Source organism: Rhizobium sp. RSm-3, from assembly GCF_001854685.1.
Classification (GTDB): Bacteria; Pseudomonadota; Alphaproteobacteria; order Rhizobiales; family Rhizobiaceae; genus Rhizobium; species Rhizobium ecuadorense.
This window is the reverse complement of sequence record NZ_MAWZ01000060.1, coordinates 55,298-264,373: the sequence shown is the minus strand read 5'-3', so window position 1 is coordinate 264,373 and position 209,076 is coordinate 55,298. Positions and strand designations below refer to the sequence as shown.

Annotated in this window: 215 protein-coding genes, 2 tRNA genes, 2 pseudogenes and 1 riboswitch (1 of these 220 running past the window's edge); of the genes and pseudogenes, 123 read left to right on the top strand and 96 right to left on the bottom strand. The window is 62.0% G+C overall.

All coding sequences use genetic code 11. The annotated features are described in order from the left end of the window. Positions 1-258 precede the first annotated feature (258 nt). The 4 genes from BBJ66_RS32780 to BBJ66_RS32765 all read right to left on the bottom strand — a co-directional run bounded on the left by BBJ66_RS32780 (position 259) and on the right by BBJ66_RS32765 (position 5,246). A complete protein-coding gene (locus tag BBJ66_RS32780; protein ID WP_071093400.1) occupies positions 259-1,701 on the bottom strand; it encodes a M81 family metallopeptidase in 1,443 nt (480 codons plus the stop codon). Between the two features lie 263 nt (positions 1,702-1,964). Then, entirely contained in the window at positions 1,965-2,639 is a 675-nt protein-coding gene (locus BBJ66_RS32775) for a DUF2290 domain-containing protein (protein ID WP_071093398.1), read from the bottom strand. Next, a complete protein-coding gene (locus BBJ66_RS32770; RefSeq protein ID WP_071093395.1) occupies positions 2,636-4,792 on the bottom strand; it encodes a DEAD/DEAH box helicase in 2,157 nt (718 codons plus the stop codon). The genes BBJ66_RS32775 and BBJ66_RS32770 overlap by 4 nt, the downstream gene beginning before the upstream one ends. Before the next feature lie 379 nt (positions 4,793-5,171). After that, positions 5,172-5,246, bottom strand: a tRNA-Gly gene (locus BBJ66_RS32765). Positions 5,247-5,502: 256 nt separating this feature from the next. Here BBJ66_RS32765 and BBJ66_RS32760 point away from each other — a divergent pair. The 4 genes from BBJ66_RS32760 (at position 5,503) to BBJ66_RS32745 (ending at position 8,075) form a co-directional block, all read left to right on the top strand. Continuing rightward, positions 5,503-6,012 carry a prolyl-tRNA synthetase associated domain-containing protein gene (locus tag BBJ66_RS32760; RefSeq protein WP_071093393.1) on the top strand — a complete coding sequence of 170 codons (510 nt, stop codon included), beginning with the start codon at positions 5,503-5,505 and terminating at the stop codon, positions 6,010-6,012. Between the two features lie 56 nt (positions 6,013-6,068). After that, positions 6,069-7,037 carry a thioredoxin gene (gene trxA, locus BBJ66_RS32755; protein WP_071093391.1) on the top strand — a complete coding sequence of 323 codons (969 nt, stop codon included), beginning with the start codon at positions 6,069-6,071 and terminating at the stop codon, positions 7,035-7,037. 153 nt (positions 7,038-7,190) lie between these two features. Continuing rightward, a complete protein-coding gene (locus tag BBJ66_RS32750) occupies positions 7,191-7,877 on the top strand; it encodes an LON peptidase substrate-binding domain-containing protein (RefSeq protein ID WP_184340677.1) in 687 nt (228 codons plus the stop codon). 9 nt (positions 7,878-7,886) lie between these two features. Next, positions 7,887-8,075: a Trm112 family protein gene (locus BBJ66_RS32745; RefSeq protein ID WP_003589705.1), complete on the top strand. Its 189-nt coding sequence runs from the start codon at positions 7,887-7,889 to the stop codon at positions 8,073-8,075. 16 nt (positions 8,076-8,091) lie between these two features. Here the strand turns inward: BBJ66_RS32745 and BBJ66_RS32740 are convergent, their stop codons facing one another. After that, on the bottom strand, positions 8,092-9,306 hold the full coding sequence (locus tag BBJ66_RS32740; RefSeq protein ID WP_071093389.1) for a ubiquinone biosynthesis hydroxylase: 1,215 nt from the start codon (positions 9,304-9,306) through the stop codon (positions 8,092-8,094). Between the two features lie 84 nt (positions 9,307-9,390). Here BBJ66_RS32740 and tesB point away from each other — a divergent pair, with 84 nt between their 5' ends. The 6 genes from tesB to BBJ66_RS32710 all read left to right on the top strand — a co-directional run bounded on the left by tesB (position 9,391) and on the right by BBJ66_RS32710 (position 16,987). Next, positions 9,391-10,275 (top strand): acyl-CoA thioesterase II, encoded by an 885-nt coding sequence (tesB, locus tag BBJ66_RS32735; RefSeq protein WP_049733370.1) that lies wholly within the window; start codon positions 9,391-9,393, stop codon positions 10,273-10,275. 221 nt (positions 10,276-10,496) lie between these two features. Continuing rightward, entirely contained in the window at positions 10,497-10,847 is a 351-nt protein-coding gene (locus BBJ66_RS32730; protein WP_003543684.1) for a P-II family nitrogen regulator, read from the top strand. A gap of 25 nt (positions 10,848-10,872) precedes the next feature. Next, positions 10,873-12,306 carry an ammonium transporter gene (locus BBJ66_RS32725; protein ID WP_049733371.1) on the top strand — a complete coding sequence of 478 codons (1,434 nt, stop codon included), beginning with the start codon at positions 10,873-10,875 and terminating at the stop codon, positions 12,304-12,306. Positions 12,307-12,586: 280 nt separating this feature from the next. After that, a complete protein-coding gene (locus BBJ66_RS32720) occupies positions 12,587-15,271 on the top strand; it encodes an FtsK/SpoIIIE family DNA translocase (protein ID WP_071093387.1) in 2,685 nt (894 codons plus the stop codon). A 141-nt stretch (positions 15,272-15,412) separates the two neighbouring features. Next, positions 15,413-16,081 (top strand): outer membrane lipoprotein carrier protein LolA, encoded by a 669-nt coding sequence (locus BBJ66_RS32715; protein ID WP_071093385.1) that lies wholly within the window; start codon positions 15,413-15,415, stop codon positions 16,079-16,081. 102 nt (positions 16,082-16,183) lie between these two features. Further along, complete coding sequence (locus BBJ66_RS32710) at positions 16,184-16,987, top strand: exodeoxyribonuclease III (protein ID WP_071093383.1); 804 nt, start codon at positions 16,184-16,186, stop codon at positions 16,985-16,987. Positions 16,988-17,141: 154 nt separating this feature from the next. Here BBJ66_RS32710 and BBJ66_RS32705 read toward each other — a convergent pair whose 3' ends face one another. Together BBJ66_RS32705 and BBJ66_RS32700 are read right to left on the bottom strand one after the other, a co-directional pair. Further along, on the bottom strand, positions 17,142-17,597 hold the full coding sequence (locus BBJ66_RS32705) for a cyclic nucleotide-binding domain-containing protein (protein ID WP_071093381.1): 456 nt from the start codon (positions 17,595-17,597) through the stop codon (positions 17,142-17,144). A gap of 114 nt (positions 17,598-17,711) precedes the next feature. Beyond that, positions 17,712-18,395, bottom strand: a complete 684-nt coding sequence (locus BBJ66_RS32700; protein WP_003582964.1) for a response regulator transcription factor — start codon at positions 18,393-18,395, stop codon at positions 17,712-17,714. A 167-nt stretch (positions 18,396-18,562) separates the two neighbouring features. Between BBJ66_RS32700 and BBJ66_RS32695 the strand changes: the two genes are divergently transcribed. Together BBJ66_RS32695 and BBJ66_RS32690 are read left to right on the top strand one after the other, a co-directional pair. After that, complete coding sequence (locus tag BBJ66_RS32695; RefSeq protein WP_071093379.1) at positions 18,563-19,084, top strand: L,D-transpeptidase family protein; 522 nt, start codon at positions 18,563-18,565, stop codon at positions 19,082-19,084. 132 nt (positions 19,085-19,216) lie between these two features. Next, positions 19,217-20,047 (top strand): aldo/keto reductase, encoded by an 831-nt coding sequence (locus tag BBJ66_RS32690; protein ID WP_071093377.1) that lies wholly within the window; start codon positions 19,217-19,219, stop codon positions 20,045-20,047. Positions 20,048-20,157: 110 nt separating this feature from the next. Here BBJ66_RS32690 and BBJ66_RS32685 read toward each other — a convergent pair whose 3' ends face one another. From BBJ66_RS32685 to ffh, 11 genes are all read right to left on the bottom strand, one after another. Then, on the bottom strand, positions 20,158-20,514 hold the full coding sequence (locus BBJ66_RS32685; protein ID WP_071093375.1) for a cell surface protein: 357 nt from the start codon (positions 20,512-20,514) through the stop codon (positions 20,158-20,160). A 316-nt stretch (positions 20,515-20,830) separates the two neighbouring features. After that, complete coding sequence (gene leuC, locus BBJ66_RS32680) at positions 20,831-22,240, bottom strand: 3-isopropylmalate dehydratase large subunit (protein ID WP_049733380.1); 1,410 nt, start codon at positions 22,238-22,240, stop codon at positions 20,831-20,833. Between the two features lie 75 nt (positions 22,241-22,315). Beyond that, the gene (locus BBJ66_RS34475; RefSeq protein ID WP_003589725.1) at positions 22,316-22,477 is read right to left on the bottom strand and encodes a hypothetical protein; all 162 of its coding nucleotides are present in this window, start codon (positions 22,475-22,477) and stop codon (positions 22,316-22,318) included. 49 nt (positions 22,478-22,526) lie between these two features. After that, positions 22,527-23,339 (bottom strand): amino acid ABC transporter permease, encoded by an 813-nt coding sequence (locus tag BBJ66_RS32675; protein ID WP_049733381.1) that lies wholly within the window; start codon positions 23,337-23,339, stop codon positions 22,527-22,529. A 16-nt stretch (positions 23,340-23,355) separates the two neighbouring features. After that, on the bottom strand, positions 23,356-24,153 hold the full coding sequence (locus BBJ66_RS32670) for a basic amino acid ABC transporter substrate-binding protein (RefSeq protein WP_049733382.1): 798 nt from the start codon (positions 24,151-24,153) through the stop codon (positions 23,356-23,358). A 146-nt stretch (positions 24,154-24,299) separates the two neighbouring features. Next, complete coding sequence (gene rplS, locus BBJ66_RS32665; protein ID WP_049733383.1) at positions 24,300-24,854, bottom strand: 50S ribosomal protein L19; 555 nt, start codon at positions 24,852-24,854, stop codon at positions 24,300-24,302. A gap of 212 nt (positions 24,855-25,066) precedes the next feature. Then, on the bottom strand, positions 25,067-25,768 hold the full coding sequence (gene trmD / locus BBJ66_RS32660; protein ID WP_049733384.1) for a tRNA (guanosine(37)-N1)-methyltransferase TrmD: 702 nt from the start codon (positions 25,766-25,768) through the stop codon (positions 25,067-25,069). Beyond that, positions 25,768-26,337 (bottom strand): ribosome maturation factor RimM, encoded by a 570-nt coding sequence (gene rimM, locus BBJ66_RS32655; protein ID WP_049733506.1) that lies wholly within the window; start codon positions 26,335-26,337, stop codon positions 25,768-25,770. The genes trmD and rimM overlap by 1 nt, the downstream gene beginning before the upstream one ends. Positions 26,338-26,452: 115 nt before the next feature. Beyond that, a complete protein-coding gene (gene rpsP / locus BBJ66_RS32650) occupies positions 26,453-26,824 on the bottom strand; it encodes a 30S ribosomal protein S16 (protein WP_071093373.1) in 372 nt (123 codons plus the stop codon). A gap of 44 nt (positions 26,825-26,868) precedes the next feature. Further along, a complete protein-coding gene (locus BBJ66_RS32645) occupies positions 26,869-27,189 on the bottom strand; it encodes a chorismate mutase (RefSeq protein ID WP_003543666.1) in 321 nt (106 codons plus the stop codon). Positions 27,190-27,205: 16 nt separating this feature from the next. Then, positions 27,206-28,780: a signal recognition particle protein gene (gene ffh / locus BBJ66_RS32640; RefSeq protein ID WP_049733385.1), complete on the bottom strand. Its 1,575-nt coding sequence runs from the start codon at positions 28,778-28,780 to the stop codon at positions 27,206-27,208. 398 nt (positions 28,781-29,178) lie between these two features. Here ffh and BBJ66_RS32635 point away from each other — a divergent pair, with 398 nt between their 5' ends. The 6 genes and pseudogenes from BBJ66_RS32635 (at position 29,179) to BBJ66_RS32610 (ending at position 34,577) form a co-directional block, all read left to right on the top strand. Then, on the top strand, positions 29,179-29,403 hold the full coding sequence (locus tag BBJ66_RS32635) for a hypothetical protein (RefSeq protein WP_190238067.1): 225 nt from the start codon (positions 29,179-29,181) through the stop codon (positions 29,401-29,403). A gap of 110 nt (positions 29,404-29,513) precedes the next feature. After that, the gene (dapF, locus tag BBJ66_RS32630) at positions 29,514-30,419 is read left to right on the top strand and encodes a diaminopimelate epimerase (RefSeq protein ID WP_071093371.1); all 906 of its coding nucleotides are present in this window, start codon (positions 29,514-29,516) and stop codon (positions 30,417-30,419) included. Next, positions 30,416-31,690 (top strand): tRNA (N(6)-L-threonylcarbamoyladenosine(37)-C(2))-methylthiotransferase MtaB, encoded by a 1,275-nt coding sequence (mtaB, locus tag BBJ66_RS32625; protein WP_071093369.1) that lies wholly within the window; start codon positions 30,416-30,418, stop codon positions 31,688-31,690. The genes dapF and mtaB overlap by 4 nt, the downstream gene beginning before the upstream one ends. 17 nt (positions 31,691-31,707) lie before the next feature. Next, positions 31,708-33,270, top strand: a complete 1,563-nt coding sequence (gene ftsY, locus BBJ66_RS32620; RefSeq protein ID WP_071093367.1) for a signal recognition particle-docking protein FtsY — start codon at positions 31,708-31,710, stop codon at positions 33,268-33,270. Between the two features lie 78 nt (positions 33,271-33,348). Then, a complete protein-coding gene (locus BBJ66_RS32615) occupies positions 33,349-33,993 on the top strand; it encodes a septation protein A (RefSeq protein ID WP_049733390.1) in 645 nt (214 codons plus the stop codon). Continuing rightward, a pseudogene (locus tag BBJ66_RS32610) lies at positions 33,990-34,577 on the top strand (DUF2585 domain-containing protein). Before BBJ66_RS32615 ends, BBJ66_RS32610 begins: the two are co-directional and overlap by 4 nt. 25 nt (positions 34,578-34,602) lie before the next feature. Here the strand turns inward: BBJ66_RS32610 and BBJ66_RS32605 are convergent. From BBJ66_RS32605 to ccmA, 5 genes are all read right to left on the bottom strand, one after another. After that, the gene (locus tag BBJ66_RS32605) at positions 34,603-35,211 is read right to left on the bottom strand and encodes a DsbE family thiol:disulfide interchange protein (protein WP_071093365.1); all 609 of its coding nucleotides are present in this window, start codon (positions 35,209-35,211) and stop codon (positions 34,603-34,605) included. Next, positions 35,208-35,375, bottom strand: coding sequence for a heme exporter protein CcmD (ccmD, locus tag BBJ66_RS32600; RefSeq protein ID WP_049733393.1), 168 nt, complete (start codon positions 35,373-35,375; stop codon positions 35,208-35,210). The genes BBJ66_RS32605 and ccmD overlap by 4 nt, the downstream gene beginning before the upstream one ends. Next, positions 35,372-36,139 carry a heme ABC transporter permease gene (locus BBJ66_RS32595; protein ID WP_071093363.1) on the bottom strand — a complete coding sequence of 256 codons (768 nt, stop codon included), beginning with the start codon at positions 36,137-36,139 and terminating at the stop codon, positions 35,372-35,374. The genes ccmD and BBJ66_RS32595 overlap by 4 nt, the downstream gene beginning before the upstream one ends. A gap of 58 nt (positions 36,140-36,197) precedes the next feature. Then, positions 36,198-36,857 (bottom strand): heme exporter protein CcmB, encoded by a 660-nt coding sequence (gene ccmB, locus BBJ66_RS32590; protein WP_049733395.1) that lies wholly within the window; start codon positions 36,855-36,857, stop codon positions 36,198-36,200. Positions 36,858-37,092: 235 nt separating this feature from the next. Continuing rightward, positions 37,093-37,728, bottom strand: coding sequence for a heme ABC exporter ATP-binding protein CcmA (gene ccmA / locus BBJ66_RS32585; protein ID WP_071093361.1), 636 nt, complete (start codon positions 37,726-37,728; stop codon positions 37,093-37,095). Positions 37,729-37,990: 262 nt separating this feature from the next. Between ccmA and acnA the strand changes: the two genes are divergently transcribed. The 3 genes from acnA (at position 37,991) to BBJ66_RS32570 (ending at position 42,406) form a co-directional block, all read left to right on the top strand. Further along, a complete protein-coding gene (gene acnA, locus BBJ66_RS32580) occupies positions 37,991-40,681 on the top strand; it encodes an aconitate hydratase AcnA (RefSeq protein WP_049733397.1) in 2,691 nt (896 codons plus the stop codon). 233 nt (positions 40,682-40,914) lie between these two features. After that, positions 40,915-41,655 carry a DUF1223 domain-containing protein gene (locus BBJ66_RS32575; protein ID WP_071093359.1) on the top strand — a complete coding sequence of 247 codons (741 nt, stop codon included), beginning with the start codon at positions 40,915-40,917 and terminating at the stop codon, positions 41,653-41,655. 349 nt (positions 41,656-42,004) lie between these two features. Then, entirely contained in the window at positions 42,005-42,406 is a 402-nt protein-coding gene (locus BBJ66_RS32570; protein ID WP_071093357.1) for a DUF2794 domain-containing protein, read from the top strand. A gap of 6 nt (positions 42,407-42,412) precedes the next feature. Here BBJ66_RS32570 and BBJ66_RS32565 read toward each other — a convergent pair whose 3' ends face one another. The 4 genes from BBJ66_RS32565 to BBJ66_RS32550 form a co-directional block, all read right to left on the bottom strand. Further along, positions 42,413-42,970 carry a GNAT family N-acetyltransferase gene (locus BBJ66_RS32565; protein WP_071093355.1) on the bottom strand — a complete coding sequence of 186 codons (558 nt, stop codon included), beginning with the start codon at positions 42,968-42,970 and terminating at the stop codon, positions 42,413-42,415. A gap of 109 nt (positions 42,971-43,079) precedes the next feature. Further along, a complete protein-coding gene (locus BBJ66_RS32560; protein WP_012559249.1) occupies positions 43,080-43,808 on the bottom strand; it encodes a Bax inhibitor-1/YccA family protein in 729 nt (242 codons plus the stop codon). A 179-nt stretch (positions 43,809-43,987) separates the two neighbouring features. Next, positions 43,988-46,531, bottom strand: coding sequence for an ABC transporter permease (locus BBJ66_RS32555; RefSeq protein ID WP_071093353.1), 2,544 nt, complete (start codon positions 46,529-46,531; stop codon positions 43,988-43,990). Beyond that, a complete protein-coding gene (locus tag BBJ66_RS32550) occupies positions 46,528-47,235 on the bottom strand; it encodes an ABC transporter ATP-binding protein (protein ID WP_071093351.1) in 708 nt (235 codons plus the stop codon). Before BBJ66_RS32550 ends, BBJ66_RS32555 begins: the two co-directional genes overlap by 4 nt. Before the next feature lie 72 nt (positions 47,236-47,307). Between BBJ66_RS32550 and BBJ66_RS32545 the strand changes: the two genes are divergently transcribed. Then, on the top strand, positions 47,308-47,952 hold the full coding sequence (locus tag BBJ66_RS32545) for an arylesterase (protein WP_071093349.1): 645 nt from the start codon (positions 47,308-47,310) through the stop codon (positions 47,950-47,952). 68 nt (positions 47,953-48,020) lie between these two features. Continuing rightward, positions 48,021-48,614, top strand: a complete 594-nt coding sequence (gene thpR, locus BBJ66_RS32540) for an RNA 2',3'-cyclic phosphodiesterase (RefSeq protein WP_049733404.1) — start codon at positions 48,021-48,023, stop codon at positions 48,612-48,614. On the opposite strand, the gene BBJ66_RS33950 is transcribed toward thpR, so the two are convergent. Next, a complete protein-coding gene (locus BBJ66_RS33950; RefSeq protein WP_083335682.1) occupies positions 48,521-49,021 on the bottom strand; it encodes a low molecular weight protein-tyrosine-phosphatase in 501 nt (166 codons plus the stop codon). The genes thpR and BBJ66_RS33950 overlap by 94 nt on opposite strands. Before the next feature lie 33 nt (positions 49,022-49,054). On the opposite strand from BBJ66_RS33950, the gene BBJ66_RS32530 reads away from it, so the two are divergent. Further along, complete coding sequence (locus BBJ66_RS32530; RefSeq protein WP_071093345.1) at positions 49,055-49,360, top strand: 4a-hydroxytetrahydrobiopterin dehydratase; 306 nt, start codon at positions 49,055-49,057, stop codon at positions 49,358-49,360. Positions 49,361-49,440: 80 nt separating this feature from the next. Further along, a complete protein-coding gene (locus tag BBJ66_RS32525) occupies positions 49,441-49,833 on the top strand; it encodes a YkvA family protein (protein WP_003589762.1) in 393 nt (130 codons plus the stop codon). On the opposite strand, the gene BBJ66_RS32520 is transcribed toward BBJ66_RS32525, so the two are convergent. Then, complete coding sequence (locus BBJ66_RS32520; RefSeq protein ID WP_049733407.1) at positions 49,830-50,390, bottom strand: sigma-70 family RNA polymerase sigma factor; 561 nt, start codon at positions 50,388-50,390, stop codon at positions 49,830-49,832. The two genes, BBJ66_RS32525 and BBJ66_RS32520, sit on opposite strands and share 4 nt — an antisense overlap. Before the next feature lie 335 nt (positions 50,391-50,725). On the opposite strand from BBJ66_RS32520, the gene BBJ66_RS32515 reads away from it, so the two are divergent. The 5 genes from BBJ66_RS32515 (at position 50,726) to BBJ66_RS32495 (ending at position 55,553) form a co-directional block, all read left to right on the top strand. Continuing rightward, positions 50,726-51,238, top strand: coding sequence for an invasion associated locus B family protein (locus BBJ66_RS32515; RefSeq protein ID WP_049733507.1), 513 nt, complete (start codon positions 50,726-50,728; stop codon positions 51,236-51,238). A 247-nt stretch (positions 51,239-51,485) separates the two neighbouring features. Continuing rightward, positions 51,486-52,715, top strand: coding sequence for a 23S rRNA (adenine(2503)-C(2))-methyltransferase RlmN (gene rlmN / locus BBJ66_RS32510; protein WP_071093343.1), 1,230 nt, complete (start codon positions 51,486-51,488; stop codon positions 52,713-52,715). Between the two features lie 93 nt (positions 52,716-52,808). Then, a complete protein-coding gene (locus BBJ66_RS32505) occupies positions 52,809-53,762 on the top strand; it encodes an ABC transporter substrate-binding protein (protein WP_049733409.1) in 954 nt (317 codons plus the stop codon). A 121-nt stretch (positions 53,763-53,883) separates the two neighbouring features. Beyond that, positions 53,884-54,762 (top strand): ABC transporter permease, encoded by an 879-nt coding sequence (locus tag BBJ66_RS32500; protein ID WP_049733410.1) that lies wholly within the window; start codon positions 53,884-53,886, stop codon positions 54,760-54,762. Next, the gene (locus tag BBJ66_RS32495; protein WP_003582880.1) at positions 54,759-55,553 is read left to right on the top strand and encodes an ABC transporter ATP-binding protein; all 795 of its coding nucleotides are present in this window, start codon (positions 54,759-54,761) and stop codon (positions 55,551-55,553) included. Before BBJ66_RS32500 ends, BBJ66_RS32495 begins: the two co-directional genes overlap by 4 nt. Positions 55,554-55,642: 89 nt before the next feature. Here the strand turns inward: BBJ66_RS32495 and BBJ66_RS32490 are convergent, their stop codons facing one another. Continuing rightward, positions 55,643-56,284: a LysE family translocator gene (locus tag BBJ66_RS32490; protein WP_049733412.1), complete on the bottom strand. Its 642-nt coding sequence runs from the start codon at positions 56,282-56,284 to the stop codon at positions 55,643-55,645. Positions 56,285-56,368: 84 nt separating this feature from the next. Then, positions 56,369-57,220, bottom strand: a complete 852-nt coding sequence (locus BBJ66_RS32485; protein WP_071093416.1) for an SDR family NAD(P)-dependent oxidoreductase — start codon at positions 57,218-57,220, stop codon at positions 56,369-56,371. 177 nt (positions 57,221-57,397) lie between these two features. On the opposite strand from BBJ66_RS32485, the gene BBJ66_RS32480 reads away from it, so the two are divergent. Then, positions 57,398-58,621, top strand: coding sequence for an argininosuccinate synthase (locus BBJ66_RS32480; protein WP_071093341.1), 1,224 nt, complete (start codon positions 57,398-57,400; stop codon positions 58,619-58,621). Between the two features lie 59 nt (positions 58,622-58,680). Here the strand turns inward: BBJ66_RS32480 and BBJ66_RS32475 are convergent, their stop codons facing one another. Beyond that, positions 58,681-59,892, bottom strand: coding sequence for an adenylosuccinate synthetase (locus tag BBJ66_RS32475; protein WP_071093338.1), 1,212 nt, complete (start codon positions 59,890-59,892; stop codon positions 58,681-58,683). Between the two features lie 163 nt (positions 59,893-60,055). Next, positions 60,056-60,958, bottom strand: a complete 903-nt coding sequence (locus BBJ66_RS32470) for a hypothetical protein (RefSeq protein ID WP_071093336.1) — start codon at positions 60,956-60,958, stop codon at positions 60,056-60,058. A 172-nt stretch (positions 60,959-61,130) separates the two neighbouring features. On the opposite strand from BBJ66_RS32470, the gene BBJ66_RS32465 reads away from it, so the two are divergent. Next, the gene (locus BBJ66_RS32465) at positions 61,131-61,799 is read left to right on the top strand and encodes an NUDIX hydrolase (RefSeq protein ID WP_071093334.1); all 669 of its coding nucleotides are present in this window, start codon (positions 61,131-61,133) and stop codon (positions 61,797-61,799) included. A gap of 51 nt (positions 61,800-61,850) precedes the next feature. On the opposite strand, the gene BBJ66_RS32460 is transcribed toward BBJ66_RS32465, so the two are convergent. Continuing rightward, complete coding sequence (locus tag BBJ66_RS32460; protein ID WP_071093332.1) at positions 61,851-62,819, bottom strand: DMT family transporter; 969 nt, start codon at positions 62,817-62,819, stop codon at positions 61,851-61,853. 279 nt (positions 62,820-63,098) lie between these two features. Between BBJ66_RS32460 and BBJ66_RS32455 the strand changes: the two genes are divergently transcribed. Then, positions 63,099-64,013, top strand: a complete 915-nt coding sequence (locus BBJ66_RS32455) for a LysR family transcriptional regulator (protein ID WP_049733417.1) — start codon at positions 63,099-63,101, stop codon at positions 64,011-64,013. A 29-nt stretch (positions 64,014-64,042) separates the two neighbouring features. Here BBJ66_RS32455 and BBJ66_RS32450 read toward each other — a convergent pair whose 3' ends face one another. Continuing rightward, a complete protein-coding gene (locus tag BBJ66_RS32450) occupies positions 64,043-64,264 on the bottom strand; it encodes a DUF2798 domain-containing protein (RefSeq protein ID WP_071093330.1) in 222 nt (73 codons plus the stop codon). A gap of 428 nt (positions 64,265-64,692) precedes the next feature. Here BBJ66_RS32450 and BBJ66_RS32445 point away from each other — a divergent pair, with 428 nt between their 5' ends. The 3 genes from BBJ66_RS32445 to BBJ66_RS32435 all read left to right on the top strand — a co-directional run bounded on the left by BBJ66_RS32445 (position 64,693) and on the right by BBJ66_RS32435 (position 66,436). Further along, positions 64,693-65,100, top strand: a complete 408-nt coding sequence (locus BBJ66_RS32445; RefSeq protein WP_071093329.1) for an organic hydroperoxide resistance protein — start codon at positions 64,693-64,695, stop codon at positions 65,098-65,100. Positions 65,101-65,190: 90 nt separating this feature from the next. Then, a complete protein-coding gene (locus BBJ66_RS32440) occupies positions 65,191-65,643 on the top strand; it encodes a DUF6130 family protein (RefSeq protein ID WP_071093327.1) in 453 nt (150 codons plus the stop codon). 151 nt (positions 65,644-65,794) lie between these two features. Further along, positions 65,795-66,436, top strand: a complete 642-nt coding sequence (locus tag BBJ66_RS32435) for a LysE family translocator (protein ID WP_071093325.1) — start codon at positions 65,795-65,797, stop codon at positions 66,434-66,436. A gap of 5 nt (positions 66,437-66,441) precedes the next feature. On the opposite strand, the gene BBJ66_RS32430 is transcribed toward BBJ66_RS32435, so the two are convergent. Further along, positions 66,442-66,873 carry a hypothetical protein gene (locus tag BBJ66_RS32430; RefSeq protein WP_071093323.1) on the bottom strand — a complete coding sequence of 144 codons (432 nt, stop codon included), beginning with the start codon at positions 66,871-66,873 and terminating at the stop codon, positions 66,442-66,444. Positions 66,874-67,083: 210 nt separating this feature from the next. Here BBJ66_RS32430 and BBJ66_RS32425 point away from each other — a divergent pair, with 210 nt between their 5' ends. The 4 genes from BBJ66_RS32425 to ppa all read left to right on the top strand — a co-directional run bounded on the left by BBJ66_RS32425 (position 67,084) and on the right by ppa (position 72,538). Continuing rightward, positions 67,084-69,171, top strand: coding sequence for a M3 family metallopeptidase (locus BBJ66_RS32425; protein WP_071093320.1), 2,088 nt, complete (start codon positions 67,084-67,086; stop codon positions 69,169-69,171). 157 nt (positions 69,172-69,328) lie between these two features. After that, positions 69,329-71,149 (top strand): translational GTPase TypA, encoded by a 1,821-nt coding sequence (gene typA / locus BBJ66_RS32420; RefSeq protein ID WP_049733424.1) that lies wholly within the window; start codon positions 69,329-69,331, stop codon positions 71,147-71,149. A 199-nt stretch (positions 71,150-71,348) separates the two neighbouring features. Next, on the top strand, positions 71,349-71,855 hold the full coding sequence (locus BBJ66_RS32415) for a GNAT family N-acetyltransferase (protein ID WP_049733425.1): 507 nt from the start codon (positions 71,349-71,351) through the stop codon (positions 71,853-71,855). A 146-nt stretch (positions 71,856-72,001) separates the two neighbouring features. Further along, on the top strand, positions 72,002-72,538 hold the full coding sequence (ppa, locus tag BBJ66_RS32410) for an inorganic diphosphatase (RefSeq protein WP_012559229.1): 537 nt from the start codon (positions 72,002-72,004) through the stop codon (positions 72,536-72,538). Positions 72,539-72,542: 4 nt separating this feature from the next. On the opposite strand, the gene BBJ66_RS32405 is transcribed toward ppa, so the two are convergent. Next, positions 72,543-72,854 carry a DUF167 domain-containing protein gene (locus BBJ66_RS32405; protein ID WP_071093318.1) on the bottom strand — a complete coding sequence of 104 codons (312 nt, stop codon included), beginning with the start codon at positions 72,852-72,854 and terminating at the stop codon, positions 72,543-72,545. Next, positions 72,851-73,141, bottom strand: a complete 291-nt coding sequence (locus tag BBJ66_RS32400) for a YggT family protein (protein WP_003543619.1) — start codon at positions 73,139-73,141, stop codon at positions 72,851-72,853. Before BBJ66_RS32400 ends, BBJ66_RS32405 begins: the two co-directional genes overlap by 4 nt. Before the next feature lie 140 nt (positions 73,142-73,281). Here BBJ66_RS32400 and BBJ66_RS32395 point away from each other — a divergent pair, with 140 nt between their 5' ends. Further along, on the top strand, positions 73,282-74,517 hold the full coding sequence (locus BBJ66_RS32395) for an MFS transporter (protein WP_071093316.1): 1,236 nt from the start codon (positions 73,282-73,284) through the stop codon (positions 74,515-74,517). Between the two features lie 30 nt (positions 74,518-74,547). Here the strand turns inward: BBJ66_RS32395 and BBJ66_RS32390 are convergent, their stop codons facing one another. The 6 genes from BBJ66_RS32390 to hemC form a co-directional block, all read right to left on the bottom strand. After that, on the bottom strand, positions 74,548-75,321 hold the full coding sequence (locus BBJ66_RS32390; RefSeq protein ID WP_071093314.1) for a glutamine amidotransferase: 774 nt from the start codon (positions 75,319-75,321) through the stop codon (positions 74,548-74,550). Continuing rightward, the gene (locus BBJ66_RS32385) at positions 75,290-75,775 is read right to left on the bottom strand and encodes a tellurite resistance TerB family protein (protein ID WP_049733429.1); all 486 of its coding nucleotides are present in this window, start codon (positions 75,773-75,775) and stop codon (positions 75,290-75,292) included. The genes BBJ66_RS32390 and BBJ66_RS32385 overlap by 32 nt, the downstream gene beginning before the upstream one ends. A 17-nt stretch (positions 75,776-75,792) precedes the next feature. Continuing rightward, entirely contained in the window at positions 75,793-77,400 is a 1,608-nt protein-coding gene (locus tag BBJ66_RS32380) for a heme biosynthesis protein HemY (RefSeq protein ID WP_071093312.1), read from the bottom strand. Between the two features lie 4 nt (positions 77,401-77,404). After that, the gene (locus BBJ66_RS32375) at positions 77,405-78,694 is read right to left on the bottom strand and encodes a COG4223 family protein (RefSeq protein ID WP_190238066.1); all 1,290 of its coding nucleotides are present in this window, start codon (positions 78,692-78,694) and stop codon (positions 77,405-77,407) included. A gap of 68 nt (positions 78,695-78,762) precedes the next feature. After that, complete coding sequence (locus BBJ66_RS32370) at positions 78,763-79,470, bottom strand: uroporphyrinogen-III synthase (protein WP_071093308.1); 708 nt, start codon at positions 79,468-79,470, stop codon at positions 78,763-78,765. Positions 79,471-79,477: 7 nt separating this feature from the next. Then, entirely contained in the window at positions 79,478-80,407 is a 930-nt protein-coding gene (gene hemC / locus BBJ66_RS32365; protein ID WP_071093306.1) for a hydroxymethylbilane synthase, read from the bottom strand. A 72-nt stretch (positions 80,408-80,479) separates the two neighbouring features. Between hemC and tsaD the strand changes: the two genes are divergently transcribed. Genes tsaD through BBJ66_RS32340 form a run of 5 tightly spaced genes read left to right on the top strand, consistent with a single transcriptional unit; the run spans position 80,480 to position 83,953 of the window. Then, on the top strand, positions 80,480-81,592 hold the full coding sequence (gene tsaD, locus BBJ66_RS32360; protein WP_071093304.1) for a tRNA (adenosine(37)-N6)-threonylcarbamoyltransferase complex transferase subunit TsaD: 1,113 nt from the start codon (positions 80,480-80,482) through the stop codon (positions 81,590-81,592). Beyond that, positions 81,589-82,572: an NAD(P)H-dependent glycerol-3-phosphate dehydrogenase gene (locus tag BBJ66_RS32355; protein WP_049733435.1), complete on the top strand. Its 984-nt coding sequence runs from the start codon at positions 81,589-81,591 to the stop codon at positions 82,570-82,572. Before tsaD ends, BBJ66_RS32355 begins: the two co-directional genes overlap by 4 nt. A gap of 9 nt (positions 82,573-82,581) precedes the next feature. Further along, on the top strand, positions 82,582-82,875 hold the full coding sequence (locus BBJ66_RS32350; RefSeq protein WP_071093302.1) for a YciI-like protein: 294 nt from the start codon (positions 82,582-82,584) through the stop codon (positions 82,873-82,875). Between the two features lie 2 nt (positions 82,876-82,877). Beyond that, positions 82,878-83,309 carry an EVE domain-containing protein gene (locus BBJ66_RS32345; RefSeq protein WP_071093300.1) on the top strand — a complete coding sequence of 144 codons (432 nt, stop codon included), beginning with the start codon at positions 82,878-82,880 and terminating at the stop codon, positions 83,307-83,309. Next, positions 83,306-83,953 (top strand): class I SAM-dependent methyltransferase, encoded by a 648-nt coding sequence (locus BBJ66_RS32340; protein ID WP_071093298.1) that lies wholly within the window; start codon positions 83,306-83,308, stop codon positions 83,951-83,953. Before BBJ66_RS32345 ends, BBJ66_RS32340 begins: the two co-directional genes overlap by 4 nt. A 53-nt stretch (positions 83,954-84,006) precedes the next feature. On the opposite strand, the gene BBJ66_RS32335 is transcribed toward BBJ66_RS32340, so the two are convergent. The 5 genes from BBJ66_RS32335 to speB form a co-directional block, all read right to left on the bottom strand. Continuing rightward, a complete protein-coding gene (locus tag BBJ66_RS32335) occupies positions 84,007-84,978 on the bottom strand; it encodes an ornithine cyclodeaminase family protein (RefSeq protein WP_049733439.1) in 972 nt (323 codons plus the stop codon). 169 nt (positions 84,979-85,147) lie between these two features. Further along, positions 85,148-85,795: an amino acid ABC transporter permease gene (locus BBJ66_RS32330; RefSeq protein WP_049733440.1), complete on the bottom strand. Its 648-nt coding sequence runs from the start codon at positions 85,793-85,795 to the stop codon at positions 85,148-85,150. Further along, entirely contained in the window at positions 85,792-86,460 is a 669-nt protein-coding gene (locus tag BBJ66_RS32325) for an amino acid ABC transporter permease (RefSeq protein ID WP_071093296.1), read from the bottom strand. The genes BBJ66_RS32330 and BBJ66_RS32325 overlap by 4 nt, the downstream gene beginning before the upstream one ends. 144 nt (positions 86,461-86,604) lie before the next feature. Further along, a complete protein-coding gene (locus BBJ66_RS32320) occupies positions 86,605-87,402 on the bottom strand; it encodes a transporter substrate-binding domain-containing protein (RefSeq protein ID WP_049733442.1) in 798 nt (265 codons plus the stop codon). Between the two features lie 84 nt (positions 87,403-87,486). Continuing rightward, positions 87,487-88,548 (bottom strand): agmatinase, encoded by a 1,062-nt coding sequence (gene speB, locus BBJ66_RS32315; protein ID WP_171899812.1) that lies wholly within the window; start codon positions 88,546-88,548, stop codon positions 87,487-87,489. A 261-nt stretch (positions 88,549-88,809) separates the two neighbouring features. On the opposite strand from speB, the gene BBJ66_RS32310 reads away from it, so the two are divergent. From BBJ66_RS32310 to BBJ66_RS32285, 6 genes are all read left to right on the top strand, one after another. Then, a complete protein-coding gene (locus BBJ66_RS32310; protein ID WP_071093294.1) occupies positions 88,810-89,886 on the top strand; it encodes an extracellular solute-binding protein in 1,077 nt (358 codons plus the stop codon). 92 nt (positions 89,887-89,978) lie between these two features. Beyond that, complete coding sequence (locus tag BBJ66_RS32305; protein WP_049733444.1) at positions 89,979-90,863, top strand: ABC transporter permease; 885 nt, start codon at positions 89,979-89,981, stop codon at positions 90,861-90,863. After that, positions 90,860-91,699, top strand: coding sequence for an ABC transporter permease (locus BBJ66_RS32300; RefSeq protein WP_049733445.1), 840 nt, complete (start codon positions 90,860-90,862; stop codon positions 91,697-91,699). Before BBJ66_RS32305 ends, BBJ66_RS32300 begins: the two co-directional genes overlap by 4 nt. A 10-nt stretch (positions 91,700-91,709) precedes the next feature. Continuing rightward, positions 91,710-92,774 (top strand): ABC transporter ATP-binding protein, encoded by a 1,065-nt coding sequence (locus BBJ66_RS32295; protein ID WP_049733446.1) that lies wholly within the window; start codon positions 91,710-91,712, stop codon positions 92,772-92,774. Positions 92,775-92,905: 131 nt separating this feature from the next. Continuing rightward, the gene (locus BBJ66_RS32290) at positions 92,906-93,775 is read left to right on the top strand and encodes a LysR family transcriptional regulator (protein ID WP_171899838.1); all 870 of its coding nucleotides are present in this window, start codon (positions 92,906-92,908) and stop codon (positions 93,773-93,775) included. Positions 93,776-93,903: 128 nt separating this feature from the next. Beyond that, positions 93,904-94,257 (top strand): RidA family protein, encoded by a 354-nt coding sequence (locus BBJ66_RS32285; RefSeq protein WP_049733447.1) that lies wholly within the window; start codon positions 93,904-93,906, stop codon positions 94,255-94,257. A gap of 223 nt (positions 94,258-94,480) precedes the next feature. Here the strand turns inward: BBJ66_RS32285 and BBJ66_RS32280 are convergent, their stop codons facing one another. After that, positions 94,481-94,987: a hypothetical protein gene (locus tag BBJ66_RS32280; protein WP_071093292.1), complete on the bottom strand. Its 507-nt coding sequence runs from the start codon at positions 94,985-94,987 to the stop codon at positions 94,481-94,483. Positions 94,988-95,300: 313 nt separating this feature from the next. Here BBJ66_RS32280 and sdhC point away from each other — a divergent pair, with 313 nt between their 5' ends. The 19 genes from sdhC to BBJ66_RS32185 all read left to right on the top strand — a co-directional run bounded on the left by sdhC (position 95,301) and on the right by BBJ66_RS32185 (position 114,324). Beyond that, on the top strand, positions 95,301-95,696 hold the full coding sequence (gene sdhC / locus BBJ66_RS32275) for a succinate dehydrogenase, cytochrome b556 subunit (protein WP_064841476.1): 396 nt from the start codon (positions 95,301-95,303) through the stop codon (positions 95,694-95,696). 10 nt (positions 95,697-95,706) lie between these two features. After that, on the top strand, positions 95,707-96,087 hold the full coding sequence (gene sdhD, locus BBJ66_RS32270; protein WP_003567272.1) for a succinate dehydrogenase, hydrophobic membrane anchor protein: 381 nt from the start codon (positions 95,707-95,709) through the stop codon (positions 96,085-96,087). 7 nt (positions 96,088-96,094) lie between these two features. After that, a complete protein-coding gene (gene sdhA, locus BBJ66_RS32265) occupies positions 96,095-97,936 on the top strand; it encodes a succinate dehydrogenase flavoprotein subunit (protein ID WP_049733449.1) in 1,842 nt (613 codons plus the stop codon). A gap of 18 nt (positions 97,937-97,954) precedes the next feature. Next, entirely contained in the window at positions 97,955-98,734 is a 780-nt protein-coding gene (locus BBJ66_RS32260; protein WP_049733450.1) for a succinate dehydrogenase iron-sulfur subunit, read from the top strand. Positions 98,735-98,739: 5 nt separating this feature from the next. Then, a complete protein-coding gene (locus tag BBJ66_RS32255) occupies positions 98,740-99,558 on the top strand; it encodes a nucleotidyltransferase domain-containing protein (protein WP_071093290.1) in 819 nt (272 codons plus the stop codon). Positions 99,559-99,694: 136 nt separating this feature from the next. Beyond that, positions 99,695-100,207 (top strand): protease inhibitor Inh/omp19 family protein, encoded by a 513-nt coding sequence (locus BBJ66_RS32250; protein ID WP_012559213.1) that lies wholly within the window; start codon positions 99,695-99,697, stop codon positions 100,205-100,207. 80 nt (positions 100,208-100,287) lie between these two features. Next, positions 100,288-101,451 (top strand): cell division protein ZapE, encoded by a 1,164-nt coding sequence (gene zapE / locus BBJ66_RS32245; protein WP_049733452.1) that lies wholly within the window; start codon positions 100,288-100,290, stop codon positions 101,449-101,451. 178 nt (positions 101,452-101,629) lie between these two features. Beyond that, entirely contained in the window at positions 101,630-102,592 is a 963-nt protein-coding gene (gene mdh / locus BBJ66_RS32240; RefSeq protein WP_049733453.1) for a malate dehydrogenase, read from the top strand. A 35-nt stretch (positions 102,593-102,627) separates the two neighbouring features. Next, complete coding sequence (gene sucC, locus BBJ66_RS32235) at positions 102,628-103,821, top strand: ADP-forming succinate--CoA ligase subunit beta (RefSeq protein WP_049733454.1); 1,194 nt, start codon at positions 102,628-102,630, stop codon at positions 103,819-103,821. Between the two features lie 19 nt (positions 103,822-103,840). After that, positions 103,841-104,743: a succinate--CoA ligase subunit alpha gene (gene sucD / locus BBJ66_RS32230; protein WP_049733455.1), complete on the top strand. Its 903-nt coding sequence runs from the start codon at positions 103,841-103,843 to the stop codon at positions 104,741-104,743. Between the two features lie 170 nt (positions 104,744-104,913). Continuing rightward, the gene (locus tag BBJ66_RS32225; RefSeq protein ID WP_049733512.1) at positions 104,914-107,898 is read left to right on the top strand and encodes a 2-oxoglutarate dehydrogenase E1 component; all 2,985 of its coding nucleotides are present in this window, start codon (positions 104,914-104,916) and stop codon (positions 107,896-107,898) included. A gap of 16 nt (positions 107,899-107,914) precedes the next feature. Further along, positions 107,915-108,223 (top strand): YciI family protein, encoded by a 309-nt coding sequence (locus BBJ66_RS32220; protein ID WP_071093289.1) that lies wholly within the window; start codon positions 107,915-107,917, stop codon positions 108,221-108,223. 40 nt (positions 108,224-108,263) lie between these two features. Beyond that, entirely contained in the window at positions 108,264-109,529 is a 1,266-nt protein-coding gene (gene odhB / locus BBJ66_RS32215) for a 2-oxoglutarate dehydrogenase complex dihydrolipoyllysine-residue succinyltransferase (protein WP_071093287.1), read from the top strand. Between the two features lie 79 nt (positions 109,530-109,608). Then, entirely contained in the window at positions 109,609-110,358 is a 750-nt protein-coding gene (locus BBJ66_RS32210) for a DUF4241 domain-containing protein (RefSeq protein ID WP_071093285.1), read from the top strand. Next, positions 110,355-110,882, top strand: coding sequence for a hypothetical protein (locus BBJ66_RS32205; protein ID WP_071093283.1), 528 nt, complete (start codon positions 110,355-110,357; stop codon positions 110,880-110,882). The genes BBJ66_RS32210 and BBJ66_RS32205 overlap by 4 nt, the downstream gene beginning before the upstream one ends. Then, positions 110,879-111,631 (top strand): glucose 1-dehydrogenase, encoded by a 753-nt coding sequence (locus BBJ66_RS32200; RefSeq protein WP_071093281.1) that lies wholly within the window; start codon positions 110,879-110,881, stop codon positions 111,629-111,631. The genes BBJ66_RS32205 and BBJ66_RS32200 overlap by 4 nt, the downstream gene beginning before the upstream one ends. Positions 111,632-111,650: 19 nt before the next feature. After that, positions 111,651-112,289: a LysE family translocator gene (locus tag BBJ66_RS32195; protein ID WP_049733461.1), complete on the top strand. Its 639-nt coding sequence runs from the start codon at positions 111,651-111,653 to the stop codon at positions 112,287-112,289. 26 nt (positions 112,290-112,315) lie between these two features. Then, positions 112,316-113,722, top strand: a complete 1,407-nt coding sequence (gene lpdA / locus BBJ66_RS32190; protein WP_071093279.1) for a dihydrolipoyl dehydrogenase — start codon at positions 112,316-112,318, stop codon at positions 113,720-113,722. 101 nt (positions 113,723-113,823) lie between these two features. Beyond that, complete coding sequence (locus BBJ66_RS32185) at positions 113,824-114,324, top strand: cytochrome b (protein WP_071093277.1); 501 nt, start codon at positions 113,824-113,826, stop codon at positions 114,322-114,324. A gap of 8 nt (positions 114,325-114,332) precedes the next feature. Here BBJ66_RS32185 and BBJ66_RS32180 read toward each other — a convergent pair whose 3' ends face one another. The 3 genes from BBJ66_RS32180 to BBJ66_RS32170 form a co-directional block, all read right to left on the bottom strand. Beyond that, entirely contained in the window at positions 114,333-115,388 is a 1,056-nt protein-coding gene (locus BBJ66_RS32180; RefSeq protein WP_071093275.1) for a TraB/GumN family protein, read from the bottom strand. Between the two features lie 98 nt (positions 115,389-115,486). Next, a complete protein-coding gene (locus BBJ66_RS32175; protein WP_071093273.1) occupies positions 115,487-116,563 on the bottom strand; it encodes a TraB/GumN family protein in 1,077 nt (358 codons plus the stop codon). A 136-nt stretch (positions 116,564-116,699) separates the two neighbouring features. Next, the gene (locus BBJ66_RS32170) at positions 116,700-117,635 is read right to left on the bottom strand and encodes a tyrosine recombinase XerC (RefSeq protein ID WP_049733466.1); all 936 of its coding nucleotides are present in this window, start codon (positions 117,633-117,635) and stop codon (positions 116,700-116,702) included. A 139-nt stretch (positions 117,636-117,774) separates the two neighbouring features. Between BBJ66_RS32170 and BBJ66_RS32165 the strand changes: the two genes are divergently transcribed. Both BBJ66_RS32165 and BBJ66_RS32160 read left to right on the top strand, forming a co-directional pair. Further along, positions 117,775-118,725: a GNAT family N-acetyltransferase gene (locus BBJ66_RS32165; protein ID WP_071093271.1), complete on the top strand. Its 951-nt coding sequence runs from the start codon at positions 117,775-117,777 to the stop codon at positions 118,723-118,725. 12 nt (positions 118,726-118,737) lie between these two features. Further along, positions 118,738-119,220, top strand: coding sequence for a GNAT family N-acetyltransferase (locus BBJ66_RS32160; RefSeq protein ID WP_071093269.1), 483 nt, complete (start codon positions 118,738-118,740; stop codon positions 119,218-119,220). Positions 119,221-119,223: 3 nt separating this feature from the next. Here the strand turns inward: BBJ66_RS32160 and BBJ66_RS32155 are convergent, their stop codons facing one another. After that, entirely contained in the window at positions 119,224-120,156 is a 933-nt protein-coding gene (locus BBJ66_RS32155; RefSeq protein WP_071093267.1) for a dihydrodipicolinate synthase family protein, read from the bottom strand. A 212-nt stretch (positions 120,157-120,368) separates the two neighbouring features. Between BBJ66_RS32155 and BBJ66_RS32150 the strand changes: the two genes are divergently transcribed. The 8 genes from BBJ66_RS32150 to BBJ66_RS32115 all read left to right on the top strand — a co-directional run bounded on the left by BBJ66_RS32150 (position 120,369) and on the right by BBJ66_RS32115 (position 128,423). Beyond that, complete coding sequence (locus BBJ66_RS32150; RefSeq protein ID WP_071093264.1) at positions 120,369-122,585, top strand: primosomal protein N'; 2,217 nt, start codon at positions 120,369-120,371, stop codon at positions 122,583-122,585. An 80-nt stretch (positions 122,586-122,665) separates the two neighbouring features. After that, complete coding sequence (locus BBJ66_RS32145) at positions 122,666-123,055, top strand: AGROH133_08824 family phage infection protein (protein WP_049733471.1); 390 nt, start codon at positions 122,666-122,668, stop codon at positions 123,053-123,055. Between the two features lie 253 nt (positions 123,056-123,308). Further along, positions 123,309-123,875, top strand: a complete 567-nt coding sequence (locus BBJ66_RS32140; protein WP_003589849.1) for a F0F1 ATP synthase subunit delta — start codon at positions 123,309-123,311, stop codon at positions 123,873-123,875. Beyond that, positions 123,875-125,404, top strand: a complete 1,530-nt coding sequence (gene atpA / locus BBJ66_RS32135; protein ID WP_049733472.1) for a F0F1 ATP synthase subunit alpha — start codon at positions 123,875-123,877, stop codon at positions 125,402-125,404. The genes BBJ66_RS32140 and atpA overlap by 1 nt, the downstream gene beginning before the upstream one ends. A 28-nt stretch (positions 125,405-125,432) precedes the next feature. Further along, a complete protein-coding gene (locus tag BBJ66_RS32130; protein ID WP_049733473.1) occupies positions 125,433-126,317 on the top strand; it encodes a F0F1 ATP synthase subunit gamma in 885 nt (294 codons plus the stop codon). Positions 126,318-126,340: 23 nt separating this feature from the next. Continuing rightward, entirely contained in the window at positions 126,341-127,777 is a 1,437-nt protein-coding gene (atpD, locus tag BBJ66_RS32125; RefSeq protein WP_049733474.1) for a F0F1 ATP synthase subunit beta, read from the top strand. Next, positions 127,777-128,016, top strand: coding sequence for a hypothetical protein (locus BBJ66_RS32120; RefSeq protein WP_071093262.1), 240 nt, complete (start codon positions 127,777-127,779; stop codon positions 128,014-128,016). The genes atpD and BBJ66_RS32120 overlap by 1 nt, the downstream gene beginning before the upstream one ends. After that, entirely contained in the window at positions 128,016-128,423 is a 408-nt protein-coding gene (locus BBJ66_RS32115; protein WP_049733476.1) for a F0F1 ATP synthase subunit epsilon, read from the top strand. Before BBJ66_RS32120 ends, BBJ66_RS32115 begins: the two co-directional genes overlap by 1 nt. 148 nt (positions 128,424-128,571) lie before the next feature. Here BBJ66_RS32115 and BBJ66_RS32110 read toward each other — a convergent pair whose 3' ends face one another. From BBJ66_RS32110 to BBJ66_RS35725, 6 genes and pseudogenes are all read right to left on the bottom strand, one after another. Continuing rightward, on the bottom strand, positions 128,572-129,309 hold the full coding sequence (locus BBJ66_RS32110; RefSeq protein ID WP_049733477.1) for a sugar transferase: 738 nt from the start codon (positions 129,307-129,309) through the stop codon (positions 128,572-128,574). Between the two features lie 167 nt (positions 129,310-129,476). Beyond that, positions 129,477-130,697 carry an acyltransferase family protein gene (locus BBJ66_RS32105; RefSeq protein ID WP_071093260.1) on the bottom strand — a complete coding sequence of 407 codons (1,221 nt, stop codon included), beginning with the start codon at positions 130,695-130,697 and terminating at the stop codon, positions 129,477-129,479. Positions 130,698-130,859: 162 nt separating this feature from the next. Continuing rightward, positions 130,860-131,870, bottom strand: a complete 1,011-nt coding sequence (locus BBJ66_RS32100) for an ABC transporter substrate-binding protein (protein WP_071093259.1) — start codon at positions 131,868-131,870, stop codon at positions 130,860-130,862. A 64-nt stretch (positions 131,871-131,934) separates the two neighbouring features. After that, entirely contained in the window at positions 131,935-132,747 is an 813-nt protein-coding gene (locus BBJ66_RS32095; protein ID WP_071093256.1) for an ABC transporter ATP-binding protein, read from the bottom strand. After that, positions 132,744-133,550 (bottom strand): ABC transporter permease, encoded by an 807-nt coding sequence (locus BBJ66_RS32090; RefSeq protein ID WP_049733481.1) that lies wholly within the window; start codon positions 133,548-133,550, stop codon positions 132,744-132,746. Before BBJ66_RS32090 ends, BBJ66_RS32095 begins: the two co-directional genes overlap by 4 nt. An 11-nt stretch (positions 133,551-133,561) precedes the next feature. After that, positions 133,562-133,678: pseudogene (locus BBJ66_RS35725) on the bottom strand (YkoF family thiamine/hydroxymethylpyrimidine-binding protein); the annotation flags it as partial. Continuing rightward, positions 133,669-133,782, bottom strand: a riboswitch (TPP riboswitch). (Overlaps the previous pseudogene by 10 nt.) Positions 133,783-134,057: 275 nt before the next feature. Here BBJ66_RS35725 and soxR point away from each other — a divergent pair. The 9 genes from soxR (at position 134,058) to BBJ66_RS32045 (ending at position 143,185) form a co-directional block, all read left to right on the top strand. After that, on the top strand, positions 134,058-134,522 hold the full coding sequence (gene soxR, locus BBJ66_RS32085) for a redox-sensitive transcriptional activator SoxR (protein WP_049733482.1): 465 nt from the start codon (positions 134,058-134,060) through the stop codon (positions 134,520-134,522). Positions 134,523-134,666: 144 nt separating this feature from the next. After that, positions 134,667-135,437, top strand: a complete 771-nt coding sequence (locus BBJ66_RS32080; protein ID WP_049733483.1) for an SDR family NAD(P)-dependent oxidoreductase — start codon at positions 134,667-134,669, stop codon at positions 135,435-135,437. A gap of 103 nt (positions 135,438-135,540) precedes the next feature. Further along, positions 135,541-135,870: an ArsR/SmtB family transcription factor gene (locus tag BBJ66_RS32075; RefSeq protein WP_049733484.1), complete on the top strand. Its 330-nt coding sequence runs from the start codon at positions 135,541-135,543 to the stop codon at positions 135,868-135,870. Between the two features lie 183 nt (positions 135,871-136,053). Continuing rightward, positions 136,054-136,947 (top strand): LysR family transcriptional regulator, encoded by an 894-nt coding sequence (locus BBJ66_RS32070; protein WP_049733485.1) that lies wholly within the window; start codon positions 136,054-136,056, stop codon positions 136,945-136,947. 135 nt (positions 136,948-137,082) lie between these two features. Beyond that, entirely contained in the window at positions 137,083-137,562 is a 480-nt protein-coding gene (locus BBJ66_RS32065) for a formate dehydrogenase subunit gamma (protein WP_049733486.1), read from the top strand. Then, a complete protein-coding gene (locus tag BBJ66_RS32060; protein ID WP_049733487.1) occupies positions 137,559-139,115 on the top strand; it encodes a formate dehydrogenase beta subunit in 1,557 nt (518 codons plus the stop codon). Before BBJ66_RS32065 ends, BBJ66_RS32060 begins: the two co-directional genes overlap by 4 nt. A 63-nt stretch (positions 139,116-139,178) precedes the next feature. Next, positions 139,179-142,058 carry a formate dehydrogenase subunit alpha gene (gene fdhF / locus BBJ66_RS32055; RefSeq protein ID WP_049733488.1) on the top strand — a complete coding sequence of 960 codons (2,880 nt, stop codon included), beginning with the start codon at positions 139,179-139,181 and terminating at the stop codon, positions 142,056-142,058. A 64-nt stretch (positions 142,059-142,122) separates the two neighbouring features. Beyond that, the gene (gene fdhD / locus BBJ66_RS32050; protein ID WP_071093254.1) at positions 142,123-142,950 is read left to right on the top strand and encodes a formate dehydrogenase accessory sulfurtransferase FdhD; all 828 of its coding nucleotides are present in this window, start codon (positions 142,123-142,125) and stop codon (positions 142,948-142,950) included. Continuing rightward, positions 142,940-143,185, top strand: a complete 246-nt coding sequence (locus BBJ66_RS32045; RefSeq protein WP_049733490.1) for a formate dehydrogenase subunit delta — start codon at positions 142,940-142,942, stop codon at positions 143,183-143,185. The genes fdhD and BBJ66_RS32045 overlap by 11 nt, the downstream gene beginning before the upstream one ends. A 21-nt stretch (positions 143,186-143,206) precedes the next feature. Here BBJ66_RS32045 and BBJ66_RS32040 read toward each other — a convergent pair whose 3' ends face one another. From BBJ66_RS32040 to rocF, 4 genes are all read right to left on the bottom strand, one after another. Continuing rightward, complete coding sequence (locus BBJ66_RS32040) at positions 143,207-144,982, bottom strand: methyl-accepting chemotaxis protein (protein WP_071093252.1); 1,776 nt, start codon at positions 144,980-144,982, stop codon at positions 143,207-143,209. A gap of 287 nt (positions 144,983-145,269) precedes the next feature. After that, complete coding sequence (locus tag BBJ66_RS32035; RefSeq protein ID WP_003567163.1) at positions 145,270-145,746, bottom strand: chemotaxis protein CheW; 477 nt, start codon at positions 145,744-145,746, stop codon at positions 145,270-145,272. Positions 145,747-145,942: 196 nt separating this feature from the next. Further along, positions 145,943-147,142 (bottom strand): ornithine--oxo-acid transaminase, encoded by a 1,200-nt coding sequence (gene rocD / locus BBJ66_RS32030; RefSeq protein ID WP_071093250.1) that lies wholly within the window; start codon positions 147,140-147,142, stop codon positions 145,943-145,945. A gap of 32 nt (positions 147,143-147,174) precedes the next feature. Continuing rightward, positions 147,175-148,110 carry an arginase gene (gene rocF, locus BBJ66_RS32025; protein ID WP_071093248.1) on the bottom strand — a complete coding sequence of 312 codons (936 nt, stop codon included), beginning with the start codon at positions 148,108-148,110 and terminating at the stop codon, positions 147,175-147,177. A gap of 122 nt (positions 148,111-148,232) precedes the next feature. Here rocF and BBJ66_RS32020 point away from each other — a divergent pair, with 122 nt between their 5' ends. Then, complete coding sequence (locus BBJ66_RS32020) at positions 148,233-148,670, top strand: Lrp/AsnC family transcriptional regulator (protein ID WP_184340771.1); 438 nt, start codon at positions 148,233-148,235, stop codon at positions 148,668-148,670. Positions 148,671-148,843: 173 nt separating this feature from the next. Here the strand turns inward: BBJ66_RS32020 and BBJ66_RS32015 are convergent, their stop codons facing one another. The 3 genes from BBJ66_RS32015 to BBJ66_RS32005 all read right to left on the bottom strand — a co-directional run bounded on the left by BBJ66_RS32015 (position 148,844) and on the right by BBJ66_RS32005 (position 157,468). After that, entirely contained in the window at positions 148,844-154,945 is a 6,102-nt protein-coding gene (locus BBJ66_RS32015; RefSeq protein ID WP_071093246.1) for a translocation/assembly module TamB domain-containing protein, read from the bottom strand. A gap of 167 nt (positions 154,946-155,112) precedes the next feature. Then, a complete protein-coding gene (locus tag BBJ66_RS32010; protein WP_190238065.1) occupies positions 155,113-157,041 on the bottom strand; it encodes an autotransporter assembly complex protein TamA in 1,929 nt (642 codons plus the stop codon). 169 nt (positions 157,042-157,210) lie between these two features. Continuing rightward, positions 157,211-157,468, bottom strand: coding sequence for a YMGG-like glycine zipper-containing protein (locus BBJ66_RS32005; protein WP_071093242.1), 258 nt, complete (start codon positions 157,466-157,468; stop codon positions 157,211-157,213). A gap of 75 nt (positions 157,469-157,543) precedes the next feature. On the opposite strand from BBJ66_RS32005, the gene BBJ66_RS34680 reads away from it, so the two are divergent. From BBJ66_RS34680 to BBJ66_RS31970, 8 genes are all read left to right on the top strand, one after another. Then, positions 157,544-157,744, top strand: a complete 201-nt coding sequence (locus BBJ66_RS34680) for a hypothetical protein (protein ID WP_128146154.1) — start codon at positions 157,544-157,546, stop codon at positions 157,742-157,744. Positions 157,745-157,794: 50 nt separating this feature from the next. Continuing rightward, entirely contained in the window at positions 157,795-159,009 is a 1,215-nt protein-coding gene (hemA, locus tag BBJ66_RS32000) for a 5-aminolevulinate synthase (RefSeq protein WP_071093415.1), read from the top strand. A 291-nt stretch (positions 159,010-159,300) separates the two neighbouring features. Beyond that, positions 159,301-160,293: a LacI family DNA-binding transcriptional regulator gene (locus BBJ66_RS31995; protein WP_071093240.1), complete on the top strand. Its 993-nt coding sequence runs from the start codon at positions 159,301-159,303 to the stop codon at positions 160,291-160,293. A 47-nt stretch (positions 160,294-160,340) separates the two neighbouring features. Next, entirely contained in the window at positions 160,341-161,579 is a 1,239-nt protein-coding gene (locus BBJ66_RS31990) for an ABC transporter substrate-binding protein (protein ID WP_071093238.1), read from the top strand. Between the two features lie 74 nt (positions 161,580-161,653). Further along, positions 161,654-162,571, top strand: coding sequence for a carbohydrate ABC transporter permease (locus BBJ66_RS31985; RefSeq protein WP_071093237.1), 918 nt, complete (start codon positions 161,654-161,656; stop codon positions 162,569-162,571). Beyond that, the gene (locus tag BBJ66_RS31980; RefSeq protein ID WP_071093235.1) at positions 162,568-163,431 is read left to right on the top strand and encodes a carbohydrate ABC transporter permease; all 864 of its coding nucleotides are present in this window, start codon (positions 162,568-162,570) and stop codon (positions 163,429-163,431) included. The genes BBJ66_RS31985 and BBJ66_RS31980 overlap by 4 nt, the downstream gene beginning before the upstream one ends. A 20-nt stretch (positions 163,432-163,451) precedes the next feature. Next, positions 163,452-165,374, top strand: a complete 1,923-nt coding sequence (locus BBJ66_RS31975; RefSeq protein ID WP_071093233.1) for a glycoside hydrolase family 127 protein — start codon at positions 163,452-163,454, stop codon at positions 165,372-165,374. Positions 165,375-165,385: 11 nt separating this feature from the next. Next, a complete protein-coding gene (locus BBJ66_RS31970) occupies positions 165,386-166,471 on the top strand; it encodes an ABC transporter ATP-binding protein (protein ID WP_071093231.1) in 1,086 nt (361 codons plus the stop codon). Between the two features lie 3 nt (positions 166,472-166,474). On the opposite strand, the gene dxr is transcribed toward BBJ66_RS31970, so the two are convergent. Further along, positions 166,475-167,665 (bottom strand): 1-deoxy-D-xylulose-5-phosphate reductoisomerase, encoded by a 1,191-nt coding sequence (gene dxr / locus BBJ66_RS31965; protein WP_071093229.1) that lies wholly within the window; start codon positions 167,663-167,665, stop codon positions 166,475-166,477. 71 nt (positions 167,666-167,736) lie between these two features. Here dxr and BBJ66_RS31960 point away from each other — a divergent pair, with 71 nt between their 5' ends. The 3 genes from BBJ66_RS31960 (at position 167,737) to BBJ66_RS31950 (ending at position 169,044) form a co-directional block, all read left to right on the top strand. Continuing rightward, entirely contained in the window at positions 167,737-167,916 is a 180-nt protein-coding gene (locus BBJ66_RS31960; RefSeq protein ID WP_071093227.1) for a hypothetical protein, read from the top strand. A gap of 109 nt (positions 167,917-168,025) precedes the next feature. Then, positions 168,026-168,676 carry a hypothetical protein gene (locus BBJ66_RS31955; RefSeq protein ID WP_071093412.1) on the top strand — a complete coding sequence of 217 codons (651 nt, stop codon included), beginning with the start codon at positions 168,026-168,028 and terminating at the stop codon, positions 168,674-168,676. A 77-nt stretch (positions 168,677-168,753) separates the two neighbouring features. Continuing rightward, a complete protein-coding gene (locus tag BBJ66_RS31950; protein ID WP_071093225.1) occupies positions 168,754-169,044 on the top strand; it encodes a BON domain-containing protein in 291 nt (96 codons plus the stop codon). A gap of 41 nt (positions 169,045-169,085) precedes the next feature. Here BBJ66_RS31950 and BBJ66_RS35130 read toward each other — a convergent pair whose 3' ends face one another. Continuing rightward, complete coding sequence (locus BBJ66_RS35130; RefSeq protein WP_190238064.1) at positions 169,086-169,238, bottom strand: hypothetical protein; 153 nt, start codon at positions 169,236-169,238, stop codon at positions 169,086-169,088. A 105-nt stretch (positions 169,239-169,343) separates the two neighbouring features. After that, positions 169,344-169,607 carry a hypothetical protein gene (locus BBJ66_RS33945; RefSeq protein ID WP_083335679.1) on the bottom strand — a complete coding sequence of 88 codons (264 nt, stop codon included), beginning with the start codon at positions 169,605-169,607 and terminating at the stop codon, positions 169,344-169,346. Between the two features lie 143 nt (positions 169,608-169,750). Between BBJ66_RS33945 and BBJ66_RS31945 the strand changes: the two genes are divergently transcribed. After that, complete coding sequence (locus tag BBJ66_RS31945) at positions 169,751-170,308, top strand: DUF2937 family protein (RefSeq protein WP_071093223.1); 558 nt, start codon at positions 169,751-169,753, stop codon at positions 170,306-170,308. A 79-nt stretch (positions 170,309-170,387) separates the two neighbouring features. Here the strand turns inward: BBJ66_RS31945 and BBJ66_RS31940 are convergent, their stop codons facing one another. From BBJ66_RS31940 to BBJ66_RS31915, 6 genes are all read right to left on the bottom strand, one after another. Further along, on the bottom strand, positions 170,388-171,245 hold the full coding sequence (locus BBJ66_RS31940) for a hypothetical protein (protein ID WP_071093220.1): 858 nt from the start codon (positions 171,243-171,245) through the stop codon (positions 170,388-170,390). Then, positions 171,242-171,430: a hypothetical protein gene (locus tag BBJ66_RS31935; protein ID WP_071093218.1), complete on the bottom strand. Its 189-nt coding sequence runs from the start codon at positions 171,428-171,430 to the stop codon at positions 171,242-171,244. The genes BBJ66_RS31940 and BBJ66_RS31935 overlap by 4 nt, the downstream gene beginning before the upstream one ends. Further along, complete coding sequence (locus tag BBJ66_RS31930) at positions 171,427-171,627, bottom strand: helix-turn-helix transcriptional regulator (RefSeq protein WP_071093216.1); 201 nt, start codon at positions 171,625-171,627, stop codon at positions 171,427-171,429. The genes BBJ66_RS31935 and BBJ66_RS31930 overlap by 4 nt, the downstream gene beginning before the upstream one ends. Before the next feature lie 57 nt (positions 171,628-171,684). After that, positions 171,685-172,500 carry a hypothetical protein gene (locus BBJ66_RS31925; RefSeq protein WP_128146153.1) on the bottom strand — a complete coding sequence of 272 codons (816 nt, stop codon included), beginning with the start codon at positions 172,498-172,500 and terminating at the stop codon, positions 171,685-171,687. Positions 172,501-172,569: 69 nt separating this feature from the next. Beyond that, positions 172,570-172,646 (bottom strand) — tRNA-Arg (locus tag BBJ66_RS31920). Between the two features lie 54 nt (positions 172,647-172,700). Further along, complete coding sequence (locus BBJ66_RS31915; protein WP_071093212.1) at positions 172,701-173,864, bottom strand: M20 aminoacylase family protein; 1,164 nt, start codon at positions 173,862-173,864, stop codon at positions 172,701-172,703. A gap of 187 nt (positions 173,865-174,051) precedes the next feature. Between BBJ66_RS31915 and BBJ66_RS31910 the strand changes: the two genes are divergently transcribed. Then, a complete protein-coding gene (locus BBJ66_RS31910) occupies positions 174,052-175,185 on the top strand; it encodes a D-alanyl-D-alanine carboxypeptidase family protein (protein WP_071093210.1) in 1,134 nt (377 codons plus the stop codon). Between the two features lie 24 nt (positions 175,186-175,209). Next, entirely contained in the window at positions 175,210-176,418 is a 1,209-nt protein-coding gene (locus BBJ66_RS31905) for a CobW family GTP-binding protein (RefSeq protein WP_071093207.1), read from the top strand. Between the two features lie 100 nt (positions 176,419-176,518). Here the strand turns inward: BBJ66_RS31905 and BBJ66_RS31900 are convergent, their stop codons facing one another. The 5 genes from BBJ66_RS31900 to BBJ66_RS35125 form a co-directional block, all read right to left on the bottom strand. Further along, positions 176,519-176,743 carry a sulfurtransferase TusA family protein gene (locus BBJ66_RS31900; protein ID WP_012559148.1) on the bottom strand — a complete coding sequence of 75 codons (225 nt, stop codon included), beginning with the start codon at positions 176,741-176,743 and terminating at the stop codon, positions 176,519-176,521. 5 nt (positions 176,744-176,748) lie between these two features. Beyond that, a complete protein-coding gene (locus BBJ66_RS31895) occupies positions 176,749-177,999 on the bottom strand; it encodes a L,D-transpeptidase family protein (RefSeq protein WP_071093205.1) in 1,251 nt (416 codons plus the stop codon). Positions 178,000-178,331: 332 nt separating this feature from the next. After that, a complete protein-coding gene (locus BBJ66_RS31885) occupies positions 178,332-179,285 on the bottom strand; it encodes an acetyl-CoA carboxylase carboxyltransferase subunit alpha (RefSeq protein ID WP_003589922.1) in 954 nt (317 codons plus the stop codon). Between the two features lie 62 nt (positions 179,286-179,347). After that, positions 179,348-180,301: a site-specific tyrosine recombinase XerD gene (xerD, locus tag BBJ66_RS31880; protein ID WP_071093201.1), complete on the bottom strand. Its 954-nt coding sequence runs from the start codon at positions 180,299-180,301 to the stop codon at positions 179,348-179,350. 5 nt (positions 180,302-180,306) lie between these two features. Beyond that, positions 180,307-180,483 carry a hypothetical protein gene (locus BBJ66_RS35125; protein WP_167347748.1) on the bottom strand — a complete coding sequence of 59 codons (177 nt, stop codon included), beginning with the start codon at positions 180,481-180,483 and terminating at the stop codon, positions 180,307-180,309. Between the two features lie 148 nt (positions 180,484-180,631). Between BBJ66_RS35125 and BBJ66_RS31875 the strand changes: the two genes are divergently transcribed. The 3 genes from BBJ66_RS31875 to BBJ66_RS31865 are packed head-to-tail and all read left to right on the top strand — an operon-like array spanning position 180,632 to position 183,656. Then, positions 180,632-181,222, top strand: coding sequence for a shikimate kinase (locus BBJ66_RS31875; protein ID WP_049732428.1), 591 nt, complete (start codon positions 180,632-180,634; stop codon positions 181,220-181,222). After that, positions 181,219-182,346 (top strand): 3-dehydroquinate synthase, encoded by a 1,128-nt coding sequence (gene aroB, locus BBJ66_RS31870; protein ID WP_071093200.1) that lies wholly within the window; start codon positions 181,219-181,221, stop codon positions 182,344-182,346. Before BBJ66_RS31875 ends, aroB begins: the two co-directional genes overlap by 4 nt. Further along, positions 182,346-183,656 carry an HlyC/CorC family transporter gene (locus BBJ66_RS31865; protein ID WP_082336798.1) on the top strand — a complete coding sequence of 437 codons (1,311 nt, stop codon included), beginning with the start codon at positions 182,346-182,348 and terminating at the stop codon, positions 183,654-183,656. The genes aroB and BBJ66_RS31865 overlap by 1 nt, the downstream gene beginning before the upstream one ends. A gap of 42 nt (positions 183,657-183,698) precedes the next feature. Here the strand turns inward: BBJ66_RS31865 and BBJ66_RS31860 are convergent, their stop codons facing one another. Continuing rightward, positions 183,699-183,983: a BolA family protein gene (locus BBJ66_RS31860; protein ID WP_190238063.1), complete on the bottom strand. Its 285-nt coding sequence runs from the start codon at positions 183,981-183,983 to the stop codon at positions 183,699-183,701. A gap of 102 nt (positions 183,984-184,085) precedes the next feature. Between BBJ66_RS31860 and BBJ66_RS31855 the strand changes: the two genes are divergently transcribed. From BBJ66_RS31855 to BBJ66_RS31835, 5 genes are all read left to right on the top strand, one after another. Then, a complete protein-coding gene (locus BBJ66_RS31855) occupies positions 184,086-184,703 on the top strand; it encodes a J domain-containing protein (RefSeq protein ID WP_049732431.1) in 618 nt (205 codons plus the stop codon). Between the two features lie 309 nt (positions 184,704-185,012). Continuing rightward, positions 185,013-186,005, top strand: coding sequence for a cobaltochelatase subunit CobS (gene cobS, locus BBJ66_RS31850; RefSeq protein ID WP_049732432.1), 993 nt, complete (start codon positions 185,013-185,015; stop codon positions 186,003-186,005). Positions 186,006-186,017: 12 nt separating this feature from the next. Continuing rightward, positions 186,018-187,919, top strand: coding sequence for a cobaltochelatase subunit CobT (gene cobT / locus BBJ66_RS31845; protein ID WP_049732433.1), 1,902 nt, complete (start codon positions 186,018-186,020; stop codon positions 187,917-187,919). Between the two features lie 16 nt (positions 187,920-187,935). Then, positions 187,936-188,946 carry an esterase-like activity of phytase family protein gene (locus BBJ66_RS31840; RefSeq protein ID WP_071093198.1) on the top strand — a complete coding sequence of 337 codons (1,011 nt, stop codon included), beginning with the start codon at positions 187,936-187,938 and terminating at the stop codon, positions 188,944-188,946. 57 nt (positions 188,947-189,003) lie between these two features. Next, positions 189,004-189,570, top strand: a complete 567-nt coding sequence (locus BBJ66_RS31835; RefSeq protein ID WP_071093196.1) for an ATP-binding protein — start codon at positions 189,004-189,006, stop codon at positions 189,568-189,570. 5 nt (positions 189,571-189,575) lie between these two features. Here the strand turns inward: BBJ66_RS31835 and BBJ66_RS31830 are convergent, their stop codons facing one another. The 3 genes from BBJ66_RS31830 to BBJ66_RS34675 form a co-directional block, all read right to left on the bottom strand. Next, positions 189,576-190,211: a VUT family protein gene (locus BBJ66_RS31830; RefSeq protein WP_049732436.1), complete on the bottom strand. Its 636-nt coding sequence runs from the start codon at positions 190,209-190,211 to the stop codon at positions 189,576-189,578. 113 nt (positions 190,212-190,324) lie between these two features. Further along, on the bottom strand, positions 190,325-190,624 hold the full coding sequence (rpmB, locus tag BBJ66_RS31825; RefSeq protein ID WP_003589938.1) for a 50S ribosomal protein L28: 300 nt from the start codon (positions 190,622-190,624) through the stop codon (positions 190,325-190,327). A gap of 7 nt (positions 190,625-190,631) precedes the next feature. Then, the gene (locus BBJ66_RS34675; protein WP_128146152.1) at positions 190,632-190,868 is read right to left on the bottom strand and encodes a hypothetical protein; all 237 of its coding nucleotides are present in this window, start codon (positions 190,866-190,868) and stop codon (positions 190,632-190,634) included. Between BBJ66_RS34675 and BBJ66_RS31820 the strand changes: the two genes are divergently transcribed. Next, the gene (locus BBJ66_RS31820; protein WP_049732437.1) at positions 190,867-191,643 is read left to right on the top strand and encodes a DUF3108 domain-containing protein; all 777 of its coding nucleotides are present in this window, start codon (positions 190,867-190,869) and stop codon (positions 191,641-191,643) included. The genes BBJ66_RS34675 and BBJ66_RS31820 overlap by 2 nt on opposite strands. A 30-nt stretch (positions 191,644-191,673) precedes the next feature. After that, complete coding sequence (gene yddG / locus BBJ66_RS31815; RefSeq protein WP_071093195.1) at positions 191,674-192,561, top strand: aromatic amino acid exporter YddG; 888 nt, start codon at positions 191,674-191,676, stop codon at positions 192,559-192,561. A gap of 2 nt (positions 192,562-192,563) precedes the next feature. On the opposite strand, the gene BBJ66_RS31810 is transcribed toward yddG, so the two are convergent. Both BBJ66_RS31810 and gloB read right to left on the bottom strand, forming a co-directional pair. Further along, the gene (locus tag BBJ66_RS31810) at positions 192,564-192,986 is read right to left on the bottom strand and encodes a cupin domain-containing protein (RefSeq protein ID WP_071093192.1); all 423 of its coding nucleotides are present in this window, start codon (positions 192,984-192,986) and stop codon (positions 192,564-192,566) included. Next, entirely contained in the window at positions 192,986-193,756 is a 771-nt protein-coding gene (gene gloB / locus BBJ66_RS31805; RefSeq protein WP_071093410.1) for a hydroxyacylglutathione hydrolase, read from the bottom strand. Before gloB ends, BBJ66_RS31810 begins: the two co-directional genes overlap by 1 nt. A gap of 53 nt (positions 193,757-193,809) precedes the next feature. Here gloB and BBJ66_RS31800 point away from each other — a divergent pair, with 53 nt between their 5' ends. From BBJ66_RS31800 to BBJ66_RS31785, 4 genes are all read left to right on the top strand, one after another. Further along, complete coding sequence (locus BBJ66_RS31800) at positions 193,810-194,586, top strand: class I SAM-dependent methyltransferase (protein ID WP_028756431.1); 777 nt, start codon at positions 193,810-193,812, stop codon at positions 194,584-194,586. Positions 194,587-194,664: 78 nt separating this feature from the next. Next, positions 194,665-195,774, top strand: a complete 1,110-nt coding sequence (gene hisC, locus BBJ66_RS31795; protein ID WP_071093190.1) for a histidinol-phosphate transaminase — start codon at positions 194,665-194,667, stop codon at positions 195,772-195,774. Then, entirely contained in the window at positions 195,771-196,697 is a 927-nt protein-coding gene (locus BBJ66_RS31790) for a prephenate/arogenate dehydrogenase family protein (RefSeq protein ID WP_071093188.1), read from the top strand. Before hisC ends, BBJ66_RS31790 begins: the two co-directional genes overlap by 4 nt. A gap of 9 nt (positions 196,698-196,706) precedes the next feature. Beyond that, a complete protein-coding gene (locus BBJ66_RS31785; protein ID WP_071093186.1) occupies positions 196,707-197,126 on the top strand; it encodes a GNAT family N-acetyltransferase in 420 nt (139 codons plus the stop codon). 12 nt (positions 197,127-197,138) lie between these two features. On the opposite strand, the gene BBJ66_RS31780 is transcribed toward BBJ66_RS31785, so the two are convergent. After that, positions 197,139-198,155: a DUF2125 domain-containing protein gene (locus tag BBJ66_RS31780; protein WP_049732444.1), complete on the bottom strand. Its 1,017-nt coding sequence runs from the start codon at positions 198,153-198,155 to the stop codon at positions 197,139-197,141. Between the two features lie 50 nt (positions 198,156-198,205). Between BBJ66_RS31780 and BBJ66_RS31775 the strand changes: the two genes are divergently transcribed. After that, positions 198,206-198,736 (top strand): gamma-glutamylcyclotransferase, encoded by a 531-nt coding sequence (locus tag BBJ66_RS31775; protein ID WP_049732445.1) that lies wholly within the window; start codon positions 198,206-198,208, stop codon positions 198,734-198,736. A 1-nt stretch (position 198,737) separates the two neighbouring features. Here BBJ66_RS31775 and BBJ66_RS31770 read toward each other — a convergent pair whose 3' ends face one another. The 4 genes from BBJ66_RS31770 to ftsE form a co-directional block, all read right to left on the bottom strand. Next, a complete protein-coding gene (locus tag BBJ66_RS31770) occupies positions 198,738-199,535 on the bottom strand; it encodes a lysophospholipid acyltransferase family protein (protein WP_071093184.1) in 798 nt (265 codons plus the stop codon). Between the two features lie 198 nt (positions 199,536-199,733). After that, complete coding sequence (locus tag BBJ66_RS31765) at positions 199,734-200,450, bottom strand: YdcF family protein (RefSeq protein ID WP_049732447.1); 717 nt, start codon at positions 200,448-200,450, stop codon at positions 199,734-199,736. Between the two features lie 67 nt (positions 200,451-200,517). Next, entirely contained in the window at positions 200,518-201,531 is a 1,014-nt protein-coding gene (locus BBJ66_RS31760; RefSeq protein WP_049732448.1) for a cell division protein FtsX, read from the bottom strand. After that, positions 201,524-202,183, bottom strand: a complete 660-nt coding sequence (ftsE, locus tag BBJ66_RS31755; protein ID WP_003567051.1) for a cell division ATP-binding protein FtsE — start codon at positions 202,181-202,183, stop codon at positions 201,524-201,526. The genes BBJ66_RS31760 and ftsE overlap by 8 nt, the downstream gene beginning before the upstream one ends. A 205-nt stretch (positions 202,184-202,388) precedes the next feature. Between ftsE and BBJ66_RS31750 the strand changes: the two genes are divergently transcribed. Next, positions 202,389-203,039, top strand: coding sequence for a hypothetical protein (locus BBJ66_RS31750; protein ID WP_071093408.1), 651 nt, complete (start codon positions 202,389-202,391; stop codon positions 203,037-203,039). Between the two features lie 159 nt (positions 203,040-203,198). On the opposite strand, the gene BBJ66_RS31745 is transcribed toward BBJ66_RS31750, so the two are convergent. Continuing rightward, positions 203,199-203,441, bottom strand: a complete 243-nt coding sequence (locus BBJ66_RS31745; protein WP_071093182.1) for a hypothetical protein — start codon at positions 203,439-203,441, stop codon at positions 203,199-203,201. Positions 203,442-203,550: 109 nt separating this feature from the next. Further along, positions 203,551-204,087, bottom strand: a complete 537-nt coding sequence (locus BBJ66_RS31740; RefSeq protein WP_071093180.1) for a hypothetical protein — start codon at positions 204,085-204,087, stop codon at positions 203,551-203,553. Between the two features lie 327 nt (positions 204,088-204,414). Here BBJ66_RS31740 and hpt point away from each other — a divergent pair, with 327 nt between their 5' ends. Together hpt and BBJ66_RS31730 are read left to right on the top strand one after the other, a co-directional pair. Then, positions 204,415-204,957, top strand: coding sequence for a hypoxanthine phosphoribosyltransferase (gene hpt / locus BBJ66_RS31735; RefSeq protein WP_003567049.1), 543 nt, complete (start codon positions 204,415-204,417; stop codon positions 204,955-204,957). 139 nt (positions 204,958-205,096) lie between these two features. Beyond that, a complete protein-coding gene (locus BBJ66_RS31730) occupies positions 205,097-205,456 on the top strand; it encodes a response regulator (RefSeq protein WP_071093178.1) in 360 nt (119 codons plus the stop codon). A 105-nt stretch (positions 205,457-205,561) separates the two neighbouring features. Here BBJ66_RS31730 and BBJ66_RS31725 read toward each other — a convergent pair whose 3' ends face one another. After that, a complete protein-coding gene (locus BBJ66_RS31725) occupies positions 205,562-208,246 on the bottom strand; it encodes a TIGR02302 family protein (protein WP_071093176.1) in 2,685 nt (894 codons plus the stop codon). A gap of 165 nt (positions 208,247-208,411) precedes the next feature. Next, on the bottom strand, positions 208,412-209,076 hold the 3' portion of the coding sequence (gene lysA / locus BBJ66_RS31720; RefSeq protein WP_049732450.1) for a diaminopimelate decarboxylase. 604 nt of this gene lie beyond the right edge of the window; only the last 665 of its 1,269 coding nucleotides appear in the window; its start codon lies beyond the right edge, outside the window; it ends in the stop codon at positions 208,412-208,414.

Sequence of the window (209,076 nt, the reverse complement as noted above, 5' to 3'; positions counted from 1 at the left end):
TTTGGCTCGAACCATAGAGACAATCAAACCAAACGAATGCGCAAACTACATCCGAAACGCAGGATATGGGTCAACCTAAATGCAAAACGGTCTAACGTCCGATCGTATGGGCCTGTATCAGGCGCGGGGTGGCTACGGCGCGCAGCAGCCCGCCGCATCGCGCCGCGCTGCATTCAGCCGGCCCCTCGGTGACGGTATGAACGAAATCGGCGCCATCAATGCGGCCATTCGGGATGCAAAAGCCGGACGGCTCGAAGCTCACGGACGCGCCGAGCGCGCGGAGAGGAAGACCTGCGGCTCGAAGGCAAAATCCTGGTCGAACGGGTAGGTCGGATGCTGCTTGCGCAGCCGCGGCAGGCGCTCGACGAACTGGTCGACGACCCCTGTCGACAGCGCCATCAGGTTCGGATTGGCGATCGGCGCCAGCTCGGGCGAGAGATAGCCCGATTTGACGACAATGATCCTGGCGCCGTGCGGATCAAGGCCGAGCCGGGTGAAATCGGCGATATTGTGATAGGGTCGGCGTTTGGCCGAGAGCACGAGATCGATGCCACCGGTCGAAACCACCGCCTGACGGTCTGAGGGGTCCGGCGTTTCGTGCAGGAATTTGACGGTGAAACGGGCCGTGACCGGTTTGCTGCCCTTGGTATCGAGCGAGGCGCCGACGCTGAGATTGAGCGCCGCGCCGATGCCGGCGGCATAACAGGCCTCGGTCGCCGCCTTGTCGGCGATGCCGGCGAAGACGACGCCCGTCGCACCCCTGGCGATCAGCTCGGCCAGCACGTCGGCCCGGTCGCCGACACCGCCACCGGTCGGGTTGTCGCCGGATTCGGCGAGCACGACAGGAGCGGTCGGGCTGGCGATGGCTCTTGCGACGCATTCCTCGACCGAGCCGGTCTCGCAGCCGAAGACGAAATCTCCACGTGCATCCCAATAGGCCTTGGCGAGGCGTCTGGCCTCGCGCTCCAGAACGGCGCGGTCGGTGCCGGTCATGATGGCGGCAGCCGTGGCGCGCGGCTCGTCGGCCCAGACGTAACCCACCATCAGGGATGCGTCCCAGACGCCGTCGATCGCGTCGATTTCAGGCAGCATTCCATAGAGGCTCTTAGCCGGCTCATCGACGGTACTGGTGCGCTCGCCGGGCAGCACGACCGGGATCGGCGCCCAGAGAACGACAGGCCTCACGCCGGTATTCAGGCTCTTCACCAGCATGAAGACCGAGCGGCGCATCGTCTCCTCGACATCGATATGCGGCGCGGTGCGATAGGTGGAATAGATATCGAGCGCGTCGATGATGCGCTGGGTGACATTGCCGTGCAGGTCATAGCTTGCCGAAACCGTGCAATCCTCGCCGACCAGCGCCCGGGCAGCAGAGATCCAGTCGCCTTCGGCGTCCTCCATGCCCTCGACATACATCGCGCCATGCATGGCGAGATAAAGACCGTCGAGCGGCAGAAGCGGCTTCAACCGCTCGAGGAATTCGCCCTTGAAGGCCTCGTAGGTGGCGCGTGAGACCGGGCCGCCGGCAATGGCGCGGGCATGGATCGTCGGCAGGAATTCGGCGTCATAATCCTTCAGGAAGGCGAAGTAGGGAGATTCCAGCAGGGCTTGGCCGCGCAGGACCCGAAAATCCTTCTCCTCGTTCAGCACGGGATTGTATGTGCTGCACTCGATATGAATGCCACCGACGGCAATGCGCATGATGAACCTCAGTGATATTGGGAGCAATCAGGATTTTATGGGTCGCGGTTCGAGTGGCCGTGGCCGAAGGGGCTCCCGCTCCGAGTATGAAGGTTCCCGATCCGAAGTCGCGCCCATTTTGCCTCGACAATAAGTTGGCAAACTAACTAATCAACCAAAATAAATTACAAGCGGATTGCGATCCATTACGAGACTAGCGCGCCGGTGGAAATGGACGCGATGTGCAAGCTTTTCGGGAAACTCGCAAGGCGCTGCCAGTTCCCCTATTCTTCCCAATTCAAATGCTGTTGCATTAACTCGGTCGTGGTAATTGTCACCTCTGTTTCACCCGATGTGAGATATGACGAGTAGTTTAACCAGAACCGCTTGTCGGCACGGTAAAAATTGTCGAATACGAAATGGAGAAAATAAGCAATGCTTACTGGACCCTTAACCGGCATACGGCAATCCGCAGACCCAAACGTCATGTGCGAAACTGGATGAGGATCGGCCAAGTCTTCGGGCATCGATCGGACGCAATCAAAACGAAATGTTCCGACGCTTCGGAAACTGCTGACGCCTTCTAGTGCTATAGAATCCCTTAACCAATCCGCAAGCGATATGTGTTGCGGTCGCCCAACCAACGCATTCGCATAAAATGGGCATGGAATGAAAAAATATCTGTGACTCTCAACGGTGTTGCCGTCGAAGGTGGCCTGGATGCAAATAATAGAGCCGTCTGCAAAAACAGCTGAATACGCTTCTCTATCAAGCAAATCAACATATTCAGAGGCCGAAATACCCCCGCTTGAAACCATCCCAATGTCGACGACCGGCTTCAAAGAAATTCTGTTTCCAACGACATCAATTTGATGCTGTTGGGACGCGAGAAACACATTATTGGCGAGCCCGTCTATGACAAAATTATTTAAAACTTTGCAGAGCTGCTTTGGATTCATTGAGCGTCACCGTGCAGCTGGCTCAATTCCCGCTGGAGATCCAATGGCAGTTGATCCCATTGCTCCTTAGCCTTCTGCACTGCGGCTCGAATATCCTTAAACTCCTCGCTAGTTCCTGCATCTGCATAAAGTGCGTCGCTAGAAACGGCTAACTCGACAGCTTCCTTCCTCTTAGGATAGTGGAAGTCTAGTGTGAAATCGTCTTGTTTAATCTCTTTGAGCTCATCCTGGATCGCTTCCATTCCGGCGCCAACCCCGAGGACGTATGTCCAGGCGCGTGACCTCGTCATGGCGGTAAAGAGGATATTTCGACGCTGCTTTATACCGTATTTCCCTTCACAGAATTCCGAGTTTATGACGAAGACGACCGGCGCTTCGTTTCCTTTTGCCCGGTAGATATGCGTTATCGCGATCGACTCCTCACGGAACACCTCGTCTCGCGATGAAGTTTGACCCGGAATGTGCCCTTGCAAGTCTTCCGCAAGTAGGGCGCGCAGCATCCTAGCGCCTTCTGACTTGCTTGTTCGTACGTTCGGCATTACGATAAGTATATCACTATGTTCCAACTCATCATCAGAAATTAGAGTCTTGATTTTCTTCGCAACCCACTCGTATTGCTCTAGGGAGTCATCAAATTTCTTTGTGATTAATGTGTCTTTTGGTGTAAGAAGTTCGTTAAAAAATTCTGGAATACTTTCCTCTGCGCGTTTTATGACGACGTTTCGGTCGAACTTTAGTTCGCCACTCTTTACCGTGTAGCCCAAACGACTCCAGATTTCAGGATCAGTAAACATTTGCGCCATTGGCTTCCGATGTATTCCGAATCCTAGCCCGTGTGCGGAAAGTAGGGTCCACGGCGGATTGCGGTAACATCTCGGAAGCACGATATCTTGTTGGGGCTGATCATCTTCATTCTTCAGCTCAACAAGTGCTTTTCCTGAGCCGTCAACTCCAAACAACTCCTTAGCTGAAGGAAGCTGGGTATCACCTAAATTTTGCAGATCATCGTAAGCCCAGACTATGCGCTTCGGATCTTTGACCATTCGATACACTAGCTTGAAGAAGTCGCTGGGTAGATCCTGCGCCTCATCGATAAGGATCATGTCATATCGATTAAGTGGCTCGTCCGGCGTGCTCCGCAAAGCTTCAGAACATGCTCCGGTGAAGGCCGTCTCGTAGCCGAATAGCCTGCTTGCTGTACCAAAATCTCGGTAGCTTGCGCCTGTTGCTGCGGTGTATTCGCGATAAACACCCATACGATCCGAACTGCCCCAAGCGTGCTTGATATGCAGCTTTTTCCAATCCGGCTCATCGGCGATTTGCGCGAACACAAACCGTGTTATGAGTGCCTCGAACTGTTGATACAGGGACCTTGTGTTGAAGGTTACGACAATGTCCCAATCTGGTCTTTTAACGTGCAGGTAGGCAGCTTTTAGTGCGAGTACGACTGTTTTGCCCGACCCCGCGAGACCACGTATTCGTTGAGGACCATTAACGTATTCTATTGACCCTCGCTTTTGCCAGAGATCCAAATTCGCGATCTTCTTTTCAATTTCCTTGATTCGGTATCCCTTGGAATCCTGACTGACAACATTGGCGCGTTTCTTCTTAGGCTTTAGATTCGAAATTCGTTGAATCGCGGCGTTGAGATGTGAAAGCTTGTCGTTGTCCGGCTGTCGCTTATTGGGAACTGCCTCCAGCTCATTGAGGCGATCGAGGCCGACCAGCAGGCTGTCGCCTTCCTCTTTGAAAACATCCGAAATTGGGTGAATCGTAACCGTTCGTATCTCGATCGCGAGGGAGCGCCCACTTCGAAGCTCGCCGAACGAATTCAAGCGGTTGAAGAGTGCCGCATAAAGCTGTTCCTGGCGGGTAACGACGTATTCTGGTAACTCCAGATCTACGGCGCCCACCTTCCCGCCGCCATAGGAATAGAGATCAAATATTACTACGCCACGATCACGCGAAACTAGGACAGCATCGAATTCAATCTTGTCATCATCAATCGTCAGCACCGGATACCCAATATAGAGTGTTCCGGTCAAAGCTGCATCGCGTACGCCCTTCACGAACAACTCAACGGTCGCTCGGTCTCGATACTCGCCGAAAATTACGTCCAGTTCCGTGTCAATGTTCGGTACGATCTCGTTCATTTCATTTCTCCGGAAGGTTTCGGCGGGAGGATCTTAATCGAGCCGTCAGCGTGTTGCCACAGTCGCGGCCTGGCTGCAATTCTCAAATAGCGGACAATCAGAAATGGCGTTGATGGTGCCAGCATCTATTCATAACTAAAAAATGCTTTTGGTCGGGATTAAATGGGGAACCAGCATACGCATTTCGATTTTAGTTTTCATCCGAAACCCAATTATCCAAATTTGGGCGCGTCTATCCAGCCTCGGATGGGCCAGATCAAGCGCTATTGATTGAAGTTCTGCTGCGCCATTCTTCGGTACCTGTATGGTGCCTTGCATGGACGAATCCAGCAAACGCCTTGAGATGTTCCGCTAAGTTGCTGGAAGACGTTTGGAAAACTGGAGCGGGCGAAGGGATTCGAACCCTCGACCCCAACCTTGGCAAGGTTGTGCTCTACCCCTGAGCTACACCCGCTCAATCCGCATCGGTCCGGGGTAGTTGTTGGACCGTGGGCGCCGCCTTGTGGCGACGGGCGCTATATGGCCTAACGGATTTTCAAATGCAACAGGGAAATGACGGAGAGGCGAAGAAAAATTCGCAAGGTCGCATCAGGCCGGCGGAAAGGCCGCAAATGCGGGGGTAGAGCGTCGGAGGCGAAGATTGCCAAATGATGGGGACGGATTTAATCAGGACGCCTCGACTTTGTCCCTCCTGCGCAATGGATTGCCCGATGCCCGAAAACGCCCCCAAGACCAGAGAAGAATTGTTTGCCTTTCTCGATGGGCTCGGCATCCCGCACAAGACGCTCGATCACGCGCCGGTTTTCACCGTGGCCGAATCGGTTGCGCTGCGCGACGAGATCCCCGGCGGCCACACCAAGAATCTCTTCATCAAGGACAAGAAGGACAGGTATTTCCTGCTGACCGTGGAGGAACATGCCGAGGTCGACCTCAAGCAGGTGCATAATGTTATCGGCGGATCTGGCCGGGTCTCCTTCGGCCGGGCGGAGAAGCTGATGGACTATCTCGGTGTCATTCCCGGCGCGGTGACCGCCTTCGGCGCGATCAACGATACGGCAGGAAATGTCACTTTCGTGTTCGATGCCGATCTGATGCGCGAGGAAATCGTCAACTGCCATCCGCTGTCCAACGATGCGACGACATCGATTGCGAGCGGCGACCTCATCCGTTTCATGGAAGCGACCGGACATAAGCCGCTTGTCTTGAAAGTGACGTCCTGACATACGATTTTAGCGCTACAATGAGGCCGGCAGGATCGGCGCGGCGGGAGATACCTATGAGCGGCAGCGACAACCCCTATAATGGTTCCTTCGGAAATCAGATGACGGCGACGACCAGCTTCGGCGCTCAGCCGGCGGCGGCAGCAGGCAGCTACATCACCGACACGACGACCGCGAATTTCGGCAAGGACGTCATCGAGGAATCGCGCAAGCAGCCGGTGCTGGTCGATTTCTGGGCGCCCTGGTGCGGGCCGTGCAAACAGCTGACGCCGGTGCTGGAAAAGGTGGTCAACGAAGCCCAGGGTCGCGTCCGGCTGGTCAAGATGAACATCGACGACCATCCGTCGATCGCCGGACAGCTCGGCATCCAGTCGATCCCCGCCGTCATCGCCTTCGTCAACGGCCGCCCCGCCGATGGCTTCATGGGCGCCGTGCCGGAAAGCCAGATCCAGCAGTTCATCGACCGCATAGCCGGTCCGGCCGGTGCCGATGAGGCGGCCGAGATCGAGGCCGTGGTCACCGAAGCGGCAGAATTGCTGGCCGCCGGCAGTATCAATGAGGCCGCTCAGCTCTACGCCGCGGTGATGCAGGCCGATCCCGAAAATGCCAAGGCGATTGCCGGAATGGCCGAATGCATGATCGCCGCAAACCAGCATGAGCGGGCGCGCCAAACCCTGACGGATCTGCCGGAGGAGCTGGCGAAAGACGCCGGCATCCAGGCGGTGGTGAAAAAGCTCGAACAGATCGAGGAAGCCCGCAAGCTCGGCGATCCCGTTGCGCTCGAACGTGACCTTGCCGCAAACCCCGACGACCACGAGGCGCGGCTGAAGCTTGCCAAGATCCTCAATGTCGAAGGCCGGCGCGACGAAGCGGCCGAGCACCTGCTGCTGATCATGCGCAAGGACCGCGCCTTTGACGATGACGGCGCCCGCCGCCAGCTGCTGCAGTTCTTCGAGGTCTGGGGCTTCAAGGATCCGGCGACGGTTTCGGCCCGGCGCAAGCTTTCGGCAATGCTGTTCTCGTAGCGCGCTGCCGCTCCAACAGGATGGCAAGTCGCTGGATCCTGTTGCAAGCCGATTCCGATTTTCCGGCGTATGCGCTAAGTTTCGAGCGTCTGCCCTTGCGTTTTCGAGCGGGGGCACCACATTCTCGTCAGGACGGGCAAGCCCGTTACAAGAATGCGGGACGGTTTCATGCAAGTCGGGAATGCCAGATACCTGAAGCCGGGCGATCTGCCTGATACGATCGCTGTCTTCCCCCTGACCGGGGCCCTCCTTCTGCCGGCCGGGCAGCTTCCGCTCAACATTTTCGAACCGCGTTATCTGGCGATGCTGGATGCGGCGCTGACGGGAAACCGGCTGATCGGCATGGTCCAGCCGGCGCTCGGCGAACACGAGGACAAGGGCGGCGACCCCAACCTTGCCGCTGTCGGCTGCCTCGGCCGCATCACTTCCTTCGCCGAGACCGGCGACGGGCGCTATATCGTCTCGCTGACCGGCGTCTGCCGCTTTCGGCTGCTCGGGGAGAAAACGACCAGCGATCCCTTCCGCACCTTCCGTATCGCCCCGTTCATCGCCGATCTCTCGGCCGCCAACGAGGAGGAGGCGGTCGACCGCGCAGCACTTTTGACCGCCTTCAAGGCCTATCTCGATGCCAACAAGCTGGAAGCCGACTGGGAGAGCGTCGAGCGGGCGAGCAATCTGACGCTCGTCAATTCGCTGGCGATGATGTCGCCGTTCGGGCCGGCTGAAAAGCAGGCGCTGTTGGAGGCGCCCGATCTGAAGACGCGGGCCGAAACGCTGATCGCCATCACCGAGATCGTGCTGGCGCGGGTCTTCGGTGACTCCGACACGGTTCTGCAGTAGACTTCAGCCATGGACGAAAAACTCAGCCGCGTTGATCCGAAACTGCTCGATCTCCTGGTCTGCCCGCTCTCGAAGGGCCGGCTTTCCTATGATCGCGAACACAATGAGCTCGTCTCGGAAAAGGCGCGGCTTGCCTATCCGATCCGCGACGGCATTCCGATCATGCTGGTCTCCGAAGCCCGCCGCTTGGACGAATAGCGCCTCTTCACTCCGCTTAAATTGCCTGGCCGGCCAGCAGCCGCGGATTGTCCTTGGCCGTCGTGCCGGCCGCCTGGCCGATGAAGAAGGATTTGAGGCGCGGCAGCCGGTCGACGATGCCGAGGCCGACGTCGCGGGCGATGCGGATCGGCGTTGCGTCGTTGGAGAACAGCCGGTTCAGCACGTCGGTCGTCATGCCCATGCGGAAGGTGTCAAAGCGCCGCCAGGTCTGGTAGCGTTCGAGAATGTTGATCGAGCCGATATCGAGGCCGAGGCGATCGGCCTCGACGATCGTTTCGGCAAGGGCCGCCACATCCTTGAAGCCGAGGTTCAGGCCCTGTCCCGAAATCGGGTGAATTCCATGGGCGGCGTCGCCGGCCAGCGCAAAACGCGGCGCGACGAAGGCGCGGGCGAGTGTGAGGCCGAGCGGGAAGGCGCGTTTGTCGCCGATGACCTTCAGCGCCCCGAGTTTGTGGCCGAAGCGGCGTTCGAGTTCTTCCTCGAAAACCAGGTCGTCGGCGGCGACCAGCCGGTCGGCATCATGCGTCCGTTCCGTCCAGACCAGCGAGGAGCGGTTGTTCCTGAGCGGCAGGATGGCGAAGGGGCCGGCCGGCAGGAAATGCTCCTCGGCGCAGCCCTCATGCGGCCGCTCGTGTTCGACTGTGGCAACGATGCCGGACTGGCCGTAATCCCAGGTGACGGTCTTGATGCCGGCGAGGTCGCGCAGTTTCGAGCGCACGCCGTCGCAGGCCACCAGCAGCCGGCTCTCCAGCGTGCTGCCGTCCGAAAGCGTGACGGTGACATGGGTATCGTGTGTTTTCAACTCCGTGGCGCCGAGGCCATGGCGGATGTCGATGCCGAGCCGCTCGCAGACGCCGCGCAGCGCTGCGACCATCGCCACATTCGGGATCATATGGGCGAAAGGCCGGCCTTCGGCCACTTCGCCGTCGAAGGTGAGAAACACCGGACGGACCGGATCGGAGGTTTTCGAGTCGGTGACGATCATCTTGGTGATCGGCTGGGCCTCCGGCTCGATCTCGTTCCAGATGCCGAAGATTTCGAGCATTTTCGCCGCCGCCGCGATGACGGCCGAAGCGCGTGTGTCGTTTTTCCAGACATGCTCCGGGGCCGCCTCGACGACCGCGACATTCAGATGCGGTGCTGCCTGCTTGACCGCGACAGCGGCGGAAAGGCCGACATAACCTCCGCCCACAACCAGCATATCCAGCATCGCGCCGCTCCCTTACCTTGTGCCTCAGATGTGACCTATATAGATCATCGCCACTTCACTTCCTACCGCCGGGAGGCATGCAAAATGACGCGCGAGACATCAGGGCCTTCGGCGATGGAGACGCTGCTTTCGACGCTCGACCTGGAGCCGATCGAAGTCGATATCTTCCGTGGGCGCAGCCCGCAAGCCGGCTGGCAGCGGGTCTTCGGCGGCCAGGTGATCGGCCAGGCGCTGATGGCGGCGCAGCGCACCATCGAGGGCGCGCGTTTCGTGCATTCGCTGCATGCTTATTTCATGCGCCCCGGCGATCCCTCGGTGCCGATCATCTATCAGGCGGAGCGGATCCGCGACGGATCGAGCTTCAATACGCGGCGCGTCGTTGCCATCCAGCACGGCAAGGCGATCTTGACGCTGTCGGCCTCCTTCCAGGTGGAGGAGCCGGGCTTTGACCACCAGATCGCCATGCCCGAGGTGCAGATGCCTGAGGCGCTGCTCGGCGAACAGCAGATCAAGGATCAGTATCTGACGCATGCGCCGGAGGCGATCCGAAAATACTGGCAGCGCGAGCGGCCGATCGAGATCCGTCCCGTCTCGCTGACGCATTATTTTTCCGACAAGAAGCTCGATCCCAGACAGGACGTCTGGGTGCGCGCCACCGGCCCGGTTCCCGACGACCGGCTTTATCAGGCGGCCGTCCTTGCCTATCTCTCGGATATGACGCTGCTCGATACGTCGCTCTATGCGCACGGCACCTCCATCTTTGACCAGAGCCTGCAGGTGGCGAGCCTCGATCATTCCATGTGGTTCCACAGACCCTGCAGGCTCGACGACTGGCTGCTCTACACGCAGGACAGCCCCTCGGCTTCGGGCGCCAGAGGGCTGACCCGGGGCAGCCTCTTTACCCGATCGGGTGAGCTGATCGCCTCCGTTGCGCAGGAAGGTCTGATTCGGAAAAAGGCAAATGAATAAATAATATGCATCTTTGAAAATTTGCGCATTATTTGTGCGCTTGTTGGGCGGTCATTTGCCGGTCATTTGCCTGTTTATTGGCGCCCTATATTATAGTTGTTGTTTTTCAATAAGTTATATCCCGCCTCGAATCTGGCACGTCCTTTGAATGTATATCGCCGGTCGCTGTCCAGGAATGTCAGCGGCAAGGAGAGTCGGCTCCGTGCCGAGGATAACGAAGGATGGGAAACCAGATGAAAATTGTGATGGCTATTATTAAGCCGTTCAAGCTCGATGAGGTCCGCGAAGCTCTTACGGCGATCGGTATTCAGGGGCTGACCGTCACCGAAGTGAAGGGCTACGGGCGCCAGAAGGGGCATACCGAAATCTATCGCGGCACCGAATATGCGGTCAGCTTCCTGCCGAAGCTCAAGATCGAAATCGCCGTTGCATCGGAACTCGTCGACAGGGCTGTCGAAGCCATCGCGGCGTCGGCCAAGACCGGCCAGATCGGCGACGGCAAGATTTTCGTCTATTCGATCGATCATGCCGTGCGCATCCGTACGGGCGAAACCGATTCAGAAGCGCTGTAAGCCGCAGATCAAGGAGCTTTTTTCAATGTCGACTTCGAAGTTTTCTTCCCCCTTTGCGCTGATCTGCGCAACAACAGCTGCGCTTCTAGCGCCGGTTGTCGCTTTCGCGCAGGAGGCTGCGCCCGCCGCCGCCACGACCGCTGCTGCCGCTCCGGCCTTCACCATGGACAAGGGTGACAATGCCTGGATGCTCATCTCCTCGGCGCTCGTTCTGCTGATGACCATCCCCGGTCTTGCGCTGTTCTACGGCGGCCTCGTGCGCGCCAAGAACATGCTCTCCGTGCTGATGCAGGTGTTCATGATCACCGCCGTCGTGGCGCTGCTTTGGGTGACCTACGGTTATTCGCTCGCCTTCACCGACGGCGGCTCGCTGAACAGCTTCGTCGGCGGCTTCTCGAAGGCGTTCCTGGCCGGCGTCAACACCTCGTCGCTCGCCGAAACCTTCTCGAAGGGCGTCGCCATTCCGGAATACACCTTCATCGTCTTCCAGATGACCTTCGCCTGCATCACGCCCGGCCTGATCGTCGGCGCCTTCGCCGAGCGCGTCAAGTTCTCGGCCGTCATGCTCTTCGTCGTACTCTGGGTCACCTTCATCTACTTCCCGATGGCGCATATGGTCTGGTTCTGGGGCGGTCCGAGCTCCTACACCTCGCCGGCCGGCCTGATCTTCTCCTACGGCGCAATCGACTTTGCCGGCGGCACGGTCGTCCACATCAATGCCGGTATCGCCGGCCTCGTCGGCGCCATCATGCTCGGTAAGCGCACGGGCTATAAGAAGGAAATCATGGCTCCGCATTCGATGACCCTGACCATGGTCGGCGCATCGCTGCTCTGGGTCGGCTGGTTCGGCTTCAATGCCGGCTCCAACCTCGAAGCCAATGGCTATGCCTCGCTTGCCTTTATCAACACCTTCGTCGCGACGGCAGCTGCCGCCGTCTCCTGGTGCATCATCGAAAGCCTCGCCCGCGGCAAGGCCTCGATGCTCGGCGGTGCTTCCGGCGCGGTTGCCGGTCTCGTCGCCATCACGCCTGCGGCAGGTTTTGCCGGCCCGATGGGCTCGATCGTTCTAGGCCTGATCGTCTCGCCGGTCTGCTACTTCTTCGTCGACGTCGTGAAGAACAAGTTCAACTACGACGACAGCCTCGACGTCTTCGGCGTGCATTGCGTCGGCGGCATCATCGGCGCTCTCGGCACCGGCATCCTCGTCAACCCGGCGCTCGGCGGTGCAGGCATCGTCGATTATTCGACGGCCGATTTCGCAGCCTCCTATGCCGGCACGGCAACCCAGGTACTCGCCCAGGCCAAGGGTGTGCTGACGACGCTTCTGTGGTCGGGCATCGGTTCGGCGATCCTCTACAAGATCGTCGATGTCGTCATCGGCCTGCGTGTGACCGTCGAAGCCGAGCGCGAAGGTCTCGACCTTTCGACCCACGGTGAAGCCGCCTACCACTCCTCTTGATCGCAGCGTTTGCGGCGCCCGGCATAAGGGCGCCGCTTCACGGCCCGTCGCGGCCTATCCAGAGCTTTTCCGGGTTAGACCCGGAAAAGCTGTCATAGACCGCATTTGGCCCGAACCTTTCCAGGTTCGGGCTTTTTTAATTTCCCTGTCCGGAATGCGCGTCCAAGCATGCATGGTTAACATCGCTTTAACCCGGCTCTGATTAGGTAGAGCGGACGCATTTTGGCATGGCGAAGCTTCGGTGATTCGCATGCCCTCAGGCATTGGACGGGTTAGACACATGGCAAGAAGCACGTCGCCGGCGATGGATGGCCGTCCGGATCGGTTCTCCTTCTCGGCATTCATGCTGCGGCAGATCCAGGCGCTCATCGGCTTTGCGATCTTTCTGCTGCTGGCGCTCTGCGTCGCGGCGCTGGCGACATGGAACGTCGCCGACCCGAGTTATTCCTATGCCACGGCCAACCTGCCGACGAATATCCTCGGCTACAGTGGTGCTGCCTTTGCCGATCTCGTCATGCAGTTCCTCGGCCTTGCCAGCGTCGTTTCGATGCTGCCGATCGTCGCCTGGGCGCTGGCGCTGATCTCGGGCCGCCGCTTCAGCCGCATCCCCGCCCGTGCCAGCGCCTGGCTTGCCGGTACGGTGCTGTCCTGCGCCATGATCGGCTGCTTCCCGCCGCCGCTCACCTGGCCGATCCCGAACGGCATCGGCGGTGTCGTCGGCGATATGATCCTGCGTTTTCCCGCACTTTTCGTCGGCGCTTATCCCACCGGCACCTTTGCCATGGTCGTCGGCTGCATCTTTGCCGCGCCGACCGCCTGGATGATGCTCTTTGCCTCAGGGCTCGTCGGCCGCAGCGAGGCCGAGGAGGAGATCGAGGAAGATTACGTCGGGACGACAAGCAAGGCCCGCGTCGTCGGAGACGAGGACGAGGAGGACGAGTCGCGCTGGGTCGCTCTCAGCGGTGCGGTGACGCATGCCTGGTACATGAGCCACGGGCGGCTGCGCCGCCTTCTCGGCATGGGGCCGCGCAAGCGCCGCCAGAGCGATTTCGAATCGCCCTATGATTTCAACGATGACGAGTTCGGCACGCTGAACGAACCGGTTCGCGCCAAGGCGCCGGCGACGCGCGGCGAGCGGATGGAGCCGTCGATGGAGCCATCGATGGGAGCAAGGGCGGCTTCGCCGCGCCGCATCGTCGCGGCGCCGTCGCTTTCCATAGACGACGAGGATGACGACGACGATCTGCCTTTCGACCCCGACATGCCGCCGCGCCCGGCCGATATCCTGCCCGACGACGATGACGACGACTGGATGATCCGCGCGCCGGCGAAAGCCGCCGGCAAGCCGGAGCCGCGCGTCGTCCCCGCGGTCACGCGTCCGAAGCCCGGCGCCCGCGTCGAGCGGGAGGCGCAGGGCTCGTTCATTCGTCCCGAAGGTTTCCAGCTTCCCTCGATGCATCTGCTTGCCGAACCGAAGAATGTCGTGCGCGATTCCACGCTTTCGGCCGATGCGCTGGAGCAGAACGCCCGCATGCTTGAAGGCGTGCTCGAAGATTTCGGCGTCAAGGGCGAGATCATCCATGTCCGCCCCGGTCCCGTCGTCACGCTCTATGAACTGGAGCCGGCGCCGGGCATCAAGTCGTCGCGGGTCATCGGCCTTGCCGACGATATCGCCCGCTCGATGAGCGCCATTGCCGCCCGTGTTGCCGTCGTGCCCGGCCGCAACGCGATCGGCATCGAATTGCCGAACCAGACGCGCGAGACCGTCTATCTGCGCGAACTCATCGCGTCCCGAGATTTCGACGGCAGCAAGGCCAAGCTCGCCATGGCGCTCGGCAAGACGATCGGCGGCGAAGCCGTCATCGCCGACCTTGCCAAGATGCCGCATCTGCTCGTCGCCGGCACCACCGGCTCGGGCAAGTCGGTCGCCATCAACACGATGATCCTGTCGCTGCTCTACCGTATGACGCCGGAACAGTGCCGGTTGATCATGATCGACCCGAAGATGCTCGAACTCTCCGTCTATGACGGCATTCCGCATCTGCTTTCGCCCGTCGTCACCGATCCGAAGAAGGCCGTCGTCGCGCTCAAATGGACGGTGCGCGAGATGGAAGAGCGCTACAAGAAGATGTCGAAGATCGGTGTGCGCAACATCGACGGCTTCAACACCCGCGTCGAGCAGGCCCTGTCGAAGGGCGAGGCGATTTCGCGCACGGTGCAGACCGGCTTCGACCGCCACACCGGCGAGGCAATGTACGAGACCGAAGAATTCGACCTGCGGCCGATGCCCTATATCGTCGTCATCATCGACGAGATGGCCGACCTGATGATGGTCGCCGGCAAGGATATCGAAGGCGCCGTGCAGCGTCTGGCGCAGATGGCGCGCGCCGCCGGCATCCACGTGATCATGGCGACGCAGCGCCCGTCGGTCGACGTCATCACCGGCACGATCAAGGCGAACTTCCCGACCCGCATATCCTTCCAGGTGACCTCGAAGATCGACAGCCGCACCATCCTTGGCGAACAGGGCGCCGAACAGCTGCTCGGCATGGGCGACATGCTCTATATGGCCGGCGGCGGGCGTATCCAGCGCGTGCACGGCCCGTTCGTCTCCGATGTCGAGGTTGAGGAGATCGTCTCCTATCTGAAGACTCAGGGCTCGCCGCAATATCTCGATGCGATCACCGCCGATGACGACGAGGATGGCGACTACGGTGGCGGTGGCGGCCCCGCCGGCACGTCGAATCTCTCGGATTCGGAGGATCCCTATGACCAGGCCGTCGCCATCGTGCTGCGGGACGGCAAGGCCTCGACCTCCTACGTCCAGCGCCGGCTCGGCATCGGCTACAACCGGGCCGCCTCGCTCATCGAGCGGATGGAAAAGGAAGGCATCATCGGGCCGGCCAACCATGCCGGCAAACGCGAAATTCTCGTTCCCACCGAAGGCGACATCCTCGACCGCTGAAATAATCGGCTTATATTTCCGTTGGGGACCGCTTTTGCGGAAACCTGACGGCAGCCAAGCCGTTACCTCACGCAGGCCCGATCGCAACGCCTTGAAGACGCCGCCTTTCGGCAGCATGCAGATCGCATAAAGGAGATTTAGATGAGTAACTCCGACACCTTCCTCTCCGGCCTGACGGTAACGCGCCGCGATCTTCTCGGTGCCTTTGCTCTCGCTGCGATGGCAAGCGCCATTCCCTTCGGCGCGCATGCGCAGGCGGCGGCTCCCGCCTCCGGCACGGCGCAGGCGATCGCCGACCATTTCTCCGGCGTCACGACGATGCAGGGCGAATTCGTGCAGTTCGGTCCGCGCGGCGAGCAGACCGGCGGCAAGTTCTTCATCCAGCGTCCCGGCAAACTGCGATTCAACTATGACGACCCGTCGCCGATGCGGGTGATCGCCGACGGCAAAAACGTCGCCATCGGCAATACCAAGCTGAAAACCTGGGATCTCTATCCGCTCTCCAAGACGCCGCTCAGCCTGCTCTTGGCGCAGCGCATCGACCTGTCGGCCGGCATGGTGAAGGGCGTGAAGGAAGAGTCCGATCTGACGACGATCGCGCTCGGCAACAATACGGTGTTCGGCAACTCTACCATCACCATGATGTTCGACCCGAAGACCTACGACCTGCGCCAGTGGACGATCACCGACAATCAGGGCAAGGACACGTCGGTGATGATCTTCAACGTCAAAACAGGCATGCAGTTCGACGATCGGGTCTTCCGCGTGCCCTATGAGACCATTCCGGGCACGCCACAGTCGCGCGACTGAAGCCTTTTCGGTTGATCGCCCGCTGCTTCTACACGCGAGCAGTTCCCTCCCGTCGGCCTTTGTTCTAAAGCCCTTTCATGAAAGCATGAAAGGGCTGGGAATATGGGCTTGTCGATCACCACCTGGAACATCAATTCGGTGCGGCTGCGTATGCCGATCGTCGAGCAGCTCGTTCTCAAGCACCGGCCGGATATTCTCTGCCTGCAGGAAACCAAGGTGACGAACGAGCTTTTCCCGGCGGCACCGCTGCGGGCCATGGGCTACGATCACATCATCATCCACGGCCAGAAGGGCTATCACGGCGTGGCGATCGCCTCGCGCATTCCGCTGACGGAGGATCACCGGCAGGATTACTGCGGGGTCGGCGATGCCCGTCACATCTCGGCGATCTTCGAACATGGCAACCGCCGTATCCGGCTGCACAATTTCTACGTTCCGGCTGGCGGCGACGAGCCGGATCGCACGATCAATCCGAAATTCGGCCACAAGCTCGATTTCATCGAGGAGATGAAGCATCTGAAAGCCAATGGCGAGGCGAATACGTCGGCGATCCTGGTCGGCGACCTGAACATCGCGCCGCTGGAGCACGATGTCTGGTCGCACAAACAGCTGCTGAAGATCGTCAGCCATACGCCTGTCGAAACCGACGGGCTGCTGGAGGTGATGAAGCGCGGCGCCTGGCTCGATCTCATGCGCCAGCATGTGCCGGAAAGCGAGAAGCTCTATACCTGGTGGAGCTACCGCGCCAAGGACTGGGAGGCGGCCGACCGCGGTCGCCGTCTCGACCATATCTGGTCGTCATCGGATCTCGGGCCGCATCTCCGGCGCATCGAGATCCTGAAGGAAGCGCGCGGTTGGGATCGGCCCTCCGACCATGTGCCGGTTACGGCGCATTTCGATTTCTGATGCATGTCGCCCGGAAGTGTGCAGCGGTTCCGGGATAAAGACATGCCTAAAAACAACAAGCTAAAGCGCGTTGCATGAATCAAATTCGATGCGACGCGCTTTAGAGCGGTGTGGTTCAGCATTTTATGAAAGCGTAGAACCGGTCCAAGGGCGGTCAGCTGAAGCGGTAGAACTGGCTTGCGGCCTTTGCCGCAAGTTCGGCGAGATTGTCGCGGATGCGGTTCTCGATCAGCCGGGCTGCTTCAGGATATTCTTCGATCAGCCGGTGGAAGAGGGCACGGGTGATGCGGATGATGCTGGTGTCCTCGCGCGCGACCGCGGTGAATTTGCGCTCCACCAGCGTCACCAGCGCCAGTTCGGAAACCAGCGTTCCCGGGCCGGCGACCCCCTCCGTCCTCTGTATGCCGTCACTGCTCGTCGCGCTCAGCTCCAGGCTGCCGCTGAGGACGACATAGGCGCTCTCGGCGGGCGAGCCCTGGCGAAACAGCATCTGGCCGGCGGCGATCATGCGCCGGTCGGCACCGAAGGCGATCAGCCGCAGCTGATCCTCGTTCATGTCCTTGAACAGAGGAAGCTGCGCGAGCATGCGAATGTCGTCGGTCAGCGCCATGCGGGCTTTTCGCCTTAGAGCAATTCCAGCAAAACCGCGTCGCGATTTTGCGTCCGGAATGCGTGAAAACAAAGAGATAGAGCATTTCCGTGATTCGGAAAAAACGAAGATGCCCTAAGGTATGATCTTGTAGCCGCCGTTTTCGGTGACCAGGATTTCGGCATTGGAGGGATCGCGTTCGATTTTCTGGCGCAGCCGATAGACGTGGGTTTCCAGCGTATGTGTGGTGACACCCGAGTTATAGCCCCAGACCTCTTCGAGAAGCACGTCGCGGGTGACGACCTTCTGTTCCGCCCGGTAGAGATAGCGGATGATCGCCGCCTCCTTTTCCGTCAGCCGGATCTTCTGGCCGTTGTCGGTGGTCAGCAGCTTCTGGCTCGGTTTGAACAGGTAGGGGCCGACGGTAAAGGTCGCGTCCTCGCTCTGCTCGTGCTGGCGCAGCTGCACACGGATGCGCGCGAGCAGCACGGCGAAGCGGAAAGGCTTGGTGACATAGTCATTGGCGCCGGCTTCGAGGCCGAGGATCGTATCCGAATCGGTATCGTGGCCGGTCAGCATGATGATCGGCGCCTTAAAGCCGCCCTTGCGCAGCAGCTTGACCGCCTCGCGGCCGTCCATGTCAGGCAGGCCGACATCCATGATCAAGAGGTCGACCGGCGTCGAGCGGGCGGTGGCAACACCTTTGCCGGCGTTGGCTTCCTGCAGAACCGAAAATTCCTCATACAGCGACAATTGCTCCGTCAGCGTCTGACGAAGGTCATCGTCGTCATCCACCAAAAGAATGGTGCGTGCGGTCATGCCCTTGCTTTCCTCATGTTAAGTCCCCTAGTCCTACGCCAAATTCCTGGTTTGGCAAGGATCGCGCGGCGGGCCGTTGCCGCGCAGGTTTTGATATGATTTCAATCGGAGCCCCAGACAATGCAAGACATGCGAGAAAAATGGAAAAAACAAGGCGGGAGCCGGGGATGAAGCCGTCGACGATCGTGGTGCGGCCGGCGCCGGGGCGAAAGAGCCGTGCGATCGTCCGGCTCGGCGCGATCACCGTCCCCGCCGCGATCGGCCGCTCTGGCCGCAGCGCGATCAAACGCGAGGGCGACGGCGCCACGCCGATCGCCTCGATGCGGCTGATATCCGGCTTCCGGCGCGGTGAGCGCAACGGCCGGCTTGTCACCCCGCTTCCCATCCGCCGGATCCGCGCTAACATGCTCTGGTGCGATCAGCCCGGCAACGCCAGCTATAACCGCCTCGTCCGGGCGCCGTTCGGCGCAAGCCATGAGGAGATGCGGCGCAGCGACGGGCTCTACGACATCTGCCTGGTCATGGACTGGAACATCTCCTCGCGGGTGCGCAATCGCGGCTCGGCGGTGTTCTTCCATCTCATCCGGCCGGGCTACGAGCCGACGGCCGGCTGCGTGGCGGTCAGCCTGCGCGACATGCGCCGGCTTCTGCCGCATCTTCGGAAGGGGACGATTGTCCGGGTCCTCTGATTGTCTTCCGGATCCGGCCGCCTATATGTTTCCGGTGACCGAGCGCTCAGGCTGAAATGTGCTCCGGGACGCTCGAAAAGTGCGGGCGCAATTCATGCCTCGTCCAATTCTTCAAACTCCCGGAGATATAGTGTGACCGCTCAACCCATCATCACTTTCCATGACGGACATTCCATTCCCCAGGTCGGCCTCGGCGTCTGGCAGACGCCGCAGGAGATCGCCGCTCCGACGGTGCGCGCGGCGATCACGGCCGGCTATCGCCATATCGATACGGCGTCCGGCTATGACAACGAAGAGGGTGTCGGCGAAGGCATCCGTTCCTCCGGCCTCGACCGCAAGGAGATCTTCGTCACCACCAAGCTCAGAAACACCGACCAGGGCTACGACAATACGCTCAGCGCCTTCGACGGCAGCCTGAAGAAGCTTGGTTCCGACTATGTCGACCTCTATCTCGTTCACTGGCCGTCGCCGCATCGCGGCCTCTACACCGAAACCTGGAAGGCCTTCGTGCGCATCCGTGAAGAGGGCCGCGCCCGCTCGATCGGCGTGTCGAATTTCTGTCCCGAACATCTGGAGCGCATCATCGGCGAAACCGGCGTCGTTCCCGTCATCAACCAGATCGAGCTGCATCCCGACTTTCAGCAGAAGGCGGCGCAGGAGGCACACAAGAAACTTGGTATCGCCACCGAATCCTGGAGCCCGCTCGGCCAGGGCCGGTTCATCTCGAACCCTGTGATCGGTGAGATCGCTGGGAAATATCGGAAGACGCCGGCCCAGGTCATCATCCGCTGGCACCTCGATACCGGCCTCGTCGTCATTCCGAAATCGGTGACGCCGTCGCGCATCGAGGAGAATTTCCAGGTGTTCGACTTCAAGCTCGATGCCGACGATATGGCGGCGATCGCCAGGCTCGACAGCGCCGGCGCCCGCATGGGACCGGACCCGATGACGGCAACCTTCTGATCAGAGCAGAGATGATGGCCGCCCCGGCGAAATCGCTTGCGGGCGGCCATTGCATGCCGGGCATTGCATGCCGGAGAACATGGCGGCCCTTGTCCGGCGTAACGCCGCCGTCAATAATTACATCTCGAGGACCCATTGGTCGGCGTAAAGCCGTAATCGCAGGCATCGTTCAGGCGCTGCTGACGACCGATGGATCCGGTATAATCGCTCGGGTTGCTGAAGGCGCGCGCGGGATACCAGTAGCCGTTCGCACTCTTGATATAGCCGGGCCGGCGGTTTTCGTAGCCACGATAGCCGTTGAGCGCCGGCACCTTGGCTTGCGCGACCTGCTGCGCCAGATCGGAAGCCGCTGCGATGGGCGGTGCCGTCGGATGGAGCGGCGCGGCCGTGGCGACGTCGATGTTCGCCAGGAATGCAAATACGCCCAGGATCGTCAGTGGCAGACGTGCCGCCGTTTTCTGTCTCATGACTATTCTCCCAATCACAACGCGGCGCTTTGCTGGCGTAGCCAGGCCCGTTGCACCGAGATCGGAGCGAACGCCCGAAAACGTGCCTGTCGACGTCGCGCGAAATGCGCCTGAAAGCGCCATCTCGATGAAGCCACAGGCATTTCCCGATGTCGATTGCTCGAACGGGTGAAATCGGGACATGCAGGCCATGCCCGGATGAGCCGATGGGATCATCGCCCATCGAGGTGTCGAAGACCTCAGTGGCATAAAATGCAAAGCCCACCGATGCGCTTGAGGCGCATCGGTGGGCTTTAGTTCTCACCCGTTTAGTGGATCAGTTCCACTCGCGGATATCGACGAAGTGACCGGCGATCGCGGCGGCCGCCGCCATTGCCGGCGAGACGAGGTGCGTGCGGCCCTTGAAGCCCTGACGGCCTTCGAAGTTGCGGTTCGAGGTGGAGGCGCAACGCTCGCCCGGCTTCAGGCGGTCGTCGTTCATGGCAAGGCACATAGAGCAGCCCGGCTCGCGCCAGTCGAAACCGGCGGCCTTGAAGATCTTGTCGAGGCCTTCGGCTTCCGCCTGTTCCTTGACGAGGCCGGAGCCCGGAACAATCATCGCATCGACGGTTGCGGCAACCGTCTTGCCCTCGACCACCTTGGCGACTTCGCGCAGATCCTCGATGCGGCCGTTGGTGCAGGAGCCGATGAAGACGCGGTCAAGCGTGATGTCGGTCATCTTGGTGCCGGGCTTCAGGCCCATATAGTCGAGCGCGCGCCATTTGGAGGTGCGCTTGGTCTCGTCCTGGATGTCGTCGGGGTTCGGGACGATGCCCTGAACGGAGATGACGTCCTCGGGCGAGGAGCCCCAGGAGACGATCGGCGGCAGGCTGGCGGCATCGAGCACGACGACGCGGTCGTAATGCGCGCCCTCGTCGGTCTGCAGCGTCTTCCAGTAGGCGATCGCCTGTTCCAGCGCCTCGCCCTTCGGCGCGCGCGGCTTGCCCTTGATGTATTCGAAGGTCTTTTCGTCAGGGGCGATCAGGCCGGCGCGGGCGCCGCCTTCGATCGTCATGTTGCAGATGGTCATACGGCCTTCCATCGACAGCGAGCGGATCGCTTCGCCGGCAAATTCGATGACGTGGCCGGTGCCGCCGGCAGTGCCGATTTCGCCGATGATGGCGAGGATGATGTCCTTGGCGGTGACGTGCGGCGGCAGCAGGCCGTCAACCCGCACCAGCATGTTCTTGGCCTTCTTCTGGATCAGCGTCTGGGTCGCCAGCACATGCTCGACCTCGGAGGTGCCGATGCCGTGCGCCAGCGCGCCGAAGGCGCCGTGCGTCGAGGTGTGGCTGTCGCCGCAGACGATGGTCATGCCGGGCAGGGTGAAGCCCTGTTCCGGGCCGACGATGTGGACGATGCCCTGGCGCTTGTCGCTTGCCGAATAATATTCGACGCCGAATTCGGCGGCGTTGGTCGCCAGCGCTTCCACCTGGATGCGGCTTTCCTCGTTCTTGATGCCGAGATGGCGGTCGGGCGAGGTCGGAACGTTATGGTCGACGACGGCGAGCGTCTTTTCCGGGGCGCGAACCTTGCGGCCGGTCATGCGCAGGCCTTCGAACGCCTGCGGCGAGGTGACTTCGTGGACCAGATGGCGGTCGATGTAGAGAAGACAGGTGCCGTCTTTCTGTTCGTCGACCAGATGATCGTCCCAGATCTTGTCGTAGAGGGTACGCGGTGCGCTCATGGCGTTAAGTCCGTTTTTTGGATGCTTTTGGGAAATCGAGAAAAAGCGGATCAAGCTCCGCCGGCCGTCATTCGATCAACGAAGTCGGCTGTTGAGCGCACCGGATACGCATGCAAAGAACCGCGCCGGCAGGCGATAATGGTCCTGCAGCACGAAAATATGCGCGCCAGTGCATCTGAACTTGGATTCCATCGCCTGCATATACCGATTTTTCGCGGCGGCTTCAATTTGAATCATCAAGACCGCGTTCGCAGACCCCCCGAGCCGTGTCACGGCTGTCGATCATTCACCGCGACTTCATCCATTTCTCCGTCCGCCGCAGCGCCAGCGACAGGCCGATCGTCAGGATCAGGTAGATATAGGTGACGATCGAATAGGTCTCGAAGAAGCGGAAGGAGCCGGCGGCATAGACCTTGCCCATCTGGGTGATATCGGCGACGCCGAGTACGGAGACGAGCGATGAATCCTTCACCATCGAGACGAAATCGTTGGACAGCGGCGGGAAGATCACCCGGATCGCCTGCGGGAAGACGACGGAGCGGAAGCGCCGATAGCGGGAAAGGCCGAGCGCCTTGGCCGCCTCGATCTGGCCGAGATCGACCGATTGGAAGCCGGCTCGGAAGATTTCGGCAATGAAGGAGGAATAGCCGATCGTCAGCGCGATGATCGCCCGCCACATCAGCGACAGATCGCGCACCAGAATGGGTTCGGCCATGCCTGAACTCACCAGCGGCGAAATCAGAAAATTATAGCCTGCGACCAGAGCCGGGGCGCCGACGAAGGCGACGTAGAAGAGGAGCACGAGGATCGGGATGCCGCGGATGATCTCGATGTAGAAGCGCGCGATCTGGCGCAGCACCCGGCTGTCGGCCATGCCGAGCAGGCAGATGCCGAGGCCGAGCACGGTGGCGAGCACGAAGGCAACCAGCGTGACGAAGACGGTGATGCCGACACCGTTGACGACGGTGCGGAAAACCTGGGCGTAGATATCGTTGGTGACGATGACGACGGCAAGGACGACGCCGATCGCGACGAGCGCGACCAGCCACCAGGGATAGTCGTCCTTGACGTGTCTGTCGGGAGATGGTCGCAAAGCCATCAGCAATGGCTCGGCGTCATTCGCCCATCTTGTAGTCGAGGAACCACTTCTTGTTCAGCGCATCCAGCGTGCCGTCGGCCTTGAGGGCTGAAATGGCGGCGTTGACGGGAGCGACGAGATCGGAGCCCTTCGGGAAGATGAAGCCGAAATCCTCGGTGCCGAGCGGCTCGCCGATCAGCTTCAGGGCGCCGTTCGAGGCGTCGACATAACCCTTGCCGGCGGTGCCGTCGGTCAGCACCACATCGACGTCGCCGGCCTTCAGCGCCTGAACGGTGGCGCCGAAGGTTTCGAAGAGCTTGATGCGCGGGTTCTGCTCATTGCCGTCGAGCACCTCGTAGACGGCGGTGTAGAAGGGCGTGGTGCCGGGCTGGGCGCCGACCAGGCCATCCTTGAATTGCGCGAAGGACTTTCCATCGGTGAAACGTTTCTCGTCGCCGCGCACCAGCATGAACTGCTGCGAACGCATATAGGGATCGGAGAAATCCACCTTCTGCTTGCGATCGTCCTTGATGGTGATGCCGGTCATGCCGATGTTGTACTGGCCGTCGGACACCGCCTGGATCATCGCGTCCCAGCTGGTGTTCTGGTATTCGACCTTGAAATTCAGCCGCTTGGCGATCTCGTTCATCGCATCATATTCCCAGCCGATCGCCTTGCCGGATTTCGGATCGACGAACTGCAGCGGCGGATAGGCATTCTCGGTGACGACGACGACGCTCTTGCCGCCGAGATCGGGCAGTTCGGCTGCCGATGCGGCCAAGGGTGCGAGCGCAAGGGCAGCGAAGCTCGCAAGGACAGTACGACGAAACAGCATGGAACGGCTCTCCGGGATTGAACGGCGAAAATTGTCACGGAAAGCTTGCCGAAGGCAAGGCCGCCGGCTGCGTGCCCAAACAAAAAAGAGAAAAGGCGACCCGAAGGCCGCCTTTCCAAGCAAAAGAATTTTGCGTGGCGCAGATCTTATTCTGCAGCCGGTTCCGCTGCTGCGGCTGCTGCTTCTGCGGCGGCCTTTTCAGCGGCTGCCTTGGCTTCCGCAGCTTCTGCTGCTGCCTTCTCAGCGGCGAGCGCCTGAGCGGCTGCAATCTTTTCAGCTTCGATGCGTGCCTTTTCCTCGGCAATGGCAGCGCGCTCGGCATCGTTGAGCTTGCGGGCGCGGACGCCGGTGTCTTCAACGATACGGGCAGACTTGCCGCGACGATCACGGAGGTAATAGAGCTTGGCGCGACGGACCTTACCGCGGCGAACGACGTCGACGCTTTCGATCATCGGCGAGTAGACCGGGAATACGCGCTCGACGCCTTCGCCGTAGGAGATCTTGCGGACCGTGAAGTTTTCCTGCAGGCCGCCGCCGGAGCGGGCGATGCAGACGCCTTCATAGGCCTGAACGCGGGTACGGTTGCCTTCCGTGACTTTGACGTTGACGCGGACGGTGTCGCCCGGGGAAAATTCGGGAAGCGTACGCTTGGCTTCGATCTTGGCGGCCTGTTCGGCCTCAAGCTGCTGAATGATGTTCATCGTCTTAACCTTTGGTTCTTCTGAAACAGCCAGAGCGCTCGACACTGATCCTTTGGAACTGGCCTCAGGACTTTGCCCTTCAGGGCGGGAGCGGGTTCGCCATTCTTTGTTTGCTGGCAGACGGGGATAACCCCATTTCCGCGTGCGCCAATACACGAAAGGCCGGGGCTTGTCATCCCTCGCACGACATTTTTATGAAGAGGAGGCTGGAATCAGCCGTTTTTCTCGGTTTTCGCCCTTTCCAGGAGGTCCGGCCGCCGCTCCCGCGTCAGCCGCACCGCCTCCTGGTGCCGCCATTTCTCGATGGCGCCGTGATTGCCCGATGTCAGAATCGCGGGGATTTCCCGGCCTTCCCACGCCTGCGGCCTGGTGTAATGCGGATGTTCCAGCAGCCCGCCTTCGAAGCTTTCGTGCAGGCCGGAAAGATCGTTGCCCATGACGCCGGGCAGGATGCGGATGATCGCGTCGAGCACGATCAGCGCCGCCGGCTCGCCGCCTGACAGAACGTAGTCGCCGATCGAGACCTCCTCCAGTCCGCGCGCCTCGATCACCCGCTGGTCGACGCCCTCGAAGCGGCCGCAGACGATGATGACGCCATCGCCTGAAGCAAGCGCGCGCACACGCTCCTGCGTCAGCGGCCGGCCGCGCGGGCTCATCAGCAGGCGCGGGCGGGTATCGTTATCAGGGGTGCTGTCGATCGCGCGGGCGAGAACGTCGGGTTTCAGCACCATGCCGGCGCCGCCGCCGGCCGGGGTGTCGTCGACGGTGCGGTGCTTGTCGGTCGCGAAATCGCGGATCTGCACCGCATCCAGCGACCATTGCCCGCGCTCCATCGCCTTGCCGGCGAGCGAGAAGCCCAGATGCCCCGGAAACATTTCCGGATAGAGTGTCAGCACGCTCGCCCGGAAGGCCATCACTTCTTCTTTTTCGGCTTGTCCGCGGTGAATTTCGAAAGCTCTTCGGGATCGTCGACCAGCCCCGCCGCCAGCGGGTCGATCAGCAATGTGCCGGCCTCGAGGTCGATCTCCAGCACCGAGGCTTCGGAGAAGGGGATCAGCACCGGGCGCTTGCCCGGACCCTTGAGTTCCAGCAAATCGCCGGCGCCGAAATCGAAGACGCCAGTGACGGTGCCATAGCTGGCACCCTTGTCGTCGCGTGCTTCGAGACCTTCGAGATCGGCATAGTAGAACTCGTCATCTTCAAGCTCCTCGTCCGGCAGGTTGTCGCGCTCGATATAGAGCTCGAGGCCATTCAGCGCCTCGGCGGCATTGCGGTCGTTGACGCCGCGGAAACGGACGACGACGACATTCTTCGTCTCGCGGATTTCGAGAACTTCGAAGCTGCGGCCGTCCATGCTGTGCAGGTGGCCGTAGTCGCCAAGGGCGCTCGGATCGGCCGTGTAGGCCTTGGCGCGCACCTCTCCCCGGAGGCCTTGCGCGCCGCCGATCGTCGCCATCAGAACGGGGTTTTCAAGCTTTGTCATGGGTTCCTTCATGTGAAGCCGAAAGACAGGTTTCTCATAAACGAAGTGCGGGTAATTGGAAACGAAAACGGGCGGCATGTCGCCATGCCGCCCGTTAGACAAGGGATTGTCCCGATTATTCCGCGGCGTCGGCAGCAGCAGCGGCGGCGTCAGCCACCTTCTGAGCCTTTTCGGCGGCGCGCTCCTGGGCGCGCTTGCCCGGCTTTGCCTTGACCGGGTTGTTCTTGGCTTCGCGCTTGGCAACGCCGGCTTCATCGAGGAAGCGCAGAATGCGGTCGGTCGGCTGGGCGCCGTTTTCGATCCAGTGCTTGATGCGCTCGGCGTTCAGCTGAACGCGCTTCTCGTCGTCCTTGGCGAGCATCGGGTTCCAGGAACCGAGGTTTTCGAGGAAGCGGCCGTCACGCGGGCTGCGCGCATCGGCGAGAACGACGTGGTAGTACGGGCGCTTCTTGGAGCCACCGCGGGCGAGACGAATTTTCAGTGCCATGTTCTTTACTCCTTAGGCTTTTCTTGATCGCCTGATCAGGCGGGTTATCGGGCTGCGGCGCTTTGTTCAGCGTGATCCGCAGCGATCTGCTCATGATGCCGGATGACTTCCTTGATGACGAAGTTCAGGAACTTCTCGGCGAAATCCGGGTCCAGATTGGCGGCTTTCGCCAGCTGGCGAAGGCGTTCGATCTGGTATTCCTCGCGCGCCGGATCGGCCGGCGGCAGATTGTATTTGGCCTTCAGCACGCCGACCTCTTTGGTGCAGCGGAAGCGTTCGGCCAGCATGTGCACGAGAGCGGCGTCGATATTGTCGATCGACTGACGATAGCTCGCGAGCTGGGCTTTGACGTTTGGATCAATCATGGGGCAAGCGATCCTTTCACTTCTTCTTCGGCAATCCGGGCAATCCCGGGAAACCACCGCCCAGACCCGGCAGCTTGGCGCCGCCGAGGCCAGGCAAACCACCCGGCAGACCGCCGAGACCGGGCATACCCCCACCCGGCTTTCCAAGTCCCGCTGCTTCGGCCTGCTTCTGCAGGGCCTCGAGCTGGCGGGGATCGATATTCGAGAGATCGGGCATGCCACCCATGCCGCCGCCAAGCCCCATCTTGCCGGCAAGGCCGCCCATCATCTGCTTCATCATGCCGCCTTTGCCCTTGCCGCCCATCATCTTCATCATGTCGGCCATCTGGCGGTGCATCTTCAGAAGCTTGTTGATGGCGGCGGCATCGGTGCCGGAGCCGGCGGCGATGCGCTTCTTGCGCGAATGCTTGAGCAGGTCGGGATTGGCGCGCTCGGCCCTGGTCATCGACTGGATGATGGCGATCTGGCGGCCGAAAAGCCTGTCGTCGAGGCCGGCGGCGGCCATCTTGTCCTTCATGCCGGCCATGCCGGGCATCATTCCCATGATGCCGCCCATGCCGCCCATCTTCTGCATCTGGCGCAGCTGGTCGGCGAGGTCGTCGAGGTCGAACTTGCCCTTGGCCATCTTGGCAGCCATGGCGGCCGCCTTCTCGGCGTCGATATTCTCGGCGGCGCGCTCGACGAGCGAGACGATGTCGCCCATGCCAAGGATGCGGTCGGCAATGCGGCGGGGATGGAACTCCTCGAGCTCGCTCATCTTCTCGCCGACGCCGATCAGCTTGATCGGTTTGCCGGTGACGGCGCGCATCGAAAGGGCGGCACCGCCGCGGCCGTCGCCGTCCATGCGGGTCAGCACCAGACCGGTGATGCCGACGCGTTCGTCGAAGTTGCGGGCGAGGTTGACGGCGTCCTGACCGGTCAAGCTGTCGGCGACCAGCAGGATTTCATGCGGGTTCGAGCGCTTCTTGATGTCGGCCATCTCGACCATCAAGGGCTCGTCGATATGGGTGCGGCCGGCGGTGTCGAGGATGACGACGTCATGGCCGCCAAGTCTTGCCGCCTGCACGGCGCGGGCGGCGATATCGGTCGGCGACTGGCCGGATATGATGGGCAGCGTATCGATGCTGGCCTGGGCGCCGAGCTGGCGAAGCTGCTCCTGGGCTGCCGGACGGCGCGTGTCGAGCGACGCCATCAGCACTTTCTTCTTATCGCGCGTCGACAGGCGATGGGCGATCTTGGCTGACGTCGTCGTCTTGCCGGAGCCCTGCAGGCCGACCATCATGACGACGACGGGGGCGGGCGCATGCAGGTCGATGCCGACGCCTTCGCCGCCCAGCATTTCGATCAGCTCGTCATGGACGATCTTGACGACCATTTGGCCGGGTTTGATCGACTTCAGGATCTCGGCGCCGACGGCCTTTTCACGCACGCGGTCGGTGAAGGAACGCACGACGTCGAGCGCGACGTCGGCCTCCAGCAACGCACGGCGAACCTCGCGCAGCGCTGCGGAAACATCGGCTTCCGAAAGCGCGCCACGGCCTGTCAGTCCATTCAGAATGGATCCAAGACGGTCCTGGAGGTTTTCAAACATCGGCTCTTCCTTGATACGTTTCGGGCGGGTTCGGTATGCCCGGAAACGTCGTGCTTTTCCTTGACGAAAACAAGACGCAAAGCCAAAAAGCACCCGAGGGCGCATCGCGCTGTCGGGTGTTGACCTCCGGGATCTCAGGTCCCGGTCGGCGGCTCGGAGTCATGCGGCTCGTCGCGGATTGGGCGCGATAAACAGGAAAGCCGGGCGAAAGTCAAGCGAATGCGGACTGAAGACCGCAGAGCGGGCGTTTCGCGAGACTGCGCGGTCCTGATGCGACCGGTTAAATTTCCCGCGGACAGTCCAAACGCCATAGAGGCCAGTTGCAAAATATCCCAGTTGTGATTCTACTTTCTACTTAAGTGCATCCTGTAATGATTCGTGAATATCCTTGATGCCGGATGATCCGGCGGAGATATCGAATGATAAGTCCTGATATTGAGAGCTGGGCACTGGCACGAGCCCATCATATTGTCCTGAACGAAGGCCTTAGTCTTGCAAAAGCGGCACAGGATCTGGACCGCAAGCGGTCCCGCTCGCTGGTCTACGAGCTGAGAAAGGTCATCACCGCCGCCATCGTCGAAGCGCATACGGCGTCTTTTGCTTCCGATGGTGTTGAGCGGTAAAGCCGGACTGTCCCTAAGCGGCGGCCGGCGGCATAGGTGCGCGGCACTCACCCACTGGTAATTCCTTCGCATTTCCGCCATATACAGCGGAAACACGGACGGAAGATATCATGAGCGCAACGGTCGAATTCGCCAGGATGAACGGGCTTGGCAACAAGATCCTGGTCGTCGATATGCGCGGGCGGCCCGACAAGGTGACGCCTGCGGCGGCGGTTGCACTCAATGCCGATCCGCATACCGAGTTCGATCAGATCATGGCGATCCATGATCCGAAGGTCGACGGCACCGATGCCTTCATCGATATCCTGAATTCCGACGGCTCGAAGGCGCAGGCCTGCGGCAACGGCACGCGTTGCGTCGTGCAGGCGCTGGCCGCCGAAACCGGCCGCAAGGCCTTCACCTTCCAGACGGTCGCCGGCATCCTCAACGCCGTCGAGCACGAGGACGGGACGATCTCCGTCGATATGGGCCGGCCGGTCTTCGATTGGAACAAGATCCCGCTGGCGGAAGAATTCCACGACACCAGCCGCATCGAGTTACAGATCGGCCCGATCGACAATCCGGTGCTGCACTCGCCCTCGGTGATGTCGATGGGCAATCCGCATGCGATCTTCTGGGTGGATCGGGACGTGATGTCCTACGATCTCGCCCGCTTCGGACCGCTGCTGGAAAACCATCCGATGTTTCCCGAGCGCGCCAATATCACGCTGGCGCAGGTGAACTCGCCGACGGCGATGACGACGCGTACCTGGGAGCGCGGTGCAGGCCTGACGCTCGCCTGCGGCTCGGCAGCCTGTTCCGCCGCCGTCAGCGCTGCGCGCACCGGGCGCACCGGCCGCAAGGTGACGATCAACGTGGCGAGCGCCAAGCCGCCGGCTGTGCTGTCGATCGAATGGCGCGAGCGCGACGATCACGTCATCATGACCGGTCCGGCCGAATGGGAATGGTCGGGCAGGCTCGATCCTTCGACCGGCCTGTGGTCGCGCGATGGTACCCGAGAGGCGGAGGCGCAGTGAGCGGCATCGAGGTCATTACCTTCGGCTGCCGCCTCAACACATATGAATCCGAAGTGATGAAGGCGCAGGCCGAGAAGGCCGGGCTCAACAATGCCATCCTGGTCAACACCTGTGCGGTGACCGGCGAGGCCGTGCGCCAGGCCCGCCAGGCGATCCGCCGGGCACGGCGCGACAATCCGCATGCCCGCATCATCGTCACCGGTTGCGCCGCGCAGACTGGGAAACAGACCTTCGCCGCAATGGCGGAAGTCGATGCCGTGCTCGGCAATGAGGAGAAGCTTTCGAGCGCTTCCTATCGCAGCCTGCCGGATTTCGGCGTTTCGGCCGAGGAGAAGCTGCGCGTCAACGATATCATGAGCGTCAAGGCGACGGCGCCGCAGATGGTCCGGCATATCGACGGCCACGTGCGCGCCTTCATCCAGGTGCAGAACGGCTGCGACCACCGCTGCACCTTCTGCATCATCCCGTATGGCCGCGGCAATTCCCGTTCCGTGCCGATGGGAGCGGTCGTCGACCAGGCCCGCAGGCTCGCCGACAGCGGTTATCGTGAAATCGTGCTGACCGGGGTCGATGCCACCAGTTATGGCGGCGATCTGCCGGGCGCGCCGACGCTCGGGCTGCTGGCGAAGACGCTCCTGAAGCAGATCCCCGATATCCGCCGCCTCAGGCTTTCCTCGATCGACAGCATTGAGGTCGACGCCCATCTGATGGACCTCATCGCCGATGAGCCGCGCTTCATGCCGCATCTGCATCTGTCGCTGCAGCACGGCGACGACATGATCCTGAAGCGGATGAAGCGCCGGCATTCGCGCGCCGATGCGCTCCGCTTCATCGAGGATGCGCGCCGCCTTCGCCCCGAGATGAGCTTCGGCGCCGATATGATCGCCGGCTTCCCGACAGAGACGGAAGAGATGTTCGGCAATGCCGTGCGGCTGGCCGAAGAGGCCGATATCGCGTATCTGCATGTCTTTCCCTACAGCTCGCGTCCCGGCACGCCGGCAGCCCGCATGCCGCAGCTCGACCGGTCGCTGGTCAAGGATCGCGCCGCCAGGCTGCGCGCCACTGGACACAGGCTGCATCAGTCCCATCTCGACGGCATGGTCGGAACCCGGCAATGGCTGCTTGTCGAAAACAACGGCCTGGCGCATACGGAAAACTTCGCGCTGGTGGCAGCACCCGGCCTTCGTCCCGGTGAACTTGTGCCGGCCATGATCACCGGCCACAATGGCAAGCACCTCGACATGCAATTGACGGCCGCCGCCGCGGCCTGACTTTTCACGGAATCCCCATGGCGCTCAGTTTCATCAAAAAGGTCTTCACCTTCGGCAAGGACAAGCCGGCGGAAGAGCCCGTGCCCGATGCCGTGGTAAGGGAGCTCGAGCCGCGCTCGCGCGCGGAGGATCTGCCGGTCGCGGATGATCCGGTTCTTCCCGAGGAGATGGATACGGCGGGCGGACCGGCGGGTGATATTGATGAAGCGTCAGTAGAGCCGGAACCTGTCGACGCTGAAACGGAAGTGCTGCCGCCGGCCGATCATCTGGCCGACATGGGCGTCGTGCCATTGTCGCTGCTGGAGGCCGAGGCGGAGGCGGAGGAAAATACAACCCCTACCCTGCCGGGCGTCCCCCCCACAGGTGGAGGGACTGAGCAATTGGATGCCGCTCGCCAGACGACGGATGCGCAGAGTGAGCCGGCCGCTTCGGATGATGCCGTCAATACGGCGGAAAACATTGCCGCGAGTTTCCCCCCACCTGTGGGGGGGATGCCCGGCAGGGTAGGGGGGGAGGCTACGGACGGCGACATCTCAGCCGAAGCGCCTCTGCCACCATCGGAGCCGATGGAATCGGCGCCAGCCGTTGAGCCGATCCTCCCCAAAGGCTTCGCCACCGGCCCGGCAATCGTCGAATCGCAGCCCATCACCCCACAGCCGAAACTCAGCTGGTTCCAGCGCCTGCGCAACGGTCTCGCGCGCACCTCCTCGCAGCTGACCGGCCAGATCGCCGCGCTTTTTACCAAGCGCAAGCTGGATGACGAGACGCTGCAGGATCTCGAAGACCTGCTGATCCAGGCCGATCTCGGCGTCGAGACGGCGCTGCGCGTCACCGACACTCTGGCGTCCGAGCGCTATGGCAAGGATGTCACCGGCGAGGATGTCAGCCGGATCATGGCGTCCGAAATCGCCAAGGTTCTGAAGCCGGTCGCCAAGCCGCTGCAGCTCGACCTCTCGCACAAGCCGCATGTCATCCTCGTCGTCGGCGTCAACGGCACCGGCAAGACGACGACGATCGGCAAGCTGGCGGCAAAACTTTCCGGCGCCGGGCTGAAGGTGATGCTGGCCGCCGGCGACACCTTCCGTGCCGCGGCGATCGAGCAGCTGAAGATCTGGGCCGAGCGAACGAATTCCGAATTCATCGGCACCAAGCTTGGCGCCGATGCCGCCGGCCTTGCTTATGACGCCTTCGAACAGGCGAAAGCCCGGAAATGCGACGTGCTGATCGTCGATACCGCCGGCCGCCTGCAGAACAAGGCCGAGCTGATGGCCGAGCTCGAGAAGATCGTGCGTGTGCTCGGCAAGCTCGATCCCGATGCGCCGCACACCGTGCTGCAGACGCTCGACGCGACGACGGGGCAGAATGCGCTGAGCCAGGTCGAGATCTTCCGCAACGTCGCCGGCGTCAACGGGCTGATCATGACCAAGCTCGACGGCACGGCACGCGGCGGCATCCTCGTCGCCATTTCCGCCAAGCACAAGCTGCCGGTCTATTTCATCGGCGTCGGTGAGGGTGTCGACGATCTGGAGCCGTTCGAAGCCGAGGATTTCGCGCATGCCATTGCCGGACTTCCCCAATGATGCCACAGATATGCCGCCGAAAGCCTGCAAGGCACGACCGGCAACCAGATTGTCAGGAATAGCAGGTTTGACGAACGCATGAGCACCGAAAGCGATATCACCCCCACCCCGGCCGACCGGCATCATCCGCTGCTGAAGCTGGCGCTGGAACTCGGGCCGCTGATGATCTTCTTCTTCGCCAATCTGCGCGGCCAGTGGCTGGTGGAGAAATTTCCTGCGCTTTCGGAGCTCGGTGGGCCGCTGTTCGTCGCAACCGGCCTCTTCATGGCGGCGACGATCCTTTCGCTTGTCGTTTCGAAGATCGTGCTCGGTCATCTGCCGATCATGCCCTTTGTCTCCGGCATCGTCGTCGTTATCTTCGGCTCGCTGTCGATCTGGCTGCAGAACGAGACCTTCATCAAGATGAAGCCGACCATCGTCAACGCGCTCTTCGGGGTGGCGCTGCTCGGCGGGCTCGCCTTCGGCCGATCGCTGCTCGGCTACGTCTTCAACGCCGCCTTCCAGCTCGATGCCGAAGGCTGGCGCAAGCTCACCATTCGCTGGGGCATCTTCTTTCTGTTCCTCGCCGTGCTGAACGAAGTTGTCTGGCGCAATTTTTCGGACGATACCTGGGTCGCCTTCAAGGTCTGGGGCACGATGCCGATCACCATCATCTTCACGCTGGCGCAGATGCCGCTGGTGCTCAAGCATAGCATCAACCTGGAAACGGACGGCGAAACGTGAGCGCTGCAGAGGCGGAAGATCGTGTGAGACACCAGAGCTTCTGGTTCGTCGCCTGCCTTGCGGTGCTGGTCGCCCAGATCGTCACCGAATATCTGATGGGCCGCGTGCCGATCTGCGCCTGCGGTTATGTCAAGCTGTGGGAGGGCGGGGTCAATACCAGCGGCAATTCGCAGCATCTGTCGGATTGGTACACGCCGTCGCATATCATCCACGGCTTCCTGTTCTAGGGGCTCGGCCATCTCGTCCTGCGCCGCAAGCCGCTGGCGGCACGGCTGCTCTTGGCGCTGGTGATCGAATCCGGCTGGGAGCTGCTGGAAAATTCCCCGCTCATCATCGACCGCTACCGCACGGCGACGATCGCGCTCGACTATTACGGCGACAGCATCCTGAATTCGGCAATGGACACCGTCTTCATGTGCCTCGGTTTCTTCTTCGCGTCGCGCGCGCCGGTGGCGCTGACGGTGGCAATCGCCCTCTTCTTCGAAATTTTCACCGGTTATGTGATCCGCGATAATCTGACGCTGAACGTGGTGATGCTGATCTGGCCGGTGGAGGCGATCAAGGTCTGGCAGGGCGGGGTTTAGGCCCAGGTCTTCACCCGGATGAAACTTACGAAGCCGGCTTCCCCAGCGCCTTTTCCATCGCCGGAAACAGCCCTTCCTTCAGGCTGATATCGTCGAAGGGGCCGACGCGTTTGTAGAGGATCGTGCCGTCGGGAGCGACCAGATAACTTTCCGGAATGCCGTAGACACCCCAGTCGATCGCCGCCTTGCCGTTCGGGTCGATGCCGATCGCCTGATAAGGATTGCCGAGTTCGCCGAGGAAACGCAGGGCGTTGTCGTTCTGGTCCTTGTAATTGATGGCGACGATGTTCAGCCGTCCGTCTTTCGCCAGTTCCTTCAACACGGGATGTTCGTCGCGGCAGGGCACGCACCAGGAGGCGAAGACGTTGACGAGGGTCAGCTTGCCCTTGATGGCAGCATCGGTCAGCGCCGGCAGATTGGCGCCCTCGAGCGGCGGCAGGTTCAGTGCCGGTGCCTTGGTGCCGATCAGGGCGGAGGGGATTTCGGTGATGTTCTTGCCGTGGAAATCCTGGTCGTAGAGCATCTTTGCCGCCGTTGCCGCGATGCCGCCGAAGACGATCAGCGGCAGAAGCGCCAGCGCAGAACGGCCAAGTCCGCGCGGTTTGGCGGTCGTGGTTTCAGGCGCTTCGCTCATTCGCCGTCCTTTGCACGCGCCGAGCGGCGGCGAATGCCGGCGGCCTCGAGGGCTGCGAGCTCACGGCGACGCGCCTGACCGTCGGCCCAGGTCCAGAGGGTGACGGCGGCCGTCACGAGGGCGGCAAAACCGTAGGATGCGTAGACATAGAAGGCGTGCGTCAACTTTGTTCCTCGCGGCTGGCCATGCGGGCGGCGAGACGGCGCTGGGCGGCGATGCGGCGGCGCCAGATCTCGTTCCTCATCGCCATGATATGCAGCGTGAAGAAGAGCAGGGTGAAGGCGATCGCCATGACGAAGAGCGGCCGCAGGAACTCCGGATCGATCGCCGGGCCGTCAAGGCGCATCACGCTTGCCGACTGATGCAGCGTGTTCCACCACTCGACCGAGAATTTGATGATCGGGATGTTGACGAAGCCGACGAGGATGAGCACGGCGGAAACGCGCGCGGCCTTCGACGGATCGTCGATGGCGCGGCTCAGCGCGATCAGGCCGAGATACATCAGGAAAAGCACGAAAACGGAGGTCAGCCGCGCATCCCACACCCACCAGGTGCCCCACATCGGCTTGCCCCAGAGCGAGCCGGTGACGAGGGCGAGCAAAGTGAAGGCGGCGCCAAGCGGGGCGGCGGCCTTGGCGGAGACGTCGGCGAGAGGATGCCGCCAGACCAGCGTGCCGATCGCCGAGACGCTCATCACCGTATAGCACATCATCGAAAGCCAGGCCGCGGGCACGTGGACATACATGATGCGCACGGTCTCGCCCTGCTGGTAATCGCCTTCCGTGGAGAAGCTGAGATAGAGGCCGACTGCGAAACAGAGGGTAGTAATGCCTGCCAGCCACGGAATGATGCGCGCCGCCAGCGCCAGAAACCGCGTCGGGTTGGCGAGGTCGCTGAATTTGCTGATGGCAAGGCTCGTTTCGCTCATGTCCGCTTCCTTACCTTGATCCGGCTTTTCCCGCAATCGAATGGCTGGTCAATCCTGGTCAATCCGCCGTGTTTCGCAGCGCGAGAGCGGCGGCGGCCGGGCCGATGACCGCGAAAAACAGGGTCAGGGCGATGAGGATGAGGAAGGGTGGCAGGAACGGGGCGGGATCCTCGACGGCGGCATAGGTGGCGCTGACGCCGAAGATCAGCACCGGGATGGCCAGCGGCAACACCAGGATCGAAACCAGTAGACCGCCGCGGGGCAGGGCGACGGCGACGGCAGCGCCGACGGCGCCGATGAAGGTGATGGCGGGCGATCCGACGAGCAGCGTCAGCATGGTGGCGGCAATTGCCGTCTCGTCCATATTCATGAACAGGCCGAGCAGCGGTGAGGCGATCACCAGCGGCAGGCTGGTCGCCGTCCAGTGGGCGAAGCATTTGACCAGCACGGTAAGGACCAGCGGCGTGTCCTGCATCAGCATAAGGTCGAGCGATCCGTCGTCGCGTTCGGCCTGGAACAGCCGGTCGAGGCCGAGAAGGGCGGCAAGCAGGGCGCCGATCCAGACGATGGCGGGGCCGATGCGGGAGAGAAGCTTGAGGTCGGGACCGACGCCGAAGGGGATGACGGCGACGATCGTGAGGAAGAACAGCACGCCGATCAGCGCACCGCCACCGGCGCGGATCGAGAGTTTGAGGTCGCGGAGGAAGAGGGCGGTCATGCGGGGTGGCTCTGTGCGGTTGATGGGGCGGCACCCCCCTCTGCCCTGCCGGGCATCTCCCCCACAAGGGGGGAGATTGGCAAGATGCACCGGCTTCGCGAAACCTTGATCGTGCGCCGAGCGGCTGCGGCTATCTGCGGCGTTTCATTGGGGCAAGAGGGCGCCCCTGGCCGATCTCCCCCCTTGTGGGGGAGATGCCCGGCAGGGCAGAGGGGGGTAGCGACACGGCAAACCATCATCCCCATACCCCCGCATCGACACCTGAAAAACCCGTCATCTTCAACTCCTGCGCATTCTTCAATCCCAGCGGCTGGTGCGTCGCCGCCAGCACGATGCCGCCTTCGGCCAGATGGGCTTCGATCAAGCCGGCAAACAGCCGGTCGGCGCCGGCATCGAGTGCCGCCGTGGGTTCGTCGAGGATCCAGACGGGGCGGTGGGCGACGAGCAGTTTGGCGAAAGCTATCCGGCGCTGCTGGCCAGCGGAGAGGTAACCGAAGGGAAGATGGGTTATCCCCGACAGGCCGACGGCGTTAGCGGCGTCCTCGACGGAGAGGCCGGTGCTTCCGAGGAAACTGCGCCAGAAGTCGAGATTTTCTGCAACTGTAAGTTCATTCTTCATCGCATTCCGATGGCCAAGATAGTGGCTGGCCTCGCCGGGATACCTGTCTTCCCGGCCCTCTCCGCCGCGGAAGATCACAGTGCCCTTGTCCGGCCTCAGGAGACCGGCGACGACGCGCAGTAAAGTGGACTTTCCCGATCCATTTCTGCCCGTCAGAATGAGCGCCTCACCGGCTGCCAAGTGAAAGGAAATGTTAACAAAAATGAGATCCTCACCGCGCCTTGCAGCCAGATTTTCGGCGGTGAGATGCATGCGTCGGCTCTTTCTTGGTTTCGGCTTCCGAAGAGGTCAAAAAATCTCGGATTTTGACGGTGCTCGGGTATGGCAAGTTTTTAGGAAATTATCTATAAGACCGGCAACCACGCCAGCGGTCGGCGTGAATTTCATCCTTGCGCCGAACTTGGAGCGTCTGTTCCACGTGCGGACAGCGGAAATGGCCGTACCCGCATCCTGATGTGCATTAAGTGCATAGGCGTCCGCACGACTGTGTTGGCTATCAGAAACGGGGTCTCTCGTGTCTAAATCTCTTGACAGTTTCAATTGTCGTTCCACGCTTTCCGTTGGTGGAAAGGACTATGTCTATTATAGCCTGCCCAAGGCTGAGGCAAACGGTCTGCCCGGCGTCTCGAAGCTTCCCTACTCGATGAAGGTGCTGCTCGAAAACCTGCTGCGCTTCGAAGATGGCCAGTCGGTCACCAAGGAGCACATCCTGGCCGTTGCCGAGTGGCTCAACAACAAGGGCGCGGTCGAAAACGAGATCGCCTATCGCCCGGCGCGCGTGCTGATGCAGGACTTCACCGGCGTTCCCGCCGTCGTCGATCTTGCCGCGATGCGCGACGCGATGGTGTCGCTCGGCGGCGACCCCGAAAAGATCAACCCGCTCGTTCCCGTCGACCTCGTCATCGACCACTCGGTCATCGTCGACGAATTCGGCACGCCGCAGGCCTTCGCCAAAAACGTCGAGCTGGAATACCAGCGCAACGGCGAGCGCTACCGCTTCCTGAAGTGGGGCCAGCAGGCCTTCAAGAATTTCCGCGTCGTGCCTCCCGGCACCGGCATCTGTCATCAGGTCAATCTCGAATATCTCGGCCAGACCGTCTGGACCAAGGAAGAGGACGGTGAGACGATCGCCTATCCGGATACCTGCGTCGGCACCGACAGCCACACGACAATGATCAACGGTCTCGGCGTGCTCGGCTGGGGTGTGGGCGGTATTGAAGCTGAGGCTGCGATGCTCGGCCAGCCGGTTTCGATGTTGCTGCCGGAAGTCATCGGCTTCAAGCTGACCGGCAAGCTCAAGGAAGGCGTCACCGCGACCGACCTCGTTCTGACCGTCGTGCAGATGCTGCGCAAGAAGGGCGTCGTTTCGAAGTTCGTCGAATTCTTCGGCCCCGGCATGGACAACATGCCGCTCGCCGACCGCGCGACGATCGGCAATATGGGTCCGGAATACGGCGCCACCTGCGGCTTCTTCCCGGTCGACGGCGAAACCATCAACTACCTCACCATGTCCGGCCGCACGCATGACCGGATCGCGCTGGTCGAAGCCTATTCGAAGGCCCAGGGCATGTGGCGTGACGGCGACGGTTCCGACCTCGTCTTCACCGACACGCTGGAACTCGACCTCGGCGACGTCGTGCCGTCGATGGCCGGCCCGAAGCGTCCGGAAGGCCGCATCGCGCTCGAAAACATCGCTTCCGGTTTCGCCGGCTCGATGGATGCCGACTACAAGAAGCCCGGCCAACTCAACAACCGCTATGCGGTCGACGGCACGGATTTCGATCTCGGCCATGGCGACGTGGCGATTGCCGCCATCACCTCGTGCACCAACACGTCCAACCCGTCGGTTCTGATCGCAGCCGGACTTCTTGCCCGCAACGCCGTTGCCAAGGGCCTGAAGACCAAGCCGTGGGTCAAGACCTCGCTTGCTCCGGGATCGCAGGTCGTCGGCGAATATCTCGCCAAGTCAGGTCTGCAGGCCGATCTCGACAAGCTCGGCTTCAATCTGGTCGGTTTCGGCTGCACCACCTGCATCGGCAATTCCGGCCCGCTGCCGGCGCCGATCTCGAAGACGATCAACGACAAGGGCCTGATCGTATCCGGCGTTCTCTCCGGCAACCGCAACTTCGAAGGCCGCATTTCGCCGGACGTGCAGGCGAATTACCTCGCTTCGCCGCCGCTCGTCGTCGCCTATGCGCTCGCCGGCACGGTGCAGAAGGATCTGACCAAGGAGCCGATCGGCGAGGACCAGAACGGCAACCCTGTCTACCTCAAGGACATCTGGCCGACCTCGCACGAGGTGCAGGAATTCATCCAGAAATACGTCACCCGCGAACTGTACGAAAGCAAGTATGCCGACGTCTTCAAGGGCGACGTCAACTGGCAGGCTGTTCAGGTTCCTCCGGGCCAGACCTACGCCTGGGACGACGATTCGACCTATGTCCAGAACCCGCCCTACTTCGTCGGTATGGGCAAGAAGGGCACCGGCGTTGCGGATATCAAGGGCGCCCGCGTCCTCGGCCTGTTCGGCGACAAGATCACCACCGACCACATTTCGCCGGCCGGTTCGATCAAGGCGGCATCGCCGGCCGGTGCTTACCTCATCGACCACGAGGTCGCGGTTGCCGACTTCAACCAGTACGGCACGCGCCGCGGTAACCATGAAGTGATGATGCGCGGCACCTTCGCCAATATCCGCATCCGCAACCACATGCTCGGCCCGAACGGCAAGGAAGGTGGCTACACCATCCACTACCCGTCGAAGGAAGAGACGTCGATCTACGACGGCGCGATGCAGTACAAGGCCGAAGGCGTGCCGCTCGTCATCTTCGCCGGTGTCGAATACGGCAACGGCTCCTCGCGCGACTGGGCTGCCAAGGGCACCAACCTGCTCGGCGTCAAGGCCGTGATCGCCCAGTCCTTCGAGCGCATCCATCGCTCGAACCTGGTCGGCATGGGCGTCATCCCCTTCGTCTTCGAAGAGGGCACGACCTGGCAAAGCCTCGGCCTCAAGGGCGACGAACTCGTCACCATCGAAGGTCTCGACAAGATCAAGCCGCGCGAGAAGAAGATCGCCAGGATCACCTATGGCGACGGCACCGTGAAGGAAGTTCCGCTGCTGTCGCGCGTCGACACGCTCGACGAGGTGGTCTACCTCAACAATGGCGGTATCCTGCAGACGGTTCTGCGCGATCTGGCTGCCTGATTGTTAATAGCCTCGTATGATAGTGGCCGCCGGAGAGCAGTTTCCGGCGGCTTTTCTTTGCGGCGGCGGTATTTGAGGGGGCTCACAATGATTTGTTTTCTGCGGGTTCCGGTTGCGCTGCGTCTCACCCGTTCGTGACTTTTCGTTTGGACCCGGAAGGATTATTCGTACGTTCATATGTCAGGGCCTCCGGTTGGAACACGCCGTGGGCGCTGAAAAAGAGGTGCAGGTGAATGTCCCCCCGTTTTCTGATTCCGCTGATCGCCGGCGTTGTTCTGTCAGGCCCGCTGCAGGCCGAAGACGGCGCGCCGAAAGGTGTCGTCGAACTCTTCACGGCACAGGGCTGCTCTTCCTGTCCGCCGGCTGACGCGGCTTTTCGCAAACTGGTGAGCCAGGGCGATGTCATCGCGCTCGCCTATCATGTCGATTACTGGAACTACCTCGGCTGGGCCGATACGCTGAGCTCCAAGGAAAACACCGAGCGGCAGTATGGCTATGCCAGGACGATGGGCCGCAGCAACGTCTATACGCCGCAGGCGATCGTCAACGGGCGCGGCCATCTGGCCGGCGCCGATCTCAACGGCATCAATAGCAAGATCGACACCTACAGCAGCGAAGGTAACGGGCTGACCGTTCCCATCAGCGCGTCGATGCGCGGCGACGAGCTGGAGATCAAGATCGGCGCGGGACAGGGCAAAGCCAATGTCGTGATGGTCTATTTCGACAAGGAAAAGACGATCGAGGTCGAAAAAGGCGAGAACAGCGGCAAGAAGCTCTCCTATCTGCACAGCGTCACCAATGTCGAAACGGTCGGCATGTGGGACGGCAAGGCGACCAGTCTGACGCTGCCGGCCAGCGTCCTGCAGCGGCCGCAGCTCGAGGGCTGCGCGATCCTGCTGCAATCGGCGAGCGACAATGGCGATCCGGCGGCGATCCTTGGCGCGACCGTGGTGATGGCGGGAAAAAACATCTGAGATTTCATCCGCTTGCGGATGAAGTACCGGGCGGCCCGGCTGAGCGTATTCGGGGCTGGGGTTAAGGTCGATACGCTCCGCCGGGCCCTTTGGCGCGCTGGCGCCAAACCGGGCTTCATAAATCTCCTGCAAATGAGGCGCTGTTTTGACTGAAATGCGGCGCTGCCGAGAAAGCCACAGCGCTGTCACCCGCATCGGACGACGCGCCGATTCAAAGTGCTGCAGCGTCCATGCGCGCTGACGCGCGGCGCTGTAGTGCGGCCGAATGTGACGGCCGGCGCTCTTGCAATTTGCGGCGGCTCGGGCACACTGTCACCCACCTGTCACATGCAGAGGCCTTGGAGACTGAATGACAGATCAGCCGGATTTGCGACACGGCGAAGGCCGTTCCGTCGACAATAGTTCCTCAGTCGTCGTCGATCTCAGGGAATACAAGCAGAGCAAGGATCCGCTTCCGGTGACCTTTCATCGGCGCGAACTGGATGCGATCCTGTGGATCTACGGCCGTATGGTCGGCGACGGTGAATGGCGCGACTACGCCATCGATCACCTGAAGGACAGGGCGGTATTTTCCGTCTTCAAGCGCTCCGGTGAAATGCCACTCTTCCGCATCGAGAAAAATCCCAAGCTCGCCGCCAAGCAGGGCGCCTATTCCGTGATCAACGTCCACGGCACCATCCTGAAGCGCGGTCACGAGCTGCACCAGGTGCTGAGGGTGTTCGACAAGACACTGAAGCTGGTCGATAAGTAAGCCGAATCAGCCTGCAAACAGCGTGCCGGGATAGGTCGACGGATCCGGATCGGTCGTCATGCCCTCGCCGAGGACGCGCTGCATGAGCATCGTATCCAGCCAGCGGCCGTGTTTGTAGCCGGCGCCCCTCATCAGGCCGACCTCCACGAAGCCCGCCTTGAGATGAAGTGCGATCGAGGCGGGGCTGGCGCCGCCGATGACGGCGATCATCTGACGAAAACCGAGACTGGTGCAGCGGTCGATCAGCTCGGCCATCAGTACTTTGCCGATGCCGCGGCCGCGGGCTTCGGGCGTCAGATAGATCGAGTCCTCGACCATCCATCGATAGGCCGGGCGGACGCGAAAGGCCGAGGCATAGGCATAGCCGAGCAGGCTTCCATCCGCACCGGCTGCGGCGATATAGGGATATTGCTGGCCGACAATCGCCGCCAAGCGCTGCGCCATCTCGGCCTCTGACGGCGGCGTGATCTCGTAGCTCGACGTGCCGTTCAGCACGGATTCGCGGTAGATTTCGGCAATGGCGGGGATATCGGCTTCGGAAGCATTGCGCAGGAGGAAGGACATTTCGGCGGCGGGTCCATCAGGAGGGCAAGGCTCTTCTAAAATCATCCCAGGAAAATCAGCGCAACAAAAAAGGCGGCCGAAGCCGCCTTTTCGATTTCAGTGTGTCTGCTTATTTGCGGTTGCCCATGAACTGCAGCAGGAACATGAAGAGGTTGATGAAGTCGAGATAGAGCGTCAGCGCGCCCATGATCGCCTTGCGGCCGGCCACGGCAACGTCATCGGCTTCCAGGTACAGTTCCTTGATCCGCTGCGTGTCGTAGGCGGTCAGGCCTGCGAAGATCAGAACGCCGATCACCGAGATCGCGAACTGCATGGCCGACGAAGCCAGGAAGATGTTGACGATCGACGCGATGATCAGGCCGAAAAGACCCATGATCAGGAACGAGCCCATCGCCGACAGATCACGCTTCGTCGTGTAGCCGTAAAGCGACAGCGCGCCGAAGGAGGCGGCGGTGACGAAGAAGGTCTGAACGACGCTCTGGCCGGTGTAGACCAGGAAGATCGACGAGAGCGACAGGCCGACCAGGCCGGCATAGACCCAAAAGGTCGTCTGTGCGGCGGCCACGCTCATGCTATTGATGCGGAAGCTCAGGAAGAAGACGGCCGCGAGCGGCGCGAGGATGACGACCCAGCGCAAGGGCGACTGGAACAGCAGTACGCCGAACTGGGTGAGTTGTCCGTCCTGAACAGCGAAGTTGAATCCGAGATATGCGGCCACACCGGTGATCGCCAGACCCAGCGCCATCAGGTTGTAAACCTTGAGCATATAAGCGCGCAGGCCTTGATCAATCATCTCGCCGGTCTGAGCGCGGCTTTGATAGTTACGAAGGTCAGCCATAGTTTCCTCTTAAAAGCTCCGATGGAGATACGGTGTCGGGTTTTCGACCCGGGCGCCGCTGCGGAGCTCCAGCATGCCTGCCGACAATATGAGGCTTTCGTTCATCGCAAACAAGAGGGTTGCAACGGCCCGGCCGGTTAAATCGCCGTAAGGTGAAGGGTTTGGCTGCCGCTGCCCGGTCAAAGCTCGCGCAGGACGGGCGCCGCCTTCTGGCCGAGGATGCGCCATGTGCCGATCAGGCCGATGCCGACCGTTAGGACGAGGGCGGTGACGAGTGTCAGCCCCGCCACATCGGGCAGGAAGGTTGAGGGCAGGCGCATGATGCGGGCGACGATGAACCAGGCGGCAACGCCGCCGGCCATCAGCGCGAAGATTGCGGTCGCCAGCCCAAGGATCAGGTATTCGTAGCTGAAGGCGCGAATCAGCATGGCGCGGGTGGCGCCGAGCGTCTTCAGCACCACCGCGTCGTGGGTGCGCGCCCGATTTCCGGCGGCAAGCGCCCCGGCAAGGACGAGGATCGAGGCGATGAGGGCGACGGAGGCGGCGGCGCGGATCGCGGTCGCAAGCTGCGCCACCAGCTGGTTGACGATGTCGATCGCGTCCTTGACGCGGACGCTGGTGATCGTTGGATAGGTGTTGGTGACGGATTTCAGGATTGCCGCATCTTCGGCTGGCGTCGAGGAGGGATCGGTCAGGGTCGCGAGCCACGCATGCGGCGCGCCGCGAAAAGTGTTCGGCGAGAACACCATGACGAAATTGATCGACAGCGATTCCCATTGGACGCGGCGCAGATTGGCGATCTTGGCGGTGATGTTGCGGCCGAGCACGTTGACCGTGACCTTGTCGCCGATCTTCAGGCCGAGTTCATGCGCCTCTTCCGAGGAGAAGGAGACGAGCGGCTCGCCGCTGTAATCCTTGTCCCACCAGCTGCCTTCGGTCAGCGCGGCATTTTCCGGCAGGGTGTCGGCATAGGTGATGCCGCGATCGCCGTTCAGCACCCAGCGGCCGGCGGCCGGCACGGTCATCTTGCTGACGTCCTCGCCGTTGAAGGCGACGATCCGGCCGCGCAGCATCGGCACCTCCATGAGCTTGCCCTTCGGTGCCTGCGCCTGGACGAGATCGCGGAAAGCATCGACCTCGGCGCTCTGGATATCGACGAAGAAGAAGTTCGGCGCGCCCTCGTTCATCCGGCCGGTCAGCTGCTGGCGCAGATTGCCGTCGATCAGGGTCAGCGTCACCAGCAATGCCAGGCCGAGGCCGAGGGAGAGCACCACCGACGGCGTCAGCGCGCCGGGACGGTGGATGTTGCCGATCGCAAGCCTGAGCGCCGGCGAATTGACGCGCGGGCTGCGGCGCGCAAGCCAGGCAATCGCTGCTGCGACGAGACGCAGCACGACGAAGGCGAAGACGATCGCGCCGACGAAGACGACGGCGATGAAGCGGTCATAGGCCGTCAGGACGGCAAGGCCGGCAAGGGCGGCCATGAACAGGGCGGCCAGCAGGATATAGGGCCAGGAGGGCAGGTGGCGAGCTTCGAAGCCCTGCTCGCGGAAGAGTGCGGTTGCCGGCACTTCGCGGGCATGGCCGAGCGGCAGGATGGCGAAAGCGAGCGTCGTCAGGATGCCGAACAGCGTCGCCAGCAGCAGGGCGCCGGGATAAAGGATCGGGGTTGTGGAGACCGGCAGGAATTGCGCCAGGAACTGGGCGGCGAAGATCGGCGACAGGGCGCCGATGACGAGACCGATCAGAATGCCGCCAAGGGCGATGATGGCGATCTGGAAGAGATAGATCAGAACGACGACCTGGGCCGGGGCGCCCAGGCATTTGAAGGTGGCGATGGTGGTGCGCTTGGAATCGAGGAAGGCGCGCACGGCATTGGCGACACCGACGCCGCCGACGATCAGCGCGGTGAGGCCGACCAGCGTCAGGAACTGCGAGAAGCGGGTGATGTTTTCGGTGAGTGAGGGCGCGGCGCGGTCGCTGGTGCGGACAGCCCAGCCGGCGGAGGGAAATTCCTTGGCGGCGCGCGCCTGGATGCCCGACATTGCGCCCTTGTCTTCCAGCCGGATCTTATAGGCATGTTCGACCAGGCTTCCCGTCTGGATCAGCCCGGAGGCTTCGAGAGCCCGGCGGCTGACGAGCAGACGCGGCGCAAAGCCGAAACCTTCCGACAGCGCATCCGGCTCGGTTTTGACAGTGCCGGTGATGCTGAGCTTGACGTTGCCGAGCAGCAATTCGTCGCCGACCGCAAGCCCGAGCCGATCGAGAAGCAGCGGGGCTGCGACCGCGCCATAGGTGCCGCCCTGGCCCGAAAGCAGGGCTGCGAGGGGATAGTCCGGCTCGGCCTTGAAGGCGCCGTAAAGCGGGTAGGCGTCGTCGACGGCCTTGACCTCGACCAGTGCCTGATCGGAACCGTCAGGCTTGCGGGCCATCGAGCGCAGACCAGTCGACACCGAAACGGTGCCCAGGCCCTCGAGGAAACCCATTTCCTCAGGCGTGGCCTCGCGGTTGTTGAGTTCGAAACGGACGTCGCCGGCCAGCAATTCCTGCCCCTGCGAGGCGATCGTATCGGTGATCGATTGGGAAACGGAATTGACGGCGGCGATGGCGCCGGTGCCGAGCGCGATGCAGGCGAGGAAGATGTAGAAGCCGGCAATGCCGCCGCGCAGCTCGCGCAGCGCCAGGCGAAAAGCGAGCGAAACGCGCGGCGTGATGATGCTCATGCGATGGCCGCCTCGCTGTGGCGGGCGGCGCTGTCGCCTTCGATCCTGCCGGAACGGACGCGGATCTGGCGCGAGCAGCGATTTGCCAGCGAGACGTCATGGGTGACGAGAAGCAGGGTCATGCCGCGTTCGGCCTGCTTTGAAAACAGCAGGTCGGCGATCTGGCGGCCGGTCTCGGTATCGAGATTGCCTGTCGGCTCGTCGGCGATCAGCAAAGCGGGCGAAGGGGCGAGCGCCCTGGCGATCGCCACGCGCTGCTGTTCGCCGCCGGAAAGCTGGCCGGGATAGTGGTTCAGCCGCTCGCCGAGGCCGACCGATTTCAGCTCGCGATGGGCAATCTCGAAGGCGTTGCCGACATTGGCGAGCTCCAGCGGCACGGCAACGTTTTCCAGCGCCGTCATGTTGGCGATCAGGTGGAAGGACTGAAAGACGATACCGATGTTGCGGCCGCGGAAATCGGCGACCTGATCCTCGCTCAGAGCGTGGAGCGGCGTATCGTTGATGCTGATCTCGCCGCTGTCGAGCTTCTCCAGCCCGGCGAGCACCATCAGCAGGGTCGACTTGCCGGAACCGGAGGGACCGACGATGCCGACGGATTCCCCCGCCGTGATATCGAGATCGATGCCCTTCAGCACATGCACGGAAGCGGCCGCACTGCCAAGCGTCAGATCGGCGCCCTTCAACTCGATGATGGTTTTTGCCAACAGAAATCGCCCTATATAAATCCATAATGGAATGGCCGCATAACGGCACCTCGCCAATCTAGGGAAGCCAGAATGAGATTTAAAGTTGCCGCGCTTCAATTCACCGTCATTGCCGCCTCGCTGATCTTTGCCGCCGCAGCCAATGCCCGGACGATCAATCTCGTCGGATTTGGGGACAGCCTGATGGCGGGCTACCAATTGCCACCCGGCGACGGTTTTCCGGAAAAGCTGCAGGTGGTCCTGAAGGCGAAGGGGCTCGACGTCACCATTGCCAATGCCGGGGTGTCCGGCGACACGACGACAGGGGGGCTTGCACGGATCGACTGGTCGATACCCGAGGGGACCGACGGTGTCATTCTGGAACTCGGCGCCAACGATGCGCTGCGCGGCATTCCGCCTGAGGAAAGCGAGAAGAACCTCGATCAGATGATTGCCCGGCTGAAAGAGCGCGGCATCGCCGTGCTGCTCGTCGGCATGATGGCGCCGCCGAACATGGGCGCGGATTATGCCGCACGCTTCAATCCGATCTACCGGAAGCTTTCGGAAAAACATGGGGTTCCGCTTTACGCCTTCTTCCTCGACGGCGTGGCGCTCGATGCGGGGCTGAAACTCGACGACGGGATGCATCCGAATGCGAAGGGCGTCGATGTCATGGTTCAGAAGATGGAAACCGATGTCACAAATTTCGTCGGGACGATTTCTTCTGTGAAGAAATAGGGGCTTGCGCGGTCATTGATTGCATGATTCCGTGTAAGCACCTGCAAAAGATTCGGGGAGTGCTCGTTATGCCGAGACTGTTTACCGCCCTCGAAATTCCGCGCAATGCGGCAATGAGCCTTTCATTGCTGCGCGGTGGCCTCCCCGGAGCACGATGGATCGATGTGGAGAATTACCACATCACCCTGCGCTTCATCGGTGATGTCGACGGCCGCACGGCCGATGAAATCGTAGAACGCCTCGACCGGATCGACCGGCCGGAATTCCAGTTCCGGCTCGAAGGCATCGGTTCCTTCGGCTCGAAGAAACCGCATTCGGTCTGGGCCGGCGTCTCGCAATCGCCGGAGATGTACGCCCTGCAGGGCGAGATCGAGCGCATCTGCCAGCGCATCGGCCTGCCGCCGGATCCGCGCAAATTCACGCCGCATGTGACGCTGGCGCGGCTCAAATCGTCGCGGCTCGACGATGTCGTGCAATATCTGGCCGGACGCGGCAACTTCCACACATCAACCTTCACGGCGCCGCGTTTCGTGCTGCTGTCGTCACGCGAATCGGTCGGCGGCGGGCCCTACCTCACCGAGGAAGTGTTCCCGTTGCACGAGGCGCGCTCGGCGCCCAGCGCTTCGAGCAGGGTGCTGCAGCCGGTCAAGAGCCTGGTATAGACCAGCTCGAAACCTGCCGGGCCGCCATTATAGGGATCGGGAATATCCTCTCCGGTTCCAAGCGCGATATCGCCGAAGAGGTGGAGGGTCGCCTCAGGCGGCGCGATCATTTCGAGCGCCGCCACATTGTCGCGGTCCATGGCCACGATCAGATCGAAATCCCTGAAATCGCTGGAGCGGATTCGGCGGGCGCGTTGCCCGGATATATCGATACCGTGGCTTTTCGCGGTGGCGATCGACCGCCGGTCAGGCTGCTCGCCTTCATGCCAGCCGCCGGTGCCGGCGGAATCGATCGCGAAACGGCCGGTCAAACCTGCCTCGGCGACGAGATGGCTGAAAATTCCCTCCGCGAGCGGAGAGCGGCATATATTGCCCATACAGACGAAGAGGATATTGATAGGCGTCATCGGCGACCTGTCGGCAGATGAGAGGAGCATGGCATGAAAATGGAAAGACTGGAACGGACGGCGGTCGAGGCTGAAATGGCCGGGCTTGCGGGCTGGGCACTCAATGACGCGGCCTCTGCGATATCGAGGACGTTCAAGTTTGCAAACTTTGTCGAGGCTTTCGGCTTCATGACCGAGGTAGCGATTAGGGCGGAAAAGCTCAACCACCATCCCGAATGGTTCAATGTCTATTCCAGGGTGGATGTGACGCTGAATACGCATGATGCCGGCGGGCTGACGGAGCTGGATTTCAAGCTCGCCAAGGCGATGGACAAGGCCGCGGCCCGACGCGGCGTTTGAGAGCCAGGCCGATTGAAAGGGGCCGATTGAAAGAGTGGGCGCCATCACCATATGTTCGCAGGGACGAAAGGATGGAAGGGATGGACGAGGTCAAGTTCGGGGAAATCCTGTTGCCTGGTGACGAGGACACCCAGAGCCGGCGGGAGAAGACGGTGCGGCAGAAATTCTGGCCGACCTTCCGCCGCGCCGTGCGGCAGATTCCGTTCTCACGCGATGTCGTCGCCGGCTTCTACTGCGCGCTCGATCCGCAGACGCCGACGAAGGTGCGCGGCGTGCTGCTTGCGGCACTTGCCTATTTCGTCATGCCGATCGACATGATCCCGGATGTTTTCGCGGTCATCGGCTTTTCCGACGACATCGCCGTGCTCTCGGCCGCATTCGCCATGGTGCGCGGCCATATCCGCCCGGGTCACTATGAGGCGGCCGACCGCGTTCTGGCCGACCGGACCGAAGAAGCCATGAAAACTATTTAAGCGCTTTCGCGCTCCAGCACCTTGCGGAGCTTGCCGAAGGCAAGCCGGATGCGCGATTTCACCGTGCCGAGCGGTAGCCCGGTCGCTTCGGCGATCTCCGAATGTGATTGACCGAGGAAGAAGGCGGCGCGCAGCATCTCGCGCTGCTCTTCCGGCAACTGGCCGACGGCGGCGCGTATCCTGGCGTCGCGATCGTCATTGGCGACGATTTCTTCGGCGCCGATCTCGGCCGGCGGCTGCAGGGCCGGGTCGGTCTCGTCGAAGATGCGGGTGTTGATGCGGCGCTGCTGGTCGATGCGGCGGTTGCGGGCAATGCGGAAAAGCCAGGTCGAGAGTGACGATCGTGTCGCATCGTAGAGATCCGCCTTGTGCCAGAGCACGATCATGATCTCCTGAACCAGCTCCTCGGCCTCGGCATTCGTCATCTTCTGGCGCATCAGCCAGGCTTTCAGCCGGGGTGCGAAATAGTCGAACAGGATGGAAAAGGCCTGCTGGTCGCGATCTCTGGCGACGGCCTTCGCGAGGGCAGCGAAACGCTGTCTTTCCTCGGCATCCATGTCCCCTCACGAGCCCCCTGCGGCAATAATTTCGTACCGGATTTCCAAGTCTTACTGAGGTACAACGGATTTGGGAAAGGTCAAACTCTTGCCTGAATCTTTGTGTCTTAAATTCAGCCGAACGGACGGCCAGTGCCATCGGGGCACGGTGTCACGGCCGATACCGTCAAAGGGGCGAAAATTGATACCCGAGCTGAAATGACACAGGCAGATACAAATCGCAGCCATTGTTGACCATTTGGTAACCTGAATTAAGTCAAAATAAAGCAGATCGTGATTATGCGGCGCCCGCTATGATCGCTTCGGGCCTTGATCGCAAGAACCGGCAGGAATCCATGTTTGTAAAAAGTATCGTATCCGCTCTCGCACTCACCCTTGTCACGGCCGGAGTTGCGGCAGCGCAGCAGGCCGCCGCGCCGAACCGCATCCAGCAGTTCCAGGCATGGGGCGCCTACTCCTACAAGTCGGGCGCCAGCACCGTCTGCTACGTGCTGTCCGTTCCGACAGCAAAGCAGCCGGCAAGCGTCGACCATGGCGATAACTTCTTCATCGTCTCGCAGCGTCCGGGCCAGAACATCTCCTACGAACCGCAGGCGATGATGGGCTACACGGTGAAGGAAAATTCGAAGATCAACGTCGTCATCGACAACAAGACCTTCGTGATGTTCACCAAGGACAAGGCCGGCTGGGTCGAAAATGCGGCGCAGGAGCCCGCCCTGGTCGCGGCAATGAAAACCGGTCATTCGATGACGGTGAACGCCGTTTCGCGCAAGGGCACCGGCACTTCCTACAGCTATTCGCTCTCGGGCATCTCGGCTGCGCTGAAGCAGATCGAAAGCTGCAAGTAAGCGCTCTCCAGCCGCAGAGTTTCAGGGGGCCGGCCTTGCGCCGGCCTTCGTCGTTTCTATCTCTAGTGACGCGCGGGCAAAATGATGCTAAAGGGCGCGCCAACAGCGGACAGATCGCGATATCAGTCGCCGTTCCGCCATTCAATTTCTGCCAATGTGCCGTCATGCGCCTCACCTCTTCCGGCTTGCTCCTGAAGTCCGCGGGCTTGCGGGGCGGTTACGTGTTTGAATTCGGGATCTGAAGACTATGTCCGTCATGGATGCGATCGTTGTCACCAAGCCGCAGGCGCCGCACGCCTCTCCCGGCACCGAAAAGCCTTCTTTGATCGGGCTTTCGCGCGAGGAAATGGGGGCGGCGCTCCGGGAAAAGGGCGTGGCTGAGAAGCAGATCAAGATGCGCGTCGCGCAGCTCTGGAACTGGATCTATGTGCGCGGGGTTTCCGATTTCGACCATATGACGAATGTCGCCAAGGACATGCGCGAGATGCTGAAGCAGCATTTCACCATCGCGCGTCCTGAGATCGTCGAGGAGCAGGTCTCGAACGACGGCACGCGCAAATGGCTGCTGCGTTTTCCCCCGCGGGGCGCCGGCCGCCCGGTCGAGATCGAAGCCGTCTATATCCCGGAAGAGGGTCGCGGCACGCTGTGCATCTCCAGCCAGGTCGGCTGCACGCTCACCTGTTCTTTCTGTCACACCGGGACACAGCGGCTGGTGCGCAACCTGACGGCTGAGGAAATTCTGTCGCAGTTGCTGCTTGCCCGCGACCGGCTCGGCGACTTCCCGGATCGTGAAGCGCCGCAGGGTACGATCATGCCTGCCGAGGGCCGCAAGGTCAGCAACATCGTGATGATGGGCATGGGCGAGCCGCTCTATAATTTCGACGCCGTCAAGCAGGCATTGCTGATCGCCACCGATGGCGACGGCCTGTCGCTGTCCAGGCGCCGGGTAACGCTGTCCACCTCCGGTGTCGTGCCGGAGATTTTTCGCACCGGCGAGGAGATCGGCGTCATGCTGGCGATCTCGCTGCATGCGGTGCGCGACGACCTGCGCGACATTCTGGTGCCGATCAACAAGAAGTATCCGCTGAAGGAACTGATCGAGGCGTGCAAGGCCTATCCCGGCCTTTCCAATGCGCGGCGCATCACCTTCGAATATGTGATGCTGAAGGATGTCAACGACAGCCTTGAGGACGCCAAAGGGCTGATCAAGCTCTTGAAGGGCGTGCCGGCGAAGATCAACCTCATTCCGTTTAACCCCTGGCCGGGCACCAACTACCAATGTTCCGACTGGGAGCAGATCGAGAAGTTCGCCGATTTCATCAATTCGGCAGGTTACGCCTCGCCGATCCGCACGCCGCGCGGCCGCGACATTCTTGCCGCCTGCGGCCAGCTGAAATCGGAGTCTGAGCGCATGCGCAAGACCGAGCGCCTGGCCTTCGAGGCGATGATGATTGCCAATCATGGCACCGACGACTGATCAGCAAGTTTGATCCTCGCTACAATTCTCCTGCATTGATTTAAGCATGCGCTTTTCCTAATAGTGCCGCCAAAATCAATCAGGAGGATACAAATGCGCCCGATTCTGCTCGCTCTTGCCGCCAGTCTGGCCCTTTCCCTGCCCGCAAAGGCTGACAACGTCACGGTCGCCGTGACGGCAATCGTCGAGCATCCGGCGCTGGATGCGGCCCGCAAGGGCGTTCTCGATGCGCTGACGGCGGCCGGCTACAAGGAAGGCGAGAACCTGAAATTCGTGTTCGAGTCGGCGCAGGGCAATCCGGCGACAGCAGCCCAGATCGCCCGGCAGTTCGCCGGCGACGAGCCGAATGTCATCGTGCCGATCTCCACGCCCTCGGCCCAGGCGGTCGTCTCCTCGACGCGTGACATTCCGGTCGTCTTCACCGCGGTCTCCGATCCGCTCGGCGCCCAGCTTGTCAAGAACATGGACAAGCCTGGCGGCAACGTCACCGGCCTTTCCGACATGTCGCCGGTCGCCGAACATCTGGCGCTGATCAAGGAAATCCTGCCCGACGTGAAAACCATCGGCTATCTCTACAATTCAGGCGAGGCGAATTCCGTTTCGCTGCTCGCCGTCTTGAAGGCCGAAGCCGAAAAGGCCGGCCTGAAGGTTGTGGAATCAGCCGCCACCAAATCGGCCGAGGTCCAGGGTGCGGCCCGCGCCCTCGTCGGCCGCGCCGATGCGATCTATATCCCGACCGACAATACGATCATCTCGGCGCTCGAAGGCGCCGTCGCGGTTGCCGAAGAGAGCAAACTGCCGCTCTTCACTGCCGATACGGATTCGGTTTCGCGCGGTTCGGTCGCCGCCCTCGGCTTCAACTATTATGATGTCGGCAAGCAGACGGGCGACATCGTCGTACGGGTGCTGAAGGGCGAAAACCCCGGCGATATCGCGGTCAAGACCGCTGCCGGCAGCGATCTGGTCGTCAACAAGGCAGCCGCGGCCAAGATGGGCGTCACCCTGCCGGAAAGCGTGCTTTCGCGCGCCAACAAGGTCATCGAATAATCGGCTGTAATGCCATCGACCATTCACATTCAGCCGCTCCCGTTTGCACGGGGGCGGCTGAAGTACTAAAAGGCTGCGGTTTCGCGACGGGCGGAACGGTAACAAAAAGGGGCTGAAAGCCTTGAGCCAAATCGCATTCTGGGGGGCCGTCGAGCTCGGCCTGGTCTATTCCTTCGTCGCCCTTGGCGTCTATCTCGCCTTCCGCATTCTCGACTTTCCCGATCTGACGGTCGACGGCTCGTTTCCGCTCGGCGCGGCAGTGACCGCCGTGCTGATCATTGCCGGCGTCAATGCCTGGCTTGCGGCGGTGGTCGCGATGGCCGCCGGCGCGGCCGCGGGCATGGTGACGGCGCTGCTCAACGTGCGCTTCAAGATCCTCAACCTGCTCGCCTCGATCCTGACGATGATCGCGCTGTTTTCCGTCAATCTCAGGGTGATGGGCAAACCCAACGTCGCTCTGATCAATGCCGATACGATGATCAGCCCGTTCTTCGGCCACGGCCTTCGCGATTTCTATGTACGGCCGCTCTTCGTCGGCGTTCTCGTGATCGTCGCCCTCGTCCTGGTCTGGCGCTTCCTCGAAAGCGATGCCGGGCTGGCGATGCGCGCGACCGGCGCCAATGCGCGGATGGCGCGGGCCCAGGGTGTCGATACCAGCCGGCAGATCTATCTCGGCATGGCAATCTCGAATGCGCTGGTGGCGTTCGGCGGTGCGCTGTTTGCCCAGACGAACGGCTTTGCCGATGTCACCTCGGGCGTCGGCACGATTGTCGTCGGTCTGGCCGCCGTCATCATCGGCGAGACATTGCTTGGTCGTCGCGGCCTGTTGATCGCGTTGATCGGCTGCGTGCTCGGCTCGATCCTCTATCGCATCGCGATCCAGCTGGCGCTGTCCAGCGACATCATCGGCCTGCAGGCCTCCGACCTCAACTTCGTCACCGCGGTACTGGTGACCGTGGCGCTCATCCTTCCCCGTCTTCGCGGAGGGGCCGCATCATGATCAGCGTCAAGGACATCAAGGTCGTTTTCGGACGCGGTACGCCGCTGCAGAAACAGGCGCTGAACGGCGTCAGCCTGACCATCGAGCAGGGCTCCTTCGTTACCGTCATCGGCTCCAACGGCGCCGGCAAATCGACGCTGCTCGGCGTGCTCGCCGGCGACGTCCTGCCGAGCGAGGGGCAGGTGCTGATCGGCAAGAACGAGGTGACGCGCAAGTCGACCGCATCACGCGCCGGTCTGGTTGCCCGCGTCTTCCAGGATCCGCTGACGGGAAGCTGCGGTTCGCTGTCGATCGAGGAAAATCTCGCTCTGGCTGCCCGCCGCGGCGAGAAGCGCGGGCTTGCGCCGGCGCTCGGCGGCAAGAGGCGCGATTATTTCAAGGAGCGGATCGCCGAACTCAATCTCGGGCTGGAAAACCGGCTGAAGGACCGCATGGATCTGCTCTCCGGCGGGCAGCGCCAGGCCGTGTCGCTCGTCATGGCAACGCTTGCGGGGTCCGAGGTGCTGCTGCTCGACGAACATACGGCAGCCCTCGATCCTGGGATGGCCGAGTTCGTGATGAACCTCACGCAGAAGATCGTTGCCGAGCGCAAGCTGACGACGATGATGGTGACGCATTCGATGCGCCAGGCGCTGGACTACGGCCACCGCACGATCATGCTGCATGGCGGCGAGATCGTTCTCGATGTCGCCGGCGACAACAGGAAGAACCTGCAGGTCGAGGATCTGATCGCCATGTTCCGCAAGATGCGCGGCCAGACGCTCGATGACGACGCTTTGCTGATCGGCTAAGGCCGACAGCGTGCTGATCGGATAAACCGACAGCGTGATCGGCTAGGCCGACCGTGCGCGGATCGCTTCGCGACCGCGGGATCGGCTGATCATCTTGTCTGCGTGAGCAGGATCTTCGCGGCGAAGATCGAGAAGACGCCGGCGAAGGTATAGTCGATGCCGCGCAGCACCTTCCTGTTGTTCTGCAGCCAGCAGGCCAGCCGGTCGGCGGCAAGGACCACGGCGGCATTGACCGGCATGGCGAACAGGATGAAACAAAGCCCAAGGAAAAGCAGCTTCTGCGTGACGGCGGGATCGCCGGCGCTGACGAATTGCGGCAGGAAGGTCATGAAGAAGATGATGACCTTGGGGTTCAGGAGATTGACCCAGAAGCCCGACGAGATGTTCGAAAGGGCGGTGCCTTTCTGCGCCTCGACCTTGGCGACGGTCAGCTTCGAGCCGAAGCGGATCGCCTGCATCGCGAGCCAGAGCAGATAAGCGGCGCCGCCGGTCTTCAGGATCAGGAAGGCGGTCGGCGAGGCGGTGATCAGCGCCGAAATGCCGAAGGCGACCAGCATGGTGTGAACAACGATGCCGAGGCTGGTGCCGACGACGACGAAGAGCGCGGCATTCTTGCCCTGGGCGAGCGAGCGGCTGATCGACAGCGTCATGTCGGGACCGGGGGTCGCCGCGAGCAACAGCGTGGCGGCGGCAAAGCCGAGAAGCGTCGGCAGGCTGGGCAGGAAATCCATGGCACACTCCGAAAGCCGGAAAGACCTGACGATCTCTTATCCGGCTTTCGGAAAATTACCAATCAAAGCTTCTGATGCCAGCGATTACTTCTGTTCAAGGAAGACCTTGAACTTGTCGGCATAGTCCTTGTGCCAGCGCGACAGCGGTGGGCGATTCTCGATGATGTCGCCGGCCGCCCAGGCCATGCGGCGTTCGTCGACCGGCCGGGCAACGTCGTTATCGGGGCAAAGGATATAGAAATCGCCGCGCCCGAGGCTTTCGACCATGAAATCGACGGTCTGCTCCGGTGTCCAGGCACCGGCCGGTTTTTCCGAGCGGTCGCCCTTGGTAAGCCCGGTGAAGACGAAGCCGGGGATCAGAAGATGGGCGGAAATCTTGCCGCCGTCGATGTTGCGAAGCTCATGCTCGAGCGCTTCGGTAAAGACCTTCACGCCCGATTTGGAGATATTGTAGGCGGGATTGCCGGGCGGCGTGGTGATACCCTGCTTGGAGCCGGTGTTGATGATCAGGCCGGGTTCGCCGTGCGACAGCATCTTCGGGCCGAAGGTGCGCGTGCCGTTGATGACGCCCATCAGGTTGACGGCGAAGATATGGTCCCAGTTGGCCTGCGGGCTGAAGATCGAGGTTTCCGGGCCGATGCCGGCATTGTTCATCAGCACGTGCACGCGGCCGAAACGCTGGAGCACGGCGCGTTCGAGCGCTTCCAGCGAGTCCCTGGCTGCGACGTCGGTTTCGACCGCCATCACATCTTCCTCGCCGGCAATGGCCTTGAGCTGGTCGGCGGCCTCGGCCAGCCGATCGCCGCCGAGATCGGCGATGGCGACGCTCATGCCGCGCCCGGCGAAATATTTCGCTGCCGCCAGGCCGATGCCGGACGCGCCGCCGGTGATGACGGCAACATTGGATTTCTTGAAAATGTCTTGAATATTGGTCACGGGGAGCCTCTCCTCGATCATTGCTAGGACGTTGGCGAATATGGGCTCCGCTTTGCCGCTGTCAAACGCTATCGCCGCCGGTGGCACCGCACTTGCCCTTGCGTCACGCGCCAATCTCGCTAAAAGTGCCGCGACACCGGGTTTTCGCCGGCCTTTTATGCAACGGACCTCATCACCATGGCATCATACAAAGACGTGAAGAAAGTCGTTCTCGCCTATTCCGGCGGCCTCGACACCTCGATCATCCTAAAGTGGCTGCAGACTGAACTCGGCGCCGAAGTCGTCACCTTCACCGCCGATCTCGGCCAGGGCGAAGAGCTGGAGCCGGCGCGCAAGAAGGCCGAGATGCTCGGCATCAAGGAGATCTACATCGAGGATGTGCGCGAGGAATTCGTGCGCGATTTCGTCTTCCCGATGTTCCGTGCCAATGCCGTTTACGAAGGCGTCTATCTGCTCGGCACTTCGATCGCCCGGCCGCTGATTTCCAAGCACTTGATCGATATCGCCCGCAAGACGGGCGCCGATGCGATCGCCCACGGCGCCACCGGCAAGGGCAACGACCAGGTTCGTTTCGAACTGTCCGCCTATGCTTTGAACCCCGACATCAAGATCATCGCCCCGTGGCGTGATTGGTCCTTCAAGAGCCGCACCGACCTGCTCGCCTTCGCCGAGCAGCATCAGATCCCCGTTGCCAAGGACAAGAAGGGCGAGGCGCCGTTCTCCGTCGACGCCAACCTTCTGCATTCCTCCTCCGAGGGCAAGGTTCTCGAGGACCCCGCCCAGGAGGCGCCGGAATATGTGCATATGCGCACGATCTCGCCTGAGGCCGCGCCCGACAAGGCTGAAGTGATCAAGGTCGGCTTCCGCAAGGGCGATGCCGCCTCGATCAACGGCGTCGAGATGTCGCCGGCGACGCTCTTGGCGACGCTCAACAATTACGGCCGCGACAACGGCATCGGCCGTCTCGACCTCGTCGAGAACCGCTTCGTCGGCATGAAGTCGCGCGGCGTCTACGAAACGCCCGGCGGCACGATCCTGCTCTCGGCGCACCGGGCGATCGAATCGATCACGCTCGACCGCGGTGCCGCTCATCTCAAGGACGAGATCATGCCGCGCTACGCCGAGCTGATCTATTACGGCTTCTGGTTCTCGCCGGAGCGCGAGATGCTGCAGGCGCTGATCGACAAGAGCCAGGAGCATGTCGAAGGTGAAGTGACGCTGAAGCTCTATAAGGGCAATGTCATGGTCATCGGCCGTGAAAGCGAAAAGTCGCTTTATTCCGACAAGCTCGTCACCTTCGAGGACGATCAGGGCGCCTACGACCAGAAGGACGCGGCCGGCTTCATCAAGCTCAACGCGCTGCGCCTGCGCACGCTCGGCAAGCGCAATCTCAAGAAGTAGCCACCGGTTCGCTTTCGCACCGGATATGAGCCCGCCGGCATTGCCGCGCGGGCTCTTTTTTACGTGGCGGCGGCATCGACACTTAGTCTGATGTCACCGCGACGCGGTCCCCAGCTTTCGGCCCACAGCGGCAGGCCAACCAGATCGGCTATCTCGGGCGCCGCCTTGGCAGGATCAAGCGGCATCACCTCTCCGCAATCCGTCACCGCAAAACCATCCTCCGCCTGATCGAGGCAGGTCACCGCCAGTCCGGCTCTGACGGCGATACCGCCGCGGTCCAAGCTCAGGTCGCGTGTTATGGCTTCACGCAACAGGCCGAGATCGAGCGGCGCGAGCCTCAGGCACCCCTGCCACTCGTTCGGCGCGTTGGTGGGGTCGACGACATTGATGCCGCGCAGTGTGGCAACTTCTCCCTTGAGGGGGCCTGCGCCGTGCCGGTTGGTGTAGCAGCGCGTCGCATATGTTGCGTCGAGCTCGGTGATACCGGCCTCGACGGCGATAGCGAGCATGTTGGCGAGCCCGGTATTGGAACGGGTGACGTTGGGAAAGGCGCCGCTGTCCTGATCGAGCCCGAGGCCCTGTGCCGCTTCGAAGATGACGGTGCCGCGTTCGCACAGCCGCCGGTCGGGCCAGAGCGTGACGCGGTCGAGGTAGGCGGCGCAATCGGCCTCGAAGCGGGCGATGGTGGTGTCGTCGGCCAGGGCGCCGGCCAGTTCCGCGGGCAGGGCGGTGATGCCGAGTGCGGCCAGCCGGAGAGGCACCCAGGCGTCGCGGATCGAAACAAGACGGGCGTGCAGATCGGGGCGGAAGAGATCCTTGGTCGAGAGGGCGAATTCCGGGCGCAGATTGCGCTCGATGGTCTCGCCGAAGCCGAGGCCGCAGCTGCCATGACGGGCAGCGCCACGCGCCAGCTCCAAGGCCTGGTTGATGATGACGTCGAAGGGGGTGGTGACCGGCGCTCGCGGGTCGCTGCTGATCTCAGGCTTCACCCCGAGCTGGCTGAGATCAGCCAGCTCGTCGAGCAGCAGCATCGGATGGGCGACGAAAAAACGGCTGAAATGCGTGGCGGCCCCGGCAAAGCTGCCCGAGCCGATATGGTGGAAGACATGGCGGACGCCGGCGTCGCCAAGCACGGTATGACCGGCCTGAGCACCGCCATTGCTGCGAATCACCACGGCCCCCGGCGTGGCGGCGGCAAGGCGATCGACCATCAGCCCCTTGCCTTCGTCGCCATAAAGCGCGCCGATCACGGCCCGTGCTCGAGTGCTCATTTTTCTGCTCCTCAAATGGTTCCCGGAGCGATGGCGTCCGGGCTTTCGTTCTGGAAGGTATGGGCGGAGCGGTTCAGCTTCTTATGGGAGCACAGAACCGCTCCAGCTTTTTGTCTTTAACTCCCCGGGAAAAGCGCCTCGCACTTTTCCCGGAGAAGCCCGATCAGAAGAATGGCAGCAGGCGCCGCTTCGGGCGTTCGCCGATCGCCTTGGCGACGACTGCAGCCGCCGCACCCGGCCAGCTGGCGGCCACCTCGCCGGCATCCCGGCCCTCGGTGATCTCGATGATCGACACCACCAGTTCGGCGATGCGCCTGTGATCATCGAGCACGAAGGTCCGGCCCGGCAGAAACGGCTGCCAGCTCGCCAGCACCCGGTCGAGCCGCGCGGCTGCATACCCCTCGCGGATGACGATGTGGAAGACCTCATAGGATCTCTGCGCCATCGCAAGGCATTCCCGGGCGCTCAGACCGCGCGGCGGTTCGATGCCGAAGATGCGGGCGATCTGGTCGGCGGTCAGGCCGTTGTGAACCGGCTCGTCGCCGATGGTGAAGAGATAGCCTTTGCGGCCGCGCCTTTCGAAGGCATCGGTCGAGGTTTTCAGGGCTGCCAGAAGGTGGGCGGCGCTGTAGCTCTCGCCGTCATTGCCGCCGCCCTTGCCTTCCAGCCACAAGGCGCGGATCTGGCTGGCAAGCGAGATATCGGCCTCGAACTGAGTGGCCTGCAGGGGTGCTGCGTCGGTATACGCATCTCCTATCGCCGCCACCATGATATGCGGATCGGATACCGGCCGGCGGTCATAGATTTCCGATGTCAGGGTGATGAGCCCGCCGCGCATCAGCTCGTGAGCGATCATGCCCATCGAGCCAGTCACATCCGAGGCGAGAATAATCGGCGTCGACTGCGGATTGTAGGCGCTGTCGCGGCTCTCGCGGGTGGCAAAGCGCGCCGGATCGAACCGGGGGTCGATGCCGGTGGCACCGAATACCTCCGACCGGCTGCGGCCATCCACATGGCGTGCATTGTAGGCCGCCCAGTCGCTTGTGCTGAAACGTCCCATACCCATGGCATCACTCCTTTGCTTGTTGCCTTGGCGATCAGGCTCGGGCGTCCCGCCCGCTGCCTTCGTTATCCATCATATAGATTTGCAAATTGCACTTTGCAAGTTGCTATTTGCAAATTGTCATTTTTATGATGGGCCGTTATGAGAGCCCGGAACGCTCACCAGGAAAATGCCAATGGCAGAGGCTGAATTCGCACGGCCGATCGTGACGGTCGACATCGTCTTGCTGACGCTGCACGAAGGACGACTATGCGTGGCCTTGCTGGAACGATCCGCCGAGCCGTTTGCCGGTGTTGCGGCGCTGATCGGCGGCTATCTGCACACGGAAGAGGACGCCGATGCGGAGGCGGCAGTGCGGCGCATCCTCAAGGCCAAGACAGGGCTCAAGGGCATCTTTTTCGAACAGCTTGCGACCTTCGCTTCGGCGCGGCGCGATCCCCGCGACTGGTCGGTATCGATCGCCTATTTTGCGCTGGTCCCGCAGGGAGCGTTGGAGGGTGGCGCCGGCCTGCTGGAATTGCGGCCTGTCGAGGCTGCAGGCGAGCTGCCCTTCGACCATCACGAGATCGTCGCTGCCGCGCTGGCGCGGCTGCGCGGCAAGGGCGCCTACTCGACCATCCCGGCAAGGCTGCTTCCCGAGGTCTTCACGATGTCGGAACTGCAGGCAATCTATGAAACGGTGATGGGCGAGCGGCTGGACCAGAGCGCCTTTCGCCGCAAGATCAACGATCTCGATCTGCTCGAAGTGGTCGAGGGCGAAAAACGACAGACCGAGCGGGCCCGGCGACCGACGACGCTCTATCGTCTGAAGACGCCGGTCGCTGTGTTCGATCGAAGAATTTGAGCGCATCGGTTGCCCCGTCTCGCCAGAACGCAATGCGCTGCACGCGGGAGGTCACTCGTGCGCAAGCGACATTTTTCCCGATGCAAATTGGCGATCGTAGAAAATCCGCACCGATAGAACAACGCCGGCGATCAGGACGACCACCCCGGCGATTTCGATCGGGGTCGGCCAGCGAGCATGCACGACCAGTCCGCCGATGACACCGAAGGCTGTTTCCGAAACGATCAATTGCGCAGCCAAGGCGACGGGCAGGCTCCGTGATGCAATGTTCCAGGCCCAGACGCCGCCTACCGTTGCCAGCAGCGCGAAGGATGCACCCCAAACATATAGGCTGCCGGCGGCACTCCAGCCGAATCCCAATGCTGGAAGCTGGAACAAGTCCATCGCGGCGCCGACGGGATAGAAGACCAGCATCAAGACGCCACCTCCGACCAATATCAGGGCCGACCACACGCCGGAGGGCATTTCTGGTCGGGCAGCGAGTGCAGCCTGATTGGCGAGAGCGAACCAGACCCAAAGCCCCACGGCAGCCAGCGCCAGCGGCACGCCGACCCACAGGGATTCGACGGAGTTCAATCCTTCAGCCGTGAATGCCGTGCCATTGACGAGGATAAGGCCGACCAGCACCAGCGCCAAGGGCATCACAAGGGATCGCCACGGCAATGATCCCTGACGCTGATTGCCAATGACCATCAACACGATCGGCACCAGACCGAGAAAGGCCGGAGCGATGACGGGGCCGGCAAAGACGGCCGCTCCGGTCACCGTCAGGAAGTAGCCGACATATCCGACGAAGGCGAGCCAGATGGCCTGCAGACAGTTCCGAAGCGTGAGATGGCGCATTGCGCCTTTCTGCGAAAACAGAATGTAAAGCCCGACGAGAGCCGAGACGACATGACGGATGAGGGCAAAATCAAAGGTGGAATAGTCACCGATGATGAATGGCACGATAAAATTGAGCGAGAAGGCAAAGGCCGCAAAGAGTGCGGCCGACACGCCGACATAGAAGAGTCTGTCCATAATCTTCACCCTTTTGAAGTTGCGTCCTGGACCTTTGATCGTCGTGACGCCCGGCAGATTCGATTGACATTCAGGCAAGACACTCGATCGAATGGGTGAAAATTTACCGGCTACGGGCCTGGGCCGGTACCCGGTGAAAATGAGAGCCACCCTCTCGATGCGCCTGGGATCGTCAGGCGATCTGCGTCGTCGAAGCCCGAGCTGAACGGCGGAACCGCCTATTCAGCAGAACCGATTTCTCCTATCCTGAACAGAGAGGCTTCTAACCATCGGGGCATTATGGATCGGCTTGATGCAATGCGGGTTCTGCTTGCGGTGGTTGACGCCGGGAGCTTGTCGGCGGGTAGCCGGAAGCTCAACGCACCGCTGCCGAGCGTCAGCCGCAAGGTCGCCGATCTGGAGCGATATCTCGGCACAAACCTCATCATCCGAACAAGCCGCAACCTGCAGCTCACCGATGCCGGTCGCGACTATGTCGACGCGGCGCGCAAGATTATCGCCGATCTGGAGGAGGTCGAACGCAGGGCGTCAGGCGAGTATCAGACGCCGCGGGGACTGCTGACCATTACGATGCCGATCGAGTTTGGCCACCGGTATGTCCTGCCGATTGCACTCGACTTCATGAACAAGCATCCGCAAGTGATATTGAACGTTCTTTCACTCGACCGCTCTGTTCATCTGGTCAATGAGCAGGTCGATGTCGCCATCCGACTTGGTGAGTTGGAAGACAGTTCGCTCTATGCCGTCAAGGCCGGTGAGTTCCGTTTGTTGACCTGCGCAAGCCCCGCCTATCTGGAACGGCATGGCCTTCCCCAACATCCGACCGAACTTGCCAATCACGATGGGATCATGTTCCACAAGCGGTCGTTCTTTTGGAGTTTCGAGATCGACGGGAAGCCCGTCGAAATCCTGCCGCGGAGCCGGATCGAGGTGAACACGGCGGCCAATTGCGTCGCCGCCGCGCTAGGGGGAGCCGGGATCGCCCGCCTCTTCGACTATCAAGTTCCGGAGGAAGTATCCTCGGGCGCGCTTGTGCAGATCTTGAAGGACTATGACGGCGGGCCCAAGCCGGTCAACATCGTCTATTCGCGCCAGGGCTTGCTCGCCCTCAAGGTGCGGGCCTTCATCGATTGGGCGCTCCCCCGGCTTCGCGCGGTTTGCAGCAACTATGGTGATGTGCCTTCACCCGAATGAAGCTCGCACTTCCTCGACCGTCTTCCGCGTCAACGAACGACGCGGTCGATCTGTGCCTGAAGGCGAGGGCCGATCAGCAGGATGGCGGGGATGACGATGAGATAGGCAATGCTCCACGAGCGGAGCCATGTCAGGGCGAATCCCTTCGAGAAGCCCAGATTGAGCGCGAGCAGTGTAAAAGAGATCAGCCCTGTCGTTACGATGCCCATCGATAGAGCGAAGACGATCTTGCGTTTGAAATCCGTGTTCATGTCGGTCTCCCGGCTGGATGTGAAAGCGGGATCGCTTCAATGGTTACGATCCCCGATTAGCGTTTTGAAGGTCGCGCAATTCCGGCGCCGGCGGTAGCGAGAGAAGCCGAGAGGCAGCCTCTTGAATCCTGCAAATTCTCAACGGCCGGGGAACCGTTCCACAGATCGTGAAAGGACAAACCGTCGTGTCGCGAGCGTGCGCCTTAGGCTCTCGTCACTGACGCATTCGGTGCGATAACACGCTGCTTTTCGACATCGTGAACAGCGATCCCGCTTCTCGCTTCCCTGCAGCGCGGCTGATCGAAAACGAGAGGCTCACTCTCGTTTCTGCTCGCTACCGGACCGGACTTGCGGAGCTCATCTTCCCGTCATCGCAGCCCAAACCTTGATCCAGGGCGGCGTCCACCAGGCCAACAAGGAGTATCTGAATGTCGACAGTGATCTACACCGGCACCACCAACACCATCGGCGGCCGTGACGGTGCGTCTCGCAGTTCCGATGGGCGCCTCGATGTGAAACTATCCCCGCCCGGTTCCTCGGGCCGGGGCACCAATCCCGAGCAGCTCTTCGCTGCGGGCTGGTCCGCCTGTTTCCTCGGCGCGATCGGAAGGGCTGCTGCCGAGCGCCAGCTCCGTGTGCCCGCCGACGCCGCCATCGATGCCGAGATCGACCTGGTCTCGAGCGACGACGGCTATGTGCTGCAGGCGCGGCTGAATGCGAAGCTGCCGGGTATGGAGGCGGTCCTCGCCAAGTCCCTGGTCGAGCGTGCTCACCAGCTCTGCCCTTATTCCAAGGCCACTCGCGGCAACCTTGCCGTCGAACTCAACGTCGCTTGATCGGGCCCCGAAGCGCCCTCCAACCCAACATCGCGCCGGCGTCCCGACATCTGTCGGTGATCTCCGGCGCGGCTACCAAAGGATTTTGTCATGACCACGATCGCAAGAGCCCTCGCAACGGCAGTTTTACTGCTTGCCGCCGGCACACCCATCCATGCGCAAACGCCGCATCAAGCAGCCACGCAGTTTCTTCCCATCCAGAACGAGCCTGCGCCCAAGCTCTTCGTGGATCAGCCGCTTCCGGGACCGCTCGCGAAGAGAGCGGTGGCCATCATTCCCTATCGAACCGAAAACTTCCGCATCCTGCCAATCTTCGGCGCCAGCGCCAGCGACGTCTCGCCGAGGGCCGGTCACCTTCATGTCAGCATTGACGACCTGCCTTGGCGCTGGGCCGATGCCGGCGGTACCGGCGCTATCGTCCTGACCGGCCTGCCGACTGGCGAACACAAGGTGTTCATCGAAATCGCCACGCCGGAACACGAAGTGCTGGGCGGAGAGGTCGTGAAGTTCACCGTACCGGCGATCGACAGCGCGCATCCTTAGAGGTCTATTCTATGTAGGGGCGAATGAGAGACCTCCGCGTTGAGCCGGAAGCTGCTGGCAATGGCGTTTGCTGCTTGATCCCGTTTTCTCACAGCCCTTGACGGGTGCCTGCCATCGCTTACTCTGCCAAATCATCCTCCGGAGCATTTCCATGACGCAGTCCCTGGTCTTCGGCGCTTTCCTAGCGGCGCTCTTCTACGTGCTCATCCCCGGACCCGCCTTCCTGCAGTTGCTCGGCATCGGCGCCGGGCAGGGCCGCAAGGCCGGCGCTTTGTTCATGATGGGGCATCTGGTCGGGGATCTCATCTGGTCGTCGCTGGCGTTGATCGCGATCGTCGGCGCGAAGACGATCGGGACCTTCGTCTTCGATCTGCTCGGGCTTGCCTGCGGTTTCTATCTCGCCTGGATCGGCTGGAGCGCGGTCAATGCCAAGCCGAAAGCGGCGGGACAGGCTCTCATGGTGGTCGAGCGGCCGTTTCGCCGCGGGCTGATCTTCGGCGTTACCAATCCGAAGGGCTATCCGGTGGCGCTCGCCACCTTCACCGCGCTGGTCGCGGGCTCGGCCGGGGCGCTTGATTTCGAGGCGCTGCCGATGCTCCTCGGCGTGTCCTTCGTCGGTTTCGTGACGGCCGACATCATCCTGATCGGCGTCATCGGCGCCGGCGCGGTTCGTCGCTTCTATCGCGCGCATGAGCGGCTGATCGTGCGCTGCTCCGGCGTCCTCTTCATGGGTTTTGCCGTCCAGGCACTCTGGCACGCAACGCCTGGCCTCATCGGCTGGCGCAAGGCGTAATTTAGCTAGCTATCCAGGAAATTGACGATCGATTTCAGCGTCTGGACCTCATCGGGATCGCCGATCGACGTGGCGATCTGCAGCTGATTTTTGTAATAATCGAGAAAATTGAAGCTGGTGCCGTCGGTGACGCTGGAGAGATCGATGACGTTGCCGAGCGGATCGATGGCGTGCATCGGCAGCGGCTCGGAGATCGCAGCGTAGGTGCTCTGATCGATCAGGCCGCTGTCGAAACCCTGACGCGCGTAATTGCGCAATTCACCAGGGCTGACCGCGGTGAAATCCGGCCCTTCGTCACTATCGTCTTCGATCTGGAACGAGGCCGGGGCCGGAGCTCTGGTCTCGATTTCAATATCAGAGGTCTTCGAAGCTTTTGCGTTATTGGGATTGTTTTTAAATAGCAAACTCTGAGAAGACCGCACAGAAAAAATTTCCATGGCGCATGTCCCCTTACAGGAAGAATATGGGGAAACTAGCGCTTGCGCGTGATTCGCGTCAATCGTTAACAAATGGTTAATTCTCGCGCGTCAATTTTTGTCCACCAGATTTGGCGGGTGGGGCGAAAGGCGTTTGCCTGCAACATACCAATTCCAGGGCGGCTCTCCTATATTGACGATCCACCTGCATGCCAAAAAGGAATTTCTCCGATGTCTTCTCCCCGTGATTTCAATCCGGCGCTGGTCAACTGGGACGGTCTTCACGGCCTGCCACGTTTCGATGCTCTCGATGATGGCGATTTTGCCGCCGCCTTCGAAGCGGCGCTTGCCGCCCATGAAAGGGAGATCGACGAGATCGCCGGAAACGGGGAGGCGCCGACATTCGACAATACGGTCACGGCGCTGGAGATTGCCGGCGATGCGCTGTCGCGCGTTTCGGCGCTGTTCTGGAACAAGGCCGGCGCGCATACCAATGATGTGATCCAGGCGCTGGAGCGGGAAATCTCGCCGAAGATGTCGCGCCATTATTCGAAGATCGGCATGAATGCCGCGCTTTTTGCCCGCATCGATACGCTCTGGGAAAAACGCGAGAGCCTCGGCCTGACGCTCGAACAGACACGCGTGCTGGAGCGCCACTGGAAAGGCTTCGTCAAATCGGGCGCCAAGCTCGGGAAGGCCGAGCAGGAGAAGCTCGCCGGGATCAATGAAAAGCTTGCCGGCCTCGCCACGCAATTCGGCCAGAACGTGCTGGCCGACGAGAAGGCCTGGGCGCTTACGCTTTCCGACGGAGCCGAGCTCGACGGGCTGCCGGAATTTCTGCGCGACGCAATGGCGGCGGCTGCGCGCGAACGCGGCGACGAGGACAAATATGCGGTGACGCTGTCGCGCTCGATCATCGAGCCGTTCCTGACCTTTTCGGAGCGCCGCGATCTGCGCGAGCAGGCTTTCAAGGCGTGGGTGGCGCGCGGCGAAAATGACGGCGAGACGGATAATCGCGCCGTCATCGGCCAGACGCTGGCGCTGCGCCATCAAGTGGCGAGCCTGCTCGGTTACGGCAATTTCGCCGAGCTGAAGCTCGACAACACGATGGCGAAGACCGCCGAGGCGGTGAACGATCTGCTCAAGGCCGTCTGGGCGCGGGCGGTGAAACGCGCCGGCGAGGAGGAGGTCGATATATCAGCGCTGATCGCCGAGGAGGGGCGTAACCACGAGGTGATGCCCTGGGACTGGCGCCACTACGCCGAAAAGATCCGGGCGCGGAAATTCGATTTCTCCGAGGCCGAGCTCAAGCCCTATCTGCAGCTGGAGAAGATCATCGAGGCCTGCTTCGACGTGGCCGGGCGGCTGTTCGGTATCCGCGCCGTCGAGAAGAAGGGCGTGGCCGCCTATCACCCGGATGTCCGGGTCTTTGAAATCCGGGACCGCGAAGACCGGTTGGTCGCGCTGTTCCTCGGCGATTATTTCGCCCGCGGCTCGAAACGATCCGGCGCCTGGATGAGCTCGCTGCAATCGCAGCACAAGCTCGAACTGAAGACGGGCCGCCATGGCGAGCTGCCGATCATCTATAATATCTGCAACTTCGCCAAACCGGCCGAGGGCAAGCCGGCGCTGCTGTCGCTCGATGATGCCCGCACGCTGTTCCACGAATTCGGCCACGCGCTGCACGGCATGCTGTCGAATGTCACCTACCCTTCCGTCTCCGGCACTGGCGTCTCGCGCGATTTCGTCGAGCTGCCGTCGCAGCTCTACGAACACTGGCTGACGGTGCCCGCTATTCTGAAGCGTTATGCCGTGCATGTCGAAACCGGCGAGCCGATGCCGCAGGCGCTGCTCGACAAGGTGCTGGCGGCGCGCACCTTCAATGCCGGCTTCAACACCGTCGAGTTCACCTCGTCGGCGCTTGTTGATATGGCGTTTCACACGCGGGAAGCGGTTGCGGATCCGATGGCGGTGCAGGCGGAGGTGCTGGCCGAGATCGGCATGCCGAAATCGATCGTCATGCGCCACGCGACGCCGCACTTCCAGCACATCTTTTCCGGCGGCTATTCGGCCGGCTATTACTCCTACATGTGGTCGGAGGTGCTCGATGCCGACGCCTTTGCCGCCTTCGAGGAGACGGGAGACGCCTTCAACGGCGAGATGGCGCGCAAGCTCAAGGAAAACATCTATTCCGTCGGCGGCTCGGTCGATCCGGAAGATGCCTACAAGGCCTTCCGCGGCAAGCTGCCGAGCCCGGATGCGATGCTGGTCAAAAAGGGACTTTCGACCTTCGAGGAATTGACAGGCAGCGACGCCTAAGACAATTTGATGACACGCTTCGATGCGGCATGGCGGCAGCCATGCCGCAGCTTTTGCGCGTTCCCCTCTTTCGCAAACGCAAAAAAAACTGTATGGACGCCCCAAACCAATAGGCGCGTCCTCAAGAGCGTGCGCCGCAGCCTCAGAGATTTCACATATGGCACTTCGCAATATCGCGATCATCGCGCACGTTGACCATGGCAAGACGACCCTGGTGGATGAGCTTCTCAAGCAGTCCGGCTCGTTCCGCGAAAATCAGCGCGTAGCCGAACGCGTGATGGACTCGAACGATCTCGAAAAAGAACGCGGCATCACCATTCTCGCCAAGGCGACCTCGGTCGAGTGGAAAGGTGTCCGCATCAACATCGTCGATACTCCCGGCCACGCCGACTTCGGCGGTGAGGTCGAGCGTATTCTCTCGATGGTGGATGGCGCGATCGTTCTCGTCGATTCCTCCGAAGGTCCGATGCCGCAGACCAAGTTCGTCGTCTCCAAGGCGCTGAAGGTCGGCCTCCGCCCGATCGTCGCGATCAACAAGATCGACCGTCCGGACGGCCGCCACGAAGAAGTCATCAACGAAGTCTTCGATCTTTTCGCCAATCTCGACGCGACCGACGAGCAGCTCGACTTCCCGATCCTCTACGGTTCAGGCCGCGACGGCTGGATGAACGTCAACCCGGAAGGGCCGAAGGATGAGGGCCTTGCGCCGCTTCTCGACCTGGTGCTCAAGCATGTTCCGGAGCCGACGGTCGAAGAAGGCCCGTTCCGCATGATCGGCACGATCCTCGAAGCCAACCCCTTCCTCGGCCGTATCATCACCGGCCGCATCGCATCCGGCTCGATCAAGCCGAACCAGGCCGTCAAGGTTCTCGGCCAGGACGGCAAGCTGATCGAAACCGGCCGAATCTCCAAGATTCTCGCCTTCCGCGGCATCGAGCGCACGGCGATCGACGAAGCGCATGCGGGCGACATCGTCGCAATCGCCGGCCTCTCCAAGGGGACCGTCGCCGACACCTTCTGCGATCCGTCCGTCTCTGAAGCCATGAAGGCGCAGCCGATCGACCCGCCGACGGTTACCATGTCCTTCATCGTCAACGACAGCCCGCTGGCGGGTACCGAAGGCGACAAGGTGACCTCGCGCGTCATCCGCGACCGTCTGTTCAAGGAAGCGGAAGGCAACGTCGCCCTGAAGATCGAAGAAGCCGAAGGCAAGGATTCGTTCTACGTGTCCGGCCGCGGCGAACTTCAGCTCGCCGTTCTGATCGAAACCATGCGCCGCGAAGGCTTCGAGCTTGCTGTGTCGCGTCCGCGCGTCGTGATGCACAAGGATGAAAGCGGCCAGCTTCTGGAGCCGATCGAAGAAGTCGTCGTCGACGTCGACGAAGAACATTCCGGTGTCGTCGTCCAGAAGATGTCGGAGCGCAAGGCCGAAATGGTCGAGCTGCGTCCGTCGGGTGGCAACCGTCTTCGCCTGCGTTTCTACGCACCGACCCGTGGCCTGATCGGCTACCAGTCGGAGCTGCTGACGGATACGCGCGGCACGGCGATCATGAACCGCCTGTTCCACGACTACCAGCCCTACAAGGGTGTGATTGGTGGCCGCGTCAACGGCGTGCTGCTCGCCAATGCTGCCGGCGAAGCCGTCGCCTATGCGATGTTCAACCTGGAAGACCGCGGCCCGATGATCATCGAGCCGGGTGAAAAGGTCTATGCCGGCATGATCATCGGCATCCATACGCGCGACAACGACCTGGAAGTGAATGTCCTGAAGGGCAAGCAGCTCACCAACATCCGCGCCGCCGGTAAGGACGAAGCCGTCAAGCTGACGCCGCCGATCCGCATGACGCTCGATCGTGCGCTTTCCTGGATCCAGGAAGACGAACTGATGGAAGTGACGCCGAAGAATATTCGTCTGCGCAAGATGTATCTCGACGCAAACGATCGCAAGCGTTTCGAAAAGTCGAAAGCGGCTCTCTAAAAGCTTTCGAAATATGCCTTGAGACCCCGGCCTTGGTGCCGGGGTTTTTTATTGTGCGCCGCGCTGATTCCGACTTGTGACAATCGTTAAAAAAGCGTTAAATTTTATCTGTCGTCCACATATCAAGTCTGTGGGCAATCGATCACGATGCGCTGGCTGCATATGGTTAATTGCCTTCGGCGGGACCAGAGTAAACGTTATGAAGACGTTGTCGATCGATGTTCGGCGGGCCGAACCGCACGATGCCCGAGCCATATCGGAAACGCACAGGCTTGCCTGGCAGCACACTTACGCAGGCATCATTCCGCATCGCGCCTTGACGCAGATGATCGAGCGGCGCGGTGAAAACTGGTGGCGCAAGGCGACGCGCGGACCGGCGACTCTGTTGGTTCTCGATGTCGCCGGAACGGTTGCCGGCTATGCGACGCTCGGCCTCAACCGCGCCCGGGCTTTACCGCAGGAAGGCGAAATCTACGAGCTCTATCTTCGGCCGGAATATCAGGGCATCGGTCTCGGCCGGATGCTGTTCGGCGAGGCGCGCCGGCTGCTGAAGTCACTCGGCTGCAACGGGCTGGTCGTCTGGTGCCTCGAGGAAAACGAGAACGCCGGCCGCTTCTACCGCCACCACGGCGGTGTCGATTTCTGTGAAGGCATGGAAAATTTCGACCACAAGCAGCTGAAGAAAATCGGTTTCATCTGGAACTGACCGGCCTGGCCGGTAATCGCCCGTCTCTCTTCGAACGTTTCGACCTGTTTGCGCCGGTGCCATCACGCATTGGTGATGTCAAATGTTGCGTTGCCGCATGAAACTGATTATCTGGCTGCGAGCAATTCAACCTCGCGGGAGTTCCTATGCGCATCGACGCCATTTCCATCGGTAATAATCCACCTGAGGACGTCAACGTTATCGTCGAGGTTCCTGTCGGCGGCCATCCCATCAAGTATGAAATGGACAAGGAAGCCGGCACGCTGGTCGTCGATCGTTTCCTCTACACGCCGATGACCTATCCGGGCAATTATGGTTTCGTGCCGCACACGCTGTCTGAGGATGGCGACCCGATCGACGTGCTGATCGCCAGCACCCGCCCGCTGGTTCCGGGCTGCGTCATCAATGTGCGCCCGATCGGCGTCCTGAAGATGGAAGACAATTCCGGCAAGGACGAGAAGATCATCGCCGTGCCGTCGCCGAAGCTGACGCTGCGCTATGAGAAGGTGAAGGACTATACCGATCTTCCCGAGATCACCCTGAAGCAGATCGAGCACTTCTTCGAGCACTACAAGGATTTGGAGCCCGGCAAGTGGGTGAAGATCTTCGGCTGGGGCGATTCCAAGGAAGCCGGCCAGCTTATCCTCGAAGCCGTCGAGCGCGCCAAGAAGACCAAAGGCTGATCATTCAGCCTAAAAGCGTTTCGAGCTTTTTTGCCAAATCCTCCGGGTCGCCGTCGATCCGGAGGATTTTTTTACGCGCGGTGTCGCCGGAGACGAGGCTGATGCTGGATTTGGGGATGCGCAGCGATTGGGCGACCAGAAGGATCAAGGCCTTGTTGGCCTTGCCCTTTTCCGGGACCGAGGTGACGCGCGCCTTCAGGAAAGTCTCGCCCTCGCCGTCGGCCTCGATGCCGTCGATCGCGTCACGCCCGCCATTCGGCGTCAGCCGGACGGCTAGGCGGAGATGATCGTCGAATTGCTTCCAGGGACGACTCAAGCGACCAGCGGATAGAGCGTTGTCCAAAGCAAGGTGCGCAGGAAGAAGATAATCAGCAGCAGGATGATCGGCGAAATGTCGATGCCGCCAAGGTTCGGCAACCGGCTGCGGATCGGCTTCAGCACCGGTTCGGTGACGTTATAAAGGAATGTGCCGACCGAATTGACGAACTGATTGCTGGAGTTGATGACGTTAAAGGCATAGAGCCAGGAAAAAATGGCACTGGCAATCAGGATCCAGGTGTAAATATTCAAAGCCAAATCAATGGTTTGAAACAGCGCAAACATCGTCTTCTCCAATTCGTTGTTGACAGACATGTAGACATTGGCGACTAAACGAGCAAGTGCCGTGTGGGAACGCGCGGTGAATCATGTTTAACGGGCGGCCTTGCAGCATTTCCGGCGCCCGTCTCCTCGGAAAACACCCAATGTCGTTTTCGCCCACCGGAGACCGTTTTGCCGCGTTCCGGCACTCGTCCTACACACGGTTCTTCTTTGCGCGCTTCCTGCTGTCCTTTTCGCAGCAGATCGTCAGCGTCGCCGTGGGATGGCAGATGTACGACCAGACGGGCAAGGCGATCTATCTCGGCCTGATCGGTCTCGTGCAGTTCCTGCCGTCGCTGCTGCTCATGCTGGTCACCGGTTCGGTGGCCGACCGGTACAATCGCCGGGCGATCGCGGCACTCTGCTCGCTGGTCAGCGCGCTCTGCACGCTGGCGCTGCTGGTCATGACTGTCATGGGGACCTTCACGCCGCTGCCGGTTTTCGCCGTGCTTCTGATCTTCGGCATCGAGCGCGCCTTCATGTCGCCGGCGGTGCAGTCGCTGGCGCCCAATTTGGTGCCGGAGCAGGATCTTTCCAATGCGATCGCCTGGAATTCGTCGTCCTGGCAGCTCGCCGCGATCACCGGCCCGGTGATCGGCGGTCTGCTCTACGGCGTCAGCGCGACAACGGCCTATATGGTGGCGGTGATCTTTTCCGTGCTTGGCGCGGCTCTTCTCTACATGATCCCGAAACCGGAGCAGAAGACGACGGGCGAGGCCAAGAGCTGGGCGATGATCCTCGGCGGCTTCAGTTTCATCCGTGCCGAGAGAGTGGTGCTCGGGGCGATCTCGCTCGATCTCTTCGCCGTGCTGCTCGGCGGCGCGACCGCACTGATGCCGATCTTCGCCCGCGATATCCTGACGCTCGGTCCGTGGGGGCTCGGCCTGCTGCGCGCCGCACCGGGGCTCGGCGCCATCGTCATGGCGATCTTCCTCGCCGCCTATCCGCTGAAGCACCGCGCCGGCATCTACATGTTCACAGGCGTTGCGCTGTTCGGTCTGGGAACAATCATCTTCGGCATGTCGACCAACACCGAAGTCTCGATCGCGGCGCTGGCGCTGATGGGGGCGGCCGACATGGTGTCGGTCTATGTGCGTGAAAGCCTGATTGCGCTCTGGACGCCGGATCAGCTGCGCGGCCGCGTCAATGCGGTCAACATGGTGTTCGTCGGCGCTTCGAACGAACTCGGCGAGTTCAGGGCGGGCACGATGGCATCGATCTTCGGCGCGGTGCCGGCGGTCGTTATCGGCGGAATCGGGACTTTGGCGGTCGCGGCGATCTGGGCTTCGAGTTTCCCCAAATTGCGGCGGATCGATACGCTCGACGCGCCCAGCACGTGAGATAACGCGTGCTCCCGGATACGCAGCCCTCTATGCGGGAAGTGTGATCGGGGAGGCGGCTTTCGCCGTCTTGCCTTCGAAGACGATATCGAGGAATTCGGTCAGCCAGGCTTTCAGCGGCGCGTCGAACAGCATGCGGCCTTCAAGGTGTTCGCGCCCCTGCTGGGCGTTCGGCAGGATGAAGCGGTGCGCGCCGTGCACCACCCAGCGATGCATCATCACCCGGGTCAGTTCGGCATGGAACTGCAGGCCCCAGGCGTTGCCGTCATAGCGGAAGGCCTGGTTCGGATAGGCGTCGCCTTCAGCGAGCAGCTCGGCGCCGTGCGGCAGCTCGAAGCCTTCGCGGTGGAAATGATAGACCATCTTCGGCCAATGCATCAGCAGGCGGCCCCGCTCTGTCGGCCTTAATGGATACCATCCGATCTCCGTCGAGCCGTCGGCATTCGGCTGCACCTTGCCGCCGAGGTGACGCACCAGCATCTGCGCGCCGAGGCAGATGCCGAGATAGGGGCGTTTTTCCCGCAGCGGCACATCGATCCAGCCGATCTCCTTCTTGACGAAGTCCTCGGGATCATTGGCACTCATCGGCCCGCCGAAGACGACGGCGCCGGCATGCTCTTCGAGCGTCGCAGGCAGCGGCTCGCCAAGAACCGGGCGGCGGATATCGAGGCGGTAGCCCTTTTCGACGAGCAATTGGCCGACACGGCCGGGGCTCGACCGTTCCTGATGCAGGACGACGAGGATCGGGCGCCCGTCGCGGTTCGGCTTTTGCTCAGTCGCTGTCATCTTGCGCAACCCGAACATCCGTCACCCTGGCGGCGGCCTCCTGCCGCTTCTGGATGCGCTCGCGCGAGGAGACACCGAGCAGATCGGCGATCCGCCAGATCACATGGTCTTCCATCTCGCTGCGTTCGCCATCGGCATAGACGATGTCCCAGAGAATGCCGATCAGCTCCAGCCGCTGCTCGGTGTTGAGATGGCGCTTCAGGTCGGCGGTGAAGCGATAATAATCAACGGCGGTGCTTTCGGCCTCGAGGCCGGCGGCCATCAGGGCATCGAGCTGCTTGCCGTCGAGCGCATATTGCTCCTTCAAGAGCTTGCGCAGCCGTTTCTTCTCGCTGGCCTTGATCTGACCGTCGGCCTCCATGACCTGCATGCAGAGCGCCGCCACCGTGATGCGTGGATCATCAGGGGCGAAACCTTTTTTCGGGTGGTCGGCGGTAAGCTTCTGGAAGAATGCCTGAAAGCGTTCGAACATGCGGTTTTCGTTCCATTTCAGAAAAGGCGGAGCCGTGTCTTGGGTTCCGGTTCCACCCTGGTATCGCGAACGCCGGGATCATCCGGCCGGCCGCCAAAGAAAGGTTTCGCTTCGCTCGGTGCCGGCGCTTTATCGCTGACGGGTTCGACGGGCTTCGGTTTTGCCGGGGCCGGCGTCGGGCGCACAGCCTCGGCGATCGTCGCGGCGCGTTCCAGTTCGATGATCCGATGGTCGTTGACCGGGCTTTCCGGCCTGATGTCGCGCAGCGGCGGCAATGTCTTCAAAGCGGTTTCGATCGAGGGCGGCACCGAGCCGTCTTCGAGCGGCCCCTCGATCTGGCCGAAGGGCGCCTTCCATTCGAAGGCGTCGAGGCGGCCGGTCACCGGCGATACCGGCAGCCATTTGTCCGACACGAAACCGTCCGCCACCCAGGCCGGATCACGCGGGGCTTTCAGCGCCTGGGCCAGCCAGTGGCGCACGCGGCCCTGGTCTCCGGTCTCGGCTTCCTCGATGTCGGCCAAAAGCAGGAAAGCGGCCTCGCGCGGCTGCATGCGGGCTGCGGCTTCCGCCTTGGTGCGGGCCTTGGCGAATTCCTGCGCGTCGAGCGCGGCCTGGGCGACGACGAGAAGGGATTCAACATTGTTCGGCCGCAGTCCTTCCAGCCGTTCGGCGCGCTTCAGCCGGTCGAGGGTGGAGTCGCCGCTGCGGGCCCTGACATAGGCCTGGCCGATCTCGGGATGCGGTGCCGATTTCCATGCCTGTTCGAGGATCGAGGCGGCCTTGCGCACGCCGCCTTCGCGAAACAGCGCCTTTGCGGCAATGAGGGCGGCCGGAATGAAATCGGCGGCAAGCTTCAGCGCCTGTTGCGCGTCGTCGCGGGCACCCGTCGGGTTGCCTTCCAGCTTCTCGCCGGCGCGCGCCGTCAGGAGGACGGCATGCAGACGGTTGGCGTCGGCCTTTTCGACGACGCGGGCGGCCTTCTGCTGTTCGAGCAGGCGGATCGCATCGTCCCAGCGGCCGGCCTGGCTGCGGTATTCGAGCGTCGCCTGCGCGGCCCAGGGCAGATAGGGCGCGGTGTCGGCGGCTTTCTCGGCATATTGGCGGGCGGCCTCGTTGGCGCCGAGGCGGCGGGCCTCCAGATAAAGGCCGCGCAGGCCGAGTTCGCGTGTCTCGGGATCGTTGGCCATGGCCTCGAACTTGGCGCGCGCCTCGTCATGGCGGCCTTCGATCAGGGCGGCCTGGGCCTCGAGCAGGTTGATCAGTGGCTCCTGATCGGCGCGGATGAGGCCGCGCGAGCGGGCGGCCATCTTGCGGGCGAGCAGCGCGTTGCCGGCGCCGGCGGCGATCAGGCCGGTCGACAGCGCCTGATAACCGCGGTCGCGCTTGCGGGCGCGGAAATAACGCGTCACCGAATGCGGCGAGGTCCAGATCAGCCGGATGAACCACCAGACGATCATCACGGCGGCAACGAGAGCGATGATCGCGCTGGCGGCGACGATCAGCTTCGTCTGGTAGATCTGGCCTTCCCAGATCAGCGAGAGGTCGCCGGGACGATCGGCGAGCCAGGAGAAGCCATAGGCGAGAAGCAGCACGAAGAGGGCGAAGGCGACAAGGCGGATCAGCATGGTCTCATCCCTCCTTGCCGGTGCCGGACACCGCTTTCGACAGCGCCCCGCCGACCAGTTCCTCGACGCGGATACGCGCTTCGAGCGATTGCTTGAAGGCGGCGGAAGCCTGCTTACCGGGAGCCGGCAGGCTGTTCCATTCGGCGGAAGCGCCGGGCAGATCACCGCTCTTCACCTTGTCCTCCATGCGGGCGGCGATGGCTTCGACGCTGTCGCCCTCGATATTGCCGACGGGGCGGACTGACACCAGCGACTTGGCGCTCGACATTAGCCGGTCCGACCAGCTCTCGTTCGGATCCGGCTGGTTGACGGCTTCGACGATCGCGGTGGCGACATCGGGAACCTGACGCATGAGTTCGGCGCGCGATGGAATGCCGGTTTCGGCAAAGGCGCGGAGGTCGGCGACAGCCGGATCGTCGGGTGCGACGCCGGCGAAAGTATCGAGTTCGGCCAGGAACGGCCCGCCGCGATCGATCGCCGCCTTGAGAGCGGCCGCCGCGATCGCCCGGGCGACGGCGACATCCTCGCGCGGCGCGTTCAGTTTCTTCTCAGCCTCGTCGAGACGCTTGGCGATATCGGCGCCGCTCGTCGTCTGCTGCTCGGAAGACTGGGCGAGTGTCGCGCGCAGCTGGTCGACCTGACCGGTCAGCTCGGCAATCTTCTGGTTGAGTGCCTCGACATTTGCCGAATCGGCCGGTGCGGCGGCTGCGGGCGCCTTGGCCGTCGCTTCCAGCGCGGCGATGCGCTTTTCAAGCGCACCGTCATCCGCGCTCGCCGGATTGGCGGCAAGATTGGCGACAGTCTGTTTCAGGCCATCGATCTCGCCGGACAGATCGGCGATGTCAGACGATGTCGTCTGCGGCGCTGAGGAACCCGGGAGATAGCCGGCATATTGAATGGCGCCGGCGCCAAGCAGCGCCACGAGGCCGCCGAAGATGCCGGCGGCGATGAGACCGGAGGTGCCGGCACGGCGCGGCTGTTCGGGAGGAGGCGTGAAGGCAGGCTCGGGGGCGGGCTGCTCCTCGCGCGCATCCGTTCCGGGCTGGTCCTCGTCTTCGGCTTTGTCCGGCTCGACCCGTTCCTCTTCGATCTGCGGCGCAGTCTCGGTTTCTGATGTCACGCCGGCATCGGCGGGGCTGTTGTCGGCATCGCCGACATCATTCTCGACCGGCTTTTCGGTATCGGCTGCAGAGGCGAAATCCTGTGCTTCGAGGTCGATCGTGACCGGCTCGTCGGCGCTCTTCGAATGGCGTGGCGGGTTTCCCGATACCATGAGATCCTCTTTATCCTGCATTGCAACGAAACTAGACAGTGATGCCAATTAAGGGAAGAGGTTAGATCAAATTTGGGCGGCTAAAGCATTCAAAGCAGCGACAAAAGACTTTTCTCATCCGGCATCGGCGCAATCGCCGCATTTTTTTTCAGCGCCGCCGGAATGGCTTGCGCGACCGCCTCGCTGAGGCAGAGAAGGCGGATTCCGCTTTCCTCCGGCAGCGCCGAGCCGAGTTCCGTCGCGCCGAAAAAATCCTCGGCCGTCTGCCGGGAGTAGAAGAGAACCGCGTCCAGCCGCCCGCCGGCAAAAATCGCTTCGATCTCGGCCGGGCCGGGGGCAACCGGCTGCATGCGATAACATTCAGCGACGGAAAAGCGAATGCCGAGCTCACGCAATCTTCCTTCGAACGTTTCCGCACGCGGCGTGCCGGCAAGGTAGAGCAAATCCTCTGCGGCCCGCGCGGCAACGAGATCGGCGAGATCGCCGCCATTGCCCGAGGATGAGAAAACCGATCGGAAGCCGAGGCTTTTGGCTTCTTCGGCTGTCGCCTCCCCGACCGCGAAAAGCGGCCGGGCAAAATGCGGATGAAGTTGCTCACCGAGAGCGGAAAACACCCTGACGGCTTCGGCGCTGGTCACGGCGATCGGGCCGCTGCTGGCTGCAAGCGCACGTGCGGCGGCGGCGCTGTCATGCACCGGCCGGCGCAGTGGCAGCAGCAGCGGCTCGTGGCCCATATCGCGCAACCGTTGTGCGGTTTTCTCAGCCGAATGCGCGGGGCGGGTGACGAGCACGCGCATGGCCGCGTCAGTGCCAGTCGTCGAAGAAGGCGCTGCCGGCTCTTGCGCGCACGTCCTGGCCGGCGCGGGTGCCGAGGGCTGCCGCATCGCGGCGGTGGCCGTCGGTCGTCACCGCATGCTGGCTGCGGCCGTCCGGCGTAATGATCAGGCCGGAGAAGCGGATCAGGTCGCCTTCGCAGACGGCATAACCGCCGATCGGCGTGCGGCAGGAGCCGTCGAGGGCGGCGAGGAAGGCGCGTTCGCAGGAGACAGTGTCGAAGGTCGCGGCATCGTTGACCGGCGCCAGCAGATCGTCGATCCTGATGTCGCCGATGCGGCTTTCGATACAGATCGCCCCCTGCGCCGGCGCCGGCGGAAAATTGTCGGGATCGAGGATATCTGTGAGAACCTCGACCTTCCCCAGCCGTTTCAGGCCGGCAAGCGCCAAGAGCGTCGCGTCGACCTCGCCCTCTTCGAGCTTGCGCAGGCGCGTTTCCACGAGGCCGCGGAAGGTCACGACATTGATGTCGGGCCGCATGCGGCGGATCAGCGCCTGGCGGCGCAGCGACGAGGAGCCGACGGTGGCGCCATGCGGCAGGTCGATCAGTTTGGGCGCGGTGCGGCCGATGACGGCGTCGCGGATATCTTCGCGCGGCAGATAGGCGGAGAGATGAAGGCCGTCCGGCAGGTGGGTCGGCATGTCCTTGGCGGAGTGCACGGCGAAATCCAGCTCGCCTGACACAAGCTGCTGTTCGAGTTCCTCGGTGAACAGGCCCTTGCCGCCGATCTCGGAAAGCGAGCGGTCGGTGATGCGGTCGCCCTTGGTCGTCAGCACGACGATCTCGAACATCTGCTCAGGCAGATGATGCGCCGCCATCAGCCTGTCGCGGGCCTCATGCGCCTGGGCAAGCGCCAGCGGGCTGCCCCGCGTGCCGATCCGGAAAGGTTTTGTTTGCATCCGCTCAGTTCCGTTGTTACCGGAGTTCTCGTAAACGGGTTTCCATCCCATCGCAATCAACGAACAGGCCTCATGGTTCCCTTTCTGCGTATCCTTGGCATCGAAACGAGCTGCGACGAGACCGCCGCGGCGGTCGTCGAGCGCGATGCGGAAGGGCATTCCAGGATACTCTCCGACGTGGTGCTTTCCCAGCTCGATGAGCATAGCGCCTATGGCGGCGTGGTGCCGGAGATCGCCGCGCGCGCCCATGTCGAGGCGCTGGACGAGCTGATCGAGGAGGCGCTGAAGCGCGCCAATGTGTCGCTTGATGATGTCGACGCCATCGCCGCCACATCGGGGCCGGGGCTGATCGGCGGGCTGCTAGTGGGGTTGATGACCGGCAAGGCGATCGCCAAGGCCGCAGGCAAGCCGCTCTATGCGGTCAACCATCTCGAGGGCCATGCGCTGACGGCGCGGCTGACGGACGGGCTTTCCTTTCCCTATCTGATGCTGCTCGTCTCCGGCGGCCATACCCAGCTCATCCTGGTGCGCGGCGTCGGAGAGTATGAGCGCTGGGGTACGACGATCGACGATGCGCTCGGCGAGGCCTTCGACAAGACGGCAAAGCTGCTCGGCCTGCCCTATCCGGGCGGCCCGGCGGTGGAACGGATGGCGCGGGACGGCAATCCCGATCGCTTCGCTTTTCCGCGGCCGCTGGTCGGCGAGGCGCGGCTCGATTTCTCCTTCTCCGGCCTGAAGACGGCGGTGCGGCAGGCGGCACAGGATATCGCGCCGCTCAGCGATCAGGACGTTGCGGATATCTGCGCCTCGTTCCAGAAGGCGATTTCGCGCACGCTGAAGGACCGCATCGGCCGCGGCCTGCAGCGGTTCAAGACGGAATTTCCAGAGGCGACCGGCCCATCGACCGGTGAGAAGCCGGCGCTGGTCGTTGCCGGTGGTGTGGCCGCCAATCTCGAATTGCGCGCCACATTGCAGGCGCTTTGCGACAAGAACGGCTTCCGCTTCATCGCGCCGCCACTCAGCCTCTGCACCGACAATGCGGTGATGATCGCCTGGGCGGGGCTGGAGCGCATGGCGACCGGTGCCGCGCCGGATCCGCTCGACGTCCAGCCGCGCTCGCGCTGGCCGCTCGATTCCAATGCGGAAACGCTGATCGGTTTCGGAAAAAGAGGGGCCAAGGCATGAGCGAACACATCGCCGTCGTCGGATCGGGGGCTTTTGGAACGGCGCTGGCCGCCGTCATCGCCCTTGCCGGCCGCAGCGCGGTGACGCTTGTCGGGCGCGATCCGTCGCTGATTTCAGATCTGAAGGCCGAACGGCTGCATGATGCGGCGCTGCCCGGTATTTACTTGCCCGATACGCTGGAATTTTCCGCCGAGGCGGAGGCGATCGCCGGCGCCTCCATCGTGCTTTTTGCGATGCCGTCGCAGGCGCAGGCCGATGCGGCGCGGCAGTACGGACCCTATCTCTCCAAGGATGCCATCGTCGTCACCTGCGCCAAGGGCATCGAGCGGGCGACCGGCAACCTTCTGACGGACGTGCTGGAACGGGAACTGCCCGACCATCCCATCGCCGTGCTCTCCGGCCCGGGTTTCGCCGCCGATATCGCCAAGGGGCTGCCGACGGCAATGGCGATCGCGGCCGAGGATATGGAAGTCGCCGAGCGGCTCGCCCAGGCGATATCCGGTCGCACCTTCCGGCTCTATGCCTCCAGCGACCGCATCGGCGTGCAGCTCGGCGGCGCGCTGAAGAATGTGCTGGCGATTGCCTGCGGCATCGTCGAAGGCGCCGGCATCGGCGATTCCGCCCGTGCGGCGCTGATTGCGCGCGGGCTTGCGGAAATGTCGCGCTTCGTCGTCGCCAAGGGCGGGCAGGCCGATACGGTGCGCGGGCTTTCCGGTCTCGGCGATCTGGTGCTGACGGCAACCAGCCATCAATCGCGAAACCTGCGCTTCGGCATCGCGCTCGGGCGCGGCGAAAAGGTCGATCCGCTGCAGGGCGCGCTGGTGGAAGGCGCGCTTGCCGCCTCCGTCGCCTCGCGGCTTGCCGCCGAACTTGCGGTCAGCATGCCGATCACCGACGCCGTTTCCGCCATCATCGACGGCAGGCTCGATATAGCAGAAGCGATCGAGCAACTGATGACGCGCCCAATCACCACCGAATAGGAGACAGACATGCTTTTCGCCCTTCTCTGCAAGGACAAGCCGGGCCATTTGAACGTGCGCATGGAGACACGTCCGACGCATCTCGACTATCTGAACGGGCTGAATGCCGCGGGCACGCTGAAGATCGCCGGCCCGTTTCTCGATGACGAGGGCAAAGCTTGCGGCAGCCTGATTATCGTCGAAGCGGAGACGAAGGAGGCGGCGCAGGCGCTTGCCGATGCCGATCCCTATGCCAAGGCCGGGCTGTTCGAAAGTGTCGAGGTGAAGGCCTACAACTGGGTCTTCAACAAGCCGGAGGCGTGAGCATGGCGCACTGGCTCTACAAATCCGAACCCGCCTCCTGGTCCTGGGAGCAGCAGAAGGCTGCCGGCGAAAAGGGCACGGAATGGACCGGCGTGCGCAATTATCTAGCGCGCAACAACATGCGGGCGATGCAGATCGGCGACAAAGGCTTCTTCTATCATTCCAATGACGGGCTGGAGATCGTCGGGATTGTCGAAGTTTCCGCCCTGTCGCAGCCTGATTCCACCGCCAAGGGCGACCCGAAGTGGGATTGCGTCCACATTCGCGCCGTCATGGACATGCCGAAGCCGGTGACGCTGAAGGATGTCAAGGCCAGCGAAAGACTCGCCAAGATGTCGCTCGTCACCTCCATGCGCCTTTCCGTGCAGCCGGTAACGGATGACGAATGGGCCGAAGTCTGCCGCATGGGCGGGCTGGACAATCCGCCGCGTTGAAAACCGATCCTGAGGCCTTCATCCGCGCCAATACCAGCGTGACGGCGCCGCCGCATGTGCCGGAGATTTCGCTGCATCTGGCAAGCGAAGCCCATGATCTCTGGCTGAAAACGGAGGAGGAGCTGGAGGCGATCGGCCTGCCGCCGCCCTTCTGGGCTTTTGCCTGGGCGGGCGGCCAGGGACTGGCGCGCTACGTCCTCGATCATCCTGAGATGGTGCGCGGCAAGCGCGTGCTGGATTTCGCCAGCGGCTCCGGCCTCGTCGGCATTGCGGCCGTCATGGCCGGCGCCCTTGAGGTCACGGCCTGTGATATTGATCCCTGGGCGGAGGCCGCAGTCCGGCTGAATGCGCAGGTCAATCACGTTTCGCTCGGGTTTACCGGCGCCGACCTGATCGGCCAGGCCGTCGATGCGGATATCGTGCTTGCCGGCGACGTCTTCTACGACAGCGCTTTCGCCGCTGCGCTCGTTCCCTGGCTCGCGACGCTGGCGGCCGACTGCAAATTGGTGCTGGTCGGCGATCCCGGCCGCAGTTATCTGCCGCGAGACCGGTTGGAATTCTGCGCGGTTTACGAGGTGCCGGTGACGCGTGCGCTTGAGGACAGCGAAATCAAGAAGACGACGGTGTGGCGGTTCGCTCCCTAAATCGGATCGACATTCAGGATTCGATCTTTCGCGATCGCCCGGACCAAAAGAAATCAGCCGGCGATCAAAGCGGCTTCATACACCATCGTCGCGGCGGCAAGATCAGCCAACGCCGTTCCGACTGCCTTGTAGAGAGTGATTTCATCGTTGGACGCCCGTGCTGGAATATCCCGACGACACAGCTCGTCAAGTGTCGCAAGCACCGCATCCGTAGAAATGACGCCGGCCCTGATCGGCTGAACCAGATCGCCTGCTTCGTGAAGGGCTTCGTGAGTGTCGATGTAGACCGATGAGCGTCGAAGAGCCTCGTCATCGGCCTCGCGCATCGCCGGGGTGAAGCCGCCGATCAGATCGACATGGGTGCCCGGCCGCAGCCATTCGCCCCGGATAAGCGGTGCTGTCGCCAGCGTCGCTGCGCTGACGATATCGGCTTGCCGCGCCGCGATTTCCAGATTCGTGACGGCAGTGGCCTGGAGCCCCTTTTGCCGGAGGTTCTGCGCCAGCCGTTCCGCATTGGCGGGATCGATATCCCAAACATCGACATGCGCGATCGGCCGGACGGCGCGGTAGGCATCGGGTATGAGGCTCGCGACGCGGCCTGCTCCGATCACCAGCAGACGGCGTGCGTCCTGCCGGGCAAGATAGTCCGCAGCAAGGGCCGATGCCGCTACCGTGCGGCGCGTGGTGATCGTGTTGCCGTCAAGTAGCGCAAGCTGCGTCCCGGTCCGGCCGTCATAGAGTATGTAAGTCGAGGTCAAACCGGGAATGCCGTATACCGTGTTGCCGGGAAAGACGGTAACGATCTTGATGCCAAGGTAGCGTTCCGACCGGTGCGTTTCATGCCAGGCCGGCATCAGAAGCAGCGTCGCATCCGGCTCGCCGCTATTGGCTAGCGTGTGGTGATGTCGCACCGGCACAACACAGCCTTCGACAAATGCTTGCCGCAGGGTCGCGACCAGCGCGCTGAATGGCAGGAACTCGCCCGTTGTCTGGGCATCGAGAATACGGATTTTTGTGTCGGTCATTGAAGCGATCTCTCAGTAGGTTTTGACTGCTGGATAAAGCGAGTTCTGTTTGACTGAACGAGAGTAGCGCCTGAGCTGCGTCGCTGCTGCGCGGCGCGCTATCTTTTCAACCGGCATCGGCTCTTTGGACACTCCGTTGCGATCGGAATGCGGAGAAACTCGGCACCGCTCAGCCAAACGCAGCTTTCTTCTCCAGAATTCTGGCGTATTGCGTAAGCGGATAGCACAGGGCGAAGAAGATCACCGCGACGAGGCCGTAGACCTTGAAAGGTTCGAAGGTCGCGTTGTTGATGGCGTTCGCGGTTTTCAGCAGTTCTTCGAAGCCGAGGATCGAAGCCAGTGCGGTGCTCTTGATCAACTGGACCAAGAACCCGACAGTCGGCGCGCGCGTGATCCGGAAAGCCTGCGGCAGGATGACAAGGCGAAGTTCGAGGAGACGATGCAAGCCCAGGCTGGCTGCGGCGTCCCATTGCCCGCGTGGCACCGCTTCGACGCCGCTCCGCCAGATTTCCGCAAGATAAGCGCTAGCATAGAACGTCAGGCCGCAGACGGCGGCGGTCCATGACTCGATCCGGAAGCCGAGCATCGGCAGGCCGAAGAACATCAAAAAGAGCTGCATGAGGAGCGGCGTTCCCTGAAACAGGGCAATGTAGCCGGACGCGAAGCTGCGCGACCAGCGCGTTTTCGATATCCGTGCCGACAGGATCGCCAAGCCAATGATGGCGCCGCCGGCAAAGGCTGCGAGCGAAAGCAGCAGGGTCCAGCGTGTCGCGAAGACAAGATTGCGCAGAATGTCCCAGAAGGTGAACTCAATCATGCCAGACCGGCTCCCAGAAAACGGCGTTTCCCGGCGAAAAGGAGCCGGCGAAGTGCGGCGGACATCGAAAGGTAGATCAACGTCGCCACCAGATAGGTCTCGAAGGAGCGGAAGGTGCGCGATTGAAGCAGATCGGCCTCCTGCGCCAGCTCGCGGACGGATATTTGCGAAACCACCGCCGATTCCAGCATCATGATGATGATCTGGCTCGTCAGCGCCGGGAAAATGATGGCAATCGCTTGCGGCAGGATGATTTTGAAGAACACCAGCCGGGGCCTCAGGCCGAGTGCCTGCGCCGCCTCCTTCTGGCCTCTCGGTATGGCATCGAGCCCGGCCCCGACCACCTCGATCGTGTAGGCGGCCATGTTGAGGGTCATGGCAAGAACTGCGGCAGAGATCGGATCGAGGCGAATGCCGAGGCTAGGCAAGCCAAAAAAGATGAAGAACAGCTGTACCAGGAATGGCGTATTACGCATGACTTCCACATACAGGCCGACGACCTTGCGCAACCATGGATAAGGTCCCCGGCGCGCGGCCGCGCCGAGAATGCTGAGAATGATCCCAAGGACCGATGTGGAGGCCGTCAATGCAAGCGTCGTGCCTGCACCATAAGCCAGAGCTCCCATTCCGTCCCAAAGCCAATTGAAATCGAGGCTGTATCTCATCGGTTGTCCTTTGGGGCCGAATGATCTGGGCCGGGTCGGCCCGAAATCTCGATCCGTCTCTCAATCAAAGAATTGGAGCATGACGCCACCGGAATCGCTTACAGCTTTCGGCATCACGCTCTGGTGAGTGGGAGGCCGTCTTCGTCAGTCCTTCAGGTTTTCAGGGTTGAGCGGCGCTTTCAGCCAGCTCTTCGAGCTTGCGTCGAGAGAACCATCGGAGATCATTGCGGCGACGCTGTCGTTGACAGCCTTCTTTAGGCCTTCCTCGCCCTTTCGGAGCGCGATGTGCGAGGGGGAGCTAAGGAGCTGGAACTTCTGCTCCGGCTTCAGCTCGTCCTGTCGTGCCAGAACCTGCGCACCGACATCGTTGCCGACGACCATCAATTGGGTCTGGCCGGATATGAAAGCCTGGATGACCGAATTGTAGTTCTCGAAGCGCTGGATCGCAGCGGAGGCAGGGGCGGCGGCCGTCAGCGACGTGTCTTCGAGCGTCCCACGATTGACGGCAACGGTCTTGTCGACAAGGTCTTCCTTACCGCTCACCTTCAGCGCAGCCGGACCGATGACGGCGATATAGTAGGGGGCGTATGGGGCGGCAAAATCGATAACCTCGGCACGCTCCTTCGAATAACCGACGCTCATCAGCAGGTCGACACGGTCGTCGTTCAGGTAGGCGATCCTGTTCTGGCCAGTAACGCTCACGAGATTAAGTTTCACGCCGAGGCCGTCGGCGATCTTCTGGGCGACGTCGACGTCATAGCCCTTGATGCTCATATCGGCGCTTGCCGAAGAGAAGGGCGGGAAATCGGAGAAGATGCCGATGTTAATCTCGCCTGCGGCTTTTATATCAGCAAGTTCGTCGGCCTGCGCGGCCCCTGCCAGGATGCCGAATACGGCAATTGCCGTGGTGGCGGTGTAGCGCAATTTCGTAAGAGCAGTCATGTCGTTCCCCTTTTTGAGATGTGTTGTGCGACAGGTGATGGATGGCAGCGGGCACGAAGCACGCTGCCGTTGCGGAGTTGGTTCTCAGGTCGCCTTTGTCCTGACCGCGGGACTGAACATCGCGAGGCACAGGAGTTCGAACAGGACCTGCGCGGCGATCTGCGCGGTGTTGGTGGTGTTGTCGTATTGCGGCGCGATTTCCACGACGTCGCCGCCGATGAGGTTGATGCCTTTGAAACCGCGCAGTAGGGTCAGGACCTCCCTCGGCTGAAGCCCGCCGACTTCTGGCGTGCCGGTTCCCGGAGCGAAGGCCGGATCGAGGCTGTCCACGTCGAAACTGAGATAGGTTGGACCAGCGCCGACAACCTCCAGAGCCTTTGCGATCACAGCCTTGAGGCCCATCTCCGCCACCTCTTCCGCGTGGATGACGGTCATGCCGGAGGCAAAGGAGAACTCCCAGAGATATTCGCCGCCGCCGCGGATGCCGATCTGGATCGTACGCTTCGGATCTAGCACGCCCGCCAGGACCGCCTCGCGGAAGGGCGCGCCGTGGTGGAACTTAGAGCCCTCATAGGGACCGGCGGTGTCGCAATGAGCGTCGATGTGGATCATGCCAACCGGCTGGCTGGCCGCCAGGCCCTTGAGAATGGCGCCGGAGATCGAATGGTCGCCGCCGACCGACAGTGGGATAACCCCGGTTGCCGCGATCATCCGGTAGCAGGCCTCGATGTCGACATGGCACTCGGCCAGGCCGAACCGGCTGCGCATCGGCACGTCGCCGACATCGGCGACCTTTAGCCCTCCCATTGGCGCGACACGCAGAACATGCTCGTAGGGGCCTACACGCTCGATCGCCCGGACGGCCCGCGGCCCCAGCCGCGCGCCGGCGCGATTGGTGACGCCGAGATCCATCGGCACGCCGATCAGAGCTACCTCAAGCGCCTCAAGGACCTCGGGCCGCAAGCCGTTCTCGATGAAACGGGCGTCCAGAAAGGTCGCAGGATCGGCGAAGGGCCATTTGCGGCTGTCGCCGTCCTTGAATACGCTCGCCGCCACGGCGCGGAAGTGTGGATCTTCCATCTCACCGCCTGCAGCGCTGCCGAAGCGCTTTCTCAAGTCTTCCAGAAAATCCCGGTCAATGGTCAAGGCAGGCTCCCACGGTATTGATGCTGCCATCATCATCGGCGCCACCCGCTTTTCTTGGAACCGCGAAAATTCGAGAGGGGATATAACGATTCTTGATAGCTCGGATCCGCCAGGGCTCCGCGATGCGGGTAATGCGTTCATCGGGATATTCAGAAAACTTTATAACCCGGCGAGAATTTTCCCACTACCGCGGTTGGCAACCTCCAAGCAGTCTCCGACGCGAACGGTCCAGCAGAGGGCCGACAACAAAGGGGACCTACGATGTTGCACGATATGACACGCCGCCGCTTCCTCGGATCCGCCGCTGCCGCGGGGATTGCCGGCACAATGAGCGGGTTTGCGAGATCCGCCGCAGCCGGCAGCGGCAATCTCACCGCCGTTGAATGGGGCGGCGATGTCGTCGAAGCCATGAAGCAGATCGCCGCCGACCAGAATGCGGCGACGTTCAACTGGGTTCTTCATCAGGGTGGCGCGGGCGCGATCCTGCCAAAGATCAAGGCCGTCTGGCCGAATGTCGACTACGACTATGTCGCCGGCTGGGAAGGCTCATTCAACAGTATGGTGAAGGAAGATTGGCTCGAGACCATTAATCCCGCCGATGTTCCCAACCTTGCGAATATTCCCGAGAAAATCATCATTCGTGATGGCAAGGGCAATATCAAAGCGGTCCCACGCGCAGTTGGCGGCATGTATTTCGGTGCCCGAACCGATACGGCTCCGATCGCTGTGAAGACCATCGATGATCTGCTCAGCCCCGATCTTAAGGGCGCGATCTGCTGGCCGGGCCCGACACAGAGCATGATGCTCCAGATTGTCGCGCTCGCCCTTCACGCTGGCGGCAGCGAAACGAATATGGAACCCGGATGGAAGCTCATGACGGAATTGGCGAAATCCGGCAATATCGGCCGCGTCGCCATCACTGATATCGATTTCACCAATTCGCTGACGTCGGGCGAGACATCCGTCGGCTTCTTCGCTGAGCCCGGCTGGGCGGCCGTGGCGAAAACCTTCCCGGTTACTCGTTTCACCAAGGACAGCAACTTCAGGGCCTTCCTCTACCAGAGCGGTTTCGGCGTACTGAAGAATAGACCGAACACCAAGGCAACGCTCGGCTTCGTCAACTTCGCAATCAGCCCGGACATGAATTCACTCTACGCCAAGGTGGCGGGCGAAGCGCCGTTGAACAGCAAGGCGGTCACGCCCGACAATCTCAAGCATCTGTCCTTCACGTCGGACGAGTTTTCGAGCTTCGTTTATGTGCCGGACTACAATGTCGTTCTCGAACAGCAGGATGCCTGGTCCAAACGCTGGGAACAGGACATCGCCCCGTTGCTCTAAGGCACCTCGCGGCAGGTTATCGAGGGCGCGCATGGGCTTCGATAACCTCCCTTTCTCGTGGCCCGTAAGGGCGAGGAAAAGGCTGTTCCACCATGATCAAAGTAAGGCGGCAACCCGTTGCCATTTCTCTTCCTGATCGCCGAGATGCGGCCCTGACACTCGGGCCAGCCCTGCTGGTGTTCGCATTCGGTTTTCTGTCACCGTTAATCAATCTGGCAATCGAAAGCTTGAAGGAGTTTACGCCGGGGCGCGTCGGCTCCGTTGAAAATGCCGCGGCAACGGTCCAAAATTATTACGAGCTTGCAAACCAGGCGTTTGCGAGCGTCCTGCTGACGACTTTCTGGATCGGTGGAGTTGCCGCGATCATCGGTCAGCTTGTGGCATTCCCGCTGGCCTACTTTGTCGTGCGGCGCATTTCCCCGCGGATGCGCGCGCTCACCCTCGGCTTTTTGATTACGCTTGTTCTATCCAGCGTCCTGATCAAGACATACGCGATCGAACTGACCTTCGGGTCGGTTGGCATCTTCCGACCCCTCCTCTTGACACTTGGCCTTTCGCCCAACAGCCGCGAATATATCAATATCGTCGTTACTGCGGGTCTGGTTCACTCGATCATACCGGTCGCAACGCTAACGCTGATTGGCGCGATGCAATCGATCGATCCGCGTCTGCTCGATGCAGCCCAGTCGCTCGGCGCGCCGGGATGGAAAGCCCATCTGTCGATCACGCTTCCCCTGAGCTTCCCGGCTCTGATCTCAAGTACGCTTGTCTCGCTGACTTTCGCGATCAGCGCCTTCGTCATTCCCATGGTGCTCGGGAGGGGCCGGGTGCTTTTCATATCGAACGTCATCTACACCCGGTTCAGCGATATCGCCAACTATCCGAGCGGCGCGGCGATCTCGCTCGTCATGCTTGCCGCGGCCTTGGCGGTCGTCGCTGTCATAACGTTTGCGCAGGCCTGGAAGGTTTCCCGATGAGCAGACAATCTTTTGCAGCGCGAACCGCAGACCGGATCGCCGTTTCCCTCGCCGACGGTGTCATCGGCCTTGGATTGGCGTTCCTCGCCATCCCGTTGGTGATAACATGCCTCATGGCTTTCGACGCCAGGACCTACCTCGGTCCACTGCCGCCACCTGCCTTGTCGCTTCACTGGTTCGAACGGCTCGTCTCCCAGGCGGATATCCTTACCAGCCTACGCACCAGCCTCATCTTGGCGGTACTCACGACGGTTCTGTCCGTCACGATCGGAACTGCAGCGGCTGTCGGCCTTGCCCGTGGCAATTTTCCAGGAAAGGCAGCGCTGACTTCGGCCTTTCTCTCGCCACTCATCGTTCCTCCGGTCGTCATCGGATTCGGCCTGCTGCTTTTCCTTTCCAAGGCCGGTATTACAAATGGTATGGCGCGCCTGCTCCTCGGCCACGTGATCGTGACGTTGCCCTATTGCATAAGGACCAGTCTCGCCAGCCTTCTCGGCAGCGACCAACGATTGACGGAAGCCGCGATGGTTCTCGGCGCCACCGAGCGCCAGGCCTTCTGGACCATTACCCTACCGCTCATGCGGACGGGCGTTGTCACCGGTGCGATCTTCGCCTTCGCAATTTCTATAGATGACGTATCGATCAGTCTCTTTCTGAGCGATCCGTCCGCAACGACCTTGCCTGTTACGCTGGTCAGCAACATGCGCGCGGCTTTCGATCTGACGATCGCTGCGGCGGCCGTGGTCCTGATTGCCGTCACCGCGTTGCTGATCGTTGTGCTGGACCGTGTCGTCGGCTTCGACACCGTCGTCGGTCAGGGTTTGTTTCGTTCATGAGGACAATACGATGATTTCTGCCGTGGAATTTCAAGGGGTCAGCAAGCGCTTCGGTGAAACGATCGCCCTCGGTAATATCTCCTTCTCGGTGAACCCAGGTGAAACAATCGCACTGCTTGGACCGAGCGGCTGCGGCAAGACCACTATTCTTAGGCTCATTGCCGGATTCGAGCGGCCCGACAAAGGCTCGATCTTGATCGACGGCGAGCCGATGGCCGGATTGAAACCCTATGAGCGCAATGTCGGGCTGCTGTTCCAGCACTACGCTCTTTTCCCGCATATGACCGTCGAACAGAACATCGGCTACGGACTTCGCCATCGCAACCACCCGCCGGGGCAAATACCTCGCCGCATTGCCGAGATGCTTGAGCTCGTCCGGCTCGTCGGTTTCGGGCAGCGGCGGCCGCATCAGTTGAGCGGCGGCCAGCAGCAGCGTGTTGCGCTTGCGCGGGCGCTCGCCACCCATCCAAGCCTTGTTCTTCTGGATGAGCCTCTGTCGGCCCTCGACGCCAAACTTCGCCATGAGCTGCGCACCGAATTGAAAGATGTGCTCGCCGCGGTCGGTTCGACCGCGATCGTGGTAACCCACGACCAGGAGGAGGCGATGAGCCTGGGAGAGCGCATATTCGTGATGAACCGTGGAGAAATCATGCAATCCGGCAGGCCGGATGATGTGTATTGGCGTCCAGACTCGCGTTTCGTCGCGGATTTCATGGGGCGGACGAATTGGATTCATGGTTCGATTTCGGCCGCGGGCGGAACGGCTCGCAAATTTCGCTCCGAATCCGGCTGGGAGTTTCCGGTCGCGTCCACCGGAAGCCTTTCAGGTGCCGCCGAGATTTGCGTGAGGCCGGAAAGCGTCGAGATATCATCTGGTGCTCCGGGTGCCGGGGCCATGCCCGGACGCGTTGCCGACGTTGTGACACTCGGTGCCTTCAGGCATATCGTTCTGGACCTCGTCAGTGGCGACCGCATAATCTCGGCTTGCCCGAACCGTCCAGACATAGCCTTCGCGCGAGGGCAGGAGATCAGCGTTTCCATTCCCCCCACGGCATGCGTTCTCTTCGCGCGATAAGTTGGTATTGACGGGGCGCAGCTTGCACTGCGCCCCGTCTAAGGATCGCCAGTTGCCGGAAGAACATGGTTCGTCCAATATCCGCTTGTCGGCAGAGAGGCCCTCAGCACTCGAACGCCCCAAACTATGGAATGCGGCTTCTGATGCTTGATCTCGATTCCTATCTGCTTCGTGCATTTCTGACCGTCGCGGAGATCGGCACCGTCAATGGCGCTGCCGTCAAGCTGAATAGAACGCAGGCGGCGGTGAGCATGCAGATTCGCAAGCTGGAGGAGCTTGTCGGTGTTACGCTGTTTTCGCGTTCGTCAAAAGGCCTCGAACTCACGAGCCATGGGCAGATCATGCTGGCTTATGCCCGCGAAATGGTCGCCCTCAGCGACGAGGTCGAGAAAAGGCTGACAGGCAAGATGATCGAGGACCGCATTCGCCTCGGCGTCGTTGAGGACTTCGCAGCCGGCCACCTGATCGACATTCTTAGTGACTTCAGAGCCCAGAACCCGAAGGTCGAGATCGACATCATTGTCGAGCCGAATCGCCGCCTCGCCAGCCTGTTTGAAGACAGGAAGCTGGATCTGGTGGTTTGCGACATCACCTGTCTGTCGCGAAAACCGACCCTGATCTGGACCGAATATTTGATGTGGACGGTCAGATCCGACTTCGTGGTGGATGCGGAAAAACCGCTTCCCATCATTATGTTCGAGGAGGAGTGTCCCTGGACGCTTCCGACGCTTGCGGCTCTGTCTCAGCGGAACATCAAGTGGAAGACGGCGTGCGTCGCATCGACTCTCGTGGCCATGGCGACTGCGGTTCGCGTCGGAATTGGTATCGCGCCAATGATGCTCACGACAAAACCGGAGGGCTGCCGGACACTTGACCGATCGGCGGATCTGCCCGGTCCGGTGCGCATCGAGATCGGTCTGTATTCTCAGTCCGAGACGGCCGAAGGCGCGCGCTACCTTGTGGACTTCATTTCGCGGCATACGGCCATATTGTCCAGCTAGGAGCGTTCAGCTTCCATTATATCGGGTCAATTTAATTCCCTCTACCGCGATGGCGAGCGAAGCACCACAGTGATCGGATGAAGGGTCGACGACCCAATCTCAAGCATTCATGGAAGTCTGCGAATACGATGATGGGGCAAGCCAAAGTTGACGAAACTCTCCTCGCAGATGCCGCCTATCTGCCCGGCCAGGTCGCAAACCTCACGAGGGGAGCGAGCGTGACGGCGCAAACCAACGAAATACTGGAGCGCATCAATGACATGCTGCTACGCGAAGGTACCGACAAGTCAGAGATCATTCTCGCCAACATTTGGCTCAGGGACCTTGCCTCATTCGAGGAAATGAACAGAGCCTGGGATGCTTGGATGCCGGATAGCGGAACGCCACGGCGGGCAACGTTTGAGGACAAGAATCTCCCGCCGATGTGCGCCATCCGTATTGACGTAGCCGCGTCGCGAAAGAGTGAGGCCGGGCAAATTTGAGCCGCGGCATTCGTCATCTTCATACCTTGTCAGCGAAGCCGGACCGGAAGTGCTCTTGAAGCCGGATGGCCCACATTTCGTCGAAGAAAGATATGTCTTGCTAGGGGCAAAGATTGCGGATGCGTTACGACCTTTTGTGGCTCAAGAAATCACATAAGCGGTAAGGGCGAAAGCTGCTCTCTGGCGGCATTGCTACAGAATTCCGCACTTTCGGCATCACGCTTTAAGGCCGGATGACGCAAACATTGGCCTCGTAGGTGCAGGGGTTGTCCTGGACGGCGACGTCGATGATCTTTACCGTCGAGGCCGTCGGTTCGGGCCGTGCCGCCGGATAATATCCATATCCATTGCCGCCGACATAAATCCCGCCATCGACCTGATAGGCATAAGAGCCGGCATAGGTGTCGCCGCTGTCGCCACCCGGCGGCTGGGGTGCGATGATGACCAGCCCGCTGCGAGCGACACGATTGGTCGCTGCCGACGAAAACTGCTTCAAGAACGGCATCCGCTCTCTGTGGTGCCCGCGGCCATAGGCGCTGTCGAAACGGATGCCGCGATCGCGCCAGCCCATATGTCGGCCGAGAAACAACCCGTTGTGAAAGGCGTGGCGATGGCCAACGACGCGTTGATCGGCGAAGCGATGATCAAAATGGCGCTCGCCGGCGGTGGCGGGGAAGACGGCAAGTGCAGACAGGGCAAGCAGAGTGACTGCGGATAGACTGCGAAACATGGGCGCCGGCCTCCGGAATTCCGATCGTTAACAAATCGTTAACGCCAGATTGCGCCAAAAGCAGCAGTTTGTCCATGCGGCTCGGGAGAAGGGCAAAATTATTGAGCCGAAAACACCAGTTTCGTTAGCCTGCAAATTTCGTGGTAACCCCAATCGATTAAATTAAGGCAAGACAGCGATTGTGCTTGTCGTCGGCGTTTCCGGTGATTAAACGTCGCAATTGATGCAACGCACACAGAGAATTCGTCATTCGTGTGGTTGACTGAGCATGCTCCGAAATCCGGGAGCGCAGAGAAGCCGCCGCGAGGTTCTGATGGCGAACGTGACAAATAACCGGCCCCTGTCGCCGCATTTGCAAATTTACAAACCTATTCCCACCATGGTCATGTCCATCGTCCACCGCATTACCGGCGGTGCGCTCTATGTCGGCACGCTGCTGGTTGCCTGGTGGCTGATCGCGGCGGCAAGCGGCCAGGGCTCTTATGACTGGGCCAACTGGGTGCTCGGCAGCCTTCTCGGCAAGCTCGTGCTGCTCGGCTATACCTGGGCGCTGCTGCACCACATGCTCGGCGGCTTCCGCCACTTCATGTGGGATCTCGGCTACGGCTTCGGGAAAGAATTCTCGACCAAGCTCGCCATCGCCAACATCGTCGGGTCGCTCTGTCTGACCGTGCTGGTCTGGGTGATCGGCTTCCTCATTCGCTTCTGAAGGTCCTCTCATGGATATGCGCACCCCCCTCGGCAAGGTTCGCGGGCTCGGCTCCGCCAAGGACGGCACGGATCATTTCTGGCGCCAGCGTCTGACTGCCGTCGCCAACGTTCCGCTCATCCTGTTCTTCCTCTTCTTCATGATCGCCTATGCCGGCGCCCCCTATGCGGATGTGGTCCGCGCGCTGTCGAACCCGTTCGTCGCGGTCGTCATGGGGCTGATGGTGATCTCAGGCGTCATCCACATGAAGCTCGGCATGCAGGTCATCATCGAGGATTACGTGCATGGCGAGTTCGGCAAGATCGCTCTCCTAATGCTGAACACCTTCTTTGCGATCCTGATCGCCGGCCTCTGTCTCTTCGCCATTCTGAAAATCGCATTCGTAGGATAAGCGCGCTATGGCACCGACTTCACCCGCCCAGAACGGCAAGGCCTACAAATATGTCGATCACTCCTACGACGTGATCGTCGTCGGCGCCGGCGGCGCCGGCTTGCGCGCCACGCTGGGGATGGCCGAGCAGGGCTTCCGCACGGCCTGCATCACCAAGGTGTTCCCGACCCGCTCGCACACGGTCGCGGCGCAGGGCGGCATTGCCGCCTCGCTGCGCAACATGACGCCCGACAGCTGGCAGTGGCATCTCTACGACACCGTCAAGGGGTCCGACTGGCTCGGCGACGTCGACGCCATGCAGTATCTGACCATGGAAGCGCCGAAGGCGGTCTATGAGCTCGAGCATTACGGCGTGCCGTTCTCGCGCAACGAGGAAGGCAAGATCTATCAGCGCCCGTTCGGCGGCCATATGCAGAATTACGGCGAAGGCCCGCCGGTGCAGCGCACCTGCGCCGTTGCCGACCGTACCGGCCATGCCATCCTGCATACGCTCTACGGCCAGTCGCTGCGCCACAACGCCGAATTCTTCATCGAGTATTTCGCCCTCGACCTGATCATGTCGGAAGACGGCAGCCGCTGCACCGGCGTCGTCGCCTGGTGCCTCGATGACGGCACGATCCATCGCTTCGCCGCCAAGATGGTGGTGCTGGCGACCGGCGGCTACGGCCGCGCCTATTTCTCGGCAACCTCGGCCCATACCTGCACCGGCGACGGCGGCGGCATGGTGGCGCGCGCCGGCCTGCCGCTGCAGGACATGGAATTCGTTCAATTCCATCCGACCGGCATCTATGGTTCGGGCTGTCTGATCACCGAGGGCGCGCGCGGCGAAGGCGGTTACCTCGTCAATTCGGAAGGCGAGCGCTTCATGGAGCGTTATGCGCCGTCGGCCAAGGACCTTGCCTCGCGCGACGTCGTTTCGCGCTGCATGACGCTGGAGATCCGCGAAGGCCGCGGCGTCGGCAAGAACAAGGATCACATCTTCCTGCATCTCGACCATCTCGATCCGGCTGTGCTGCATGAGCGGCTGCCGGGCATTTCCGAGAGCGCCAAGATTTTCGCCGGCGTCGATGTCACCCGTGAGCCGATCCCGGTCCTGCCGACCGTTCATTACAATATGGGCGGCATTCCCACCAATTATTGGGGCGAAGTGCTGAACGCCGACAGCGCCAATCCGGAGCGGATCATCCCCGGGCTGATGGCCGTCGGCGAAGCCGGCTGCGCCTCGGTGCACGGCGCCAACCGCCTCGGCTCGAACTCGCTGATCGACCTCGTGGTCTTCGGCCGTGCGGCGGCGATCCGCGCCGGCGAGGTGATCGACCGCGCAGCGCCGATCCCGCATCTCAATGTCGCTGCCTGCGATAAGATCATGGACCGTTTCGACGGTCTGCGTCACGCCAGCGGCGGCACGCCGACGGCGGAACTGCGCGAGAAGATGCAGCGCGCCATGCAGGAAGACGCAGCGGTTTTCCGCACGCAGGAATCGCTGGAATCCGGTTGCCGGCGCATCTCGGCGATCTGGCAGGAAATGCGCGATATCAAGGTCACCGACCGCTCGATGATCTGGAACTCGGATCTTGTGGAGACGCTGGAGCTGCAGAACCTGATGGCCAACGCCATCACCACGATCTACGGCGCCGAAGCCCGCAAGGAGAGCCGCGGTTCACATGCCCGCGAGGATTATACCGAGGGTGCATTCGCCGGCCGCGACGACGTCAACTGGCGCAAGCACACGCTCGCCTGGGTCGGCGAAGCAGGCGACGTCAAGCTCGACTATCGCCCGGTTCACACCCAGCTGATCGCCGAAGGCATCGATCCGTACAAGATCGAGCCGAAGGCTCGCGTGTACTGATCTCAAGAGGAACCGGATATGGTTGAACTCGCTCTCCCCAAGAATTCTCAGATGCGCGAAGGCAAGGTCTGGCCGAAGCCGGCGGGTGCGACGAACACCCGCGAATTCCGCGTCTATCGCTGGAGCCCGGATGACGGGCAGAACCCGTCGATCGATACCTTCTATATCGATGTCGACGATTGCGGCCCGATGGTGCTCGACGGTCTGCTCTACATCAAGAACAAGATCGACCCGACGCTGACGCTGCGCCGTTCCTGTCGCGAGGGCATCTGCGGCTCCTGCGCGATGAATATCGACGGCACCAACACGCTCGCCTGCACCAAGGGACTCGACGATATCACCGGCGCGGTGAAGATCTATCCGCTGCCGCATTTGCCTGTCGTCAAGGATCTGGTGCCGGATCTCACCAACTTCTACGCTCAGCATCGTTCGATCGAACCCTGGCTGAAGACGGTGTCGCCGGCGCCCGCCAAGGAGTGGAAGCAAAGCCATGAGGACCGGCAGAAGCTCGACGGCCTCTATGAATGCATCCTCTGCGCCTGCTGCTCGACTTCCTGTCCCAGCTACTGGTGGAACGGCGACCGCTATCTCGGTCCGGCCGTGCTGCTGCAGGCCTATCGCTGGCTGATCGATTCCAGAGACGAGGCGACCGGCGAACGGCTCGACAATCTCGAGGACCCGTTCCGCCTTTATCGCTGCCACACGATCATGAACTGCGCTCAGACTTGCCCGAAGGGTCTCAATCCGGCCAAGGCAATCGCCGAAATCAAGAAGATGATGGTCGAGCGCCGGGTCTGATCAGCATGCATGCCGATGACGGAATAGGCGGCTTCGATCCCGAAGCCGTCAAAGAGATCAGGTCACGGCTCGCCTCGGTGCGTGAGCAGGGTATCCGCATCGGTTTTGCGATCGAAAGCGGCAGCCGCGCCTGGGGTTTTCCGTCTCCCGACAGCGATTATGATTGCCGTTTCGTCTATATCCGCCCTGTTGAGCATCATCTCGCGCTCGCTTCGGCGCGCGATGTCATCGAGTTTCCGATCGTCGGCGATATCGATACCGGTGGCTGGGATCTGCGAAAGGCGTTACTGCTCGCCGTCAAGGGAAACGCGGTGGTGGTCGAATGGCTGAAATCGCCGATCGCTTATGAAGAGGAAGCGGGTTTTCGCTCGCGACTCGGCGCGCTGCTCGATCTCATCATGGTGCCGGAAAAGGTCGCTGGCCATTATGTCGGGCTCATGCGGCAGCATTTTCAGAGCCAGGGCGAAGGGCCGATCAAGCTGAAGAAGCTGCTTTATACCGTGCGTCCGGCCATCGCGCTCGAATGGATGCGGCAGCGTTCGTTTCGTGTGCTGCCACCGATGAATATGCTGGAATGCCTGGAGGCCATCTCGATCGCCCCCGACCTTCGAACGGCGATACTCGATCTCGTGCATGTCAAGAAACAGACACGCGAAATGGGGGAAGGTCAGCCGCCGCCGCTGGTGCGATCCTTTCTGGAGAGCGCGTTCGAACGGTATTCCGGGATATTGCGGGAGTTCGACAGGGATCCGGACAGAGATCAACGCGCGCAACACCTTGCTGACAAATTCTATGTGCAGGAAGTTTTGCAGCGGGACAGTTGAACTGTATCGTTTTTCGGTTAGTTGTTGTCACGGGCAATTTATGCCGTCCGACTTGATTAACCAAAGCGAGTTACGATAATCGGACTTGTCTCACGCCGGTTTCTCTGCGGCGCTAGCCGAACTCAGGAGTATGATGATGCAGTTGCGATATGCGATGACAGGTCTGGTGGTGGCTCTCGCGCTAGCCGGTTGTCAGCGTACGGCATATGATTACAACTCCAGTCCGAATGCCGGGCCGGCGCCGTTGACGGCGCAGCCGGTTCCCTCGGTGCAGGGCGGGCAGCTTCCGCCGGTCAACAATTCGCAGTTCCCGGCGGCGCCGGCGTCGACGGCACCGATGCCCGGTGCGCAGTCTGGCGCAATGGCCGCGAATGCACTCGATGTCACCAAGGAATCGATGGTCGGAAGCTGGCGCGTCAACGGCAGCTGCGACATGTTCCTGACGCTGACCAATCTCGGCAGCGGTTCGCGCGGCGGTACGCGCGGCTGCGTCGGCGAACTGACGGCGATGGGCTCCTGGGAGGTTGCCGGCAAGCAGGTGCTGCTCAAGGACCGCTCGGGCAATCAGCTCGGTAGCGTCTACAAGACGGCCGACAACCGCTTTGAGGGCCAGACCAGCACAGGCCAGCAGATCAGCCTCAGCCGGTAAAAGAACCGGCGCGGTAAACCAACCGGCGCGGTAAACGATCCGGCGGGCTCCGCCGATGACTGACAGGCGGATATGCCCTCATGCAACCCATGCCGGACTACGCGCTCAGCGTCTGCGAACAGCTTAAAGCGCTGACCGCCTCGGGCGCGCTTCAGGTCGATTCTGCCCAGATGGACGTGGCAAAGAGCCTTGACCGGGTGCTGGCCGGGCTGAAGCAGCGACGGCCGGCGGCAAAATCGAGCGCACTCGGCTGGCTGTTTGCCGCCAAGAAGAAATCGGCCGTTGGCATTAAGGGGCTTTATATCCACGGCAGCGTCGGGCGCGGCAAGACCATGCTGATGGACATGTTCTTCTCGATGGCGCCGTGCCGGAAGAAGCGCCGGGCGCATTTCCACGAATTCATGGCGGATGTGCACAACCGCATTGCGGCGCACAGGCTGAAGCTCAAGAACGGCGAGACGAAGCAGGCCGATCCGATGCCGCCGGTTGCTGCAGCCCTTTACGAGGAAGCGGAGCTGCTCTGCTTCGACGAATTCACGGTCACCGACATCGCCGATGCGATGATCCTGTCGCGGCTGTTCTCCGAGCTTTTTGCGCGCGGATGCGTGCTGGTCGCGACGTCGAATGTCGAGCCCGACAATCTCTACACGGAGGGTCTCAATCGCGGCCTGTTCCTGCCCTTCGTCGCTCTTCTCAAACAGCATGTCGACGTCGTCACCCTGGATTCACCGACCGATTACCGGATGGAGAAGCTGAGCAGCCAGCCGGTCTATCTGGTGCCGATCAGCGATCACAACGACATGGCGATGGATGCGTCCTGGACGCAGGCGCTGCACGGGCGAAAGGCGCAGCCGCTCGATATTCCGATGAAGGGGCGCCACATCCACGTGCCGCTCGCCGTCGAGCGCATGGCGCGGTTTTCCTTCGCCGATCTTTGCGACAAGCCGCTGGGTGCTGCCGATTTTCTCGCCATCGCCGAGCGCTTCGATATGGTCTTTCTCGATCACGTTCCCTTGCTGGGGCCGGAAAAGCGCAACCAGATCAAGCGCTTCATCATCATGGTCGATACCTTCTACGATCATGCGGTGCGTCTTTATATTTCGGCGGCGGCGATGCCGGAGGAGCTTTTGGTGCACCGCCGGGGCACCGAAGGCTTCGAATTCGACCGCACCGCATCGCGGCTGTTTGAGATGCGCAGCGCCGAATATCTTGCGCTGCACCATGAGAAGCGAGCCGCAGAGTAACAATTCGGTGACACGGTGTCTTACGTTTACGTAAGAATTTTTGTATCTAAACGATTGAAAATGCTGCATCAAAATTAATGCATTGCCATTTTTAGGCTTTGGGTCTATGCGATTGCGTCATTGGGCGGTGCCTTGCTCGGCGTCGCTCGACGAATTTGATCGCAAAGGAAACAGCGAAATGGCGCGTAACAAGATCGCACTCATTGGTTCTGGCATGATTGGTGGCACGCTGGCGCACCTCGCCGGCCTGAAGGAACTGGGCGACATCGTCCTCTTCGACATTGCCGACGGTATCCCCCAGGGCAAGGGTCTCGATATTTCCCAGTCCTCGCCGGTCGAAGGCTTCGACGTCAACCTGACGGGCGCCAGCGACTATTCCGCGATCGAAGGCGCTGACGTCTGCATCGTCACCGCAGGCGTTGCCCGCAAGCCGGGCATGAGCCGCGACGATCTTCTCGGCATCAACCTCAAGGTCATGGAACAGGTCGGCGCCGGCATCAAGAAATATGCCCCGAACGCCTTCGTGATCTGCATCACCAACCCGCTCGACGCCATGGTCTGGGCGCTGCAGAAGTTTTCGGGCCTCCCGGCCAACAAGGTCGTCGGCATGGCCGGCGTTCTCGACTCCTCGCGCTTCCGGCTTTTCCTCGCCAAGGAGTTCAACGTCTCCGTCCAGGACGTCACCGCCTTCGTGCTCGGCGGCCATGGCGATACGATGGTGCCGCTCGCCCGCTACTCGACGGTCGGCGGCATTCCGCTCACCGACCTCGTCACCATGGGCTGGGTCACCAAGGAGCGCCTCGAAGAGATCATTCAGCGCACCCGTGACGGCGGCGCCGAAATCGTCGGCCTGCTGAAGACCGGCTCGGCCTACTACGCCCCGGCCGCCTCGGCGATCGAGATGGCCGAATCCTACCTCAAGGACAAGAAGCGCGTTCTGCCCTGCGCGGCTCACCTTAGCGGCCAGTACGGGGTCAAGGACATGTATGTCGGCGTTCCCACCGTCATCGGCGCCGGCGGCGTCGAGCGCATCATCGAGATCGATCTCAACAAGACCGAGAAGGAAGCCTTCGACAAGTCCGTCGGCGCCGTCGCCGGTCTCTGCGAAGCCTGCATCAACATCGCGCCTTCGCTGAAGTAGTCGACGCGCTGAAGTCATAAAACAGGGATAGACCCATGAACATTCATGAATATCAGGCCAAGGCTCTGCTGAAGGGCTATGGCGCGCCGGTTGCCGAGGGTGTGGCTATTCTCAAGGTTGAAGAGGCCGAGGCTGCCGCCAAGTCGCTTCCCGGCCCGCTTTACGTGGTCAAGAGTCAGATCCACGCCGGCGGCCGCGGCAAGGGCAAGTTCAAGGAACTGGGCCCGGAGGCCAAGGGCGGCGTGCGTCTCGCCAAGTCGATCGACGAAGTGGTCGCCCATGCCAAGGATATGCTCGGCAACACGCTGGTGACGGCGCAGACCGGCGAAGCCGGCAAGCAGGTCAACCGCCTCTACATCGAAGATGGTGCCGACATCGCTCGCGAGCTCTATTGCTCGCTGCTGGTCGACCGTTCGGTCGGCCGCGTTGCCTTCGTCGTATCGACCGAAGGCGGCATGGACATCGAAGCTGTCGCCCATGACACGCCGGAGAAAATCCAGACGATCGCCATCGATCCGGAAGCCGGCGTGACGGCTGCCGACGTTGCTGCGATCGTCAAGGCGCTCGCCCTCGAGGGTGCGGCCGCCGAAGATGCCAAGTCGCTCTTCCCGGCGCTCTACAAGGCCTTCAACGAGAAGGACATGGCGCTGCTCGAGGTCAATCCGCTGATCGTCATGAAGGACGGCCGCCTGCGCGTTCTCGACGCGAAGATGTCCTTCGACGGCAATGCGCTCTTCCGTCACGACGACGTCAAGACGTTGCGCGACGAAACCGAAGAGGATGCCAAGGAAATCGAGGCCTCGAAGTGGGACCTGGCCTATGTCGCGCTCGACGGCAATATCGGCTGCATGGTCAACGGCGCGGGCCTTGCCATGGCGACGATGGATATCATCAAGCTTTACGGCAAGGAGCCGGCCAATTTCTGCGACGTCGGCGGCGGCGCCGGCAAGGAGAAGGTTGCTGCGGCTTTCAAGATCATCACCGCAGATCCAAAGGTCGAAGGCATTCTCGTCAACATCTTCGGCGGCATCATGAAGTGCGATGTCATCGCCGAGGGCGTCATTGCCGCGGTCAAGGAAGTCGGCCTCAAGGTTCCGCTGGTCGTGCGTCTTGAAGGCACGAATGTCGAGCTCGGCAAAAAGATCCTGAACGAGTCGGGTCTGGCCATCACGGCGGCTGACGACTTGGACGATGCGGCCAAGAAGATCGTCGCGGCGATCAACGGCTAATTTTGAAGGATCTGAAAGAATGTCTATTCTCGTCAATAAAGACACCAAGATCCTCGTTCAGGGTCTGACCGGCAAGACCGGTACGTTCCATACCGAACAGGCACTTGCCTATTACGGCACGCAGATGGTCGGCGGCATCCACCCGAAGAAGGGCGGCGAAACCTGGACCGGCGCCAAGGGCGAAAGCCTGCCGATCTTCGCAACCGTTGCCGAGGGCAAGGAAAAGACCGGCGCCGACGCGACCGTCATCTATGTTCCGCCGGCCGGTGCTGCCGATGCGATCATCGAGGCGATCGACGCCGAGATCCCGTTCATCACCTGCATCACCGAAGGCATCCCGGTCATGGACATGGTGCGCGTCAAGGCTCGCCTCGACCGCTCCAAGTCGCGACTGCTTGGGCCCAACTGCCCGGGCATCATGACGCCAGAAGAATGCAAGATCGGCATCATGCCGGGCTCGATCTTCCGCAAGGGTTCGGTCGGGATCGTCTCCCGCTCGGGCACGCTGACCTATGAAGCCGTGTTCCAGACCTCCAACGAAGGCCTCGGCCAGACGACGGCCGTCGGCATCGGCGGCGACCCGGTCAAGGGCACCGAGTTCATCGACGTGCTGGAAATGTTCCTGGCCGACGCAGCCACCCAGTCGATCATCATGATCGGCGAAATCGGCGGCTCGGCAGAGGAAGACGCAGCGCAGTTCCTCAAGGACGAAGCCAAGAAGGGCCGCAGCAAGCCGATGGCCGGCTTCATTGCCGGCCGCACGGCGCCGAAGGGTCGCACCATGGGCCATGCCGGCGCCGTGGTTTCCGGCGGCAAGGGCGATGCGGAATCGAAGATCGCGGCGATGGAATCGGCAGGCATCAAGGTGTCGCCGTCTCCGGCCCGCCTCGGCAAGACGCTGGTTGAAGTCCTCAAGGGCTAAACCAACTTATACCCCGGGCGGAGGAGCGGCATCTGCGCTTCCGCCCGGTCTTGACGGCACGAGACATGCAGATGCGCCGCGGACAGGCGGCAATGGGAATGCGGCAGCCGGCGATCAAGCCGGCAAATTCATCAAAGTCAGGAGGCGGACGGAAGCGTCCGCATATCACCATGGCACGGCAAGAAGCCAACGAGCAGTTCCAGATCACCTCGTTTCTGGATGGCGCCAACGCTGCCTATATCGAGCAGCTTCACGCGCGCTACGAAGAGGACCCGGCATCGGTCGACGATCAGTGGCGCGCCTTCTTCAAGGCGCTGGAGGAAGATCCCAGCGATGTGAAGAGGGCGGCCAAGGGGGCTTCCTGGCGCAAGAAGAACTGGCCGCTTCAGGCCGGCGGCGACCTGGTGTCGGCTCTCGACGGCGATTGGGGCATCGTCGAGAAGGTCATCGAAACCAAGGTCAAGGCCAAGGCCGAAGCGCAGGGCAAGCCCGCCGACGGCGCCGATGTGCTGCAGGCGACGCGCGATTCCGTGCGCGCCATCATGATGATCCGCGCCTATCGCATGCGCGGCCACCTGCATGCCAAGCTCGACCCGCTCGGCATCGCCGCTTCGGTCGACGACTATCGCGAATTGTCGCCGGAGAATTACGGCTTCACATCCGCCGATTACGACCGCAGGATCTTCATCGACAACGTGCTCGGCCTGGAATACGCGACCATCCGCGAGATGATCGATATCCTCGAGCGCACCTATTGCTCGACGCTCGGCGTCGAATTCATGCACATCTCCAATCCGGAAGAGAAGGCCTGGATCCAGGAGCGTATCGAAGGACCGGACAAGGGTGTCGCCTTCTCGGCGGAAGGCAAGAAGGCAATCCTCGCCAAGCTGGTCGAAGCCGAAGGCTACGAGCAGTTCCTCGACGTCAAGTTCAAGGGCACCAAGCGTTTCGGCCTCGACGGCGGCGAGTCGCTGATCCCGGCTTTGGAGCAGATCCTCAAGCGCGGCGGTCATCTCGGCCTCAAGGAAGCCGTGTTCGGCATGGCCCATCGCGGCCGCCTCAACGTGCTGTCCCAGGTCATGGGCAAGCCGCACCGGGCGATCTTTCACGAGTTCAAGGGCGGCTCCTACGCGCCTGACGAAGTCGAAGGCTCGGGTGACGTGAAGTACCATCTGGGTGCTTCCTCCGACCGTGAATTCGACGGCAACAAAGTGCATGTCTCGCTGACGGCAAACCCGTCGCACCTCGAAATCGTCGACCCTGTCGTCATGGGCAAGGTGCGCGCCAAGCAGGACATGAGCGCCACGGTATGGGATGGCGACATCATTCCGCTGTCCGAACGCGCCAAGGTTCTGCCGCTCTTGATCCATGGCGATGCCGCCTTCGCCGGCCAGGGCGTCATTGCTGAAATCCTCGGCCTTTCCGGCCTGCGCGGCCACCGCGTCGCCGGCACCATGCACGTCATCATCAACAACCAGATCGGCTTCACCACGAACCCGGCCTTCTCGCGTTCGTCGCCCTATCCGTCCGACGTCGCCAAGATGATCGAGGCGCCGATCTTCCACGTCAACGGCGACGATCCGGAAGCGGTGGTCTATGCGGCCAAGGTCGCGACCGAATTCCGCATGAAGTTCCACAAGCCTGTGGTGGTTGACCTGTTCTGCTACCGCCGCTACGGCCACAATGAAGGCGACGAACCGTCCTTCACCCAGCCGAAGATGTACAAGGTGATCCGCGGCCACAAGACCGTGCTGCAGCTCTATGCGGCGCGCCTCGTCGCCGAGGGCCTGCTCACCGAAGGCGAAGTCGAGAAGATGAAGGCCGATTGGCGCGCCCATCTCGAGCAGGAGTTCGAGGCCGGCCAGCACTACAAGCCGAATAAGGCCGACTGGCTGGACGGCGAGTGGTCGGGCCTGCGCGCCGCCGACAATGCCGACGAGCAGCGCCGCGGCAAGACCGCCGTGCCGATGAAGACGCTGAAGGATATCGGCCGCAAGCTGTCCGAGATCCCGGCGGGCTTCACCGCACACCGGACGATCCAGCGCTTCATGGAAAACCGCGCCAATATGATCGCCACCGGCGAGGGTATCGACTGGGCGATGGCCGAAGCGCTCTCCTTCGGCGCGCTCTGCGTCGAAGGCAGCAAGATCCGCCTGTCCGGCCAGGATTGCGAACGCGGCACCTTTTCGCAGCGCCACTCGGTTCTCTACGATCAGGAAACCGAGGAGCGCTACATCCCGCTCGCCAATCTTTCGCCGACGCAGGGGCGCTACGAAGTCATCAATTCGATGCTTTCGGAAGAGGCCGTGCTCGGTTTCGAATATGGCTACTCGCTGGCCCGCCCGAATGCGCTGACGCTCTGGGAAGCGCAGTTCGGCGATTTCGCCAACGGCGCGCAGGTGGTCTTCGACCAGTTCATCTCGTCGGGCGAACGCAAGTGGCTGCGCATGTCGGGCCTCGTCTGCCTGCTGCCGCATGGCTATGAGGGCCAGGGTCCGGAACACTCCTCGGCCCGCCTCGAGCGTTTCCTGCAGCTCTGCGCTGAGGATAACATGCAGGTCGCCAACGTCACGACGCCGGCGAACTACTTCCACATCCTGCGCCGGCAGCTGAAGCGCGACTTCCGCAAGCCGCTGATCCTGATGACGCCGAAGTCGCTGCTGCGCCACAAGCGGGCGGTCTCGACGCTTGCTGAAATGGCCGGTGAATCCGCCTTCCACCGCCTGCTCTGGGACGATGCTGAGGTGATCAAGGACGGCCCGATCAAGCTGCAGAAGGACAACAAGATCCGCCGCGTCGTCATGTGCTCCGGCAAGGTCTATTACGATCTTCTCGAAGAGCGTGAAAAGCGCGGCATAGACGACGTCTATCTGCTGCGTGTCGAACAGCTCTATCCGTTCCCGGCAAAGGCGCTGATCAACGAGCTGTCGCGCTTCCGCAATGCGGAGATGGTCTGGTGCCAGGAAGAGCCGAAGAACATGGGCGCATGGTCGTTCATCGACCCCTTCCTCGAATGGGTGCTCGCCCATATCGATGCAAAGTACCAGCGCGTCCGCTATACCGGCCGTCCGGCCGCCGCCTCGCCGGCGACGGGCCTGATGTCCAAGCATCTGTCGCAGCTCGCCGCATTCCTCGAGGATGCATTGGGCGGCTAATACAAGGGGGGGCGCAATGGCTTATTTCTTTCTGAGACTGCTGCCGCCGCGCCCCACTTTCCCGCATGACGGGACCGGAGAGGAAATGGCGGCGATGAAACGCCATGTCGAATATTGGCACCGGCACGCCCTTGCGGGATCGGCGATCGTCGTCGGCCCCGTCTTCGAGGGTGAAGGCGCCTTTGGCATGGCGATCGTCGAAGTCGAGGATCAGGCGGCGGCACAGGGTCTTGCCGATGGCGACCCGATCATCGCTTCCGGTTTCGGCTTCCGTTTCGATATCCTGCCGATGCCCTCGATCATCTTGCGGCCGCCGGCCGTCTGAAACGCTTAAAACGAACACACACGAAATCAGGATCTGAACAATGGCCACAGAAATCCGCGTTCCAACTCTCGGTGAATCCGTCAGCGAGGCAACCGTCGGCACCTGGTTCAAGAAGGTCGGCGACGCCATCAAGGCCGACGAGCCGATTCTCGAGCTTGAAACCGACAAGGTGACCATCGAAGTTCCGGCGCCGACCTCCGGCACGCTTTCGGAAATCGTCGTCGCCGCCGGCGAGACCGTCGGCCTCGGCGCGCTGCTCGGCCAGATCGCCGAAGGTGCTGGCGCTGCCGCCGCGCCCGCTGCTGCCGCACCCGCCGCCGCTCCTGCCCAGCCAGCTCCGGCTGCTCCCGCTCAGCCGGCGCCGGTTGCCGCTGCTGCCGCATCGTCGTCGAGCGCCTCCGTCTCCACCATGCCGCCGGCGCCGGCGGCTTCGAAGATGCTGGCCGAAAGCAATCTTTCCGCCGATCAGATCGACGGCAGCGGCAAGCGTGGCCAGGTGCTGAAGGGCGATGTCATCGCCGCCGTCGCCAAGGGTATTTCCGCTCCGGCTGCCGCACCGGCGGCAGCGCCCGCTGCTGCGCGCGGCCCATCGACGGTCGAGGATGCCTCGCGCGAAGAGCGCGTGAAGATGACGCGCCTGCGCCAGACGATCGCCAAGCGCCTCAAGGACGCGCAGAACACCGCCGCCATGCTCACCACCTACAATGAGGTGGACATGAAGGCGGTCATGGATCTGCGCAACAAGTACAAGGACATTTTCGAGAAGAAGCACGGCGTCAAGCTCGGCTTCATGGGCTTCTTCACCAAGGCGGTGACGCATGCGCTGAAGGAACTGCCGGCGGTCAATGCCGAGATCGACGGCACCGACGTTATCTACAAGAACTACTGCCATGTCGGCATGGCCGTCGGCACCGACAAGGGTCTGGTCGTTCCCGTCATCCGCGATGCCGATCAGATGTCGATCGCCGAAGTCGAGAAGGAACTCGGCCGTCTTGCCAAGGCAGCCCGTGACGGCTCGCTCTCCATGGCCGACATGCAGGGCGGCACCTTCACCATCACCAATGGCGGCGTTTACGGTTCGCTGATGTCGTCGCCGATCCTCAACGCACCGCAGTCCGGCATTCTCGGCATGCACAAGATCCAGGAGCGGCCGGTGGCGATCGGCGGCCAAGTGGTCATCCGTCCGATGATGTATCTGGCGCTGTCCTATGATCACCGCATCGTCGACGGCAAGGAAGCGGTCACCTTCCTCGTGCGCGTCAAGGAAAGCCTGGAAGATCCGGAACGTCTGGTTCTCGATCTCTAGAGTATTTGTTTTCACGCAATTCCGGACGCAAAAACCGCTGCACACTTTTGCTGGAATTGCTTTAAGGGGAGCGCTTTCGATGCGGAACCGGATCATGCGAGCGGCGCGCCTTCTTCTCTGCGCTGCCGCCGCGCATGTCCCGGTCTCCGCAGCGGCCGCCGGCTTCGATATCGGCAAGGCAAGCAGCAATTTCGAGCTGGTGACGCTCAGCGATGCCGAACTCACCGGCCGGTCGATCGGCGTGATTCATATGGGCAATGTCGAGCTGACCTCGGGGCGCATCGTCGCGGCCGATCCGCTCGCTCAGCCCGATCGTCCGGCGCTGGCAAGAACGGTTGCGCCGGGCGACTATCCGGTAACGCTCTACAAGGCCTTCGGCCGCATCGCCGCCGCCGGCATGCGGTTTGCCGAGGGCGAGCCGGATCACTGGGAGCTTGCGGTCCTGCCCGGGCAGGACGTAGCGACGCTGAAAGACGGCGAGATCTTCGGCTATCCCGTCGATGCCGGCCTCGGCTGTTACATGGATGCTGATACGCTCGGTCTGATGGGAGAGCGGGAAGCGCAGATGCACGCGCAAAAGCCTGACGCCGATATCAATTATTACGACGATGTGCTGGCCGCGGATCTCGATGCCAACAAGGGCGCTTACGCGCTGCACCGGCCGGTCGCCGGCAAGAAGGGCAATATCGCGGTATTCTGGAGTGGCTGGGGCGACGGTTTCTATCCCGTCTTTTGGGGGCTGGATAAGGACGGACGGGCGCTGGTGCTGCTGACGGATTTCAGTGTCGTCGAGAATGCCGACGGGCGGAAGGAGCCGAAGCTGCAATGAGCGGAAGGATCGGGATCACGGCTGGGAAAGGCGTGGCTGCGATCGCAGCCGCCGCGTTTTTCGCCGTTCCGGCGTCCTCGCTCGGCGCAGCATGCAAGCAGGAGCGGGCCGTCTATATCGATCGCGACGGCGCCTATGAATTGCGCTTTGCACCGCTGAATTCCGCCTCGGCCGCCGCCAGCAACCAGTTCAAGGTCAGTGCCCTCAAGACATCGGTGGTGATGGAAGGCTATGTCATGCCATCGGAGGATCCGGTGCGCGCCATCGGCATTCTGATGTTCAATTGCCCGGAGGGTGATGCGACCGGCGCCGATCTTAATGCCTGCACGGTCTGGCAGGGCGCCGTCTACGGCATGGATGCCAGGGGCGAGTTGGACAATCTGCAGCCGGAGGGTTCTGCGGCGGCCGAAAGGCTCGTGCTCCCCGGTCTTGGTCCTGCCATCCGCGAATCCAGCGCCTGGGGCGAAGGCAAGGCGTCCGTGGCGCCATGGGACGTGCTTGTTTTCAAGGAGTGTGCGACATGAGCGATAGCCCTGTTGTTCTCGTGACCGGCGGTAGCCGGGGCATCGGCGCTGCCGTCTGCCGCCTCGCCGCGCGCCGCGGCTGGCGCGTCGCGGTGAACTACGCCGCCAACCGCCAAGCCGCGGAAGCCGTCGTCGCGGCGATTGCCGCAGATGGCGGCGAGGCCGTGGCGATAGAGGGTGATGTCGGCAAGGCCGCCGATATCGCCGCGATGTTTGCAGCGGTCGACCGCCATTTCGGCCGGCTCGACGGCCTCGTCAACAATGCCGGCATCGTCGACTATCCGCAGCGGGTCGATGAGATGTCGGCAGAGCGGATCGAGCGCATGCTGCGCGTCAATGTCACCGGCTCCATCCTCTGCGCCGCAGAAGCCATACGCCGCATGTCGAGCCGGCATGGCGGCCAGGGCGGAGCGATCGTCAACATCTCGTCGATGGCGGCGATCCTGGGCTCGCCGACGCAGTATGTCGATTATGCCGCCTCGAAGGCGGCGATCGATACGTTCACGGTCGGGCTTTCGCGCGAGGTCGCCGCAGAGGGCATTCGCGTGAATGCCATCAGGCCCGGCGTCATCGAAACCGATCTCCATGCATCCGGCGGGCTGCCGGAGCGGGCGCGCGAAATGGCGCCGTCGATCCCGCTGCGGCGGGCCGGCACGGCCGAGGAGGTGGCGGATGCGGTCCTCTATCTTCTGTCACCCTCGGCTTCCTATATCACCGGCGCGATCCTCAATGTGAGCGGCGGCCGCTAAGAGACAGGGCGAAAACAGCATGCAGTATATTTTCGAATTCCTCGGCCTGATGGCGGTTTTCTCGATCTTCATCGTCGTTCCGGGCGCTGATTTCGCCGTCATTCTGCGCCAGAGCATCGTGCATGGGCGGCGCGCCGCCATCATGACCGGGCTCGGCATGGGTTTCTCGCTGCTCTTTCATATCAGCTACACGATCCTCGGCCTCGGCCTGATCGTCTCCAAATCGCTGATGCTGTTTGCGATGATCAAATGGGCGGGTGTCGCCTATCTCGTCTATCTCGGCATCAAGTCGTTCCGCGAACCGGGCTTCAGCGTGCAGGAGATCGAGGTGACGGCCGAGGACCGCAAGCCGGTCTCGATGCTGACATGCCTCGGCATGGGCTTCATCACCAATGCACTGAACCCGAAGCCGGTGCTGTTTTTCCTGTCCTTGTTTTCGACGCTCGTCCATCACGACACGCCAGCGCTGATCCAGTTCTCCTACGGCATCGGCATGGCGACGGCGCTGGTCGCATGGTTTGCCGGCGTCTCCTATTTCTTCACGGTCAAGGCGATCCGTGACCGCTTCATTGCCAGCGGCAAATGGTTCAACCGCATTACCGGAGCAGCACTCGTCGGCTTCGGCTTCCGCCTCGCGCTGTCGCGCGCGGCCGACTAAACGAAAAATCCAAAGGGAAAGAAGCAATGTCCTACGATGTGATCATTATCGGCACCGGCCCGGGCGGCTATGTCTGCGCCGTCAAAGCAGCCCAGCTCGGCCTCAAGGTCGCCGTCGTCGAAAAGCGCGCGACCTATGGCGGCACCTGCCTGAACGTCGGCTGCATTCCGTCGAAGGCGCTGCTGCATGCCTCCGAAATGTTCCATCAGGCCGGCCACGGCATGGGCGCGCTCGGGATCGACATTCCGGCGCCGACGCTCAATCTCGGCAATATGATGGCCCACAAGGACGCGACGGTGAAGTCGAATGTCGACGGCGTCGCCTTCCTGTTCAAGAAGAACAAGATCGATGCCTTCCAGGGCAGCGGCAAGATCGTCTCGGCCGGCAAGGTCGCTGTCACCGCCGCGGACGGCGCCGTGCAGGAGATCGAAGGCAGGAACATCGTCATCGCCACCGGCTCCGACGTCGCCGGCATTCCCGGCGTGCAGGTCGAGATCGATGAGAAGACCATCATCTCCTCCACCGGCGGCATCGCGCTGGAAAAGGTGCCGGAAACGCTGATCGTCGTCGGCGGCGGTGTCATCGGGCTCGAGCTCGGCTCTGTCTGGTCGCGGCTCGGCGCCAAGGTCACCGTCGTCGAATATCTCGACACCATCCTCGGCGGCATGGACGGCGAAGTCTCCAAGCAGTTTCAGCGCATGCTCGCCAAGCAGGGCATCGATTTCCATCTCGGCGCCAAGGTCACCGGCGTCGAAAAGGGCGACAGGGGCGCCAAGGTCACCTTCGAGCCGGTCAAGGGCGGTGACAAGGTGGTGCTCGATGCCGAAGTCGTGCTGATCGCCACCGGCCGCAAGCCCTATACGGCGGGGCTCGGCCTCGAAGAAGCGGGTGTTGTGCTCGACAATCGCGGCCGCGTCGAGATCGACGGTCACTTCAAGACCAATGTCGCCGGCATCTATGCGATCGGTGATGTGGTCAAGGGGCCGATGTTGGCGCACAAGGCGGAAGACGAGGGCGTGGCGCTTGCCGAAATCCTCACCGGCCAGCATGGCCACGTCAACTATGAGGTCATTCCGAGCGTCGTCTATACCCAGCCGGAGATCGCTTCGGTCGGCAAGACCGAGGAAGAGCTGAAGGCGGCCGGTATCGCCTATAAGGTCGGCAAGTTCCCGTTCACGGCAAACGGTCGCGCCCGCGCGATGCTGGCGACCGATGGCTTCGTCAAAATTCTCGCCGACAAGGAAACCGACCGGGTGCTCGGCGGCCATATCGTCGGCTTCGGCGCCGGCGAGATGATCCACGAGATCGCTGTGCTGATGGAATTCGGCGGCTCGTCGGAAGATCTCGGCCGCACCTGCCACGCGCATCCGACGATGTCGGAAGCGGTCAAGGAGGCAGCGCTCGCGACCTTCTTCAAGCCGATCCATATGTAACTTACATATTCGTAACAAAGCATTCAGCCGCTTGCCGTGAGGCAGGCGGCTGTTTTATTTGTTGCGCATCGCGGAATTCAGCATTTGACGAAGGGTAGGAAATGCAGCGGCCGCCCGCCAAAGGATACAGCCTCAGCCAGCGCTTTCTTCATTGGACGGTGGCGCTGCTGATCTTCTTCAATCTGCTGTTTCCCGACGGCATGAATGTCTGGCACCGGCTGATGCGCAGAGGCGGGGTGCCGACGCCGGAGCAGGTTGCGTCGGCGAACATCCATGCCTATGTCGGCATCGCCATCCTGCTGCTTGCGGTTGTCAGGCTCGGGCTGCGTTTCATCAACGGCGCGCCGGCCGAGGCCGCGGAGGAGCCGGCGATCTTCCGTCTTGCGGCGAAGCTTGCCCATGCCGGTCTCTATATCCTGATCTTCGCCATGCCGCTGACCGGCATCGCCGCCTACTATTTCGGCATCAATCCCGCCGGATCGTTCCATGCGGATGTGCTGAAGATCATTCTCTGGGCGCTGATCGCGGCGCATGTCGCAGGCGCGCTCCTCCATCAGTTCTATTGGAAAACCAATGTGCTGCGCCGCATGACGCTCGGCTGAGCGCTCGCTCAGTTCACGGCGGTGACGGTGAAGCCCTGCCGGCGCAGCAGTTCAACCAAACCGTCGCCGCCGGGCAGATGCGCCGCTCCGACGGCAACCATGGTGCGCCCTTTGTCGAGATAGGGCTTCGCCCTTTCCGCCATGACCTTGTTTCGATCCGTTATCACACGGTTCTCGAATGCTTTTGCAGCAGCCTGATCTGTCGAAACGAACTCCATCAATGAGAAGATCATTCCGACGTCGCCGTGATCGTATAAGTCGATCATCGTCTCGGATATGTCATCCATACCATTGGGAAGTGCCAGAAATTCCCGCAGGTTTTGAAGCATGAGATTGTCCGGGACATCCGACATGGCTTCAAGTTGTTCGACCGGCGTTTCCAGGCCGACCAGACGGATGCCATCATTGAGCGCGCCGAGAGCAAGAGACTGGTCCAGTACTTTAAAGCCCTTTGCGCTGCGCCTGGCGTCGCAACCGCGTGTCTGCAGTCCCATATAGATGAACCATGGCCGCATCTTCGCCATCAGGTTCATACTGATTCCCTTTTTCTTCAAACCGGCAGCGACGTCGCTGGTTGCATCGGGCGGCAGGATATGATCGAGCGTTTTGTCACCTTGAAGCGTCGTCAGTTCGGGATGCTTCAAGATTTCCATCGCAAGTTTTTCCGGCTTTGCGACCTCCGCCAACTCGACGGTTAGAGTGTCGATAGTCTCATAGGCATCGTAAAATCCTTCCGGCAGATCCAAAACACGGGGATCGCTCACATGCATCGTGCCGAGCAACCAGGAAGGCTCAAGACCTGATTTTTCGATTTTCCAGAAGATCGCATTGCCGTTCGGTATCGTCTCGGCTCTCTCAACTGCTTTTCTGAAACGAACGGGATCTTCCTTCTCCAGTCGGGTGAAAAGATTCTGGCCCGGGCAGGCCAACTCGTCATCCGCCAAGGCATGCGAAAAGGAAAATATCGTCAGCACCGCCGCCATGATGAGCAGTGCGCCGTTCCCGAACGTGGAAAGACCTGTCGAGGCTGCTCTCGAGGTGAAAACCATATTGTGGCTGAGCATCGAAAACTCTTCTTAGGAGAAAAGGTTGTAAATACCGCCAAATGACGTATGCAAACTGAGGTTGTCAATCTCGACGAGACTAACTACCGGGCTCGGGCCTAGTTCACCGCAGTCACGGTAAAGCCCTGCTGGCGCAGCAGTTCGATGACGCCGGCCTTGCCGGGCAGGTGCAGGGCGCCGACCGCCATGAAGACATTGCCGCCGTCGAGAATGGGGGCGGCGCGCTCGGCCATCACCTTGTTTCGGTCGAGGATGACGCGCTGTTCGAAGGCGGCGTAGTCGCTATCTTCGCCTTGCTTCTCCGGCGTCACGGTCTTCAGCATCGGCATGGTCATGCCGATATCGCCGGAGAGATAGAGGGCGGTCATCGTCTCGACGACGTCGCTCATCTTGTCGCCGAGCTCCAGCGTCTCGATCAGCGACTTCAGGTGGAATTCGATCGGCAGGTCGGCCATGGCCTGGATCTGCTCGGCAAGCGTTTCCAGCCCCTTGACCTGCTTGCCCTGAGCAACGGCGTCGGTCGCGATCTTCTGATCGAGGAACTGCACGCCTTTGGCCTTGCGGGCGATCTCGCAGGCCGGCAGGGCGACGGCGCTCGAAATCATCCAGGGCCGCATGCGGGAGACGGCGCCGAGCGGGATACCGCGCTGCTTCAGACCGGCTTCGAGGCGTTTGTAGTCCTCGGGGGAGAGCAGCTTGTCGATCGTCGTGCCGTCGGTGAACATCGTCAGTTCCGGCCTTGCGAGCAGGGCGGCGGTCGCCTTGCGTTCATCGAGAATCTCGTCGGATTCGATGATGATCGTATTGGCCGCGTCGTGGGCGGCTTGGGCGCGCGGCGGCAGGGCCAGCACGCGAGGATCGGTGACATGCATGCTGCCAAGCAGCCATGAAGGCTGAACTCCTGCTTTTTCGATCTTCCAGAAGATGCCCTTGCCGTTCGGCGTTGCGTCGGCTTCCTTTACCGCCTCGGCGTAGCGGGCGGGATCGTTCTGCTGCAGCTCGACCATCAGGTTGCGGCCGGTGCAGGCCGCCGCGTCTTCGGCCGCCGCCGGCCTTGCAGCCAGGAAGGCCAAAAACAGGGCGGCAAGAAGCAGCATATGAAAGGCCGCAATCAGCCAGAGCAGCAGATTGCCGGGTGCTGCGAGAAAAGTCCGGCGGCCGATTGATGTCGTCATGATGGTGTTCCGGTCACATGCCTTGTGGATTCATGCTCTACGCCCGGCTTGCGCATATTCCTTTAAGAGAATGCGTTAACGAAAGCTTAGGGTCTTTCTTGCTCCGGCAGAATGTTCAATCTGACCAGAAAAGGCTTTAAGCGCGCGGGTGTGCCCGATCATACACCTCGAGCAGCCGCGACGCATCGACGCCGGTATAGACCTGCGTTGTGGACAGGCTGGCATGGCCGAGCAGTTCCTGAATGGTGCGCAGGTCGCCGCCGCCGGCAAGCAGGTGGGTGGCGAAGGAATGGCGCAGCGCATGGGGTGTCGCCGACTCCGGCAGGCCGAAGGCGCTGCGCAGTTTCTGCATGGCGCGCTGGATGATCGCCGGCTGCAATTTGCCGCCGCGGGCGCCGCGAAACAGCGGCTCGCCGGGCTCGAGATGATAGGGGCAGAGCATGCGGTATTTCTCGACCGCGTCGAACACCACGGACAAAAGCGGCACCAGCCGCATCTTGTTGCCCTTGCCGGTGATGCGCAGCGTTGTGGCGCCCTGCTGCAGGTCGGAAGGAATGAGATCCAGCGCTTCGGAGATGCGCAGGCCGCAGCCGTAGAGCAGCGTCATGACGGCCGCATCGCGCGCGGCGATCCAGGGTTCGTCGTGGAGCTGGGCTTCGTTGCTGACGACGGTGATCGCCTGCGTGTCCGACAGCGGCTTGGGCAGCGATTTCGGCTGTTTCGGCGAGCGGATCGCAGCAGCACCCGCGGCATTGACCAGACCCTTTTTTTCCAGGTGGCGCAGCAGCGAACGCAGGCCGGCGAGATTGCGGCCGAGCGAGCGGGCGCCGGAGCCCTGCTTGCGCCGGGCGGCCAGGAAGGCGCGGAAATCGGCAGGGCGCAGCTCCCTGATATCGCCAAGCGTCGCCGGGCCGGCGAGATGGCCGGTCAGGAAGGTCAGGAACTGGCGGGTGTCGCGCTCATAGGCATCGAGCGTATGCTCGGAAAGACGGCGCTCGCGGGCGAGATTTTCGAGCCACGCGGCCCGTTCCGCCATCAGGTGCGGATCGGCGATAACAAGCAGTTCGTTCACATCGCTGGCCTTGAATTTGCCTTCAAGTCCGCCAATTTGAAACAGGAACGGTTATGGAATTGCTAATGCCGGCCAAGCCTTTGTCATCCTTAGATCATATTCCACTGCGATAGCTTGTAGCCCACAGACAGGATCTTTCATGGCACGGCGCGACTCCATGACGGCTTTCGGACAGCTCGCGGAAGCGATCGCTCTCGTTTCACAGGGAAAGCCGGGTCATATCGTCGATGCGCTGATTGCCGAACGTGGCCAGAGGATCGTGAAAAATCCGCTCTGGCCCGTCATGCGGCCGTTCCTCTACACGCTGCTGCGCTACAACAAGGCGATCGAATTCGCCAATGCGGTGGCCAAGATGCCGGGTTTCCAGTCGTTCGAATATCTGAGCGAGGTGCTGAAACTCGATATCGGCATCACCAATGGCGAACGGATTCCGAATGCCGGCGGCTTCATCCTCGTCAGCAACCACCCTACAGGCATTGCCGACGGTGTCGCGGTGTTCGATCTGCTGAAGACGCGCCGGCCGGATATGATGTTCTTCGCCAACCGCGATGCGATCCGGGTCAATCCGCGGTTTGCCGAGATGGTCATTCCCGTCGAATGGCGGGAGGAGCACAAGAGCAAGCTCAAGGCGCGCGAAACGCTGCAATTGACCAACCACGCGGTCAGAGAAGGCAAGGCGACGGTGCTTTTCCCGTCGGGCCGCATCGCCTTTTGGGCGAACGGCCGGCTGAACGAACGCCCATGGAAGACCTCGGCGGTCGGGCTGGCGCGCAAATACAATCTGCCGATCCTGCCCGTCCATATGACGGCACGCAATTCCGGCCTGTTCTACTGGTTGGCGAAATGGTCGACGGAACTTCGCGACATGACGGTCTTTCACGAACTCTTGAACAAACGCGGCGACCGCTTCGATTTCGTGATCGGTAATCTCATTCCGGCCGAACATCTGGACGGCGACCTCAACGAGGTGACCAAGGCACTGGAGAAACATACGGTGCACGATATGGCGGCGGATGGCGACGCGAGTTTCGTGCCGGTCAGCCTGCCGGCTGCAGCACCGCCTCGCGAGCTTCCCGTTGCCGCGGTCTAAATAGGGTTCGCCATGAGGGTCGATATCCGCGTGATCCGCGATCGATTGCCGCGGGAGATCGCAGACCTCGAAAGCGAGGCGCGGCGGGAGGGCCATCTCCATATCACCCGCCTTGTCGACGAATGGTGGGCCGGCGACATCAGATTCGAACGTGACGGCGAAATTCTGCTTGGCGCCTACGTCGGGCAGGCGCTTGCCGGCGTCGGGGGTATGACCCTCGAACCCGCCCTATCCGGAGCGTTGCGGATGCGGCGTTTCTACGTCAGTTCCGAGATGCGTCGGCGCGGCGTCGGCCGACTGCTGGCCCTGGCGCTGCTCAATCATGCGCGGGCTTTCAGCGGTGTCGTCACCGTTCATCCGGGCAATCCCGGCGCGGTCAAATTCTGGGGTGCTCTCGGGTTTCGGCGCTACGGGCCGGAGGGCGATATACATCGTCTCGAAATTGCCCGCATTCCCGCCGGTCGGGATGTTTCGGGCGCGTCCTTCACGCTTTAAGCTTCACGCCCCGATCTCTTCGAGGCGGATGGCCTGACGCGCCAGCAATCGCTCGACATCGGCAATATCGAGCGCCGAGAGATTGGAGCCCGGCTTGCGCAGGGTGGCGGATTTTATCACGCCGCGCTTGGCAAGAACGTATTTGCGGCAGGCGAGGCCGATGCCCTGCTGCTGTTCGTAGCGGGCGAGCGGCAGATAGGCATCGAAGATGTCTTGGGCGCGATCCGGATTTCCGGCCGTATAGGCCGCGACGACGCCGACCATCATCTCCGGATAACAAAAGCCGGTCATTGCGCCATCGGCGCCGCGGCCCATCTCTTCGGGCAGGAACAGTCCGCCATTGCCGCAAAGAATGGAGATGCGCCGCATGGCGCCCTTGTCGCTGGCGGCGCGGAGTGCGGTGATCTTGGCAAGACCCGGCCAGTCCTCGTGTTTGAGCATGACGCAATTCGGCACCTCGCTGACGATACGCTCGATGACCTTGGGCGCGATCGTCACATTGGTGGTGAGCGGATAATCCTGCAGCACGAAGGGCGTATCGCCGAGGGCTTCGCCGACCGACTGATAGAAGGCGAAAGCCTGGTCGTCGGTCTTGACGGTCCAGGGCGGCGCGACCATGACGCCGGCAGCACCCTCGCCGATGACGGCTTCGGCCAGTTCGCGCATCGGCGCAAGGCCCGGCGCCGACACACCGACGACCACGGGCAGGCGCCCGTCGAGGCGCTTCAGCACACGCTCGACGACGATCCGCGATTCCTCGGCGGTCAGCTTTGGGGCCTCGCCGAGCTGGCCAAGCACCGTCAGGCCGGTGACGCCGGCGGCCTCGTAGAAATCGACCATGCTGTCGATGCTGCCGAGATCGAGCGCGCCGTCATCGGCGAACGGGGTTACGGCGATCACGTAAACGCCCTTGGCATTCTCGGTCAGTCTGGCCATCAGGTGTTCTCCCATTCAGCGGCCGAAGAGCGGGCTCCGGCATGTCGAACAATCTTTCCGGCAATCTATGCGGCCACTCGCCCGCCCCGCAACTCTTTCGTATAGGCATGGGCAATCTCGCCGAAACGGGTCGTGGTTTAGATTCTCGGCCCGATGCGCCGCCCCGTCTTTGCGGTTCCAATTGCATCGATTTGCGGGCATGGTCTCGCCCGATGAGCACAGATTCGTCCGATCTCTTTGGCGCGCTTTTCGAGGCACCGCCCGCGAACCGAACGGTTCCCGTGCTGGTGCCGATGCCGGCGCCAAAACCCTATTCCTATTCGGTGCCTGAGGGCATGGCGGTCGAGCCGGGCTCGGTCGTGCAGGTGCCGCTCGGGCCGCGGCAGGTGATCGGCGTCGTCTGGGACGGCGGCGAGGATGGCGTCGATCCGAAGAAGCTTCGGCCGATCAGCCATGTCTTCGACTGCCCGCCGCTATCTCGGGAAATGCGCGATTTCATCGATTGGGTCGCGACCTATACGCTCTCGCCGCCCGGCCTCGTCGCTCGCATGGCGCTGAGGGCGCCGAACGCCTTCGAGCCGGAACCGATGGTGGAGGGGCTGAAATTCGTCGGCGGCGAACCGGAGCGGATGACGCTGGCGCGCGCCCGGGTGCTGGACACGGCCTCCGACGGTTTGTCCTGGACGCGCAGCGGCCTGGCGCATGCGGCGGGGGTCTCGACCAGCGTCGTCGACGGGCTGATCACGCTTGGGATCTTCGAGACGATATTCCTGCCGCCGCCGCCGGTCGTGGCGATGCCGGATCCCGAATTTGCCGCCGCGCGTCTCGAAGGGCCGCAGAAAGAGGCGGCCGCAGAGATCGTTTGCGATGTTCGCAAGGGCGAATTTTCGGTGTCGCTGATCGACGGGGTGACCGGATCGGGCAAGACCGAGGTCTATTTCGAGGCGATCGCCGAGACGCTGAAACGCGGCAAGCAGGTGCTGATTCTGCTGCCGGAGATCGCGCTGACGGCAAGTTTCATGGAGCGTTTCCAGGATCGTTTCGGGGCAAAGCCGGCCGAATGGCATTCCGATCTCGCGCCGCGCATGCGCGAAAAGGTCTGGCGCCAGGCGGTAACCGGCGAGGTCCGCGTCGTGGCCGGCGCCCGCTCGGCGCTGTTCCTGCCTTTCGAGGATCTCGGCCTTATCATCGTCGACGAGGAGCATGATCCGGCCTACAAGCAGGAGGATCGCGTCTTCTACAATGCTCGCGACATGGCGGTGGTGCGCGGCCGTATCGGCGATTTCCCCGTCATTCTGGTGTCGGCGACGCCGTCGGTCGAAAGTCAGGTCAACGGGCAGAGCGGGCGCTATAGCACCGTCCACCTGCCGACGCGTTTCGGCGACGCGGCGCTGCCGGACCTGCATCTGGTCGACATGCGCCGGCACGCGCCGGAGCGCGGCGGCTTCCTGTCGCCGGTGCTGATCCGGGCGATCGGCAAGACGGTGGAGAAGCGCGAACAGGCGCTGCTCTTTCTCAATCGGCGCGGATATGCGCCGCTGACGCTCTGCCGGGTCTGCGGCCATCGCTTCCAATGCCCGCAATGTTCGAGCTGGCTGGTCGAGCATCGTTTCCGCAAGCAGCTGCAATGCCACCAATGCGGCCATGCCGAGCGCACGCCGGAGGCGTGCCCGGAATGCGGCACGCTCGACCATCTCGTTGCCTGCGGGCCGGGCGTCGAGCGCATCGCCGAGGAGGTGGAGCGGCATTTTCCGGAGGCGCGGACGATCGTTCTCTCCTCGGATATCATGGGCGGGGTGAAGCGGCTGCGGCTGGAACTGGAGGCGATCGCCAAGGGCGAGGCCGATATCGTCATCGGCACCCAGCTCGTCGCCAAGGGGCATAATTTTCCTCTGATGACGCTGGTCGGTATCGTCGACGCCGATCTCGGCCTTGCCAATGGCGACCCACGCGCCGCCGAGCGCACCTTCCAGCTTCTGTCGCAGGTGACGGGCCGGGCCGGGCGCACCGGTCTCAAGAGCCATGGGCTGCTGCAGACCTATCAGCCGCAGCATCCCGTGATGCAGGCGATTGTATCAGGCGATTCCGATGCCTTTTACGAGCGCGAGATCACCGAACGCGAACGCGCCATATTGCCGCCCTTCGGCAGGCTCGCCTCGATCATCGTTTCGGCCGAAACCCGTCATGATGCCGAAAACCATGCGCGCGGTATGCGCAACGCCGCACCGCAGGTCTCGGGCATCTCGGTGCTCGGCCCGGCCGAGGCGCCGCTCGCGCTGGTGCGCGGCCGCCACCGCTTCCGGCTTCTGGTGCACGGCCGGCGCAACTCCGACATGCAGGGCTTTTTGCGGGCAATGCTGTCGCAATCGCCGAAGGAGCGCGGATCGGTGCAGGTGCAGCTCGATATCGATCCCCAGAGCTTTCTGTAGATCGTTCCGCGCGCTGCGTTTCCGGATGCGGCCGATCATGGCATAAACGCAGAATCAGCGGATGGATTTGGGGTCGAGGCATGGAGTTTGAATTTCCGACGGAATTTGGTGAGCAGCTTGCCTTCGGCGCAGCCGCCTTCACAGCCTTTGCCGGCTTCGTCATCATGTTTGCGCCCGGTCTTGCGATGAGGGTCTTCGGCCTGGCGCCGCGCGGCGAGCGGCGTGAAGGTTTCAGCGAGGTCCGATCGATGGGCGGTTTCTATCTCGGTCTTGGCCTCGGTGCTGTCATGCTGGCTCAGACGTTAATTTATACCGTCTTCGGCGCAGCGTTTGCCATGGCGGCGTTTGCCCGCATCGTCTCCATTCTGTCAGATAAGGGGAGTACGTACCTCAACTATTTACTTCTGGTTGTGCAGGCGATTATCGCGGCATTGCCGCTGCTGTATGTTTTCGGCTTCTTCCAGACATAATTTCGCCGCCGGCGGCGGCTTGCGCGGCTCGCTTTCAGGCCATTGCGCAATTTTGCGGACAGAAATGCATTTGAAAGGCGTATTCGGGCATTACGCGTGTTGCGAGTCCGAACATCCTATGTTAGACGGACCCCGAATTTCGGAAGAAGCAAGAGGCTTCTCTTGTGATTTCTGGGGGAAATCAAAACGAATTCAAGATCATAGGTTCGGCGCCCGCCGAGAGCCGGATTTTGGATTGAAATCAGGGAAATTTGTGCCAGTGGCAGACACGTCCCAGCTTACATCTGGTGTTGCCGAGCGCTATGCCTCGTCGCTTTTCGATCTGGCGCTCGAGCAGGGCGCCGTCGACAGCGTAACCGCCGATCTTGACCGTTTCCAGGCGATGCTGGATGAGAGCGCCGATCTGAAGCGCTTCGTCGCAAGCCCGGTTTTCTCTGCCGAGGACCAGCTGAAGGCGATCGTCGCCATCAGCGAGAAGGCCGGAATCAGCGGCTTCTTCGCCAATTTCCTGAAGGTCGTGGCGCGCAACCGCCGCCTGTTTGCCCTGCCGGGCATGATCAAGGCCTTCCGCATCATCGCCGCGAACCATCGCGGTGAAATCTCCGCCGAGGTCACCTCGGCGCATGCGCTTTCGCAAGCGCAGGAAACCGAATTGAAGGTGGCACTCAAGAGCGTTACCGGCAAAGACGTGACGATTGCCGTCACGGTTGATCCGTCAATTCTTGGTGGTCTGATCGTCAAGGTCGGGTCCCGCCAGATTGATACGTCTCTTCGTACCAAACTCTCCACTCTTAAGCTCGCATTGAAAGAGGTTGGCTGATGGATATCCGCGCCGCGGAAATTTCCGCAATTCTCAAAGACCAGATCAAAAATTTCGGCAAGGAGGCAGAAGTCTCGGAAGTCGGCCAGGTTCTCTCCGTCGGTGACGGTATCGCCCGCGTCTATGGTCTGGACAATGTCCAGGCCGGCGAAATGGTCGAGTTCCCGGGCGGCATCCGCGGCATGGCTTTGAATCTCGAATCCGACAATGTCGGCGTCGTCATCTTCGGCTCCGACCGCGACATCAAGGAAGGCGACACCGTCAAGCGGACCGGCGCCATCGTCGACGTTCCTGTCGGTCCGGAACTGCTTGGCCGCGTCGTCGACGCGCTCGGCAACCCGATCGATGGCAAGGGCCCGATCAACGCGACGCGCCGCTCGCGTGTCGACGTCAAGGCTCCCGGCATCATTCCGCGCAAGTCGGTTCATGAGCCGATGTCGACCGGCCTCAAGGCCATCGATGCGCTGATCCCGGTCGGCCGCGGCCAGCGCGAGCTGGTTATCGGCGACCGCCAGACCGGCAAGACCGCCATTCTTCTCGACGCCTTCCTCAACCAGAAGGCCATTCACGAGAACGGTCCTGAGGGCGAGAAGCTTTACTGCGTCTACGTCGCCATCGGCCAGAAGCGCTCGACCGTTGCCCAGTTCGTCAAGGTGCTCGAAGAGCGCGGCGCACTGAAGTATTCGATCATCGTCGCGGCAACCGCTTCCGATCCGGCGCCGATGCAGTATCTGGCTCCGTTTGCCGGCTGCGCCATGGGCGAATATTTCCGCGACAACGGCATGCATGCGCTGATCGGTTACGACGACCTGTCGAAGCAGGCCGTTTCCTACCGCCAGATGTCGCTGCTGCTGCGCCGCCCGCCGGGCCGCGAAGCCTATCCGGGCGACGTTTTCTACCTGCATTCGCGTCTGCTCGAGCGCGCTGCGAAGATGAACGACGACCAGGGCGCCGGTTCGCTGACCGCTCTGCCGGTCATCGAAACCCAGGGCAACGACGTGTCGGCTTTCATTCCGACCAACGTGATCTCGATCACCGACGGCCAGATCTTCCTTGAAACCGACCTGTTCTACCAGGGTATCCGCCCGGCCGTGAACGTCGGTCTGTCGGTCTCCCGCGTCGGCTCGTCGGCGCAGATCAAGGCGATGAAGCAGGTTGCCGGCTCGATCAAGGGCGAACTCGCCCAGTATCGCGAAATGGCCGCCTTCGCCCAGTTCGGTTCGGACCTCGACGCTGCGACGCAGCGCCTGCTGAACCGCGGTGCACGCCTGACCGAACTCCTGAAGCAGCCGCAGTTCTCGCCGCTGAAGACGGAAGAACAGGTCGCGGTGATTTTTGCCGGCGTCAACGGCTATCTCGACAAGCTGCCGGTCGCTTCGGTCGGCAAGTTCGAGCAGGGCTTCCTCTCGTATCTGCGTTCGGAAGGCTCCGCCATCCTCGACGCGATCCGCACGGAAAAGGCAATCAGCGACGATACCAAGGGCAAGCTCACCGCTGCTCTCGATACCTTCGCAAAGTCTTTCGCGTAATCAGGCCCTAAGTTAGGACGGATCACGGATGCCTTCACTTAAGGATCTGAAAAACCGGATCGCCTCCGTCAAGGCGACGCAGAAGATCACCAAGGCGATGAAAATGGTCGCCGCGGCGAAGCTTCGGCGTGCGCAGGAGGCGGCCGAGGCCGCCCGGCCTTATTCGCAGCGCATGGGTGCGGTTCTGGCGAACATCGCCAAGGCCGTCACCGATGCCGACGGCGCGCCGACATTGATGACCGGCACCGGCAAGGACCAGGTTCATCTGCTGGTGGTCTGCACGGCCGAACGCGGTCTTTGCGGCGGCTTCAATTCACAGATCGCCCGCTTTGCGCGCGACCATGTGCGCAGGCTGCTTGCCGAGGGCAAGACGGTGAAGATCTTCACCGTCGGCAAGAAGGGCTACGATATCCTTCGCCGCGAATATGCTTCGTTGATCATCGAGCGTAAGGAATTGCGCGACGTCAAGAAGATCGGCTTCGAGAATGCGGACCAGATCGGCAAGCGCATCATCGAGATGTACGGGGCTGGCGAATTCGACGTTTGCACGCTGTTCTATTCCGAGTTCAAGTCGGTGATCAGTCAGATCCCGACGGCGCAACAGCTCATCCCGGCTTCGACAGGCGCAGTGCAGGCCGAAGATGCGGCACATGCTGGCGCAGTCTACGAATATGAGCCGGATCCGGCGTCGATCCTCGAAGACTTGATCCCGCGCAACATCTCCGTCCAGATCTTCCGCGCGCTCCTTGAGAATGTCGCCGGCGAAATGGGCGCGAAGATGAGCGCCATGGACAATGCGACGCGTAATGCCGGTGAGATGATCAACAAACTGACGCTGAGCTACAACCGCCAGCGCCAGGCGCAGATCACCAAGGAACTCATTGAAATCATTTCGGGCGCGGAAGCGCTCTGAGGCTAGGAAAAGAGGGTCAGAAAATGGCTGAGGCAGCTACCCCCAAGATCGGCTCTGTCGGCAGGGTCACACAGGTTATCGGCGCCGTCGTCGACGTTGCTTTCGAAGGCGAACTGCCGAAGATCCTGAACGCGCTGGAAACCACCAACAACGGCGTCCGTCTGGTTCTCGAAGTTGCGCAGCACCTTGGCGAGAACGAAGTTCGTACGATCGCGATGGACTCCAGCGAAGGTCTCGTGCGCGGCCAGGAAGTCAGCGATACCGGTGCTCCGATCATGGTTCCGGTCGGCAACGAGACGCTCGGCCGTATCATGAACGTCATCGGCGAGCCGGTCGACGAAGCAGGCCCGCTGGTCACCACCCATAAGCGCGCCATCCACCAGGATGCGCCCTCCTATGTCGAGCAGTCGACGGAAGCGCAGATCCTCGTCACCGGCATCAAGGTCGTCGACCTTCTGGCGCCCTATGCACGCGGCGGCAAGATCGGCCTGTTCGGCGGCGCCGGCGTCGGCAAGACCGTTCTGATCATGGAACTGATCAACAACGTCGCCAAGGCGCATGGTGGTTACTCGGTTTTCGCGGGCGTCGGTGAACGCACTCGCGAAGGCAACGACCTCTACCATGAAATGATCGAATCGAACGTCAACAAGCATGGCGGCGGCGAAGGCTCGAAGGCGGCACTTGTTTACGGCCAGATGAACGAACCGCCGGGTGCCCGCGCCCGCGTCGCGCTGACCGGCCTGACGGTCGCCGAACATTTCCGCGACCAGGGCCAGGACGTCCTGTTCTTCGTCGACAACATCTTCCGCTTCACCCAGGCAGGTTCCGAAGTGTCGGCTCTGCTCGGCCGTATCCCGTCGGCCGTCGGCTATCAGCCGACGCTTGCCACCGACATGGGCCAGATGCAGGAGCGCATCACCACGACGACGACCGGCTCGATCACCTCGGTCCAGGCCATTTACGTTCCTGCCGACGACTTGACCGACCCGGCGCCGGCAACCTCGTTCGCGCATCTTGACGCGACGACGGTTCTGTCGCGCTCGATCGCCGAAAAGGGCATCTACCCGGCCGTCGATCCGCTCGACTCGACCTCGCGCATGCTCGACCCGATGGTCGTCGGCGAAGAGCATTACGAAGTCGCCCGTAAGGTCCAGTCGACGCTGCAGCGCTACAAGGCCCTGCAGGACATCATCGCCATCCTGGGCATGGACGAACTGTCCGAAGAGGACAAGATTGCCGTTGCCCGCGCCCGCAAGATCGAGCGTTTCCTGTCGCAGCCGTTCTTCGTCGCCGAAGTCTTCACCGGCTCGCCTGGCAAGCTGGTTGCGCTCGAAGACACGATCAAGGGCTTCAAGGGCCTCGTCAACGGCGAATACGATCACCTGCCGGAGGCGGCCTTCTACATGGTCGGCTCGATGGAAGAAGCGATCGAAAAGGCCAAGAAGCTCGCAGCTGCTTGATGAGCGACGCGCTAGACGAGATATTCTGCTGCGATCCCCTCAAAGGGGTCGTGGCGGATCTTCCGGAACCAGCCGCGCCGACCATCTATCGCGCCGATAACGGCGTGCTGATGATGGTGGTCGGTTTGGTCCAGAGCGAGGAAGGCCTCGGTTATCTCGACCAAGCGATAATGCACTGCCCGTTCTGCGGGACCCAATTGCAAGATGCGAAAGCCATAGCCGAGAAGGTAAGTCACTGATGGCTGACAATTTCAACTTTGAGCTCGTTTCGCCGGAGCGTCTGCTGCTGTCGGAAATGGTGACCGAGGTCGTCATTCCCGCGACGGAAGGCGAAATGACCGTCATGGCGCACCATGCGCCGACGATGACGACGGTCAAGCCGGGTCTCGTGAGCGTGCGTTCGGCCTCCGGCAAGAAGCAGGACTATGTCGTTTTCGGCGGTTTCGCCGATATCCTGCCGACTGGCTGCACATTGCTTGCCGAATCGGCCGTACCGGTCGAGGAACTCCACAAGGACGAGCTGACCCGCCGCATCGAGGCCGCCCGCAAGGAACTCGAACATGCCGAGCTGCACGAGCACAAGTCGAAGCTCGAGCACTTCATCATGGAACTGACGCATCTGAGCGGCATCGTCCAGCAGGATTGATCGCAATCGATTTTGCAACGATGAAAGGCGGCTTAACAGCCGCCTTTTTTGTGGTCGCTCATCTCTCGGGATGCGGCAGGCGCCTCCATCGGAGGCTTCAAACGAAGACGCGGCCCCTATGGCCGCTTTGCCGACATGTCGGATCGTCTCAGAAGCCGGTGCCGCCACGCAGCTCGATGACGAGCGTCTTCAATAAGATCTTCAAGTCGAGCAACAGGCTGAAATTCCGGACATAATAAATATCGCAGGCGATGCGGGCGCGGGCCTGCAGCGGCCGCGCCGTCGGGCCGCGCCAGCCGCGTGTCTGGGCAAGGCCGGTGATGCCGGGGCGCATGACGTGACGCTGGTGGTAGTCCGGCACCAGTTCCTCGTAGAGCCTGCCGGCTGCGCGCATATTGATCGCATGGCAGCGCGGACCGACCAGCGACATCTCGCCGATAAGGACGTTGAAAAGCTGCGGCAGCTCGTCGATATTGGTCCTTCGCAGCACCGCCCCGATGGATGTCATCCGGCTGTCGCCCTTGACGGTCTGCCGAATGCCGCTCGGATCACAATCTTCGGCGCGCATCGAGCGGAACTTGAAAACCACGATCTTCCGGCCGTTCAGTCCCCAGCGGATCTGGCGGAAAAATACCGGACCGCCATCGTCGAGTTTGATGAAGAGAGCGATCGCCAGAAAAAATGGCGCCAGCACGATGAGGGCGCTGACGGAGGCGACGATGTCGAACAGCCGCTTTACGCCCAGTCGCACAGCCATCTTTCTTTCGACAGGCGAAAAGCTGTTCGGCTGGCGAATGTTGGAGTTCGCGACAACCAGGGTCCTGGTCTTGTCCTGACGCTGAGACGGATCGAAGCGTGAATTCGTCTTCGAAGTAAAAGCATTCATTACGCAAGGTCCACAAGTTTAGCTGCGATACTGAACTACAGGGAGACAGATACATCCTCATGTATCGTTTGTCATCGGTATAATTAAGAATCATGTAACCCTAAAGAAGCCAAAAATGGGAGTATCTCGCGGCTAACCTTAACGCATTAGTTGAAATGGTGGGAAATTTATACTTTGAAAGGAGTAGCCCGATTGGGTTGAGGGGATGTCAGGCGGTTGCCGAGGTCGATCGCCGGTCTCTCCAGCAGGTGGTAGCTGAAGCTGGCGACGAGAAGGACAAGCGTTGCCGCCAGTCCGCAGGACTGCAGCCAGCCGGTGATGACATTGTCCGTGGAAACGCCGAACGAACCGGGGTCAAGCCGCTGGATCGATATCAGGATGATCTCCTGCCAGATATAGATGCCGAAGGAGATCTTGGCGATGTAGCGGACGGGTGCATTGTCGAGCAGCCTGCCCAGGTGCTGCGAATGGCAGAGCGCAACGAGCGCCGTTGCGATCGCCAGCGGAAAGACCGGGAAGCCATAGGGGATTTCGAGCCAGCCGTAGGCTTCAGGGGTGCCGCCGGGCGATATGACGAGGCGGTAGCCGGCAACGGCGAGGGCCAGCAGCGCTGCGGCATCGAACCAGAAGGACTGCCGTCTACTAAGCATGACCTCGACGCCGGCGGCGAACGCGCCGAGGGCGAAGACGGCGAAAAAACCGATCGGATTATATCGCGGCATCCACTCTTTCGCCCCGCCCTGGAGGCCGTATTGCCAGCCGCGTCCGATGTCGTCGAGCGGAAAGACGATGAGGATCAGCACATGGGCGAGGAGGACACCGGCGATGACGCAAAGCCAGGCAAAGCGGGCAAGCGGCGGGCGCTGCCGGAGCAGGGGTAAACGAAACAGCAGGAAAAAGCAGATCGGCAGCAGCACATAGCTGGTGACCTCGAAGGGAATCGACCAAAGCGGGCCGTCGGCTTCGACGGGAAACAATGTGCGCCAATGCCATTGGCTCATGAACAGCAGCCCGGAGACGTAGCGAAGTGTCAGCTCAGGCGTCAGCGGCAGGGCCAGCAGCGTCAGGCTGAGCGCGAAGCTGACGGTTGCGGCCACCCAGAAGCCCGGCGCGATGCGCGCCGCCCTGCGGATCGTGTAATGGCGCAGGCTCGGCATGTCGCGGCCGTCGTCGAGCGCGCGCCAGAAGGGATGGGCGAGAAGAAAGCCGCTGAGCACGAAGAAGATGGCAACGCCGAAATTGCCGAAGCGGAGGATCTGCGCAGCCGTTCCCAGTTCGTCGGGAATTCTGCGCATGTCCAGCCGGAGCGCCAGATGATGGACAAACACCAGCAGACAGGCCGTCGCGCGCAGAAAGTCCGCTCCGGCCAGTCTTTCCTGTTGTCGCATCCTGTTCCCCGCCTTACGGCGCCGCGTCTTTCAGCCGCACGGCGCTGTAACACTTTGAAGTGCTGCATCAGCTTTCTTATATCGCTTCCGATTTAAGAAATCATGCAGTGCCCGGTGGACTTTGCCGTGGAAAGCGGCGACGGGCGAGGTCGAGGCTCGAGGTCAGGCGAGGAGTTCGTTGGTGTAATAGCTGGAAAAATCCGGCTTCTCCTTGAGTGCGGCGCCATTCGCATCGACCAGAATGCCGTTCTCGAGCAGGAAGCCGCCGATGGCGTCGGCCTTTGCCGGGTCGAGCGTGCCGATCACGCCGGCCTCGGATTTCAGGAAGTGTCCTTCGATCAGCGCCTTCTGCGACGCTTTCACCAATTCGGTGTTCATCAGCGCGCCGTTGCTCTCGGATATCAGCAGCGCGCAGGCTTCGTCGGGATGATCGACGGAATAGGCATAACCCTTTCGCGTCGCCTGAATGAAAGCGCGGGCATTGTCCCGATTGGCCGAGAGATAGGCGTCGCTGGAGACGATGACCGTCGTCTGCTCGTCGGGAATGCCATAGTCGGAATAGTGGAAGCGGGCGATCTTCCGGTTTTCCAGTTCGGCGGCAACGCCTTCCCAGGTATAGATCTCCAGCGTGAAATCGATCGAGCCATTGTCCAGCGCCTCGTAGGCCGAGGTGCCGAGCGTGACGGTGTTGACCTCGCCTTTGCCGCCATCGTTGCGGATCATCGCGGAGACCAGTGCGCTCTCCCAGGTGCCGCCGAAGCCGCCATAGGTCTTGCCGTCGAGATCCTTGGGGCTCTTGATGTCGTCGCGTCCGCCCTTGAAGATCAGCCGCGCTGTTTCGGTCTGGACGACGCCGTAGACCATCTTCACGTCGCCGCCGGCGGCGCGCTGTGTGATGGCCTCGATCTCGCTGCTGATGCCGAAGTCGGCGACGCCGTTCGACACCAGCGTGCCGGCGCTGGTGTCGGTAAAGGGAAGAATTTCGACATCGAGGCCGGCGGCGGCATAGAAGCCCTTCGCCTTGGCGACATAGATGCCGATATGGTTGGTGTTGGGCGTCCAGTCGAGCGCGATGCGCGCCTTTGCGGGCGCTGACTGGGCGAAGGCGGGGCGGCCGGCAAGGCTTGCCGCGAGGGCGGCGAAGATCGTCTGGCGACGGGTGAGAAGCAGCATGGTGACCTCCTCAGGTCTCTGGAGCATGATGCCGAAAAGTGTGAGCAGTTTTCGGCATCATGCTCTAACTCTTTATATTGGCACAGGATTCAGATTTTAGACCGATCGGCCCAAAATCATCCTGTTCTAGCGGATGAAGCAGGGTTTGCAGGATTTCGGTTTCGATCGCCTGGGCCGCCGGCGAGCCGAGATCGGCAATGCTTCTCGGACGGGGCAGGGGAACGTGGAATTCGCGGATGATACGCGCCGGGCGGGCCGAAAGCACGTAGATACGGTCGGAGAGGAACACGGCCTCGCGGACGTCATGGGTGATCAGCAGCGCCGTCCAGCGGTGTTCGGTCCACATGCCCTGCAGCCATTCCTGGATCTGCGTGCGCGTCAGCGCGTCGAGCGCGCCGAACGGCTCGTCGAGCAGCAGCATGTCCTGGGTCTGGACGACGGTGCGCAACAGGGCGGCGCGCTGGCGCATGCCGCCGGATAATTCGGAGGGATAATGGTGTTCGAAACCGGCAAGGCCGAAGCGTTCGAATAGCGGCGCGACAGTGGCGCGCGCTGCCCGGCGGCTCATGCCCCGCACCTCGAGGCCAAGGGCGGCATTGTCGATGATCCGGCGCCAGGGCATCAGCGCATCGCGCTGCGGCATGAAGGCGAAGGAGTGCGGCGCCTCTTCCAGTGGCGCGCCGTTGAAAAGCACGGTGCCGGAATCGGGCCGAAGCGCCTGCGTCAGCAATCGGAGCACTGTCGATTTTCCGGAGCCGGACGGGCCGACGATCGAAACGAACTCGCCGCTTGCGACGCTGAGCGAAATATCGCCCAGCACCTTCATGCCGTCGAAGGATTTGGCGATATTCCGCAGCTCAACCATTGTATCGCTCATCGGCGCCGCTCCCCGGATGGTTGCCAGGGCATGACAAGGCGCTGGATCAAGAGCGTCAGGCCGAAGAGGCAGAGGGTGAGCACGGCGCTGACAACGACGGCGGCGAGCACCAGATCGGGACGGAAATTATTCTTGGCGTTGAGGATATAGATGCCGAGGCCGCGGGCGGCGCCGGCATATTCGGCAAAGATCGCGCCGACGACGGCATAGGTGATCGAGATCCGCAGGCCGGCGAAGAAATAGGGCAGCGCGGAGGGAAGCCGTGCCAGGCGGAAGATGCGCCAGCGGCTCGCTTTCATCGAGTTCAAAAGTTCGGCGATGTCGCGGTCGGTCGATTCATAGCCCTGCAGCAGGGCGACAAGCAGCGGGAAGAAGGTGACGAGCGCCACCAGCAGGATCTTCGGCAAGAGGCCGAAGCCAAACCAGAGGACGACAAGCGGCGCGATCGCCACCAGCGGCAGGGTCTGGCTGGCGATGAAGATCGGCAGCAATGCCCGGCGCATGAAAGGCATGAAATCCATGAGGATCGAAGCGGCGAAGGCGAAGGCAAGCGACAGCGCGAAACCGCCAAGCGTCGCGCCGAGCGTCGGCCAGGTGTTTGATATCAGCGCTTCGCGGTTCAGCCAGCCCTGGATGAGAATGCGCGAAGGCGCCGGCAGGATGGAAGGCTTGATGCCGGAAAGATCGACATAGACCTCCCATGCCGCCAGAAAGGCGAAGCCCGCGAGCAAGGCGGGCATTGCCCGATAGAGAGCGGCGCGGAGCGCTGCAAGACGCGAATGCGAAGGTCGTGGCAGTGTCATCAGCGTTTGATTTCGGTCTCGATGGGCAGCCGGTCGCTATCGGGATCGAGCGCCTTGACGGCATCGAGAATGATGCCGACGAGGTTGCCTGATATCGGATAGACTGACACTTCTGCGCTTGAGAACATCTGAACCTCGCTCCGCTGGCATTACCCAGATCAGCTTTGAAGGGTCCAGAGGCTTGCGCCTCACATCTCAGCCCCGGCGATACGGAGCTCCCCTGTATTTCGGCGGAAACTACCACCCGGGTTTTCTTCCCGCAACCGCAAAATTGCGAACCGGTCCGTCCAGTCGGAATGGATCTGATCTCAGGGAAACACCCGAGCGGAAGTCCCGCTCGGGTGTTCCTCGGTGGGCCCGTACCTGCCGGGAACGGGACCGCAGCTTGCTGCCTCAGGCGGCGATGTCGGCGTGCGCAAGGCGTCCGCGCTGGCGGGCGCCCGATCGGGCTTTACGATTGCAGGAGCAAGGGTTATAAAACCTCAACTAATATTGAGGTCAAGAGACATGGATCGGATTCCGGCAGCGCAGCCCGGCAAACTGCTGACGGTCGGTGAGGTGGCTGAGCGCAGCGGTCTTGCCGTTTCGGCGCTGCATTTCTACGAGACAAAGGGTTTGATCTCGAGCATCCGCTCCCGCGGCAACCAGCGGCGCTACGGGCGCGACGTACTTCGCCGCCTCGGCATCATTAAGGTGGCGCAGCGTGTCGGCATTCCGCTTGTGGAAATCCAGGCGGCGTTCCACTCGCTGCCGCAGGGGCGCACGCCGACGGCCGCGGACTGGCAGACGTTGTCGGCACGATGGAAGGACGATCTCGACGCGCGAATCGGCCAGCTCAGCCTGTTGCGCGACCGCCTGGCCGGCTGCATCGGCTGCGGCTGTCTGTCGATCGAAAGCTGTCCGCTGCGCAATCCCTGCGACCGGCTCGGCAAGGAAGGGCCGGGTGCGCGGCTGCTGCAGACCGAAAACTAGCCTTCGGGAGAGCCAAGTCTCTCCGGGAGAGCCAAGTCTTTCCGGGAGAGCCAAGTCTCTCCCGGAAAGATCGATGTCTGCCTTTCTTTCGGTCGCGGTGCTCATATGTTAAGGGCGAGTGACGCAACCGAGGAGGACGGCTTCGTGTTTCATCCAAGACTGTTTGAAAATCGCAATGTCGTCGTCACCGGCGCCGGCCGCGGCATCGGCCTGGAAGTCGCTCGGCAGTTTCTGGATTGCGGCGCGAAGGTCATCGTTCACACCGGGCGCAAGCCGGGGCGAGACCTGCCGGATTTCCTGCTGACGGCTGAATCGGAAAGACGGGCGCTGCTGCTGCATGCCGATTTCTCCGCCGCCGGCGGGGCGGCGCAATTTGCCGAAGATGTTCTCGCATTCTTCGACAAGGTGCATGTGCTCGTCAACAATGCCGGCACCATGCTCGGCCGTTTTCCGGCTGCGACGCTGACCGACGCGGAATATGAGGCGGTCATCCGGCTCAACCAGACATCGGTGGTGGCGCTGACGCGCGCCTTGCTGCCGGCATTGAAGGCGGCCGAGGGTGCTGCCGTCGTCAACACAGTTTCGATCTCGGCGCTGACCGGCGGCAGCCCCGGCTCCTCAATCTATTCGGCCTCGAAAGCCTTCGTTGCGACCTATTCGAAGGCGCTTGCCCGCGAGCTTGCCCCGGACGGCATCCGCGTCAACTGCGTCTCGCCGGGAACGATCGAGACGGATTTCCACGAGCGCTATTCCTCCAGGGAAAAACTGGAGCAGACCCGGAAATCCATCCCGTTGCAGCGGCTCGGCACGGCGGAGGATTGCGCTCCCGCCTATCTGTTCCTGGCAGCTCCCTTGCTGTCGGGATACATCACCGGCCAGGTGATCGAGATCAATGGCGGACAGCTTATCTGCTGATTTACTTGGACCTTTTTTGGCATTTCATCACTATTGACCAATTCGCTTGTGCGAATATGCTATTGTGCTGATCTACCACACCGCCTCCCTTCCGAGATATCGAATGCCGTTGCCTAAACCGGAGCCGGGGATGACCGGCCAGGACTTGCACATACTCGCTGGAAAAGCCCATGAAGCGAGCGATCTGCTGAAAGCTTTGGCGCATCACACCCGACTTCTGATCCTCTGCATACTGGCAAAACAGGAGCGGACGGTCGGGGAAATCGAAAATATTCTCGGCATACAGCAGGCGATGGTCTCGCAGCAGCTTGCGCGTTTGCGGCTCGAAGGTCTGGTCAATACGCGCCGTCAGGGCAGGCTGGTTTATTACAGTATCGGCAATGTCAGCGTGCTTGCCTTCCTCGAATCGCTGTTTGAGCTTTTCCCATTGTAGAAAACTGTTAAAGCGCGTCGCAAAGAACTTGCTTCATGCGACGCGCTTTAGTTTTTTGTGTTATGCATGTCGTCGTCCCAAAACCGCTGCACACTTTTGGGCGACATGCATTAGCACCGCCCTTGCGGAGCGTCGCTGCTATGTCGAAGATGAGGCCGGACGCGGAATGTCGCGGGAGACCGGATGATCGACAAGCTGGAATTCTTCATCGCCCTTGCCAATGAAAAACATTTCGGCCGCGCCGCCGAAGAATGCGGGATTTCACAGCCGACGTTGTCGGCCGCGATCCGGCAGCTCGAGGATCAGCTCGGCGTCATGCTGGTGCAGCGCGGCTCGCGGTTTCAGGGCTTGACGCCGGAAGGGCAGCGCGTGCTCGAATGGGCTCGCCGCATCGTCGGCGACGCCCGCACCATGCGCGAGGAGATGCGCGCCGCGCGCCGCGGTCTTTCCGGCCATATCCGTCTCGCCGCCATTCCGACGGCGCTCGCCATGCTGTCGCGCATCACCACGCCCTTTCAGGAGCGGCATCCCGGCGTCACCTTCTCGATCGTCTCACGCAATTCGCTGCAGGTGCTGAGCATGCTCGAAAACCTCGAAATCGATGCCGGCATCACCTATCTCGAAAATGAACCGCTCGGCCGTGTCACCAGCGTTCCGCTCTATGCCGAGCGTTACCATCTGATCACGGCTGCAGGCAGCCCGCTGTCCGATCGCGACAATGTGACCTGGAAGGAGGTCGGCGATCTTCGGCTTTGTCTATTGACCGCCGACATGCAGAACCGCCGAATCATCAATCGGCACCTGACGGAAGCAGGCGCAAGTGTGCATCCGACGCTCGAATCCAATTCGATGATCGTGCTGTTTTCGCATGTTCGAACCGGACGCTGGGCGAGCATCATGCCGCGCAATGTCGCCAAATCTTTTGGTTTTCCAGTGGAAATCCGGATGATTCCGATCGTCGAACCGGAAGCGCATCATCTGGTCGGGCTCGTAGCGCCTTATCGTGAACCCTTCACGCCGCTCGTCTCGGCCTTGCTGCACGAAGCGCGGGTGCTCGTGAGGGACGAGGAACTCTGATAGGAAAAATCTATCGATCCACAGGATAGCTTTATTGATCACGCTCGGCTTCCCTGAGATGCTGGTTATGGAATGGTGATTGGCTGGGGGAGTCTGCCATTCCTGTAACGAGCAAGCGGCTGGGAGGGCTGCCTTATGACCATTCATATCGCCGAAGGCGATATCACAGCGCGCACCCGTGCCATCGTCGCCGAGCTTCGCTTCCTTGAAGGGCCGCTGCTTCCCATTCTGCACGAGGTTCAGGAAGAATTCGGCTATGTGCCGCAGGAGGCCGTGCCTGTGATAGCGGAGGAACTGAACCTTTCCCGCGCCGAGGTGCATGGCGTGGTGACCTTCTATCATGATTACCGCGACCATCCGGCCGGCCGGCATGTGCTGAAGCTCTGTCGGGCCGAGGCCTGTCAGTCGATGGGCGGCGATGCGGTGGCCGAACGTGTGAAGACGCTGCTCGGCATCGATTTTCACCAGACGACGCTCGACGGCAGTGTGACGCTGGAACCGGTCTACTGCCTCGGGCTCTGCGCCTGCGCCCCGTCGGCGATGCTCGACGGCGAGGTCTACGGCCGGATCGACGATCAGACGGCGGCCGAACTCGTTGCGGAGGCACGCCGATGACAGTCAGGATTTATGTTCCGCGCGATGCCGCTGCGCTGGCGCTCGGGGCCGAAAAGGTGGCAAAGGCGATTGCCCAGGAGATCGCCGCCCGCGGCCTTGATGCCGAGATCGTGCGCAACGGCTCGCGCGGAATGTTCTGGCTGGAGCCGCTGGTCGAGGTCGAGCTTGCCGGCAAGCGCATCGGCTACGGACCGGTGAAGGCAAAGGATGTGTCCGTTCTGTTCGATGCCGGGATCATCGATGGCGGCGATCACCCGCTCTGTCTCGGGGAGGTTGAAGACCTCCCGTTCCTGAAGGAACAGACCCGCCTGACCTTCGCCCGCTGCGGCGTCACCGATCCGCTGTCGCTGGCCGATTACGAAGCGCATGGCGGCCTTGCCGGCCTTCGCCGCGCCGTTTCGATGGCGCCTGCCGAAATCGTCAAGGAAGTCACCGATTCCGGCCTTCGCGGCCGTGGCGGCGCGGGTTTCCCCACCGGCATCAAGTGGAAGACGGTTCTCGATGCCGCCGGCGACCGCAAATATATCGTCTGCAACGCCGACGAGGGCGACAGCGGCACCTTTGCCGACCGGATGATCATGGAGGGTGATCCCTTCGTGCTGATCGAGGGCATGGCGATATCAGGACTTGCTACCGGCGCCACGAAGGGCTTCGTCTACACGCGTTCGGAATATCCGCACGCCATCGCTGCGATGACCGAGGCTGTCGCCATCGCGCGCCAAGCCGGGATACTCGGCCCTTCGGTGCTCGGCTCCGGCCGCGCCTTCGATATCGAGGTGCGGACCGGCGCCGGCGCCTATGTCTGCGGCGAGGAGACGGCGCTGCTGAACAGCCTCGAAGGCAAGCGCGGCGTCGTGCGCGCCAAGCCGCCGTTGCCGGCGCATAAGGGGCTGTTTGACTGTCCGACCGTCATCAACAATGTGATCTCGCTCGCCTCAGTGCCTGTCATCATGGAGAAGGGTGCGGCCTTCTATCGCGATTTCGGGATGGGCCGCTCGCGCGGCACCATCCCGCTACAGATCGCCGGCAATATCAGATATGGCGGTCTTTACGAAACGGCCTTCGGTCTTGCGCTCGGCGATATCGTCGACAGGATCGGCGGCGGTACGGCGACAGGACGGCCGGTCAAGGCCGTGCAGGTCGGTGGGCCGCTCGGGGCCTATTTCCCGCGGGCACTGTTCGACACGCCGTTCGATTACGAAGCCTTCGCTGCAAGGGACGGGCTGATCGGCCATGCCGGCATCGTCGTCTTCGACGACACAGCCGACATGCTGAAGCAGGCGCGTTTCGCCATGGAATTCTGCGCCGTCGAAAGCTGCGGCAAGTGCACGCCCTGCCGCATCGGCTCGACGCGCGGCGTCGAGACGGCCGACAAGATCGCCCATGGCATCGAGCCGGAGAAGAACCGGGCGCTGCTCACCGATCTCTGCAATACGATGAAATTCGGCTCGCTCTGCGCGCTCGGCGGTTTCACGCCCTATCCGGTCATGAGCGCCATGACGCATTTCCCGGAGGATTTTTCGCCGGCGCCGATGGTGGAGGCTGCGGAATGATGGCCTTCTACCCGTCAGCTCCCTCCGAATTGCTCATTTTCACTTCCAGACAGGAGGCCGACCATGTCTCTCATCCATGAAATCGACTACGGCACTCCTGCTTCGACATCCGAGGTGATGGTGACACTCACCATCGATGGGCAGCAGATCAGCGTGCCGGAGGGCACCTCGATCATGCGCGCTTCGATGGAGGCCGGCATCACGGTGCCGAAGCTCTGCGCCACCGACATGATCGACGCCTTCGGTTCCTGCCGGCTCTGTCTCGTCGAGATCGAGGGCCGGGCGGGCATGCCTGCCTCCTGCACGACGCCGGTGGCGGCCAACATGGTGGTGCACACGCAGACGGGACGGCTGAAGGATGTTCGCCGCGGCGTGATGGAGCTTTATATTTCCGACCACCCGCTCGACTGTCTGACCTGCGCTGCCAACGGCGATTGCGAATTGCAGGACATGGCGGGCGCCGTCGGCCTGCGTGACGTGCGCTACGGCTATGACGGCGACAACCACATCAGGGCGCGCAACAATGGCGAGATCAATCTGAAATGGACGCCGAAGGACGAATCCAATCCCTATTTCACCTTTGATCCCTCCAAGTGCATCGTATGTTCGCGCTGCGTGCGCGCCTGCGAAGAGGTGCAAGGCACTTTCGCGCTGACGATCGAGGGGCGCGGTTTCGGCTCCAAGGTTTCCTCGGGTGCGCATGAAGCTTTCATCGATTCCGAATGTGTCTCTTGCGGCGCCTGCGTCCAGGCCTGCCCGACGGCGACGCTGACGGAGAAGTCGGTGATAGAGATCGGCCAGCCCGAGCATTCGGCCATCACCACCTGCGCCTATTGCGGTGTCGGCTGTTCCTTCAAGGCGGAGATGCGCGGCGAGGAGCTGGTGCGCATGGTGCCGTGGAAGGATGGCCAGGCCAATCGCGGCCATTCCTGCGTCAAGGGCCGCTTTGCTTACGGCTATTCCTCCCATAAGGACCGCATCCTCAACCCGATGATCCGCGAAAAGGTCAGCGATCCCTGGCGGGAGGTGAGCTGGGACGAGGCCTTCGCGCATGTGGCGTCGGAGTTCCGCCGTATTCAGTATCAGTATGGCCGCGAGTCGATCGGCGGCATCACCTCGTCGCGCTGCACCAATGAGGAAACCTATCTGGTGCAGAAGCTGGTCCGCGCCGGCTTCGGCAACAACAATGTCGATACCTGCGCCCGCGTCTGCCATTCGCCGACTGGCTACGGTCTCGGCCAGGCCTTCGGCACCTCGGCCGGCACGCAGAACTTCGACAGCGTCGAGTATTCCGATGTTGTCGTCATCATCGGTGCCAACCCGACGGACGGCCATCCGGTATTCGCCTCGCGGCTGAAGAAGCGGCTGCGCCAGGGCGCCAAGCTCATCGTCATCGATCCGCGCCGCACCGATATCGTCCGGTCGCCGCATATCGAGGCTTCTTACCATCTGCCGCTGAAGCCCGGCACCAATGTCGCTGTCATGACGGCGCTGGCGCATGTGATCGTCACCGAAGGGCTCTATGACGAGGCGTTTATCCGCGAGCGCTGCGACTGGTCGGAATTCGAGGACTGGGCTGGTTTCGTCGCCGAACCGGCGCACAGCCCCGAAGAGACCGAGATCTTCACCGGCGTACCGGCGGCGGATCTGCGCGGCGCGGCAAGGCTCTATGCCAAGGGCGGCAACGGCGCGATCTATTACGGTCTCGGCGTCACCGAACACAGCCAGGGCTCGACCACCGTCATCGCGATCGCCAATCTGGCGATGGCGACCGGCAATATCGGCCGCCCCGGCGTCGGCGTGAACCCGTTGCGCGGCCAGAACAATGTGCAGGGCTCCTGCGACATGGGCTCCTTCCCGCACGAACTGCCCGGCTACCGGCACATTTCCGACGATGCGACGCGCGATATCTTCGAAAAGCTCTGGGGCGTGAAGATCAACAACGAGCCGGGCCTGCGCATTCCCAACATGCTGGATGCGGCGGTCGACGGTTCCTTCAAGGGTCTCTACGTTCAGGGCGAGGACATTCTCCAGTCCGATCCCGATACGAAACATGTCGCGGCCGGACTGGCCGCGATGGAATGCGTCGTCGTGCAGGACCTGTTCCTCAACGAGACCGCCAATTACGCTCATGTCTTCCTGCCGGGCTCGACCTTCCTCGAGAAGGACGGCACCTTCACCAATGCCGAGCGCCGCATCAACCGCGTGCGCAAGGTGATGACGCCGCGCAACGGTTATGGCGACTGGGAAGTGACACAGAAGCTTGCCCGGGCGATGGGACTCGACTGGAACTACAATCATCCGTCGGAGATCATGGACGAGATCGCGGCGACCACGCCGAGTTTCGCGCTTGTAAGCTACGACTATCTCGAAAAGATGGGCTCGGTGCAGTGGCCCTGCAACGAGAAGAACCCGCTCGGCTCGCCGATCATGCATGTCAACGGATTCGTGCGCGGCAAGGGCAAGTTCATCCGCACCGAATATGTGGCGACCGACGAGCGCACCGGTCCGCGCTTCCCGCTGCTGCTCACCACCGGTCGCATCCTCAGCCAGTACAATGTCGGGGCGCAGACGCGGCGGACCGAGAATGTCGTCTGGCATGCGGAAGACCGGCTGGAAATCCATCCGCACGATGCCGAGCAGCGCGGCGTTCGCGACGGCGACTGGGTGAAGCTCGGCAGCCGCTCCGGCGACACGACGCTCCGGGCACTGATCACCGATCGTGTGGCGCCGGGTGTCGTCTATACGACCTTCCATCACCCCAATACGCAGGCGAACGTCATCACCACCGACTTTTCCGACTGGGCGACGAACTGCCCGGAATACAAGGTGACGGCGGTGCAGGTCTCGCCCTCCAACGGCCCGAGCGACTGGCAGATGGAATATGACGAGCAAGCGCGGCAATCGCGCCGGATCGCCGGAAAGCTCGAGGCAGCGGAGTGACGATGGGGGGACGGGCTGGCGTTGACGGTGAGGCGGAGGAGGGTGTTTTTCACCCTTTTGCCGCATGGTAGATTTCCCCACCACCGCCCGCGCCGCCGAAACCGCCCGCCGCAATGGCTTGATGCACAGCGGCTCTCGCATCGTGCCGGAAGAGGTGCCGGTCGCCTTTTCCTATGGCGGCAGCTCGCATGCGGTGATGATGGCGACGCCTGCCGATCTTGAGGATTTTGCCGTCGGCTTCAGCCTGACCGAAGGGATCATCGCGAAGCGGGTGGAGATATCCGGCATCGAGGTCGTCGCGGGTGAGCAGGGGATCGATGTGCAGGTGAGCCTGGTCGACGACGTCGCCGATCGGCTGCGGGCACGCCGCCGCAGCATGGCGGGGCCGGTCGGCTGCGGCCTCTGCGGCATCGAATCGATCGAGCAGGCGGTGCGGCCGGTGCCGCATGTCTCGGCATCGCCGCTGGCGTTGTCGCATGCCGATATCGTTCGCGCCGTTTCGCTTTTGAACGAGGCGCAGCTGCTGCATCGGGAGACGCGGGCGGTGCATGGCGCCGGCTTCTATCTTCCGGCTAAGGGATTGCTTGCGGTCCGCGAAGATGTCGGCCGGCACAATGCGCTGGACAAGCTTTGTGGCGCCGTCATCGGCCTTGGCGAAAGAGGCGGAGACGGCGCCGTCGTCGTCACCAGCCGGCTCTCGGTCGAGATGGTGCAGAAGGCGGCGATCCTTGGCAGTCCGGTGCTGATTGCCATTTCAGCGCCGACCGCTCTGGCCATCCGCACGGCCGAAGCGGCCGGCATGACGCTCGTTGCGCTGGTGCGCGGCGAGGATTTCGAGATTTTCACCCACCCGCACCGCATCTTGCCCGGAAGCATCGCCGATGTCGCATGATACCAAGACCAAGCTCGTTTATATGGCAAACCAGATCGCCACCTTCTTCAAGAGCCAGCCGGCAAGCGAGGCCGTCGAGGGGGTCGCGAATCATATCAACAAATTCTGGGAGCCGCGCATGCGGCGGCAATTGTTCGAAATCCTGCAAAACGAGGAGAATGGTCTGGATGCGCTGGTGCGTCAGGCTGCTCCCTTGATCCGAAAGCCCGAGCCGGAAGCAAACCAGGCCCGGTAGTGCGGCGGGGGAAGACTGACGTCAAAACTCTTCCCAGCTCTGTGCGGTTGCAGCAGTTGCGCCGTGCGCTTTTGCGACACGGGAAACGAGATGCAATGCTGGCGAGGCTATCTGTCTTGCCTCGGGCCTGCCGGCAATCTGCTGGGCCTGGGCGCGGGTCTGGCCGGGCAGGCGGAATCTTGCCAGCAGGACCCGCAGCATTTCGGCTTCCTTTGCCAGGCTATGGCTGGCGGCGGTGCTCTCCTCGACCATGGCGGCATTCTGCTGGGTTGCCTGGTCCAGCGTATTGACCGCCTGGTTGATTTCCTTGAGGCCGGTTGCCTGTTCCCGTGAAGCTTCGACGATAGCAACGACGTTGCCGTTGATATCGCCGACCTGTGTGACGATCTCCTCGAGCGCCTTACCGGTCTGACCGACGAGGCCGACACCGTTCTTGACGAGGTCGCTCGAGCTGTTGATCAGCGCCTTGATCTCCTTCGCCGCCTTGGCGGAGCGCTGGGCGAGTTCGCGGACTTCCTGGGCGACGACCGCAAAGCCCTTGCCGGCTTCGCCGGCGCGGGCGGCTTCGACGCCGGCATTCAAGGCCAAAAGATTGGTCTGGAAGGCGATATCGTCGATGACGCCGATGATGTTGGTGATTTCGCGCGAGGATTGTTCGATCTGGTCCATGGCGGCGACGGCGTTGCGGACCACGACGCCCGATTGTTCGGCGCCCTGCTTCGTTACGGCGACAAGGCGGCCCGCCTCATCGGCGCGGCGGCTGGAATCGTTGACGGTGGTGGTGATTTCCTCCAGCGCGGCTGCCGTCTCCTCGATCGATGCGGCCTGCTGTTCCGTCCGCTTGGAGAAGGAATCCGCCGATGCGCCGATTTCGCTCGACCCGGCGGCGATCGCAACGGCATTCTCGCCGATCGTCTTCATCGTCTCGGCAAGACCTCTGACCGCGGTATTGAAATCATGGCGCAACTGCTCCATCGAGGGGACGAAGGGCGTGTCCACCGTCCTTGTCAGATCCCCTTCGGAAAGCTGACGCAACGCGCCGCCGAGCAGGGAAATCGCGCTCATCCGCTGGGTGACGTCGGTTGCGAATTTCACGACCTTGTAGACCTTGCCGTCGGCATCGACGATCGGGTTGTAAGCCGCCTGGATCCAGATTTCGCGGCCGCCCTTGCCGAAACGCACGAATTCGTTGGCGATGAATTCGCCATTGGCAAGACGCTGCCAGAAGCTGCTGTATTCCTCAGTCCTGACATAGGCGGGATCACAGAAGATGCTGTGATGTTTGCCGGCGATTTCGGCCAGCGAATATCCCATGGCCTGACAGAAATTCTCGTTCGCCGTCAGGATCTCGCCGTTGGGCTTGAATTCGATTACCGCCTGCGAGCGCGAGATCGCTTCCAGTTTGCCGGAATCCTCGATTGCCTTCCTCTTCGTGGCGGTGACGTCGGTCGCGAACTTCACGACCTTGAATGGCTTTCCGCCTTTTGAAACCGGATTATAGGAAGCCCGGATCCATATCTCCCGGTTGCCCTTGCCAAGACGCTTGTAAGCGCCGGCATCATATTGCCCGCGTCCGAGCCGCGCCCAGAATTCGCGGTACTCCGCGGTTGCTGTATAGGCCGGCTCGCAGAACATGCTGTGGTGCTTGCCGACGATTTCGCTCAGGCTGTAACCCAGCGCTTTGCAGAAATTCTCGTTCGCCGTCAGGATATTTCCCTTGAGATCGAATTCGATGATCGCCTGCGATCTGGAGATGGCGTCAAGAATGTATTTCGAATCGGAAGATAGACCAAACATTCCTGTCCCTTTGAGATGCACAGCTTCCGCTGTTTCGGCTGGAGAAGCGAGGGGGCGGCTGAGGTATACCGGTGCCGGGAAGAACCGCTCGCCGGTTATCTCCCCTGTACCGGAGACTCATCATCCGTATGCTTCATCACCATGCTGAGGGAGCGTGGTTAATATTACGTATAAAAGCTGTTGCTAATAATAAAATGTGAAGTCGGCGACCGCGGCGATTTCCCTGGACGTGCAGCAAAAAACCGCCCGGGGGGCGGTTTTCAATATCGGAATTGTCTTGATGGCAATCAGGCCGCCAGTTCATCCGTCTCGTTTTCCTTGAACATCTTGGCGAGGTTCAGGAAGCAGATCATGCCATTTTCCGAAGCGATGATGCCTTCGCAATAGGCGCGGTCGAAGGAGGCGGTCACCTCAGGCACGGGCTGGACCTGGCTGGAGGAGATGGTGAGAATATCCGAGACGCGGTCGACGAGCATGCCGATGACCATGCTGTGAACTTCGGCGACGACAATGGCGCTGCGTTCGTTGGCGACGGTGCTCTTCATGCCGAGCTTGTAGGCAAGATCGATAATCGGGATCACCGAGCCGCGCAGGTTCATGACGCCGATGACATCGGCCGGCGCATGCGGGATCGGCGTCGACGGCGCCCAGCCGCGAATTTCGCGGATGGTCGTGGTCTTGACGCAGAATTCCTGATCATGCAGGCGGAAGGCAATGATCTCGAGCGTATCGCCGCTGAAGCTAGTGGAATTGATCGTGGTCATAGAATTCTTCCCAACTGTCGTAAGCCAGGGCAGAAGCGGGCGCGCCACCATTGGCGCGGACGAGCTTTGCCTTCACACCACGCGATGGCTTTGCGCTCGGCCAAGCATCGTTACGGTTACGACGACATTAGCGAAAGAGTGTTGCCCAAATCTAAATCGGGAGCGGTATTGCGAAGGTTTTCAGCCCCGATTGACGTCAGCCTATCGTCTTTTCGATCTGCGAGACCGCCCAGTCCACCTGTTCCCTGGTGATGACCAGTGGTGGAGCGAGGCGAATCGTATGGTCGTGCGTATCCTTGGCGAGCAGGCCGCGTTCCTTCAGCGCATGGCAATATTGCCGCGCGCCGCCGGCTTCGGGCTCCAGTTCGATCGCCAGCATCAGCCCGCGGCCGCGCACCTCCCGGACGATGTTCGAACGGATAGATCGGAGGCCTTCGAGGAAATAGTCGCCCATATCGGCGGCATTCTCGATCATGCCCTCGTCCGTCAGCACCTTCAGCGCGGTGCGCGCCACCGCGCAGGCAAGCGGGTTGCCGCCGAAGGTCGAGCCGTGCTGGCCGGGTTTCAGCACCCCCAGTACCTCGGAATTCGATAGCACGGCCGACACCGGGTAGAAGCCGCCGGACAGCGCCTTGCCGATCAGCGTTACATCGGCCTCGATGCCTTCATGTTCCTCCGCCAGCAGCTTGCCGGTGCGGCCGAGTCCGGTCTGGATCTCATCGAGGATGAGGGTGACGTTGTTATCAGTGCAAAGCTCGCGAATGCGGGTGAAATACCCGGCCGGCGGGATGATGACGCCGGCTTCCCCCTGAATCGGCTCGATCAGCGCTGCGACCGTGTTGCCGTTGATGGCGGCCTCGAAGGCCTCGGCATCGCCGAAGGGAATGGTGCGGAAGCCCGGCGTGTAAGGGCCAAAGCCGGTGCGGGCGTCGGGATCGGTGGAGAAACTGATGATGCTCAGCGTCCGGCCATGGAAATTATCGGCGCAGACGATGATCTCCGCCTGGCCTTCCGGGACGCCCTTGACCTCGTATCCCCATTTGCGCACCGCCTTGATGGCGGTCTCCACGGCTTCGGCGCCTGAGTTCATCGGCAGGATCTTGTGCGAGCCGGTCAGCGCCGCCAGTTCCTCATAGAGATAGGCGAGCTGGTCGTTGCGGAAGGCGCGGGAGGTGAGCGTCAATCTCCCCGCCTGCTCGACCATGGCGGCGAGGATCTTCGGATGGCAATGGCCCTGGTTGACGGCGGAATAGGCCGAGAGGCAATCGAGATAACGATTGCCGTCGGTATCCCAGACATGAACACCTTCGCCGCGCGTCAGCACCACGTCGAGCGGCTTGTAGTTGTGGGCGCCGAGCCGCTGTTCGGTGGCGATCAGTTTTTCCGAGGTGTTCATGGTTCTTCCCTCCTTTATGCAGCGCGTGCCTTTTATGCGGCGCGGGTTGGGCGATCGAAGATGCGGCGCCCGAAGAGGCTTGCCGTCAGTTCCACCAGGACGCGGGCGCTCTTGCCGCGATCGTCGAGAAACGGATTGAGTTCGACGAGATCGAGCGACGAAACGAGGCCGCTGTCGGACAGCATTTCCATTACCAGATGCGCCTCGCGGAAGGTTGCGCCGCCAGGCACCGTGGTGCCGACGCCGGGGGCAATGTCGGGATCGAGGAAATCGAGGTCGAGGCTGACATGCAGCAGGCCGTTGGCCTTGGCGACGGCATCGAGGATCTCACGCATGATGGCGCCGATGCCCTGCTCGTCGATCGCGCGCATATCGAAGACGTTGACGCCGTGTTCGTGGATTTCCTCGCGCTCGCGCGCATCGACCGAACGGATGCCGACCTGAAAGACATGTTTCGGGTCGACGAAGGGGCGGTCTTTCGGCAGGATCTCGGCGAACTCCGCCTCGCCGCAGAAGAAGGCGACGGGCATGCCGTGGATATTGCCGGAGGGCGAGGTGGCGGGAGAGTTGAAATCGGCATGGGCATCGAGCCACAGCACGAAAAGCGGCCGGCCTTTGCCGGCGGCATATCGGGCCATGCCGGAGACGCTGCCCATGGACAGGCTGTGGTCGCCACCGAGAATCAGCGGGAAACGGCCGGAAGCGGCGACGTCATAGACGCTGCTTTCGAGCGCACGGGTGAAGGCGCCGACAATCCTGAGATTATGGGCCTTCGGATGATGCGGCAGGTCCATCGCCGGCACGATCCTGAGATCGCCGAGATCGGCGACGTCATGGCCAAGCTCGATCAGCGTCTGGTCGACGCCGGCGATACGCAGCGCCGCGGGGCCCATGGCAGCGCCCCTGCGGCCGGAGCCTTCTTCCAGCGGCGCGCCGATGAGGGTGACAGATCGCGATTGGGCATTCATTCGGGGGCTCCGCGGTTAGGCCTGTTTCGGCCGATAGTGGGATAAAGGGCTGACGGCAAAAAGATGGAAAAGTGTCAGAAATGGATTATGATTGCGCAAATTGATAAACCTATTTTGACAAAGTGATCATCGTGGACGATCTCGATACCGAGCTTCTCAGTGCACTTCGCCATAATGCCCGGATTTCCGTCTCCTCGCTTGCGGCGATCACCGGCGCCTCGCGGGCAACGGTTGCCGCGCGGATCGACAGGCTGGTCGCCGCCGGCACCATCGTCGGCTTCACCATCCGCACCGGTCATGAAACGCGATCGGCCGGCGTGCGTGCCATCGTCATGATCGAGGTGCTCGGCAAACTCGCCGACAGGGTGGCCGATCAGCTGCGCGGCCTGCCGCAGGTCCGCGCCCTTCACAGCACCAACGGCAAATGGGATTTCGTCGCCGAACTCGAGGATCGCGATCTTGCCTCCTTCGACGAGACGCTGCGCCGCATCCGGCTGATCAACGGGATCAATTCTACGGAGAGCAATATTCTGCTGAAGACCAGCAAGACGGGTTTTTAGCGTATTGTCATGCGGCACCCTGGCCTGTGAAATCGGCGAGCCTGCCCCTCATCCGCCTGCCGGCACCGACCGGGGTCGAGCCACGGGTCTCGACCCCGGTTGGGTTAGGGTGAGGGGCATCTTCGGGGGGAATCGGACAGCCGTCCGCCGTATCTCTCTTGAACTAAGCCGGCTCAATATTCCCGTTCGTAGACGATGCCCGCTTCGCCGGCACCATTGCCGCCGGCAGCACCGCGCAGCTTGACGCCGCGGCCGACGTCGAGGTTGATGATCGCCTTGGCGCCGGCCGCGCCGCCCTGCTGCAATTCGAAATAGGTGCGGTCGTTGAGGTAGCGGCCGACGCTGACGCTGGTCTGGCCCTTGGAATCGGTGCTGATGTCGAGATCGTCGACGCCGAGCTGGTTGCGCAGGCCTTCGAAAAGCGAGGTCGAGCGGTTGCCGGCCAGCTGGCTGACGGCGTCGGCGAGCTGGGCGATCTGCACCGGCGAGAGTTTTGACATCGACTGGCCGAAGATCAGCTGCGCCAGCACCTCATCCTGTGGCAGCTGCGGCGAGGAGGAGAAGGTGATTGCCGGGTCCGTGGCGAGGCCCGCGACATCGACGGTCAGCGTCGTCGAGCCGGAGGTCGAGGTCGCCTCCATATCGAGCGCCGGCGTCAGGTCGCCGGCAAAGGTGATCCGGCTCTTGTCGGTGAAATCCAGGCGGCGGTTGAGAATGGTCAATCGGCCGCGGCGCATGGTGAAGCCGCCGGTCACGATCGGCGCTGCCGCCGTTCCGCGGATCGTCACCTTGCCGCCAAGCTCGGCATCGATGCCGCGGCCGCGTGCGAAGATGTGCGAGGGCGCGTCGATTTCCAGATCGAGGGTGATCGTGGAGGATTTCTCGGCGGGTTTCTGCTCGCCGTCGTCGCGCAGCTGCGCGAGCACCGCGCGCGGCGCATTCTTATGGCGGATGTCTATTTCCCTGAGCGAGGTCGGCAATTTTTCCGGGACGGTGATCGAGGTCTTGTCCAGCCGAAGTTTGCCGCTCAGCGTCGAATTCATGATCGGCCCACGCAGGCCGAGCGTGCCGTTGACGGTGGAGACGACGAGGGTTCCATCGACATAGACCGCTTTATCCAGCTTGATCGAAATATCGGCGGGAAAACCGCCGGCCGGCTGGATGCCGATCGTGCCGCTTGCCGAAATCGTGCCGCCGCCGCCGAGATTGCCGTTGAGGCGGGAGATGACGGCCTGGCTGCCGTTGAAGCTCACGGTTGCCGCCAGATTGTTGACGGCGAGATTGCGGCGGACGTCGACGAGCTTTGCGCCTGAGGTCGTGACGGTGCCGTTGATGACCGGTGCTGCGGCCGTTCCGCCGATCTCCAGGTTGACGGTGGCGACGCCGTCGGCGACGAGGCCCTGCTGTGCCAGCGGCGCGCCGAGCACGGCGAAAGGCAGGTTGCCGTTGAAGCGCATGTCGAGGGCGCGATTGCCTGTGATCACCACGCTGCCGCCGCCCTTCAGCGACATGCCGGCGTCGCCGGCAAGGCTGGTGTCGACCGTCAGCCGGTTGCCGGCAAGTTTGCCCGATGCGCCGATAGTGAACGGCGAAAGGCCGGCGCCTTTTGTCTGGCTCGTCGCCGCGTTCTTCCAGTCGACCTTGAAATCGACCGAGGGCGACGATAGCGCGCCGGTGGCCTTTGCGGTCGCGGTGACCGCGCCTTCGGCGCCAAGACCGGGCACAAAGCCGTTGGCGATGCCGGCCGGGACATTGGTCGCATCCGCCGTGACATCGACCGCGCGGATCGAGGTGCCGGCGATCGAAAGATTGCCGGCGGCCTTCAGCGCTATGCCGCCGCTGCCGCTGAGACTGGCATCGAAATCGAGCCGGTCACCGGCATATTTTCCCGTCGCCGCCAGTGCCAGGCGGGAGAGGCCGGCAGCCTTGGTGTGGCTGGTCGCGGCATCCTTCCAGTCGAGTTTGAAATCGACGATCGGATTGGCTGGCGTTCCCGACGTGACGGCGTTGGCCGAAAGCATGCCTTCGGCACCGAGACCGGGCACGAAGGCATTGGCGATATTGGCCGGCAGAGCGGGAATATCGGCATTGATCGAAAGATCGCGGATGGCCGTTCCGGCAATGGTGACGCCGCCGGTGGCCTTGGCCAGCACCCCGTCCTTGCCGGCAAGGTTGGCATCGAAGTCGACCCTGTCATTGGCGTATTTTCCGGAGGCGGCGGCACTCAGGCCGGAAAGGCCGCTGCTTCTGGTCTGAGCCGTGGCGGCGTTTTTCCAATCGAGCTTGAAATCGACGGCGGGTTTGGGCAGGGCGCCGGAGGCGGATGCCGTTCCCGACACCGTGCCCTCGGCGGCAAGGCCGGGGACGAAGCCGTTGGCCAGGGCTGCCGGCAGGTTGGCAAGATCGGCCTTGACGTCAAGGTTGCGGACCGACGTGCCTGATGTGGCGACATTGCCCTTGGCTTTCAGCGAGAGGCCGTCCTTGCCGGCGAGATCGGCATCGAAATCGAGCCGGTTGTCGGCGAAATGACCCGATGCGGCAAGCGCCAGTCCCGAGACGCGAGCGCTTCTGGTGTGGCTGGTCGCGGCATCGGTCCAGGCGAGCTTGAAGTCGGCATTCGGTGCGGCGGGTGTGCCGGCGGCCGACAGCGTGCCCGATATCGTGCCGCCGGCCGCCAGATCCGGAACGAAGGCATTTGCGAGGCTGGCCGGAATCCTGGCGATCTCGGCATCGACCTTGATGGTTTCGACCGTCGTGCCGGCGAGGACGACATTGCCGGTGCTCTTCAGCGAGAGGCCTTCGCCGCCGCTGGCGGCGGCGGTGAACTCGAGCTTGTTGTCGGCAAATTTTCCCGATGTGGTCAGGCCGAGAGCGGCAAGGCCGGCCCGCTTGGTATGGCTGGTCGCAGCACCTTTCCAAACAAGGTCGAAATTGGCGGTCGGAGCGGCAAGCGAGCCTGCGGCCGAGACCGTGCCGGAGATTGCGCCTTCGGCGGCGAGATCGGCGACGAAGCTGTTTGCGATGCCCGCCGGGATATTGCTGAGCGTTGCATCGACCTTGACGTTGCCGACCGTCGTGCCGGTGACGGCGACATTGCCGTTTGCTTTCAGCGAGAGGCGGTCGGCGCCCGATATCGCCGTGTCGAAATCGAGCTTGCTGTCGGCGAATTTACCGGATGCCTTCACCGCGAGGTCCGCAAGGCCGGCACGCTTGGTGTGGCTCGTCGCAGCACCCTTCCAATCGAGATCGAAATCGGCGATCGGCGCGGAGAGGGGTCCAGTCGCCGAGAGTTTGCCGGTTATCACGCCTTCGGCGGCAAGATCGGGAACGAAACCATTGGCGATGCGGGCGGGCAGGTTGAGGATATCGGCGTCGATATCCAGGACCGGTGTCTTCGGATCGGTGAGCAGGACATTGCCGGCGGCTTTGAGCGACAGGCCGTCACCACCTGATATCGTCGTGTCGAAATCGAGCCTGTTGTCGGCGAATTTTCCGCCGGCGGTGATGCCGAGCGGTGCGACCCCGGCGCCCTTGGTCTGGCCCGTCGTCGCATCCTTCCAGTCGAGCTTGAAATCGGCGACGGGTGCGGCTGGCGTTCCCGTCACCGCAATCCTTCCGGAGATCGTGCCGCCGGCCGAAAGGTTCGGCACGAAACCATTGGCGAGTGCTGCCGGCAATTCGCGGATATCGGCATCGAGTTTCAGCGTCTCGCCGGCCGATCCGGTGACGCTCACCGAGCCGGTTCCGGTTTTCAGCGTCAGCCCCGTCAGGCTGGCGGTGCCGCCAGCGATTTTGACCTGCGTCGGGGCGGCAAGCTCGACCGGGATATTGCGGGGGCTTGCGGAGAAACGATCGAGGTTGAGGTCGATCGCGCCGCCCGCCATCTCGATATTGCCGGCGGCCAGCACCGGATTGCCGTCATAGGCGGCATTGAGATCGAAGTCGGTCTGGTTCTGCTGCCTGGCAAAACCGAGTGAAAGGCCGGCAAGCCTGTTCGCTCCCGCATTCAGTTCCTCGGCCTTGACCGTGCCGTTTGCCGCAAGGGTGGAGAGGTCGCTGACTGTGACGTCGATATCCGGCTTGACGATCGCAAGCGTATCGCGGCGGATCGAAGCACCGGTTGCACGCAGCTTGAGCGCGATCTTTCCATTGTCGCTCACGATGCCGAGCGAGCCTTTGAGATCGCCTTCGGCCTTCTGCCCGCCGAGTGCCGCTAGCAGGCCGATATTGGGGAAATCGAAGGCGAGCGCGCCGGTCGGCTCCAGGGCGGGGGAGAATTCCAGATTGCCGGTCAGCCGGTTGCCGCCGATATCGGCCGTCAGCGCCGGAATACGCATCCTGCCGTCCGCAGAGCTTATGTCGCCATTGATGCTTATCGGCTGGCCGTCGATCGCGCCGGTGGCGGCGATCCTGCCTTGCGGCGCCTTGGGGTCGGCGACACCCGACAGGTCGATATTGAGATTGCCGAGCGTGCGGTCGGCCATTTCAAGGCTGGGGGCCTTGAGATTGACCGTCACCGAGAGTGCCGGCAGCTCGCCGCCCACTCTCAACGCATAACCCGCCCCGCCGCTGGCGCCGTTCACGAGTTTGCCGATGTCGGGCAGCCGGCCGGAGAGATCGGCATTCACCTTCGAGCCGTCGAGCGCGACGTTGCCGGCGGCCTCAAGCGTGCCGGAGGTCAAGACGAGGTTGGACAGTGCGAGTTTCGACGGGATGGTGCCGACCAGCTGGCTTTCGAGCGCGATCGGTCCGTCGAACCTGCCCGAGACCGCAACCGGCAGGGCTGCCGGAGCGACGGTGAGCTTGACGTTGCCGGTCAGCGCCTGGTCGGCCAGCCGGTAGGAACCATTGAGGCTGCCGTTGATATTGGCGCTTTCGACGGTGGTGCCGTTGAAGCCGATGCTGCCGGGCGTGATCTGCAGAGGCGAGGCGATCGTGACCGGGCCCTGGACGGCGCGATTGAGGTTCGGCTCCGCAAATGTCATGTCGCCGGCAACCAGGCGCAGCTGGACGCTGCCGGAACGGGCGGCGAGATTGAAGGCATCGCTCTTTGCCGTCAGCTTGACATTGCCGATATCAGCCTGCGGCAGGGTCGCAGTGTCGAGCGAGCCGCTGACGTTCAGTCGGGCTGCCTGCGCATCGCCCGTCAGCGCCAGGTTGAGACCTGAAATCAGGAATCGCGCTTCGCCTTCGGCGAGCGGCCAGCGGAAGTCGACAGGCCCCGACGTGCCGAGCAGGTTGGCGTTCAGGCTGTTGTTGCCGGCCGGATCGAGGGTGCCGGAGGCGGCGATGACGACGCTGCCGGTGGCGATATTGCCGGTCTGGATATCGATCTTGCCGCGGTTGTCGAAGGTGGTGGCAAGATCGATATTGGTCTGGCCTGAAAAAAGCGGCCGGAATGCCGAGGGAAGCAGCGAGCTCAGGTCGCCGCCACCCTTGAGGTCGAGGTGGTGCAGTCCGTCCGCGCCGATCTGATGCCGGGCCTCGATTGCGGCGCGTTGCTGCCCGTCGAGAGCGGCCTGCACTTTGCCTCTCCAGTCGGATATCGGCCCCTGGCCGTCGACATCGATGTTGACGGCGGGGCTGTCCGGCAGGCCGAGAAAGCCCGCCAGCAGCCCGCCCTTCGGTTCGGCAAGCTGCGCCTTCAGCTGCAGCCGGTTTTCGGCCGGCGCATAGGCGATGTCGGCGGCGAGCCGCGCATCCGGGACGGCGTGGCGGCTGACATTGACGATTGCCTCGCCGCCATCGCGGTTGGCCGACAGGCTACCTTCGGCGGCGAGCGCAAAGGCGCGCCCGGCAAAGGGTTCGGACAGTTTGATGTCGGGCAGCGCGACGCGGTCGATATCGACCTTGATCGGAAGGCTGAAGCCGCCGGTATTTTCCGCGCCGGGCCGCGAGGGCAGGGTACGCACCGGCTTGCGCAGCACGTCGATCGCTTCGATCTCGAAGCGTTTGGCGTGGAAGGTTCCGGTCAGCAGCGCCAGCGGGTTCCAGTCGATGGCGATGCCATGGATTTCGGCAAAGACGCCTCTGGTGTCGGAGATCGAGATCTCGGCGGCGCGAAGTCCGCCGGTCAAAAGACCCTGCGGTTCACGCACCGTGATCGTCATGTCGCGGTTGGACAGCGTCGAGGCTATTTTTTCGGTGACGATGCGGGCGCCAAAGGCGGTGAAGCCGAAGATCGCCAGTGCCAGGACGGCAAGAATCAACGTGACGCCCACGCCATAGGCGGTGAGCCGCAGGATCCAGTTGACGATTTTTGCCAGCATTTGCATCGGCGCGGACACTACCCCGTTTTCACGATGGTTCACAAATCGACATCGGCCCTTCTAGAGCATGATGCCGAAAAGTGTGAGCGGTTTTCTTATGACATCATGCTCTAACTCTTTAATGTAGAACAGGATTCAGATTTTAGGCCGACCGGGCCTAAAATCATCCTGTTCTAGAAGGATTGGCCGATGCCGGCGTAGATTCCATAATCTGTGCCATCTTCGTACTTGTTCAGCGGCATGGCAAAATCAAGCCGCAGCGGGCCGAAAGGTGTGGCATATCGTATTCCGGCGCCGGCGCCTGCGCGGATATCGGAAAAACCGGGAAAGGTGCTGTCCGATACGGTGCCGACATCGAGGAAGGGCACGATGCCGATCGTGTCGGTGATCTTGATGCGGGCCTCCAGCGAAGCGGTGACATAGGAGCGGCCGCCTGTGGGGTCGCCATTGTCGTTATAGGGCGAGATTTCCTGATAGCTGTATCCGCGCACCGAGCCGCCGCCGCCGGCAAAGAAGCGCTGCGTGGCCGGAATGTTCTCGATGCCGTCGCCGCCGATCAGCACACCGGCGGCGACCTTGCCGGCCAGCACCAGGCGATCCTCGGCGCCGAAGGGCAGATAGCCGGAGATCGAGCCCTGGAAGGCCGCATAGGGCGTGGCATTGAAGATCTCGTAGCCGGGCTTGGCCGAAAATGTTGCGCGATAGCCCTCGGTCGGGTTGAACTTGTCGTCGCGGGCGTCGCGGTCATATTGCAGCGGCAGGGTGAAGGTCAGGTAGTCGTTGGTGCCGAAGGCGTCGTCGTCGCGCTCCCAGCTGACCTCGCCGCTCGCCGAGACGGTGTCCCGGTCGGTCAGCTCGTAGGAGAGGCCAAGCGAGGCGGTGACGAGCGTCGCATTATAGGCATCCGGATTTTCGGTCTTGGCGACGATGCCGGCCTTCAGCGTGGCGGCGGGGAAGAAGGCGCCGGGCTTGGTGAAGAGGATGCCGGCGGAATAGTCGAGGCTGCCGACATCGGTGGTTTCGCCAAGCCGCGACACCGATCCCTCGATCCGCAGCGTTTCGGCCTCGCCGAACAGGTTGCGATGGCCCCAATAGCCCTGAACGCCGAAGCCGTCGGTGGTGGAATATTGGGCGCCGACGCCGAAATAGCGCCGCTTGCCTTCGGACACCTCGATCGTCATCGGCAGCGTACCGTCAGGCGCCAGCGCATCGGCTTCGTGGATCGTGACGCTCGAAAAGACGCCGAGGGCGCGAAGCCGCTCGCCGGCTTTCTTCAGCGCTTCCGGAGAGTAGGCTTCGCCCTTGTCGAGGCGGGAGTAACGCTGGATGAACCCCGGCTTGACGGTCTTTTCGCCGGTGACGCCGACATCGCCGATCGGGGCGACCGGGCCGCCTTCGGCCGCAAGGACGATATCGACGGTGTCGCTGTTGTGATCGGCGACGACCTTGCGTTCGGTCAGCTTGGCGAAGGGCCGGCCCTCGCTCTTCAGCTGCTCGACGATCTTATCGCCGGCCTTGATGATGACGAGTGAGCCGGCCTCGGCGCCCGGGGCCAGATCGTAATCGGCGGGATTGTGGTTTGCGGCATCGCCGCCGAACTGGACCTCCCTGACCTTGAAGACCGGGCCCGGCGCGATGTCGACGGTGACGGGGACCGGCCCGGACCGGTCGAAGGTCGGATTGGGCGGCAGGTCGTCGATATTCCTGCCGTCGATGCTGATGGTCACCACGCCGCCATAACGGGCTTTTTCATACAGAGTGGCGATCAGCCGCTCGCGGTCGTCACGCGCCTTGACGACGATGCCGAGATCGCCGGACACCGGCTGCTTCTGGTCGCCGAGGAGACGCGAACTGTTCTGCAGTGCTTCTTTCAGGTCGGGATCGGCGGTGTCGGCTTTGAGGTCGACGCTATAGCGCACCGGATCGGGCACCTGCTGCGTTTCGTCCTCATCCTTGCCGAAAATGGTGATGCCGAAAAGCTTGAAGGCGTAAGCCTCGCCGATCAGGACCGGTGAGAACGCAGCTGCCGCTGCGACCACCATCATGGTGCCTGTTCGCCGATACGCAGTACCTGTTTTCGGGCCTGTCCCTCTAATCCGCATACGCCGCTTTTGGTTCGGTCTACAATGAAGCTTCGTTGCCCAGCCGTGAACAGCTTAGCGGCAAAATCGCGCGGGGTGTACCATTTTAAATTGCCAACGCGCTATTTCAGCACAAAAAATCCCGGATGTGTGTCCGGGATTTCCTGTTTTTGCGATTTTGCAACCGCTCTCAGCGCGGGCAGCTGTCGATGTAGCGGCGGCCGTAGCGGTCGCGATAGTAGCACTGGCCGGGCTGTTCGGCGACGCTGCCGATAAGGGCGCCTGAGACACCGCCGATGGCGGCGCCGACCGCTGCGCCACGAACATTGCCGGTGACCGCGCCGCCGATGACGGCGCCTGAGGCCGCGCCGATACCGGCGCCCTGCTGGGTCGGCGTGCAGCTTGCGACCGACAGGCCGATCAATGCGAGTATGACAGCTTTTTTCATTTCTTTTCTCCTGGGTTGTCGCCCGATGGGCATAGGCCGTCCCTAGTCTTTTTTTGCCACGCTAGTGCGAAAACTATGTCGGAAGAAAGGGTTGTCCACCGTTGTCCGGATTTTTTTGCGATGGCGAGCCTGTCGCTGGCTGCCCGGTTCGGCGAATTTCCGTTGCGTTTCGCGCATCGATCGCATCGATCGCGGCGCGCAGATTTTTTATCTGGAATCATTCAAAAAACTGGGCCTTTTGCCGCAGTTGATGTTAAAGCAAAGGGTAAGCATTGACGCGCGGACGTCCGGTCGGCAAGAACGGCCGCGCGATACTGGAGCAGATGATGGATTTCGAAGCGTTTTTCAAAAACGAGCTGGACGGGCTTCATGCCGAGGGCCGTTACCGCGTTTTTGCCGATCTCGAGCGCCACCGCGGCAATTTCCCGCGCGCGACGCGCCATACGGCCGATGGCGAAAAGGAAGTCACGGTCTGGTGCTCCAACGACTATCTCGGCATGGGCCAGAACCCGAAGGTGATCGAGGCGATGAAAAACGCCATCGACCACTGTGGCGCGGGTGCGGGAGGCACCCGGAATATTTCTGGCACCAACCACTATCACGTCATGCTCGAACGGGAACTGGCCGATCTGCACGCTAAGGAGGCGGCGCTGATCTTCACCTCCGGCTATGTCTCCAACTGGGCAGCGCTCGGCACGCTCGGCGCCAGGATCCCCGGCCTGATCATCTTCTCCGACGCGCTGAACCATGCCTCGATGATCGAGGGCATCCGCCATGCCAAATGCGGCAAGGTGATCTGGAAGCACAATGACGTCGCCGATCTCGAAGCCAAGCTGGCGGCCGCCGATCCGAAGGCGCCGAAGCTGATCGCCTTCGAGAGCGTCTATTCGATGGATGGCGATATCGCCCCGATCAAGGAAATCTGCGACCTCGCCGACAAATACGGGGCGATGACCTATCTCGACGAAGTGCACGCGGTCGGCATGTACGGCCCGCGCGGCGGCGGCATTGCCGAGCGCGAGGGGCTGATGGACCGGCTGACGGTCATCGAAGGCACGCTCGGCAAGGCCTTCGGGGTGATGGGCGGCTATATCGCCGCGTCGGCTGCCCTTTGCGATTTCATCCGTTCCTTTGCCTCCGGCTTCATCTTCACCACGGCGCTGCCGCCGGCGCTCGCCGCCGGCGCCGTCGCCTCGATCCAGCACCTGAAGGTCAGCCAGTTCGAGCGCGCCCGCCATCAGGACCGGGTGCGCAAGCTGCGGGCGCTGCTCGATCAGAACGGCATTCCGCATGTGCCCAATCCGAGCCATATCGTGCCGGTGCTGGTCGGTGATGCCGCCAAGTGCAAGTGGATCTCCGACCTGCTGCTCGACAATTGCGGCGTCTACGTCCAGCCGATCAACTATCCCACCGTGCCGAAGAAGACCGAGCGGCTGCGCATCACGCCGACGCCGCTGCATTCGGACGCCGATATCGCCCATCTCGTCGAGGCGCTGCATTCACTCTGGTCGCGCTGCGCGCTGGCAAGGCACGTCGCCTGATCTTTCGATGACCGCGCCGTAATACGGGACCTCCATTGGAGGTCCTGACGGTGATAAGTGCGCCCCTCCGGGGCCGGCCAATCTTTCTTCCCTTCACCCAGATCATCGGCTCTGGCCCGACCGCGATGCAGACGATGCATCGCGACCGCTCGGCTCGTTGCCTCAGGTCTACGTGAGAAAACCTTTTCTCACTTGACACAACGGTTGGTAAAAGCTTTTCTCAAGTCACTTCAGAAGGAGGATGCTCTGAACCTAACGGGAGGAAAAAAAGGCAGGATCACCATCCATGAGGTGGCGGCGGCTGCCGCAGTGAGCATCTCGACAGCGTCGAAGGCACTCAACGACACCGGCCGGATGGGCGCGGAAACGCGCGAGCGGGTGAAGCGGATCGCCGGCGAAATCGGTTATCGGCCGAATGCGTTGGCAAGAGGCCTGCTCAGCAAGCGCAGCTTCACCATCGGGCTCTTGACCAACGACACTTACGGCCGGTTCACGCTGCCGGTGATGGCGGGTATCTCGGACGCGCTGGTCGATCATGGGGTTTCGGTTTTCCTGTGCGCCATCGAAGACGATCCGGCGCTCGCCCAGATCCATGTCGATGCGATGCTCGACAAGCAGGTTGACGGCATCATTGCCACGGGAAAGCGGCTGGACAGGCGTCTGCCGGTCGACCTGTCGAACTTGCATGTGCCCGTCGTCTACGCCTTCACCGAGGGGACGCAGAACAGCGTTACCTTCCGTTCGGACGACGAACAGGGTGCGAGACTGGCGGTGGAATGGCTCGCCGAAATCGGGCGGCGGCGGATCGCCCATATCACCGGGCCGGAGGATTTCTTTTCGGTGCGCGAACGTGCCGGCGCCTATCACGCGGTGGCCGGCCACCGCGAGCCGGTGCTTTACGGCGTCTGGTCGGAAAGCTGGGGCCATGAGGCGATCGAGCAACTCTGGAAAAGGCCGGGAGAAAAGCCCGACGCGCTGTTTTGCGGCAACGATCAGATCGCCCGCGGTGCCGCGGATGCCTTGCGCGAGCGCGGCGTCAAGGTGCCGCAGGATGTCTCGGTGATCGGCTTCGACAATTGGGAGATTGTCGCGGCCCAGACGCGGCCGCCGCTGACGACGGTGGATATGGAGCTGAAGGAGCTCGGGCGGCAGGCCGGATTGACGGTGCTGGCGCTTGCGGAAGGACGGCCTGTCGAGCCGGGAGTGAGGAAATTGCCGTGCCGGCTGATCGTCCGGCAGTCATGCGGGGGCAAAACCCCGAATGATCAAGGGAATGAGATCTAGGGAATGAGCAAAGGCGCAGGGAGATGCGCCATATCGGGAGGAGTGTCATGATCAAGCGTCTTTTGGCGGCGACCAGCATCGCTACCTTGTGCCTGTTTTCGGCTGCATCGGCGGCTGAAAATGTCGAAATGTGGGTTCGCTCGGGCATCGGCGACGCCTTCAAGAAGGTGGTCGAAGCCTATAATTCCGGCCATGAGAACAAGGTCGTGATGACCGAGGTGCCGTTCTCCGAACTGGTGCAGAAATATGCAACGGCGATTGCCGGCGGACAGGCGCCCGACGCGCTGTCGATGGATCTGATCTATAACCCCGCCTTTGCGGCGGCCGGCCAGCTTGAGGATCTGACGGACTGGGCAAAATCGCTGCCCTATTTCAACTCGCTGTCGCCGTCGCATGTGCGCCTCGGCACCTATCAGGACAAGATTTACGGACTGCCGCTCTCGGTGGAAACATCGGTCTTTGCCTGGAACAAGGACCTCTACAAGAAGGCCGGCCTCGATCCGGAAAAGGCGCCTGCCAACTGGGATGAAATCACCGCCAACGCCGAGAAGATCCGGGCGCTGGGTGACGATACCTACGGCTTCTATTTCTCCGGCGGCGGCTGCGGCGGCTGCATGATCTTCACCTTCACGCCGCTTACCTGGGGTGCCGGCGCCGACATCCTGTCGGCCGACAGCAAGACGGCGACGCTCGATACGCCGCAGATGCGCAAGGCGGTCGACATCTACCGCAACATGGTCAAGAAGGACCTGGTGCCGGCGGGGGCGGCCAGCGACACCGGCGCCAACTTCCTGACCTTCACCAACGGCAAGATCGGCCAGCAGAGCCTCGGCGCCTTTGCCATCGGCACGCTGGTGACCGAGCATCCCGACATCAATTTCGGCGTGACGCTCATTCCGGGCGTCGACGGCAAGCCGTCGTCCTTTGCCGGCGGCGACAATTTCGTCATCACCAAGGGCACGAAGAAGATCGACGCGGTGAAGGGCTTCCTCGAATATGTCTATTCGGAGGACGGCCAGAAGATCATGGCGAAATACGGCAGCCTGCCGACGCGCGGCGATATCGCCGACAAGGTGCTGGAAGGTCTCGATCCGCGCATGCAGGTCGGCCTCAAGGCGATCAGTGTCGCCAAGACGCCCTATACGCTGCAGTTCAACGACCTGATCAACAGCGCCAACGGCCCTTGGGCAAGCTTCACCAACGCCGCGATCTTCGGCGACGATGTCGACGGCGCGTTTTCGAGCGCCCAGTCGGAAATGCAATCGATCATCGATAGCGGCCAGTAACTCTCCCCCGGCCGCGGCCGGGGAGCGGTGGCAGCTTCCCGGCCAATCCCAACCGACAGATGCGGAGCGTTTCGATGACCGGTTCCGGTTCAGAGACCCTATTGCCTCGGCGCAGGCGACGGCGCCAATCGAACTGGCGCGGCCTTGCCTATATAGCGCCGGCCATGGCGCTGGTCATCGTCTTCTTCATCATGCCGGTGCTGTTCACCGGATGGATGAGCCTGCACAACTGGCCGCTGATGGGGGCGTCGCGCTGGATCGGCTTCAACAATTATTACCGCATGGTCAACGACACGCGCTTCGTGACGGCGCTGAATTTCACCGCCTATTATACCGTCATCGTCACCATCGCGATCTTCGCCGTCGCCTTTCCGCTGGCGATCTTCGTCGAGAAGGAACGGCAGTTCGTCAGCGCCTATCGCACCGTCATCTTCCTGCCCGTCGTCGTCGGCCTGGCCACCGCCTCGCTGCTCTGGGTCTGGCTTGCCAATGTCGATAGCGGCTTCATCGGCCCGGCCCTGAAGGCGCTCGGCCTTGTCGAAAAGAGCCCCAATCTGCTGGCGACTTTCGACACCGCCTTCCTGACTGTTGTGGTGATGGTCGTCTGGAAGATCGCCGGTTTCACCATGATCATTCTTCTCACCGGCCTACAGGCTATCCCGTCCGAGCTGACGGAGGCCGCCCGCATCGACGGCGCCGGCCGCTGGCAGCGTTTCCGGCATCTGACGCTGCCACTGATGCGCAAGACGATCGCCTTGGCGCTGATCGTCTCGGTCACCGGCTCGATCCTCGCCTTCGACCAGTTCTACATCATGACCTCGGGCGGGCCGCAGAACAAGATGATCTCGGTGGTCTATTACATCTTCAACCAGTCCTTCGTGTCGTTCAATCTCGGTTATGGCGCGGCACTGTCGATCGTGCTTCTCGCCATCCTGGTGGCGATCAGCATCGTGCAGCTCTGGCTGCTGCGCGTCGGGGAGGAGCGCCCATGACCACCTCGAGGAAACGCCGCGCCCGCAAGGCCTTCCGCGTGAAATCGGCCTATCATCTCACCGGCATCGCCATCTCGATCTTTTTCCTGGCGCCGTTTGCGATCACCCTGCTTGCCTCCTTCCGGGAAGGGACCGAAGCCAGCCTGCCGCCGCTGCCGCCCTGGCCGACGTCAGGCGTCAGCTTCGATGCCTATGCGCTGCTCGATACGTTCGGCGCCGGTATCTGGCGGCATATGATCAACTCGCTGTTCGTCTCGGTCGCCACCGTGGTGCTGACCGTCGCCGTCAGCCTGCTCGCCGGTTACGGCTTCTCGCGTTACCGCTTCCCGATGAAGAACGCGCTCTTCGTGCTGATCATCGCCACGCTGATGATCCCGTTCCAGTCGATCCTGACGCCGCTCTTCATCATCCTTGCCAAGCTCGGCCTCAACAATTCGCTCATCGGGCTGACGCTGGTCTATGTGACGCTGCAACTGCCCTTCTCGGTCTTCATGATGCGCAACGCCTTCGATGCGGTGCCGAAGGAGATCGAGGAGGCGGCCCGCATCGACGGGGCGCGTGACTTGAGGCTCTTGGCCCGCGTTCTGCTGCCGCTGGTGCTTCCCGGCGTGGCCACGGTGGCGATCTTTGCCTTCCTCAATGCCTGGAACGAGTTTCTCGCCGCCCTGGTGCTGCTCTCCAGCAATGAAAAATACACCCTGCCGGTGCTGATGACGGCGGTGCGCGCCGGGCGGCTCGGCGCCATCAACTGGGGAGCGGTGCAGGCCGGCGTCGTCGTCATGACGATCCCGTGCCTGATCGTCTTCCTGCTCCTGCAACGCTACTACATGCGCGGGCTGATGGCCGGCGCGGTGAAATAACCCTAGGGAAAGTCGAACCCATGACCAAATCAAGCAACGACCGCCAGTTTCGCCCCGTCGCCGTTCCCGATGTCGAACTTGGCGGCTTCTGGGGCAGATGGCAGGACGCCGTCTGCAATTCCACCGCCGAGACCTTGCTCGACCGCTGCGTCGAGGCCGGCATGCTGAAGGCGATCGATGTCTCCCAGCCGAGCCCCGGCGTCGTCATTCCCATTCAGCCCTGGGGCGGGACGACGCAGATGTTCTGGGATTCCGACCTCGGCAAGTCGATCGAGACCATCGCCTATTCGCTCTATCGCCGGCCGAACTCGAAGCTGGAAGCGCGCGCCGATGAGATCATCGACATGTATGAGAGACTGCAGGACAAGGACGGTTATCTCAACGCCTGGTTCCAGCGCGTCGAGCCCGCCCGCCGCTGGACCAATCTGCGCGACCATCACGAGCTTTATTGCGCCGGCCATCTGATGGAGGCTGCCGTCGCCTATTACCAGGCGACCGGCAAACGCAAGCTGCTCGACATCATGGGCCGCTTTGCCGATTACATGATCACGGTGTTCGGCCATGGCGAGGGCCAGCTCCCCGGCTATTGCGGCCATGAGGAAGTCGAGCTGGCGCTGGTCAAGCTTGCCCGCGTCACCGGCGAGAAGAAATACCTCGAGCTGTCGAAATTCTTCATCGACGAGCGCGGCACCGAGCCGCATTTCTTCACGGCCGAAGCCGCTCGCGACGGCCGGAGCGCTGCTGACTTCCATCAGAAGACCTATGAATATGGCCAGGCCCACCAGCCGGTGCGCGAGCAGACCAAGGTCGTCGGCCATGCGGTGCGCGCCATGTATCTCTATTCGGGGATGGCCGACATCGCCACCGAATATAAGGACGACAGCCTGACGGCAGCGCTGGAAACGCTCTGGGACGATCTGACCACCAAGCAGATGTACATCACCGGCGGCATCGGCCCGGCCGCCTCAAACGAAGGTTTCACCGATTATTACGACCTGCCGAACGCCACCGCTTACGCCGAGACCTGCGCCTCGGTCGGCCTGGTGTTCTGGGCAAGCCGCATGCTCGGGCGCGGTCCCGATCGGCGTTATGCCGATATCATGGAACAGGCGCTCTATAACGGCGCGCTGCCCGGCCTTTCCACCGACGGCAAGACCTTCTTCTACGACAATCCGCTCGAAAGCGCCGGCAAGCACCATCGGTGGAAATGGCACCATTGCCCCTGCTGCCCGCCCAATATCGCCCGGCTGGTGACCTCGATCGGCTCCTATATGTATGCCGTTGCCGACGACGAGATCGCCGTGCATCTCTACGGCGAAAGCACCGTGCGGCTGAAGCTTGCCAACGGCGCCGAAGGCGAGCTGCAGCAGACCACCAACTATCCCTGGGATGGCGCGGTCGCCTTTACCACCAGGCTGAGGACGCCGGCGAAATTTGCGCTGTCGCTGCGCATTCCGGATTGGGCCGATGGTGCCACCCTCAGCGTCAACGGCGAAATGCTCGATCTCGCCGCCAATATCCGCGACGGATATGCCAGGATCGAGCGTGAGTGGAACGATGGCGATCGTGTCGCCCTCCACCTGCCGCTGGCGCTGCGCCCGCAATATGCCAATCCGAAGGTGCGCCAGGATGCCGGCCGCGTCGCACTGATGCGCGGGCCCCTGGTCTATTGCGTCGAGACGACCGACAATGGCGAGGATCTCAACGCCATCGTCCTGCCCCGCGAGCTTCCGGCCGCCGAAACCGTCGTGCTGAAGGATCTCAACGATGCCGTCGCGCTTGATCTCAAGGTCGAGCGCGAGGAGACGTCGAATTGGGGAACACCGCTCTACCGCCAGGCGCCGGCCGAAAGGCAGGTCGCCACCGCGCGTTTCGTGCCCTATCATCTCTGGGACAACCGCGGACCCGGAGAGATGCTCGTCTGGGTCCAGGCGGACAAGTAGGTCGTTTGGGGATGACGAACGGTATGGCTAACAAGAGCGTCGTGCTCCAGGACGTGCGAAAAAGCTATGGCAATCTGCAGGTGGTCCACGGTATCGACCTGACGATCGAAGAAGGCGAGTTCGTCGTCTTCGTCGGCCCGTCCGGCTGCGGAAAATCGACGCTGCTTCGCATGATCGCCGGCCTCGAGGATGTCACCGACGGCGAGGTCGAGATCAAGGGACGTGTTGTCACCGATCTCGATCCGTCCGAGCGCGGCATCGCCATGGTCTTCCAGTCCTACGCGCTCTATCCGCATATGAGCGTGCGCGACAATCTGGCCTTCGGGCTGAAGATGGCGCGCACCCAGCCGGCCGAGATCGAGACGCGCGTCAAGGCCGCCTCCGCCATCCTGAAGATCGACCATCTTCTCGACCGCCGGCCGGGACAGCTTTCCGGCGGCCAGCGCCAGCGTGTGGCGATCGGCCGGGCGATCGTGCGTAAGCCCGATGTCTTCCTGTTCGACGAGCCGCTGTCCAATCTCGATGCGGAACTCAGGGTGTCGATGCGCATCGAGATCGCCCGCCTGCACCGCGAGCTCGGCAACACGATGATCTATGTCACCCACGACCAGACCGAGGCGATGACGCTTGCCGACAAGATCGTCGTGCTGCGCGACGGCCGCGTCGAGCAGGCCGGAACGCCAAGGCAGATCTACGAGAACCCCGCCAATACTTTCGTGGCGGGCTTCATCGGCTCGCCGCGCATGAACCTCTTGAACGCCCGCTGGGGCGAGGGAGGCCTGGTCGAGGTCGCCGGCTCCCGCATCGAAACCGCGTTAATCAACACGAGCCGGCCGGCCGGAGGCGCAGTGACGCTCGGCCTGCGGCCGGAACATCTGAAGGTGGCGTCGGACCTGTCGGGCAGCCTGATCGCAAAAGTCGATTTCTCGGAATATCTCGGCGGAACGCAATATCTCTATTGCCAGCTTGCCGACGGCCAGTCGCTGACCGTCGAGCACCGGTCGCCGATCAGCATCGCGGCGGGCGAGCAGGTCAGCCTGCTGTTCGAACCCTTGGACTGCCGATTGTTCGATGAGGCTGGCAACCGGCTGCGGTAACCTTTAGCCGGCGATCGCCAGTTTCATGAGGTCTGCAGCCCTCTGCCGGGCCTGCCTGTCGGCGGCGAAGACATCGTCCATCTCGGCGGCCGGCGGCAGGCCGGCCAGATCGTCCATCACTCTTTCGGTGATCTCGGCCATGGCCAGGAACGGCAGCCGCCCTTCGATGAAGGCTTCGAGCGCCACTTCCTTGGCGCCGTTCAGCACCGCGCCCTGAACGCCGCCGCGCGTCATCGCCAGGCGCGCCAGCCGCAAGGCCGGAAAGCGAAGCTCATCCGGCGCCTCGAAATCCAGCCTGGCGAGCCTGGCGAAATCCAGCCGCTCGATCGGCAGGTTCGGCCGGCGCGGAAAGGACAGGGCGTAACCGATGGCGGTGCGCATATCGGGGGCGCCGAGCTGGGCCAGCACCGATCCGTCGGTGTAGCCGACCATCGAATGGATGATCGATTGCGGATGGATGATGACTTCGATCTGCTCGGGCGTCAGGCTGAAAAGATGCCGGGCTTCGATCATCTCCAGCGCCTTGTTGAACATCGAGGCGCTGTCGATCGAGATCTTCAATCCCATCGACCAGTTCGGGTGGGCGCGCGCGGTTTCCGCCGTCACACCGGCCATTTCCTTCAGCGAGGCGGTGCGGAAGGGGCCGCCCGAGGCCGTCAGCACGACGCGCTCGATGGCATGGCGCTGATTTTCCTCCAGCACCTGGAAAATCGCATTGTGCTCGCTGTCGACGGGCAGCAGCCTGCCGCCGCCCTTGCGGATGGCGCTGATGAACAGATCGCCGGCCGAAACCAGGCATTCCTTGTTGGCAAGGGCGATATCGGCGCCGCGCTTTGCTGCCGCCAGCGTCGGCGCCAGGCCCGCGGTGCCGACGATCGCCGCCATCACCCAGTCGGCCTCGCGGTCGGCGGCTTCCATCAGGCCGGATTTTCCGGATGCGACCGCAATGCCGCTGCCCGAAAGGGCGCTTTTGAGCGCTTCGTAATGCCGGTCGCTTGCCGTCACCGCCATAAGCGCGCCGGAGGCTTTCGCCTGCCGGGCCAGCAATTCGATATTGCCGTTGCCTGTCAGCACGGAGATTTCGAAATTCTCCCGCCCGCCCAGGTGATCGACGACATTGAGGGTGTTCTGGCCGATCGAGCCGGTCGAGCCGAAGATGCTGAGGCGCCGCGGCGCGGTTTTGCCGGTCATCATATGCAATTTCGCGAAAATTTCCCTTGTAGGCTCAGGCTCTACTAGGCTTTGGAGGGGGCGGCAAGTGTGCAGTGCAGCAGATTTCGGCCTTCAAGGGGTTTACAGAGCGGCAGCCGGATGTGATCCTTGTGACCTTGCTGGCGGATTCGAAATTCGTCGCGCCGTTCACGGTCGCATGGCAATTCGGGGCGCTACGGCGTCCTTCGGAAACAGGCATTAAGGTGCCGACGGCCTTCCGGCCAAAACATTAAAATCGGGGATGAACCGGGGCGGGCGGCTTGGCCGCAATCCTTCATCGCGTTCGCTGCGGGCGCATTCATGTGCGCTGCGGCCCTGTGTCCCGTGGAAATGTTGGATTTCATGACGATATTCAAAACAGCCTGCATTCACTTCGCCATCCTGCTCTCGCTCGGCCCCGCGGCAAGGGCGGATGATCTGCTGATCTGGTCGCCGGCCAAACTCTCCGACCGGTCCTACAAGGCGACGATGGGTTTTCGCCTGCCGGCGGAATGGGAAACCAGCGCCGGCGCCGATATCGCGCTGGCCTCGACCAAGGGCGGGGCGCCGCTGCCCGATTCCGAACAGGCGATGCTCTGGGGCAGGATCGTCAGAACCAGCGTCACGCCATCAGGCCAATCGCAGCGGGGGGCAAGGATCAGCGTCGATACGCTGCGCGGCAGCGGCGCGCTGACGCTCAGCCGCTCACGCAGCTGGATCCTGTCGGATTCGCTTGACATGCAGTCGAGCCGGTCGATCAGCGTCCAATATGACGCGGTCGATATCAAACAGGCCTCGGTCACGGCGTCGCAGGCGCTGAAGCTGATCCATCCCTGGACGGGCACCTCGCTTTCGGCCGGTGCCGGCATCAGCAACGCCAGCGGCGATTTTTCCAGTTCGGTTGCCGTCAACCAGGCGATCCTGCCGAACCTCAACCTCGATGCCTCGGTCAGCAATCCGTTTTCTCCAGCTGAGGCCGGCAGCGTCAATTTGCGTTATCGCCTCAACTGGTAGCGGGCCTGAAACCAAATCCGGCCGACGGGCGTTTCCTCCGCAGGTTTGATGCCCCGGATATTGAGGAGAAACGGATCATGGTTTTCAAGGAACAGACATTTCACGGGCTCGAGCCCGAGATGGAAGCGGAAATTGCCAATCGCGCCTCGGTCGAAGCCGCCGTCGCCAACGCGCTGGCCATTGCCGGCGGCATCGATGCCTCAGATGTCGAAGTAACGATGGAGAATGATCAGATCGTGCTGACCGGCACGGTCGGCACCGTCGGCGAGATCGAACGGGCAACCGCGGTTGCCAGGGCCGTCGAAGGCGTGCATGTGGTCCAGAACCGGATCCTGCTCGGCGGTCCGGCGATCAATGATCGGCATTGACGGCCTTTCACGTCGTCCTTTCTCAATCAGCGTTCGGCCGTTCAACCGGCGAAGCGCTCGATCAGGAAGGACGAACCGGCCAGACGATCGGTCTTCTGCAGCGCACCCGTCACCTGCGGCTGATAGGCGATGGCAAGCAGCACGGCGCTGACGGCGACATAGGCGATTGCCAGAAGAGTCATCTTGATACGCATGACGCTCACTCCTTTCGCGCATAACGCGGCCGTTATGGCGAAGTTCCGCGTGCCGAAATCAGATGAAAAGCCCGGCTGATGAGCCGGGCTTCCCGCCTGGATCGCCTATCGGCAGACCCTGGATTCCTTGATGACCGTATGGCCGTGGCGGCGGATTTTTTCCGTCTTGGTAAAGCAGTCGCGGGACACGTAACGCCGACGCATGTCGTGGCGGTAGTAAGGGCTGTGATGGCGGTAATAGGGACGTTCCGAATCACGGTAGTAGGGGCGCTCATCACCCGTGGTGATCGTCACACTGGCCGCCTGGGACGGCATTGCAGAAAAGAACGATGCGGCAGCGAGCGTGCAGGCAAGGATAATCCGTTTCATGACAAGCCTCTTCTTTCTCAGTTGGTCAGGGGAGCAACTCGCCGGAAGCGCTGTCGGTTCAATCACATAGCGTTACCGATTGTGTCATCCGCAACCTTTGCGGCCGCGGATCGTTACCGCTGATGACGCCGGAGGCATCGAGAATGGGACCGATTGCAAGGATCATCGCCATCGTCGCCGGGCTTGCCGGCGGCACGGTGTTTTCGCAGGCGCCGGAATTTGCCCAGCAATACCGCCAGCGGATCGGCGGGGCGATCGACGAACTCAGCGTCATCGTCGAGGATTTCAACAGACAGGCCGCCGACCACCACCTCGATCGCCAGCAGGCCCTGAACACCTATGCGCAATCTTCCGACGATTTCCTGCGCGACCGCGGCGTCTCGATGCAAAGCACGATCACACGCTACGAAACGCTGCTGTCGCAGCAGCTGAAACTCGGCACCGCCGCCCCTGTGGCCAAGCCCTTTGTGCTGATGCGGGAGCCGGACGATGTCGTTTTCGCCAATACCTGGCGGGATTTTGTGCCGGGTGTGCCCGTTAGCTTCGCGGGTCTTGTCTGGGGCGCGATTGGGTTTGTTGGCGGCTGGGTTGGCGCGGCATTGCTAGGATTGGGGGCGCGGCGGGCGGTACGGACGCGGCGTGCTCCCCGGGGCGCTGTAAGGTCCGTAGCCGATTTTAGTCGGAATCGTCGAAGAAGGTAAGACTAAGCGGTCTATCGAGCATGGCGACCATTGATGATGTTTGAGGGGGAGTGTTGACCCACCAAAAAAGATGTCTGGATCACGCTGCATCCTCCTCCTGTCTCCTGCCGATCATCCCCGCAGCCAAGTTGGGTGTTAGCACCCCTGCTTGGAGCATGCTCGCCAACCGCTTTCTGATGATAGGAAGCACTGCCGCACCTTCGCAAATTGCATCTATCATATTTCGCGCTTCGTCGTCGCTACACGGGATTGGTAGCGGGAGGTTTGCCTCCTCTACCTCATGTGTGGAAGCGTATGAAATACGTCCTTTTTGCCTATGGAGATGATCTCTTCTCTCAGAGAAAGAATCTCTAAGGGGTTCTCTAAGGTATTTGTTGGTAGTTTCTACCGGGACATCCTGGTAGTTCCTGCTGGGACATGCTTTTTGCGGGGTGGTAGTTTCTACCAGGATATTGGTATGGGCGGCCTTCTTCCTCCGGTCTTCCTTCTTCCGATCGGCATCTCTTTCACGAAGGTATTCGACGGCATCGTGGATGTGCATCGCGACTGCATCGGCTCGAGGGTTGGCGACATCATAGCGAACGCACCCATCCTTCGTTGATGTGCCAGATGACACTAGGTAACCGTTGTCGATCAGCAGCGCCCTGGCATTACGAGCCGTCCTGTCAGATTTGATGCCGCCGCGTGCCATCAGTGTCAGGGATGAAGCATACACCGTGGTTGGGCGGAGCGTTTGTCTGTCGATCTTCAGGAACGAGAGATAGACGACTATAGCCTGGGCGCAGGGGGCTCCATGAAGGCGAGGGTCAGCCGCAACCGTCTCAATGGTCTTGAGCTTGAACGCGACAAGCTTGCGGCATTCGGCCTGATACGGCGTCAGACTGGCTATCGGGCTATACTCGAGCGTCTCTCCATGCGCGTCGATATATTCGCTCATTCGTGGGTGCGCCTCGATGTCCGGTGTTTGTTCGACAGAGCGGCAGCCTCGCATGCTTCAAGAGCCGAAAGCCCAAGCCGTTCATGAATTTGAGGAATGACTAGCTGGGGCGCAGAGCTTTGATCAGCCAACCACATCGCCGCTTGCACCACGCTTTCGCTATGCTGATAAGTGGCGCCGGTCATGCGACCACTTCCTCACGAGCTGCGATCTTGTTGGCGATCCAGGTATTAATATCAACCTCCGGCCACCCGACTCGGCGAGCCGTCAACTGAACGGACCGGGGAAAACGATTTTCGGAGATTTCCCGATAAAGCGTCCGGCGGCTGAGGCTGGTGCGCTCGACTACTTCGTCGATAGGGAGGAACTTGCTTATTGACATTAGGAACTCCATCGGTTTGCGATGAAGGGTACTCTAACAGGAGAACGTATCGAGAAACTAGGGATTTATTCTCTCGTCAAACATGCGAAAATGTTTCCCCCAATCCTGTTCGACGTAAGTCATTTCGGGGCGAATGCGTTCGCGCCATAGCGCTTTAATAGCCTGAACATCCTTCTTGACGGACTCTGGCTCAATAGGGGGCTGTTGCGCGGTGCGAAGAACGGGGTTTGCCGCCTGGAGAACGAATTCGATTACCTCGCTGTGTTTCCCCTCGTGCACGCTAGCCGCACCAGGCTTGTTTGTAATGCGCTGGTAGGCGGCCAGGAGATCGGCGACAAAGCAGAAACGCGGGAACGTCTTTCGACGCTTGGTCTCCTCTTCTAATTTCTCGTCGGCGGTCGGCCTTACATCTGTTTGCAGACGCCATCTGACGAAGAGTTGCAACGGCAAGATATCTTTTAGTATGCGGTCGCGATATTCCCAGCCATTCGCTTCCTCTCCCGCCCTGGCGCGCGCCCGAGCGAGAAATTTAAAGGGATCAGCTGTCGAGCCGTCCATATGCGTCACCCCGGTAAGGAGCTGCGTAAGGGAATTAATGTGATAATCGAGTGCTTGGAGATACTTTCTTTGCTCGACCTTGGTTGGCGGCCTAGTTTCCTCCGCATTGAGGAACCTATCAGCGCGATGCTCAAGCAGTCTGATGACGAGGACGTCTGCGGTCCCACCCATTTCCTCGATCACATCGGTGGGATATTTTTCAATCCAATTGGCATGGGGAACGCACGATAAAAGTATGCGCGAAGCCTCTTCGTCGCTGTAGCGGAAGAGATCGGATAAGCGCTTCGATAAACCCGGAGACGCCGTCTCAGTCAATGAATTTGCCCCAGTGCGCCCCTGGAGATTCGGGAACCCTTTTCTTTGGGGCTATGAAATTGAAACCCATGGTGATCCCGACGCGATTCGAACGCGTGACCCCCAGATTAGGAATCTGGTGCTCTATCCTGCTGAGCTACGGGACCACTTGAAAGCCATGCATACAAAAGGCTTGGCGCGAAGCCAAGCCTTAATTGTTGTCAGGCGCCCAAGCGTTGTTCGGCGAGGCGGACCCAGTAGGAGATGCCGTGGGCGATGGCGTCGTCGTTGAAGTCGTAGGCCGGGTTGTGCAGCCCGGCGCTGTCGCCGTTGCCGATGAAGATGAAGGCGCCGGGGCGGGCGTTCAACATGTAGGAGAAATCCTCGCCGCCCATCATCGGATCGATCTCGGCGTTGACGTTACCCTCGCCGGCAATGGCGCTGGCGGTGGCGACCGCATGCTCGGTCTCATCGGGATGGTTGACGGTGACGGGGTAGTTGCGGTGGAAGCTGATCTCGGCCTCGGCGCCGTGGGCGGCGGCCACACCCTCGACAATCTGCCGGAACCGCGTCTCGGCCAGCGTGCGCACCTCGGGGTCGAGGGTGCGCACCGTGCCGGCGAAGGTCGCATCGTTCGGAATGACGTTATGGGCGAAACCGGCATTGAACTTGGTCACCGAGACGACGACCGAGCTGATCGGATCGGCGGTGCGCGAGGCGATCATCTGCAGGTTGGCGACGATCTGGGCGCTGATGGCGATCGGGTCGATCGTCCGGTGCGGCTGGGCGGCGTGGCCGCCGCGGCCCTTGATGGTGACGGTGAATTCGTCGGTCGCCGCCATGATCGCGCCCTTGCGGGTGGCGAACTGTCCCACCGGTAGGCCCGGCAGATTGTGCATGCCGTAGACCTCTTCGATGCCGAAGCGCTCCATCATGCCGTCCTTGACCATCAGGTTGCCGCCGCCGCCGCCTTCTTCGGCGGGCTGGAAGATGACGGCGATATTGCCGTTGAAGTTGCGGGTCTCGGCCAGATATTTCGCCGCGCCGAGCAGCATGGCAGTGTGGCCGTCATGGCCGCAGGCATGCATCTTGCCCGGCGTCTTCGAGGCCCAGGGTTTGCCGGTGATCTCCGTCAGCGGCAAGGCGTCCATGTCGGCGCGCAGGCCGACGGTGCGGCGGCCTTCGCCCTTGCCTCTGATCAGGCCGACGACGCCGGTGCGGCCGATGCCGGTGACGATCTCGTCGACGCCGAATTCCTTGAGTTTTTCAGCGACGAAAGCGGCGGTGTTCTCAACCGCGAAGAGAAGCTCGGGCCGGGCGTGAATATGGCGGCGCCATTCGGCGACTTCGTCCTGCAATTCGGCGGCTCTGTTCAAAATCGGCATGTTGGCGTTCCTGTTATGAAATCCCGGCAAGCTTTCATCGCATCACAAGGGCGTGAGGCGGGAGTATGAGGGGGCTGAGGCGTCAGCCCTGTGGAAATTACTTAGTCAATGACCTTTGCCATGTCATAGCCATATAGGCTAGATAGGGGAAGGTTTCGAGATTTTCCTGATATCCGAAGGACAAAGCGTGTCGACGAGCCACTTCCGTTTGTTTGCCGTTTTGCGGCCGTTGCGTTTCGCGGTCGCCGCGACTGCCGGTTTGCTGGCCTCCATTCCGCTCGCTCACGCCAATCCGCATATTCTCGTCGACGCGCAGACCGGCCGGGTGCTCGAGCATGAAGAAGCCTTCCGCAAATGGTATCCGGCCTCGCTCACCAAGCTGATGACCGTCTATACCGTGTTCGACGCCATCCGCGCCGGCCAGATCAGCCTCGATACGCCTGTCGTCATGAGCAAGCGCGCCGCCGCGCAGCCGGCCGCCAAGATGTATTTCAAGCCGGGCCAGAAGCTGACGCTCGACAGCGCGCTGAAGATCCTGATGGTGAAATCGGCCAACGACATCGCCGTTGCGGTCGCCGAAGCCATCGGCGGCACGCAGGAAGGCTTCGTGACGCGGATGAACGGCGAGGCGCTGAAGCTCGGCATGACGGATTCGCATTTCGTCAATCCGAACGGCCTGCCGGGCAAGGGGCAATATACGACGGCGCGCGATCTCGCGGTGCTGACGGTGGCGCTGCGCCGCGATTTTCCGCAATATGCCAGCTATTTCGCGCTTGAGGGTTTCACCAACGGCCAGCAGAACGTCCCGAGCCTCAACATGCTGATCGGCCGCTTCGCCGGCGCCGACGGCATGAAGACCGGCTTCATCTGCGCCTCGGGCTTCAACCAGATCGGTTCGGCGACACGCAACGGCCGCACCATCGTCTCGGTCGTGCTCGGCACCGACAGCCTGGCGGCGCGCGCCGATGCGACGGCGAACCTTCTGCAGAAGGGCTTCACCACGCAGTTTCCCGGCAATGAAACGCTGGGGTCCCTGCGGCCCTACGGGCAGGGACAGGACCAGGTCACCGACATCTCCGCCGACATCTGCAGCGCCAAGGGCGCCAAGATACGCAGCGAAACGCGCGACGAGGTCGGCCGCATGCGGGTGCAGTCGCCCTATATCCTGGAAATGGACCACGATCCGCGCTTCGTCTTTGCCGGCCTCATTCCCGGTCAGGATCCGCAGCCGGCGGCACAGCCGGAAAAGGTGGCGACCGGCGATACGGCCGGAGGCATCGCCAACGTGCCGGTGCCGATGCCGCGTCCGACATCTTTCTAAGATCAGCTTTTAAGGTCAAACGACATGAGCGCGCTCAACGACAGGATTCCGGTCACCATCCTGACCGGCTTTCTCGGCGCCGGCAAATCGACGCTGCTCAACCGCATCCTCAAAGATCCGGCAATGAAGGATGCGGCCGTCATCATCAATGAATTCGGCGATGTCGGCATCGATCATCTGCTGGTCGAAAGCTCCGGCGATTCGATCATCGAACTGTCGGACGGCTGCCTCTGCTGCACCGTGCGCGGCGAACTGGTGGATACGCTGGCAAATCTGATGGATGCCGTGCAGACGGGCCGCGTCAAGCCGGTGAAGCGTGTCGTCATCGAGACGACGGGGCTTGCCGACCCCGCCCCGGTCATGCAGGCGATCATGGGAAATCCGATCATCGCCCAAAATTTCGAGCTCGACGGCGTCGTGACCGTGGTGGATGCGGTGAACGGGCTGCAGACGCTCGACAATCACGAGGAAGCGCGCAAACAGGCCGCTGTCGCCGACCGGCTGATCGTCTCGAAAAAGGCGATGACCGCGGCAACCGACGGGCTGGAAAAACGCCTGCGGGCGCTCAACCCGCGCGCCGCGATGATGGATGCCGACAGCACTGAGGCGGGCAGCGCCGCGGTGCTCGTCAACGGGCTCTACGATCCGGCGACCAAGATCGCCGATGTCGGCCGTTGGCTGCAGGACGAGGATGCGCATGAGGCGCATCTCCATCACGACCACGGTCGTGATGGAGATCACGACCACGCTCATCACCATGGTGGGGATCACCACGGCCATCACCACCATGATCATCACAATCATGATCATGATGGCGATCACGCGCATCAGGACCCGCACGACGTCAACCGTCACGATGCCTCGATCCGCTCCTTCTCGATCATCGAGGAAAAGCCGATCGATCCGATGGCGCTCGACATGTTCATCGATCTCTTGCGCTCGGCCCATGGCGAGAAGCTGCTCAGGATGAAGGCGATCGTTTCCGTCTCCGACCGGCCGGACCGGCCGCTGGTGCTGCATGGGGTGCAAAGCATCTTCCATCCGCCGGTGCGGCTTGCCGCCTGGCCGGATGCCGGCGACCGGCGCACACGCATGGTGCTGATCACCAAGGACCTGCCGGAGGCCTTCGTCAGGGATCTGTTCGACGCCTTTCTCGGCAAGCCGCGCATCGACATGCCGGATCGTGCGGCGCTGTCGGACAATCCGCTCGCCATTCCCGGTATGCGGATTTAAAGCATGTCGCGCAAAAGTGTGCAGCGGTTTTGCGGCAACGACATGCGTAAAAACAAAGAGCTAAAGCGCGAGGAGCGAGTCTGAAAGATCGCGACGCGCTTTAGCCCTTTTTAATCAGGAAGCGGTGGCCGGTTTCGGTCTTTTCGGTCTCGACCAGTTCGTGGCCGTCCTCATTGCAGAAATGCGGCATGTCGATCACCGCCAGCGGGTCGGTGGTGTCGACGCGGATGAGCGTACCGCTTGCCATGGCGGCAAGCTTCTTGCGTGTCTTGATCACGGGGAAGGGGCATTTCAGGCCGCGAAGATCGTAGAGAACGGGGTTCAAGCCGTTCAGTTCCGCGCCCAGAATTTCCAGAACGGCTTCTTTGCTGCGGCCTCAGCGGTTTCCTGCGGTTCGGGCGCCGTATAGGCCAGCGGGTTCGGCATCGGCACCGGCACGGCCGCGGGCGTTGCGATGGCCGCGGGCGTCGCGGCGGCGACGGCCATTGGCTGCGTCTGCGGCTGGGCGGCGGCTGCAGGCATGGCGCCCGGCGCTGATTTGGCGGCGAGGCCCTGAGCGGTACGCTTGGCCATCAGGTCTTCGAGTTCGGCAACCTTGACCATGCGGCCGGCTTCCAGCGAGGTGCCGGTCGGCGCATAAGCGAGTTCGCGGCCTTTGCGCGTCTTGGCGACGACGGCCTTGCGCTCGGCTTCGGAGGGGTCGTACCAGGCCATGCCGTCGAATTTGCCCATCGCCTTGGCATAATCGGCATCATAGGTCTTGCCGTAGGCGGAAAGGGCTGCCGTCAGCGCCGGCGGCGTCGACATGGCAGGGCATTTGCCGGCGGCATTGAAGGCGCCGCCATCGGTTGCCTGCTGGTTGAAGACATATTTCTTCTCGCAGACGGCCACCTCGGGCGGGCGCTTCGTCACTTCGAAATTGTCGTAGCCGACCTTCAGCATCTTCCAGAAGTCGTAGCTCGAGTCGAGCCGATGCTTGACCATGTTTTCCGCCGTCATGCGGAAGGGGAAGGCCTGCAGCTGCACCGTCGCCTGGCCGCCCTTGAAGGCGTCGCGGGCAAAGGCGTAAATTTCAAGCACCTGCTGGTCGGTCATCGAATAGCAGCCGGAGGACGAGCAGGCGCCATGGATCATCAGATCGGAGCCGGTGCGGCCGTTCGCCGCGTCATAGCGGTTCGGGAAGCCGGTGTTGATCGCCAGATAATATTTCGAATTGGGATTCAGGTTGGCGCGCGTCAGGTCGTAGAAACCTTCCGGCGCCTGCCGGTCGCCGGTCTTGACCTTCGGGCCGAGGCGGCCGGACCAGGCGCAGATCTTGTAGTCGGCGATCTTGTCGAAACGGTTGTCGGTCTTCGCCTTCCAGATCTCCATGGCACCTTCTTCCTTGAAGATGCGGATCATGATCGGCGAATTGCGGTCCATGCCCTTGGCAGACATGGCCGTGAGGATATGGGCAGGGAGCGGCTGCTCGACCTTGTTCTTGACCTTGGAGAGATCGACCTGCGCGGTTTCCAACGCGTCATTGCAGCCGGTCAGAGCCAGCGCCATGAGGGAAACATAGGCAAAATAACGTATGCGCATCCAAATTAGCCCATAAAGATAATGCGACCCGGTCCGCCTATGGAGTTCGGGCATCAGACGGAATCATAGACGGCTTATACTTTATAAATCCTTACCAGCCTATGACGTGCCCTGAACATCCCCGCAAGCGCGAATGCTACAGATAATATCAATGTGGCCAAGATTTGGCCCCAATCGCTGAAAGCCGAACTTGTCTCGGACATGATGCCGAAAAGTCTCAGCGATTTTCTAAAGCGCGTCGCGATCTTTCAGATTCGCTCCTTGCGCTTTAGCTCTTTGTTTTTGCGCATGTCGTTGCCGCAAAACCGCTGCACACTTTTGCGCGACATGCTTTAGAGATTGCGGCCCATATTGAGGAACTTCTGGCGGCGCTCGTTGCGCAGCTGTTCGCCGGAACGGGAGGCCATTTCGCCGAGCGCATTGGCGATCACATCGCCGGTCGCGGCGATGACGCTGTCGGGATCGCGATGGGCGCCGCCGAGCGGCTCGGAAATGATGCCGTCGATGACGCCGAGCGATTTCAGGTCTTCGGCGGTGATCTTCATATTGGTCGCCGCTTCCCGGGCGCGGGTGGAATCGCGCCAGAGGATGGAGGCGGCGCCTTCCGGCGAGATGACGCTGTAGATCGAATGCTCGAGCATATAGACCTTGTTGCCGGTGGCAATCGCGATGGCGCCGCCCGAGCCGCCTTCGCCGATGACGACGGAAACGAGCGGAACCTTGACGCCGAGGCACATTTCCGTCGAACGGGCGATCGCTTCGGCCTGGCCGCGCTCTTCGGCGCCGACGCCGGGATAGGCGCCTGCCGTATCGACCAGCGAAATCACCGGCAGGCCGAAACGATCGGCCATCTCCAGGATGCGGATCGCCTTGCGGTAGCCTTCCGGCCGGGGGCTGCCGAAATTATGCTTCAGGCGGGTCTTGGTGTCGTTGCCCTTTTCCTGGCCGACGACGGCGACGGGCTGGCCGCGGAAGCGGGCAAGGCCCGCCTGGATCGCGGCATCCTCGGAAAATTTGCGGTCGCCGGCGAGCGGCGTGAATTCCTGGAACAGCGTCTTGGCGTAGTCGACGAAATGCGGGCGCTGCGGATGGCGGGCGACCTGGGTCTTCTGCCAGGGATTGAGCTTGGAATAGATCTCGACGATCGCCTCGCGGACGCGAACCTCCAGCCTGCCGATCTCATCGGTGGTGTCGATGCTCTCGTCTTCCGTTGCGAGCTTCTTCAGCTCGATGATCTTGCCTTCGAGGTCGGAGATCGGCTTTTCGAAGTCGAGATAATTGTGCATGAGGTGCGTTTCCGTTCCTTGTGCCCGGGGCGTTTTCCTGGCTCCGCCCTTTGTCGCCGGTCCTATTCGTGCTTTTTCGCCTGTTTGGCAAGGGGGTGATGCGTCTGGACGAGCTGCTGCAGCCTCTCTTCGAGCACATGCGTGTAGATCTGTGTGGTCGAAATGTCCGAATGGCCGAGGAGTTCCTGCACGACGCGCAGGTCGGCGCCATTGGCGAGCAGATGGCTGGCAAAGGCGTGGCGCATGACATGCGGCGAGATCATCGACGGCGTCAGGCCGGCGCGGATCGCCAGGTTCTTCAGGTCGCGGGCGAAAACCTGGCGCGGCAGATAGCCCTCCTTCGAGGCGGCTGGAAACAGCCATGGGCTTTCCTGAGGGGCCTTCGCCGCGGCACTTTCCGCCGCCAGCAGGCGCCCATAGGATTTCAGCGCGGCTATCGCCGATTGCGACAGCGGCACCAGCCGCTCCTTGTTGCCCTTGCCGCGGATCATCAGGAAACGGCCTTCCTGATCGAGCACGCGGGCGGGAAGCGAAACCAGTTCGCTGACACGCATGCCGGTGGCATAGAGCAGCTCCAGCAGCGCCAGCATGCGCAGGCGCTGCAACTGGCCGGGCGTCGCATCGCCTGCCTCGGCCTCGGCCTGTGAAAGCAGCTTGCCGACTTCCTCGACGCCCATCGTCTTCGGCAGCGGACGGCCCTTCTTCGGCGCGTCGAGAATGCCGGTGGGATCATCGGTTCTCAGGCCCTCGGCATAGAGGAACTTGTAGAATTGCCGCATGGCGGCAAGCCGGCGCGCCTGGGAAGAGGGTTTGAAACCCTTTCGGGCGAGCGAGGCGAGATAGGCGGAAAGATCGGCGGAAGCGGCTTCGGTCAGCCGCACGCTGCGCCCGGTCAGGAACGAATGGATATCCTCGAGGTCGCGTTCATAGGATTGCAGCGTGTTGGCGGCCGCGCCGCGCTCGGCGCTCATCATCTCCAGGAAGGATTCCACATGGACGCGGCTCAGATCCACCATGCCGGTCACTTCCTGGTCGTGCCAATCGCGCCCGTCGCCGGCGGATTGACCCGCTCGGACGGAATGCGGATCGTCACGTCGCGCGGCTCGGGCTCGACGAAGGTCACAAGCGCCCACATCGCTCCGTAGACCGTCCCGGCGAGGATCGCGCAGACGAACAGAAAACGGAACAGGGTCGGCATCCGGCAACTCCTTCATGCTCTGCTTCTGTTATAAGAAGCGTATCTGCAAGTGCAAGAAGCGCTATTCAAGCCATGATTCCCTTGTCCGCGACTTGACGCTCCATCTGCATTTGTCGATACGGTTTGCAAACAAAGTGTGAATGGACCGATGAGTGAACCACTGCTGACCGTTGCTGACAGCCTGAAAGACAGAGCTCGCGCCGCGCTCGGTTCACGCAATCTGATCCTCGTCGGGCTGATGGGTGCGGGAAAATCCGCTGTGGGGCGCATCGTCGCCAGCCAGCTCGGCATTCCCTTCATCGACAGCGACCACGAAATCGAGCGGGTGTCGCGCATGACGATCCCCGAACTTTTCGCGGCCTATGGCGAGGAAGAATTCCGGGCGCTGGAAACGCGGGTGATGAAGCGGCTCGTCAGGAGCGGCCCGCGGGTCGTCTCCACCGGCGGCGGCGCCTTCATCAACGAGCGGACGCGCAGGCACATCAAGAAGGGCGGCGTTTCCGTCTGGCTGAAGGCGGATCTCGACGTGCTCTGGGAGCGGGTCAACAAGCGCGACAACCGGCCCTTGCTCAAGACCGAAAACCCTAGGCAGACGCTCGAAGGCCTGATGAACGCGCGCTACCCGATCTATGCGCTGGCCGACCTCACCGTGCTCTCGCGCGACGTGCGCAAGGAAATCATGGCCGACGAGGTGCTGCAGGCGCTGATCGAAGCCCAGAAGGAAAATGCAGCCTCATGAATGCGATACCCTCCGCCGCCGTCCAGACTGTGCATGTGCCGCTCGGCGAGCGCGCCTACGATATCCTGATCGGGCCGGGGCTGATCGCGCGGGCCGGCGCCGAGATCGCCTCCCGCCTCAAGGGGCGCAAGGCGGCTGTCGTCACCGACGAAAATGTCGCGCCGCTCTATCTCAAGGCGCTCGTCGCAAGTCTCGATGAAGCGGGCATCGCCTCGGCCGCGGTCGTCCTGCCGGCCGGCGAGAAGACCAAGAGCTTCGAACATCTGATGACTGCCTGCGACAAGGTGCTCGAAGCCCGCGTCGAGCGCAATGATTGCGTCATCGCGCTCGGCGGCGGCGTCATCGGCGACCTCTCGGGATTTGCGGCAGGGATCGTGCGGCGCGGCGTGCGCTTCGTGCAGGTGCCGACTTCGCTGCTGGCGCAGGTCGATTCCTCCGTCGGCGGCAAGACCGGCATCAATTCCCGCCACGGCAAGAACCTGATCGGCGTCTTCCATCAGCCGGATCTGGTTCTGGCCGATAGCGACGTGCTGAATACGCTGAGCGAGCGCGAATTCCGCGCCGGCTACGCCGAGGTCGCCAAATACGGGCTGATCGACAAGCCGGATTTCTTCGCCTGGCTGGAAGCCAACTGGAAAGCGGTTTTTGCAGGCGGCTCGGCCCGCATCGAGGCGATTGCCGCCAGCTGCCAGGCGAAGGCCGATGTCGTCGTTGCCGACGAGCGCGAGAACGGTCAGCGGGCGCTGCTCAATCTCGGCCACACGTTCGGCCATGCGCTGGAGGCGGCGACCGCCTATGACAGCGCCCGCCTCGTGCATGGCGAAGGCGTCTCGATCGGCATGGTGCTGGCGCATGAATTTTCCGCACGGATGAACCTTGCGAGCCCGGACGATGCGCGGCGCGTCGAGGTGCACCTCAAGGAGGTCGGCCTGCCGACCCGCATGTCCGACATTCCGGGCGAGCTGCCGCCGGCCGAGGTGCTGATGGATGCGATCGCCCAGGACAAGAAGGTCAAGAGCGGCCAGCTCACCTTCATCCTGACGCGCGGCATCGGCCAGTCCTTCGTCGCCGACGACGTTCCGGCCTCCGAGGTGATCAGCTTTCTCAGGGAAAAACACCCCTGATGACCGTCGAAGGCGCTCTGGCATTTCTTGCGACATATTGGCCGGAGATCCTTTCGATCACGGCGCTCGTGCTGATGTCCGCCTTCTTTTCCGGCTCGGAAACGGCGCTGACCGCGGTTTCGCGCAGCCGCATCCATACGCTTGAGGTCAACGGCGACGAACGCGCCGGTCTCGTCCGGCAACTGATCGAGCGGCGCGACCGGCTGATCGGCGCGCTGCTGATCGGCAACAATCTCGCCAATATCCTGTCCTCCTCGATTGCCACCAGCCTGTTCCTCGGGCTGTTCGGCAGTTCCGGCGTGGCGCTGGCGACGCTGGCGATGACCGTCATCCTGGTCATCTTCGCCGAAGTGCTGCCGAAGAGCTGGGCGATTTCGACACCCGACCGTTTCGCGCTTGCGATCGCTGTTCCCGCCAGGCTCTTCGTTCTCGTCGTCGGCCCGATTTCCTCCTTCGTCAATGCGATCGTCCGCCGGATCCTGGCATTGTTCGGCATCAACCTCTCGCGCGAGGTATCGATGCTGACGGCGCATGAGGAGCTGCGCGGCGCCGTCGACCTCCTGCACCGCGAGGGATCGGTGGTGAAGGCCGACCGCGACCGCCTCGGCGGCGTGCTCGATCTCAGCGAGCTCGAACTGTCGGATATCATGGTCCACCGCACGGCGATGCGGGCGATCAACGCCGACGATCCGCCTGAGGCGGTGGTGCGCGCCATTCTTGAAAGCCCCTATACGCGCATGCCGTTGTGGCGCGGCACGATCGACAACATCATCGGCGTCGTCCACGCCAAGGATCTATTGCGCGCACTGGCCGAGCCGAACATGGAGCCGCAGAACCTCGATATCGTCAAAATCGCGCAGAAGCCGTGGTTCGTGCCCGACAGCACCAATCTCGAAGATCAGCTCAACGCCTTCCTGCGCCGCAAGCAGCATTTTGCCGTCGTCGTCGATGAATATGGCGAGGTGCAGGGCATCGTCACACTGGAGGATATTCTCGAGGAAATCGTCGGCGATATTTCCGATGAGCACGATATCGAGATCCAGGGTGTGCGCCAGGAGGCCGACGGTTCCGTCGTCGTCGACGGCGGCGTGCCGATCCGCGACTTGAACCGCGCGCTCGACTGGCACCTGCCCGACGAGGAGGCAACGACGATTGCCGGCCTGGTCATCCATGAATCGATGACCATCCCGGAAGAGCGCCAAGCCTTCACTTTTTACGGCAAGCGCTTCGTCGTCATGAAGCGGGAAAAGAACCGCATCACCAAGCTGCGCATCCGCCCGGCCGGGGAAGACGGCGCAAAACCGTCCTGACCCGGCTTGGATTGCGGGTGATCAGTCTCCATATAGGCTAAGCTACCAGCGGGTCGGCTCGCCGGGTGCTGCCGGTTCGAGGGCCAGCGCATGCAGGCCGGCATCGAGTTCCGGTTTCAACAGGTCGGTGATCGCCCGGTGGCGCGCCAGCCGCGACAGGCCGGCGAATTTTGCCGAAACGATCCGCACCCGCATGTGGGTTTCGCCGGTGCCAGTGATATCGGGCTGATGGCCGGCATGCAGGTGGCTTTCGTCGATGACGCTCAGGCGTTCGGGCGCGAAGGCTTCGACTAGTTTTTCTTCGATGCGGGTTCGCAGGGTCATCATTCGGTCTTGCTGCTTCGCGAAAAGGGTTCCCACCAAGCCAGCAACAAACCCGTTTGTCAATTCTTGTTGTCGCGTCGCGACAGCCTCATAATTAGCGCCGTCATGACACTTGATTCAAAATACTTCGATAGCATCCGAACACGCCGCAAACGCCAGCCGGAGGCAGAGCAGGCGCCGCCTACCTGTCAGTGGGACGGCTGCGACAAGAAAGGCTTGCATCGCGCTCCTGTCGGACGCAATGCGGAAGGCCAGTTCTTTTTGTTCTGCTTCGAGCACGTCAAGGACTACAACAAGGGCTATAATTATTTCTCCGGTCTGTCGGACGGCGAGATCGCCCGCTATCAGAAAGAGGCGATCACCGGCCACCGGCCGACCTGGACCGTCGGCGTCAACAAGTCGGCGAAGGACAGCCCGTTGCATTCGGAGGTGCGCTCCGGCGCCTATACCCGCGTTCGCGATCCCTTCGGCTTCGTCAAGGAAGGCGGCAAGGGCAGCGGGCCGCGTTTTCCGCAGGCGCGCAAACTGAAATCGCTGGAAAGCAAGGCCTTCGATACGATGGGGCTCGACGCCAGTGCGACCTCGGCGGAGATCAAGAGCCGCTACAAGGAACTGGTCAAGAAGCACCATCCGGATGCCAATGGCGGCGACCGCGGCTCGGAGGAGCGTTTCCGCGCCGTCATCCAGGCCTATCAATTGTTGAAGCAGAACGGTTTTTGTTAATTCCCGTCCTTGCTCTTGGGCTTCAATCGGGTATGGTCCAAATCGGCTGAGGCCGCAGGCAAACGCGGCTCATATTTGTGCGTTTTCCCGACATCGCCTCCGCCGACCTTCCGGACGCGGCGTTTCTTGTCCGGGACTCTTTCAAGAATGCTCGCATGCGGACATCATCCCGCCGAGGTTTCGTTTCAGTCCCGGAGAAGTATCGCCGACGTTCCGACCTGGACGGGCGCGGAATTAAATCGCGGCGTCACGGTTGCGACATGGCCTGAGACAGTATGGCCGGGTGGCATCACCCGCCTTGGAGACATGATGAGCAAGATCGACCTTGATATAGCAGAACTGCCCGATACCACCGTTTCGGTCCGCGAGACCTTCGGCATCGATTCCGACATCCGCGTTCCCGCCTACAGCAAGGGCGACGCCTATGTGCCTGATCTCGACCCCGACTACCTCTTCGACCGCGAGACGACGCTCGCCATTCTCGCAGGCTTTGCCCATAACCGCCGCGTGATGATCTCCGGCTATCACGGCACCGGCAAATCCTCGCATATCGAGCAGGTGGCGGCGCGGCTCAACTGGCCCTGCGTGCGCATCAACCTCGACAGCCATGTCAGCCGTATCGATCTGGTCGGCAAGGACGCGATCGTCGTCAAGGACGGGCTGCAGGTCACCGAATTCAAGGACGGCATCCTGCCCTGGGCCTATCAGCACAATGTCGCGCTGGTCTTCGACGAATATGATGCCGGCCGTCCCGATGTGATGTTCGTCATCCAGCGCGTGCTGGAATCCTCCGGCCGCCTGACGCTGCTCGACCAGAGCCGCGTCATCCGGCCGCACCCTGCCTTCCGGCTGTTTGCGACCGCCAATACGATCGGCCTCGGCGACACCACCGGCCTCTATCACGGCACGCAGCAGATCAACCAGGCGCAGATGGACCGCTGGTCGATCGTGACGACGCTGAACTATCTGCCGCATGATCACGAAGTGAACATCGTCGCCGCCAAGGTGAAGAGCTTCGGCAAGGACAGGGAAGGCCGCGAGACCGTGTCGAAGATGGTCCGCGTCGCCGATCTGACGCGCGCTGCCTTCATGAACGGCGATCTCTCCACCGTCATGAGCCCGCGGACCGTCATCACCTGGGCCGAGAATGCCGAGATCTTCGGTGATCTCGCCTTCGCCTTCCGCGTCACCTTCCTCAATAAGTGCGACGAGCTGGAGCGTCCTCTGGTCGCCGAGCACTATCAGCGCGCCTTCGGCGTCGAGCTGAAGGAAAGTGCCGCCAATATCGTTCTCGGAGCCTGAGACCGACCGATCATGGCAGCTCGCGGTGACAATTCGAAAGCAAAGCCCGGCGCGCCCGTCGACGTCGAGCCCTTGCGCCGGGCGATAACCGGCTGCGTGCGCTCGATCGCCGGCGACGGCGATGTCGAGGTGACCTTCGCCAATGAACGGCCGGGGATGACCGGCGAGCGCATCCGGCTGCCGGAGCTTTCCAAGCGGCCGACGGCGCATGAGCTGGCGGTCACCCGCGGGCTCGGCGATTCCATGGCGCTGCGCCTTGCCTGCCATGACGAGAAGATGCACGCGACGATGGCGCCGCAGGGCTCGGACGCCCGGGCGATCTTCGATGTCGTCGAGCAGGCGCGTGTCGAATCGATCGGCGCGCTGCGCATGGAGGGCATGGCGTCGAACCTGCGCTCCATGACGGAAGAGAAATATTCCAAGGCGAATTTCACCGGCATCGAGCGCCAGGAAGACGCACCGGTCGGCGAAGCCGTCGCGATGATGGTGCGGGAGAAGCTGACCGGCCAGCGCCCGCCTGAAACCGCCGGCAAGGTGCTCGACCTCTGGCGCGGCTTCATCGAGGACAAGGCGGGAGCCGAACTCGACAATCTGTCGGGCGCGATCAACGATCAGCAGGCCTTCGCCAAGGTTATCCGCAACATGCTGTCGGCCATGGAAATGGCCGAGGAATACGGCGACGACGACAGCGACGCCGACAATGACGACCAGTCGGATCAGGAAGACCAGCCGAGCGGCGACGAGCAGGATCAGGACGAGGTCGACGAGGATGCCGGCACCGATGCCGCCCCGGTCGAGGACAGCGAAGTCGCCGACGAGCAGATGGAGGACGGCGAGACCGAAGGCGCCGAAATTTCCGACGACGACATGATGGAAGAGGGCGAGGACGATTCGGAAACGCCGGGCGAGACCCGCCGTCCGAACACGCCTTTCTCCGATTTCAACGAGAAGGTCGATTATCACGTCTTTACCGAAGAGTTCGACGAGATCATCACCGCCGAGGAACTCTGCGACGCGGCCGAACTCGAGCGCCTGCGCGCTTTCCTCGACAAGCAACTGGCGCATCTGCAGGGCGCGGTCGGCCGCCTGGCCAACCGGCTGCAACGCCGCCTGATGGCGCAGCAGAACCGCTCCTGGGATTTCGACCTGGAAGAGGGCTATCTCGATCCGGCCCGGCTGCAGCGCATCATCATCGATCCGATGCAGGCGCTTTCCTTCAAGATGGAGCGCGACACGCAGTTCCGCGACACGGTCGTCACGCTGCTGATCGACAATTCCGGTTCGATGCGCGGCCGGCCGATCACGGTTGCTGCCACCTGCGCCGATATTCTCGCCCGCACGCTGGAGCGTTGCGGCGTCAAGGTCGAGATCCTCGGCTTCACCACCAAGGCCTGGAAGGGCGGGCAGGCGCGCGAAAGCTGGCTTGCCGGCGGCAAGCCGCAGACGCCGGGACGCCTCAATGATCTGCGCCACATCATCTACAAATCGGCCGATGCGCCTTGGCGGCGGGCACGCGCCAATCTCGGGCTGATGATGCGCGAGGGGCTGCTCAAGGAAAATATCGACGGCGAGGCGCTGATCTGGGCGCATAACCGCCTGCTCGCACGCCGCGAGCAGCGCCGCATCCTGATGATGATCTCGGACGGCGCGCCGGTCGACGATTCGACGCTGTCGGTCAATCCGGGCAATTATCTCGAGCGGCACTTGCGCGCCGTCATCGAGCAGATCGAGACGCGTTCGCCTGTGGAATTGCTGGCGATCGGCATCGGTCACGACGTGACGCGCTACTATCGCCGCGCCGTGACCATCGTCGATGCCGACGAGCTCGCCGGCGCGATGACCGAGCAGCTCGCATCGCTGTTCGAAGATCAATCGACCCAGCCGCGCGGCGGCCGGCTCCGTCGTGCCGGCTGACGCGGCTGAAGGAAACATGGTTGGTAAGCGCGTTCGCCGTGCGGCGTTGATCGCTTTCTGCATCGCCGCCGGCGCTTGCCCCGCATGGGCCGGCGACGTGCCGGTCATTAGCCGGCAAATCTCCGATTTCAAGATCGGCTCTTCGCAGACGACGTTCGGCTCGCTGGAATTTCTCGGCGGCCTGGAGATGGTCTCCAGCAAAGCGCTGTTCGGCTCGCTCTCCTCCATCCGCTTCCGGCCGGATCAAAAACATTTCGTCGTGGTGCTCGACACCGGCCAGTGGCTGACCGGCAGTGTCGAACGCGACGTCAAGGGCAGGCTTTCCGGCCTTGCCGATGTCGAGATCACCCCGATGAAGAACAGCGCCGGGCGCAGCTTCGAGGGCAAGGGGCATATGGATGCCGAGGGCCTGGCGCTGGACGGCGACCGGATCCTGGTCTCCTTCGAGCAGGATCACCGCGTCGATGTCTACCCCGATCCGGGTTTTGCCGAATCGAGCGCGATCGCTACTTTGCCGATCCTCATTCCGCGCAAGATGCTGAGCGAGAACCGCGGCATCGAGACCATCACCGTCGCGCCCGCATCGAGCCCGCTCAAGGGCGGCGTGGTCATCGTCTCCGAACGCGGTCTCGACAGCGACGGCAACCGGCTGGCGGCCATTCTGAGCGGGCCGCTGAAAGGGCGGTTTACGGTCGTGCGCGACGGCAGCTTCGACGTCACCGATGGCGCCTTCCTGCCGAACGGCGACCTGCTGCTGCTGGAGCGCCGCTTCAACATGGCCGAAGGCATCGGCATGCGTCTTCGGCGCGTCAAGGGCGCCGATATCAGGCCCGGGGCCGTCGTCGACGGCGAACTGCTGCTCGAAGGCAATTTCAACTCGCAGATCGACAATATGGAAGGGCTCGACGCCTTCCAGGCCGCCGACGGCACCACCCATCTCATTCTGGTGTCGGACGATAATCATTCGATCCTGCAGCGCAACCTGATGCTGGAATTCCGGCTCTCGGAGCGACCGGCGTCAAATTGACGTCATATGCCTCGGCTATCTCGCCTGCTGCACGGGGAAGCTGTTTCGGAGACGATCATGGTGCGCATTCATGTCATGGGCGCGTCCGGTTCCGGCACGACATCGCTCGGTCTTGCGCTCGCCGACAGGCTCGATATCGCCCATCTCGACACCGACGACTTCTTCTGGCTGCCGACCGATCCGCCGTTCACGATGCCGCGGGATGCCGATCAGCGCATCCAGCTGCTGCTCGAGGAGACGGGCCGGCCCGGCGGCTGGGTTCTATCAGGATCGGCGCTGAAATGGGGCGGGCCGCTCGAGCCGCTTTATGATCTGATCGTCTTCCTCAGGATCGAGCCGGAGCTTCGGATGATGCGCATCCGCGCCCGCGAGACCGCCCGATACGGAGACAGGATTGGGCCGGGCGGCGACATGGAAGTGAAAAGCGGGCAATTCCTCGCATGGGCGGCAAGCTACGATACGGCCGGTCCCGAACGCCGCAGCCTGGCAGCGCATGAGCAATGGCTGGCAACGCAGATGGCACCGGTGCTGCGGCTCGATTCATCGCTTGAGATCGACGAGCTGGCGGCGCAGGTTGTTCTGCATCCTGCCATCGCCGCCGGAGCGGTCCGGCGGCGTCGGTAGTTAGCTCAGCTGGCGCGGGCCGCCTGCATCGGCCGCAGCACGTTCATCAGCGCGCCATAGGGCAAGAGCATGACGAGGCCGACGATCATCTTGACGGCGAAATCGCCGAGCGCCCAGGAGATCCAGCGCGGCGCCTCAGCGGCGAAAACGCCGAGGACAGGGGCTGCCTCCAGCGCGAAGGGCTCGTTCGGGCCGAGGAAGACGAAAAACGCGGCGAAGGACAGCGAGAAGAACATCACCGTATCGAGCGCCGAGCCGATCAGCGAGCCGACGAGCGGGGCGCGCCACCAGGCCTGGCGGCGAAGGCGGTTGAAGACGGCGATATCGAGCAGCTGCCCGGCGAGATAGGCCGAGCCGGAGGCAATCGCGATGCGCGGCACCGAGGTGAAGAAGGACAGCGTCACGCCGACAACGAAGCCGGCAAGGACGACCTTGCGGGCGGCCTGCGGGCCGAACTGGCGGTTGGTCAGATCGGTGATCAGGAAGGCGACCGGATAGGAAAAGGCGCCCCAGGTCAGGATGTCGGCCAGGTTGATGCCCGCGACTTCGGCGTTCAGCGGAAACTGGACGAGGAAATTGGAGGCGACGACGACGAGCGTCATCAGTGCGACATAGGCAATGGTATAGCGGGTCTTCAGCATTTTTTTATCCTGGGTGATGCCACCAGTTGGAGAGACGGACCGGCAAAACAAAAGGCTTGACCGGAGGTCATCCGTGCAAGCCTTTCGAAGCCGTATGAAAGAAGAGCAGAAGCTTAGGCAGCAACAGCCGCTTCGGCGGTCTTCTTGACGATCTGGCGGCGCAGCAGGCGTGCGCGCATCGACAGCTCGGTTTCGCTGGCCTTGAGCAGGAAGGCATCGAGGCCGCCGCGATGCTCGACCGAGCGAAGGGCAGCAGCCGAAACGCGAAGACGGTAACGCTGGTTGAGAGCGTCGGAGATCAGCGTGACCTGGCACAGGTTCGGCAGGAACCGGCGCTTGGTCTTGTTGTTGGCATGGCTGACATTGTTACCAGTCAGGACGGCCTTGCCGGTCAATTCGCACACGCGGGACATGGAACACCTATTCTTGTTTTTGTCGGCCATCGAATTGCCATCCCCGGTCAAAACCAGGCGCGCAATCCAACGGGCATGATTGGAAAGTTGCGGTTCTATAGTCAGGCAGGCCGCGCGCGTCAAGCCAAACCTTGGACTTTCCCGCAATTCCGTCAAAAAGCTGCTGTTTTCTTCGCTTCACGGCAGGAGTATAGAGCGCCGTAGCAAAGGCTGCCGGCGCGCGGCAAGACAAGGCTTCACTCATGGCTCATTCGGGCAGACGGATTTTCATTTCGGCCATCGCAGCGTTTTTTGCCATACCGGCATCGGCGGCCGAAATCCAGCATCGGACGGAATATCGGGTGACGCTTGCCGGCCTGCCGATCGCGCGCGCCGCCTTCCTGACCAAGATCGAGGACGATCACAGTTATAAGATCGCCGGCAGCATCAACTCGGCCGGGCTTGCCGATCTGATCACGACGATATCGGCCAAAACCAGCGTCACCGGCGTCGTGCGCAACGACAGGCTGCAAGCGCAGAATTATTCGCTCTACTACAAGAGCGGCAAGAAGGCCCGGGTCTACGAGGTCAGCTACCGCAACGGCGACATTGTCTCGGCGACGACGACCCCGCCGCCGAAGCGGCCGAAGAACTGGATCGACGTGACGCCGCGCGACATGCGCTCGGTGCTCGATCCGATCTCCGGCCTGGTCTTCACCGGCGACACCAAGGTCTGCTCGCAGACGCTGCCGATCTTCGACGGCGAGACGCGCATGGATCTGGTGCTGTCGCCGAAGGGCGATGAGGATTTTTCGACCAACGGCTTCAAGGGCAAGGCCACCGTCTGCGGCGTCCGCTTCGTGCCGCGCTCGGGCTACAAGAAGGGCCGCAAGGATATTGTCTATCTGAGCAAGAGCGACCGGATGGAAATCTGGTTTGCCAAGTCTGACGCGGCAAATGTATATGCTCCGGTCTATGTGCGCATTCCCACCGAATATGGAATGGTGACGATCACTGCCGTCAAATACGGCAGCAGCTGACGGAGGTCATCCTCCGGCAAAGGGGGACGGGTGAAGCTTCGCGCGACGTTGATCGGTTTTACCGCCATTTTGATGTGGTCGTTCCTGGCGCTGTTCACGGCCGCCTCCGGCCAGATGCCGCCGTTCCAGCTTTCGGCGGTCTGCTTTGCGGTCGGCAGCCTTCCCGGCCTCGCCGTGCTGATCCTCAATCCCTCACGCTTGGCGCTGCTGAAGCAGCCGGCCAAGGTCTGGCTAACCGGCATTTCCGGCCTGTTCGGCTATCATTTCCTTTATTTCACCGCGCTCAGAAACGCGCCGGCGGTCGAGGCGGGGCTGATCGCCTATCTCTGGCCGCTCTTGATCGTCGTCGGCTCGGCCTTGCTGCCGGGCGAACGGCTGCGCTGGTATCATGTGGCCGGCGCTCTGGCCGGGCTTTGCGGCACCTTCCTGATCGTCGGCCGCAACGGCATCGATTTCAACGGCGCCTATGCCGTCGGTTACACCGCCGCTTTCCTCTGCGCCTTCACCTGGTCCGGTTACTCGCTGCTGACCCGGCGTTTCGACGCCGTCTCCACCGATGTCGTCACCGGTTTCTGCCTGGCGACCTCGATCCTGTCGCTCTTCTGCCATCTCGGCCTGGAGACGACCGTCTGGCCGGCCACGGGTTTCGAATGGCTCGCCGTCGCCGGGCTCGGCCTCCTGCCGGTCGGCGCCGCCTTCTATGCCTGGGATTACGGCGTCAAGAACGGCGATATTCAGATCCTCGGCGCGGCAAGTTATGCCGCACCGCTGCTGTCGACGCTGATCCTGACGCTGTTCGGCTTTGCCGAGCCGAGCTGGCGCATCGCGCTCGCCTGCCTGCTCGTCACCGGCGGCGCGGCGCTCGCCGCCCGGGAGATGTTCCGCCGCAAGATCCAGCCGGCCGTGGCGGCGGAATGATTTCAGCCGCCGGGCGTCCAGCCCGGCGAGGCCATCTCGAAGCTCGAAAATTCGAAGCCGGGCGAGACGGTGCATCCCACAAGGGTGAAATCGCCGAGGCTTTCGGCCGATTGCCACCAATTGGCGGGAACGATCGCCTGCGGCCGCTCGCCGGCCGCCAGATCGGTTCCGAGCGTCAGGGTCTCGCTTGCCGTTCCGTCTTCAGAGCGGTGCAGCGAAAGCGGCGCGCCGGCGTAATAATGCCAGACCTCCACCGCGTCATGGACGCGATGCCAGTGCGAACGCTGTCCCCTGGTCAGGAGGTAATAGATCGCCGTCGAATGGCCGCGTTCTCCGCCTGCCATATCGCGGAAGGTCTCGGCGTACCAGCCGCCTTCCGGATGCGGCTGCATGGCGAGTGCGCGGATGATGTCCTCGGGCGACATCAGAAATTGTCCTTGCGCTTGCGGATCTCGGCAAAGACTTCTTCATTGGTCTTGCCTTCCATCAGCAGATTGCGGCGGATCGCCGGATCGGCGGCGCGCAGGAAGGGGTTGGTTTCCTTTTCCAGCCCCAGCGTCGTCGGGATGGTGAATTTGCCGTCGGCGCGCAAGGCCTCGATCTCGGCGGCGCGGCTCTTCAGCCGCTCGTTGCCGGGGTCGACCGTCAGTGCGAAGCGGGCGTTGGACAAAGTGTATTCGTGACCGAAATAGACGGCGGTCTCATCGGGCAGCACGGCAAGCTTCTGCAGCGAATGCCACATGTCGGCCGCCGGGCGTTCGAACAGCCGGCCGCAGCCGAGCGCGAACAGCGTGTCGGCGGCAAAGAGCAGCTTGTCGTCGACGAAGTGATAGCAGATATGGCCGGCGGTGTGGCCGGGTGTCTCGATGACGTTGATGGTGTGATCGCCGAAAAGGAAGCTGTCGCCATCGGCCATCGTCCGGTCGAGCCCGGGGATGGCGATCGCCTCGTTGATCGGGCCGATGATCTCGCAGCCGAACTGCTCCTTCAGCGCCAGGTTGGCGGCGACATGGTCGGTGTGGTGATGGGTGGTGAAGATATGGGTGATCTTCCAGCCGCGGCGTGCCGCCGCCTGCAGGATCGGCGCCTCCTCCGGCGCGTCGATCGCCGCGGTAAATCCAGTTTCCGGGTCGTGGACGAGAACGCCGAAATTGTCGGTGCGGCAGAGAAAAACGTCCAATTCCAAAGGTTTCATCGTGCAATAGTCCCTTGTCATGCGAGTCTCGCGGAAATGTAGAGGGTCCGGCCTTGAAGTCCAACCGCCCGCTGATAACATTTGTCGCAATGCACGCCGATATCGTCGACCTACGCCAGTTCTACCACTCCGAGCTCGGGCGTCTTGCCGAGCAGTCGATCGCCATGGCGCTGTCGTCGCTCTGGGTCCGGCTGCCGCAGGAGCGGCTGGTCGGCCTCGGTTATGCCGTGCCCTTCCTCGACCGCTTCCAGGCCGACACCGAGCGGACCTTCGCCTTCATGCCGGCCGGGCAGGGCGCGGTGAACTGGCCGATGGGCTCGCTGTCGTCGACGACACTGGTCTTCGACGAGGAGTTGCCGCTGCCGGATTCCTCGATCGACCGGGTGCTGATGGTGCATTCACTGGAATTTGCCGAAAGCCCGCGCGAAACGCTGAAGGAACTCTGGCGGGTGCTGGCGCCGGGCGGACGGCTGGTCATCGTCGTGCCGAACCGGCGCGGCGTCTGGGCGCGGATGGAACATACGCCCTTCGGCTCGGGCCGGCCCTATTCCCGCGGTCAGCTGACGCATCTGCTGCGCGAGACGAATTTCACCCCCGGCGCGACGGCCGAAGCGCTGTTCTTCCCGCCCTCGAAGCTCAGGACCATCCTGCGGCTTCGCCGCGCCTTCGAGCGGATCGGCCGGACGCTGTGGCCGGCTTTTTCAGGCGTCATCATCGTCGAGGCGCAGAAGCGGCTCTATCAGGGGCTGCCGGTCGCCGCACGCGCCTCCCGCCGCGTTTTCGTGCCGGTTCTGGCACCCCACGGCGTGCCTACCACGCGCAACCGGTGACACCGTCCCGGCTCTCGACAAGACCGGCATTCCGCTTTAATGCCACGTGGTCCTTTCCGGCAATTCCAAGGTCGACCCATGAGCGTAGAGATCAGCAAGCCCGTTCCGCGTCCCGGTATTCTCGATATCGCATCCTATGTGCCGGGCAAGGAACATGCGCCGGGGGTTGCCCGCGTCTACAAGCTTTCGTCCAACGAAACGCCACTCGGCGCCAGCCCGAAGGCGGTCGAAGCCTTCAAGACGGCTGCCGACAATCTGGGGCGTTATCCGGACGGGCAGGCGGTGGAATTGCGCGAGGCGATCGCCGCCGTGCATGGCCTCAACCCGGCAAACATCCTCTGCGGCAACGGTTCCGACGAGCTGCTCGGCCTGCTCTGCCATGTCTATCTCGGCGCCGGCGACGAGGGCATCATCACCGAGCACGGTTTCCTGGTCTACAAGATCCAGATCCAGGGCGCCGGCGCCACGCCCGTGGTCGTCAGGGAAAAGGATCACACCGTCGATGTCGATGCGATCCTTGCCGCAGTGACGGAGAAAACGAAGATCGTCTTCATCGCCAATCCCGGCAATCCGACAGGCACTTATGTCCCGGTTAGCGAAATCCGCCGCCTGCAGGCCGGGCTGCCGAAACATGTCGTCCTGGTGCTCGACGCCGCCTATGCCGAATATGTCCGCCGCAACGATTATGAAGCCGGCATCGAGGTCGTGTCTTCCAATGCCAATGTGGTGATGACCCGCACCTTCTCGAAAGCCTACGGACTGGCGGCGCTGCGCGTCGGCTGGATGTATGCGCCGGCCGAGATCGTCGATGCGGTGAACCGCGTGCGCGGGCCGTTCAACCTGAACGCGCCGGCGATCGCCGCCGGTGCCGCGGCCATCCGTGATCAGGCCTTCGTTCAGCAGGCCGTCTCCTTCAACCAGATGTGGCTGGAGACGCTGACCCAGGCGTTGGAAGCGATCGGCCTGAAGGTGACGCCATCCGTCGCCAATTTCGTGCTCATCCATTTCCCCGAGATCGACGGCAAGCGCGCCGCCGATGCCGACGATCTCTTGACGAGCCGCGGCTACATCCTGCGCGCGGTGCGCAGTTACGGCTTTTCCAATGCGCTGCGCATGAGCATCGGCCCCGAAGAGGCCAACCGCGGCGTCATCGACGCGCTCAGTGAATTTATGGGACACAAGGCATGAACGTGCAGTTCGATCGTATCGCGCTGATCGGCATCGGTCTGATCGGCTCTTCGCTTGCCTACGATATCCGGCGGCTCGGCCTTGCAAGGGAGATCGTCGTCGCCACACGCAGCCCCGATACGCTGAAGCGGGCCGAAGAGCTCGGCCTCGGCGACCGCTACACGACCTCTTCGGCCGATGCCGTCAAGGATGCCGATCTGGTGATCGTCTCGGTGCCGGTCGGCGCTTCGGAAAGTGTGGCGAAAGAGATCGCGGCAAGCCTGAAACCCGGGGCAATCATTACCGATGTCGGCTCCACCAAGGCCTCCGTTATCGCGCAGATGCAGCCGCATATCCCGGCCGGCGTGCATTTCATCCCCGGCCATCCGCTGGCCGGCACGGAGAAATCCGGCCCCGATGCCGGCTTTCCCGGTCTCTTCGAAAGCCGCTGGTGCATCTTCACGCCGGTCGCCGGCACCGACGAGACGGCGCTGAAACGGCTGCGCAGCTTCTGGGAAGCGCTCGGCTCGAAGGTCGACGAGATGGATGCGGAGCATCACGACAAGGTGCTGGCGATCGTCTCGCACCTGCCGCATATCATCGCCTACAATATCGTCGGCACAGCCGATGATCTGGAGACGGTGACGGAGTCTGAGGTTATCAAATATTCGGCCTCCGGTTTTCGCGATTTCACCCGTCTTGCCGCCTCCGATCCGACCATGTGGCGCGACGTCTGCCTGCACAATCGCGATGCGATCCTCGAAATGCTGGCGCGGTTCTCGGAGGATCTCGCCTATCTGCAGCGGGCGATCCGCTGGGGCGAGGGCGACAAGATCTTCGAACTCTTCACCCGCACGCGCGCCATCCGCCGCTCGATCGTCCAGGCCGGCCAGGATGTCGACGCACCGGATTTCGGCCGCCCCCACGCGCTGGACAAGAAGTAGCCGCGTCCGATGGTGGAGGTGGCGAGCGCAAGTCAGGCCGATATCGACTGGCTGGCTCGCGAGGATGCCAGTGCCGGCAAGGCATGGGTATCGCGATGCGTGGCGCTCGGCGAATATCTCGTCGCCCGGGAGGCCGGTGAATTCGTCGGCTTCCTGCGCTTCTCCCGCTTCTGGGGCAGGGTTCCCTACATGGAAATGATCCGCGTTCTGCCCGGCCACCGCCGATCGGGCGTCGGGACGGCGCTGTTTCTCGCCTGGGAAGACGCGATGCGCGGCGAAGGCGCCCGCCTGCTGATGACCTCGAGCGAATGCGACGAGAGCCGGCCGCAGGACTGGCATCGCCGCAACGGATTTTCCGAAACCGGCGCGATCGAGCTGCCTGGACTCCAATCGGTGCCGGAGGTCTTTTTCATCAAGCGCTTAGCCTGAAAGGCGACAGGCTCAGATCGGCGGAATCCGGCCGAGCGGGATGAAGCCGCTGACGGTGGCGTTGCCGCGATCGACGACGAGATCGACCGAGACCTTGTCCTTGCCGCCGGCCAGCGACTGCAGCAGCTTCGTCGCTGTCTTGACGGTCGGGGCGATATCCGGGAAGGCCTGTTTCAGGCTGTCGCCCCAGGGACCAAGCTGCTCGATCTCCAGCTTGAATTTTCCCGAGAGCAGCCCCCGTTCGTCGAAGGAGAAGGGGCCCGTCAGCGTCATCACCTTGCCGTCGCCGATGTCGGCAACGATGCGGCGCAGTTCGCCGGAGGCACCGTTGAGGCCGTTCGGGTCACTGCCGTCGATCAGGCCGGCTTTGCCGGCGACGGTCAGATCGATGCTGGCAGACAATTTCGGGAAGATCTGCGGCCAGTCCTTGATCGCGGTGTTGGCATCCTGCACGGAGATCGCGCCGTCGAGATCGGCTCCGTTCTGGCGCAGATGGATTTCGGTGCGGGCGGCATCGAAACTGATGGTCTGGCCGGTGTAGGAGGAGACCGCCGTCGCCTTCAGACCCTCGATGACAGTCGAGCTGCGGTCGATGCCCCTGAGCCTCGTCGCCAGGCTCGCTTGCAGGTTTGCCCATTGCGCCGAGATCGAAAGGCCGTTGCTGGTACGGATCTCGGCCGGCGAATCGAGCTCCCAGACGATATTGCCGGGCGCATAGACCTGGGCTGCCGAACGCAGCGCGCCGAAGGTGGCCGAGACGCCATTGACAGTGTCGTCGACATCGATCTTGGAGCAGAACAGGCCGATCCGGAAAGGATAGCCGCGGAATTCGATATCGGAGCATTCGCCGCTGACGCCGGCCTGGTCGCGCGGTGCGATCGCCTTCAGCACCGTGGTCTTCAGCGTCGATGCCGCATAGAACCAGCCGCCGGTATAAAGCGCGATCACCAGGAGGATGCCGCCGCCCAGCAGCCAGAATTTCTTACCGCTGCCGGATTGGCTGCTGCCGGATTGGCTTGACGCTGCCATGATGTTCTCCAATGGTGAATCGCAAATGTGATTCCGGTCTGGCGTGCGATATGGACGAATTTTGGGTATTTGGCTACGGTTCGCTGATGTGGAATCCGGGCTTCGAATTCATGGAGCGGGCAGAGGCTCTGATCTACGGCTACAGGCGCTCGCTCTGCGTCCGCTCTTTCGTCCATCGCGGTACGCGCGACAATCCCGGCCTGGTTCTCGGCCTCGACAGGGGCGGCGCCTGCCGCGGCATGGCGTTCCGCATTTCCCCGGAAAAATGGGATGAGGTGATCGATTATCTCCGCGCCCGCGAGCTGGTGACCAATGTCTACCTGGAACGCCGGGTGCAGCTGCAGCTTGCCGGCCGGCGTCGGATGGAGGCGGTGACTTACATCGCTGATCGCGACCACGAGCAATATGCCGGGACGCTCGACGCGCTGGCGGCGGCACGGGTGGTGAACGAGGCCAAGGGCCAGTCGGGCCCCAACGATGCCTATGTCTTCAACACGCTGGCGCATCTGCAGCAGATGGGCATTCGCGACCATTGGCTGGAACAGGTGGTCGACGAAGTGGAGCGGCTGCGCGCCGCTTGATTTAAGCGGTCGCTGCTTTCAGCTTACGAAGCTCTGCCAGTCTTTCGAGCGCTGTCGGCGGCAGCGGCACATGCGGATTGCGTTCCACGGTTTCGAGCAGAAGCTCGTCGCTTGCCCGCTCCGATACTTCGATCAGATGGGCGAAAAACGCGTCCGGATCCATTCCCGGCATGATCGGCGGCAGGATCTTCACCTTGAAATGGCCGGGATAACGACGAATGCTCCGCCGCGGCCAGAACAGGCCGGGGTGCATGACGATCGGCACCACGGGGATGGCGAGATCGCGGTACATGCGGGCGATGCCGTATTTATAGACCGGCTCGGCGCCCGGCGGCCGGCGGGTGCCCTCGGGATAGATGATCAGCTGGCGGCCGGTCGAGAGCTCTTCCTTCGTGCGCTTGAGCACTTCCACCATCACCTTGCCGCGGGCGCCGCGATCGACCGGGATCACCCGCTGCTTCTTGGCATACCAGCCGAACAGCGGAATCCACATCAACTCGCGCTTCAGAATGTAGACCGGGTCCTTCAGCCAGGGCAGCAGCGCATAGGTATCCCAGAAAGACTGGTGCTTCGGCGCCAGAATGTAGCTGCCATCCGGCAGGTTCTCCAAGCCTTCGATCTCGAAGGTGGTGCCGACGATCACCCGCATCAACCAATGATTGGAGCGCGCCCAGTTCTTCGGGATCGCATAGGCGGTCAGGCGCGGCGCCAGGAAATAATAGGGCGAGAGCACGATCATCCGGATGATGAGATTGGCGTAGAAGATCGTGTTGAAGAGGACGGAACGCAGGGCGATCATGAAACTTTCCCGAGGCATGCTCACGCGACCGGCCTACACGATATTGCCCGCCATAAAAAGCGTTTGATGACGTCCCAGAACAGGAATCAGATTTTTGGCCGGGCCTAAAATCTGAATCCTGTTTTAAATTAAAGAGTTGGAGCGTGATGTCATGAGGAAACCGCTCACACTTTTCGGCGTCATGCTCTGGTAAAACCGTCAGTTCTCGCCCGAGGCGCTTGCCGAGCGCAGCCCGGTGTGGCGGCCGAAGCCGGTGATGTTGCGGGCGCCGGTCAGCAGCACTTTGACATATTCGGCCAGCATGACGCGCATCGCATTCGGGTCGGTGAACCAGTTGCGGCTCTTCAAATCCGAATTGACCACGGGATAAGCGATGAACTCAATGTCGGGATCGACATAGGAAAGCTCGGCGAGGCTCCGCGGCATGTGGTAGTTGTTGGTGACGATCAGAACGCTGCGATAGCCCTTGGCGTGGATCCAGTTCGAAGCTTCCTCGGCATTGCCGATCGTGTCGATCGCATCATAGCCGATATCGACGCAGCAGGAGAAGAGATCGGCCGAGCCCTGCGTCATCCTGCGGATCTGCGCCGGGGTCGTCGTCGGGTGGACGCCGGAGATGAGCAAGCGCTTGCCGGCACCTTTCTGCAGCAGCTCCACGGCCTGGTCGATGCGCTGGTAGCCCCCCGTCAACACCACGATCGCATCGGCCTTCGGTTCGGCCGGGGGCTTCAGCGTCGTGACCGAATCGGCAAACCGCAGGAAACCGCCGAACACCAGCGCGATCGCCAGCACGCAGGCGAAACCGCCCCAGCGCAACAGGCGGCGGAACAGCCCGCGCCGCGGCGGCAGAGCCGCCGGGCGGTCAAGCCCCGGGTCCTGATGAATCGGGTTGGGTGTCGTGTCTCCCATGGTCATGAATCGTGACTATACGCTGATTGCGGCGCGGAACAGACGCTTTCATGACAAAACGGCATGGTCACGATCAACTCGCAATGCCGTCGGTGCGTGTCGGGTCCGAGCGCAATGTATCGATTTCATAGATCGTCCGCATGACGGTCAGCCGCGCCGTAAACGTCGTCAGAAGGGCGATGACGATCATCGTCGCGAAGATGCCGGCATAGCCGAGCACGCCGACGGAGAAGGTGCCGAAGAGCGCGGTCGCCTGGTCCGTTTCCGGGGTGGCCAGGGTGCGGCTCTGCCAGAAGCCGGCGGTGGCGAAAAAGAGCGCGGCAAGGGCGCTGCCGATCGCCGAGCCCTTGAGGCTGATCTTCAGGAAATGCTTCTGGAATTCGGTGGCGACGAAGGAGCTTTCGGCGCCGACGAAATGCAGCACTTCGACGATGTGGCGGTTGCCCGACAGCGCGCCGCGCGTGGCGAAGACGACGGTCAGCACCATCGCCGAGAAGACCAGCAGCAGGATGCCGGTGCCGATCATGACTGTGGTGTGCGCCATGGACACCAGCCGGTCGACCCAGGTGCGGTGATCGTCGAGGGTGGCCTGCGGGATGCTGTCTTTCAGCAGCGCCCGCATGGAATCGAAATCCGGCGGATTGCTCTCGTCGATGGTGATGATGACGAGGCGGGGAACGGGCAGATCCTTGAGATCGAGGCCGGGGCCGAGCCAGGGTTCAAGCAGGCGGGCGGTCGCCGCCTCGTCGACGATCTGGCCGCTCTTGGTGCCGACGAAGGTCAGCGCCAGGTCGCGCGCCTGGGTCAGCGCCTTTTCCATGTCGAGATTGTCGTCCGGCTTGATCTGGATGGTGATCTCGCGGGAGATCTGGCTCTCCCAGCTTGCCGCCGTCGAACGCACCATGCTGACGCCGCCGAGCGTCAGGCAGGCGAGAAAGGCCATGATCGATATCACCACCATCAGGGCGCTGCCCTGGATGTTGGACGGCGGCAGGATCGGCGCGGTCGGGCGTACGCGCATTTCCGGCCGCTTCTGCTCCGCCTTGCCAGGCGTCTTGTCCGGGTTTCTGGATGGGGGCTCAGTCATAGATATCGAGATGCCCCCCCGAGAGGATCATGCGGCGGGCCTCCACCTGTTCCATCAGCGCCAGGTCATGCGTGGCAATCACAACGGCGGTGCCGAGGCGGTTCAGCTCAAGGAAAAGATTGAGCAGGCGCTTGGCCATCGGCGGGTCGACATTGCCTGTCGGTTCGTCGGCAAGCAGCACTTCCGGCCGGTCCATCAGCGCCCGGGCGATCGCGGCGCGCTGTTTCTCGCCGCCGGAGAGTACCGGCGGCAGCACGTTGATGCGTTCGCCGAGGCCGACCCATTTCAGCAATTCCAGGACGTCGGTCTTGTAGGAACTCTCGTCCTTGCCGCGCACGCGTAAGGGCAAGGCGACATTCTCATAGGTGGTGAGATGATCGAGCAGGCGGAAATCCTGGAAGACGATGCCGACGCGGCGGCGCAGCAGCGGCAGTTCGGGGCGCGGGATTTCGGAAATGTCGCGCCCGAACATGCGGATCAGGCCGCGTGTCGGCTGCAGCGACATGAAAAGCAGCCTGAGCAGCGAGGTTTTGCCGGCCCCCGATGGGCCCGTCAGGAACTGAAAGGATTTCTTCGGAATATCGAAGGTCAGGTCCCGGAGGATTTCCGGGCCCATGCCATAGCGCAAACCGACATTCTCGAAGTGGATCAACGGGCAGCTCAGTCTGTTGTGGGTTTCACCGCGTGACTTGTTAACCAACACCGTTAACAGCCGGTAAATTTTGCCGGAAAGACGCCCGATTGATGGCGATCTTTGCGAAGCATTAACCATTAAAATTTACGACTGAGCAGGATTCGTTTCAATGCCAGATTTCCTCTGGCAGCGAAACCATGTGGACATCTGCGAGGCAGCCACCATGGAAGCATCCTCCTTCAGCCGCCGGACACCGGGCCAGGCCTATGATTTCCTGCCGCCGGAACCTGCCGCCCGCCAATACCGCGCGGCGCGTCCCGCCGATATTTCCGACGCCGAATTCGTGACGCTCGGCAAAGTCCGACCGAAGGAATTTTCCGCAAGGACCTATAACGACAGCCGCAGGCGCGCGGCTGGCGCTCAGGCGGCACAGGCGCTGCCGACGCCCGTAATGGCAGCTGTCCTGCGCGATCTGGAATCCTTCCTGCAGCGCGCTTCGCTGTGGAGCTTCGCAGGTTTGGTGCTGGCGCTCGCCGTTCTCGTCTTCGGGCTTGCGGGCGGCTTTTCCGGCCTTTCCGCCAAGCCTGCCTATTCCGGAGCGCCGCTGCATTTTACCCATGTGACGGTGACGCCGCGCGACGCGAACGGCATGCGCGTGCTTGATATTAACGGCATCATCGAAAACGACAGCGGCACGACGCAGACGGTGCAACCGATCCGCGCCGATCTCGTCACCGACGAGCGGCTGACCGCCAGCATCGTCATCAATCCGCCCTCCGATGTCATTTATGGCGGCCAAAGCCGGGGCTTCTCGGCCCGTGTGCAGCATGCCGGCGGAAAACTGCCGGAGGTCCGGCTTTCGTTCCTGCCGTAGAGAGCACTGGAAACCTGGACGAAACTGAAATTCGAACCAGATCATCGGGCGTTTTATTTCATACTGGATCGCTCAGGCTTGCGGCGCGTCCTGGTTGGTTACGGCCCACGGAAACGGAAAATAGTTAAAAACTTAAATTCCGGTCGTCGTGTGTCGCTCCTACTTTTCGTTTTCTCCCACGTATCCAGCGATAATGTCGGACAAGATGTCGCCGTTCAGAACGTTTTCATTTCCGAAGAAACGGGAAATTTCCACATGATCGTCCTCGAAAACCGATATCTCAATTCGCTCGCCGACCAGTGTCGCGTGAATATCGATTGTCTCGTCGCGATACCTGCTGATGAGGTATTTTATCCCAGCCTCATCAAGTAGCCTTAAAATCTTGAAGACCGGCGAGCTCATGCGATTCCTCCTTTGTGCAGTATTTTATCCAGAATGACTTCAGTTTAGTCTCGCCAGAGTTCATTTGTCAGTATCCAGGAGGAGAGTAGGCACCGCGGCCATTTGTTGGTCAATCTGTTGACCGGTCGGGAGCGCCAGCTTCTCCACGGTCTAGCTGACTGAAACCCGTTTCGAAAGTCTTCAGAATGAGGTCAACCGATGTGGTTGGTTCGGATCGCTCGTAAGCCGGCGTGTGTTCGTTGATGGGATGGCTCGCGTAATGGCCGGGAAGGAATAGCAACGTGTCCTTCTCTGACCGCGTCAGCTTCGTGTTGTCGGTGCTCCTGTTCGACAAACGGTATCGGCGATCCAGCCCTATCAGGGTCGCATGATTGTCCGCCGGAAGCGGTTCTATAGAAGTAATCGCACCTCGATATCCCGCATCGCTCCCCGAGATCGCTCCTGTCCTGCGATCAAAAGTCAGGTTTTCCTGTGTCGTTAATCTGCGTGCGAAAATCGTATCGGCATCCAGCCCGACCACGATACATGTCAATGGAATGCATCGTTCGTCGTCGTCGGCATGAAATATGTCACCGGGAAACAGGACGGAAAGTCGCTGCTCCCGGCTGCGGTCTTCGGTAAATTCCGGATGCGTGCAAATCGCCACAACTGCTTCCTGTCACGAGTTGATTCAACTTCCGCGTTTGACGATAATGTCTTCGCAGCAAGTTGCAATTGCCTCGCAGGAATTAGAGCCGGGAAAGTGATGCATGTCGGATCACACGGAGCCTACGATATTGGTGCTATCGCGTCTTTCGTGTTTGGACATGACCTTACCGGTGCAAGACGCCGGATTGAACATCTCCGCGATCGGCCGAGAGTGGTGATTGGCGGCATTTGATGCTAATTCCGCGTTAATTTCATAACCTGCGAGGCTGTTTCACGCTCGCATATGTGCTAACGGCTTACCCTTCTTTTCATGGAGCAAGCCCTTATGCCTGTCGTGCGCGGAAAAAATATCGAGCCGCTCTTCACTGCCGAGCAGATCGCCGAGCGCAATCATTCGATGGCGCGGGAGATCGCCAACGGCCCGACCAAGGACCTGCTCGTCATCGCCGTGCTCAAGGGGTCGTTCATCTTCGCCGCCGACCTGATCCGTGCCCTGCATGATAGCGGCCTTGCTCCGGAGGTCGAGTTCATCACGCTGTCGAGCTATGGCATCGGTACGGTCTCGCAGGGTGTGCGCATCGTCAAGGATATCGATAGCGACGTCCACGGCCGCGACGTCCTGTTGATCGACGATATCCTCGAATCCGGCCGGACGCTGCTGTTTGCCAAGGAATTGCTGTTCGAGCGCGGCGCGCGCAACGTCACCATCGCCGTGCTGCTCGACAAGCGCGTCAAGCGCAAGGAAAAGCTGGAGGCTGATTATGTCGGCTTCGAATGCCCCGACTATTTCGTCGTCGGCTACGGCATGGACGTTGCCTATGCCTTTCGCGAACTGCCCTTCGTCGGCGTGGTGACCGGCGACGCCTGAGCTGCCGCATAATGGCAGAGGCCGCCTTGCCATTCGAGACGGGTTGTTAACCATTCCGCCCATCGCTTCGATATCTTTACCGATCGAAAAGGAAAGTCTGGTGATTTCCGTCGTGGGCTGAAGACGGAGCAATGCACATATGGCAAGAATTCTGATTACGGAAGACGAGGACTCCCTGCGGTCTTTCGTAGCCCGGGCGCTCAGGCTCGACGGTCACGAGACCGATGAAGCGGCCGATGGCGCCGAGGGACTGGAGAAGCTGAGGGAGGGGGCCTACGACCTGCTGCTTTCGGATATCCGCATGCCCGTGATGGACGGGATCGAACTCGCCCATCAGGCAAAGGATGCCTTTCCCGGCCTGAAGATCCTGCTGATGACCGGCTATGCCGAGCAGCGCGAACGGGCCGACGATCTTGCCGAAAAGATCATCGACGTCGTCGCCAAGCCATTCGCGCTTCCCGATATCCGCAAGGCGGTCGCCAGAGCGCTCGTCGCCTGAAGCATGATGCCCAAACGCCTGAGCCGGTCTCGGGCGACGTCATGCACAGTTTTGCGTGACATATCGCTTAGCGCGCCGCCGATCCATTATACGGCGGCGTAAGCCTTACTGAATATCCAGCAACCGTTCGAGATACCGCCGTTCCATTTCCTGCGGCGGATTGTTGCCGAGCTTTTCGCGGATCGCGTCGAGGATTTCCCGGGCGCGCTGAACGTCGATTTCGTCGGGCACCTTCACGCTGTTGTCGCCGAACTCCGGCCCCTGGTTCCGACGTAGCCGGCCGAGCGGGTCGCGGCCATTCTGATCCCCCTGGCCCACCTGGCCGTTCGGACCTTGGCCCTGCTGGCCCTGTTGCGCCTGCATCATCTGGTTCATCATGTCGCGGGCGCCCTGGCGAAGCGCTTCGAGCGCGCGGCCCTGGCCCTCGACGGCCGGCTGGCCGCGGCCCTGGCCGAGTTCACGGCCCGCACCTTCCATCTCGCGTTGCGCCTGGCCGAAGCCGGGGCCGGGCTTCATACCCAATTCGCCGAGGCTTTTCTGCAATTCGCCGAGCTGCTTGCCGAGCGCATCCTGCTGGGCGCGCAGCTGCTTCAACGCCTCGCGCAGCTGCTCGGCGGTCATCTGGTCGGAGGGCTGTTGGCCGTCCTTGCCTTGCTGACCCTGCTGCTGATCCTGCGGCTCGCCATTCTCTCCGGGGTTCATTTCGTCGAGCAGCGGATCGTTCTCGCCCATGTCGGGTTCGCCGCGCTGCATGCGGTCCCTGAGCTGCTGGTCGAGACGGAAGGTCTGGTCCATCAGCTTCTGCTGGTCGCGCAGGATCTCGCCGAGCTTGTCGATCTGCTTGCGGGCCTCGCTGTTTTCCTGATTCTGCTGACCACGCTGCGGCCGGCCCGCCTGCAGGTTGTTCATCATGCGCTGCAATTCCGACAGCATCTGCTGGGCTGCGTCGCGATTGCCGGAGCGGGCGAGATTCTCGATCTGGTCCATCATCCGTTCCAGATCCTGCTGGCGCAGGATGTTCTGGGCGTTCTGGTTCGGCTGCATCGGCGCGTTCTGCATGCGTTGGGCAAGCTCGGTCATATAGTCCTGCATCGCCTTACGCAGCTCATCCATCAGCTTCTTGATCTCTTCGTCCGGCGCGTTGCGGTCCAACGCGTCGGCAAGTTTCTGCTGAGCCTCGCGCAGCTTGCGCTCGGCAAGCGAAAGATCGCCGTCCTCCATGCCGAGAGCGATCTCCCACAGATACTGGGCCGTATCCTTCAGCGCTTCGTCGCTTTTTGCGAGCTTCATGCGGGTCAAGGCGGATTCCAGCAACAGATAATTGGTGAGCTTGGGGATGGTCTCCTCGGGACGGATGGTCAGCGCCTCGTTCAGCGCAATCGCCTGCGGCATCTTGCGGGTGTCGAGCGCGAAAACCTGCCGCTCCTCGGCGACGGCCGCGGCAAGCGGCTCGTTGAAGGGCCGCGACGGCAGGATCATCTCATGCGGCGGGCTGCGGCCGGTCTGGCCGGCGCCATCCCTGGCGACGAGCGTCACGCGCACGCGCTTGCCGGCAAGCGGATGTTCGGTCAGGTTGCGGCTGGTCACGCCCTTGGCGTCGCGGGCATTGCGGCGGGGAATATCCAGCCGGTATTCCGGCAAGGGATAGAGCGGCGTCGCCGCCGGATCGTTTTCCAGAGGGACGATCTCCGCATGCGCCTCCTGGACGCCGTAATCGTCCTTGACGGTGAAGCCGATTTCAAGCGCGCCGTTGACGCTGGGCTTCGGCAAACCGTCGAAGGCGATCTCCGGCGCCTTGTCGGGCTGGACCTCGAAGCTCCAGCGGCGGCCGTTGACTTCGAGGGCGCCATTCTCTTCGAGCTTCATCACATGCGTCTGGGCGACAAGTGCCTGGCTGGCGGGGGGCTGGCCGGTGGAGGCCTGGCCGGTCGGGGCCGTCTTCGGCTGTTCGCTGCCTGCTGCCGTCGCCTGCTGCGGCTTGGCGTCCGCCTGCACGGCAATATCCTGCGCCTGGCCGTTCGCCTTGCGGAACACGACCTTTTCGGCGGTCTTTCCGCCGCTGACACGGACGGAGAGGCCCGAAAACTGCGGAATGCCGATCGGCGCCTGCTCGCTGCCGTCGGCGGTCAGGTAGACCGGGGCGCGGCCGGTATAGGCGGGCGGCGTCACCCAGGCATCGATGCGCACCGCCGGATCGACCGTCACCTGCTCGGGTGCCGCCTGAAACGCGTCGCCGAGCGAGCCGCCGTTGATGGAGAGCGAATAGGCAAAGGCGGTGACCAGCAGCAGCGCCGGTACGGCGCGCAGCGCGAAACGGTCATGCGCAGCGATATCCGGCCGCGGCAGTCCGGCATCGAGGGCTGCGATCTTTTCGGCCATGCGGGTCTGGTGCTCGCGCCAGAGCGCCCGGGCGAAGGGCGTATCGAAGGCCGGCTCGTCTTCCTGGACGGTGACCGGCTGGTGCGGCAGGCCGTTGCGCTCTTCCAGCATGCGGTCGGCTTCGGCGACGCCCGGCCAGCGCAGGCTGCGCAAGGGCAGGAGCGAGACGAGAAAGGCGGCGGCAAAGGCAATCAAAAGCAGGATGCGCAGCCAGTCCGGCACGCTGCGGAAGACCCCGAACCAGGAGGCCGAGAGATAAAGGGCGATGACTGCCAGGACGGGCATCAAGGGCGGCAGCAACTGCTCGAAAAACAGCACCACGCGCGCCAGCAGGCGTTTTATCGTCACCAGCCGGGCAAGCGAGGGGCGGAGCGCAAACGCACCTTTCCTCTGCCTTGAGGGGCTTGTCATCGGTCCGGTCTCCGCGATCTGGCGTTCTGAAACAGAGGGCGCTTCCGGCGATTGCAGGGCAATACGCTCATCACTGACAAGGATAACACTCTTTGTGGCGAAGGCGAGGGCGAGCGGCCGGCAATACCGGCTTTTCACGTTTATTCGCCAAAAAGTGATGGCTGCTTAGTCGAGCCAGGCGGGAACCGAGTCGAGGCCGATCAGCTCCGCATAGGTTCTGCGCGGGCGAATCGTATGGAAATCGCTGCCCTTGACCAGAACCTCCGGCACCAGCAGCCGGCTGTTATAGGTGCCGGCCTGCACCGCGCCATAGGCGCCGGCCGTGCTGACAGCCATCAGGTCGCCTGGCTTCGGCATCGCCATCTCGCGGTCGAGCGCCAGATAATCGCCGGTCTCGCAGACGGGGCCGACGACGTCGGCGCGGATGCGCGGGGCGTTCGCCGCCGAAATCGTCACCGGGCGGATCTCGTGATAGGCCTCGTAGAGGGTCGGGCGGATCAGATCGTTCATCGCGCCGTCGACGATGACGAAGGTCTTCTCACCGCCGTCCTTCACATAGAGGACCTCGGTCACCAGGATACCGGCATTGCCGACGATCAGGCGGCCGGGCTCGGTGATGATCTTGCAGTTGAGGCCGCGCAGCTGGTTCTTGACGATCGCCGCATAGGCGTCCGGCAGCGGCGGCGGATTGTTGTCGTCCTTATAGGGGATGCCGAGGCCGCCGCCGATATCGACGTGATCGATGCTGTGGCCGTCGGCGCGCAGCGTCGCGACAAGATCGTGCAGCAGCTTGAAGGCGTCGTCGAAGGGCTGCAATTCGGTGATCTGGC

Coding starts and splice junctions, on each gene's coding strand:
- BBJ66_RS32780 (WP_071093400.1), bottom strand. CDS start 1,701: ATGCGCATTGCCGTCGGTGGCATTCATATCGAGTGCAGCACATACAAT.
- BBJ66_RS32775 (WP_071093398.1), bottom strand. CDS start 2,639: ATGAATCCAAAGCAGCTCTGCAAAGTTTTAAATAATTTTGTCATAGAC.
- BBJ66_RS32770 (WP_071093395.1), bottom strand. CDS start 4,792: ATGAACGAGATCGTACCGAACATTGACACGGAACTGGACGTAATTTTC.
- BBJ66_RS32760 (WP_071093393.1), top strand. CDS start 5,503: ATGCCCGAAAACGCCCCCAAGACCAGAGAAGAATTGTTTGCCTTTCTC.
- trxA (WP_071093391.1), top strand. CDS start 6,069: ATGAGCGGCAGCGACAACCCCTATAATGGTTCCTTCGGAAATCAGATG.
- BBJ66_RS32750 (WP_184340677.1), top strand. CDS start 7,191: ATGCGGGACGGTTTCATGCAAGTCGGGAATGCCAGATACCTGAAGCCG.
- BBJ66_RS32745 (WP_003589705.1), top strand. CDS start 7,887: ATGGACGAAAAACTCAGCCGCGTTGATCCGAAACTGCTCGATCTCCTG.
- BBJ66_RS32740 (WP_071093389.1), bottom strand. CDS start 9,306: ATGCTGGATATGCTGGTTGTGGGCGGAGGTTATGTCGGCCTTTCCGCC.
- tesB (WP_049733370.1), top strand. CDS start 9,391: ATGACGCGCGAGACATCAGGGCCTTCGGCGATGGAGACGCTGCTTTCG.
- BBJ66_RS32730 (WP_003543684.1), top strand. CDS start 10,497: ATGGGAAACCAGATGAAAATTGTGATGGCTATTATTAAGCCGTTCAAG.
- BBJ66_RS32725 (WP_049733371.1), top strand. CDS start 10,873: ATGTCGACTTCGAAGTTTTCTTCCCCCTTTGCGCTGATCTGCGCAACA.
- BBJ66_RS32720 (WP_071093387.1), top strand. CDS start 12,587: ATGGCAAGAAGCACGTCGCCGGCGATGGATGGCCGTCCGGATCGGTTC.
- BBJ66_RS32715 (WP_071093385.1), top strand. CDS start 15,413: ATGAGTAACTCCGACACCTTCCTCTCCGGCCTGACGGTAACGCGCCGC.
- BBJ66_RS32710 (WP_071093383.1), top strand. CDS start 16,184: ATGGGCTTGTCGATCACCACCTGGAACATCAATTCGGTGCGGCTGCGT.
- BBJ66_RS32705 (WP_071093381.1), bottom strand. CDS start 17,597: ATGGCGCTGACCGACGACATTCGCATGCTCGCGCAGCTTCCTCTGTTC.
- BBJ66_RS32700 (WP_003582964.1), bottom strand. CDS start 18,395: ATGACCGCACGCACCATTCTTTTGGTGGATGACGACGATGACCTTCGT.
- BBJ66_RS32695 (WP_071093379.1), top strand. CDS start 18,563: ATGAAGCCGTCGACGATCGTGGTGCGGCCGGCGCCGGGGCGAAAGAGC.
- BBJ66_RS32685 (WP_071093375.1), bottom strand. CDS start 20,514: ATGAGACAGAAAACGGCGGCACGTCTGCCACTGACGATCCTGGGCGTA.
- leuC (WP_049733380.1), bottom strand. CDS start 22,240: ATGAGCGCACCGCGTACCCTCTACGACAAGATCTGGGACGATCATCTG.
- BBJ66_RS34475 (WP_003589725.1), bottom strand. CDS start 22,477: ATGATTCAAATTGAAGCCGCCGCGAAAAATCGGTATATGCAGGCGATG.
- BBJ66_RS32675 (WP_049733381.1), bottom strand. CDS start 23,339: ATGGCTTTGCGACCATCTCCCGACAGACACGTCAAGGACGACTATCCC.
- BBJ66_RS32670 (WP_049733382.1), bottom strand. CDS start 24,153: ATGCTGTTTCGTCGTACTGTCCTTGCGAGCTTCGCTGCCCTTGCGCTC.
- rplS (WP_049733383.1), bottom strand. CDS start 24,854: ATGAACATCATTCAGCAGCTTGAGGCCGAACAGGCCGCCAAGATCGAA.
- trmD (WP_049733384.1), bottom strand. CDS start 25,768: ATGGCCTTCCGGGCGAGCGTGCTGACACTCTATCCGGAAATGTTTCCG.
- rimM (WP_049733506.1), bottom strand. CDS start 26,337: ATGACAAAGCTTGAAAACCCCGTTCTGATGGCGACGATCGGCGGCGCG.
- rpsP (WP_071093373.1), bottom strand. CDS start 26,824: ATGGCACTGAAAATTCGTCTCGCCCGCGGTGGCTCCAAGAAGCGCCCG.
- BBJ66_RS32645 (WP_003543666.1), bottom strand. CDS start 27,189: ATGATTGATCCAAACGTCAAAGCCCAGCTCGCGAGCTATCGTCAGTCG.
- ffh (WP_049733385.1), bottom strand. CDS start 28,780: ATGTTTGAAAACCTCCAGGACCGTCTTGGATCCATTCTGAATGGACTG.
- BBJ66_RS32635 (WP_190238067.1), top strand. CDS start 29,179: ATGATCCGGCGGAGATATCGAATGATAAGTCCTGATATTGAGAGCTGG.
- dapF (WP_071093371.1), top strand. CDS start 29,514: ATGAGCGCAACGGTCGAATTCGCCAGGATGAACGGGCTTGGCAACAAG.
- ftsY (WP_071093367.1), top strand. CDS start 31,708: ATGGCGCTCAGTTTCATCAAAAAGGTCTTCACCTTCGGCAAGGACAAG.
- BBJ66_RS32615 (WP_049733390.1), top strand. CDS start 33,349: ATGAGCACCGAAAGCGATATCACCCCCACCCCGGCCGACCGGCATCAT.
- BBJ66_RS32605 (WP_071093365.1), bottom strand. CDS start 35,211: ATGAGCGAAGCGCCTGAAACCACGACCGCCAAACCGCGCGGACTTGGC.
- BBJ66_RS32595 (WP_071093363.1), bottom strand. CDS start 36,139: ATGAGCGAAACGAGCCTTGCCATCAGCAAATTCAGCGACCTCGCCAAC.
- ccmB (WP_049733395.1), bottom strand. CDS start 36,857: ATGACCGCCCTCTTCCTCCGCGACCTCAAACTCTCGATCCGCGCCGGT.
- ccmA (WP_071093361.1), bottom strand. CDS start 37,728: ATGCATCTCACCGCCGAAAATCTGGCTGCAAGGCGCGGTGAGGATCTC.
- BBJ66_RS32575 (WP_071093359.1), top strand. CDS start 40,915: ATGTCCCCCCGTTTTCTGATTCCGCTGATCGCCGGCGTTGTTCTGTCA.
- BBJ66_RS32570 (WP_071093357.1), top strand. CDS start 42,005: ATGACAGATCAGCCGGATTTGCGACACGGCGAAGGCCGTTCCGTCGAC.
- BBJ66_RS32565 (WP_071093355.1), bottom strand. CDS start 42,970: ATGTCCTTCCTCCTGCGCAATGCTTCCGAAGCCGATATCCCCGCCATT.
- BBJ66_RS32560 (WP_012559249.1), bottom strand. CDS start 43,808: ATGGCTGACCTTCGTAACTATCAAAGCCGCGCTCAGACCGGCGAGATG.
- BBJ66_RS32555 (WP_071093353.1), bottom strand. CDS start 46,531: ATGAGCATCATCACGCCGCGCGTTTCGCTCGCTTTTCGCCTGGCGCTG.
- BBJ66_RS32545 (WP_071093349.1), top strand. CDS start 47,308: ATGAGATTTAAAGTTGCCGCGCTTCAATTCACCGTCATTGCCGCCTCG.
- thpR (WP_049733404.1), top strand. CDS start 48,021: ATGCCGAGACTGTTTACCGCCCTCGAAATTCCGCGCAATGCGGCAATG.
- BBJ66_RS33950 (WP_083335682.1), bottom strand. CDS start 49,021: ATGACGCCTATCAATATCCTCTTCGTCTGTATGGGCAATATATGCCGC.
- BBJ66_RS32530 (WP_071093345.1), top strand. CDS start 49,055: ATGAAAATGGAAAGACTGGAACGGACGGCGGTCGAGGCTGAAATGGCC.
- BBJ66_RS32525 (WP_003589762.1), top strand. CDS start 49,441: ATGGACGAGGTCAAGTTCGGGGAAATCCTGTTGCCTGGTGACGAGGAC.
- BBJ66_RS32520 (WP_049733407.1), bottom strand. CDS start 50,390: ATGGATGCCGAGGAAAGACAGCGTTTCGCTGCCCTCGCGAAGGCCGTC.
- BBJ66_RS32515 (WP_049733507.1), top strand. CDS start 50,726: ATGTTTGTAAAAAGTATCGTATCCGCTCTCGCACTCACCCTTGTCACG.
- rlmN (WP_071093343.1), top strand. CDS start 51,486: ATGTCCGTCATGGATGCGATCGTTGTCACCAAGCCGCAGGCGCCGCAC.
- BBJ66_RS32505 (WP_049733409.1), top strand. CDS start 52,809: ATGCGCCCGATTCTGCTCGCTCTTGCCGCCAGTCTGGCCCTTTCCCTG.
- BBJ66_RS32495 (WP_003582880.1), top strand. CDS start 54,759: ATGATCAGCGTCAAGGACATCAAGGTCGTTTTCGGACGCGGTACGCCG.
- BBJ66_RS32490 (WP_049733412.1), bottom strand. CDS start 56,284: ATGGATTTCCTGCCCAGCCTGCCGACGCTTCTCGGCTTTGCCGCCGCC.
- BBJ66_RS32480 (WP_071093341.1), top strand. CDS start 57,398: ATGGCATCATACAAAGACGTGAAGAAAGTCGTTCTCGCCTATTCCGGC.
- BBJ66_RS32475 (WP_071093338.1), bottom strand. CDS start 59,892: ATGAGCACTCGAGCACGGGCCGTGATCGGCGCGCTTTATGGCGACGAA.
- BBJ66_RS32470 (WP_071093336.1), bottom strand. CDS start 60,958: ATGGGTATGGGACGTTTCAGCACAAGCGACTGGGCGGCCTACAATGCA.
- BBJ66_RS32465 (WP_071093334.1), top strand. CDS start 61,131: ATGGCAGAGGCTGAATTCGCACGGCCGATCGTGACGGTCGACATCGTC.
- BBJ66_RS32460 (WP_071093332.1), bottom strand. CDS start 62,819: ATGGACAGACTCTTCTATGTCGGCGTGTCGGCCGCACTCTTTGCGGCC.
- BBJ66_RS32455 (WP_049733417.1), top strand. CDS start 63,099: ATGGATCGGCTTGATGCAATGCGGGTTCTGCTTGCGGTGGTTGACGCC.
- BBJ66_RS32450 (WP_071093330.1), bottom strand. CDS start 64,264: ATGAACACGGATTTCAAACGCAAGATCGTCTTCGCTCTATCGATGGGC.
- BBJ66_RS32445 (WP_071093329.1), top strand. CDS start 64,693: ATGTCGACAGTGATCTACACCGGCACCACCAACACCATCGGCGGCCGT.
- BBJ66_RS32440 (WP_071093327.1), top strand. CDS start 65,191: ATGACCACGATCGCAAGAGCCCTCGCAACGGCAGTTTTACTGCTTGCC.
- BBJ66_RS32435 (WP_071093325.1), top strand. CDS start 65,795: ATGACGCAGTCCCTGGTCTTCGGCGCTTTCCTAGCGGCGCTCTTCTAC.
- BBJ66_RS32430 (WP_071093323.1), bottom strand. CDS start 66,873: ATGGAAATTTTTTCTGTGCGGTCTTCTCAGAGTTTGCTATTTAAAAAC.
- BBJ66_RS32425 (WP_071093320.1), top strand. CDS start 67,084: ATGTCTTCTCCCCGTGATTTCAATCCGGCGCTGGTCAACTGGGACGGT.
- typA (WP_049733424.1), top strand. CDS start 69,329: ATGGCACTTCGCAATATCGCGATCATCGCGCACGTTGACCATGGCAAG.
- BBJ66_RS32415 (WP_049733425.1), top strand. CDS start 71,349: ATGAAGACGTTGTCGATCGATGTTCGGCGGGCCGAACCGCACGATGCC.
- ppa (WP_012559229.1), top strand. CDS start 72,002: ATGCGCATCGACGCCATTTCCATCGGTAATAATCCACCTGAGGACGTC.
- BBJ66_RS32400 (WP_003543619.1), bottom strand. CDS start 73,141: ATGTTTGCGCTGTTTCAAACCATTGATTTGGCTTTGAATATTTACACC.
- BBJ66_RS32395 (WP_071093316.1), top strand. CDS start 73,282: ATGTCGTTTTCGCCCACCGGAGACCGTTTTGCCGCGTTCCGGCACTCG.
- BBJ66_RS32390 (WP_071093314.1), bottom strand. CDS start 75,321: ATGTTCGGGTTGCGCAAGATGACAGCGACTGAGCAAAAGCCGAACCGC.
- BBJ66_RS32385 (WP_049733429.1), bottom strand. CDS start 75,775: ATGTTCGAACGCTTTCAGGCATTCTTCCAGAAGCTTACCGCCGACCAC.
- BBJ66_RS32380 (WP_071093312.1), bottom strand. CDS start 77,400: ATGCTGATCCGCCTTGTCGCCTTCGCCCTCTTCGTGCTGCTTCTCGCC.
- BBJ66_RS32375 (WP_190238066.1), bottom strand. CDS start 78,694: ATGCAGGATAAAGAGGATCTCATGGTATCGGGAAACCCGCCACGCCAT.
- BBJ66_RS32370 (WP_071093308.1), bottom strand. CDS start 79,470: ATGCGCGTGCTCGTCACCCGCCCCGCGCATTCGGCTGAGAAAACCGCA.
- hemC (WP_071093306.1), bottom strand. CDS start 80,407: ATGCAAACAAAACCTTTCCGGATCGGCACGCGGGGCAGCCCGCTGGCG.
- tsaD (WP_071093304.1), top strand. CDS start 80,480: ATGGTTCCCTTTCTGCGTATCCTTGGCATCGAAACGAGCTGCGACGAG.
- BBJ66_RS32355 (WP_049733435.1), top strand. CDS start 81,589: ATGAGCGAACACATCGCCGTCGTCGGATCGGGGGCTTTTGGAACGGCG.
- BBJ66_RS32350 (WP_071093302.1), top strand. CDS start 82,582: ATGCTTTTCGCCCTTCTCTGCAAGGACAAGCCGGGCCATTTGAACGTG.
- BBJ66_RS32345 (WP_071093300.1), top strand. CDS start 82,878: ATGGCGCACTGGCTCTACAAATCCGAACCCGCCTCCTGGTCCTGGGAG.
- BBJ66_RS32335 (WP_049733439.1), bottom strand. CDS start 84,978: ATGACCGACACAAAAATCCGTATTCTCGATGCCCAGACAACGGGCGAG.
- BBJ66_RS32330 (WP_049733440.1), bottom strand. CDS start 85,795: ATGATTGAGTTCACCTTCTGGGACATTCTGCGCAATCTTGTCTTCGCG.
- BBJ66_RS32325 (WP_071093296.1), bottom strand. CDS start 86,460: ATGAGATACAGCCTCGATTTCAATTGGCTTTGGGACGGAATGGGAGCT.
- BBJ66_RS32320 (WP_049733442.1), bottom strand. CDS start 87,402: ATGACTGCTCTTACGAAATTGCGCTACACCGCCACCACGGCAATTGCC.
- BBJ66_RS32310 (WP_071093294.1), top strand. CDS start 88,810: ATGTTGCACGATATGACACGCCGCCGCTTCCTCGGATCCGCCGCTGCC.
- BBJ66_RS32305 (WP_049733444.1), top strand. CDS start 89,979: ATGATCAAAGTAAGGCGGCAACCCGTTGCCATTTCTCTTCCTGATCGC.
- BBJ66_RS32300 (WP_049733445.1), top strand. CDS start 90,860: ATGAGCAGACAATCTTTTGCAGCGCGAACCGCAGACCGGATCGCCGTT.
- BBJ66_RS32295 (WP_049733446.1), top strand. CDS start 91,710: ATGATTTCTGCCGTGGAATTTCAAGGGGTCAGCAAGCGCTTCGGTGAA.
- BBJ66_RS32290 (WP_171899838.1), top strand. CDS start 92,906: ATGCGGCTTCTGATGCTTGATCTCGATTCCTATCTGCTTCGTGCATTT.
- BBJ66_RS32285 (WP_049733447.1), top strand. CDS start 93,904: ATGATGGGGCAAGCCAAAGTTGACGAAACTCTCCTCGCAGATGCCGCC.
- BBJ66_RS32280 (WP_071093292.1), bottom strand. CDS start 94,987: ATGTTTCGCAGTCTATCCGCAGTCACTCTGCTTGCCCTGTCTGCACTT.
- sdhC (WP_064841476.1), top strand. CDS start 95,301: ATGGCGAACGTGACAAATAACCGGCCCCTGTCGCCGCATTTGCAAATT.
- sdhD (WP_003567272.1), top strand. CDS start 95,707: ATGGATATGCGCACCCCCCTCGGCAAGGTTCGCGGGCTCGGCTCCGCC.
- sdhA (WP_049733449.1), top strand. CDS start 96,095: ATGGCACCGACTTCACCCGCCCAGAACGGCAAGGCCTACAAATATGTC.
- BBJ66_RS32260 (WP_049733450.1), top strand. CDS start 97,955: ATGGTTGAACTCGCTCTCCCCAAGAATTCTCAGATGCGCGAAGGCAAG.
- BBJ66_RS32255 (WP_071093290.1), top strand. CDS start 98,740: ATGCATGCCGATGACGGAATAGGCGGCTTCGATCCCGAAGCCGTCAAA.
- BBJ66_RS32250 (WP_012559213.1), top strand. CDS start 99,695: ATGCAGTTGCGATATGCGATGACAGGTCTGGTGGTGGCTCTCGCGCTA.
- zapE (WP_049733452.1), top strand. CDS start 100,288: ATGCAACCCATGCCGGACTACGCGCTCAGCGTCTGCGAACAGCTTAAA.
- mdh (WP_049733453.1), top strand. CDS start 101,630: ATGGCGCGTAACAAGATCGCACTCATTGGTTCTGGCATGATTGGTGGC.
- sucC (WP_049733454.1), top strand. CDS start 102,628: ATGAACATTCATGAATATCAGGCCAAGGCTCTGCTGAAGGGCTATGGC.
- sucD (WP_049733455.1), top strand. CDS start 103,841: ATGTCTATTCTCGTCAATAAAGACACCAAGATCCTCGTTCAGGGTCTG.
- BBJ66_RS32225 (WP_049733512.1), top strand. CDS start 104,914: ATGGCACGGCAAGAAGCCAACGAGCAGTTCCAGATCACCTCGTTTCTG.
- BBJ66_RS32220 (WP_071093289.1), top strand. CDS start 107,915: ATGGCTTATTTCTTTCTGAGACTGCTGCCGCCGCGCCCCACTTTCCCG.
- odhB (WP_071093287.1), top strand. CDS start 108,264: ATGGCCACAGAAATCCGCGTTCCAACTCTCGGTGAATCCGTCAGCGAG.
- BBJ66_RS32210 (WP_071093285.1), top strand. CDS start 109,609: ATGCGGAACCGGATCATGCGAGCGGCGCGCCTTCTTCTCTGCGCTGCC.
- BBJ66_RS32205 (WP_071093283.1), top strand. CDS start 110,355: ATGAGCGGAAGGATCGGGATCACGGCTGGGAAAGGCGTGGCTGCGATC.
- BBJ66_RS32200 (WP_071093281.1), top strand. CDS start 110,879: ATGAGCGATAGCCCTGTTGTTCTCGTGACCGGCGGTAGCCGGGGCATC.
- BBJ66_RS32195 (WP_049733461.1), top strand. CDS start 111,651: ATGCAGTATATTTTCGAATTCCTCGGCCTGATGGCGGTTTTCTCGATC.
- lpdA (WP_071093279.1), top strand. CDS start 112,316: ATGTCCTACGATGTGATCATTATCGGCACCGGCCCGGGCGGCTATGTC.
- BBJ66_RS32185 (WP_071093277.1), top strand. CDS start 113,824: ATGCAGCGGCCGCCCGCCAAAGGATACAGCCTCAGCCAGCGCTTTCTT.
- BBJ66_RS32180 (WP_071093275.1), bottom strand. CDS start 115,388: ATGCTCAGCCACAATATGGTTTTCACCTCGAGAGCAGCCTCGACAGGT.
- BBJ66_RS32175 (WP_071093273.1), bottom strand. CDS start 116,563: ATGACGACATCAATCGGCCGCCGGACTTTTCTCGCAGCACCCGGCAAT.
- BBJ66_RS32165 (WP_071093271.1), top strand. CDS start 117,775: ATGGCACGGCGCGACTCCATGACGGCTTTCGGACAGCTCGCGGAAGCG.
- BBJ66_RS32160 (WP_071093269.1), top strand. CDS start 118,738: ATGAGGGTCGATATCCGCGTGATCCGCGATCGATTGCCGCGGGAGATC.
- BBJ66_RS32155 (WP_071093267.1), bottom strand. CDS start 120,156: ATGGCCAGACTGACCGAGAATGCCAAGGGCGTTTACGTGATCGCCGTA.
- BBJ66_RS32150 (WP_071093264.1), top strand. CDS start 120,369: ATGAGCACAGATTCGTCCGATCTCTTTGGCGCGCTTTTCGAGGCACCG.
- BBJ66_RS32145 (WP_049733471.1), top strand. CDS start 122,666: ATGGAGTTTGAATTTCCGACGGAATTTGGTGAGCAGCTTGCCTTCGGC.
- atpA (WP_049733472.1), top strand. CDS start 123,875: ATGGATATCCGCGCCGCGGAAATTTCCGCAATTCTCAAAGACCAGATC.
- BBJ66_RS32130 (WP_049733473.1), top strand. CDS start 125,433: ATGCCTTCACTTAAGGATCTGAAAAACCGGATCGCCTCCGTCAAGGCG.
- atpD (WP_049733474.1), top strand. CDS start 126,341: ATGGCTGAGGCAGCTACCCCCAAGATCGGCTCTGTCGGCAGGGTCACA.
- BBJ66_RS32120 (WP_071093262.1), top strand. CDS start 127,777: ATGAGCGACGCGCTAGACGAGATATTCTGCTGCGATCCCCTCAAAGGG.
- BBJ66_RS32115 (WP_049733476.1), top strand. CDS start 128,016: ATGGCTGACAATTTCAACTTTGAGCTCGTTTCGCCGGAGCGTCTGCTG.
- BBJ66_RS32110 (WP_049733477.1), bottom strand. CDS start 129,309: ATGAATGCTTTTACTTCGAAGACGAATTCACGCTTCGATCCGTCTCAG.
- BBJ66_RS32105 (WP_071093260.1), bottom strand. CDS start 130,697: ATGCGACAACAGGAAAGACTGGCCGGAGCGGACTTTCTGCGCGCGACG.
- BBJ66_RS32100 (WP_071093259.1), bottom strand. CDS start 131,870: ATGCTGCTTCTCACCCGTCGCCAGACGATCTTCGCCGCCCTCGCGGCA.
- BBJ66_RS32095 (WP_071093256.1), bottom strand. CDS start 132,747: ATGAGCGATACAATGGTTGAGCTGCGGAATATCGCCAAATCCTTCGAC.
- BBJ66_RS32090 (WP_049733481.1), bottom strand. CDS start 133,550: ATGACACTGCCACGACCTTCGCATTCGCGTCTTGCAGCGCTCCGCGCC.
- soxR (WP_049733482.1), top strand. CDS start 134,058: ATGGATCGGATTCCGGCAGCGCAGCCCGGCAAACTGCTGACGGTCGGT.
- BBJ66_RS32075 (WP_049733484.1), top strand. CDS start 135,541: ATGCCGTTGCCTAAACCGGAGCCGGGGATGACCGGCCAGGACTTGCAC.
- BBJ66_RS32070 (WP_049733485.1), top strand. CDS start 136,054: ATGATCGACAAGCTGGAATTCTTCATCGCCCTTGCCAATGAAAAACAT.
- BBJ66_RS32065 (WP_049733486.1), top strand. CDS start 137,083: ATGACCATTCATATCGCCGAAGGCGATATCACAGCGCGCACCCGTGCC.
- BBJ66_RS32060 (WP_049733487.1), top strand. CDS start 137,559: ATGACAGTCAGGATTTATGTTCCGCGCGATGCCGCTGCGCTGGCGCTC.
- fdhF (WP_049733488.1), top strand. CDS start 139,179: ATGTCTCTCATCCATGAAATCGACTACGGCACTCCTGCTTCGACATCC.
- fdhD (WP_071093254.1), top strand. CDS start 142,123: ATGGTAGATTTCCCCACCACCGCCCGCGCCGCCGAAACCGCCCGCCGC.
- BBJ66_RS32045 (WP_049733490.1), top strand. CDS start 142,940: ATGTCGCATGATACCAAGACCAAGCTCGTTTATATGGCAAACCAGATC.
- BBJ66_RS32040 (WP_071093252.1), bottom strand. CDS start 144,982: ATGTTTGGTCTATCTTCCGATTCGAAATACATTCTTGACGCCATCTCC.
- BBJ66_RS32035 (WP_003567163.1), bottom strand. CDS start 145,746: ATGACCACGATCAATTCCACTAGCTTCAGCGGCGATACGCTCGAGATC.
- rocD (WP_071093250.1), bottom strand. CDS start 147,142: ATGAACACCTCGGAAAAACTGATCGCCACCGAACAGCGGCTCGGCGCC.
- rocF (WP_071093248.1), bottom strand. CDS start 148,110: ATGAATGCCCAATCGCGATCTGTCACCCTCATCGGCGCGCCGCTGGAA.
- BBJ66_RS32015 (WP_071093246.1), bottom strand. CDS start 154,945: ATGCAAATGCTGGCAAAAATCGTCAACTGGATCCTGCGGCTCACCGCC.
- BBJ66_RS32010 (WP_190238065.1), bottom strand. CDS start 157,041: ATGCGGATTAGAGGGACAGGCCCGAAAACAGGTACTGCGTATCGGCGA.
- BBJ66_RS32005 (WP_071093242.1), bottom strand. CDS start 157,468: ATGAAAAAAGCTGTCATACTCGCATTGATCGGCCTGTCGGTCGCAAGC.
- BBJ66_RS34680 (WP_128146154.1), top strand. CDS start 157,544: ATGTCGGAAGAAAGGGTTGTCCACCGTTGTCCGGATTTTTTTGCGATG.
- hemA (WP_071093415.1), top strand. CDS start 157,795: ATGGATTTCGAAGCGTTTTTCAAAAACGAGCTGGACGGGCTTCATGCC.
- BBJ66_RS31990 (WP_071093238.1), top strand. CDS start 160,341: ATGATCAAGCGTCTTTTGGCGGCGACCAGCATCGCTACCTTGTGCCTG.
- BBJ66_RS31985 (WP_071093237.1), top strand. CDS start 161,654: ATGACCGGTTCCGGTTCAGAGACCCTATTGCCTCGGCGCAGGCGACGG.
- BBJ66_RS31980 (WP_071093235.1), top strand. CDS start 162,568: ATGACCACCTCGAGGAAACGCCGCGCCCGCAAGGCCTTCCGCGTGAAA.
- BBJ66_RS31975 (WP_071093233.1), top strand. CDS start 163,452: ATGACCAAATCAAGCAACGACCGCCAGTTTCGCCCCGTCGCCGTTCCC.
- BBJ66_RS31970 (WP_071093231.1), top strand. CDS start 165,386: ATGACGAACGGTATGGCTAACAAGAGCGTCGTGCTCCAGGACGTGCGA.
- dxr (WP_071093229.1), bottom strand. CDS start 167,665: ATGATGACCGGCAAAACCGCGCCGCGGCGCCTCAGCATCTTCGGCTCG.
- BBJ66_RS31955 (WP_071093412.1), top strand. CDS start 168,026: ATGACGATATTCAAAACAGCCTGCATTCACTTCGCCATCCTGCTCTCG.
- BBJ66_RS31950 (WP_071093225.1), top strand. CDS start 168,754: ATGGTTTTCAAGGAACAGACATTTCACGGGCTCGAGCCCGAGATGGAA.
- BBJ66_RS35130 (WP_190238064.1), bottom strand. CDS start 169,238: ATGCGTATCAAGATGACTCTTCTGGCAATCGCCTATGTCGCCGTCAGC.
- BBJ66_RS33945 (WP_083335679.1), bottom strand. CDS start 169,607: ATGAAACGGATTATCCTTGCCTGCACGCTCGCTGCCGCATCGTTCTTT.
- BBJ66_RS31945 (WP_071093223.1), top strand. CDS start 169,751: ATGGGACCGATTGCAAGGATCATCGCCATCGTCGCCGGGCTTGCCGGC.
- BBJ66_RS31940 (WP_071093220.1), bottom strand. CDS start 171,245: ATGAGCGAATATATCGACGCGCATGGAGAGACGCTCGAGTATAGCCCG.
- BBJ66_RS31935 (WP_071093218.1), bottom strand. CDS start 171,430: ATGACCGGCGCCACTTATCAGCATAGCGAAAGCGTGGTGCAAGCGGCG.
- BBJ66_RS31930 (WP_071093216.1), bottom strand. CDS start 171,627: ATGTCAATAAGCAAGTTCCTCCCTATCGACGAAGTAGTCGAGCGCACC.
- BBJ66_RS31915 (WP_071093212.1), bottom strand. CDS start 173,864: ATGCCGATTTTGAACAGAGCCGCCGAATTGCAGGACGAAGTCGCCGAA.
- BBJ66_RS31905 (WP_071093207.1), top strand. CDS start 175,210: ATGAGCGCGCTCAACGACAGGATTCCGGTCACCATCCTGACCGGCTTT.
- BBJ66_RS31895 (WP_071093205.1), bottom strand. CDS start 177,999: ATGCGCATACGTTATTTTGCCTATGTTTCCCTCATGGCGCTGGCTCTG.
- BBJ66_RS31885 (WP_003589922.1), bottom strand. CDS start 179,285: ATGCACAATTATCTCGACTTCGAAAAGCCGATCTCCGACCTCGAAGGC.
- xerD (WP_071093201.1), bottom strand. CDS start 180,301: ATGGTGGATCTGAGCCGCGTCCATGTGGAATCCTTCCTGGAGATGATG.
- BBJ66_RS35125 (WP_167347748.1), bottom strand. CDS start 180,483: ATGCCGACCCTGTTCCGTTTTCTGTTCGTCTGCGCGATCCTCGCCGGG.
- BBJ66_RS31875 (WP_049732428.1), top strand. CDS start 180,632: ATGAGTGAACCACTGCTGACCGTTGCTGACAGCCTGAAAGACAGAGCT.
- aroB (WP_071093200.1), top strand. CDS start 181,219: ATGAATGCGATACCCTCCGCCGCCGTCCAGACTGTGCATGTGCCGCTC.
- BBJ66_RS31865 (WP_082336798.1), top strand. CDS start 182,346: ATGACCGTCGAAGGCGCTCTGGCATTTCTTGCGACATATTGGCCGGAG.
- BBJ66_RS31860 (WP_190238063.1), bottom strand. CDS start 183,983: ATGATGACCCTGCGAACCCGCATCGAAGAAAAACTAGTCGAAGCCTTC.
- BBJ66_RS31855 (WP_049732431.1), top strand. CDS start 184,086: ATGACACTTGATTCAAAATACTTCGATAGCATCCGAACACGCCGCAAA.
- cobS (WP_049732432.1), top strand. CDS start 185,013: ATGAGCAAGATCGACCTTGATATAGCAGAACTGCCCGATACCACCGTT.
- cobT (WP_049732433.1), top strand. CDS start 186,018: ATGGCAGCTCGCGGTGACAATTCGAAAGCAAAGCCCGGCGCGCCCGTC.
- BBJ66_RS31840 (WP_071093198.1), top strand. CDS start 187,936: ATGGTTGGTAAGCGCGTTCGCCGTGCGGCGTTGATCGCTTTCTGCATC.
- BBJ66_RS31835 (WP_071093196.1), top strand. CDS start 189,004: ATGGTGCGCATTCATGTCATGGGCGCGTCCGGTTCCGGCACGACATCG.
- BBJ66_RS31830 (WP_049732436.1), bottom strand. CDS start 190,211: ATGCTGAAGACCCGCTATACCATTGCCTATGTCGCACTGATGACGCTC.
- rpmB (WP_003589938.1), bottom strand. CDS start 190,624: ATGTCCCGCGTGTGCGAATTGACCGGCAAGGCCGTCCTGACTGGTAAC.
- BBJ66_RS31820 (WP_049732437.1), top strand. CDS start 190,867: ATGGCTCATTCGGGCAGACGGATTTTCATTTCGGCCATCGCAGCGTTT.
- BBJ66_RS34675 (WP_128146152.1), bottom strand. CDS start 190,868: ATGAGTGAAGCCTTGTCTTGCCGCGCGCCGGCAGCCTTTGCTACGGCG.
- BBJ66_RS31810 (WP_071093192.1), bottom strand. CDS start 192,986: ATGTCGCCCGAGGACATCATCCGCGCACTCGCCATGCAGCCGCATCCG.
- gloB (WP_071093410.1), bottom strand. CDS start 193,756: ATGAAACCTTTGGAATTGGACGTTTTTCTCTGCCGCACCGACAATTTC.
- hisC (WP_071093190.1), top strand. CDS start 194,665: ATGAGCGTAGAGATCAGCAAGCCCGTTCCGCGTCCCGGTATTCTCGAT.
- BBJ66_RS31790 (WP_071093188.1), top strand. CDS start 195,771: ATGAACGTGCAGTTCGATCGTATCGCGCTGATCGGCATCGGTCTGATC.
- BBJ66_RS31785 (WP_071093186.1), top strand. CDS start 196,707: ATGGTGGAGGTGGCGAGCGCAAGTCAGGCCGATATCGACTGGCTGGCT.
- BBJ66_RS31780 (WP_049732444.1), bottom strand. CDS start 198,155: ATGGCAGCGTCAAGCCAATCCGGCAGCAGCCAATCCGGCAGCGGTAAG.
- BBJ66_RS31775 (WP_049732445.1), top strand. CDS start 198,206: ATGGACGAATTTTGGGTATTTGGCTACGGTTCGCTGATGTGGAATCCG.
- BBJ66_RS31770 (WP_071093184.1), bottom strand. CDS start 199,535: ATGATCGCCCTGCGTTCCGTCCTCTTCAACACGATCTTCTACGCCAAT.
- BBJ66_RS31765 (WP_049732447.1), bottom strand. CDS start 200,450: ATGACCATGGGAGACACGACACCCAACCCGATTCATCAGGACCCGGGG.
- BBJ66_RS31760 (WP_049732448.1), bottom strand. CDS start 201,531: ATGACTGAGCCCCCATCCAGAAACCCGGACAAGACGCCTGGCAAGGCG.
- BBJ66_RS31750 (WP_071093408.1), top strand. CDS start 202,389: ATGGAAGCATCCTCCTTCAGCCGCCGGACACCGGGCCAGGCCTATGAT.
- BBJ66_RS31745 (WP_071093182.1), bottom strand. CDS start 203,441: ATGAGCTCGCCGGTCTTCAAGATTTTAAGGCTACTTGATGAGGCTGGG.
- hpt (WP_003567049.1), top strand. CDS start 204,415: ATGCCTGTCGTGCGCGGAAAAAATATCGAGCCGCTCTTCACTGCCGAG.
- BBJ66_RS31730 (WP_071093178.1), top strand. CDS start 205,097: ATGGCAAGAATTCTGATTACGGAAGACGAGGACTCCCTGCGGTCTTTC.
- BBJ66_RS31725 (WP_071093176.1), bottom strand. CDS start 208,246: ATGACAAGCCCCTCAAGGCAGAGGAAAGGTGCGTTTGCGCTCCGCCCC.